The organism is Bacillus sp. ZY-1-1 (assembly GCF_003047165.1).
GTDB lineage: Bacteria > Bacillota > Bacilli > Bacillales > Bacillaceae > Bacillus > Bacillus velezensis.
In genome coordinates this window covers 3,052,501-3,283,186 of record NZ_CP027061.1, presented here as the reverse complement: position 1 = coordinate 3,283,186, position 230,686 = coordinate 3,052,501, and the positions used below count along the sequence as shown (strand labels likewise).

At 47.7% G+C, this 230,686-nt stretch carries 213 protein-coding genes, 1 rRNA gene, 5 pseudogenes and 2 riboswitches (2 of these 221 running past the window's edge); of the genes and pseudogenes, 154 read left to right on the top strand and 65 right to left on the bottom strand.

Annotated elements, in window-relative coordinates; translation table 11 throughout:
* Nucleotides 1–210 carry the final stretch of an SPFH domain-containing protein gene (locus tag C5I45_RS16335; RefSeq protein ID WP_095318556.1) on the top strand. Its footprint begins 795 nt before the window's first position, so 210 of the gene's 1,005 nt are visible here — the last part of the coding sequence; its start codon lies beyond the left edge, outside the window; it ends in the stop codon at nucleotides 208–210.
* Between the two features lie 41 nt (nucleotides 211–251).
* On the opposite strand, the gene C5I45_RS16330 is transcribed toward C5I45_RS16335, so the two are convergent.
* The 4 genes from C5I45_RS16330 to C5I45_RS16315 all read right to left on the bottom strand — a co-directional run bounded on the left by C5I45_RS16330 (nucleotide 252) and on the right by C5I45_RS16315 (nucleotide 5,041).
* Nucleotides 252–2,183 (bottom strand): acyltransferase family protein, encoded by a 1,932-nt coding sequence (locus tag C5I45_RS16330; RefSeq protein ID WP_024084969.1) that lies wholly within the window; start codon nucleotides 2,181–2,183, stop codon nucleotides 252–254.
* Nucleotides 2,184–2,454: 271 nt separating this feature from the next.
* On the bottom strand, nucleotides 2,455–3,315 hold the full coding sequence (gene rsiV / locus C5I45_RS16325) for an anti-sigma-V factor RsiV (protein ID WP_014304535.1): 861 nt from the start codon (nucleotides 3,313–3,315) through the stop codon (nucleotides 2,455–2,457).
* Complete coding sequence (locus C5I45_RS16320) at nucleotides 3,315–3,812, bottom strand: RNA polymerase sigma factor SigV (protein ID WP_107994513.1); 498 nt, start codon at nucleotides 3,810–3,812, stop codon at nucleotides 3,315–3,317. Before C5I45_RS16320 ends, rsiV begins: the two co-directional genes overlap by 1 nt.
* Before the next feature lie 188 nt (nucleotides 3,813–4,000).
* Entirely contained in the window at nucleotides 4,001–5,041 is a 1,041-nt protein-coding gene (locus C5I45_RS16315; RefSeq protein WP_003155800.1) for a 2,3-butanediol dehydrogenase, read from the bottom strand.
* A 359-nt stretch (nucleotides 5,042–5,400) separates the two neighbouring features.
* Here C5I45_RS16315 and C5I45_RS16310 point away from each other — a divergent pair, with 359 nt between their 5' ends.
* A complete protein-coding gene (locus C5I45_RS16310) occupies nucleotides 5,401–5,769 on the top strand; it encodes a septal ring lytic transglycosylase RlpA family protein (RefSeq protein WP_003155798.1) in 369 nt (122 codons plus the stop codon).
* 65 nt (nucleotides 5,770–5,834) lie between these two features.
* Complete coding sequence (locus C5I45_RS16305) at nucleotides 5,835–6,881, top strand: TolB family protein (protein WP_057080043.1); 1,047 nt, start codon at nucleotides 5,835–5,837, stop codon at nucleotides 6,879–6,881.
* Between the two features lie 30 nt (nucleotides 6,882–6,911).
* On the opposite strand, the gene C5I45_RS19805 is transcribed toward C5I45_RS16305, so the two are convergent.
* The 4 genes from C5I45_RS19805 to gabP all read right to left on the bottom strand — a co-directional run bounded on the left by C5I45_RS19805 (nucleotide 6,912) and on the right by gabP (nucleotide 10,620).
* Nucleotides 6,912–7,070: a hypothetical protein gene (locus tag C5I45_RS19805; protein WP_003155794.1), complete on the bottom strand. Its 159-nt coding sequence runs from the start codon at nucleotides 7,068–7,070 to the stop codon at nucleotides 6,912–6,914.
* A 98-nt stretch (nucleotides 7,071–7,168) separates the two neighbouring features.
* The gene (locus tag C5I45_RS16300) at nucleotides 7,169–7,378 is read right to left on the bottom strand and encodes a cold-shock protein (RefSeq protein WP_007408879.1); all 210 of its coding nucleotides are present in this window, start codon (nucleotides 7,376–7,378) and stop codon (nucleotides 7,169–7,171) included.
* A 207-nt stretch (nucleotides 7,379–7,585) separates the two neighbouring features.
* Nucleotides 7,586–9,124 carry an outer spore coat copper-dependent laccase CotA gene (cotA, locus tag C5I45_RS16295; protein ID WP_003155789.1) on the bottom strand — a complete coding sequence of 513 codons (1,539 nt, stop codon included), beginning with the start codon at nucleotides 9,122–9,124 and terminating at the stop codon, nucleotides 7,586–7,588.
* Nucleotides 9,125–9,234: 110 nt separating this feature from the next.
* Nucleotides 9,235–10,620 (bottom strand): GABA permease, encoded by a 1,386-nt coding sequence (gene gabP, locus C5I45_RS16290; RefSeq protein ID WP_012116987.1) that lies wholly within the window; start codon nucleotides 10,618–10,620, stop codon nucleotides 9,235–9,237.
* 335 nt (nucleotides 10,621–10,955) lie between these two features.
* On the opposite strand from gabP, the gene C5I45_RS16285 reads away from it, so the two are divergent.
* The 23 genes from C5I45_RS16285 to purD all read left to right on the top strand — a co-directional run bounded on the left by C5I45_RS16285 (nucleotide 10,956) and on the right by purD (nucleotide 36,024).
* Complete coding sequence (locus tag C5I45_RS16285; RefSeq protein ID WP_025853956.1) at nucleotides 10,956–11,918, top strand: AAA family ATPase; 963 nt, start codon at nucleotides 10,956–10,958, stop codon at nucleotides 11,916–11,918.
* On the top strand, nucleotides 11,918–13,087 hold the full coding sequence (locus C5I45_RS16280; RefSeq protein WP_107994512.1) for a DUF58 domain-containing protein: 1,170 nt from the start codon (nucleotides 11,918–11,920) through the stop codon (nucleotides 13,085–13,087). Before C5I45_RS16285 ends, C5I45_RS16280 begins: the two co-directional genes overlap by 1 nt.
* A gap of 18 nt (nucleotides 13,088–13,105) precedes the next feature.
* Complete coding sequence (locus C5I45_RS16275) at nucleotides 13,106–15,313, top strand: DUF4129 domain-containing transglutaminase family protein (RefSeq protein ID WP_015388596.1); 2,208 nt, start codon at nucleotides 13,106–13,108, stop codon at nucleotides 15,311–15,313.
* 162 nt (nucleotides 15,314–15,475) lie between these two features.
* Complete coding sequence (gene guaA / locus C5I45_RS16270) at nucleotides 15,476–17,017, top strand: glutamine-hydrolyzing GMP synthase (RefSeq protein WP_003155784.1); 1,542 nt, start codon at nucleotides 15,476–15,478, stop codon at nucleotides 17,015–17,017.
* A gap of 102 nt (nucleotides 17,018–17,119) precedes the next feature.
* Nucleotides 17,120–17,653 carry a sigma-70 family RNA polymerase sigma factor gene (locus tag C5I45_RS16265; protein WP_003155783.1) on the top strand — a complete coding sequence of 178 codons (534 nt, stop codon included), beginning with the start codon at nucleotides 17,120–17,122 and terminating at the stop codon, nucleotides 17,651–17,653.
* On the top strand, nucleotides 17,635–19,077 hold the full coding sequence (locus tag C5I45_RS16260; RefSeq protein WP_107994511.1) for a DUF4179 domain-containing protein: 1,443 nt from the start codon (nucleotides 17,635–17,637) through the stop codon (nucleotides 19,075–19,077). Before C5I45_RS16265 ends, C5I45_RS16260 begins: the two co-directional genes overlap by 19 nt.
* Before the next feature lie 122 nt (nucleotides 19,078–19,199).
* Nucleotides 19,200–19,301, top strand: a riboswitch (purine riboswitch).
* A gap of 131 nt (nucleotides 19,302–19,432) precedes the next feature.
* Nucleotides 19,433–20,755, top strand: coding sequence for an NCS2 family permease (locus C5I45_RS16255; RefSeq protein ID WP_003155780.1), 1,323 nt, complete (start codon nucleotides 19,433–19,435; stop codon nucleotides 20,753–20,755).
* A gap of 197 nt (nucleotides 20,756–20,952) precedes the next feature.
* Nucleotides 20,953–21,735: a hypothetical protein gene (locus C5I45_RS16250; protein ID WP_014304542.1), complete on the top strand. Its 783-nt coding sequence runs from the start codon at nucleotides 20,953–20,955 to the stop codon at nucleotides 21,733–21,735.
* A 138-nt stretch (nucleotides 21,736–21,873) separates the two neighbouring features.
* Nucleotides 21,874–22,059 (top strand): Fur-regulated basic protein FbpA, encoded by a 186-nt coding sequence (locus C5I45_RS16245; protein ID WP_107994510.1) that lies wholly within the window; start codon nucleotides 21,874–21,876, stop codon nucleotides 22,057–22,059.
* 107 nt (nucleotides 22,060–22,166) lie between these two features.
* The gene (locus tag C5I45_RS16240) at nucleotides 22,167–22,721 is read left to right on the top strand and encodes a DUF2179 domain-containing protein (protein ID WP_003155773.1); all 555 of its coding nucleotides are present in this window, start codon (nucleotides 22,167–22,169) and stop codon (nucleotides 22,719–22,721) included.
* Nucleotides 22,718–22,915 (top strand): NETI motif-containing protein, encoded by a 198-nt coding sequence (locus C5I45_RS16235; protein ID WP_003155772.1) that lies wholly within the window; start codon nucleotides 22,718–22,720, stop codon nucleotides 22,913–22,915. Before C5I45_RS16240 ends, C5I45_RS16235 begins: the two co-directional genes overlap by 4 nt.
* A gap of 78 nt (nucleotides 22,916–22,993) precedes the next feature.
* Nucleotides 22,994–23,095, top strand: a riboswitch (purine riboswitch).
* Between the two features lie 132 nt (nucleotides 23,096–23,227).
* Nucleotides 23,228–23,716: a 5-(carboxyamino)imidazole ribonucleotide mutase gene (gene purE, locus C5I45_RS16230; RefSeq protein ID WP_003155768.1), complete on the top strand. Its 489-nt coding sequence runs from the start codon at nucleotides 23,228–23,230 to the stop codon at nucleotides 23,714–23,716.
* Nucleotides 23,670–24,851, top strand: a complete 1,182-nt coding sequence (gene purK / locus C5I45_RS16225; RefSeq protein ID WP_014304544.1) for a 5-(carboxyamino)imidazole ribonucleotide synthase — start codon at nucleotides 23,670–23,672, stop codon at nucleotides 24,849–24,851. Before purE ends, purK begins: the two co-directional genes overlap by 47 nt.
* Nucleotides 24,851–26,143, top strand: coding sequence for an adenylosuccinate lyase (gene purB, locus C5I45_RS16220; RefSeq protein WP_007408896.1), 1,293 nt, complete (start codon nucleotides 24,851–24,853; stop codon nucleotides 26,141–26,143). Before purK ends, purB begins: the two co-directional genes overlap by 1 nt.
* Before the next feature lie 75 nt (nucleotides 26,144–26,218).
* Nucleotides 26,219–26,938, top strand: coding sequence for a phosphoribosylaminoimidazolesuccinocarboxamide synthase (gene purC, locus C5I45_RS16215; RefSeq protein ID WP_003155762.1), 720 nt, complete (start codon nucleotides 26,219–26,221; stop codon nucleotides 26,936–26,938).
* Nucleotides 26,938–27,192 carry a phosphoribosylformylglycinamidine synthase subunit PurS gene (purS, locus tag C5I45_RS16210; protein ID WP_014417102.1) on the top strand — a complete coding sequence of 85 codons (255 nt, stop codon included), beginning with the start codon at nucleotides 26,938–26,940 and terminating at the stop codon, nucleotides 27,190–27,192. The genes purC and purS overlap by 1 nt, the downstream gene beginning before the upstream one ends.
* On the top strand, nucleotides 27,189–27,872 hold the full coding sequence (gene purQ / locus C5I45_RS16205; RefSeq protein WP_025853960.1) for a phosphoribosylformylglycinamidine synthase subunit PurQ: 684 nt from the start codon (nucleotides 27,189–27,191) through the stop codon (nucleotides 27,870–27,872). Before purS ends, purQ begins: the two co-directional genes overlap by 4 nt.
* Complete coding sequence (gene purL / locus C5I45_RS16200) at nucleotides 27,856–30,084, top strand: phosphoribosylformylglycinamidine synthase subunit PurL (RefSeq protein WP_024084976.1); 2,229 nt, start codon at nucleotides 27,856–27,858, stop codon at nucleotides 30,082–30,084. Before purQ ends, purL begins: the two co-directional genes overlap by 17 nt.
* Nucleotides 30,060–31,490, top strand: a complete 1,431-nt coding sequence (purF, locus tag C5I45_RS16195) for an amidophosphoribosyltransferase (protein WP_003155754.1) — start codon at nucleotides 30,060–30,062, stop codon at nucleotides 31,488–31,490. The genes purL and purF overlap by 25 nt, the downstream gene beginning before the upstream one ends.
* Before the next feature lie 91 nt (nucleotides 31,491–31,581).
* Nucleotides 31,582–32,622 (top strand): phosphoribosylformylglycinamidine cyclo-ligase, encoded by a 1,041-nt coding sequence (gene purM / locus C5I45_RS16190; RefSeq protein ID WP_107994509.1) that lies wholly within the window; start codon nucleotides 31,582–31,584, stop codon nucleotides 32,620–32,622.
* Entirely contained in the window at nucleotides 32,619–33,206 is a 588-nt protein-coding gene (gene purN / locus C5I45_RS16185; RefSeq protein WP_003155752.1) for a phosphoribosylglycinamide formyltransferase, read from the top strand. The genes purM and purN overlap by 4 nt, the downstream gene beginning before the upstream one ends.
* Complete coding sequence (gene purH / locus C5I45_RS16180; protein ID WP_025853962.1) at nucleotides 33,203–34,741, top strand: bifunctional phosphoribosylaminoimidazolecarboxamide formyltransferase/IMP cyclohydrolase; 1,539 nt, start codon at nucleotides 33,203–33,205, stop codon at nucleotides 34,739–34,741. Before purN ends, purH begins: the two co-directional genes overlap by 4 nt.
* A 14-nt stretch (nucleotides 34,742–34,755) precedes the next feature.
* Nucleotides 34,756–36,024 carry a phosphoribosylamine--glycine ligase gene (gene purD, locus C5I45_RS16175; protein WP_025853963.1) on the top strand — a complete coding sequence of 423 codons (1,269 nt, stop codon included), beginning with the start codon at nucleotides 34,756–34,758 and terminating at the stop codon, nucleotides 36,022–36,024.
* A gap of 165 nt (nucleotides 36,025–36,189) precedes the next feature.
* On the opposite strand, the gene C5I45_RS16170 is transcribed toward purD, so the two are convergent.
* Entirely contained in the window at nucleotides 36,190–36,420 is a 231-nt protein-coding gene (locus tag C5I45_RS16170) for a YgaP family membrane protein (protein ID WP_003155749.1), read from the bottom strand.
* Nucleotides 36,421–36,541: 121 nt separating this feature from the next.
* Here C5I45_RS16170 and C5I45_RS16165 point away from each other — a divergent pair, with 121 nt between their 5' ends.
* Genes C5I45_RS16165 through C5I45_RS16155 form a run of 3 tightly spaced genes read left to right on the top strand, consistent with a single transcriptional unit; the run spans nucleotide 36,542 to nucleotide 39,618 of the window.
* Nucleotides 36,542–38,284 (top strand): adenine deaminase, encoded by a 1,743-nt coding sequence (locus C5I45_RS16165; RefSeq protein ID WP_003155748.1) that lies wholly within the window; start codon nucleotides 36,542–36,544, stop codon nucleotides 38,282–38,284.
* Between the two features lie 24 nt (nucleotides 38,285–38,308).
* Nucleotides 38,309–39,304: a DUF3048 domain-containing protein gene (locus C5I45_RS16160; RefSeq protein WP_014304551.1), complete on the top strand. Its 996-nt coding sequence runs from the start codon at nucleotides 38,309–38,311 to the stop codon at nucleotides 39,302–39,304.
* A gap of 2 nt (nucleotides 39,305–39,306) precedes the next feature.
* Nucleotides 39,307–39,618, top strand: a complete 312-nt coding sequence (locus tag C5I45_RS16155; RefSeq protein ID WP_003155745.1) for a YerC/YecD family TrpR-related protein — start codon at nucleotides 39,307–39,309, stop codon at nucleotides 39,616–39,618.
* Between the two features lie 34 nt (nucleotides 39,619–39,652).
* On the opposite strand, the gene C5I45_RS16150 is transcribed toward C5I45_RS16155, so the two are convergent.
* On the bottom strand, nucleotides 39,653–41,227 hold the full coding sequence (locus tag C5I45_RS16150) for an FMN-binding glutamate synthase family protein (protein WP_003155744.1): 1,575 nt from the start codon (nucleotides 41,225–41,227) through the stop codon (nucleotides 39,653–39,655).
* Nucleotides 41,228–41,422: 195 nt separating this feature from the next.
* Between C5I45_RS16150 and C5I45_RS16140 the strand changes: the two genes are divergently transcribed.
* From C5I45_RS16140 to C5I45_RS16120, 5 genes are all read left to right on the top strand, one after another.
* Complete coding sequence (locus C5I45_RS16140; protein WP_003155740.1) at nucleotides 41,423–42,112, top strand: heptaprenylglyceryl phosphate synthase; 690 nt, start codon at nucleotides 41,423–41,425, stop codon at nucleotides 42,110–42,112.
* A gap of 57 nt (nucleotides 42,113–42,169) precedes the next feature.
* A complete protein-coding gene (gene pcrA / locus C5I45_RS16135) occupies nucleotides 42,170–44,389 on the top strand; it encodes a DNA helicase PcrA (protein ID WP_107994508.1) in 2,220 nt (739 codons plus the stop codon).
* A gap of 24 nt (nucleotides 44,390–44,413) precedes the next feature.
* Complete coding sequence (gene ligA, locus C5I45_RS16130) at nucleotides 44,414–46,420, top strand: NAD-dependent DNA ligase LigA (protein WP_003155738.1); 2,007 nt, start codon at nucleotides 44,414–44,416, stop codon at nucleotides 46,418–46,420.
* A 15-nt stretch (nucleotides 46,421–46,435) separates the two neighbouring features.
* Nucleotides 46,436–47,632: a CamS family sex pheromone protein gene (locus C5I45_RS16125; RefSeq protein ID WP_003155737.1), complete on the top strand. Its 1,197-nt coding sequence runs from the start codon at nucleotides 46,436–46,438 to the stop codon at nucleotides 47,630–47,632.
* A 236-nt stretch (nucleotides 47,633–47,868) separates the two neighbouring features.
* A complete protein-coding gene (locus C5I45_RS16120) occupies nucleotides 47,869–48,864 on the top strand; it encodes a phosphotransferase enzyme family protein (RefSeq protein WP_107994507.1) in 996 nt (331 codons plus the stop codon).
* A 38-nt stretch (nucleotides 48,865–48,902) separates the two neighbouring features.
* Here the strand turns inward: C5I45_RS16120 and C5I45_RS16115 are convergent, their stop codons facing one another.
* Both C5I45_RS16115 and putP read right to left on the bottom strand, forming a co-directional pair.
* Entirely contained in the window at nucleotides 48,903–49,595 is a 693-nt protein-coding gene (locus C5I45_RS16115; RefSeq protein ID WP_003155735.1) for an MgtC/SapB family protein, read from the bottom strand.
* A gap of 120 nt (nucleotides 49,596–49,715) precedes the next feature.
* Nucleotides 49,716–51,194: a sodium/proline symporter PutP gene (gene putP, locus C5I45_RS16110; protein ID WP_003155733.1), complete on the bottom strand. Its 1,479-nt coding sequence runs from the start codon at nucleotides 51,192–51,194 to the stop codon at nucleotides 49,716–49,718.
* A gap of 425 nt (nucleotides 51,195–51,619) precedes the next feature.
* On the opposite strand from putP, the gene gatC reads away from it, so the two are divergent.
* The 3 genes from gatC to gatB are packed head-to-tail and all read left to right on the top strand — an operon-like array spanning nucleotide 51,620 to nucleotide 54,826.
* On the top strand, nucleotides 51,620–51,910 hold the full coding sequence (gene gatC / locus C5I45_RS16105; RefSeq protein WP_003155732.1) for an Asp-tRNA(Asn)/Glu-tRNA(Gln) amidotransferase subunit GatC: 291 nt from the start codon (nucleotides 51,620–51,622) through the stop codon (nucleotides 51,908–51,910).
* 14 nt (nucleotides 51,911–51,924) lie between these two features.
* The gene (gatA, locus tag C5I45_RS16100) at nucleotides 51,925–53,382 is read left to right on the top strand and encodes an Asp-tRNA(Asn)/Glu-tRNA(Gln) amidotransferase subunit GatA (RefSeq protein WP_007609878.1); all 1,458 of its coding nucleotides are present in this window, start codon (nucleotides 51,925–51,927) and stop codon (nucleotides 53,380–53,382) included.
* A 13-nt stretch (nucleotides 53,383–53,395) separates the two neighbouring features.
* Nucleotides 53,396–54,826 carry an Asp-tRNA(Asn)/Glu-tRNA(Gln) amidotransferase subunit GatB gene (gatB, locus tag C5I45_RS16095; RefSeq protein WP_015388583.1) on the top strand — a complete coding sequence of 477 codons (1,431 nt, stop codon included), beginning with the start codon at nucleotides 53,396–53,398 and terminating at the stop codon, nucleotides 54,824–54,826.
* 62 nt (nucleotides 54,827–54,888) lie between these two features.
* Here gatB and C5I45_RS16090 read toward each other — a convergent pair whose 3' ends face one another.
* Nucleotides 54,889–55,737 carry a TetR/AcrR family transcriptional regulator gene (locus tag C5I45_RS16090; protein ID WP_032857046.1) on the bottom strand — a complete coding sequence of 283 codons (849 nt, stop codon included), beginning with the start codon at nucleotides 55,735–55,737 and terminating at the stop codon, nucleotides 54,889–54,891.
* Between the two features lie 128 nt (nucleotides 55,738–55,865).
* Between C5I45_RS16090 and C5I45_RS16085 the strand changes: the two genes are divergently transcribed.
* From C5I45_RS16085 to rlmD (C5I45_RS16075), 3 genes are all read left to right on the top strand, one after another.
* A complete protein-coding gene (locus C5I45_RS16085; protein ID WP_025853968.1) occupies nucleotides 55,866–59,009 on the top strand; it encodes an efflux RND transporter permease subunit in 3,144 nt (1,047 codons plus the stop codon).
* A 152-nt stretch (nucleotides 59,010–59,161) separates the two neighbouring features.
* On the top strand, nucleotides 59,162–60,073 hold the full coding sequence (locus C5I45_RS16080) for a diacylglycerol kinase (RefSeq protein ID WP_007609891.1): 912 nt from the start codon (nucleotides 59,162–59,164) through the stop codon (nucleotides 60,071–60,073).
* A 147-nt stretch (nucleotides 60,074–60,220) separates the two neighbouring features.
* The gene (gene rlmD, locus C5I45_RS16075; RefSeq protein ID WP_095324166.1) at nucleotides 60,221–61,609 is read left to right on the top strand and encodes a 23S rRNA (uracil(1939)-C(5))-methyltransferase RlmD; all 1,389 of its coding nucleotides are present in this window, start codon (nucleotides 60,221–60,223) and stop codon (nucleotides 61,607–61,609) included.
* Between the two features lie 82 nt (nucleotides 61,610–61,691).
* Here the strand turns inward: rlmD (C5I45_RS16075) and C5I45_RS16070 are convergent, their stop codons facing one another.
* Complete coding sequence (locus tag C5I45_RS16070) at nucleotides 61,692–62,294, bottom strand: response regulator transcription factor (protein WP_025853970.1); 603 nt, start codon at nucleotides 62,292–62,294, stop codon at nucleotides 61,692–61,694.
* 609 nt (nucleotides 62,295–62,903) lie between these two features.
* Here C5I45_RS16070 and C5I45_RS16065 point away from each other — a divergent pair.
* From C5I45_RS16065 to C5I45_RS16030, 8 genes are read left to right on the top strand one after another with little or no spacing between them, the layout of a single operon-like run.
* Nucleotides 62,904–63,467: an N-acyl amino acid synthase FeeM domain-containing protein gene (locus tag C5I45_RS16065; protein ID WP_025853971.1), complete on the top strand. Its 564-nt coding sequence runs from the start codon at nucleotides 62,904–62,906 to the stop codon at nucleotides 63,465–63,467.
* A gap of 17 nt (nucleotides 63,468–63,484) precedes the next feature.
* Complete coding sequence (locus C5I45_RS16060) at nucleotides 63,485–63,748, top strand: acyl carrier protein (protein WP_025853972.1); 264 nt, start codon at nucleotides 63,485–63,487, stop codon at nucleotides 63,746–63,748.
* Nucleotide 63,749: 1 nt separating this feature from the next.
* Nucleotides 63,750–64,190, top strand: coding sequence for a 3-hydroxyacyl-ACP dehydratase FabZ (gene fabZ / locus C5I45_RS16055; protein ID WP_007609902.1), 441 nt, complete (start codon nucleotides 63,750–63,752; stop codon nucleotides 64,188–64,190).
* Between the two features lies 1 nt (nucleotide 64,191).
* Complete coding sequence (locus C5I45_RS16050) at nucleotides 64,192–65,391, top strand: beta-ketoacyl-[acyl-carrier-protein] synthase family protein (protein WP_025853973.1); 1,200 nt, start codon at nucleotides 64,192–64,194, stop codon at nucleotides 65,389–65,391.
* Between the two features lie 18 nt (nucleotides 65,392–65,409).
* Nucleotides 65,410–66,360: a beta-ketoacyl synthase N-terminal-like domain-containing protein gene (locus C5I45_RS16045; protein WP_058906627.1), complete on the top strand. Its 951-nt coding sequence runs from the start codon at nucleotides 65,410–65,412 to the stop codon at nucleotides 66,358–66,360.
* A 10-nt stretch (nucleotides 66,361–66,370) separates the two neighbouring features.
* Nucleotides 66,371–67,084 carry an SDR family oxidoreductase gene (locus C5I45_RS16040; RefSeq protein WP_025853974.1) on the top strand — a complete coding sequence of 238 codons (714 nt, stop codon included), beginning with the start codon at nucleotides 66,371–66,373 and terminating at the stop codon, nucleotides 67,082–67,084.
* A gap of 36 nt (nucleotides 67,085–67,120) precedes the next feature.
* Nucleotides 67,121–68,074: an ABC transporter ATP-binding protein gene (locus C5I45_RS16035; protein ID WP_003155721.1), complete on the top strand. Its 954-nt coding sequence runs from the start codon at nucleotides 67,121–67,123 to the stop codon at nucleotides 68,072–68,074.
* A complete protein-coding gene (locus C5I45_RS16030; RefSeq protein WP_025853975.1) occupies nucleotides 68,075–68,950 on the top strand; it encodes an ABC transporter permease in 876 nt (291 codons plus the stop codon).
* Between the two features lie 67 nt (nucleotides 68,951–69,017).
* Here the strand turns inward: C5I45_RS16030 and C5I45_RS16025 are convergent.
* The 4 genes and pseudogenes from C5I45_RS16025 to C5I45_RS16010 form a co-directional block, all read right to left on the bottom strand.
* A pseudogene (locus C5I45_RS16025) lies at nucleotides 69,018–69,253 on the bottom strand (TIGR01741 family protein); the annotation flags it as partial.
* 33 nt (nucleotides 69,254–69,286) lie between these two features.
* Entirely contained in the window at nucleotides 69,287–69,760 is a 474-nt protein-coding gene (locus C5I45_RS16020) for an antitoxin YezG family protein (protein WP_025853976.1), read from the bottom strand.
* A gap of 45 nt (nucleotides 69,761–69,805) precedes the next feature.
* Nucleotides 69,806–70,276, bottom strand: coding sequence for a TIGR01741 family protein (locus C5I45_RS16015; protein ID WP_025853977.1), 471 nt, complete (start codon nucleotides 70,274–70,276; stop codon nucleotides 69,806–69,808).
* Between the two features lie 28 nt (nucleotides 70,277–70,304).
* Nucleotides 70,305–70,496 (bottom strand): annotated as a pseudogene (locus C5I45_RS16010) (T7SS effector LXG polymorphic toxin); the annotation flags it as partial.
* 257 nt (nucleotides 70,497–70,753) lie between these two features.
* On the opposite strand from C5I45_RS16010, the gene C5I45_RS16005 reads away from it, so the two are divergent.
* The 9 genes from C5I45_RS16005 (at nucleotide 70,754) to C5I45_RS15965 (ending at nucleotide 75,948) form a co-directional block, all read left to right on the top strand.
* Nucleotides 70,754–71,473: a YebC/PmpR family DNA-binding transcriptional regulator gene (locus tag C5I45_RS16005; RefSeq protein WP_003155709.1), complete on the top strand. Its 720-nt coding sequence runs from the start codon at nucleotides 70,754–70,756 to the stop codon at nucleotides 71,471–71,473.
* 179 nt (nucleotides 71,474–71,652) lie between these two features.
* Complete coding sequence (locus C5I45_RS16000; RefSeq protein ID WP_024084982.1) at nucleotides 71,653–71,955, top strand: hypothetical protein; 303 nt, start codon at nucleotides 71,653–71,655, stop codon at nucleotides 71,953–71,955.
* A 176-nt stretch (nucleotides 71,956–72,131) separates the two neighbouring features.
* Nucleotides 72,132–73,001, top strand: coding sequence for an aminoglycoside 6-adenylyltransferase (ant(6), locus tag C5I45_RS15995; protein WP_107994506.1), 870 nt, complete (start codon nucleotides 72,132–72,134; stop codon nucleotides 72,999–73,001).
* A 133-nt stretch (nucleotides 73,002–73,134) separates the two neighbouring features.
* A complete protein-coding gene (gene cotJA, locus C5I45_RS15990) occupies nucleotides 73,135–73,383 on the top strand; it encodes a spore coat-associated protein CotJA (RefSeq protein WP_003155704.1) in 249 nt (82 codons plus the stop codon).
* A complete protein-coding gene (cotJB, locus tag C5I45_RS15985; protein ID WP_003155702.1) occupies nucleotides 73,367–73,630 on the top strand; it encodes a spore coat protein CotJB in 264 nt (87 codons plus the stop codon). The genes cotJA and cotJB overlap by 17 nt, the downstream gene beginning before the upstream one ends.
* A gap of 14 nt (nucleotides 73,631–73,644) precedes the next feature.
* Nucleotides 73,645–74,214, top strand: coding sequence for a spore coat protein CotJC (cotJC, locus tag C5I45_RS15980; protein WP_003155700.1), 570 nt, complete (start codon nucleotides 73,645–73,647; stop codon nucleotides 74,212–74,214).
* Between the two features lie 88 nt (nucleotides 74,215–74,302).
* Entirely contained in the window at nucleotides 74,303–74,836 is a 534-nt protein-coding gene (locus C5I45_RS15975; RefSeq protein WP_107994505.1) for a GNAT family N-acetyltransferase, read from the top strand.
* 30 nt (nucleotides 74,837–74,866) lie between these two features.
* Nucleotides 74,867–75,145, top strand: coding sequence for a YesK-like family protein (locus C5I45_RS15970; protein ID WP_003155698.1), 279 nt, complete (start codon nucleotides 74,867–74,869; stop codon nucleotides 75,143–75,145).
* Nucleotides 75,146–75,258: 113 nt separating this feature from the next.
* On the top strand, nucleotides 75,259–75,948 hold the full coding sequence (locus tag C5I45_RS15965) for a YetF domain-containing protein (protein ID WP_003155697.1): 690 nt from the start codon (nucleotides 75,259–75,261) through the stop codon (nucleotides 75,946–75,948).
* 32 nt (nucleotides 75,949–75,980) lie between these two features.
* On the opposite strand, the gene hmoA is transcribed toward C5I45_RS15965, so the two are convergent.
* Both hmoA and C5I45_RS15955 read right to left on the bottom strand, forming a co-directional pair.
* Nucleotides 75,981–76,307 carry a heme-degrading oxygenase HmoA gene (hmoA, locus tag C5I45_RS15960; RefSeq protein WP_003155696.1) on the bottom strand — a complete coding sequence of 109 codons (327 nt, stop codon included), beginning with the start codon at nucleotides 76,305–76,307 and terminating at the stop codon, nucleotides 75,981–75,983.
* Between the two features lie 84 nt (nucleotides 76,308–76,391).
* Complete coding sequence (locus tag C5I45_RS15955) at nucleotides 76,392–76,754, bottom strand: VOC family protein (protein WP_003155695.1); 363 nt, start codon at nucleotides 76,752–76,754, stop codon at nucleotides 76,392–76,394.
* Between the two features lie 160 nt (nucleotides 76,755–76,914).
* Between C5I45_RS15955 and C5I45_RS15950 the strand changes: the two genes are divergently transcribed.
* The 4 genes from C5I45_RS15950 to C5I45_RS15935 all read left to right on the top strand — a co-directional run bounded on the left by C5I45_RS15950 (nucleotide 76,915) and on the right by C5I45_RS15935 (nucleotide 79,334).
* Nucleotides 76,915–77,781, top strand: coding sequence for an STAS domain-containing protein (locus C5I45_RS15950; protein ID WP_107994504.1), 867 nt, complete (start codon nucleotides 76,915–76,917; stop codon nucleotides 77,779–77,781).
* 312 nt (nucleotides 77,782–78,093) lie between these two features.
* Nucleotides 78,094–78,267, top strand: a complete 174-nt coding sequence (locus tag C5I45_RS15945; protein ID WP_003155693.1) for a YezD family protein — start codon at nucleotides 78,094–78,096, stop codon at nucleotides 78,265–78,267.
* Nucleotides 78,268–78,296: 29 nt separating this feature from the next.
* Nucleotides 78,297–78,599: an FMN riboswitch-binding regulator RibR gene (locus tag C5I45_RS15940; protein ID WP_014304570.1), complete on the top strand. Its 303-nt coding sequence runs from the start codon at nucleotides 78,297–78,299 to the stop codon at nucleotides 78,597–78,599.
* A 90-nt stretch (nucleotides 78,600–78,689) separates the two neighbouring features.
* Nucleotides 78,690–79,334 (top strand): Bax inhibitor-1/YccA family protein, encoded by a 645-nt coding sequence (locus C5I45_RS15935; RefSeq protein WP_060674493.1) that lies wholly within the window; start codon nucleotides 78,690–78,692, stop codon nucleotides 79,332–79,334.
* 38 nt (nucleotides 79,335–79,372) lie between these two features.
* Here the strand turns inward: C5I45_RS15935 and C5I45_RS15930 are convergent, their stop codons facing one another.
* Nucleotides 79,373–79,885, bottom strand: a complete 513-nt coding sequence (locus C5I45_RS15930) for a MarR family winged helix-turn-helix transcriptional regulator (RefSeq protein ID WP_003155687.1) — start codon at nucleotides 79,883–79,885, stop codon at nucleotides 79,373–79,375.
* Nucleotides 79,886–80,034: 149 nt separating this feature from the next.
* Here C5I45_RS15930 and C5I45_RS15925 point away from each other — a divergent pair, with 149 nt between their 5' ends.
* Nucleotides 80,035–81,156: an FAD-dependent oxidoreductase gene (locus tag C5I45_RS15925; RefSeq protein WP_107994503.1), complete on the top strand. Its 1,122-nt coding sequence runs from the start codon at nucleotides 80,035–80,037 to the stop codon at nucleotides 81,154–81,156.
* Nucleotides 81,157–81,192: 36 nt separating this feature from the next.
* On the opposite strand, the gene C5I45_RS15920 is transcribed toward C5I45_RS15925, so the two are convergent.
* A complete protein-coding gene (locus C5I45_RS15920; RefSeq protein ID WP_003155683.1) occupies nucleotides 81,193–82,263 on the bottom strand; it encodes a DUF3900 domain-containing protein in 1,071 nt (356 codons plus the stop codon).
* Nucleotides 82,264–82,427: 164 nt separating this feature from the next.
* On the opposite strand from C5I45_RS15920, the gene C5I45_RS15915 reads away from it, so the two are divergent.
* From C5I45_RS15915 to C5I45_RS15865, 11 genes and pseudogenes are all read left to right on the top strand, one after another.
* Entirely contained in the window at nucleotides 82,428–85,610 is a 3,183-nt protein-coding gene (locus C5I45_RS15915) for a bifunctional cytochrome P450/NADPH--P450 reductase (protein ID WP_107994502.1), read from the top strand.
* A gap of 292 nt (nucleotides 85,611–85,902) precedes the next feature.
* Complete coding sequence (locus C5I45_RS15910) at nucleotides 85,903–86,496, top strand: hypothetical protein (RefSeq protein ID WP_044052987.1); 594 nt, start codon at nucleotides 85,903–85,905, stop codon at nucleotides 86,494–86,496.
* Complete coding sequence (locus C5I45_RS15905) at nucleotides 86,489–86,800, top strand: winged helix-turn-helix domain-containing protein (RefSeq protein ID WP_007609957.1); 312 nt, start codon at nucleotides 86,489–86,491, stop codon at nucleotides 86,798–86,800. Before C5I45_RS15910 ends, C5I45_RS15905 begins: the two co-directional genes overlap by 8 nt.
* A complete protein-coding gene (locus tag C5I45_RS15900) occupies nucleotides 86,801–87,691 on the top strand; it encodes an ABC transporter ATP-binding protein (RefSeq protein ID WP_014304574.1) in 891 nt (296 codons plus the stop codon). It abuts the gene before it with no gap.
* A 14-nt stretch (nucleotides 87,692–87,705) separates the two neighbouring features.
* Nucleotides 87,706–88,446, top strand: a complete 741-nt coding sequence (locus C5I45_RS15895; protein ID WP_014304575.1) for an ABC transporter permease — start codon at nucleotides 87,706–87,708, stop codon at nucleotides 88,444–88,446.
* 778 nt (nucleotides 88,447–89,224) lie between these two features.
* Nucleotides 89,225–91,153, top strand: coding sequence for a lipoteichoic acid synthase (locus tag C5I45_RS15890; protein WP_107994501.1), 1,929 nt, complete (start codon nucleotides 89,225–89,227; stop codon nucleotides 91,151–91,153).
* 214 nt (nucleotides 91,154–91,367) lie between these two features.
* Nucleotides 91,368–92,132 carry a glucose-1-phosphate cytidylyltransferase gene (locus C5I45_RS15885; RefSeq protein WP_003155676.1) on the top strand — a complete coding sequence of 255 codons (765 nt, stop codon included), beginning with the start codon at nucleotides 91,368–91,370 and terminating at the stop codon, nucleotides 92,130–92,132.
* A gap of 6 nt (nucleotides 92,133–92,138) precedes the next feature.
* A complete protein-coding gene (locus tag C5I45_RS15880) occupies nucleotides 92,139–93,107 on the top strand; it encodes a GDP-mannose 4,6-dehydratase (RefSeq protein ID WP_012117042.1) in 969 nt (322 codons plus the stop codon).
* Between the two features lie 24 nt (nucleotides 93,108–93,131).
* Nucleotides 93,132–94,043 carry a putative nucleotide-diphospho-sugar transferase gene (locus C5I45_RS15875; protein ID WP_107994500.1) on the top strand — a complete coding sequence of 304 codons (912 nt, stop codon included), beginning with the start codon at nucleotides 93,132–93,134 and terminating at the stop codon, nucleotides 94,041–94,043.
* 28 nt (nucleotides 94,044–94,071) lie between these two features.
* Nucleotides 94,072–95,251, top strand: a pseudogene (locus tag C5I45_RS15870) (glycosyltransferase).
* A complete protein-coding gene (locus C5I45_RS15865) occupies nucleotides 95,248–96,186 on the top strand; it encodes a putative nucleotide-diphospho-sugar transferase (RefSeq protein ID WP_003155671.1) in 939 nt (312 codons plus the stop codon). The pseudogene C5I45_RS15870 and the gene C5I45_RS15865 overlap by 4 nt, the downstream one beginning before the upstream one ends.
* Before the next feature lie 28 nt (nucleotides 96,187–96,214).
* Here C5I45_RS15865 and C5I45_RS15860 read toward each other — a convergent pair whose 3' ends face one another.
* Nucleotides 96,215–97,444: an MFS transporter gene (locus tag C5I45_RS15860; protein WP_003155670.1), complete on the bottom strand. Its 1,230-nt coding sequence runs from the start codon at nucleotides 97,442–97,444 to the stop codon at nucleotides 96,215–96,217.
* A gap of 117 nt (nucleotides 97,445–97,561) precedes the next feature.
* On the bottom strand, nucleotides 97,562–98,947 hold the full coding sequence (locus C5I45_RS15855) for a branched-chain amino acid transporter BcaP (RefSeq protein ID WP_003155668.1): 1,386 nt from the start codon (nucleotides 98,945–98,947) through the stop codon (nucleotides 97,562–97,564).
* Nucleotides 98,948–99,191: 244 nt separating this feature from the next.
* Here C5I45_RS15855 and C5I45_RS15850 point away from each other — a divergent pair, with 244 nt between their 5' ends.
* The 3 genes from C5I45_RS15850 (at nucleotide 99,192) to C5I45_RS15840 (ending at nucleotide 102,546) form a co-directional block, all read left to right on the top strand.
* Nucleotides 99,192–100,649: a benzaldehyde dehydrogenase gene (locus tag C5I45_RS15850; RefSeq protein ID WP_003155667.1), complete on the top strand. Its 1,458-nt coding sequence runs from the start codon at nucleotides 99,192–99,194 to the stop codon at nucleotides 100,647–100,649.
* Between the two features lie 15 nt (nucleotides 100,650–100,664).
* Complete coding sequence (locus C5I45_RS15845) at nucleotides 100,665–101,519, top strand: methyl-accepting chemotaxis protein (protein ID WP_003155664.1); 855 nt, start codon at nucleotides 100,665–100,667, stop codon at nucleotides 101,517–101,519.
* 127 nt (nucleotides 101,520–101,646) lie between these two features.
* A complete protein-coding gene (locus tag C5I45_RS15840; protein ID WP_014304589.1) occupies nucleotides 101,647–102,546 on the top strand; it encodes an SDR family oxidoreductase in 900 nt (299 codons plus the stop codon).
* Between the two features lie 46 nt (nucleotides 102,547–102,592).
* On the opposite strand, the gene C5I45_RS15835 is transcribed toward C5I45_RS15840, so the two are convergent.
* The gene (locus C5I45_RS15835; RefSeq protein WP_025649929.1) at nucleotides 102,593–103,660 is read right to left on the bottom strand and encodes a glycosyltransferase; all 1,068 of its coding nucleotides are present in this window, start codon (nucleotides 103,658–103,660) and stop codon (nucleotides 102,593–102,595) included.
* Between the two features lie 158 nt (nucleotides 103,661–103,818).
* Here C5I45_RS15835 and C5I45_RS15830 point away from each other — a divergent pair, with 158 nt between their 5' ends.
* The 3 genes from C5I45_RS15830 to C5I45_RS15820 all read left to right on the top strand — a co-directional run bounded on the left by C5I45_RS15830 (nucleotide 103,819) and on the right by C5I45_RS15820 (nucleotide 107,569).
* Entirely contained in the window at nucleotides 103,819–105,708 is a 1,890-nt protein-coding gene (locus C5I45_RS15830; protein ID WP_025853990.1) for an ABC-F family ATP-binding cassette domain-containing protein, read from the top strand.
* Between the two features lie 190 nt (nucleotides 105,709–105,898).
* Nucleotides 105,899–106,321 (top strand): MerR family transcriptional regulator, encoded by a 423-nt coding sequence (locus tag C5I45_RS15825; protein WP_003155658.1) that lies wholly within the window; start codon nucleotides 105,899–105,901, stop codon nucleotides 106,319–106,321.
* Nucleotides 106,322–106,384: 63 nt separating this feature from the next.
* Nucleotides 106,385–107,569 carry an MFS transporter gene (locus C5I45_RS15820; RefSeq protein WP_003155657.1) on the top strand — a complete coding sequence of 395 codons (1,185 nt, stop codon included), beginning with the start codon at nucleotides 106,385–106,387 and terminating at the stop codon, nucleotides 107,567–107,569.
* Between the two features lie 40 nt (nucleotides 107,570–107,609).
* Here the strand turns inward: C5I45_RS15820 and C5I45_RS15815 are convergent, their stop codons facing one another.
* Complete coding sequence (locus C5I45_RS15815; protein ID WP_003155656.1) at nucleotides 107,610–109,166, bottom strand: ABC-F family ATP-binding cassette domain-containing protein; 1,557 nt, start codon at nucleotides 109,164–109,166, stop codon at nucleotides 107,610–107,612.
* Nucleotides 109,167–109,337: 171 nt separating this feature from the next.
* On the opposite strand from C5I45_RS15815, the gene C5I45_RS15810 reads away from it, so the two are divergent.
* Together C5I45_RS15810 and C5I45_RS15805 are read left to right on the top strand one after the other, a co-directional pair.
* The gene (locus C5I45_RS15810) at nucleotides 109,338–110,468 is read left to right on the top strand and encodes a DEAD/DEAH box helicase (protein ID WP_003155655.1); all 1,131 of its coding nucleotides are present in this window, start codon (nucleotides 109,338–109,340) and stop codon (nucleotides 110,466–110,468) included.
* Nucleotides 110,469–110,538: 70 nt separating this feature from the next.
* A pseudogene (locus tag C5I45_RS15805) lies at nucleotides 110,539–110,985 on the top strand (GNAT family N-acetyltransferase).
* Between the two features lie 52 nt (nucleotides 110,986–111,037).
* Here C5I45_RS15805 and C5I45_RS15800 read toward each other — a convergent pair.
* Nucleotides 111,038–112,057, bottom strand: coding sequence for an NADP-dependent oxidoreductase (locus C5I45_RS15800; protein WP_003155653.1), 1,020 nt, complete (start codon nucleotides 112,055–112,057; stop codon nucleotides 111,038–111,040).
* Nucleotides 112,058–112,185: 128 nt separating this feature from the next.
* Nucleotides 112,186–112,536: a DUF3212 family protein gene (locus C5I45_RS15795; RefSeq protein ID WP_024084993.1), complete on the bottom strand. Its 351-nt coding sequence runs from the start codon at nucleotides 112,534–112,536 to the stop codon at nucleotides 112,186–112,188.
* Nucleotides 112,537–112,727: 191 nt separating this feature from the next.
* Here C5I45_RS15795 and C5I45_RS15790 point away from each other — a divergent pair, with 191 nt between their 5' ends.
* From C5I45_RS15790 to nosA, 11 genes are all read left to right on the top strand, one after another.
* On the top strand, nucleotides 112,728–113,075 hold the full coding sequence (locus C5I45_RS15790; protein ID WP_003155650.1) for a YflT domain-containing protein: 348 nt from the start codon (nucleotides 112,728–112,730) through the stop codon (nucleotides 113,073–113,075).
* Nucleotides 113,076–113,238: 163 nt separating this feature from the next.
* The gene (locus C5I45_RS15785; protein ID WP_107994499.1) at nucleotides 113,239–114,504 is read left to right on the top strand and encodes a pectate lyase; all 1,266 of its coding nucleotides are present in this window, start codon (nucleotides 113,239–113,241) and stop codon (nucleotides 114,502–114,504) included.
* Between the two features lie 125 nt (nucleotides 114,505–114,629).
* Complete coding sequence (locus C5I45_RS15780; RefSeq protein ID WP_007408966.1) at nucleotides 114,630–116,066, top strand: anion permease; 1,437 nt, start codon at nucleotides 114,630–114,632, stop codon at nucleotides 116,064–116,066.
* 106 nt (nucleotides 116,067–116,172) lie between these two features.
* Nucleotides 116,173–116,880 carry a hypothetical protein gene (locus C5I45_RS15775; RefSeq protein ID WP_024084994.1) on the top strand — a complete coding sequence of 236 codons (708 nt, stop codon included), beginning with the start codon at nucleotides 116,173–116,175 and terminating at the stop codon, nucleotides 116,878–116,880.
* Nucleotides 116,881–116,994: 114 nt separating this feature from the next.
* Nucleotides 116,995–126,300 carry an NTTRR-F1 domain gene (locus C5I45_RS20270; protein ID WP_107994498.1) on the top strand — a complete coding sequence of 3,102 codons (9,306 nt, stop codon included), beginning with the start codon at nucleotides 116,995–116,997 and terminating at the stop codon, nucleotides 126,298–126,300.
* A gap of 183 nt (nucleotides 126,301–126,483) precedes the next feature.
* A complete protein-coding gene (locus C5I45_RS15765; protein WP_003155621.1) occupies nucleotides 126,484–128,088 on the top strand; it encodes a sensor histidine kinase in 1,605 nt (534 codons plus the stop codon).
* Nucleotides 128,085–128,765 carry a response regulator gene (locus C5I45_RS15760; RefSeq protein WP_015388549.1) on the top strand — a complete coding sequence of 227 codons (681 nt, stop codon included), beginning with the start codon at nucleotides 128,085–128,087 and terminating at the stop codon, nucleotides 128,763–128,765. The genes C5I45_RS15765 and C5I45_RS15760 overlap by 4 nt, the downstream gene beginning before the upstream one ends.
* Nucleotides 128,766–128,777: 12 nt before the next feature.
* A complete protein-coding gene (locus C5I45_RS15755; RefSeq protein ID WP_025853998.1) occupies nucleotides 128,778–129,740 on the top strand; it encodes a tripartite tricarboxylate transporter substrate binding protein in 963 nt (320 codons plus the stop codon).
* A gap of 192 nt (nucleotides 129,741–129,932) precedes the next feature.
* Complete coding sequence (locus C5I45_RS15750) at nucleotides 129,933–131,231, top strand: Mg(2+)/citrate complex secondary transporter CitM (protein WP_014304607.1); 1,299 nt, start codon at nucleotides 129,933–129,935, stop codon at nucleotides 131,229–131,231.
* 51 nt (nucleotides 131,232–131,282) lie between these two features.
* Nucleotides 131,283–132,077, top strand: a complete 795-nt coding sequence (locus tag C5I45_RS15745; RefSeq protein WP_003155613.1) for an MBL fold metallo-hydrolase — start codon at nucleotides 131,283–131,285, stop codon at nucleotides 132,075–132,077.
* A 123-nt stretch (nucleotides 132,078–132,200) separates the two neighbouring features.
* Nucleotides 132,201–133,292 (top strand): nitric oxide synthase, encoded by a 1,092-nt coding sequence (gene nosA, locus C5I45_RS15740; RefSeq protein WP_025853999.1) that lies wholly within the window; start codon nucleotides 132,201–132,203, stop codon nucleotides 133,290–133,292.
* Here nosA and C5I45_RS15735 read toward each other — a convergent pair.
* Nucleotides 133,286–133,558: an acylphosphatase gene (locus C5I45_RS15735; RefSeq protein WP_003155611.1), complete on the bottom strand. Its 273-nt coding sequence runs from the start codon at nucleotides 133,556–133,558 to the stop codon at nucleotides 133,286–133,288. The genes nosA and C5I45_RS15735 overlap by 7 nt on opposite strands.
* A 67-nt stretch (nucleotides 133,559–133,625) precedes the next feature.
* On the opposite strand from C5I45_RS15735, the gene C5I45_RS15730 reads away from it, so the two are divergent.
* Nucleotides 133,626–134,285 (top strand): MOSC domain-containing protein, encoded by a 660-nt coding sequence (locus tag C5I45_RS15730; protein WP_032857481.1) that lies wholly within the window; start codon nucleotides 133,626–133,628, stop codon nucleotides 134,283–134,285.
* 40 nt (nucleotides 134,286–134,325) lie between these two features.
* Here the strand turns inward: C5I45_RS15730 and C5I45_RS15725 are convergent, their stop codons facing one another.
* The 4 genes from C5I45_RS15725 to map form a co-directional block, all read right to left on the bottom strand.
* Nucleotides 134,326–134,460, bottom strand: coding sequence for a YflJ family protein (locus C5I45_RS15725; protein ID WP_003155609.1), 135 nt, complete (start codon nucleotides 134,458–134,460; stop codon nucleotides 134,326–134,328).
* Nucleotides 134,461–134,638: 178 nt separating this feature from the next.
* Nucleotides 134,639–134,794: a hypothetical protein gene (locus C5I45_RS15720; protein ID WP_003155608.1), complete on the bottom strand. Its 156-nt coding sequence runs from the start codon at nucleotides 134,792–134,794 to the stop codon at nucleotides 134,639–134,641.
* 82 nt (nucleotides 134,795–134,876) lie between these two features.
* Complete coding sequence (locus C5I45_RS15715; RefSeq protein ID WP_003155607.1) at nucleotides 134,877–135,188, bottom strand: DUF3243 domain-containing protein; 312 nt, start codon at nucleotides 135,186–135,188, stop codon at nucleotides 134,877–134,879.
* A 56-nt stretch (nucleotides 135,189–135,244) separates the two neighbouring features.
* The gene (map, locus tag C5I45_RS15710; protein ID WP_003155605.1) at nucleotides 135,245–135,994 is read right to left on the bottom strand and encodes a type I methionyl aminopeptidase; all 750 of its coding nucleotides are present in this window, start codon (nucleotides 135,992–135,994) and stop codon (nucleotides 135,245–135,247) included.
* Nucleotides 135,995–136,158: 164 nt separating this feature from the next.
* Here map and nagE point away from each other — a divergent pair, with 164 nt between their 5' ends.
* Both nagE and C5I45_RS15700 read left to right on the top strand, forming a co-directional pair.
* A complete protein-coding gene (nagE, locus tag C5I45_RS15705) occupies nucleotides 136,159–137,541 on the top strand; it encodes an N-acetylglucosamine-specific PTS transporter subunit IIBC (protein WP_107994497.1) in 1,383 nt (460 codons plus the stop codon).
* A gap of 126 nt (nucleotides 137,542–137,667) precedes the next feature.
* Nucleotides 137,668–138,111 carry a YfmQ family protein gene (locus C5I45_RS15700; RefSeq protein WP_107994496.1) on the top strand — a complete coding sequence of 148 codons (444 nt, stop codon included), beginning with the start codon at nucleotides 137,668–137,670 and terminating at the stop codon, nucleotides 138,109–138,111.
* A gap of 40 nt (nucleotides 138,112–138,151) precedes the next feature.
* On the opposite strand, the gene C5I45_RS15695 is transcribed toward C5I45_RS15700, so the two are convergent.
* Nucleotides 138,152–140,089, bottom strand: a complete 1,938-nt coding sequence (locus C5I45_RS15695) for a lipoteichoic acid synthase (protein WP_025854002.1) — start codon at nucleotides 140,087–140,089, stop codon at nucleotides 138,152–138,154.
* A 245-nt stretch (nucleotides 140,090–140,334) separates the two neighbouring features.
* Between C5I45_RS15695 and C5I45_RS15690 the strand changes: the two genes are divergently transcribed.
* On the top strand, nucleotides 140,335–140,712 hold the full coding sequence (locus C5I45_RS15690; protein ID WP_003155597.1) for a DnaJ family domain-containing protein: 378 nt from the start codon (nucleotides 140,335–140,337) through the stop codon (nucleotides 140,710–140,712).
* A gap of 9 nt (nucleotides 140,713–140,721) precedes the next feature.
* Here the strand turns inward: C5I45_RS15690 and C5I45_RS15685 are convergent, their stop codons facing one another.
* From C5I45_RS15685 to C5I45_RS15675, 3 genes are read right to left on the bottom strand one after another with little or no spacing between them, the layout of a single operon-like run.
* Nucleotides 140,722–141,153 carry an Hsp20/alpha crystallin family protein gene (locus tag C5I45_RS15685; RefSeq protein WP_003155596.1) on the bottom strand — a complete coding sequence of 144 codons (432 nt, stop codon included), beginning with the start codon at nucleotides 141,151–141,153 and terminating at the stop codon, nucleotides 140,722–140,724.
* A gap of 15 nt (nucleotides 141,154–141,168) precedes the next feature.
* Complete coding sequence (locus C5I45_RS15680; RefSeq protein ID WP_003155595.1) at nucleotides 141,169–141,411, bottom strand: spore germination protein; 243 nt, start codon at nucleotides 141,409–141,411, stop codon at nucleotides 141,169–141,171.
* A 14-nt stretch (nucleotides 141,412–141,425) separates the two neighbouring features.
* Complete coding sequence (locus tag C5I45_RS15675) at nucleotides 141,426–141,686, bottom strand: spore germination protein (RefSeq protein ID WP_007408496.1); 261 nt, start codon at nucleotides 141,684–141,686, stop codon at nucleotides 141,426–141,428.
* Between the two features lie 271 nt (nucleotides 141,687–141,957).
* Between C5I45_RS15675 and treP the strand changes: the two genes are divergently transcribed.
* From treP to C5I45_RS15655, 4 genes are all read left to right on the top strand, one after another.
* Entirely contained in the window at nucleotides 141,958–143,373 is a 1,416-nt protein-coding gene (gene treP, locus C5I45_RS15670) for a PTS system trehalose-specific EIIBC component (RefSeq protein ID WP_003155593.1), read from the top strand.
* A 75-nt stretch (nucleotides 143,374–143,448) separates the two neighbouring features.
* Nucleotides 143,449–145,134, top strand: coding sequence for an alpha,alpha-phosphotrehalase (treC, locus tag C5I45_RS15665; RefSeq protein ID WP_025854004.1), 1,686 nt, complete (start codon nucleotides 143,449–143,451; stop codon nucleotides 145,132–145,134).
* Nucleotides 145,135–145,157: 23 nt separating this feature from the next.
* Nucleotides 145,158–145,874: a trehalose operon repressor gene (treR, locus tag C5I45_RS15660; RefSeq protein WP_003155591.1), complete on the top strand. Its 717-nt coding sequence runs from the start codon at nucleotides 145,158–145,160 to the stop codon at nucleotides 145,872–145,874.
* Nucleotides 145,875–146,007: 133 nt separating this feature from the next.
* Nucleotides 146,008–146,673: an NAD(P)H-dependent oxidoreductase gene (locus tag C5I45_RS15655; protein ID WP_107994495.1), complete on the top strand. Its 666-nt coding sequence runs from the start codon at nucleotides 146,008–146,010 to the stop codon at nucleotides 146,671–146,673.
* A gap of 35 nt (nucleotides 146,674–146,708) precedes the next feature.
* Here the strand turns inward: C5I45_RS15655 and C5I45_RS15650 are convergent, their stop codons facing one another.
* The 3 genes from C5I45_RS15650 to C5I45_RS15640 form a co-directional block, all read right to left on the bottom strand.
* Entirely contained in the window at nucleotides 146,709–147,470 is a 762-nt protein-coding gene (locus C5I45_RS15650) for a YibE/F family protein (protein WP_003155586.1), read from the bottom strand.
* The gene (locus C5I45_RS15645) at nucleotides 147,467–148,606 is read right to left on the bottom strand and encodes a YibE/F family protein (RefSeq protein ID WP_107994494.1); all 1,140 of its coding nucleotides are present in this window, start codon (nucleotides 148,604–148,606) and stop codon (nucleotides 147,467–147,469) included. The genes C5I45_RS15650 and C5I45_RS15645 overlap by 4 nt, the downstream gene beginning before the upstream one ends.
* Before the next feature lie 210 nt (nucleotides 148,607–148,816).
* Entirely contained in the window at nucleotides 148,817–153,109 is a 4,293-nt protein-coding gene (locus C5I45_RS15640) for a multifunctional 2',3'-cyclic-nucleotide 2'-phosphodiesterase/3'-nucleotidase/5'-nucleotidase (RefSeq protein ID WP_107994493.1), read from the bottom strand.
* Between the two features lie 220 nt (nucleotides 153,110–153,329).
* On the opposite strand from C5I45_RS15640, the gene C5I45_RS15635 reads away from it, so the two are divergent.
* Nucleotides 153,330–153,845, top strand: a complete 516-nt coding sequence (locus C5I45_RS15635; protein ID WP_003155578.1) for a type 1 glutamine amidotransferase domain-containing protein — start codon at nucleotides 153,330–153,332, stop codon at nucleotides 153,843–153,845.
* A gap of 20 nt (nucleotides 153,846–153,865) precedes the next feature.
* Here C5I45_RS15635 and C5I45_RS15630 read toward each other — a convergent pair whose 3' ends face one another.
* From C5I45_RS15630 to C5I45_RS15610, 5 genes are all read right to left on the bottom strand, one after another.
* The gene (locus tag C5I45_RS15630) at nucleotides 153,866–154,897 is read right to left on the bottom strand and encodes a LacI family DNA-binding transcriptional regulator (RefSeq protein WP_025854009.1); all 1,032 of its coding nucleotides are present in this window, start codon (nucleotides 154,895–154,897) and stop codon (nucleotides 153,866–153,868) included.
* Nucleotides 154,898–155,034: 137 nt separating this feature from the next.
* Complete coding sequence (locus tag C5I45_RS15625; protein ID WP_025854010.1) at nucleotides 155,035–155,919, bottom strand: shikimate dehydrogenase; 885 nt, start codon at nucleotides 155,917–155,919, stop codon at nucleotides 155,035–155,037.
* A gap of 64 nt (nucleotides 155,920–155,983) precedes the next feature.
* Nucleotides 155,984–156,745, bottom strand: coding sequence for a type I 3-dehydroquinate dehydratase (gene aroD / locus C5I45_RS15620; RefSeq protein WP_024085013.1), 762 nt, complete (start codon nucleotides 156,743–156,745; stop codon nucleotides 155,984–155,986).
* A gap of 26 nt (nucleotides 156,746–156,771) precedes the next feature.
* A complete protein-coding gene (locus C5I45_RS15615; protein ID WP_024085014.1) occupies nucleotides 156,772–157,965 on the bottom strand; it encodes an MFS transporter in 1,194 nt (397 codons plus the stop codon).
* 334 nt (nucleotides 157,966–158,299) lie between these two features.
* Nucleotides 158,300–158,515 carry a DUF1128 domain-containing protein gene (locus tag C5I45_RS15610; RefSeq protein WP_003155571.1) on the bottom strand — a complete coding sequence of 72 codons (216 nt, stop codon included), beginning with the start codon at nucleotides 158,513–158,515 and terminating at the stop codon, nucleotides 158,300–158,302.
* A gap of 155 nt (nucleotides 158,516–158,670) precedes the next feature.
* Between C5I45_RS15610 and C5I45_RS15605 the strand changes: the two genes are divergently transcribed.
* Genes C5I45_RS15605 through C5I45_RS15595 form a run of 3 tightly spaced genes read left to right on the top strand, consistent with a single transcriptional unit; the run spans nucleotide 158,671 to nucleotide 160,335 of the window.
* Entirely contained in the window at nucleotides 158,671–159,144 is a 474-nt protein-coding gene (locus C5I45_RS15605) for a low molecular weight protein-tyrosine-phosphatase (protein ID WP_014304622.1), read from the top strand.
* A 13-nt stretch (nucleotides 159,145–159,157) separates the two neighbouring features.
* Nucleotides 159,158–159,484, top strand: coding sequence for a hypothetical protein (locus C5I45_RS15600; protein WP_014304623.1), 327 nt, complete (start codon nucleotides 159,158–159,160; stop codon nucleotides 159,482–159,484).
* An 11-nt stretch (nucleotides 159,485–159,495) separates the two neighbouring features.
* Nucleotides 159,496–160,335, top strand: a complete 840-nt coding sequence (locus C5I45_RS15595) for a YihY family inner membrane protein (protein WP_003155567.1) — start codon at nucleotides 159,496–159,498, stop codon at nucleotides 160,333–160,335.
* A gap of 185 nt (nucleotides 160,336–160,520) precedes the next feature.
* On the opposite strand, the gene C5I45_RS15590 is transcribed toward C5I45_RS15595, so the two are convergent.
* The gene (locus tag C5I45_RS15590) at nucleotides 160,521–161,699 is read right to left on the bottom strand and encodes an MFS transporter (protein ID WP_014304624.1); all 1,179 of its coding nucleotides are present in this window, start codon (nucleotides 161,697–161,699) and stop codon (nucleotides 160,521–160,523) included.
* Nucleotides 161,700–161,857: 158 nt separating this feature from the next.
* On the opposite strand from C5I45_RS15590, the gene cax reads away from it, so the two are divergent.
* Together cax and C5I45_RS15580 are read left to right on the top strand one after the other, a co-directional pair.
* Nucleotides 161,858–162,913, top strand: coding sequence for a calcium/proton exchanger (gene cax / locus C5I45_RS15585; protein WP_003155564.1), 1,056 nt, complete (start codon nucleotides 161,858–161,860; stop codon nucleotides 162,911–162,913).
* A gap of 70 nt (nucleotides 162,914–162,983) precedes the next feature.
* Nucleotides 162,984–163,778, top strand: a complete 795-nt coding sequence (locus C5I45_RS15580; RefSeq protein WP_088005349.1) for a YfkD famly protein — start codon at nucleotides 162,984–162,986, stop codon at nucleotides 163,776–163,778.
* Nucleotides 163,779–163,806: 28 nt separating this feature from the next.
* Here C5I45_RS15580 and C5I45_RS15575 read toward each other — a convergent pair whose 3' ends face one another.
* The gene (locus tag C5I45_RS15575; RefSeq protein ID WP_043866918.1) at nucleotides 163,807–164,640 is read right to left on the bottom strand and encodes a mechanosensitive ion channel family protein; all 834 of its coding nucleotides are present in this window, start codon (nucleotides 164,638–164,640) and stop codon (nucleotides 163,807–163,809) included.
* Nucleotides 164,641–164,646: 6 nt separating this feature from the next.
* Complete coding sequence (gene yfkAB, locus C5I45_RS15570) at nucleotides 164,647–165,768, bottom strand: radical SAM/CxCxxxxC motif protein YfkAB (RefSeq protein ID WP_032857435.1); 1,122 nt, start codon at nucleotides 165,766–165,768, stop codon at nucleotides 164,647–164,649.
* Nucleotides 165,769–165,913: 145 nt separating this feature from the next.
* On the opposite strand from yfkAB, the gene C5I45_RS15565 reads away from it, so the two are divergent.
* Nucleotides 165,914–166,099, top strand: coding sequence for an SE1561 family protein (locus C5I45_RS15565; protein WP_003155558.1), 186 nt, complete (start codon nucleotides 165,914–165,916; stop codon nucleotides 166,097–166,099).
* 100 nt (nucleotides 166,100–166,199) lie between these two features.
* Entirely contained in the window at nucleotides 166,200–166,991 is a 792-nt protein-coding gene (gene pdaA, locus C5I45_RS15560; RefSeq protein WP_003155556.1) for a delta-lactam-biosynthetic de-N-acetylase, read from the top strand.
* 34 nt (nucleotides 166,992–167,025) lie between these two features.
* On the opposite strand, the gene C5I45_RS15555 is transcribed toward pdaA, so the two are convergent.
* The 3 genes from C5I45_RS15555 to corA form a co-directional block, all read right to left on the bottom strand.
* Nucleotides 167,026–167,886: an NAD(P)-dependent oxidoreductase gene (locus C5I45_RS15555; protein WP_014304626.1), complete on the bottom strand. Its 861-nt coding sequence runs from the start codon at nucleotides 167,884–167,886 to the stop codon at nucleotides 167,026–167,028.
* A gap of 50 nt (nucleotides 167,887–167,936) precedes the next feature.
* A complete protein-coding gene (locus C5I45_RS15550) occupies nucleotides 167,937–168,584 on the bottom strand; it encodes a hypothetical protein (protein ID WP_041481845.1) in 648 nt (215 codons plus the stop codon).
* 63 nt (nucleotides 168,585–168,647) lie between these two features.
* On the bottom strand, nucleotides 168,648–169,607 hold the full coding sequence (gene corA, locus C5I45_RS15545; RefSeq protein ID WP_003155549.1) for a magnesium/cobalt transporter CorA: 960 nt from the start codon (nucleotides 169,605–169,607) through the stop codon (nucleotides 168,648–168,650).
* Between the two features lie 106 nt (nucleotides 169,608–169,713).
* Between corA and C5I45_RS15540 the strand changes: the two genes are divergently transcribed.
* The 19 genes from C5I45_RS15540 (at nucleotide 169,714) to cyoE (ending at nucleotide 193,048) form a co-directional block, all read left to right on the top strand.
* Nucleotides 169,714–170,577, top strand: coding sequence for a DNA-3-methyladenine glycosylase family protein (locus C5I45_RS15540; protein ID WP_032857443.1), 864 nt, complete (start codon nucleotides 169,714–169,716; stop codon nucleotides 170,575–170,577).
* 144 nt (nucleotides 170,578–170,721) lie between these two features.
* Nucleotides 170,722–172,122, top strand: a complete 1,401-nt coding sequence (gene rlmD, locus C5I45_RS15535) for a 23S rRNA (uracil(1939)-C(5))-methyltransferase RlmD (RefSeq protein ID WP_003155545.1) — start codon at nucleotides 170,722–170,724, stop codon at nucleotides 172,120–172,122.
* Between the two features lie 744 nt (nucleotides 172,123–172,866).
* Nucleotides 172,867–173,148 (top strand): YfzA family protein, encoded by a 282-nt coding sequence (locus C5I45_RS15530; RefSeq protein ID WP_107994598.1) that lies wholly within the window; start codon nucleotides 172,867–172,869, stop codon nucleotides 173,146–173,148.
* Nucleotides 173,149–173,963: 815 nt separating this feature from the next.
* The gene (locus tag C5I45_RS15525; RefSeq protein ID WP_003155542.1) at nucleotides 173,964–174,947 is read left to right on the top strand and encodes a tRNA dihydrouridine synthase; all 984 of its coding nucleotides are present in this window, start codon (nucleotides 173,964–173,966) and stop codon (nucleotides 174,945–174,947) included.
* 157 nt (nucleotides 174,948–175,104) lie between these two features.
* Nucleotides 175,105–175,584 (top strand): DUF6884 domain-containing protein, encoded by a 480-nt coding sequence (locus C5I45_RS15520; protein ID WP_057080400.1) that lies wholly within the window; start codon nucleotides 175,105–175,107, stop codon nucleotides 175,582–175,584.
* Nucleotides 175,585–175,859: 275 nt separating this feature from the next.
* On the top strand, nucleotides 175,860–176,861 hold the full coding sequence (gene acoA / locus C5I45_RS15515) for an acetoin:2,6-dichlorophenolindophenol oxidoreductase subunit alpha (protein WP_003155540.1): 1,002 nt from the start codon (nucleotides 175,860–175,862) through the stop codon (nucleotides 176,859–176,861).
* Between the two features lies 1 nt (nucleotide 176,862).
* Nucleotides 176,863–177,891, top strand: a complete 1,029-nt coding sequence (gene acoB / locus C5I45_RS15510; RefSeq protein WP_014304639.1) for an acetoin:2,6-dichlorophenolindophenol oxidoreductase subunit beta — start codon at nucleotides 176,863–176,865, stop codon at nucleotides 177,889–177,891.
* Nucleotides 177,892–177,905: 14 nt separating this feature from the next.
* The gene (locus C5I45_RS15505; RefSeq protein ID WP_060658288.1) at nucleotides 177,906–179,099 is read left to right on the top strand and encodes a dihydrolipoamide acetyltransferase family protein; all 1,194 of its coding nucleotides are present in this window, start codon (nucleotides 177,906–177,908) and stop codon (nucleotides 179,097–179,099) included.
* Nucleotides 179,100–179,113: 14 nt separating this feature from the next.
* Nucleotides 179,114–180,493, top strand: a complete 1,380-nt coding sequence (gene lpdA, locus C5I45_RS15500; RefSeq protein ID WP_003155537.1) for a dihydrolipoyl dehydrogenase — start codon at nucleotides 179,114–179,116, stop codon at nucleotides 180,491–180,493.
* Nucleotides 180,494–180,599: 106 nt separating this feature from the next.
* Nucleotides 180,600–182,408 carry a sigma-54-dependent Fis family transcriptional regulator gene (locus tag C5I45_RS15495; RefSeq protein ID WP_024085022.1) on the top strand — a complete coding sequence of 603 codons (1,809 nt, stop codon included), beginning with the start codon at nucleotides 180,600–180,602 and terminating at the stop codon, nucleotides 182,406–182,408.
* 65 nt (nucleotides 182,409–182,473) lie between these two features.
* A complete protein-coding gene (locus tag C5I45_RS15490) occupies nucleotides 182,474–182,656 on the top strand; it encodes an H-type small acid-soluble spore protein (protein ID WP_003155535.1) in 183 nt (60 codons plus the stop codon).
* Nucleotides 182,657–182,826: 170 nt separating this feature from the next.
* The gene (gene glvA / locus C5I45_RS15485; RefSeq protein WP_003155532.1) at nucleotides 182,827–184,176 is read left to right on the top strand and encodes a maltose-6'-phosphate glucosidase; all 1,350 of its coding nucleotides are present in this window, start codon (nucleotides 182,827–182,829) and stop codon (nucleotides 184,174–184,176) included.
* Nucleotides 184,177–184,244: 68 nt separating this feature from the next.
* Nucleotides 184,245–185,006, top strand: coding sequence for a MurR/RpiR family transcriptional regulator (locus C5I45_RS15480; RefSeq protein ID WP_003155531.1), 762 nt, complete (start codon nucleotides 184,245–184,247; stop codon nucleotides 185,004–185,006).
* Between the two features lie 16 nt (nucleotides 185,007–185,022).
* The gene (locus tag C5I45_RS15475) at nucleotides 185,023–186,609 is read left to right on the top strand and encodes an alpha-glucoside-specific PTS transporter subunit IIBC (protein ID WP_107994492.1); all 1,587 of its coding nucleotides are present in this window, start codon (nucleotides 185,023–185,025) and stop codon (nucleotides 186,607–186,609) included.
* A gap of 137 nt (nucleotides 186,610–186,746) precedes the next feature.
* On the top strand, nucleotides 186,747–188,480 hold the full coding sequence (locus C5I45_RS15470) for an ABC transporter ATP-binding protein (RefSeq protein WP_024085026.1): 1,734 nt from the start codon (nucleotides 186,747–186,749) through the stop codon (nucleotides 188,478–188,480).
* Complete coding sequence (locus C5I45_RS15465; RefSeq protein WP_107994491.1) at nucleotides 188,461–190,278, top strand: ABC transporter ATP-binding protein; 1,818 nt, start codon at nucleotides 188,461–188,463, stop codon at nucleotides 190,276–190,278. Before C5I45_RS15470 ends, C5I45_RS15465 begins: the two co-directional genes overlap by 20 nt.
* 167 nt (nucleotides 190,279–190,445) lie before the next feature.
* On the top strand, nucleotides 190,446–190,850 hold the full coding sequence (locus C5I45_RS15460) for a DoxX family oxidoreductase CatD (protein WP_003155526.1): 405 nt from the start codon (nucleotides 190,446–190,448) through the stop codon (nucleotides 190,848–190,850).
* A 16-nt stretch (nucleotides 190,851–190,866) separates the two neighbouring features.
* Nucleotides 190,867–191,724 (top strand): catechol 2,3-dioxygenase, encoded by an 858-nt coding sequence (locus C5I45_RS15455; RefSeq protein WP_032857455.1) that lies wholly within the window; start codon nucleotides 190,867–190,869, stop codon nucleotides 191,722–191,724.
* A 376-nt stretch (nucleotides 191,725–192,100) separates the two neighbouring features.
* On the top strand, nucleotides 192,101–193,048 hold the full coding sequence (gene cyoE, locus C5I45_RS15445) for a heme o synthase (protein ID WP_107994490.1): 948 nt from the start codon (nucleotides 192,101–192,103) through the stop codon (nucleotides 193,046–193,048).
* Nucleotides 193,049–193,085: 37 nt separating this feature from the next.
* Here the strand turns inward: cyoE and C5I45_RS15440 are convergent, their stop codons facing one another.
* On the bottom strand, nucleotides 193,086–193,637 hold the full coding sequence (locus tag C5I45_RS15440; protein WP_014304649.1) for a PadR family transcriptional regulator: 552 nt from the start codon (nucleotides 193,635–193,637) through the stop codon (nucleotides 193,086–193,088).
* A 233-nt stretch (nucleotides 193,638–193,870) separates the two neighbouring features.
* Here C5I45_RS15440 and C5I45_RS15435 point away from each other — a divergent pair, with 233 nt between their 5' ends.
* The 5 genes from C5I45_RS15435 to bstA all read left to right on the top strand — a co-directional run bounded on the left by C5I45_RS15435 (nucleotide 193,871) and on the right by bstA (nucleotide 199,083).
* Nucleotides 193,871–194,473, top strand: a complete 603-nt coding sequence (locus C5I45_RS15435) for an NAD(P)H-dependent oxidoreductase (RefSeq protein ID WP_003155520.1) — start codon at nucleotides 193,871–193,873, stop codon at nucleotides 194,471–194,473.
* A complete protein-coding gene (locus C5I45_RS15430; protein WP_107994489.1) occupies nucleotides 194,464–195,552 on the top strand; it encodes an acyltransferase family protein in 1,089 nt (362 codons plus the stop codon). Before C5I45_RS15435 ends, C5I45_RS15430 begins: the two co-directional genes overlap by 10 nt.
* A 256-nt stretch (nucleotides 195,553–195,808) precedes the next feature.
* Nucleotides 195,809–198,220, top strand: a complete 2,412-nt coding sequence (locus tag C5I45_RS15425) for a PEP/pyruvate-binding domain-containing protein (RefSeq protein ID WP_025854023.1) — start codon at nucleotides 195,809–195,811, stop codon at nucleotides 198,218–198,220.
* A 22-nt stretch (nucleotides 198,221–198,242) separates the two neighbouring features.
* Nucleotides 198,243–198,515, top strand: coding sequence for a ribonuclease inhibitor Barstar (locus tag C5I45_RS15420; protein WP_003155515.1), 273 nt, complete (start codon nucleotides 198,243–198,245; stop codon nucleotides 198,513–198,515).
* A 25-nt stretch (nucleotides 198,516–198,540) separates the two neighbouring features.
* Nucleotides 198,541–199,083 carry a bacillithiol transferase BstA gene (gene bstA, locus C5I45_RS15415; protein ID WP_044052967.1) on the top strand — a complete coding sequence of 181 codons (543 nt, stop codon included), beginning with the start codon at nucleotides 198,541–198,543 and terminating at the stop codon, nucleotides 199,081–199,083.
* Here bstA and C5I45_RS15410 read toward each other — a convergent pair.
* Together C5I45_RS15410 and C5I45_RS15405 are read right to left on the bottom strand one after the other, a co-directional pair.
* Nucleotides 199,043–200,635 (bottom strand): MFS transporter, encoded by a 1,593-nt coding sequence (locus C5I45_RS15410; protein ID WP_015388529.1) that lies wholly within the window; start codon nucleotides 200,633–200,635, stop codon nucleotides 199,043–199,045. The two genes, bstA and C5I45_RS15410, sit on opposite strands and share 41 nt — an antisense overlap.
* Nucleotides 200,636–200,743: 108 nt before the next feature.
* Nucleotides 200,744–201,226 carry a MarR family transcriptional regulator gene (locus tag C5I45_RS15405; RefSeq protein WP_014304654.1) on the bottom strand — a complete coding sequence of 161 codons (483 nt, stop codon included), beginning with the start codon at nucleotides 201,224–201,226 and terminating at the stop codon, nucleotides 200,744–200,746.
* 168 nt (nucleotides 201,227–201,394) lie between these two features.
* On the opposite strand from C5I45_RS15405, the gene mprF reads away from it, so the two are divergent.
* The 3 genes from mprF (at nucleotide 201,395) to C5I45_RS15390 (ending at nucleotide 205,604) form a co-directional block, all read left to right on the top strand.
* The gene (mprF, locus tag C5I45_RS15400; RefSeq protein WP_052587316.1) at nucleotides 201,395–203,965 is read left to right on the top strand and encodes a bifunctional lysylphosphatidylglycerol flippase/synthetase MprF; all 2,571 of its coding nucleotides are present in this window, start codon (nucleotides 201,395–201,397) and stop codon (nucleotides 203,963–203,965) included.
* 93 nt (nucleotides 203,966–204,058) lie between these two features.
* Nucleotides 204,059–204,943: a PhzF family phenazine biosynthesis isomerase gene (locus C5I45_RS15395; RefSeq protein WP_003155510.1), complete on the top strand. Its 885-nt coding sequence runs from the start codon at nucleotides 204,059–204,061 to the stop codon at nucleotides 204,941–204,943.
* A 76-nt stretch (nucleotides 204,944–205,019) separates the two neighbouring features.
* Nucleotides 205,020–205,604 (top strand): nitroreductase family protein, encoded by a 585-nt coding sequence (locus C5I45_RS15390; RefSeq protein WP_003155509.1) that lies wholly within the window; start codon nucleotides 205,020–205,022, stop codon nucleotides 205,602–205,604.
* A 38-nt stretch (nucleotides 205,605–205,642) separates the two neighbouring features.
* Here the strand turns inward: C5I45_RS15390 and C5I45_RS15385 are convergent, their stop codons facing one another.
* The 3 genes from C5I45_RS15385 to C5I45_RS15375 form a co-directional block, all read right to left on the bottom strand.
* On the bottom strand, nucleotides 205,643–205,834 hold the full coding sequence (locus C5I45_RS15385; RefSeq protein ID WP_003155508.1) for a YfhD family protein: 192 nt from the start codon (nucleotides 205,832–205,834) through the stop codon (nucleotides 205,643–205,645).
* 70 nt (nucleotides 205,835–205,904) lie between these two features.
* Nucleotides 205,905–206,015, bottom strand: a complete 111-nt coding sequence (locus tag C5I45_RS15380; RefSeq protein ID WP_003155504.1) for a YfhE family protein — start codon at nucleotides 206,013–206,015, stop codon at nucleotides 205,905–205,907.
* Nucleotides 206,016–206,072: 57 nt separating this feature from the next.
* Entirely contained in the window at nucleotides 206,073–206,972 is a 900-nt protein-coding gene (locus C5I45_RS15375; RefSeq protein ID WP_015388526.1) for a TIGR01777 family oxidoreductase, read from the bottom strand.
* A 91-nt stretch (nucleotides 206,973–207,063) separates the two neighbouring features.
* Between C5I45_RS15375 and recX the strand changes: the two genes are divergently transcribed.
* From recX to C5I45_RS15360, 3 genes are all read left to right on the top strand, one after another.
* On the top strand, nucleotides 207,064–207,855 hold the full coding sequence (gene recX / locus C5I45_RS15370; protein ID WP_107994488.1) for a recombination regulator RecX: 792 nt from the start codon (nucleotides 207,064–207,066) through the stop codon (nucleotides 207,853–207,855).
* Nucleotides 207,856–207,861: 6 nt separating this feature from the next.
* Complete coding sequence (locus tag C5I45_RS15365; RefSeq protein WP_003155501.1) at nucleotides 207,862–208,173, top strand: YfhH family protein; 312 nt, start codon at nucleotides 207,862–207,864, stop codon at nucleotides 208,171–208,173.
* 146 nt (nucleotides 208,174–208,319) lie between these two features.
* Nucleotides 208,320–209,513, top strand: coding sequence for an MFS transporter (locus C5I45_RS15360; protein WP_025650229.1), 1,194 nt, complete (start codon nucleotides 208,320–208,322; stop codon nucleotides 209,511–209,513).
* A 39-nt stretch (nucleotides 209,514–209,552) separates the two neighbouring features.
* On the opposite strand, the gene C5I45_RS15355 is transcribed toward C5I45_RS15360, so the two are convergent.
* The 3 genes from C5I45_RS15355 to C5I45_RS15345 form a co-directional block, all read right to left on the bottom strand.
* A complete protein-coding gene (locus C5I45_RS15355; RefSeq protein WP_046559434.1) occupies nucleotides 209,553–209,942 on the bottom strand; it encodes a DUF2606 family protein in 390 nt (129 codons plus the stop codon).
* On the bottom strand, nucleotides 209,905–210,816 hold the full coding sequence (locus tag C5I45_RS15350) for a trypsin-like serine peptidase (protein ID WP_003155497.1): 912 nt from the start codon (nucleotides 210,814–210,816) through the stop codon (nucleotides 209,905–209,907). Before C5I45_RS15350 ends, C5I45_RS15355 begins: the two co-directional genes overlap by 38 nt.
* Before the next feature lie 144 nt (nucleotides 210,817–210,960).
* Nucleotides 210,961–211,113, bottom strand: a complete 153-nt coding sequence (locus C5I45_RS15345; protein WP_003155495.1) for a small, acid-soluble spore protein K — start codon at nucleotides 211,111–211,113, stop codon at nucleotides 210,961–210,963.
* 123 nt (nucleotides 211,114–211,236) lie between these two features.
* On the opposite strand from C5I45_RS15345, the gene C5I45_RS15340 reads away from it, so the two are divergent.
* The 6 genes from C5I45_RS15340 (at nucleotide 211,237) to C5I45_RS15315 (ending at nucleotide 217,252) form a co-directional block, all read left to right on the top strand.
* Entirely contained in the window at nucleotides 211,237–211,506 is a 270-nt protein-coding gene (locus C5I45_RS15340) for a YfhJ family protein (RefSeq protein WP_003155492.1), read from the top strand.
* A 131-nt stretch (nucleotides 211,507–211,637) separates the two neighbouring features.
* Entirely contained in the window at nucleotides 211,638–212,165 is a 528-nt protein-coding gene (locus C5I45_RS15335) for an SH3 domain-containing protein (RefSeq protein ID WP_107994487.1), read from the top strand.
* Nucleotides 212,166–212,250: 85 nt separating this feature from the next.
* The gene (locus C5I45_RS15330; protein ID WP_024085035.1) at nucleotides 212,251–212,586 is read left to right on the top strand and encodes an SdpI family protein; all 336 of its coding nucleotides are present in this window, start codon (nucleotides 212,251–212,253) and stop codon (nucleotides 212,584–212,586) included.
* Nucleotides 212,579–213,439, top strand: a complete 861-nt coding sequence (locus tag C5I45_RS15325; RefSeq protein WP_003155486.1) for an alpha/beta fold hydrolase — start codon at nucleotides 212,579–212,581, stop codon at nucleotides 213,437–213,439. Before C5I45_RS15330 ends, C5I45_RS15325 begins: the two co-directional genes overlap by 8 nt.
* 210 nt (nucleotides 213,440–213,649) lie before the next feature.
* A complete protein-coding gene (locus C5I45_RS15320) occupies nucleotides 213,650–214,630 on the top strand; it encodes a glycosyltransferase family 2 protein (protein WP_003155484.1) in 981 nt (326 codons plus the stop codon).
* Between the two features lie 36 nt (nucleotides 214,631–214,666).
* Entirely contained in the window at nucleotides 214,667–217,252 is a 2,586-nt protein-coding gene (locus C5I45_RS15315) for a YfhO family protein (protein WP_107994486.1), read from the top strand.
* On the opposite strand, the gene C5I45_RS15310 is transcribed toward C5I45_RS15315, so the two are convergent.
* A complete protein-coding gene (locus tag C5I45_RS15310) occupies nucleotides 217,249–218,232 on the bottom strand; it encodes a metal-dependent hydrolase (protein WP_003155481.1) in 984 nt (327 codons plus the stop codon). The genes C5I45_RS15315 and C5I45_RS15310 overlap by 4 nt on opposite strands.
* A gap of 225 nt (nucleotides 218,233–218,457) precedes the next feature.
* Here C5I45_RS15310 and mutY point away from each other — a divergent pair, with 225 nt between their 5' ends.
* On the top strand, nucleotides 218,458–219,552 hold the full coding sequence (mutY, locus tag C5I45_RS15305) for an A/G-specific adenine glycosylase (protein ID WP_058906653.1): 1,095 nt from the start codon (nucleotides 218,458–218,460) through the stop codon (nucleotides 219,550–219,552).
* 6 nt (nucleotides 219,553–219,558) lie between these two features.
* Here the strand turns inward: mutY and C5I45_RS15300 are convergent, their stop codons facing one another.
* The gene (locus C5I45_RS15300; protein WP_003155479.1) at nucleotides 219,559–219,783 is read right to left on the bottom strand and encodes a hypothetical protein; all 225 of its coding nucleotides are present in this window, start codon (nucleotides 219,781–219,783) and stop codon (nucleotides 219,559–219,561) included.
* A gap of 81 nt (nucleotides 219,784–219,864) precedes the next feature.
* Between C5I45_RS15300 and fabL the strand changes: the two genes are divergently transcribed.
* The 5 genes and pseudogenes from fabL (at nucleotide 219,865) to C5I45_RS15275 (ending at nucleotide 223,770) form a co-directional block, all read left to right on the top strand.
* On the top strand, nucleotides 219,865–220,617 hold the full coding sequence (gene fabL / locus C5I45_RS15295) for an enoyl-[acyl-carrier-protein] reductase FabL (RefSeq protein ID WP_003155478.1): 753 nt from the start codon (nucleotides 219,865–219,867) through the stop codon (nucleotides 220,615–220,617).
* A gap of 83 nt (nucleotides 220,618–220,700) precedes the next feature.
* Nucleotides 220,701–220,853 (top strand): annotated as a pseudogene (locus C5I45_RS15290) (gamma-type small acid-soluble spore protein); the annotation flags it as partial.
* A 159-nt stretch (nucleotides 220,854–221,012) separates the two neighbouring features.
* Complete coding sequence (locus tag C5I45_RS15285; protein ID WP_003155476.1) at nucleotides 221,013–221,279, top strand: YgaB family protein; 267 nt, start codon at nucleotides 221,013–221,015, stop codon at nucleotides 221,277–221,279.
* 135 nt (nucleotides 221,280–221,414) lie between these two features.
* Entirely contained in the window at nucleotides 221,415–221,945 is a 531-nt protein-coding gene (ntdP, locus tag C5I45_RS15280) for a nucleoside tri-diphosphate phosphatase (RefSeq protein WP_003155475.1), read from the top strand.
* 82 nt (nucleotides 221,946–222,027) lie between these two features.
* A complete protein-coding gene (locus C5I45_RS15275) occupies nucleotides 222,028–223,770 on the top strand; it encodes an ABC transporter ATP-binding protein (protein WP_141235050.1) in 1,743 nt (580 codons plus the stop codon).
* A gap of 78 nt (nucleotides 223,771–223,848) precedes the next feature.
* Here C5I45_RS15275 and C5I45_RS15270 read toward each other — a convergent pair whose 3' ends face one another.
* Nucleotides 223,849–224,913, bottom strand: a complete 1,065-nt coding sequence (locus C5I45_RS15270; protein WP_003155468.1) for an aromatic acid exporter family protein — start codon at nucleotides 224,911–224,913, stop codon at nucleotides 223,849–223,851.
* Between the two features lie 209 nt (nucleotides 224,914–225,122).
* A complete protein-coding gene (locus C5I45_RS15265) occupies nucleotides 225,123–226,412 on the bottom strand; it encodes a glutamate-1-semialdehyde 2,1-aminomutase (protein ID WP_007408567.1) in 1,290 nt (429 codons plus the stop codon).
* A gap of 158 nt (nucleotides 226,413–226,570) precedes the next feature.
* Between C5I45_RS15265 and bcp the strand changes: the two genes are divergently transcribed.
* On the top strand, nucleotides 226,571–227,044 hold the full coding sequence (bcp, locus tag C5I45_RS15260) for a thioredoxin-dependent thiol peroxidase (protein ID WP_003155466.1): 474 nt from the start codon (nucleotides 226,571–226,573) through the stop codon (nucleotides 227,042–227,044).
* Between the two features lie 124 nt (nucleotides 227,045–227,168).
* The gene (gene perR, locus C5I45_RS15255; protein ID WP_003155465.1) at nucleotides 227,169–227,606 is read left to right on the top strand and encodes a peroxide-responsive transcriptional repressor PerR; all 438 of its coding nucleotides are present in this window, start codon (nucleotides 227,169–227,171) and stop codon (nucleotides 227,604–227,606) included.
* A 34-nt stretch (nucleotides 227,607–227,640) separates the two neighbouring features.
* Here perR and C5I45_RS15250 read toward each other — a convergent pair whose 3' ends face one another.
* Complete coding sequence (locus C5I45_RS15250; RefSeq protein ID WP_003155464.1) at nucleotides 227,641–227,994, bottom strand: YgzB family protein; 354 nt, start codon at nucleotides 227,992–227,994, stop codon at nucleotides 227,641–227,643.
* Between the two features lie 202 nt (nucleotides 227,995–228,196).
* Between C5I45_RS15250 and C5I45_RS15245 the strand changes: the two genes are divergently transcribed.
* Entirely contained in the window at nucleotides 228,197–229,081 is an 885-nt protein-coding gene (locus C5I45_RS15245) for a nucleotidyltransferase-like protein (protein ID WP_003155463.1), read from the top strand.
* Between the two features lie 230 nt (nucleotides 229,082–229,311).
* Nucleotides 229,312–230,686 (top strand): 16S ribosomal RNA (locus C5I45_RS15240) (it continues 179 nt past the right edge of the window).

The window sequence follows — 230,686 nt, the reverse complement described above, 5'->3', positions numbered from 1 at the left end:
ATGATGGGAATGAATGTGGCAAATCAAATGATGAACCAAATGAATCAAAATCAGCAGAACCAGCCGCAGCAAAATCAAAGTCAGCAGGATCAGGGGACGGCACCGGCAAACGAATCGGAAGGAGCGGCTAAGCCGAAATTCTGTCCGAACTGCGGAACGAAAACGGAAGGCGCGAATTTTTGCCCGAATTGCGGACAGAAGCTTGCCTGACGATATACGAAAAAGAGGCCTTGTTTGGGCCTCTTTTTTTGTCATGATTTCATTGTTTGAACGATAAGGGATGTCAGCGCTTTTGATCCCTCAGGTATGAGATGGACGCCGTCCGGTGTGAAGTATTCAGGGTGCTGCAATGCTTTTGCGTGCCAATCGACAAGGGTCACATTTTTGCGTGACTCGGCCTGCCGGCGCAATGATTCGTTTACTTTGCTTTCCCACTGCCGCGGTACACGCGTGTTGACAAGATAGATATCGGCTTTTGAAAAGGAGCTGATCAGTGATTCAATTTGGCTGTTTGTGAAATAGCCATTCGTCCCTAACTCGATGATGACCGCTTTGTTCGGCTGATTAAATGACGCATATTCCGAAGTGAGCTGGAGTGCTTGAGAGACTTGTCTTCCTACCTTTCCGTCGATGGTGACATGAGGGAGGGACTGCCGCAGGTATGACGCAATGTCCAGCATCACCGAGTCACCGATGGCCAGCACGTCTTGCTGAGGCTGTGTTTGTTTTGAATCAGCCTTTTTTTGAGATGACCGTTCCTTTTTCTCGTCGGTTTTCTTCGTTTCTGATTTGTCTGCTGGTTCTTTCTTGTTTTTGTCTGACGCGGTATCCGTTTTTTCGCCGCCGTGTTTTTTCTTGCTGTCTTCTTCTTTTGCAGGCTGATCGTGATCGGCCGTTTTGTGCGAAGAGGCGGCGGTTTCTTGCTGATCATTCTGCGCGTACGTCCATTGCGGCTGTTTTTTCTCTTCGGCTATCCCTGACAGCCCGCCCGCAAATACGAGAATGGCGGCAAGAATAAGACCGAGCGACATTCTGCTGATGACAGAGGACGTCTTCCATTCCAGAAAGCGGTTCAGAAACACGCGGCGTAAAAATGGCCGGAAGCCCGCAGTGCGGATCGGCTGTTCAATGAAATGGTAAGATAGCTCGGCAAGAATGAAAGTGGCGCCGATTCTGACGGCGCAGTGCCAATAAACCGGATTTCCGATTTCCTGCACGGGTGTGCTCAGTACGAAAACCGGGTAATGCCAAAGGTAGATTCCGTATGATCTCGTTCCGATCCAGCGAAGCGGCTTCCATGAAAGGACATGTCCCAAAAAGCTGCTCGGATGGCATAAACATGCGACAAGAACCGCTGCGGTGATGCTGATCAAAAGCATGCCGCCCTTGTACAGGAAGGGTTCATATTCATCCGTGTAAAAGACGCAAAGCAGCAGCGCGGCAAAAGCGGCAAGCTCCGTCCCGTGAAGCAGGTGTTTCATGCTGCTCGGCAGCCGTTTGGAAGATAATCGTTTCATCGGCCACACTAAAGCTAAAGCGCAGCCGATCAGCAATTCAAATGACCGGGTATCCGTCCCGTAATAGACGCGGCTCGGATCTCCGCCGGGCACATACAACATACTCATTACGACTGCCGAACATAACGCGAGGAACATGACCGCGGCCGCAAGCCGGGCCCGTGTTTTACATATGTACATTCCCGCAAGCAGCAGGAAGGGCCATATGATATAAAACTGTTCTTCAATCGCCAGCGACCAAAGGTTTTTTAATGGCGAAGGGGAGCCGAAGCTGTCGAAATAAGAAAGTTGATGAAAGATAAACCACCAATTGCTTATGTAAAAAAGTGAGGAGACCGCATCTCCGCGTACGGTATGCAGGAGCTCACTGTTAAACAATACGACCCAAATGACCGTCGTGATAATCATGAGATAAGCCGCCGGCAGAAGCCGTCTGATCCGGCGCACCCAAAAATCACGCAAATCAAGGGTGATGTCATTGCCCTGGGCAGGCAATATAATAGATGTAATTAAATACCCCGATAAAACAAAAAAGATATCAACACCAATGAAACCGCCGTCGGCCCAGTTAAAATTCAGATGATATGCGATAACTGCGAGGACGGCAAAGGCGCGAAGTCCATCCAGTCCGGGAATATAGCGGTGATGCAGTGACTTGTCTGACATGGTATTCCTCCAATAATGTGTGCGGAAATTCTCGCTGTTTTGCGGATAGCTATAGCTGATTTCTGTACTGTCTTCCATTTGTTCCGTTAATTAGACGCATTCGGAAGGGGATTTTGTTTCAGAAAAAATGTATGAAATGCTGTGATTTTCTTAAACTTTTCAGTTCCCGTCCGGCGTCTGTTATATGAAAAGGGTCCCTTATGCATCTTGGCTGTTGCGGGACGAAAGAAAAAATCCATGATCTGCGGATATCATGGATTTTTTTCTTTCTTTATCTGATGTAGCGGTCTCCGACAAGCAGCTTGGAGATGACGGAGGTCGGTATTGTAAACTCTGTAACGCCCATATATCCGGGTGCCGCTTCGTATTCATCAAATGAAATAACAAGTTTATGCTTATCTGTAATATAAAAATTCTGGTCGGCGCGGATGGCTTTAAAAGGCTCCGTCATATCATCTTCTTCGACCCAGTATATTTTATTCGGATCTTCTTTCATCTGTTTTTTCATTTGTTCTTTAATATTTTCGCTGATGACTTTAATATAACGGTCATCTTTAAATAAACTCTTTAACGTAAGCACGGCCTCATTCTTTTTATCAATCGTGATGTAACGGCTTTGCGTATAAGATGAAGCTTGCGTTTTTTCAATATCACGGCGGATTGAGATCAGATCCGCTGTGTCAGTAACGGTTTCATAATCGCTGTAAATACTGAGGTGGCCTTTTTTGCTTTTTGAGGTCGCCTTCATAAATTCCTGATACAGCTCTTTGCTTTCTTTCATATAATGCCGGTTGATGCTGTCTTCGAGTTTATGATCGGAAAGTCCGGACAGAGCGGGCGTTTTCACATCAATGCTTGATTGGTTCTTTTCTTCCTTCATCTCCGTGAATGTGATGGCTTGGACGACTTTGCCGATGACGGGGATTTTAGACATGGCTTGTGCGGCATCCGGGTTGATATTGACAACGGCGGTAAATAAGACGGCCGCAGCGACTGCCGCGGATGTCGGCCACATCACGATTCGTTTTTTCTTCGGTTTTTGCTGAAGGGCTTTTTCGACAATGCTGTCCAGTTCCTTAGGAATGGGCACACTTTTATACTCTTCTCTTAATTGTTCTAATCTCTTTTCCATTAAGAAAGATCCTCCTTCGTCAGCTGAATGCGCATGAGCTTCAGCCCCCTGTAAAGGCGTGTTTTGACGGTGTTGATGTTTTCCCCCGTGATGTCCGCGATTTCTTCTAATTTCAGGTCTTCAAAGAAACGCAGAATGATAATGGTTTTATATTGATGCGGCAGGTCATCAAGCGTTTCGTGAAGGTCTGTGTCCTTGTAGTGATCTTCCTTTCCTCGGCTTAAAAACTCGATCGTTTCATCATCCATCACTTTCAGTTTTTTCTGTTTGCGGAGAAAATCAATGGCCGTGCGCACTAAAATTTTATAAAACCAGCTTTTGATCACATCGGGGTTTTTGACGGATTCGACCGATGTCAGCGCTTTTTGAATTGATTCCTGAACAATATCTAACGCGTCATCCTTGTTTTTTACGTAACTGTACGCAAGCCGGTAAAAGTCTTCCTTGCGCTCAGTTATGCACGTCACAAGCGACGCTTTGGCTGTTTCGTTCTTCATTGCTTCAAAGGGCTCCTTTTTAAAAAATACGTATCATAGGCTGCTGCCTAAGGATAGACGGGACAGGGTGAAAAATAGTTTGCGCAGAGGGGATCATTTTTAAAAGGAAAAGGAAGGAAAGACGATGAGATGAAAAAAAGAGCCGGAACGGCTCTTTTTCGGATGTGTCTGATATTCAGCTGAACGGTTTAGTTCGGTTTGACTAAGATTTTCACTTGGTTTTTCTCTTTGATTAAAGCGCCGAAGCCTTCTTCAATCAGATCGTCGAGCACGATTTTTTTCGTGACGAGCTTATCTGCTGAGAAGTAGCCCTCTTTCATCAGTGCAAGAACGGAAGGGAAGATGTCACGGTATCCGATAATCCCTTTTACGGTCCGTTCTTTGATGACGATATCGTTCGGATGAATTTCCGCTCCTTTTTCCCAGATGCTGACGATAACCGTTTCACCGGCAATGTTTGTTGACTGGATCGCCTGGCGGAGAACGACAGGAACGCCTGTTACTTCATAAGAAACATCAACGCCGCCGTTTGTGCGTTTAGCGATTTCTTCAACGACATCGTCCGTTTTTGACGGATCAATGATGATAGCGCCGAGTTCTTTCGCTTTTTCCTGACGTTCCGGTGAAAGTTCAACCGCGTAAATATCTGTGGCGCCGGCCGCTTTCAGGGCTTCAATTACAAGCAGCCCGATCGGTCCGCAGCCAAAAACTGCCGCCTTGTCGCCCGCTTTTAATTTGCTTTGGCGGACGGCGTAAAGCGCTACCGCTGACGGCTCAACAAGCGCGCCCTGTTCGTAAGAAAGCTCTTCAGGAAGCTTAAACAGCAATTCTTCGTCAACGGATACATATTCAGAAAATCCGCCGCCGCCTCCGGCTAAGCCTAAGAATCCCATTTGTTCATCAAGGTTATAGGCTCCCTGATGTCCGTGTGTGGCAAAAATCGGTTCCACGACGACACGGTCGCCGACGCTGTAATTTTTGACGCCTTCGCCCACTTCCACGACTTCTCCTGAGAATTCGTGACCCATCGTGACGGGCGCCATTTCGTTTGTTAACGGATGAGGTTCGCCGACCGGAATAAAGATCGGGCCTCCCAAATATTCATGAAGGTCGCTTCCGCAAATCCCGCACCATTTGACTTTAATTTTGACTTTACCCGGTTCTGCTTTAGGTTCATCAATGTTTTCGATTCGAATGTCTTTTTGATTGTGCCATCTTGCCGCTTTCATTGATTATCACTCCTAGTCTGATTGAAACGAGTATAGGTACATGATCAATATGAACCACGGTTAAAAGGAATAAAGTGCTTCCTAAAGCCTGATTTCTCAAAATATATCATATTATGCAACTATCAATAGGCCTTATAAAAAGTCCATATTGAATGCAGAAATACTCTATGAATATTATAACGCTAATGAATTAAATTTTGTAGTATAATTTACCATGGAATTATATAGAACAGGTAATTGTGCCGTCGTTATGTGCATGTCTCATCACGTTGTAATGAACATGTAAAGTGATTGAAATATTATAATCGTCTTCTTGGTGTATAATTTTGCCTAGAATAAAGAATCAGGAGGACGAAAGCTTGAAGAAGTTATTCTTAGCCTTATTGATTTTAGCAGGAAGCACGCTGGGAGCGATCAGTTTCTCTTCTGATGCAAGTGCTAAAAAAGTGAACGGAAATATTACATGGTATAATGGAGTCGGTAAAAAAGGATCTTCCGGTAAAAAACTGGGACACTGGGATTGCGCGACAAAATTAGGATTTGACGTTCCGAGAAACGGAACGAAAATCAGAGCTTATGCGAAAGCAAAACCAAAAAAGGTTATCACAGTATACAAAAATGATGTAGGCCGTCTGCCGAATGCCGTATTGGATGTCAGCCCGAAAGCGTTCAAAGCGCTCGGATATCCGTTAAGCAAAGGAAGAGTATCCGGACACTACAGCTATTAAAATAGACCATCTTAAAAAGCAAGGACTCTGATTCTTGCTTTTTCTGATTGACGGAGAGATTGATAATGAAAAAGAAACGATGGATCTGGATGTTGCTTGCCGCCGTTTTGGCGGCGGCGGTCATCGCGTCCGTTTTACTGATCAAAGGAAAAAGCGACGGCGGCGGAAAAGCCGTTGTCTCCGGCGGCCATGACAAGCTGCTTGTTTCCATTACAGACAAAGATCTGATGACGAAATATTACGAGGACGACCGCGTGCTGTACGAGGAAAAGCTTTCGGCATATCCGGCGTTTGCACTGGATGACGCCCATCAGGTGCTCTATTTTGTCGGGAATAATGACCAAAATGAGATGCGTCTGTATAAGCTTGATCTGAAGACGAAAAAGAAGATGGTGCTTTATAAAGGAACGGCAAGCGCTGACAGTCTGTTTTTATCAAAGGATCTGACGCACATTTATTTCCGTCTCGGAAAAGCGGATGAAGATATTTTCCGTCTAGCATCTTTTGATTTGAAAACGAAACGTTATGAAAATCTGTATCCTGCCGCTGATGAGAAAGACGACAGTGTAAGCAGCTTCTTTTATAACCGCAGCCAAAACGATTTTGCACTTCTGCATTATTCCGTAAAAGAGGATTATCAAAAAACGGATGAGGCAAATGAGAAGGGGATTGACCCTGAACCGACGAATATCCGATTTGCAGCAGGAGCGGGCGAACACCTTCAGGACCTGACAAACCTTGAACAGTTTATCAGCGGCGTGGCGGTGTCACCGGACGGTAAGAACCTTGTCTTTACATCTTATACACAAAAAGGGACGGAACAAAAAGCGTCCATCCGTCTGATGAATGTCAAAACGAAAAAAGATGAAACGATTATCTCAAACGGGAAGGATTTCGCTCCGCTGATTGATGCCCAGCCTCAGTTTTCTAAAGACGGCAGCATCATTTATTTCATGGCGGAAGCAAAAGGCGCTAAGCGACTGAAGGATGAAACGGGGCGGAATGCGAAGGTCCGGACCATTTATGCTTATCATTTGGATACGAAAAAATGCGAAAAAGTCTGGGAAAATGACCACGGCATTATCAATAGTTTTTCCGTCATCCAACCATGAAAAAAACACTCAGCGCCCGCTGGGTGTTTTTTAATGAACAAAGCTGGCTGCGGCTGAGGCGAGCCATTTGAAAAAACGGAGAATCGGAACGGCAAAATGAAGCGTTTCGATGAATGACTGTGCGGCAAGGTTCATTTTCCGCCGTTTTGCCATTTCCTTCAGATCTTTCTGCTGCCGATCGTTTTTCATGTTCATTGCTCCTTTGCATCATAAAAGGACATGATAACGCAAAGGCCTCTCATGAGACATGGAGGCCTTCTCTATGTTGAGACTCGTAAAAGGGAGGTCTAACTTGATGCCGTTTGATTATTGTTTTGGAGATTTACCAACGAACGGACGCCGTCGATCATTTTACTGCCGCAAAGGGGGCAAGTCGGGGTATCACTGCCGGCAAAATTCTTTCTGCTCCAGCCGATACAGTCCTCTTTTGTGCATTCCCACGTACTGACATCTTCTTTAGGCAGCGGTTCCTGATTACGTTTGTTGTAGTAAGACATAAAGTCACTTCTTCCCTTATGAATTTTCGTGCACTCCTTCATTGTCTCATACTTTTCCCTAATCTCCTAATTCCTTTTTCTATCCAGATTTCCAATGAGGGTGCATCGTCTTCCTGTTATTACAGTATATGCAAAAAAGCGCCTTCTTATTTTTTCTTTTTGGATAAATAAAAAAAGCCCCTTCTGGAGAAAGGGGGGGATGTTTGTTTACTGCTTATCCGTGACGTCCATCGGTCTCATCATGTCGTAATCTTCGTGCTCTAAAATATGACAGTGCCATACGTAGCGTCCGCTGTAAGGAGCGAAAGTCGCCGCGATTCTGATGACTTCCCCCGAGTGCGCCTGCACGGTGTCTTTCCAGCCTTTTTCACTTGGAGGAGGCGGGACGGCGGGGCCTGTATACACAATGTCGCCGAATTTGTTATAACGCTCTAAGTCAAAGGGACGCCGGTCAAGGATTTGGAAGGAAACAAGGTGCAGGTGTATCGGATGGGTTCCCCCCATCGGATTGATAATCGACCAGATTTCCGTTGCGCCGAGCTTCGGCGCTTCTGTCACAGGATCATGCCATCGCTTGTTATTCAGCGTCAAAACGGGCCGGCCGTATTTGTCTTGCGTATTTGTGAGTTTAAGTGTCCTGATGTTGTGTATTCTTTTTGATGTTACATTAGGCATTGTTGAAAGATATTTAGGCTTCCGGCTTGTGTCTTCTCCCTTCAGCGGTTTTGTGACGCGGAATTGCATCACATTGGCGTCTGTATCCGGATCGACGTCGCCCCCGCAGCCGGTGCCGTTCGTTAAAATGATATGTTCTCCGTCAAAGGCGGAGAAATCGATGAGCACATCATACCGCTCGGCCGGGGCTAAGCTGATAGATTGTGTTTTGACAGAGCGGGGAAGCAGTCCGCCGTCAGAACCGATTTGGATAAACTTCCCGCCGTTATTGAGCGAGAGAGAAAATGTTCTCGTATTGGAGGCATTAAGAATGCGGAAGCGATATGTCCGCGGTTCAACTTCCATATACGGCCATGCTTTTCCGTTGACAAGAATGGTATTTCCGCAAAAAAACGGGACGATGGAAGGGTCGGGCAGCGTTTCGGAAGGATTAGCAGGTCCGCTTGGATAAGACAAGGAACCGTCGTCATTTAACGTGCGGTCCAAAATCATAAGCGGTACGTCGTACTCTCCGGAGGGAAGCTTCAGCTGCTTTTCTTTTCGCTCGCGGATGATATACATCCCGGCAAGCCCGGCGTACACATTGAGCCTCGTAATCGCCATGGCGTGATCGTGATACCATAACAGAGCCCCGCGCTGTTTGTTTGGATAATGGTATACCTCTTTCTCAAAATAAGGACCCGTTTCCTTAAAATCCTTTGTGAACCAGGCTTCCGGGTAGCCGTCGCTGTCCGGCGGCGTTGCTCCTCCGTGTAAATGGACGACGGTTTTGACATCGGGTTCCTGATGGCCGCTTTCTGAATGGTGAATGGTATGATCCACGGGCAGAAAGTGCTTATCCGGCAGGTCATTCATCCATTTAATATAGACGTTTTCATCTTTGTTCACGTCGATCGTCGGGCCGGGAAACAAACCGTTATACCCCCAAAGCCGGGTCGGCGGGAGATCGCGGTGCAGCTTGTGAAAGCATTCCTTCATGGTGACTTCATAATACGTGCTGCCGTCTGATTTCTTCTGCGGCTGGAGTGTTTCGATAATCGGCAGTTCATCTGCAAATTTTTCTAGTGCCATTTTTCATCCTGTCCTTATCATTTATTGAAATCCTGTACTACAGTTAATGCTGCCTGGAACAGGTTGGTTAAAAAAACACCCGCCCTTTTTTGAGAGGGGGGTGTTTGCGGTTATTGCGCAACACGGCTTTCGGAAGCGCTCTCTTTCGGTTTTTGTTTTTTGCGGAATACATATGAGGCAAGTACCAGCAGAGTAATAAATCCTGTCAGCAGAAATTCAGACCGCATTGAACTGATAAACAGCATAGATAACAAGATGGCGCAAATGGCGATGATCGTCAGGTAGGTTAAGTACGGATAGAACCACATTTTGATTTTAAGAGATTCAGGGTTTGTCCGTTCGATTTTCTTTCTCATTCTCAGATGTGAGACGGCGATGACGAGATAGACGAGCAGTGCGATCGCCCCTGATGAATTGACCAGGAACAAAAATACGGAGTCTGGAGAAAAGTAGTTCATAACAACGGCAATGTAGGAAAAAAAGGTGCCGGCGATAATGGCTTGAACCGGTACGCCTCTTTTACTCAGTTTCATAAAACGCCGCGGCGCTTCATTTCGCTCTGCCAGTGAATACAGCATCCGTGACGTCGTATAAAGCCCGGAGTTCAGGCAGGACAGAACGGCTGTCAGGACGATGAAATTCATGATTTGAGCGGCTGCGGGAACCCCGATATGGCTCAAAACGGCAACGAAGGGGCTTTCCAAAATATTGGCTGAATCCCATGGCAGCAGTGTGACCACAACCGCAATGGAGCCGACGTAAAAAATAATGATCCGCCAAACGACTGAGCGGGTCGCCTTTGTGACGGATTCGACCGGATTTGACGTTTCTCCCGCTGCGATTGCGACGATTTCAGATCCCATGAAAGAAAAAATGACAACGACGATGCCGAGCAGAACGGAACTTGGACCTTTAGGGAAAAATCCGCCGCTGCCCGCCAGATTTTCCAGCCCGACCGGCTTGCTGCCGGGAACGATTCCGAAAATGAACGCAAATCCCGCGATTAAGAAGACAACGATCGTCGCTACCTTCACTAAGGAAAGCCAGTATTCAAATTCGCCGAACGATTTAACTGAATAAATATTCGTCAGTGTTAACAGCACGGTCAGAAGCAGACTCGTCAGCCATAACGGAATGCCCGGGAACCAGTACTGTATGATTCCGGCGCCTGCAATGGCTTCAATGGCAATGACGATGACCCAGAAAAACCAATACAGCCATCCGATCGTAAAACCGGCCCAAGGACCGATGGCGTCATGCGCGTACTGTGAAAACGAACCGCTTGTCGGGTTGACGGAGGACATTTCCCCCAGCATTCTCATAATAAAAATCACTAATAATCCTGCTAAAGCGTAGGAGACAATCGCTCCGGGTCCGGTGGAATGAATGACTGATCCGCTTCCGACAAATAATCCGGCGCCGATCACGCCGGCAATTGAAATCATGGTCATATGCCGGGTTTTTAATCCCTTAGATAAAGAGTTAGGCTGATTCATTCTTTGCCTCCTTTTGGTTTGTTTATGCTGAATATTCCGACAAGTATTATTCTATCATAAATGCCACAGACAGTTGAAAATGATGTAAGAAAATATGACATTTTTTTCTCATCCGTACAGCAGTAGTACCGGGATGAAAGAGGAATATGCCATTGACCATTCACACGTTCATATGGAGCCTCTCCAGCTGAAATAAAGCTTCCTTTCTAAAGGGAGCTTTTTTCCTTTTTCGGACTGGAAACAATTCGCTGGAAACGTTTTTTTATACTGTTTATATTTTGTGGTAAAGTTAGGTTACGATAATTGAAATTTGAGAGATGACTAGGAGGAGAAGAATGGCTTATAAAGAAGAGCTGCATCCGCTGCTGGAGAAAGCCGTTGAGCATATTGAAAACATCATCATAGGAAAACGGGATATCGCCATACTCAGTCTGGCCGCCATTCTCGCAAAAGGGCATGTGCTGCTGGAAGACGTGCCGGGAGTCGGAAAAACGATGATGGTCCGGGCTTTGGCCAAGCTGATCGGAGCTGACTTTAAGAGGATTCAGTTCACGCCGGATCTTCTGCCGTCAGATGTGACGGGTGTCTCTATTTATAATACGAAAACAATGGAATTTGAATACCGCCCGGGACCGATCATGGGGAATATCGTGCTGGCTGATGAAATTAACAGAACCTCTCCGAAAACTCAGTCTTCCCTGCTTGAGGCGATGGAGGAAGGGAATGTCACGATTGACGGAAAGACAATGCGGCTGGCTGAGCCGTTTTTCGTCATGGCCACACAAAACCCGGTTGAATATGAAGGAACTTATCCGCTTCCCGAAGCCCAGCTTGACCGGTTTTTATTTAAGCTGCGCATGGGCTACCCGACTGCCGAGGAGGAGCTTCGGGTTCTGTCTTTGCAGGAAGGGCGCAATCCGCTTGAAACAATCGAGCCCGTCATTTCTAAAGAACAGTTCATCACCCTCCAGCAAAAACTGGAGCAGGTGCGGGTGGATGATGGAATTAAAGCGTATATCGTCGGCATTACTCAGCATACCCGCCGGCATCCGTCCGTACATCTGGGCGTCAGCCCGCGCGGTTCAATTTCATTAATGAAAGCCGCGCAGGCGTACGCGCTGCTTCATGACCGCGATTACGTCATTCCTGATGACGTCCAGTATTTGGCTCCGTATACGCTGCCGCACAGAATGATCTTGACCGCCGAGGCGAAATTTAACGATGTGACGCCGGAAGCGGTTATAGAAGACATCATGCAAACGGAAAAAGTTCCCGTTCAAAGGATGTCGGTCCGCTAATGAGAAAGAAGATGCATTGGCTTCTATATGGCTGGAAGCTGCTTATGTTGGCCGTACTGACGGCGGCTGTCTTTTCTTATGCCATGTTTCAGGGCGGATTTGTGAGCTGGTTTTTATTTTATGCGTTTTTGCCGTTTACCGTTTACGCCGGGCTGGTCGCTGTGTACCCGCTGCGGGCGTTTCAGGTGGCGCGTGACGTGTCCTCCGCCCAGTTAACCTCAGGCGACAGGCTGTCTGTCACCATCAGGCTGATGAGGCGCCTGCCGTTTCCGCTGACATATATGGTCATTGAAGATGTGATGCCGGAAACGCTTGGCGAGAGGCGCAGTGCGAAACAGCTTGTGTTTCCGTGGTTTCAAAGGAAGCTGACGTTACAATATGAGCTGCCGCAGGTGCCGCGCGGAGAGCATCATTTACATACGATCAGAGTGCGGACGGGAGATGTTCTGGGGCTTTTGGACAAGACGGCGTCGTTTTCCGTAACGGATACGGTTCTTGTTTTCCCGGCGTACGGGCCTGTTCACTATAAGCCGCAGGCTGCATCCGGAGAAGAGGGTGCGGGTGCCGGTGCTCCGTTTCAGGTACACCGCACAGCAATGGCTGCGAGCGTCAGAAATTATCAGCCGGGCGACCGGTTTTCCGCACTTGACTGGAAAACATCGGCGCGTCGAAATGAGCTGATGACGAAGGAATTTGACCCGCTGCAGAGTATGAATATGATTCTCCTTTTGGACTGCAGGCCGTCCCCTTCGTTTGAAGCCGCGGTGTCAGCTTCGGCATCCCTGCTTTACACGGCGCTTGTGAAGGGCTCTCCCGCAGGATTTATTTCATTGGGGAGCGACCGGACTGTATTTCCCGTCCGGGAGGGAGAGCGGCATTTCAGACAGATGCTGCGTTACCTGGCATCAGCTTCAGAATCGGAAGAAGCCGATGCAGGCGGGCGTTTAGGAAAAGAACTGGGTAAAGCTTCCGTTGCCCTCGTGACGGGCAGTCTTACAGAAGACCTTCTCAAACAGGCTGATCCCGGCCGTGCTGACATGACGGTGTTTTTGGCGAAAGAAACGAATGCCGCGCTTTCGGAGAAAGAACGGAAACTCGCTCTCATCTTCGCTCAGAAAAATATTAAGGTGCAAATGATCAGGGACAAACGGGTGTCCCATGTTGTTTAGAAAGAGAGGTGGCGCGCCATGCCGCATGACGAGAACCAGGGAAGCAGGCTGAGTCTGCTGCTGTTTTATTTTCTCGCTTTTTTATTGTTATGGGAATGGCTCAGGCCGCTGCACAATTTTACGGATACAAAACATACCGGTTTTTTCATCGTTTTTATCGGTTTGGCATTTCTGCTGTCATTCTTCCGGATGAGGTGGTACGTCACCGTGCCGTCCTGCATTCTGTTTACGTTGATCAGTATTCACATCCTGTTTTATAAAGGTTCTATTTTTCAGCCGGAATGGCTCGTTTCTTTTTTGCGGGACGTGATGCAAAATGCCCGCCACATCGGAACCGGAAGATGGAATGATATGAATCCGTCATTCCGCACGTTGCTGTTTTTTGTGCTTTTATGGCTGCTCGTGTATTTGCTGCATTACTGGGTGATCTATCAGCGGAAAATATTATTCTTTTTTATCATGACGGTGGCGTATATCACCGTGCTTGATACGTTTACTCCTTATGATGCCGCGTACGCCGTCATCCGGATCGTCTTTATCGGCTTTTTGATGATGGGGCTTTTGTATATGGAGCGCATCCGGCTTACGGAACACATAGCGTTTAAAAAAAGATTGATACTCAAATGGTTTCTGCCGCTGATGCTGTTTATCTGCGCTTCCGTCGTGTTCGGTCTGGCGGCTCCGAAATCAGACCCGAACTGGCCGGATCCCGTGCCGTTTCTAAAAAAAATCACAAACCACAAAGAAGTGCCCGCCGCCGAAAGCAAAATCGGCTACGGCAATCATGATGAAACATTGGGCGGTCCTTTTCAGGAGGATGATACGCCGGTTTTTACATGGAAGGGAAAAGAACGGGCGTACTTCCGGGTGGAAACGAAAGATACATACACGGGGAAAGGCTGGGTGGAGACCGATCAGGGCATGTCCTATAAACTGAACGGCGGCAATGTGGAAGATATATGGTTTGACCGGAGTGTGCAGACGAGACGGTATACGGCACAGGTGTCCATTGATGAGAATTATCTCTATAATCACGTCATGTATCCGATCGGCGTCTCCAATATTAAACCGAAGCACTCGATTCTGCTTGAAATGAACGGAAACACCGAGCAAATTACGCCGGTCAGTGAACAAGTGGGCAACATCCGCAATATGGGACGGTACACGGTGACTTTTCAGGCGCCCGTCTTTAAGCTGAATGATCTCAGAAAAGTGAAAGTGAAACGATACCGTGAGCAGAATCAATTCAATGACCGGTATTTACAGGTCCCCGACAGCCTTCCGAAAAGAGTGCGACAGCTTGCGGACAGACTGACGCGGAATCATCATAATATGTTCGATAAAGCGAAGGCGATCGAGGATTATCTCGGATCTTCCGCATTTTCGTATAATACACAGGATGTCGCGGTTCCGGAGCACAATCAGGATTATGTCGATCAATTTCTGTTTGAAACGAAAAGAGGATATTGTGATAACTTTTCATCGGCAATGGCCGTGCTGCTCCGCTCTGCGGGAATTCCCGCCCGTTGGGTGAAGGGCTATACATCCGGTGAATATAAAGGGGCAGGCGACCATAACGGCCACATTTATGAAGTCACAAACAACAACGCCCATTCGTGGGTAGAAGTGTATTTTCCCGATCAGGGCTGGGTGACGTTTGAGCCGACAAAAGGCTTCACCAATCCGACGGAGTTTACGTCAGAGCAAAATCATACCGCGGCAAAAGACAGCGGAGGCTCAGCGGGGAATTCGGATTCACCGTCTGACAAGCAGCGTCAGGAAACAAAGCCGGAAAAAGAAGAAACACCGAAAAAGCGGGATCACAGCGCGGCACCGCAGCCTGTGATCCGCAACAAAACCGCGGCACACCTGTGGCCGTATGCAGCCATCGTCATCGTAATTTCAGCCGCGGCGGCACTCGCCTGGCTGTTCCGGGTGCGCTGGATTCCGCACGTTACAGCAGCCAGATTGAAGCGGCGAACGGATGAAGACGTCTTTTTCGACGCATATGCCGCGCTGCTCCGCCAGCTGAAACGAAAAGGGTTCAGCAGGGGAGACGGAGAAACGCTCCGCGATTTTGCCGCAAGGGTTGATGAGGCGCACCATACAAACGACATGTCCGAGCTGACGCTGCGCTATGAGCGTGCTTTATACCGCAGCGATAATGCCGCAAAGCTTTGGAATGAATCGGGACAGTTGTGGGAAAATATAATTAAAAGAAGATAGTCTTGACCGCATATCGTCCTGTTGTTAGAATATATGAATGTTAAATGGGAGCCCGGGAGCGTTAAAAAGCCGGGCTTCCGGACAAGTCTTGCCGACAGAGGGCTGAACGTGTGTCCTCCGTTTTTTCTGTGTCAAAAACTTAGAGGAGATTAGGTGACAACCATGACGAAGTTAGTGAATGAAATGATTCTTGTTCTTGATTTCGGCAGTCAGTATAACCAGCTGATTACCCGCCGGATCCGTGAATTTGGCGTATATAGCGAGCTGCATCCCCATACGTTGACAGCTGAGGAAATCAAAGAAATGAATCCAAAAGGAATTATCCTTTCAGGCGGACCGAACAGTGTATATGATGAAGGATCTTTCCGCTGTGATGAAAAAATCTTTGAACTCGATATTCCTGTATTGGGCATCTGCTACGGCATGCAGCTGATGACTCATTACCTCGGAGGGAAAGTCGAGGCGGCAAGCCAGCGCGAATACGGAAAAGCGAACATTCAGATTCAAGGAACTCCTGACTTGTTCAAGGATCTTCCGGAAGAACAAGTTGTCTGGATGAGCCACGGCGACTTAGTCGTACAAGTGCCGGAAGGATTTACGGTAGACGCGACGAGCCATCACTGCCCGAACTCGGCGATGAGCAAAAAAGACAAAAAATGGTACGGTGTGCAGTTCCATCCGGAAGTCCGTCATTCAGAATACGGAAATGACCTTCTGAAAAACTTTGTCTTCGGGCCTTGTGAATGTAAAGGCGAATGGTCAATGGAAAACTTTATCGAAATCGAAATGCAAAAAATCCGCGAAACAGTCGGAGACAAGCAGGTTCTTTGCGCGCTAAGCGGCGGTGTTGATTCCTCTGTTGTGGCCGCTTTAATTCATAAAGCGATCGGCGACCAGCTGACTTGTATTTTCGTCGATCACGGCCTGCTTCGTAAAGGCGAAGCTGAAGGCGTCATGAAAACGTTCAGCGAAGGCTTTAATATGAATGTCATTAAAGTTGATGCGAAAGACAGATTCTTAAACAAGCTGAAAGGTGTTTCTGATCCTGAGCAAAAACGCAAAATCATCGGCAACGAATTCATTTACGTATTTGATGATGAAGCGGACAAGCTGAAAGGCATCGATTACCTTGCGCAAGGAACGCTTTACACGGATATTATCGAGAGCGGTACTGCAACGGCGCAAACGATCAAATCGCATCACAATGTCGGCGGACTTCCTGAAGATATGCAGTTTGAACTGATCGAGCCGCTGAACACCCTTTTCAAAGACGAAGTGCGCGCGCTTGGCACAGAGCTCGGCCTTCCGGATGATATCGTATGGCGTCAGCCGTTCCCGGGCCCTGGACTTGGCATCCGCGTACTCGGTGAAGTAACGGAAGAAAAACTTGAGATCGTTCGTGAATCAGACGCGATTCTGCGTGAAGAAGTGGCGAACCACGGCCTTGAGCGCGACATCTGGCAGTACTTCACGGTTCTTCCTGACATCCGCAGCGTCGGCGTCATGGGAGATGCGAGAACGTATGATTACACAATCGGTATCCGTGCCGTAACATCAATTGACGGCATGACATCTGACTGGGCGCGTATCCCTTGGGATGTGCTTGAAGTGATTTCAACACGGATCGTCAACGAAGTGAAACACATCAACCGCGTCGTGTATGACATTACGAGCAAGCCGCCTGCAACGATTGAGTGGGAATAAATGAAGATAAAAAACGTCTCTTTTAAAAAAGAGGCGTTTTTTTTCATCTTTTTGAAACCGTTTTGCCCCGATTCATATCTAACAGCATAGGAGGTGGATAAGGTGAAGGAAGAACGATTGATCAAAAAGGCGAAAAAAGGTGATGCCGCAGCCTTTGAAAAACTGATCACAACCCATCAGGAGACTTTATATAAAACAGCTTATCTTTATTTGCATCACAAGGAAGATACACTGGACGCTGTTCAGGAAACGGCTTACAAGGCTTTTCTTCATATCGCACAGCTGAAGGAGCCGAAATATTTTAAAACGTGGCTGATCCGGATTCTGCTTCATACGATTTTTGCGATGAGGAAAAAGCACGGAGACGTCATTCCGTTTGAGCCGCAGCACGACACACGCGCGGAGAATAAGAACATTGAAGAATACATAGATCTTCGGAATGCTCTGGAAACGCTTGATGAACATATACAGCTGACCATTCAGCTTTATTATTTTCAAGATTTCTCGATTGGTATGATCGCTGAACAGACCGGTATGGCGGAAGGCACTGTGAAAACGCATTTGCACAGGGCGAGAAAAGCATTGAAGCAGGAGCTGGAAAAGGAGGATAAACACATATGGAAAAGCATCAAATGAAGCAATTGTATCAGGACATTGACGTGCCGAAAGCTGAGTTGAAAAACGTGATACACAGCGCTGCTGTCCGTGCCGGAAATGAAGGCGCCGTCAGACGGAGATGGGGACGAAAAGTGATAAACGGCCTCGCGGTTGCTGCTGCTCTGTTTATTCTGTATCTGTCCTCAGGCTTGTTCATGCCCTCCGTTAACACGGCTATGGGAAACATTCCTGTTGCCGGACAAATTTACAGTCTGTTTCAGGATAAGGCAGGTTCTGCGCTGTTTAAAAGCAATTTGGTGACAAAACTGAACGAAAAAGCGGAATCACGCGGAATCACGGTGACAGTGAAAAGTGTGTATTACGACAGCGGACAGCTCGTTTATAACTTTATCGTTAATAATTTGAAATCAGATGAGGAGAGCATCTCTTTTCAAGTCGATTATAAAGATCCACGGAATATGTTAGCAGAGGATTATGACAGCAGTGATATGAAAAAAATGAAAGACGGGCGGTACGCGGGGCAGCTTCGCCTGTTCACGGACGGCTCAAAGCTGAAAGACGGTGATAAGCTTCCGCTTGTCATTACACAAATCAAGGATATCCCCGGAAACTGGCGCTTTACACTCCCTATTAAAAAACAAAAGTCCGTTTCTCTTGAAGGAACGAAAGCTGTGAATGTAAATCACGGATTATACCGCTTTTTCGATATCCGGGCGGAAAACGGAACGATGGGATCGGCCCTCCTGTATTCTATCGACTTCTATGATGCAGCCAAAAATGATGCCATCTCGATTGACGAAGCAACGGATGATGCTGGAAACCATTATGAAATGACGATGTCGAATATTGAACTTGGCGGCAGGAAGAATCTTCCCGGCGGCGGGAAAAGAATACGCGGCCAAACTCAATTCAGCAAACCGATAGACCCGAAAGCGAAAACACTTTTCATAACGGGCGATATAAAAACAGAATCAGAGCCGGGAGAAATCGTGCCTCTGAAAACAAAACTGCCCGTCAGTTATAAAACGAAACATCATCATGTCGGCATTACCATCAAAAAGATCAAACAGCAAGACAGACGGGTGATCGTCGATTATCAATTCACAGGAATTAATTACAGCAAAGCGGATAAAGATCAGCTGATGAATGTCGGTGAATCAATCGGTCTCGGCAATACGAAAAAAATGAAAACTTGGCCATCGCTTAATGAGTATGAAAAAGGCTATTATCTGAAAGGGAATAAGGCGAAAGTCACGAATCTTAAAAAGGGTGAAATGGAATCCGTTTTTGAATTAGATGATTCATCCGATAAAGACTATTCATTGCGCGATTTCTCATTCGATTCATATGCTTTGTACGTCAATCAAACGGTTATGAACTTGCTGGCGGATGACAAGGGGATCACATTCACGGTGCCGGTTCGGCCTGCGGACGGAAAATGATGCCGGGAAGGCGGCCCTTGCCGTCTTCCATTTTTGGTCAATTAACGAATAAACCAATTTTTTTTAACGGGATTGTTCGTTTTTTTATTGAGTTTTCAAAATTGAATTGATACAATAGACTCAGAAATCAAATATGCAGATATCGTATAATGGCGGGGATATGGCCCGCAAGTTTCTACCAAGCTACCGTAAATGGCTTGACTACGGATCAATCTCAATCGTTTGATATAAATAATCCATTCTTATTTATTCAGACTGAACGTATGTAGTCAAGCGTCCCAAATGTATTTGGGGCGTTTTTTATTTGGCGGATAACGGGCAGAATAAATGGGAGAGAATGAAGGAGGCAATTGGCTTGAAGCAATTTTTTCAGTTTGATGAGCTGGGGACAAGCTATCGTAATGAAATCATCGGCGGTTTAACGACCTTTTTGTCAATGGCGTACATTCTGTTCGTCAATCCGCTGACATTGTCTTTAAACGGTGTGAAAGGATTTCCCGAAGCATTAAAAATTGATCAGGGCGCGGTGTTCACCGCTACAGCCTTGGCATCTGCGGCCGGCTGTATTTTAATGGGGCTTATTGCAAAGTATCCGATCGCGATTGCGCCGGGTATGGGATTAAATGCGTTTTTTGCCTTCTCTGTCGTACTCGGCATGGGGATTTCATGGCAGGCTGCGCTTTCCGGCGTCTTGATTTCCGGAATTATCTTCGTGGCGCTTTCACTGACGGGATTGCGGGAAAAAATCATTAATGCGATTCCGCCTGAGCTGAAATTGGCGGTCGGCGCGGGTATCGGTTTGTTTATCACATTTGTCGGTTTGCAGGGTTCGGGCATTATTGAAGCGAACTCATCGACTTTGGTGTCTATCGGCAATATTCACAGCGGCCCTGTGCTGCTGACGGTTTTCGGTGTTATTGTGACGGTCATTCTGATGGTGCTTCGCGTAAACGGCGGCGTGTTTATCGGAATGCTTTTGACGGCGGTTGCCGGTATGATCTGCGGGCTGATTCCGGTTCCGACACACATTGTCGGCAGCGTGCCGAGTCTTGCGCCGACTTTCGGACAGGCGTGGATGCACCTTCCGGATATCTTCTCCGTACAAATGCTGATTGTCATTTTAACTTTCCTGTTCGTCGGATTTTTCGATACGGCCGGTACGCTGGTAGCTGTAGCGACACAGGCCGGGCTGATGAAGGAAAACAAACTTCCGCGTGCGGGAAGAGCGCTTTTGGCGGATTCAACATCAATCGTTATCGGAGCCGTGCTCGGTACGTCTACAACGACTTCTTATGTTGAATCCAGCTCAGGCGTTGCGGCGGGGGCGCGCTCCGGCTTCGCGGCTGTTGTGACGGGCATTCTCTTTTTGCTGGCGATGTTTTTCTCGCCGCTTCTGTCAGTTGTCACCACGAATGTGACGGCTCCGGCTTTAATTATCGTCGGCGCGCTGATGGTGGCGCCGCTCGGTAAGATCGCCTGGGATAAATTCGAGGTGGCTGTTCCGGCATTTTTAACGATGATTATGATGCCGCTGACGTACAGTATTGCGACGGGGATTGCGATCGGTTTTATTTTCTACCCGATTACAATGATCTGCAAAGGAAAAGGAAAAAGCGTTCACCCGATTATGTACGGGCTGTTCGTCATCTTTATCCTGTATTTCATCTTCTTGAAATAACGGAAAAACCGGCTGAGGAAAGCCGGTTTTTTGTTTTTGTCCTATTCCGTAAAACCAATACATAATATAAAACGTCATGTGGGTGTCTGGGTGAAGAAAACCGCTTGACTGTTTAAGGCCGCTTCGGTACCTTATATAAGTGTTTTATTTTCTTGCTAAACAAATTCCGCCGTATTTTTTTGATAGGAGTTGCTGACATGACGGAAGAAAGAAAAGAAACGTTGGAAGAAGAAAAACAGCATCAGGGAACTGATGAAGAACCGCTGTCGAGAATGTCCAGAAATGCGGGACGTTATCAAAAGCAAAAGAAAAAAGAAAAGGAACGGCGCCCGGCTCCGGCTTTTACGGAAAAACTCGCTTCTGCATGGGCCGCGGTCAAACGTTATTGCCGTTTCGCGCTGCGCATTTTGACATCACCGGTGAAGGTCGTTGGGGAAGACGGCTTTTCCCGCTTTAAATATGCTCTTATTTCAATGCTTGTATTCAGTATCTTTTTCTCAATCGGAAATTGGTTTCAGCTGAGGGCAAGCCAGCAAAGGCCTCTCGGATACGGGGAGCGGCATCATACGTTTTTTGACGGCTTTACCGTCGTTCTTGTGTATACGCTCGTCTTTTTTGCCGCTGCGGCCGGCGCGGTCTGGCTTGTATCACGTTATATGATGAAGCAGAAAATTACGATGCGGGATGCGGCCGCGGGGGTCGGATCGCTTTTGGTTCCGGCTGTCGCCTGCTCTATCGTATGGATGATTTTCGCGATATTGAATCTGCCGGTCATCACCGTGGTGTTTACGGCGCTGACCTTGTTTCTGGCCGCCTCGGCGATGGTGCAGTTTGTGCAGATTCTATACAAATCGGCTGAAAAGCCTGCGGCTGACGTGATGTACTGTATTTCCGCGGCGGTCATCATCATGCTCGTTTTTACGGCTGTGACATGGCCGCTCATTTCCGAGTACTTTACTGCTTCGCTGATTCCTTTATAAGTCGAAATTTGTCTTTCACAATGTTTACAAATTTTTCTAATGAAGCGTGTTGTTTTGAGGACCCGGCCGAGATATGATGAGAGCAACAGCAATTCGAAAGCGGCACTACTCTTTATGATTCGGAAAGGGATGATGAAGATGGCCCCGTTGTTGCGAGAAGCCATTAATCGGAAAAAACAGCACCTGAGGACAAAACTGATCCGCTCAGGGTTTTATCAAGACCATGTTCAGGAACTGTCCGGATACACGCTGAGTGAACTTGAGAAGGAATATGAAGCCGTCAAACGATTGAAAAAAGCCGATGCTTCACTGATAAGAGCTTGAAAGTCTGCCTTGCGGGGCGGGCTTTTTTTTCTTTTGAAAATGATGAAAAGAGGGTAAACTATTTTTAATTGAAAGATTGGCTTTTCAAAGTCAGAGGAGGGGAATCAGTGATGCAGACAATTTTATCCAACAGTATAGGTATGGTTCTCATTATTCTCATCATTAACATTATATATGTCTCTTTCTTTACGATCAGGATGATTCTGACATTAAAGGGACAGCGCTATTTCGCCGCAGGCATCAGTACAATTGAAATCCTTGTGTATGTGACCGGCCTGAGTCTTGTGCTCGACAATCTGAATCAAATTCAAAACGTCATTGCCTATGCGCTCGGCTACGGCCTCGGCGTCATAGTGGGAATGAAGATTGAAGAAAAACTGGCGCTCGGCTACATAACAGTCAACGTCATTACGAAAGAGCTTGATCTGGACCTGCCGAAACAGCTCCGGGAAAAAGGATACGGTGTTACAAGCTGGGTTGCGGGCGGACTTGAAGGAGACCGGACCGCCATGCAGATTCTGACGCCGCGCAAATATGAGCTTCAGCTGTATGATACGATTAAAACGCTTGATGAAAAAGCGTTTATCATCGCCTTTGAGCCGAAAACGATCCACGGCGGATTCTGGGTGAAAGCAGTGAAGAAGAGGAGAATTAAGGAATGACAAAGCCAAAAAAGAAACGGTTTGAAGTAACGGAACATGAAACGATTGACACCATTCTCACTTTAATGAAGGAAGAGGGTTATATGCCCGTCCGGCGGATGGAAGAGCCGATCTTTACAGAAAAGAAAGAAAATGGATCAATTCAAGTCGTTCCTTGCGGGAAAAAAATCGTATTTGAAGGGAAATTGATCTAAACACGAACATTAAAAGAAAGAATTTTTATATCGTTCGATAATGTCGTTGACATTATCCAAGTCCGTTGTTAAGATAAACATGAAATCAAAACACGACCTCATATAATCTTGGGAATATGGCCCATAAGTTTCTACCCGGCTGCCGTAAACGGCCGGACTATGCAGGAAAGTGATAAACAGCTGACATGGATATCGCAGAAGCGAACGACTGACGATACGCGCGCCATGCCCGGTTTGTATTGCTTCCTCATAGTTGCAATATAAGCCGGGCTTTTTTTTCTGAAAAACAAAGCATGAGAAGGTGGGAGCAGAATGCAGCCGCTAGCAGGAATCATCATGGGAAGCACCTCCGATTGGGAGACAATGAAACATGCATGCGACATACTTGACGAACTTCACATTCCTTATGAAAAACAGGTAGTATCCGCGCATCGGACGCCTGATTTGATGTTTGAATATGCAGAAAGCGCCAGAGACAGAGGCTTAAAAGTCATTATTGCCGGAGCCGGTGGAGCGGCGCATCTGCCGGGTATGACGGCGGCCAAAACGACACTGCCGGTGATCGGCGTACCGGTTCAGACAAAATCGCTTAACGGGCTTGATTCTCTTCTGTCTATCGTACAGATGCCCGGCGGCGTGCCGGTCGCGACAACGGCGATCGGAAAAGCGGGCGCAGTGAACGCGGGTCTGTTAGCCGCGCAGATTTTGTCGGCATTTGACGGTGACATTGCGGATAAACTAGAGGCGAGAAGAAATGCGACAAAACAAACGGTGCTGGAAAGCAGTGATCAGCTTGTCTGATAAAAAAACGATTTATCCCGGCGCCGTCATCGGCATTATCGGAGGCGGACAGCTCGGAAAAATGATGGCTGTCGCCGCAAAACAGATGGGCTATAAAGTCGCAGTCGTCGATCCCGTGAAAGACTCGCCATGCGGACAGATCGCCGATATTGAGATTACCGCCCAGTATAATGACCGTGAAGCGATTCAAAAATTGGCCGGAGTCAGTGACATCATTACGTACGAATTTGAAAATATCGATTACGAGGCGCTCAACTGGCTCAAAGAACATGCATATCTTCCCCAGGGAAGCGAGCTGCTGCTTATCACCCAAAACAGGGAAACGGAAAAAAAGGCGATCCAGTCAGCAGGCTGTCAAGTCGCTCCTTATCGGATCGTAAACAGCGGACGGGAGCTTGAGGAAGCTGTTCAGGCCCTGGGGCTCCCGGCGGTGCTGAAAACATGCCGCGGCGGATATGACGGCAAAGGCCAATTTGTCATTAAGGAAGAAGGACAGACAGACGAAGCGGCCGCGCTGCTAGAAAACGGCACGTGCATACTGGAAAGCTGGGTATCATTCCGGATGGAGCTTTCCGTTATCGTGACGAGATCGGTGCACGGTGAGATTTCAACCTTTCCGGCTGCTGAAAATATCCACAAAAATAATATTCTGTTCCAAAGCATCGTGCCCGCGAGAGCGGAGGAAACGGTTCAAAAGCGGGCAGAGGCGCTTGCCGTTCAGCTCGCGGAGAAATTGGAGCTTGTCGGGCCGCTTGCGGTGGAAATGTTCGTCACAGAAGACGGAGACCTTTTGATCAATGAACTGGCGCCGCGTCCTCACAACTCCGGGCATTATACGCTCGACCTTTGTGAAACGAGCCAATTCGAACAGCACATCAGAGCGGTCTGCGGACTTCCTCTCGGCAGAACCGATCTTCTCAAACCGGGAATGATGGTGAATCTGCTCGGTGAGGAAGTGAAGCTTGCGGAGGAGCATACGGAGCTTTTAAAAGAAGCCAAACTGTACCTGTACGGAAAACATGAGATTAAAAAAGGCCGTAAAATGGGGCATATGACATTTTTGCGGAAGCCTGATGAAACATGGATTCAGGACATCACGAACATATGGATGAAAAGAGACGGAGGACGAGCATAATGATCGAACGTTATTCAAGACCTGAAATGTCCGCGATCTGGACGGACGAAAACAGATACCAGGCATGGCTGGAAGTCGAGATTTTAGCCTGTGAAGCCTGGGCTGAGCTTGGCGTCATTCCGAAAGAAGACGTCAAGGTCATGCGCGAAAACGCGTCTTTTGACATCAACAGGATTTTGGAAATCGAGCAGGATACGCGCCATGACGTCGTTGCATTTACCCGCGCGGTTTCAGAATCATTAGGCGAAGAAAGAAAATGGGTCCACTACGGCCTGACGTCAACAGATGTCGTGGATACCGCTCTTTCCTATCTATTAAAACAGGCGAATGAGATCTTGCTCAAGGACATTGAGAGATTTGTTGACATTATAAAAGAAAAAGCGAAAGAACATAAATACACGGTCATGATGGGCCGCACGCACGGCGTACACGCGGAACCGACGACTTTCGGCCTGAAGCTCGCGCTTTGGCACGAAGAAATGAAACGCAACCTTGAACGTTTCAAGCAGGCAAAAGAAGGGATCGAAGTCGGCAAGCTTTCCGGCGCGGTCGGCACATATGCAAATATTGATCCGTTCGTAGAGCAGTATGTCTGTGAAAAACTCGGGCTGAAAGCGGCGCCGATTTCCACTCAGACATTACAGCGCGACCGTCATGCGGATTACATGGCGGCACTGGCTTTGATCGCGACGAGCATTGAAAAATTCGCAGTGGAAATCCGCGGTCTCCAAAAGAGTGAAACACGTGAAGTGGAAGAGTTTTTTGCTAAAGGACAAAAAGGCTCATCGGCTATGCCTCATAAACGGAATCCGATCGGGTCGGAAAATATGACGGGCATGGCGCGCGTGATCCGCGGGTACATGCTGACGGCATACGAAAATGTACCGTTATGGCATGAGCGTGATATTTCTCATTCATCAGCTGAGCGCATCATTCTTCCTGACGCGACAATCGCGCTGAATTACATGCTGAACCGATTCAGCAACATCGTCAAAAACTTAACGGTATTCCCGGAAAATATGAAACGCAACATGGACCGCACACTCGGTTTAATCTATTCTCAGCGCGTGCTGCTTGCTTTAATCGACACGGGTCTGCCTCGTGAAGAAGCATATGACACGGTTCAGCCGAAAGCGATGGAAGCGTGGGAAAAACAAGTGCCGTTCCGCCAGCTTGTCGAAGCGGAGGAAAAAATCACGTCCCGCCTCACACCGGAACAGATTGCCGATTGCTTTGACTACAATTATCATCTGAAAAACGTCGACTTGATCTTTGAGCGTTTAGGTTTATAGAAGAAGCCAGCCGGAGGCGGCTTCTTCAGCCGCCGTAGATTGAATATTCCCAACATTCGGGTTAGGAGGCCTTCCGTGAATATTGTGAACAATAATCTTCTTTATGAAGGAAAAGCGAAGCGAATTTATCAAACTGAAGACGAACAGATTCTCCGCGTGGTCTACAAGGATTCCGCAACAGCCTTTAACGGTGAGAAAAAAGCGGAGATCAGCGGAAAGGGCCGTCTGAACAATGAAATTTCAAGCCTGATTTTCAAACATCTGCACGCCAAAGGAATTGACAACCACTTTGTGGAGCGTGTTTCAGAATCAGAGCAGCTCATCAAAAAAGTGAGCATCATTCCGCTTGAAGTCGTGGTCAGAAACATTGCCGCCGGAAGCATGTCGAAACGTCTCGGCATCCCGGAAGGAACAGAGCTCCCGCAGCCGATTATCGAATTTTACTACAAGGATGACGCACTCGGAGATCCGCTCATCACAGAAGATCATATCCGGCTCTTAAAAGCGGCGGCTCCTGAGCATGTCGAAACGATCAAATCGATTACAAACCAGGTGAATCAAGAACTTCAGCATATTTTTGAAGACTGCGGCGTCAGATTAATAGATTTTAAGCTGGAATTCGGCTTAGACGCAGAGGGACGGGTGCTTTTAGCGGATGAAATTTCTCCTGACACGTGCCGTCTGTGGGACAAAGACACAAACGAAAAGCTCGATAAAGATTTGTTCAGACGGAACCTGGGAAGCTTAACCGACGCATATGAAGAGATTTTCAAAAGACTGGGAGGCATTTCATAATGTATAAAGTGAAAGTTTATGTCAGCTTAAAAGAAAGTGTGCTCGATCCTCAAGGAAGCGCAGTGCAGCATGCATTGCACAGCATGGCCTACAATGAAGTGCAGGATGTGCGCATCGGAAAATACATGGAGCTGACGATCGAAAAATCTGACCGCGATCTTGACGCGCTCGTGAAAGAAATGTGTGAAAAGCTCCTTGCCAATACAGTCATTGAAGACTACCGATATGAAGTTGAGGAGGTTGTCGCACAGTGAAATTTGCGGTGATTGTGTTACCCGGCTCCAACTGTGATATTGATATGTTTCACGCCGTAAAGGACGAACTCGGCGACGAAGTCGAGTATGTCTGGCACGAGGAAACAAGCCTTGACGGATTTGACGGCGTGCTCATCCCCGGCGGGTTTTCATACGGCGACTACTTGAGATGCGGCGCCATCGCCAGATTCGCAAACATCATGCCGGCCGTGAAAAAAGCGGCTGCCGAAGGAAAACCGGTTCTCGGTGTCTGCAACGGATTCCAGATTCTGCAGGAGCTCGGACTTCTGCCCGGCGCCATGAGACGCAACAAAGATTTAAAGTTCATCTGCCGCCCTGTTGAATTAATCGTACAGAACGGCGATACGTTATTCACATCTTCCTATGAAAAAGGACAATCGATTACGATTCCGGTTGCCCACGGCGAAGGCAATTTCTACTGTGATGACGAAACGCTTGAAAGATTAAAAGAAAACAATCAAATCGCCTTCACATACGGCGGCGATATTAACGGAAGCGTCAGCGGCATTGCCGGCGTCGTGAATGAGAAAGGCAACGTATTAGGCATGATGCCTCACCCTGAGCGCGCAGTCGATGAACTGCTCGGCAGCGCAGACGGTCTTACATTGTTCCGGTCTATCGTGAAAAATTGGAGGGAAACTCATGTCGCTACTGCTTGAACCAAGTAAAGAACAAATAAAAGAAGAGAAACTCTATCAGCAAATGGGTGTCAGTGATGACGAGTTCGCACTCATTGAATCTATTATCGGAAGATTGCCGAACTACACGGAAATCGGGATTTTTTCCGTGATGTGGTCAGAGCACTGCAGCTATAAAAACTCAAAACCGGTTTTACGCAAATTCCCGACTAGCGGCGAACGCGTGCTGCAGGGTCCCGGAGAAGGCGCGGGAATCGTTGACATCGGTGACAATCAGGCGGTCGTGTTCAAAATTGAATCTCATAACCACCCGTCAGCGCTTGAGCCATACCAAGGTGCTGCGACGGGAGTGGGCGGCATTATCCGTGACGTTTTCTCAATGGGCGCCCGTCCGATAGCTGTATTAAACTCTCTTCGATTTGGTGAACTCACTTCACCTCGTGTGAAGTACTTGTTTGAAGAAGTAGTGGCGGGAATCGCGGGATACGGAAACTGTATCGGTATTCCGACGGTCGGCGGAGAAGTGCAGTTTGACGCAAGCTATGAGGGCAATCCGCTTGTCAATGCAATGTGCGTCGGATTGATTGATCATAAAGATATTAAAAAAGGCCAGGCGAAAGGTGTCGGCAACACGGTCATGTACGTCGGCGCTAAAACGGGCCGCGACGGCATACACGGCGCTACTTTCGCATCAGAAGAAATGTCAGATTCATCTGAAGAAAAACGTTCCGCGGTGCAGGTCGGCGATCCTTTCATGGAAAAACTTCTCCTGGAAGCATGCCTTGAAGTCATCCAATGCGATGCCTTAGTCGGCATTCAGGATATGGGGGCGGCCGGTCTGACAAGTTCGAGTGCTGAAATGGCAAGCAAAGCCGGCTCCGGCATTGAAATGAACCTTGATCTCATTCCGCAGCGGGAAACGGGTATGACCGCTTACGAAATGATGCTTTCCGAGTCTCAGGAACGCATGCTTCTCGTCATTGAACGCGGACGTGAACAGGAAATTGTCGATATTTTTGATAAATATGACCTTGAAGCGGTTTCCGTAGGTCATGTGACGGATGATAAAATGCTCCGCCTCCGCCATAACGGAGAGGTTGTTTGCGAACTTCCGGTCGACGCACTGGCGGAAGAAGCGCCTGTATACCACAAACCGTCAGCAGAACCCGCGTACTACCGCGAGTTTCAGGAAACAGAAGTTCCCGCGCCTGAAGTAAAAGATGGGACAGAGACGCTTTTTGCCCTGCTGCAGCAGCCGACAATTGCCAGCAAAGAGTGGGTGTATGATCAATATGACTACATGGTGCGCACAAATACGGTGGTCGCTCCGGGCTCTGACGCGGGAGTGCTCAGAATCCGCGGCACGAAAAAAGCGCTGGCGATGACGACGGATTGCAACGCCCGTTATTTATATCTTGATCCAGAAGAAGGCGGAAAAATCGCCGTTGCCGAAGCGGCGCGCAACATCGTATGCTCCGGCGCCGAACCGCTTGCGGTCACGGATAATCTGAATTTCGGAAACCCGGAAAAACCTGAAATTTTCTGGCAGATCGAAAAAGCGGCCGACGGCATCAGCGAGGCGTGCAACGTTCTCAGCACACCCGTCATCGGCGGTAACGTATCACTTTATAATGAATCGAACGGAACGGCCATCTACCCGACGCCTGTTATCGGCATGGTCGGCTTAATTGAAGATACCGCTCATATTACGACACAGCATTTCAAACAAGCGGGGGATCTTGTATACGTGATCGGCGAAACAAAACCTGAGTTTGCCGGAAGCGAACTGCAAAAAATGACAGAAGGCCGCATTTACGGCAAAGCGCCGCAAATCGATCTTGATATAGAGCTGTCACGCCAAAAAGCATTGCTTGACGCGATTAAAAAAGGCTTCGTTCAATCCGCGCATGACGTATCTGAAGGCGGCTTAGGCGTAGCGATTGCAGAAAGTGTCATGACGACGGAAAACCTTGGCGCCAACGTGACTGTTGAAGGGGAAGCGGCATTATTATTCTCTGAATCTCAATCACGCTTCGTCGTTTCGGTCAAAAAAGAACACCAAGCGGCGTTTGAAGCGGCTGCGGCAGATGCCATTCATATCGGTGAAGTGACAGGAGACGGACAGCTGACGATCCGAAGCCAAGAAGGACAACAATTGGTTCACGCGCAAACGAAAGAACTTGAGCGCGCGTGGAAAGGAGCTATTCCATGCTTGCTGAAATCAAAGGCCTGAATGAAGAATGCGGTGTGTTTGGCATCTGGGGACATGAAGAAGCCCCGCAAATTACGTATTACGGTCTCCACAGCCTCCAGCACAGAGGACAGGAAGGCGCGGGAATTGTCGCGACTGACGGCGAAAAACTGACGGCGCACAAAGGCCAAGGGCTGATCACTGAAGTATTTCAAAACGGCGAGCTCAGCAAAGTAAAGGGAAAAGGCGCGATCGGGCATGTTCGTTACGCAACGGCTGGAGGAGGCGGATATGAAAATGTTCAGCCGCTCCTGTTCCGTTCGCAAAACAACGGCAGCCTCGCGCTCGCCCATAACGGAAACTTGGTCAACGCCACACAGCTGAAGCAGCAGCTTGAAAACCAAGGGAGCATTTTTCAGACTTCCTCCGATACGGAAGTGCTGGCTCATCTGATTAAACGCAGCGGACACTTTTCACTGAAGGATCAAATCAAAAATTCGCTATCTATGCTGAAAGGCGCTTATGCCTTTTTAATCATGACTGAAACAGAGATGATCGTAGCGCTTGACCCGAACGGACTCAGACCGCTGTCAATCGGCATCATGGGCGATGCTTATGTGGTCGCTTCAGAAACGTGCGCATTTGATGTTGTCGGCGCAACGTACCTTCGTGAGGTAGAGCCGGGCGAAATGCTGATCATCAACGATGAAGGCTTGAAATCAGAGCGTTTTTCCATGAATATCAACCGTTCCATCTGCAGCATGGAGTACATTTATTTCTCAAGACCTGACAGCAATATCGACGGCATTAACGTGCACAGCGCCCGGAAAAACCTCGGGAAAATGCTTGCCCGGGAGTCCGCGGTTGAAGCGGATGTCGTCACAGGCGTGCCTGATTCCAGTATTTCTGCGGCCATCGGCTATGCCGAGGCGACGGGCATCCCGTACGAACTCGGTCTCATTAAAAACCGTTATGTCGGCAGAACGTTTATCCAGCCGTCACAGGCTCTCCGTGAGCAAGGCGTCAGAATGAAGCTGTCCGCCGTCCGCGGTGTTGTCGAAGGAAAACGGGTCGTCATGGTTGATGATTCCATCGTGCGCGGGACGACAAGCCGCCGGATTGTCACAATGCTCAGAGAAGCGGGGGCGACAGAGGTGCACGTCAAGATCAGTTCACCGCCGATCGCTCATCCGTGCTTCTACGGTATCGACACATCAACCCATGAGGAGCTGATCGCTTCTTCTCATTCCGTGGAAGAAATCCGTCAGATCATCGGTGCCGACACGCTTTCTTTCTTAAGTGTAGACGGATTGTTAAAAGGAGTCGGCCGAAAATTTGAAGACACCAATTGCGGACAATGCCTCGCTTGTTTTACGGGCAAATATCCGACGGAAATTTATCAGGATACAGTGCTTCCTCACGTAAAAGAAGCGGTGCTGACAAAATAAAATGTGAAAATGACATAAAGGCAGCGGGAATTCAGGCTGCCTTTCTCTTTCTGCCTTTTTAGGAGAAACGAATTGACAAGGAGTGATAGGGATGTCTGATGCTTATAAAAATGCCGGAGTTGACATCGAAGCCGGATACGAAGCCGTCAAACGAATGAAAAAACACGTGGAGCGCACGAAAAGGCTCGGCGTTATGGGAAGCCTGGGCGGTTTTGGCGGAATGTTTGATCTGTCAGAGCTTCCGTATCAAAAGCCTGTTTTAATTTCCGGAACAGACGGTGTCGGCACCAAACTGAAACTCGCATTTTCAATGGATAAGCATGACACGATCGGCGTCGATGCGGTCGCGATGTGTGTAAACGATGTGCTTGCCCAGGGAGCGGAGCCGCTGTTTTTCCTTGATTATTTGGCGGTCGGCAAGGCTGATCCGGTGAAAATTGAGCAGATCGTTCAGGGTGTGGCGGACGGATGCGAGCAGTCAGGATCAGCGCTTATCGGCGGTGAGACGGCGGAAATGCCGGGGCTGTATACGTCTGATGAATACGATATTGCGGGCTTTTCAGTCGGCGTCGCGGAAAAAGACGAAATCGTCACCGGTGAACATATCGAAGAGGGGCATCTCTTAATCGGACTTACTTCAAGCGGCCTTCACAGCAACGGATTTTCCCTGGTGAGAAAAGTGCTTCTTGATGACGGCGGACTTGATTTGGATACTGTCTATGAACCGTTTGCGCGTCCTCTCGGCGAAGAATTGCTGGAACCGACGAGAATATATGTGAAGCCGGTGCTCAAGGCGGTGAAAAGCGGTAAGGTGGACGGCATGGCGCATGTGACAGGCGGAGGATTCATCGAGAATATCCCGCGGATGCTGCCGGACGGATTGAGCGCGGAAATTGATCACGGATCATGGCCGATCCCGCCGATTTTTCCATTTCTGCAGGAGCACGGCAAGCTGAGAGAAGAAGAAATGTTCAATGTCTTTAATATGGGCATCGGTTTTGTCCTTGCCGTTAAAGAAGAAAACCTGACAGACGTCATCGGCACGCTTGAAGCTCAGGGCGAGAAGGCTTATCTGATCGGCCGGGTCAAGCGGGGCGAAGGCATTTCTTTCGGCGGTGCGGCTCTTTCATGAAAAAGTTTGCGGTATTTGCTTCAGGAAACGGATCGAACTTCGAGGCCATTGCCAAACGCATGAGAGAAGAGAAGTGGGATGCGGAGCTCTCGCTTCTCGTGACGGATAAGCCTCAGGCAAAGGCGGCGGAAAGGGCGGAGGCTTTACATATCCCGTCATTCGCCTTTGAACCGTCATCTTTTGAAAACAAAGCGGCCTTTGAACGGGCCATTATTGAACAGCTGCGCCTGCACGGGGCGGAATTAATCGTTCTCGCCGGCTATATGAGACTGATTGGAGATACGCTGCTTGAAGCATACGGAGGACGCATTATTAATATACATCCCTCGCTTCTTCCGGCATTCCCTGGGATTGACGCTGTCGGACAGGCGTATCGGGCCGGTGTGAAAGTGGCGGGCATTACCGTTCATTACGTCGACGAAGGCATGGACACCGGACCGATTATCGCGCAAAAAGCATTCGAAATACAGGAAAACGATACGCTTGAAGACATAGAGCATACAATACACGAGCTTGAGCACAAATGGTATCCGAGCGTTGTGAAACGGCTGCTGGGACTAAATAACAGAGGTGAAAAGGCATGACAATCAAACGCGCACTAATCAGTGTTTCTGATAAAACAAATCTCGTACCTTTCGTAAAGGAACTGACAGAGCTCGGCGTCGAAGTCATTTCGACCGGAGGAACAAAAAAACTTCTTCAGGAAAACGGTGTGGATGTCATCGGCATTTCAGAAGTGACCGGATTTCCTGAAATTATGGACGGACGGTTAAAAACGCTCCATCCTAATATTCACGGCGGACTGCTTGCCGTAAGAGACAATGAAGAGCATATGGCGCAGATCAATGAGCACGGCATTGCACCGATTGACCTTGTGGTCGTCAACCTTTATCCGTTTAAAGAAACGATTTCAAAAGAAGACGTAACATACGATGAAGCGATAGAAAACATTGATATCGGCGGTCCCGGCATGCTGCGCGCCGCATCGAAAAACCATCAGGATGTGACGGTCATCACAGATCCGGCCGATTACAGCTCCGTGCTCAATGAGATGAAAGAACACGGCGGCGTTTCGCTCAAAAGAAAACGCGAGCTTGCGGCCAAAGTATTCCGCCATACCGCGGCATACGACGCATTAATCGCTGATTACTTAACACGCGAGGCCGGTGAGAAAGACCCTGAGCAATTCACTGTTACTTTTGAGAAAAAACAGTCGCTCCGCTACGGTGAAAACCCTCACCAAGAGGCGGTTTTCTACCAAAGCGCACTTCCTGTCTCCGGTTCCATCGCAGCGGCAAAACAGCTTCACGGCAAAGAGCTTTCTTATAACAATATTAAGGACGCGGATGCGGCCGTTCAAATCGTCCGGGAATTTACAGAACCCGCAGCTGTTGCCGTTAAACATATGAATCCATGCGGAGTCGGTACGGGAGCTTCAATTGAGGAAGCATTCAATAAAGCGTATGAAGCTGATAAAACCTCCATTTTCGGCGGCATCATCGCGCTGAACCGTGAAGTTGATCAGGCAACGGCTGAAGCCCTTCACGGCATCTTTTTAGAAATCATTATCGCCCCTTCTTTCAGTGAAGAAGCGCTGAACGTGCTGACGGCGAAGAAAAACCTTCGTCTGCTCACGCTTGACGTGACCGCATCAGGAAAGAAAGAAAAACAGCTGACTTCCGTACAGGGCGGTCTTTTGATTCAAGATTTAGACGTCCATGGATTTGATGACGCCGACATCAGCATCCCGACAAAAAGAGAGCCGAGCGAGCAGGAATGGGAAGATTTGAAGCTGGCCTGGAAAGTCGTCAAACACGTGAAATCCAACGCGATCGTCCTTGCAAAAGACCATATGACGGTCGGTGTGGGCGCAGGACAGATGAATCGCGTCGGTTCAGCCAAAATCGCCATTGAGCAGGCCGGAGAAAAAGCAAAAGGCAGCGCGCTCGGATCAGACGCGTTTTTCCCGATGCCGGATACAGTCGAAGAAGCCGCAAAAGCCGGTGTCACGGCGATTATCCAGCCCGGCGGATCGGTCCGCGATGAAGATTCGATTAAAAAAGCGGATGAATACGGGATCGCCATGGTATTCACCGGCATCAGACATTTCAAACATTAAGGGGGGAACGAAGCGTGAATGTATTGATTATCGGAAAAGGCGGCAGAGAGCATACATTGGCTTGGAAAGCGGCGCAAAGCCCGCTTGTTGACACGGTGTACGCCGCGCCCGGAAATGACGGTATGACAGACTGCGCGACGCTGGTCAACATTGGAGAAAGCGATCATGCCGCACTCATTGCGTTTGCGAAAGAACATCATGTCGGCCTGACGATTATCGGCCCCGAAGTTCCTCTGATTGAAGGGATAGCCGACGAGTTTGAAAAAGCCGGACTGCTTGTTTTCGGACCGTCTGAAAAAGCGGCTATTATTGAAGGAAGCAAACAGTTTGCCAAGGATTTAATGAAAAAATACGGCATTCCGACGGCGGAGTATGAGACGTTTACTTCATTTGAAGAGGCGAAAGCATATGTACAGCAAAAAGGCGCGCCGATTGTCATTAAAGCGGACGGGCTTGCCGCCGGAAAAGGTGTCACAGTCGCGATGACGGAAGAAGAAGCGATTGAATGCCTGCATGATTTTCTTGAGGATGAGAAATTCGGGGAGGCGAGCGCATCTGTTGTCATTGAAGAGTTTCTCGCCGGCGAAGAATTTTCTTTAATGGCGTTTGTAAAAGGGGAGACCGTCTATCCGATGGTCATCGCTCAAGATCATAAACGCGCCTTCGATGGAGACAAAGGGCCGAATACGGGCGGAATGGGAGCCTACTCACCGGTGCCGCACATTTCCGATGATATCGTCAGAAGCGCAGTCGAAACGATTGTGAAGCCGGCGGCAAAAGCAATGGTGAAAGAGGGGCGCTCCTTCACGGGCGTGCTGTACGCGGGGCTGATTCTGACGGAAGACGGATCAAAGGTCATTGAATTCAACGCGCGCTTCGGAGATCCGGAAACACAGGCCGTCGTGCCGAGAATGGAATCTGACCTCATTCAGGTGCTCTTAGATCTTCTGCATGAGAAAGATGTTGACCTAAGATGGAAGGATACGGCCGCGGTCAGCGTTGTCCTGGCTTCTGAAGGCTATCCGGAAGGCTATGCGAAAGGGACGCCGATCGGCAGTTTGACGTCCGCTGAAGACGGGATCGCCGTTTTTCATGCCGGAACGAAAAAAGACGGCGGACAATTTGTTACGAACGGCGGCCGGGTCGCCAATGTCACGGCATTTGCTGAGACATTTGAAGCGGCGAGGGATAAAGTGTACAGCGCCGTTTCAGGGCTGACAAAACCCGGACTGTTTTACAGAAGCGATATCGGCGCCCGTGCGCTGAAAGCATCGCAGCGATAAAGAGGAAACCCCCGCGTCTTAAAAGATGCGGGTTTTCTTCTGAATGACGACTAAGATTGTCATGCAGTCTTGAATTCTGTCCCGGCTTTTGTGATGCCGGGATCGCCGGCAGATTCTTCTCATACTCGCAGGACAGGAGAAAAAATAACAAGCCGAAACGGCTTGTTATTTTTCTTGCTGATGGCTGTCATCCTGATTCATTCCGGCTTGGAACATATATGTCACCGGACAGAAGCGGAGGATGCCGGACGCCGCTTTCATCGCGCCCATCATCATACAGAAGAGATGCATCTTGCACCAAGGTTTTCTCGTGTATTTTGCTGAAGCGGCAGACAAAATGGTGAGGCCGCAAGTGATGCGCATAACGGCGTTTAATAAACTGATATTCGGTTTCATCATTTCAGCTCCCTTAGAAAAAGTTTTTCATTCATCTTCAATAATTTGTAACGTTTTAGCCGTGCGATAATTGTGCGGATGTGATACGATGGGTCTAATATAAGCGAAGGAGAGTATGTGAATGTCCGAACGTACCTTTAACTGGAAAAATAAAGACATCAGATCACAGGCGGATGTTGTAGACTCAAAGCTGCTTCCAACGCTACTTTTACGGGATGCTCTCGTATTAAATCCTTTTTTAAAACAATGGCTGAAAAAGAACGTCTGGATTTACGGAGACCGAATCGTATATGTTGGTCATGAGCTTCCTGATGCAGCAGAGCACATTCATACCATAAATTGTGAAGGAAAATACATTGTGCCAGGTTACATTGAACCGCATACACATCCTTTTCAAATATATAATCCCCAAACGCTCGCCGAATATGTGTCTCAATTCGGAACAACGACGTTTGTTAATGATAACTTGTTTTTTCTTTTGCACAGCGGTAAAAAGAAAGCGCTTACTATATTGGAAGAACTAAAAAAACAGCCGGTGCAATATTTCTGGTGGTCCAGATATGATCTGCAGACTGAAGTGCTGAATGAGGACCAGCTCCTTTCTTTTGATGTCCGCAAGCAATGGATTGAGCATCCGGATGTCATTCAAGGCGGAGAATTGACCGGATGGCCGCGCCTCATGGACGGCGATGACTTGATGCTTCATTGCATGCAGGCGACAAAGAAACTGCGCAAGCGGATAGAAGGGCATTTTCCCGGAGCTTCTGAAAAAACACTGACGAAGATGAAACTGTTCGGGGCTGATTCTGACCACGAAGCGATGAATGGCGACGAGGTGATGAGACGGCTTGAATTGGGTTACTATGTTTCGCTCAGACATTCATCCATCCGCCCTGATTTGAGAACGATTTTGCAGGATCTCCATCAAAAAGGCTTCCGGCATTATGATCATTTCTTTTACACGACGGATGGAGCGACGCCGCATTTTTATAAAGGCGGCATGACGAATGAATTAATCAAAATCGCTTTGGAGGAAGGGGTTCCGGCGATTGACGCCTACAATATGGCCTCCTTTAATATCGCGAAATATTATCAGATGGATGACTTTCTCGGTGTGATCGGTCCGGGCCGGCTTGCTTCATTAAACATTCTCGATGACCCGATGAATCCGGACCCGGTCACGGTGATCTCCAAAGGCATCCTGCTGAGGGAAGACGGCCGAAATATGAATGCGTTTACAGAAACGGATTGGAAAAAGGGCGGTCTTGTCCCTCTTGAGCTTTCATATGATATGACGATGGATGATTTACAGTTTTCAATGCCGATGGGTGTGATAATGCGCAACGCCGTCATTATGGAGCCGTATATGATTGCGATTGATAATTCTGTTGACCAGCTTTCTTTTGATCATGATGAATGCTATCTCACGCTTCTCGATAAGCATGGAAAATGGCGGGTCAATACAATGCTGAAAGGTTTTGCCGATCGGGTGCAGGGCTTTGTCAGTTCCTACACGACAACCGGAGATATTATCGCTGCCGGAAAAAATAAAGAAGATATCCTGCTCGCTTTCTCACGGATGAAAGAAATCGGCGGCGGAATCGTGCTTGCCGAAAACGGGAAGATTCTTCATGAGATTCCCCTCGCTTTAAACGGTTCTGCATCCGCGGAGAATTATGAAGAAGTGCTTGAGAAAGAGCAAAAACTGAGGACGCTGCTGGAGGAGCGGGGCTACCGATTCTGCGATCCGATCTATACGCTGCTCTTTTTGCAGAGCACACACCTGCCTTATATCCGCATTACGCCGAGAGGAATATTCGACGTGATGAAAAAAACTGTACTCTTTCCATCGATAATGCGTTAAAATATAAAAGCAGGGAGCCGACATATGAAAAGATGGAAAACCGTTTGTATGCTTTGTTTTGCGTTTTTGCTGCTTGCCGCCTGCCGGCAGAACAATGCCGATCAGGTGCAGCCGAAAGAAGCGGAAGCTCCTTTAACGGGGCTGAAAACTGAGCAGAAGCTTGCAGAACGCCGTCCGATTGCAGTCGCAGTGAACAATCATCCGAAGGCGAGGCCCCAATCCGGGCTGTCAAAGGCGGATGTTGTCATCGAAGCGCTCGCGGAGGGCCGGATTACGCGGTTTCTCGCGATTTTTCAAAGTGAGATGCCGGAAACGGTCGGGCCTGTGCGGAGCGCGAGGGAATATTTTGTCACGCTCAGCAGCGGGTTTAACAGCATATTTGTCCATCATGGCTGGAGTCCCGGCGCTAAAAAGCAGCTGGAGTCCGGAACTTACGATTATATAAACGGTTTGGATTTCGACGGCAGCCTGTTTTGGAGAGCCGATTTCAGCAAGCCGCCCCACAATTCCTACACGTCTTATGACAATATCAGGAAGGCGGCGGAACAAAAAGGATACAAGCTGAACGGAAAAACAGAACCGCTCCCATTTCAGACATCAGATGCAAAACCCGGAAACGAAACCTACAATATTCGGATAGATTATGGAACACAAAATGTTACAAATCTTGTCGAATACGATTATGATAAAAAAGCTGATGCTTATACAAGAAGCTCTGATGGTGTGAAAGCGACAGACCGGGAGACCGGAAAGCCTTTAGCCATGCACAACATTTTTATTGTTGAAGCCGGCCATCGCATGACAGACAAAGATGGAAGGCGGGCCATCGATATTCAGTCAGGGGGGAAGGGCCTCCTGCTTCAGCACGGCGATGTTATGGAGTCAGACTGGGAATATAAAGACGGCCGTATTCTGCCCGTAAAAGGCGGTGAGATTCTTCCGTTTGTGCCAGGAAAGACATGGATTAATATCGTGCCTGATCTCGATGCAGCTTCCATTAGTAAAGGAGAAGGTGTTTGACGATGCAAATCGATAAATTACGCGGAAAAGAACTGGACCAGTTATTTTTATCTATTTTATCGCTGAAAGATCTGGAGGAATGCTATCGTTTCTTTGACGATCTTTGTACGATTAATGAAATCCAATCGCTGGCGCAGCGTTTGGAAGTGGCGAGAATGCTCCGCGAAGGAAATACGTATCACAAAATTGAAAGCGAAACGGGTGCTTCCACAGCGACGATTTCCCGGGTGAAGCGCTGCTTAAATTACGGGAACGACGCCTATGAAATGGCGCTTGACCGCGTAAACAAAGGAGAATCCTCCTCAGCTACGTAAAAAACCGCTCTGCCGATGACGGCAGGCGGTTTTTTTATGCGTGCTGATTCAAAAGGCCGGGAAGTTCCCTCAGGCTTCCGTCTTCCTCCCGGTATACGATGTGTTCAGCTGAGAAATGAATCGGCGAGCTGATACCCGCCGCCGCGGCAAGATGAAACAGCCCTTCACGCAACGAGAGCACGTAGTTGCAGACGCGATGCTGTTTATCCTCGATACTGAGCGCGCGCTGAAGTTTTGGATCGGTTGTCGCCACTCCGACAGGACAATGATTGGTGTGGCATACTTGAGCGCGGATACAGCCGACTGAAAACATCATTCCCCGGGCAATATTGACAAAATCCGCGCCTAACGCGAGGGCAACGGCAATCTTATCGGGAGTGAGCAGCTTTCCGGATGCGAAAATTTTCAGCCTATCTCTTATACCGTATGTCTTCAAAAGGCCGTCAACAAGGGGGAGGCCGGTCAGAATCGGCAGGCCGACGGAATCCGCCAGCTCATGGAAAGAAGCTCCCGTTCCCCCTTCACTGCCGTCAATCGTAATAAAGTCGGGAAGTTTGCCTGATGAACTCATACAGGAAATAAGGTCTTCAAGGTCTTTGCGGCTGCCCGGGACAATTTTGATGCCGACCGGTTTTTCACCGACAGTTCTTAATTTCTCAATGAAATCAAGCATGTCCGGAACATTTGAGAACTCGTTGAAGCGGTTTGGACTGTCAATGGATTGTCCGGGCTGCACATTTCTGATGGCGGCAATTTCTTCGGTCACCTTTGAACCGTCAATATGACCGCCTCTTGCTTTCGCCCCTTGCGCAAGCTTTAATTCAAAGGCTTTAATCTGCTCGAGGCGGCTTTTTTTCTTAAATTCTTCCCATGAAAATTCTCCATCTTCAGTGCGCACGCCGAACAGCCCGGGGCCGATTTGGCAGATAATATCCGCGCCGCCTTTCAAGTGATACTCAGACAGGCCGCCTTCGCCTGTATTCATCCATGTGCCGCCGGCCTGGTGCAGCCCTTTTGACAGGGCGGTGATTGCCCGGTCGCCAAGTGAGCCGTAGCTCATCGCTGATTGTCCGATTAACCCTTTTACATAAAACGGTTTCTTGCATGTGTCGCGGCCGATCACTTGCACATCGTCCGGATGCAGGTAATAAGGGTCCGCTTTTGCTTTTTCGCGGTGTTCGCTGCGTTTCAGCAGGTTGTCTTTGTCAATCTTGTATACCATCGTGTCGATCTTCGGCGTCTGATCTGTGCGCAGCTCCTCCCTTTGTTTTGGGAAGAGGGCGTTACGGATATAATAGCCCGGCTGATCGAAATCCCGTTCTGAGCCGAAGCCCATCATTCTGCTTTTATACTTTCCCGACATGACCGTCTGTTCATATTCTCTCCGGGAAAACGGCTGTTCTTCGTTATCATTGCTGAATAAATACTGCCGCAGCTCAGGTCCGATTTTTTCAAATATATAGCGCAGTTTTCCCGCTGCGGGATAATTGCGCAGCACTGAATGTTCTTCCTGCTTTTCGTCTCTTATGTAAATCCAGAGAAACAATGCGGCGGGAACTAAAATAATAAAAATCAATATACAAATCAGTACGATAATGGCTTGTTCCATTGAGATCAGACTCCTTGCCTTTTTTCTCTTTGACATTCCACATTTTGTCTGTTTTCAAACATAGCCGTTTCCCGTCCGGCGGAGCGCAATCTTTTTTTGTGAATCAGGTGAATGACGTCTTTTTCCGTTTTTCCGGGCCAAACGAATTTGTTATAATGTTTAAATGGCAAGAAACGAATGGAGGAACGAAAACGCATGTACGATGTTAACGAGTGGAAGCATGTTTTTAAACTCGATCCGAATAAAGATTTACCGGATGAACAGCTGGAACGGCTTTGTGAATCAGGGACTGACGCCATTGTGATCGGAGGAAGCGACAATATCACCGAGGACAATGTGCTGAGACTGATGTCAAAGGTGCGGCGGTTTTTAGTGCCGTGCGTACTTGAGGTGTCGACGATTGATTCCATTGTGCCCGGGTTTGATCTTTATTTCATTCCGAGTGTGCTCAACAGCAAAAAGGCGGACTGGATTGTCGGCATGCATCATCAGGCGATGAAAGAATACGGAGAGCTCATGTCAATGGAGGAAATCGTGACGGAGGGCTACTGCATCGTCAACCCTGATTGTAAGGCGGCCGCTTTGACGGAGGCGGATACACATATAGAAACAGAAGATATTCTCGCCTATGCGCGGGTCGCGGAACATTTGCTTCATCTCCCGATTTTTTATCTGGAATACAGCGGGATGCTGGCGGACATAGAAACGGTGGAGAAAACGAAGGCTGTGCTGGACAAGTCCGTTCTGTTTTACGGAGGCGGCATTAAAGACGCGGAAACGGCGGAACGGTTCGGCCGTCATGCCGATGTCATCGTTGTCGGAAATGCCGTATATGAAGATTTTGATCAGGCGCTCAAAACGGTGGCGGCTGTAAAGACAAAGTAGCCAAGCGGACGAAATTGATTTATGATAGAACATATGTTTGATAGGCGGTGAACGGATATGAATTACATTAGCAATCAATTATTAAGCGGATTAAATCCCGTTCAGCAGGAAGCGGTCAAGACGACGGACGGTCCGCTGCTTCTGATGGCGGGCGCGGGAAGCGGAAAAACACGTGTGCTGACGCACAGAATCGCATACTTAATGGCGGAAAAACACGTGGCGCCATGGAACATTCTGGCGATTACCTTTACAAATAAAGCCGCCAGAGAAATGAAGGAGCGGGTGGAGAGCATTCTCGGACCCGGCGCGGATGAAATCTGGATTTCCACCTTCCACAGCATGTGCGTGCGGATTCTGCGCAGGGATATTGACAGAATCGGCATCAACCGAAACTTCTCCATTCTTGATACGGCTGATCAGCTTTCCGTTATTAAAGGGATTTTGAAAGAGCGGAATATCGATCCGAAAAAGTTTGATCCGAGAAGTATTTTAGGCTCCATCAGCAGCGCAAAAAACGAGCTGATCGAACCTGAGGAATTCGCAAAAACGGCCGGCGGCTACTACGATCAGGTCACGAGTGACGTGTATACCGATTATCAGAAAAAACTGCTGAAAAACCAATCGCTCGATTTTGATGATTTAATCATGACGACGATTAAGCTTTTTGAGCGTGTGCCGGAAGTGCTTGAGTTTTATCAGCGCAAATTCCAGTACATTCACGTAGACGAGTATCAGGATACGAACAGGGCGCAATACCTGCTTGTGAAGCAGCTTGCGGCCCGCCTTGAAAATATCTGCGTCGTCGGTGACTCCGACCAGTCCATTTACAGATGGCGCGGAGCGGATATCGCGAATATCCTTTCCTTTGAAAAAGATTATCCGAGCGCAAACGTGATTCTGCTCGAGCAAAACTACCGCTCAACAAAGCGGATTCTGCAAGCGGCTAACGAAGTGATCAAAAACAACTCAAACCGCAAGCCGAAAAACCTGTGGACGGAAAATGACGAAGGCATCAAGCTTTCTTATTACAGCGGCGACAATGAATTCGGCGAAGGCCAATTCGTCGCGGGCAAAATTTATGAGCTGCACAGCTCGGGCCGGCGGAAGCTTTCCGATATCGCGATTTTATACCGGACAAACGCCCAGTCGCGCGTCATTGAGGAAACCCTTTTAAAATCCGGACTGAACTACAATATCGTCGGCGGAACCAAGTTCTACGACAGGAAAGAAATTAAAGACATTCTCGCATACCTGCGCCTTGTGTCAAACCCGGACGACGACATCAGTTTTACGCGGATCGTCAATGTGCCGAAGCGGGGCGTCGGCGCCACTTCGCTAGAAAAAATCGCTTCATATGCGGCGATGAACGGAATGTCAATGTTCCAGGCGATCAAACAGGTTGATTTCATCGGTGTCAGCGCGAAAGCGGCAAACGCGCTTGACAGCTTTGGCGCGATGATTGAAAATCTGACGAACATGCAGGATTACCTGTCCATTACGGAACTCACGGAAGAAATTCTCGAGAAAACGGAATACAGAGAAATGCTGAAGGCCGAAAAATCAATCGAAGCCCAAAGCCGCCTTGAAAATATCGACGAGTTTCTTTCCGTGACGAAAAACTTCGAACAAAAAAGCGAAGACAAGTCTCTCGTCGCGTTTCTGACTGATTTGGCGTTGATTGCGGATATTGACCAGCTCGACCAGAAGGAAGAGGAATCAGGCGGAAAGGATGCCGTCACTTTAATGACACTGCACGCCGCTAAGGGGCTTGAATTTCCTGTCGTGTTCTTAATGGGCATGGAAGAAGGCGTGTTCCCGCACAGCCGCTCCCTGATGGAAGAAGCCGAGATGGAAGAAGAACGCAGGCTCGCATATGTAGGCATTACGAGGGCGGAAGAAGAACTGTATTTAACGAATGCCAAAATGCGCACCTTATTCGGCCGCACCAATATGAATCCGGAATCCCGCTTTATCAGGGAAATACCTGGCGATTTATTGGAGAACCTAAATGAGAAGAAAACACCTCGCATGCAGCCGGGAAGAAAAGTGCAGCCGAAACGCGGGCCCGTATCCCGTCCCGTTTCCTATGCGAACAAAACAGGCGGCGACTCGCTCAGCTGGGCGGTCGGCGATAAAGCGGGCCATAAAAAATGGGGCACCGGAACGGTTGTCAGCGTAAAAGGAGAAGGCGAAAGCACCGAGCTTGATATCGCATTCCCGAGCCCAGTCGGCGTGAAGCGTCTGCTTGCCGCTTTTGCGCCGATTGAAAAGCAGTAACCTGAAGAGGAAAGGAAGAACATGATGGACAAAGAAACAGCGAAACACCGGGCAGAAGAATTGCGCCGCACCATCGATCAGTACAGTTATGAATATTACACCTTAGATGAACCGAGCGTGCCGGATTCCGAGTACGACAGACTGATGCAGGAGCTGATTGCCATAGAGGAAGAGCACCCGGAGCTCAGAACGCCTGATTCGCCCACACAGCGGGTCGGGGGAGCGGTGCTTGAATCTTTTCAAAAGGTGCAGCACGGCACGCCGATGCTCAGTCTCGGCAACGCATTTAACGATGATGATCTCCGCGATTTTGACCGCCGCGTCCGTCAGGCTGTCGGTGACGGCGTCGCTTACAATGTGGAGCTGAAAATAGACGGTCTTGCTGTTTCTCTCCGTTATGAAGACGGCTATTTCGTCAGAGGCGCGACAAGAGGAGACGGAACGACGGGCGAAGATATCACCGAAAACTTAAAAACGATCCGCAACATTCCGCTGAAAATGAAACGTAATCTTTCCATAGAAGTGCGCGGAGAGGCGTACATGCCGAAACAGTCATTTGAAGCGCTCAATGAGGAAAGGCTGAAACATGAAGAGGAGCCGTTCGCCAATCCCCGGAACGCGGCTGCGGGCTCACTCAGACAGCTCGATCCGAAAATTGCAGCGAAACGAAATCTTGACATCTTCGTCTACAGTATAGCGGAGCTTGACGAGATGGGTGTGGAAACACAGAGTCAGGGCCTGGATTTTCTGGATGAGCTCGGTTTTAAAACAAACCAGGAACGGAAAAAATGCGACACGATAGATGAAGTCATTGAAATGATCGAAGAGCTGCAGGCGAAGCGGGCCGATCTCCCTTATGAAATTGACGGAATCGTCATCAAAGTCGATTCGCTCGACCAGCAGGAAGAACTCGGGTATACGGCAAAAAGCCCGCGCTGGGCGATTGCTTACAAATTCCCGGCTGAAGAGGTCGTGACAAAACTGCTCGATATCGAACTGAATGTCGGAAGAACGGGCGTTATTACGCCGACCGCCGTTCTGGAACCGGTAAAAGTCGCGGGAACGACGGTCTCAAGAGCATCCCTTCATAACGAAGATTTAATTAAAGAGAAGGATATCCGCATTCTCGATAAAGTGGTCGTCAAAAAAGCGGGCGACATCATCCCTGAGGTCGTCAATGTCTTAATTGAACAGCGGACCGGGGAAGAAAAAGAATTCAATATGCCGACCAGCTGCCCTGAGTGCGAAAGCGAACTTGTCCGCATTGAAGGGGAAGTCGCGCTGCGCTGCATCAATCCGGAATGTCCGGCGCAAATCAGAGAAGGCCTGATTCACTTTGTCTCACGCAACGCGATGAATATTGACGGACTCGGAGAACGTGTCATTACACAGCTTTTCCGTGAACACCTCGTCCGTAATGTCGCTGATTTGTATAAGCTGACGAAAGAACAGGTCATCCGGCTTGAGCGGATGGGGGAAAAATCAACTGACAATCTGATCAGCTCCATCCAAAAGTCGAAAGAGAATTCGCTGGAACGCCTGCTGTTCGGTCTCGGCATCCGTTTTATCGGCTCAAAAGCGGCCAAAACACTGGCCATGCATTTTGAAAGCCTGGAAAATCTGAAACAAGCCACGGAAGAAGAGCTGCTTGCGGTAGATGAAATCGGCGAAAAGATGGCCGATGCCGTTATCACCTATTTCCGCAAAGAGGAAATGCTTGAGCTTTTGAATGAACTTGAGGAACTCGGTGTGAACACACTCTACAAAGGCCCGAAAAAAGTAAAAGCGGAGGACAGCGACTCTTATTTTGCCGGCAAAACCATCGTGTTAACCGGAAAGCTTGAAGAGCTGTCCAGAAATGAAGCCAAGGCGCAGATTGAAGCGCTCGGCGGAAAGCTGACGGGATCTGTCAGCAAAAAAACAGACTTGCTGATTGCCGGAGAAGCGGCCGGAAGCAAGCTGACAAAAGCGCAGGAATTAAACATTGAAGTATGGAATGAAGCACAGCTATTGGGAGAGCTAAAGAAATAAGAGGAGTGTTTTCTATTGAAAAAGATGTTGGCATTGGCGGCGACGGCAACGGCGGCAGTACTCATGCTGTCGGCCTGTTCGCCGAGTTTCGGGGGAAAAAAAGAGGAAGAGATCACGCAGAAAACGGCAAAGTCTTCTGAAAAAGCGATCATACCGAAATATAATATCTCTGATTCCTACTATAAAATGGTGCTCCCGTTTAAGGCCGGAAAAGCGCGCGGCCTGACCGCGGACCGGCTGAACACGAGGCTGGACATCGATGAATTCGAGACGGGGCTGATGCGGCTCGCTCAAGACACGTTCCCGACGGATGACTATTTGTATCAGGAAGGCCAGTATTTAGATGAGGACACGGTACTCAGCTGGCTTGACCGCAAAAAAGAGGGCAGTGATCTGAAAAAGGCGAAAAAGGCAGACGCCAATTTCCAGAATCTCGGCTTAAACCCGGTGCTGCCAAGCTCGGGATCAGCAAAAGAGAAAAACGAAAACAGCCCGATTTACTTAGCGTCCATGCTTGAGCAGGATTACTTAGTAAGAAAAGATAAAAATTCTATCCAGCTTGGCGGTGTCATGATCGGTCTCGCTCTCAACTCTGTATACTATTACCGCGAAAACACAGGTGATCCGCAGCAGGAAGTGGAGCTCAGCGACAAAACGATCCGCAGCCACGGCGAAGAAATCGCACAGGAAGTCGTTAACCGCCTTCGGAAAATGGATAACCTGAAAAATGTGCCGATTACCGTCGCCCTTTATAAACAAGCGCCGAAAACATCAATCGTACCGGGGAATTACATTGCGAAAACAGAAGTCAAGGCCGGCTCATCCACCATTTCAAACTGGGATGATGTCAAAGAAAAGTACGTCTTCTATCCGGCGGATACAGACACGGCAAAGAAATACCCTGATGATTCCGAAGTGTTTAAACGCTTCAAAAACGCCATCGACAGCTACTTCCCGAATTACACCGGAGTTGTCGGAACGGCAATGTACGAAAACGATGAAATGAGAAAAATGAAGATTGAAATCCCGATGCAATTTTACGGGAAAAGCGAAGTCATCGCCTTCACCCAATACTTAACAGGTGAGCTGATGGATTATTATTCAAAAGGCTCAGTTGATGTCGAAATTAACATTACCTCGTCTGACGGGCAGGAAGCGCTGATCGTCCGCAATGCGGGTGACAAAGAACCGACCGTCCATATTTACGATTAACCAAGATGCCCTTGTTCATTTCTGTATGAGCAAGGGTTTTTTAGTGTGAATATCGTTGGAGAGAGGAATGAGATATGTTAAGATATTTGTATAATTAGGAATTAACAGGAAAACACATTTCATTTCTGAGCGGATGTTACGAATCTGCTGTGAAAAAAGAAGGGCAGGAATGTTGATGAATGACATTTGCTGAGTACACACACCGCCTACAAATGTTATGAAAAGGGTGAATCAGCATGCATAAAGATATTAAAGCGATTTTTGAGGAAGATAAGGTGCTGGCTGAAGCCGGTGAAATATACGGATTTACCAAGTTTCAATTTATTGCGGACGCAGAGAACTACGTATATGAAATTGTGAAAGATAACGAACCGTATATCTTAAAAATTACGCATACGATCAGAAGAACGCTGGAATATATTCTCGGAGAAATGGAATGGCTTCATCATCTGGCAAAGGGAGGGCTTTCAGTAGCAAAGCCGATTCCTTCATTAAATGGCAAAGATGTCGAAGAAGTGCCCGACGGAAAAGGCGGAGCGTTTTTATTAAGAGTCTATGAAAAAGCGCCCGGACGCAAAGTGGAGGAATCAGACTGGAACGGAACTCTGTTTTACCAGCTTGGAAAGTACACGGGGAACATGCACCGGCTGACGAAAAGCTACCGTCTGAGCGATCCGGCATATAAAAGGCAGGAATGGGATGAAGAGGAGCAGCTGAAGCTGAGAAAATACGTACCCGCAGATCAGCGTCTCGTATTTGAGCGGGCGGATGCTCTAATGGAAAAACTGCGCCGTTTGCCGAAGAATCCTGAAAACTACGGCCTTGTGCACGCCGATCTGCATCATGGCAATTTTAATTGGGACAACGGAAAAATCACTGCATTTGATTTTGATGATATCGGCTACAATTGGTTTGTGAATGATATCAGTATTCTGCTGTACAACATGTTGTGGTATCCGGTCATCCCGTATGAAGACAAGGCCGCGTTTACGGGTGAATTCATGACTCACTTTATGAAAGGCTACAGGGAAGAAAATGACCTTGATTCCGCATGGTTTGAACACATCCCGGATTTCCTCCGGCTGCGCCATATGCTGATCTACGGATTATTGCATCAGGCGTTTGACCTCAATTCACTCGGGGACGAGGAACTCGGGATGCTGAAAGCCTTCAGGCGCGATATCGAAAATGAAACACCGATTACGGAGTATCAATTTTCTGCATTCGTATAAATAGAAAAAAACGCCGGCTGAATCCAGCCCGGCGTTTTTTATAACGTATCACATTTCACTCCGACGACGCCCTGAATTTCTTTAATATCATAATAGACGTCAGTGGTGTAGCGGTTTTTATGAACACTGACTTTCACTTCCATAATCGGAAATTCTTTTTCACCCAGGTCATCAATCCGGACGGAGTGAATGCGGAGCTGTTTGCTTTTCATTTCCTTTAAAATCTCGGTCATTTTGTCTTTATCGGAAAGAGACATTCTCACGCGGATATCCTTTTCCTTCAAGCGGTTGGGACCGATTTTTCTGATCAGCCACGGAAGAAATTCGACACTGATCAGGATAAACAAGAGGCTTGCGAACGCTTCTTTATAAAAGCCGGCGCCTGTAGCCAGACCCAGCCCGGCCGCGCCCCAGATGATAGCCGATGTCGTCAGGCCGGATATGACGTCATTGCTTTTACGCAGGATCACGCCCGCGCCGATAAAACCGACGCCGGAAATGATTTGGGCGGGAAGGCGGAGCGGATCCATCATGATACGGTAATATTTCGGGAAATGATATGCCGCATTAATGCTGACGATCGTCAGCATACAGGAGCTGACGGCGATGACGATACAGGTTTTCAGTCCGAGCGGTTTGTTTTTCAGTTCGCGTTCAAGACCGATGATCATGCCGATCAGCGTGGCAATGCCCAGCTTTAATAAAATGTCTGGTTCGATAGGCCAGCTCAATTTGCACAGCACCTCCGCAATTTTTCTTATAATAAATTGATATGATTTTCTCACAGTATTTATAGCAGGACAAGTGCGGAAGAAAAAAGCCGTCAGGGATAAAATCTGACGGCTTTTTGTCTATTTCTTGTTTTTCAAAAGAGCTTCCATCCGGCTGAACAGCTGATAAGAAGCATCGGCCGGTTTTTTGGTCAGCAGGCTGACGGCAATACCGGCAATCAGACTGAGGAAGAACCCAGGAATGATTTCGTATACGCCGGTTGAAGCGGCAAGCCCTGTCGTAATCCAGATTAAAACGGCCGCGGCCCCGGTAATCATCGCCGCAAGCGCTCCCCATTCATTCATCCGTTTCCAGTACAGACTGAGCAAGAGCGCGGGGCCGATAGCCGAACCGAAGCCAGCCCACGCATATCCGACCAGATCAAGAATGGTGCTGTTCGGATTCATGGAAAGCAGGATGGCGATAACGGCCACGATCAATACCGACAGGCGTCCGGTCATGACCAATTCTTTATCGCTCGCTTCCCGTCTGAAAAAGGCGCGGTATAAATCTTCCGTAATGGCGCTTGCCGTTACGAGAAGCTGTGAGGAAATGGAACTCATGATCGCCGCTAAAATCGCGGACAGCAAGAAGCCCGTAATCAGCGGATGGAACAAGATTTTAGAAAAAATAATGAAAATCGTTTCCGGATCTTTTACGGAGACCCCGAAGTGATGAGAATACGCAACCCCGATAATCCCGGTCAGCAATGAGCCGACAACTGAAATAAACATCCAGCTCATCCCGATTCTGCGAGCGGGTTTTAAATCTTTCACTTCTTTAATCGCCATAAATCGTACGATGATATGAGGCTGGCCGTAATAGCCGAGTCCCCATGCCAAATAAGAAATAATGCTAATGACGCTCGCGCCTTTAAAGATATCCAATAGTTTCGGGTTAACGGCGTTGATCGAATCAATCGTCGTTGAAACGCTCCCGAGCTGGGTAAAAGCAACGATCGGCACAAGCACTAATGCCGCAAACATGATCGCTCCCTGTACAAAGTCAGTCAGACTGACAGCGAGGAAACCGCCAAACAGCGTATAAAGCACAACTACACCCGCCGTTAAAAACAAACCGAATTTGTAGTCGGCGCCGAATGCCGATTCAAATAACCTGCCTCCGGATACCATCCCGGACGATGTGTACAGTGTGAAAAAGATCATAATAATCACGGCGGAAACAATTTTCAGCAATGATGACGAGTGGCGGAACCGTTTATCGAAAAAATCGGGAATCGTAATCGCATCATCCGCAACTTCCGTGTAAGCGCGCAGCCTCGGAGCAAGCAGCAGATAATTTGAATACGCGCCGATCGTCAAACCGAGCGCCAGCCATAAGGTCGATAGCCCCGTTGCGAACATTGCGCCGGGAACTCCCATCAGCATCCATGCGCTCATATCCGCCGCACCTGCGGACAGTGCCGTTACGAACGGACCGAGTCCTCTTCCGCCCAGCATGTAATCATTAATATTCGTTGTCTTTCTGAATGCGTACCAGCCGATTAACAGCATGGCGGCAAAGTAAATGCCAAGAGATATAATTAATTCAATACTCACGTTTTTGGACCCTCTCTTCTTTCATGTAAATGTTGCATCACCTCTGTAGATTAGTAGTGCCGGAATATGTGCCGGCGATCCAGCCTGCCTTTAGTCATCTTTCGATGGGGATCGCATGATTTAGTGCCGGCTATGGTTACTAAACCTAACAAAGTATCCCCGATCAATCAACTCTCGAAACCTGGCCCGCTCAAGGGAAAAATCCCCGCCAACCTAGAACAGCTTAAAGATGAAAACGCTACCAATAAATTATAAAAGTAAAAATTTTCTGACATATAATTCGTTTCTCTTTCTCCCCGATTTAGGATAAAATAGAGAGGGTTTCATCATGCCTCAGAAGGCGGCGTTTTGTTGCTTTAGAGGGCTCGTTTTTGATATGATCAGTATTATATGACGAAACGGAGAATTATGCGGAGGTGGATCTTATGTCACGAATTTCTATAGAAGAAGTAAAGCATGTCGCTCATTTGGCGAGACTCGCCATTACGGATGAAGAAGCTGAAATGTTCACAGAACAGCTTGACAGCATCATCTCGTTTGCCGAGGAGCTTAATGAAGTGGACACGGATAACGTGGAACCGACAACACACGTGCTGAAAATGAAAAACGTAATGAGAGAAGATGAAGCGGGTAAAGGCCTTCCGGTCGAGGATGTCATGAAAAATGCTCCCGATCATAAAGACGGCTATGTCCGTGTGCCATCTATTCTGGATTAAAGGAGGGAGACAGTATGTCATTATTTGATCACAAAATCACAGAACTGAAACAAATGATACATAAAAAAGAAATCAAGATTTCCGATCTTGTTGATGAATCTTACAAACGGATCGCATCCGTGGATGATAAGGTGCAGGCGTTTTTACAGCTTGATGAAGAAAGAGCCCGCGCTTACGCGAAAGAACTTGACGAAGCGGTTGACGGACGGTCTGAACACGGTCTTCTCTTCGGAATGCCGATCGGCGTCAAAGACAACATCGTGACCAAAGGGCTTCGCACAACATGCTCAAGCAAAATCCTCGAAAACTTCGATCCGATTTACGATGCGACAGTTGTGGAACGCCTTCAGGCCGCTGAAGCCGTCACAATCGGAAAGCTGAATATGGACGAGTTCGCGATGGGTTCTTCTACTGAAAACTCCGCGTACAAAGCGACGAAAAACCCTTGGAATCTCGATACGGTTCCCGGCGGATCAAGCGGCGGTTCCGCAGCTGCGGTTGCAGCCGGAGAAGTGCCGTTTTCACTCGGATCTGATACGGGCGGCTCCATCCGTCAGCCGGCTTCTTTCTGCGGCGTCGTCGGATTAAAGCCTACATACGGACGCGTGTCACGTTACGGTTTGGTCGCTTTTGCGTCTTCACTTGACCAGATCGGACCGATCACAAGAAACGTAGAAGATAACGCATTCCTGCTTCAGGCGATTTCAGGTCCGGACAAAATGGACTCTACGAGCGCCAATGTCGAAGTGCCGGACTTTCTTTCTTCATTAACTGGCGATATTAAAGGCTTAAAAATCGCCGTACCGAAAGAATATCTCGGAGAAGGCGTCGGCAAAGAAGCGAAAGAATCGGTTTTAGCCGCTTTAAAAGTGCTTGAAGACCTCGGAGCGACATGGGAAGAAGTATCTCTGCCGCACAGCAAATACGCGCTTGCGACGTATTATCTGCTGTCTTCTTCCGAAGCGTCTGCAAACCTTGCGCGCTTTGACGGCATCCGCTACGGCTACCGCTCAGACAATGCGGACAACCTGATCGACCTTTATAAACAGACACGCTCAGAAGGCTTCGGCAACGAAGTGAAGCGCCGCATCATGCTCGGCACCTTCGCGCTCAGCTCCGGCTACTATGACGCGTATTACAAAAAAGCGCAAAAAGTGCGCACGCTTATTAAAAAAGATTTTGAAGACGTATTTGAGAAATACGATGTCATCGTCGGACCGACAACGCCGACACCGGCATTCAAAATCGGCGAAAAAACCAGCGATCCGCTCACAATGTACGCCAACGATATTTTAACGATCCCTGTCAACCTCGCGGGTGTGCCGGGAATCAGCGTGCCGTGCGGATTTGCGGACGGACTGCCGCTCGGACTGCAAATCATCGGAAAACACTTCGATGAAGGCACTGTATACCGCGTCGCTCATGCTTTTGAGCAGGCAACAGATCATCATAAAGCGAAACCTGAACTGTAAGGGGTGAAATGAAGTGAACTTTGAAACGGTAATCGGACTTGAAGTCCATGTGGAATTAAAAACAAAATCTAAAATTTTCTCAAGCTCACCGACGCCATTCGGCGCGGAAGCGAATACCCAAACAAGCGTCATCGACCTCGGCTATCCCGGCGTGCTGCCCGTTTTGAACAAAGAAGCGGTCGAATTCGCGATGAAAGCCGCAATGGCTTTGAACTGTGAAATCGCAACGGATACGAAGTTTGACCGAAAAAACTATTTCTACCCGGACAACCCGAAGGCATATCAAATATCTCAATTTGACAAGCCGATCGGCGAAAACGGCTGGATTGAAATCGAAGTCGGCGGAAAAACGAAAAAAATCGGCATTACCCGTCTTCACCTTGAAGAAGATGCGGGAAAACTGACGCATACGGGCGACGGCTATTCCCTCGTTGACTTCAACCGCCAGGGCACGCCGCTTGTCGAGATTGTATCTGAGCCGGATATCCGCACACCTGAGGAAGCTTACGCATATCTCGAAAAGCTGAAATCAATTATCCAATACACAGGTGTTTCCGACTGTAAAATGGAAGAAGGTTCACTGCGCTGTGACGCCAACATTTCCCTCCGTCCGATCGGCCAGGAGAAATTCGGCACAAAAACGGAGCTGAAAAACCTGAATTCCTTCGCGTTCGTGCAAAAAGGACTTGAGCATGAAGAGAAACGCCAAGAGCAGGTGCTCCTGTCAGGCGGAGTCATTCAGCAGGAGACGCGCCGCTACGATGAAGCGACGAAAAAAACCATTTTGATGCGTGTCAAAGAAGGTTCGGACGACTATCGTTATTTCCCTGAGCCTGACCTTGTCGAGCTCTGCATTGATGACGAATGGAAAGAACGCGTAAGAGCAACCATTCCTGAGCTTCCGGACGAGCGCCGCAAGCGTTATATCGAAGAGCTCGGTCTGCCGGCTTATGACGCAATGGTTCTGACGCTGACGAAAGAAATGGCTGATTTCTTCGAAGAAACGGTCAATAAAGGCGCGGAAGCCAAGCAGGCATCAAACTGGCTGATGGGTGAAGTGTCAGCTTACCTGAATGCCGAACAAAAAGAGCTTGAGGATGTCGCACTGACTCCTGAAGGCCTTGCCGGCATGATTAAGCTGATTGAAAAAGGAACCATCTCGTCCAAAATCGCGAAGAAAGTCTTTAAAGAATTAATTGAAAAAGGCGGCGACGCAGAAAAAATCGTTAAAGAAAAAGGCCTCGTGCAGATTTCTGACGAAAGCGTGCTTCTGAAGCTGGTAACAGATGCGCTTGACAGCAACCCGCAGTCAATTGAAGACTTCAAAAACGGAAAAGACCGCGCGATCGGCTTCCTTGTCGGGCAGATTATGAAAGCCTCAAAAGGACAGGCCAACCCGCCGATGGTCAACAAAATCTTACTTGAAGAAATCAAAAAACGATAAAAAAAGCAGCCGCCTGAAAGGGCGCTGCTGACACGGAGACCGGTAAGCGCCGGTCTCTTTTTTTATAAGCTGAAATAGGTTTCAATGGAAGACCGCAGCGTTTCAATCTGCTCATTTCCGCTGCCTGCCAAGTTGGACAGCATTCCTTTAATAATCGGTTTTCGCGGCTCTTCCTTTGCGTATTCCTCTTCAATGACTTCAAGCGATACGAGGACGTCCTCAGGCAGCCCCTGCTGTGCTTTTATCTTTTGAATATCCGCAAGCAGCCTTTCTCTGTCCGCCGCCGGCTGAGTGAAGATATCCTCAGGCAGCAGCGGATCGGGATTGTCTCTTATCAGTCCCATAATCAGGTCATCGATTCTGGCAATCAGAAAGGCCGCCACGTTTTCCGTCCGGAATGCCGTATGTTCATTAAAAATCAAGAAATGAATATAGGAGCTCACTATTCCTTGCGCCATAACGGACGCATCCGCTATAAACGGTATGACGGCATCTCCGTAAACGGAGAGCAACGCATCCCGATACAGCATGTTAAATTGAATATTGGCCTCATGAAAATACTGTTTGACCTTTTGATTTTCAGGAATGACCTTTTCGCTCAGCAAGAGAATGATAAAATCCTTGTGCTCCATAAATTCCTGGAATTGATAAGCGATTTGTTTTCGGAATACGTCCTTAGGCGGTTTATGCTGATGTTCTGTTTTGATTTTCTTTATTTCTTCCATAGACATGCCGATGTAATACTCACATGCTGACAGCAAAAGGTCTTCTTTTGATTTGAAATGGAGATAGAAGGCTCCTTTTGAAATTCCGCATTCACCGGAGATTTCCTGAATGGTTGTTGAAGAAAACCCTTTTTTGGCAAATAAATGGATGCCTGTTTTTATGATTTTCTCTTTTTTTTCGTTCATGACGTGCTTCCCCTTAATCCTGAAAAATTTAGAAAAATTTACTGCCTTATTAGTTGACGATGTTGAGTTATACCGTTTAGTATTATATAGAATGACCAGTCAGTCAATAAAAATTAACGGAGGACATGATGAACCACATTATTAACTTTGTACTGAAGAACAAATTCGCAGTTTGGCTGATGACGATTATCGTTACTGTAGCAGGGCTGTATGCCGGTCTGAATATGAAGCAGGAATCCATACCGGACGTCAACATGCCTTACCTCTCAGTAAATACGACTTATCCCGGAGCTGCTCCGAGTCAAGTTGCGGATGACGTGACAAAACCGATCGAGCAGGCGGTGCAGAATTTAGAAGGAGTGAGCGTCGTAACGTCCACATCCTCTGAAAACGTCTCATCGGTTATGATTGAATATGATTACAACAAGGATATGGACAAGGCGAAAACCGAAGTCGCTGAAGCGCTGGACAGTGTCAGCCTTCCTGATGACGCGAAAAAACCTGACATTTCCCGTTACAGCCTCAACTCTTTCCCGATTTTGACGCTCAGTGTGACAAGCGGCAAAAGCTCGCTTGAAGATCTGACCAAAAATGTGGAAAACACTCTCGTTCCAAAGCTTGAAGGCATTCAGGGCGTTGCGTCCGTGCAAGTTTCCGGACAGCAGGAAGAGCAGGTGGAATTCTCTTTCAAAGACAAAAAAATGAAAGAATACGGACTTGATGAAGATACCGTCAAGAAAGTGATCCAAGGCTCTGACGTCAATACGCCGCTTGGATTGTACACATTCGGCAACAAAGAAAAATCAGTTGTCGTTAACGGAAATATTACGTCAATTAAAGATCTGAAAGAGATGAGAATTCCGGTCACATCTTCTTCTGCCGCTCAAGGTCAAGCGGGCGGAGCCGGTGCGGCATCTGCGGCGGACGCTCAGGCTATGCAGCAGGCACAGCAAAGCGCATCAGCAGGGGTGCCGACAGTCAAGCTTTCTGACATTGCCGACATTAAAGATGTGAAAAAAGCTGAATCCATTTCCCGCACGAACGGAAAGGACAGTATCGGAATTAATATCGTAAAAGCCAATGACGCCAACACGGTAGAAGTGGCCGATGCGATTAAAGATGAACTGAATCAATACAAACAAGACCACAAAGGGTTCAAGTACAGCTCGACTCTTGATATGGCAGAGCCGATTACAGAGTCAGTGGATACGATGTTAAGCAAAGCGATTTTCGGCGCGATTTTTGCGGTCGTGATCATTCTCTTATTCTTAAGAGATATTAAATCAACGATGATTTCTATCGTTTCCATCCCGCTGTCACTGCTGATTGCGCTTCTTGTGCTGAATCAGCTTGATGTCACATTGAACATAATGACGCTCGGTGCGATGACGGTCGCCATCGGACGGGTAGTTGACGACTCGATTGTCGTGATCGAAAACATTTACCGCCGCATGAGGCTGAAAGATGAACCTTTACGCGGGAAGCAATTGGTGCGTGAAGCGACGAAAGAAATGTTTAAACCGATCATGTCATCAACGATCGTAACCATTGCCGTATTCCTGCCGCTTGCCATGGTCGGCGGACAGATCGGCGAACTGTTTATGCCGTTTGCATTAACAATCGTCTTCGCGCTTGCCGCATCACTGTTGATTTCGATCACACTGGTGCCGATGCTTGCGCACAGCTTATTCAGAAAATCGCTCACAGGCGCACCTGTTAAAGCGAAAGAGCATAAGCCGGGCAGATTGGCTAATTTCTATAAAAAAGTGCTGAATTGGTCATTAAGACATAAATGGATTACATCTATCATCGCGGTTCTGATGCTTGTCGGCAGTTTGTTCCTCGTACCTCTGATCGGCGCGAGCTACCTGCCAGCGCAAGCGGACAAAACGATGCAGCTCACATACACACCTGAACCGGGCGAAACGAAAAGCGAAGCTGAAAAAGCTGCGCAAAAAGCGGAAGACATGCTGCTTAAACGCAAACATGTCGATACCGTTCAGTATTCTTTAGGCTCGCAAAGTCCGCTCGGCGGAAGTTCAAACGGCGCATTGTTCTACGTGAAATACGAGGATGACACGCCTGATTTTGACAAAGAAAAAGACAATGTCTTAAAAGAAATTAAAAAAACATCCAGCCGCGGCGAATGGAAATCACAAAATTTCAGTTCGTCAGGCAACAACAACGAATTAACGTACTATGTGTACGGAGATTCAGAGTCTGATATTAAAGGCACGGTCAAAGACATCGAAGGCATTATGAAAAAGCAGAAGGATCTGAAAGACATCAACTCAGGCCTTTCCAGCACATATGATGAGTACACGTTCGTCGCTGACCAGGAGAAACTCAGCAAGCAGGGCCTGACGGCTTCGCAAATCTCCCAAGCCCTGATGTCCCAAACATCACAGTCTCCTTTGACAACGGTGAAAAAAGACGGCAAAGAGCTTGACGTCAACATCAAAACAGAAAAAGATCAGTATAAGAGTGTAAAAGAATTAGAGGATAAAACCATCACATCGCCTGCAGGTCAAGAAGTGAAAATCGGCGATGTGGCGAAAGTGAAAAACGGCACGACATCCGATACCATTTCCAAACGCGACGGCAAAGTGTACGCTGACGTAACGGCAACCGTCACTTCTGACAACGTCACGAAGGTGTCATCAGCCGTTCAAAAGAAAGTTGACAAACTGGATAAACCGGACAATGTCTCCATTGATACCGGCGGTGTATCAGCGGATATTGCTGATTCCTTTACGAAACTCGGCTTAGCGATGCTTGCCGCAATCGCTATCGTATACCTCGTTCTTGTGATCACGTTCGGCGGAGCATTAGCGCCGTTTGCGATTCTGTTCTCGCTTCCGTTTACAGTCATCGGCGCATTAGCCGGACTGTATGTATCCGGAGAGACGATCAGTCTGAACGCCATGATCGGTATGCTGATGCTGATCGGAATCGTCGTCACAAACGCGATTGTCTTAATTGACCGCGTCATCCATAAAGAAGCGGAAGGCCTATCGACGAGAGAAGCGCTCCTGGAAGCCGGCTCTACGAGATTGCGTCCGATTCTGATGACGGCGATCGCGACAATCGGCGCCCTGCTTCCATTGGCATTGGGCTTCGAAGGCGGAAGCCAGGTCATTTCTAAAGGACTCGGTGTCACCGTTATCGGCGGTTTAATCAGTTCGACTCTGCTGACTCTTCTGATTGTGCCGATCGTATATGAAGTATTAGCGAAATTCCGTAAGAAAAAACCTGGAACGGAAGAAGAGTAAGACAGCGGGCCTTGGCTCCTTAAACGGAGCCGGGGCCTTTTTTCTTCTGGCAATTCCTGTACATATTGTTGCGATTTTCTCAAGTCATAGTATAATTAAAGGTTGTTAGTGTTAATAATGGATCGGATACTCTTAAGTAGGATGATGAGATAATGAAACGTGCACGCATAATATACAATCCGACTTCAGGACGGGAGCTTTTTAAGAAAAATCTTGCCCAGGTCCTGCAAAAATTTGAACAAGCCGGTTATGAAACCTCCACCCATGCCACCACATGCGCGGGGGATGCCACCCACGCCGCAACAGAAGCCGCTTTGCGGGAGTTTGACCTGATTATCGCAGCCGGCGGAGACGGAACGATTAATGAAGTCGTCAACGGCCTCGCGCCGTTAGACAAACGCCCGACACTCGGCATCATTCCGGTCGGCACAACAAATGACTTCGCCAGAGCGCTGGGCATTCCGAGAGAGAATATACTGAATGCCGCTGATACCGTCATTAACGGCGTAGCCCGCCCGATCGACATCGGACAGGTGAACGGTCAGTACTTTATCAACATCGCCGGCGGAGGCCGTCTGACGGAGCTGACGTATGATGTGCCAAGCAAACTGAAAACGATGCTCGGCCAGCTTGCTTATTATTTAAAGGGAATGGAAATGCTGCCTTCACTTCGACCGACAGAAGTCGAGATTGAATATGACGGCAAGCTGTTTCAAGGGGAAATTATGCTGTTTTTAGTGACGCTGACCAACTCGGTCGGCGGATTCGAGAAGCTGGCTCCTGATTCCAGCCTGAATGACGGCATGTTTGATTTAATTATTTTGAAAAAAGCCAATCTCGCGGAGTTTATCAGAGTCGCGAGCATGGCGCTCAGAGGCGATCATATTAACGATCAGCACATTATTTACACAAAAGCGAACCGTGTGAAAGTCAATGTATCGGAAAAGATGCAGCTGAACCTGGACGGCGAATACGGCGGCATGCTGCCGGGCGAATTCGTGAATCTGTATCGGCATATTCACGTCATCATGCCGAAGGAGAAAGCGGAACAGCTGGATGATTAATACGCGGACAAAATCCTAAAACAGTATTCGTTTTAGGATTTTGTCATCTTTTCAGCGTGATCGGAAACCTTTGAAGGCTGACATTGAATTTGAAGGTTTGCCAGCACGCTGAAACAAGGCTTTTGGTAAAACGAGAGGTGATTATAGATGAAAATGAAACCCCCGATAGAAAAAAATGAATACTATGACGTGACTTTTGAGGATTTGACGCATGAAGGAGCGGGCGTCGCAAAGGTTCAGGGCTTCCCGATCTTCGTGCCGAACGCCCTGCCTGAGGAAAAAGCGCAAATCAAAGTGACACGCGTCAAAAAAGGCTTCGCTTTCGGCCGTTTGATCGAGCTGAAGGAAGAAAGCCCGCACAGAACGGATGCCCCGTGTCCGATCTACAAACAATGCGGCGGCTGCCAGCTTCAGCACATGACCTATGAAGGCCAGCTCTTGTTTAAACAGAAACAAGTTAAAGACGTCTTAGAACGGATCGGCAAGCTGGACCTCTCAAAAGTTACCGTGCACCCGACGCTCGGCATGGAAGACCCGTGGAACTACAGAAACAAAGCGCAGGTGCCGGTAGGAGAAAGAGAAGGCGGACTCGTCGCCGGATTCTATCAGCAAAGAAGCCATGACATCATCGACATGAGCGCCTGCCTGATTCAGCAATCCAAAAACGACGAAGCCGTCCAAGCCGTCAAAGACATCTGCGCAGCATACGGTGTCAAAGCTTACAACGAAGAACGCCACAAAGGCTGGCTCCGCCACATTATGGTCAGATACGGCGTCGTCACAGGCGAAATGATGATCGTCTTCATCACAAGAACAAACGACTTCCCGCACAAAGCGAAGATCATAGAAGACATCACAGCGCAATTCCCGCACGTGAAATCCATCGTGCAGAACATCAACCCAAATAAAACAAACGTGATCTTTGGGGACGAAACAAACGTCATTTGGGGCGAAGAATACATCTACGACCTCATCGGAGACGTCAAATTCGCCATCTCCGCCAGATCGTTCTATCAGGTCAACCCGGAACAGACAAAAGTGCTCTACGACAAAGCGCTTGAGTACGCGGAGCTGCAAGGAGAAGAAACCGTCATCGACGCCTACTGCGGCATCGGAACCATTTCTCTCTTCTTAGCGAAGCAGGCGAAAAAAGTGTACGGCGTCGAAATCGTGCCGGAAGCCATCGAGGATGCGAAACGCAACGCTGAGCTGAATGGCATCACAAACGCGGAATTCGCAGTCGGAGAAGCGGAAACCGTCATTCCGAAATGGTATGAAGAAGGCATCACGGCAGATACGCTAGTCGTCGACCCGCCAAGAAAAGGCTGCGACGAAGCCCTCCTGCGGACGATCATCGACATGAAACCGAAGCGGGTGGTGTACGTGTCCTGTAATCCAGGAACGCTTGCAAGAGACCTGAGGGTGCTTGAGGATGGCGGATATCAGACGCTCGAAGTGCAGCCTGTGGATATGTTCCCGCATACGAATCATGTGGAGTGTGTGGCTGTGCTTTATTCTAAGGGTGCAGTTCATTAACTGTTACTAAGAAGAAGGAGTAAAGATAATAAATATCTTTACTCCCCTCATTTAAGAAAGTTGCTATTTTTTAATCCTTAAGTTATACATGTAGCAGCCCTCGTTTAATTCCGTTCACAACTGCGCCAACTCTTGAGTTGGCGTCCATTTTTTGAATAATAGAAGAAATATGACGTTCTACAGTTCTTTTACTTAACTTTAATGCAGAACTGATTTCCATATTTGTTTTATCTTCTGCTATCAATTTCAGTACCTCGAATTCCTTATGAGTAAGGCGATCAACAGAAAGGTTTACAGCATGTTGAGGAAATACATGGTTTCCTGCAAAAGTTTGTTTGACTGCAGTTATTAGTTCATTAATTGAATTGTCTTTCCTTACATAAGCAGCAGCTCCGGCATTGTATGCTGCATATATATATTCATCATACTCATAACCGGATAATATTACAATTTTCAACTCCGGAAATGTTTTCTTAATGTTTCTTGTCAAGGAGATTCCGTTAAAAGATTTCATCCTAATATCAATAATTAGAATATTGGGACGATGGCAGTCAATTTCATCATATATCTCTGCAGGATTTGATAAAGTGCTAACTACTTCAACGACTCTGTCGCGTTCTAGCAATTGTTTAATACCTTGTACCATCATCATATGATCATCTAACAGCAATACTTTGATTTTCAACTGATTTACTCCATTCATTGAAAAAGTAGTTGTAACAATATTGTGTTAAAACGTTTTCTCTTTGGTTATAAATTAAAACAGAAAAGGATCGAATATAAGATATCTGCATTGGGCTTTAGTCATTTCTAAAATGATGTAGATTCTGATCATTGGGAAGAAGGTTTATAAACTTTTTTATAGATATATGTCTATAATATGGTCCTTATGGAATATTATATCATTTCCCTTGTTATTAATCTAGATAAAAGTATAATATACTAACCCTTTTTGTTACATATTTCTTAATAATTCATTTTTTTAATTACTCAAATTTCCTAAATTGATAATTGCCTCAAAAAAACATGCAATTAACAATAATAAGTTGGCGACATCGCGCCATATTTTTGGCGTGATTTACGGATTTCATCTGAGTCAATATTTTGATATTTTTATGTAGAGAAGAAAATATTGGTTAAAAAGAGGCAGAATATACTATTTTCACTGATGTTGTTTTTTGATACACCTCAAAAAATACTGTGATGCACTTCAGCTAAGGTGTAGACAGAGTAAACTTTTTAAAGAGTTACAGAGTCAGGATATAATCTTGAGACGGGACAAAGGGGGGTAATAATGTTTAAAGTAAAGATCTTAGAAACCGAAGAAGAGAAAAAAGAACTATATGCAACGAGATATAAAATCTTTGTTGAACAGGAAAAATCAGTACCTGCTGAAAATTATAAGGACGGTTTATTAAAGGACCATTCTGATGATCATGCTTACCAAATCGGTTGTTATGAAGGCAGTTTATTAGTTGGGTTTATGACTTTAATTGTGAAAAAAGATGATGAATTATTAGAGGTTGAACAAACTCATAATTTGAAACCGCAAGTGAATGAAAAATATGCAGAAGTCATGAGATTAGTCGTGTTAGAAACAGCTTTTACTAAAACGATTTCAATGAAAGGTAAAGTAATGAACCTTCTATTTGATACAGTGAAAGATATTATTATCTCTGAAAATATTACTCATCTTCTCTTGCAGAGCAGAGAGAAATCTAAAAAAATGTACGAAAAAATAGGGTTTAAACAAATCGGTGATTATAAATTATACAGAGAAAAATCGTACCAATGTCCTATGAAACTTGACGTAATGAAAGTAAGCGAAAAGGTAGTAAATATATCGGAATTTATTTAATGAAAGGGATGGAGCAAATGAGTCTGGAAACATTAATTAGTGTAGAAAAAAAAGAAAAGCTAGTGGGAATGATCGCGGAAATCTTGGAAGTGGAACCAGAAGAAATAAAGGATGATACAGATCTGGTTGAAGAATTAGATGCTGACTCAATGATGGCTTTAGAAATCTTAGCCTGTGTCGAAAAGGAGTTTCAAATAAAAATACCGGAAGAAGAGTTACAAAACTTCACCACAGTAAATAATATTATTTCAATTATTGAAGAAAGAATAACGGAAAAATAATATGAATTCATTGTCGCATGATGAGGTTTTAGAGAAATTACCGCAGAGATACCCTTTTGTAATGATAGATCGAGTGATCGAGGCTAATGAAACTTACATAACAGCTATGAAAAATGTATCAGGAAATGAACCGTGCTTCCAAGGGCATTTCCCTGAAAAGAAAATATTTCCGGGTGTGTATATTACAGAAGCGATTGCTCAAACAGCTATTCTTTTGTTTTCACAGAACGAAAATTCTGCAGAAACAAAACAAACTCTTCCTCTCCTTTACCACACAAATGTGAAATTTAAAAAGCCAATTGTACCTGGAGATCAAATGATTATTACATTAAATATAATAAAGAAAATTAGTAAGGCTGCAATTGTGAAAGCTGAAGTGAAAGTAGATGATTCTAAATGTGCATCGGGAGAATTGACCTTTACACTTGTGGGAGATGAATAATTTGAAAAGAGTTGTAGTAACCGGTACAGGAGCTATTACTTCAATAGGCCTTAATTCAAAAGATTTTTGGAGATCTTGTTTGAGTGGAGAGTCCGGCATTTCACCTATTCAAAAAGACGGACTTCAATTATTGGATCCTAAATATGGCGGTCAAATTCATAACTTCAATGCTTCTGAATGGATTAAAGTTAACGATCATAAGTCAATTGGAAGAGGTTCTCAATTATTAATTGCAAGTATGTATGATGCAATCAAAAATGCTGAATTGAAGCCTGAAACTTATAAAATGGCAGATTTATATGTTGGAACCACTATGGGTGAAATATCCATTGAAAAAACTGACTATAATCGTCATTTGGAAGAAGCTAGCCCTCAACATCTTTTAGACCAAGGATTCTTGCATACGTTATTAGCAAATGCCTGCAGAGAATTTGAGTTGCAGGGAGAGACAATGCTTGTTGCAAACGCTTGTTCTGCAGGTAATTATGCAATTATTCAAGGTTATGAAAAGATAAGAAACGGAGAACAATCTATCTGTTTTACAGCAGGAGAAGATCCTTTCTCGACTATTGCTTATTACGGGTTTAACCGATTAAAGGCTATTGCAGCAAAAGAATGTAAACCATTTGATGCTCACAGAGATGGAATGCTTGTTGCTGAAGGAGCGGGCTGTTTAGTATTAGAAGAATTAGAACACGCCCAACAAAGAGGGGCTAATATCCTGGCAGAAGTTAAAGGGTATGGAGTTTCATGTGATGCCTATCATATCACTGCGCCGCATCCTAATTCGACAGGGATAATACAAGCCATGGAAAAAGCTGTAAAAAAGGCTGGTATTACAACTGATGATGTAGATTACATCAGCGCTCATGGTACAGGTACTCAAGCCAATGATAAAGCGGAGTCGTTTGCAGTTAACCAATTATTTAATAAAAAAGTGCCGATGAGTTCAATTAAGTCCATGATAGGTCATTCTATGGGGGCGGCAAGTCTTCTTGAAGCGATTGTATGTTGTAACGCTGTAAAAGAAGACGTTGCACCTCCAACAATAAACTTTGAACTAAAAGATATAAATTGTGATGTGGATTGTATTCCGAATAATAAACGGTCATTTCCTATTGAGTATGCTATGAATAATTCTTATGCTTTTGGCGGCGCCAATTCCAGCATCATTTTTAAGAAATTCAGAGACAATTGCTAAAAATGGAGATGAGTAAAAATGAATATTATTGGAAGAGGTAAAGTCCTTTCTGAAACAATAAGCGTGGAGAGCATAAGAAATAACGTAGAGATAAACGGTATTCTTGAACCTGAGAATTTTGATATAAAACAGTATGTTAAATATAAAGGACTCCGTTCATTAACAAAAGCAACTAATTTAGCAATTGCATCAATAAGTGAGGCAATTACAGATGCGGGAAGCAGATACAGTGAACATTCTCCAGAAAGAATCGGTGTTTTTGTGGGAAGTACATTAAACCCTTTGGATGCCGCTTATCACTTTATGACAGATGTCTATGAAGCTTCTCCGGATTTTGTGAGTCCGGTTAAATTCTCTAGTTCCGTATTAAATAATATTTCCGGATGGGCTTCCATTGTTTACGGGATAACAGGCTTAAACTCAACTGTAATTTCAGGAAATCTTTCTGGAATAGACGCTTTGAAAATGGCAGTTTCATACATAAATAATAATGTTATTGATGTTGCCATTGTGACTGCTGTTGAGGGAAACGAAGCAGGATCCATTTATCAACAAGGGAACCTTCAAAAAAAAGTAAATGCTGTTACAGGTGCAATTTCGTTTATTATAGAAAAAGATGAAAAAAACTATCCAATTATAGAAAATATAAATAGTTTCCAACATACTGAAGATAATAGAGATAAAATCATTATGAACTTAGAAAAAGATTTAAATGACGGAATAACAAAAAATTTAATTTATGGTTCAAATAATTGCAATGATGAAATCATTTTTAACTATTTAAAAAGCAAAAAATTTGACGATGAATTAAATATATTGGATATATCTCGAAGCTCCGGGATGTCCAATGCTTTATCCGGGTTTTTGAAGTTGCTGGTATCAATGGACATGGAAGGTGAAACATTAGTGATCGAGACGAATGAAGTTGGAAACGATAGCATCATTAAAATAAATTCAAAAATTAGTTGAGGATCAGATTATGAAAAAAATAGCCATTATAACGGGTGGTACCGGAGATTTAGGACAATCACTTATTGATAAATTTCATCATAATAATTATATTGTTTATTTTACGTATCTCGGAAATGTCGAGAGAGCTAAAATGTTTGAAGAAAAATACCCTGGAACAAAAGCTATAAAGGTCGATGTCAGAGAATACAGCCTTGTGAAAGAATTTATCGAGCAAATATATAACACGCATGAACGAATAGATTGTCTGATTAATAATGCCGGAATTAATAAAGATAAAACAATTTCCTTTATGAATCAAAAGTCTTGGTCAGAAGTGATCGATACAAATCTGAACGGTACTTTCAATTGTTGTAAATTCGTCTCGAAATATATGATCAATCAAGGTTATGGTTCAATTATTAATATGTCCTCGGTTTCAGGTATAAAAGGTATTGAAGGTCAGACTAATTATGGTGCGGCAAAAGCAGGGGTAAACGGGCTAACAAAAACATTAGCGAAAGAGTTGGCAAAGTATAATGTTAGGGTCAATTCCGTTTGCCCAGGCTTTATAGAATCAGACATGACAAGTAATTTGGACGAGGACAGGATGATTAATCTTATCCCAATGCAGTACGTAGGAAGTCCAGATGATGTAAGTGAATTATCACTTTTTTTGGCGGAAAATAGATCCAAATACATTACTGGGCAAATGATTGCAGTTGACGGAGGACTAACAATCTAGCATAATTTAGTAATCTTACTTTTCGAGGTGAACAGAATGGGAGAAGAACAAGACATTATTACAGTAACCGATCTGCGCAAAAAATATGGATCATTTGAAGCAGTGAAAGGGGTATCCTTTTCTGTCAAACGCGGCGAGCTGTTTGCATTTCTGGGAACGAACGGTGCAGGGAAATCGACCACTATCGATATTCTCTGTACGCTGATTAAAAAGACATCCGGAAAAGTGGTAATAGATGGTTATACTCTTGGTGAGGGGAAAGAGAATAATCATATCCGCAAAAAGATCGGAGTTGTTTTCCAAGAGAGCATTTTGGATGAACGATTGACCGTTTATGAAAATATCATGAACCGCGGACAATATTATCATTTAAGCAAGGCACAAGTGCAAGAGAACTATCAGTTTGTAACAGACTATTTAAAATTGGATGATATTAAGGAGAAAAAATACAGCGATTTGTCAGGAGGACAAAGAAGAAGAGCGGATATTGCCCGTGCCATCATCCATAAACCGACTATATTATTTTTAGATGAGCCTACTACAGGGCTTGATCCGCAAACGAGAGTATTTGTTTGGAATGCGATTAAAAGGCTGCAGGAAGAAACAAACATGACGATCTTTTTAACGACCCATTACATGGAGGAGGCCGCTGTGGCTGATAACGTTGTGGTCATCAAAGAAGGACGCCTGATCGCAGAGGGTACACCGAGTCAGCTGAAAGATCAATATGCGTTTGACAGTCTGCATATGATGTTTAAGCAAGGCGTTGATCCGACGGCATGGTTTGAAAATAAACAACTGGATTTTACGGTTAAAAACTCTATTTATTCCCTTCGTGTAGAGTCCACTCTCCAAGCGTTTGACATTTTGAAAGGTCTTGAAGGAAAAATTGAATCTTTCGAAGTGATTAAAGGGAATATGGATGATGTGTTTATCCATATTATCGAAGAACAAGGAAGCAGTTTGCCAGTAAAGGGGAGCATTGCATAAATGAAGTCTTTATCCAGTTTAATCAGCAGAAATATAAAAATATACTTCCGTGATCGAACGCTTTTGCTTCTCTCTTTGCTGTCAGTATTTATCGTCATTCTGTTATATGCCGTGTTCTTACAGCAGACACAGCTGGACGCCATTAAGGCCCTGGTCGGTTCGACAGATGATTCCAAAGCAATGGTGAACGAATGGATGGTGGCGGGATTGCTGTCCATTACAGCTGTGACAACGACTTTAGGCGCTTTCGGAATTATGGTGAAAGATAAAGAAAGCAAGAGAACGTATGACTTTTTAACAGCTCCTTTATCAAGGGCGACCATCCAATTGAGCTATGTCATTCATTCATTTGTCATCGGCTTGATCTTTTCTTTCATCGCCTTTTTAGGCTGTGAAATTTTTCTCGTTTCAACAGGCAGTGAGCTTTTAAGCGGTACAGATATACTAGAAGTATTGGGGATCATTATTCTTTCAGTTGCACTCTCGAGTTCCATAAATTTATTTTTAACGCTGTTTATTCACACACAAAATGCATTTTCGACGTTAAGTACGATTGTCGGAACAGCCATCGGTTTTTTATGCGGAGTATATGTACCGATCGGGGGCGTACCGGTGTTTGTGCAGAAGATTATTATGTATTTCCCTATCAGCCACACCGCCGTTCTGTTCAGAAAAGCGTTTATGACAGACTCAGTTGATAAAGTGTTTAAACATGCTTCTGCGGACCAAATACAGGAATATGAAAAGCATTACGGGATCGTCTACAAGTTAAACGGCCATTTTATCAGTACGGCTGCGAGCTTGTGGGTCATTGTCATTACAGCCATCATATTTACCGTCATATCTATTTTCATATTTAAAAAACAAAATAAATGACTTCTTCAGACGATACATAACGATGTAACAGGCAGCATCCGTTTACTGGATGCTGCCTGTTTTGTTTATCATTATTCTTTTTGTGCTCAATTCTTAATTCCTCAAAAAGTTCTCGGATTTCTCTTAAAAAAGTGTTGAAGATATCTTTATTTACACTGTATCAGGCTGGTAGATCTTGCGAATAAATCAGTTGACGTTTTTTTGGTGTCTTGAAGTGAAAGAGAACCATGGTAGAGTCATCTAATACTTCTGCATAAAGATTATTTTTTTCCGTTCACAAGGTATGATGTAGTTATAAAAAATAGCCCAGCAAGGAAGTGCTGAGCCATTATTGACTTATAGACCGACGTAGTTTATTACAAATTCTTTATCGTTCTCATCTTCAGGCAAAATCCCCAAGTTTTGATATTCCCATACCACTTGCCGTTGTGTTCCGTTTATGTCTGAGGCGATGACATCGGTGTAATCGTAGTCAATTGAGAAGAATTTACCGCTTCGTTCGAGATGCAAAGTGAGGTTTGTCCATAAGTCCTCGTTGTTTGTTTTAAATTGATCCCGTAACTCTTCAAAGTAATCTTGCAATTCATATAGAAGTTCGTCATATATATCTTCATCAACATTAAAATGTTCAGGAATATCGTGTGAATATATATATTCCTGATTTTGTGGAGTACTAAAGAAGAAGTAAACTTCTGAAGAATCATCTAAAATTTCGGCATAAAGAGCAACCTTCTCCCACTCAGAGGGGATAATTTCATTTATTTGCTCAGCGATTTTTTGATATAGTTCGCCCATTTTTTCAGTTTCCACAATATCAGAATCCTTTTTAATTTTTTTTAGCCGTTTGAAAGCTTATTATATGTTTAGATACTCTTCTATGAATTTTCTATCGTCCTCATCTTTAGGCAAAATCCCTAAATTTTGATATTTCCAAACATCTCGTCTTTGAAGGTCATCAAGTTCAGACAATAAAACATCATCATCGTTATAATCAATTGAAAACTTTCCGGTGTTTTCTAATTTTAAAGTGAGATTAGTCCAAATATCTTGGTTGCCTAGTTTAAATTCTTCTTTTAGTTCTTCAAATAGCTCTTGAAGTTCAATCAGCAGTTGATCGTAAATCTCTTCGCTCACATCAAAGTGTTCAGGTATATAATGAGAAAATAAATAATCACTGTTATTTGGTGTTGTAAAATAAAAGTATATATCCGCTGAGTCATCAAGTATTTCAGCATATAAAACGATCTTTTCCCATTGAAATGGAATCATTTCATTTAGATGTTCAGCAATCTTTTGATATAGTTCGCCCATTTTTTGAGTTTCCATTAGATTAACCTCCAGCTTTATTCAGTTTTTCAATCTCTCGTTCCTTCGCTTCGGTTTCTGCGTATTCTTTCGTTAGATCGTGATCAAGTCTGCCGAGTGTATGTATGGTTTCGTTTCTCTTTTTGTCGGCTGATTGGAGCTTGTGCTCCACGCTTTCGGTGGAAAAGAGATCAAGCGAGATGATGTCTTCGATCTCTCCGAGGATGGAGCGCATGTCTTTGGGAGTCAGGATATACAGTGTAGGAAATAGGTAATAAGAATAAAATGAATCTTTTGGCTTGCGACTTCCTTCCTGTATGAAGGGAGGTTTTTTATGTTTTGTACAATAATCCTCAAATTCGGCTTACTGCGCTCCGGTGATTTTAAGCGTGCCTGTTTTTTCTAATGTCTTACACTCGAAACAACCCAACCGCTGAGGTATAATAGAAGCAGAGTATTTATCATACAGATTCAATTCGTGAAAGAGAGTGGAACAAAATGGGCCGTAAGTGGAACAATATTAAAGAAAAGAAAGCATCAAAGGACGCAAATACGAGCCGGATTTACGCGAAGTTCGGCCGTGAGATTTATGTGGCGGCAAAACAAGGCGAGCCAGATCCGGAATCGAACCAGGCGTTAAAAGTGGTGCTTGAGCGCGCGAAGACGTACAGTGTGCCGAAAAATATTATTGAGCGTGCGATTGAAAAGGCGAAAGGCGGCGCGGAGGAGAACTTTGACGAGCTGCGTTACGAAGGTTTCGGGCCGAACGGTTCAATGATCATCGTTGATGCGTTAACGAATAATGTAAACCGCACGGCGCCTGAAGTGCGCGCCGCATTCGGGAAAAACGGCGGAAATATGGGTGTGAGCGGGTCTGTCGCTTACATGTTTGATGCGACCGCCGTTATCGGCGTTGAAGGCAAGACGGCGGATGAAGCGCTGGAATTGCTGATGGAAGCTGATGTGGACGTGCGCGATATTTTAGAAGAGGATGACAGTGTTATCGTGTATGCTGAGCCTGATCAATTCCATGCCGTGCAGGAGGCATTCAAAAATGCCGGCGTTGAAGAGTTCACGGTTGCGGAGCTGACGATGCTTGCGCAAAATGAAGTCGAGCTTCCGGAAGATGCGAAAGCTCAATTCGAAAAGCTGATCGATGTGCTGGAAGACCTCGAAGACGTACAGCAGGTTTATCACAATGTAGATTTAGGCGAATAAAGACAAAAAGGCCGGGGCGGCATAAGTTCCGGCCTTTTTATTTTGCTTATGCGGCCGGCCTGTATCGTATTTCTCCGTAAGCAATTATTGATTATTTCGCCAAAACTGGGCGGATGCCCATACGTTTCCTTCCGCATGTCATAAACTGGACTGTAACCTATGTGAAGGAGCGATAAATCATGAATGAAAGAAGACCGATTTACGGCGGAGGCTATGGCGGCTACGGAGGCTACCCGGGGTACGGTTTTGGCGGCTACGGCGGCTACGGTGGCTACGGCGGCTTCGGAGGATATCCGGGATACGGTTTCGGCGGAGGCTACGGCTACCCGGGGTACGGTTTTGGCGGTTACGGCGGTTACGGCGGTTTTGGCGGCTACGGCGGCTTCGGAGGATATCCGGGGTACGGTTTTGGCGGCTATGGCGGAGGCTACGGCGGCTACCCGTTCCATCACCATCATCATCGGGACAGCCAATATATCTGACCATTCGGGAAAAGCACTCTTGGAACAGCAAGAGTGCTCTTCTCATGTTCTTGCAGCTGTGGTACGATTGGAGCAAAATCATCAAGTACATATGACATTTCTGTAAATCATGAGCAAGTTGTTTATAAACTGAAAAGCATGATCTGTAAAAATCTCTTTATCGGGAGGTTTTACATGTGAGAAGTGAAGACGAAATGATGAAATTGATTCTTGATATTGCGATGAAGGACGAGAGAATCCGTCTTGTCACTTTAGAGGGATCAAGAACCAATAAAAATGTACCGCGAGACAAATTTCAAGACTATGATATTTCTTATTTTGTGACCGATATGGACTCTTTTATATCTGATGAAAGCTGGCTGGATCAGTTTGGCGAAAGAATGATGATGCAAAAACCTGAAGATATGGAACTTTTCCCTCCGGAACTCGGAGACTGGTTCTCCTATCTCATGCTTTTTAAAGATCATCATAAAATCGACTTAACTTTGATCCCTCTGAGTCAAACAGAGGATTATTTTACACAGAGTGATGGTTTGGCGGAAATATTATTAGACAAGGATGACCGAATCAACAGTAAGATGATTGCGAGTGATGAACAATATCATATAAAGAAACCGACCCCCGGAGAGTTTGATGATTGCTGCAATGAATTTTGGATGGTTTCGACCTATGTGATTAAAGGATTAATGCGTAAAGAAATACTGTTTGCGCTGGATCATATGAATGACATTTTAAGGCCTAATGTTTTGCGTATGATTGCGTGGAATATCGGGATAGAGCATCAGTTTTCATTAAGTGTAGGGAAGAATTATAAGTATATTCAACATTACATGAATGCGAAGGATTGGGAAATTCTGCTGAATACTTATGTCGGCAATACTTATGAAAGCGTGTGGAAGGCATTGTTTGACTGCCAAGGTCTCTTCAGAGCATATTCAAAGTCAGTGGCTGTTTTATTGAGATACGAATATCCTGAATATGATCAGCAAATTACGGAATATACATTGAAACATTATCAGTACTTTCAATCAGATTTTTCATTATGATTTTTTTACTTCAAATTCCAGATGAGCTGCATGGAGTCCGTTTTTAACGGGCTTTTTTATTTTCTTACAGGGCATAAATGCTGATACGGATTCATACCTATTAAGGTCATGTGTTTAGGAAAGGAGGATCGTAATGAAAGAAAATCAGCCGTTTACACCGGTCAAATCCTATAAACCCTTCCACAGCCGGTTTGATCCCTGCCCGCCGATCGGGAGAAAATACTACAGAACGCCGCCGCATCTTTATATGCGGTTTCAGCCTTATCACTTGGAGCAGTTTTCTCCGATGGAGGCATTAAGAAAAGGGACCCTTTGGAAGGATCTTTACGATTTCTATGATAATCCTTATCGGGGGGGAATCGAATATGGCGAAAAAGATTGATGATGAATACTATCGGCTGCTGGAGCAAATTCAGGCGGCGGACTTTGTCTTGGTGGAGCTGACGCTTTATCTGGATACGCATCCCCATGACCGTCTCGCGCTTCAGCAGTTTCATGAATATTCCCGGTACTCAAGGCAGCTGAGAAAACGGTTTGAGCCTGAGTACGGACCGCTTCTGCAATTCGGCGTGAGTCAGGCCGGCGCTCAATGGGACTGGGGCCGCGGTCCTTGGCCATGGCAAGTATAAGGAGGGATCTGTAAATGTGGGTATATGAAAAAAAGCTGCAGTATCCGGTTAAAGTGAGTACGTGCAACCCGATGCTGGCTAAGTTTCTCATTGAACAATACGGCGGGGCGGACGGCGAATTGGCCGCAGCGCTCCGGTACTTAAACCAGCGCTACACGATTCCTGACAAGGTGATCGGCCTGCTGACGGATATCGGCACGGAGGAGTTTGCGCATTTAGAAATGATTGCGACGATGATTTATAAGCTGACAAAAGATGCGACACCGGAGCAGCTGCGTGATGCAGGGCTCAGTGATCATTACGTCAACCATGACAGCGCGCTGTTTTATCACAATGCGGCCGGCGTTCCGTTCACAGCGTCTTACATACAGGCGAAGGGAGATCCGATTGCTGATTTATATGAGGATATTGCGGCTGAAGAAAAGGCGAGAGCGACGTATCAATGGATTATTGATATTTCCGATGATCCTGACCTGAATGATTCACTCCGTTTTCTGCGTGAGCGTGAAATCGTTCACTCTATGCGTTTCAGGGAAGCGGTTGAGATTTTAAAAGAAGAACGTGATAAGAAGAAAATTTTTTAAACGGCCCTCAAACATGACGGCTGTTTTTTTCCTTTCTGCGTTTGGTCTATAATAAAGGTGTCGAATATTCTGATTACAGGAGGATTTTATGACACCATTTACGATTACGGAGGAGAAGGCGGGGGCATTCCGGGTCACCTCCGCCCAAAAGGATGATGAAGAAGAGGTCATGGATCTGCTCGTGCAGGCGGCAGAATGGCTTCGCGATAAAGGGTCGAACCAGTGGAGCGGCCTTCTGCAAGGGGAAGATACCCACAATATGCGGGAGGCGATCGCCAAAGGGTATGTTTTTTTATTCAGGCAGAATGAAGAGCTGGCCGGCGTCGTCATGCTGCTTCCCGAAGCAAGCGGGTGGGACAGACGTCTATGGGGCGATGAAGGACATGAGGAGTCCGTATATCTCCACCGGCTGGCGATTAACAGGCGGTTTGCAGGGGCGGGGCTCGGCCGGACAATCATGACTTGGGCGGAGACGGGTGTGTCTTGTCCGGGAAAAACGAAAATCCGGCTCGACTGCGTGTTCGGAAACAAGGCGCTTCAGTCGTTTTACAGCAGAATGGGGTACGAATCAAAAGGAATCGCGCCGGGTTATCATTTGTTTGAAAAAAAGGTGAGCAAATAAAAAGCTCCTCATGACGGAGGTGCAAAAGACATGGGGTTTTTTTATCTGATCTGTCTGGCCGCATTTTGTCTTAACTTTGCCGTATCGGCTGTGCTCCGTAAGAAATGGCCGAAAAAGATGTGGCCTGAGTGGCTTTTGGCGGTGCTGGGCCTGACTGCTTTCGGTACGGTTGTTTACAGCATTTTCGGTGTCGGCGGCTGGGAAGGCATGGGCTTGGGGCTTGCCGCGATGTTTGCGGGTTCCGGAGCGGCCGCCGGTTATGCCGCTGAGGTATGCTTACGGGTCGTCAGATCGAATCAAAAACAGTAAGCAGAAGTGAAAAAACGCAGCCTCGGCTGCGTTTTTTTGTGTATTGCCGGCCGCTGTATAGAAAACAGGCGAATGTCCATAATGGTAATGACTTTTAAGAAGAAGGTGCGAATATGGGACATTTACTTACAGTGGCTTGGGAGTTAGTATGCGGCTTGGGTATTTTATTTGTGATTTTAAAATTGCTTGGAAAAACTCAATTCTCACAAATTACGCCGTTTGATTTTATTTCCGCGCTCATCCTCGGCGAACTGGTCGGAAATGCGGTGTATGATAAAGGCGTCAGGATTATTGAAATCATTTTTGCTTCTCTGTTATGGGGGGTTTTAATTTATCTCATCGAACTGATTACGCAGAAAGTAAAAAGCTCCAGAAAGCTGTTGGAGGGCGAGCCGAGTATTATCATACATAAAGGAAAACTGAAATATGATGTGCTGAAAAAGAATAAGCTGGACATTAATCAATTGCAAAGCCTTCTCAGACAGGCGAATTGCTTTTCTATACAGGAAGCGGAGTACGCAATTTTAGAAACAAACGGGATGGTCAGCGTCCTGCCGAAATTTCAATATGACACGACGAAAAACGGCGACATGCAAATAAAGCCGAAGCAGGTCTCTTTGCCGGTCACGCTGATTATTGACGGCGAAGTGCTGTATGAAAATCTGAAAGAAGCCGGGCTGGAAGAAAAGCAGCTGAATCAGGAGCTGAAAAAGCTGAACATCAAAAAAACGGAGGACGTGCTGTATGCGGAATGGAAGCCCGATAAACCGCTGTTTGTCCTGCCGTTTGAGGAGAAAAAATAAAAAGAGCATTGCCCTGGGGCAAATGCTCTTTATTATTTTTCGTGTACGCCTGTTTTAACGGCTCTGACATGATACATACCGACATCCGTTCCAAGCATATAATCAGGTTTCGGCTTGCCTTGGTTTGCTTTGTGGGCCGCGATGTGGTCTTCGCTTTTTTCCCATTGTTTCCAATGGTCTTCTGACTCCCAGCGGATTAACACGACGACTTCTTCATCACCGCGGCGGACTTTTTTTTCCAGGACCGTTACATCTATCAAACCTTCCTGCTTTTCAATCACGCCTTCTGAACTGAAGCGTTCGATTACTTTGTCGGCATGTCCTTCTTTTACGGTCATTTTTCTGATTTGCACAAACATCTGGCAGCTCTCCAATCCTTTTTACGTTTTATCCAACATTTTAAATGAAAATGATTCTCAAAGTCAATTAAGATGCCTGACGGATTACGATTTCAGGAGAAAGACATGACCATCCTCATCTTTAAATTGCACGAAGCTGCCCCATTCCATTTGTTTCGGTTCATCTAAAAAGGTGATGCCGTTCCTTTTCATCTGTTCATATGCGGCAAAGACATCTTCACACTCAAATACGATAGAAGCCTTCATATGCTCGGCGCCTTTCATCATCGATTTCGGATAAATAACCAAATGAGTGGCGGCCCCTTTGGGCGCTACCTCAAGCCAGAAGGCGCCCGGTCCCATCGGATGCTCGGCGACGGTTTCAAACCCCGCTTTTTCCGTCCAGAATGTTTTCGCTTTTTGCTGATCATCAGTGTATACGGCGACTGTCGCGATTTTTTTGATCATCATACTGACCTCCTGTTTCATTTCTTTTATAGTGTATCCTCCTGCCGAAAAAAGCAATCAAAAGCTTTAATGTGCAGGTTTTTTTAATTTCTCTAGTGCGATCGGCGATTCCGATTTATAATTTAGACAAAAGTACATATTCTTGAAAGAGGAGACGGCAGTGAACAAAGACCAATTACTTCATGATTATATTATTACACATTCGGCAGAGCTGACGGAAAAATGGCTCAAGCTGAGACGGAAGCTGAGAGGGCGTTTTTATTCTGTGGATCAATTAAGTGAGGAAATGAAACGGCTGCTGATCGAGCAGCATACCTTTACAAACACGGTCATCGCAAGCGCTTTTTTGGAAGATCCGGCCGTTTTTCAGCATAACAAAGAAAAATGGGCCGCTCAGGTAGCGAAAAGCAGAGTGGAGCAAGACGCGGAGGTTCATGAGGTCGTTGAGGCGATCGGCAATTCAAGAACCGTCTTTTGGGAGGCGGTCACCCGTTTTATGGATGAGCATCAGGACATTGTAACAAATGAGGATGCCCGCCGCTGGAATTACCTTGTCAACGGCTCGTTTGATCAGCTGATGACGGATTTTACTGAACAGTTTCAGAAATTAATGATCGCGAGGCTGTCATCTCAGCAGGAGCTTATTTCTGAATTGAGCTGTCCGGTTATTTTGATCGCGGATACGATCGGCACTCTGCCGCTCATCGGCGCGATTGATACGAGACGGGCGCGTGTGATTTTGGAGTCGGTGCCGGAAAACTGTGTCGCCAAACGGATCACAAACCTTGTAATTGATCTGTCCGGTGTGCCCATTGTCGATACGATGGTGGCGCAGCAATTATATATGCTGTCGAAAACGTTATTTCTCCTCGGCATCAGAACCGTGTTTTCCGGCATTCGGCCTGATGTGGCACAGACTTCTATCCAATTGGGACTTGATTTTTCAGAGTATCAAACTTACGGCTCTCTGGAGCAGGCGCTCGCCAGCATGGGTGTCACATGTGTTATCGAGGAAGCAAAAGCATAGAAAAAAGGTGCTCCGTCCAGAGGCGGGGCGCTTTTTTTGTCAGCGGAAAACAATTTAAACATGTCGGAACGTGAAAATTGCGTTCTTAAAAACAGCAATATGACGCCTTGGGGGCGGGCGTCGGCGACACGGTTTATGTCAAAGCGAAGGAAGTGAAAGTTTTCGCAAAGAAAACATATCCGAAAATTGTGTAAATGCTGTTGATTTCTGAATGAAAACATAATAGTATAATTATATATTTCTTATCAGAATAGTATGAATTAAAACACTCATTGTCAAAAGACGAACGTCCAGACATAAAGGGGGAGCATGATGACGTCCAAAGGAAACGTAGATCCGCATGTGATCGAAAAGATTATCAGTGCGCTGGAAACGCTCGATTTCGGGACTGTTCAGATTACGGTTCATAATTCCCAAGTGACACAAATTGATAAGGTGGAGAAATATCGATTTTCCCTGAAGAGCAAAGAAGTAAAACAATCTTAAAAAACAGCCAATGACAGGAGGCGGTACATATGAAGCATTCAACTGTTCCTTTACGGGAGAGCCGGTATCTGCACCTGCCCGAAGTGCGCTTTCTGCATTGGTGCACGAAGCAATACGGCATAAATAAAGGCGTGCTCAATACAATTGACGGCTGGTTTTATGATGCGGGCGTCATTCCGATTCCCGTCAGGCGTCTTTATGTGCTGGCATTCCTTGATTTCGTGAAAACGCCGGGGCAGAAGGGGAATATCCGATTCGGGCACGGCGGATTGACGAAAAAACTGCATGATTTCATGGATATGCAGGAGTGCGCAGCGAAACGTCAGGCCTGACATCCTTAAAATCTTCTTAAAATCATGCAAATTTCTCCCATTTTATTTATAATAGACCTATCACGATCATTTTTTGGGAGGACTTTTGACATGCAAACTGCTGCTTATGAGAGCAAACAATCTATTATGCAGCGCATTATAACGGTATTTGTGTTTACACTGTTAGTTGCGACAATCGGCCTGTATACGGGCCAGTTCATTCCGCCGGCATTGATGCTGCCGCTGTCGATCTTAGAGGTCGTCATGATCATCGCCGCATTTTGGCTGCGCCGAAAAAAAGCCGTCGGATATGTGTTTGTCTTTTCATTCGCTTTTATTTCCGGAATGACGCTGTTTCCGATCATCAGCCATTATGCGTCCGCAGCCGGAGCCTATGTCGTATTGGAGGCATTCGGTTCTTCGTTTGTGATTTTTGCGGTGCTCGGTACGATCGGCGCTAAGACGAAAAAGGACTTGTCGTTTTTATGGTCCTTCTTGCTTGTCGCTCTTATCGCGCTTCTCGCAGTGGGGATCTTTAATATTTTCAGCCCGCTGAATTCCGCCGCCATGATGGCGTATTCCGTCATCGGAACGATTGTGTTTTCAATGTACATCTTATACGATCTGAACCAGATCAAGCACCGGGACATCACGGCTGACCTGATTCCTTTGATGGCATTGACGCTTTATATCGACTTTATCAACTTGTTTATCAACCTGCTTCGGTTTTTCGGGATTTTAAACAGTGATGATTAACCGCGCGAAAAAGGCGCCCTGCTAAGAGGGGCGCCTTTTTATGTTCTGTCTCCGGAAAACAGCAGAAGCTTATCAAATAAAACTTCAAGCATTTTTGTCAATTCCGCTTTTTCTCCAGCGGTGAAGCTTTCCATGACTCCTGAAATGTTGGAGAAGTGGCCGGGAAGAAACAGCATCAGCTTTTCTTTTCCTTCCCTTGTAAGTTCGATGCTGATTTTTCGTCTGTCACCGGTATGCCGGCTGCGGTTTACAAAGCCGTCCCGTGCGAGTCCGTCGATCAATCCGGTGATGGTCGCTTTGGTGACATTGGATTTTTTCGCCAGCTCCGTCGGACTCAGGCTGTGGCCGGGTTCGTCAAACAGAAACATTAAAATTTTGAATTTCCCTTCGGACAATCCGTGACTTGAGAAATAATGCTCCATGACCTGATTCATTTTTTTAGACATATCAAATAACGTCAAAAATGTTTTCAATGATTCAGCATCCATATCGGCGTAAATCTCAGCGCGTCCGGCAATCTGCGAGTAATCCGGCAAATGTCTCAATTCCATTTTGTAAGCCTCCGTACCATTTTAGTGATTCAAAGTATAAGCTTGCCGGATTCAAAAGGCAACCTATAAAGATTGACAGTTTTTCAGCCAATATAGTAAGGTGGCTAATAGTTAACAAATGATAAATAAATTGAGAAGGCGGTATCGTGATGAACCATGAAGTGAAAAAGATCATCATAGCGGGCGGAGGGATCGGCGGCCTGTCCGCAGCGATTTCTCTCGGCAGAGCGGGTTTTGAAGTGACCCTTTGCGAGGCGGCGTCCGACATGCGAAAAAGCGGAGCGGGCATTCTCCAGCCTCAAAATGCGCTGCGGGTGCTGCAGGAAATCGGTGTGTATGATGAATGCTGTCAACACGGCTTTCAAACGGAATGGCTGAAGCAGCATGATGAAAAAGGAACGCTGCAGTTTAAAGTGAGTGAGGCGTTTTTAGATGATTCATTGCCGGGGCGGAATAATATATTGCGTCAAACGTTAAACGATATCCTCAGGAAGCATGCTGAGGCGGCGGGGGTCACGATTCTGCCCGGTAAAAAAGTCGTGTCTTACGAAGAAACGGCAGATGAAATAACGGTGCATTGTGGAGACGGAACCGCGATGACGGCTGACATCCTCGCCGGCTTTGACGGCATCCGCTCCGCTGTCCGCGATCACATGCTGCAAAGGGAAGTGAAAACAGAGTATCTCGGCATGGGAGCGCACAGATTTTACATTTCTTTTCCCGAGCCGGTTTTTCATGATTCGGCACTGATGTATAAAAAGGGGCAGACGCAGGTCGGGGTCGTGCCGCTCTCTGAAAAAACAGGATACGTATTTATCATCCGGCCGTATGACGCTGACTTCAGGGATGACGAGGACACACGTTTTGAACGGGTGAGAGACTTGCTGCGCGGAATTCCGGGAGTGAAGTTTGTGACAGAGAATATGTCAAAGGAATATCCCGTTTTGTTTCATAAGATTGAGCAGATGGCGGTCAAAGAACCGTGGCACAGAGGCCGCGTCGTTCTGGGCGGGGATGCCGTCCATGCAGGAGCGCCGACATTGGCGCAGGGAGCGGCGATGGCGATTGAAGACGCGATTGTGCTTAGTGAAGAACTGCAAAAACACGAAAACCATGAAACTGCATGTCAAGCATACTTCGAAAGACGGGCGGAGCGGGCATTACAGGTGCAGAATCTCTCATCTGAAATCGTCCGCCGCGAGATAAAGGGAACGCCCGGCGTCCAAGACATCATCGGTGAATGCTATCGATTGCTCAAAGAGCCTTATTAAATACAGAAAGTCCAGAACATGGCGTCTGGACTTTTGTCAGTCTTGTTCAGATTTATTCCGTATCCGCTCAATCACCTCATGCAGCCCCTCAGGCTTGTGAAACTCCACCGGCGAACTGCCTTTTTCAAACGAGATCGTCTCCGCCTCAATGAGCGCGACATAGCGCCCGTTCACTTTTGCGAGATGGATGGATTCGCCGAAATCAGCCAGTAATCCTTTAATCTCTGTTTCTCCGACTTTCATTTTCAGCTCGGCTTCCGGCGTGTGTTCAATGATCTGCGCGGATGCCTCGATGACTTGATGGGTGTCGAGGCGCTCCTGAATTTCCCGCTTTTCACTCGCTTCCCAAATTTCAATGTCGTGCTCAAACTGCTGAAGCTCTTCGCTGTTTTCTTCAAAAGTTTCATACACGTGCTCCTGCACCATGTTCATGACTTGGTTTTTCATGATTTCCGGCATCGATTCGCCATATTCGACAAATTTGAGAAAATCTTCGAAATAACGGGCGTGCGAGGCCTGGTGGATTTTCAGCTCATGCTCTTCCGTCATGCCTTCTTCCGGCATATACGGATATTGAATGCTTTTCATGTTTTTTGTCGTGATGGCCATTTCGACCTTTTTAATGAGAGACGAGGCGTCTGAGATGCGGGCGACCTTCGGCTCGAAATCGCATTTCATCATAAAGACGAATTTGTCCTCAAAATATTTGCGCGGAACGGCCGAAGCCACGATAAAAACACCGCCGCGCACGGCGCTCGTGTCAAGATAAGTACGGACGAACTGTTCGCTTGCCTCGATAAATGCTTCCTTCGTATCCGCAAGTCTGGCGCGGTTGAAAAGGTTGTAATTCGGATTTGAATCAAGCTCATGGCCCGGCTCCGTGATAAAATGGCCGATTTTTGTGGGGACCTGCTCGGATTGCGGATGCCGTTCAGCTTTCCGTTTGACGATTTTCTTCAATTCCCCGTCAAGAAAATCCTTCAGCTCGCTTTCTTCAAATTCGTCTGTGTCAAGGGTCTGGAAATGTTTGAACTGTTTGTTTGCCTGTTCGTCTTTTCCTTCCACTTGAATGACATAAAACGATAAAAACTTGATTTCAAAATCCATATGTGAACTCACCTTATTTCTGTATTTAACAAGCCTCTCCAGTATAGAAAAAACCGTTATTGATCGTCAATCCGGGGATTGATCCGTAACGGCGGATAATTGGCCGGTGAAAAGGGCACTGTAGTTGGAAGGAACGCATCAATGTGTAAGAAAGGGTGTTATTCATGAAGGAAACAGGTCCGATTCCGCAGCCGAAGACATTCGGTCCTCTCGGCAATCTTCCTTTGCTTGATAAAGACAAGCCTACAATGTCGCTGATCAAACTGGCAAACGAGCAGGGGCCTATTTTTCAGCTGCATACCCCGGCGGGCGCCATTATCGTCGTGTCCGGACATGAACTGGTGAAAGAGGTATGTGATGAAGAGCGGTTCGATAAAAGCATTGAAGGTGCTTTGGAGAAAGTCCGGGCGTTTGCCGGTGACGGGCTGTTTACAAGCTGGACGCATGAGCCTAACTGGCGAAAGGCGCATAATATTCTGATGCCGACCTTCAGCCAGCGCGCGATGAAAGATTATCATTCGATGATGACTGATATCGCGGTGCAGCTGATTCAAAAATGGGCTAGGCTGAACCCGGATGAGGCCGTTGATGTGCCTGCTGATATGACCCGCCTGACGCTCGATACGATCGGGCTTTGCGGCTTTAACTATCGGTTTAACAGCTATTACAGGGAAACGCCTCATCCGTTTATCAACAGCATGGTGCGCGCCCTTGATGAAGCGATGCACCAAATGCAGCGCCTTGATGTTCAGGATAAGCTCATGATCAGGACGAAGCGCCAATTTCATCATGACATTCAGGCGATGTTTTCGTTAGTAGACAGTATTATCGCAGAGCGCCGGTCAGGCGGACGGGATGAAAAGGATCTGCTGGCCAGAATGCTGAATGTGGAAGACCCGGAAACGGGCGAAAAACTTGATGATGAAAATATCCGGTTTCAAATCATCACGTTTTTAATTGCCGGCCACGAAACGACCAGCGGCCTGCTTTCCTTTGCCATCTATTTTCTGCTGAAACATCCCCGTGTTTTGGAAAAAGCCTATGAAGAAGCCGATCGGGTTTTGACCGATCCCGTTCCTTCTTATAAACAAGTACTGGAGCTTAGTTATATTCGAATGATTTTGCAGGAGTCATTGCGCTTATGGCCGACCGCGCCTGCGTTCAGCCTTTATGCGAAAGAGGATACGGTGATCGGCGGGAAATATCCGATCACGCCGAAAGACAGAATCTCCGTCTTAATTCCCCAGCTTCACCGTGATAAAGACGCGTGGGGAGACAATGCGGAGGAATTTTATCCGGAGCGGTTTGAACATCCTGATCAAGTGCCTCACCATGCGTATAAGCCTTTCGGAAACGGCCAGAGGGCGTGTATCGGTATGCAGTTCGCCCTGCATGAAGCAACTCTTGTTCTGGGGATGATTCTGCAGCATTTTACCTTTATCGATCACACCGATTATGAGCTCGATATTAAACAGACACTGACGATTAAGCCCGGCGACTTTCATATCCGGGTGCGGCCGAGAAACAAAGGAGCCGTTGCGGCAGCTCTCCCGGCAGCTGAAAAAGCGGCGGAAGACGTCGAAAAAGAAAAACGGGAAACAAAAGGCGCATCCATTATCGGGCTTGATAACCGACCGCTTCTGATTTTGTACGGTTCAGATACGGGAACCGCAGAAGGCGTGGCGCGGGAACTTGCCGATACTGCCGGGATGCACGGCGTCCGGACTGAAACGGCGCCTTTAAATGACCGGATCGGAAAACTGCCGAAAGAAGGAGCTCTCTTGATCATTACGTCCTCTTATAACGGAAAGCCTCCGAGCAACGCGGGACAATTCGTTCAATGGCTTGAAGAAGTCAAACCCGGGGAGCTGGAAGGTGTCCGATATGCCGTCTTCGGCTGCGGTGATCATAACTGGGCGGCGACATATCAGGCTGTGCCGAGACTGATTGATGAGAAGCTTGCCGAAAAAGGGGCGGAACGCTTTTCTGCCCGAGGCGAAGGGGACGTCAGCGGGGATTTTGAAGGAAAGCTTGATGAATGGAAAAAAAGCATGTGGACGGACGCCATGAAGGCATTCGGTCTCAAGCTGAATGAAAATGCCGAAAAAGAGCGAAGTGCGCTGGGCCTTCAATTTGTCAGCGGGCTTGGCGGGTCTCCGTTGGCACAGACGTATGAAGCGGTTTACGCATCCGTTGCGGAAAACAGGGAACTTCAGGCGCCGGAAAGCGGCCGGAGCACAAGGCATATCGAAATCACTCTGCCGAAAGAGGCTGCCTATCATGAAGGGGATCATCTCGGCGTGCTGCCGGTAAACAGCAAAGAGCAGGTCAGCCGTGTTCTCCGCCGGTTCAATCTGAACGGGAATGATCAAGTGCTGCTGACGGCCAGCGGACAGAGCGCGGCTCATCTCCCGCTCGATCGGCCGGTCAGGCTGCATGATCTTCTGAGCAGCTGTGTCGAATTGCAGGAAGCGGCATCAAGGGCTCAAATCCGGGAAATGGCCGCTTATACGGTCTGTCCGCCGCACAAACGGGAATTGGAAGATTTTCTTGAGGAGGGCGTCTATCAGGAGCAAATCTTAACATCGCGCGTCTCGATGCTCGATCTCCTTGAAAAATATGAAGCGTGTGAACTTCCGTTTGAGCGATTTCTGGAGCTTTTGCGCCCGCTGAAGCCGCGGTATTATTCGATTTCAAGTTCGCCTCGGAAACATCCCGGGCAGGCCTCAATTACCGTCGGCGTCGTTCGCGGCCCCGCCCGGAGCGGTTTGGGTGAGTATCGCGGAGTCGCTTCGAATTATTTAGCGGACCGCTGCCCTGAGGATGGTATCGTGATGTTTGTCCGCACTCCGGAAACACGATTCCGGCTGCCGGAAGATCCGGAAAAACCGATTATTATGGTCGGTCCCGGCACAGGAGTCGCCCCGTTCCGCGGATTTCTGCAGGCTCGGGCAGCGTTAAAAAAAGAAGGAAAAGAGCTGGGGGAGGCTCATCTGTATTTCGGATGCAGAAACGATCATGATTTTATTTACCGTGACGAGCTTGAAGCTTATGAAAAAGACGGAATCGTGACGCTTCATACGGCTTTCTCCCGCAAAGAAGGCGTACCGAAAACATATGTGCAGCACTTAATGGCGAAAGACGCCGGCGCTTTAATTTCCATCCTCGGCCGGGGAGGGCACCTCTACGTATGCGGCGACGGCAGCAAAATGGCGCCCGATGTAGAGGCAACGCTGCAAAAAGCGTATCAGTCGGTCCGCGAAACAGACGAACGGCAAGCGCAAGAATGGCTTTTGGACCTCCAGACAAAAGGCATTTACGCAAAAGATGTTTGGGCGGGGATTTGAGCGATGTGATGAAAAGGACTGGATGACTCCGGTCCTTTTTCCTTCAGTAAAATGAATTGCTTTCCAATCGATATACATTCGGTTTGTCAGCAATCTGAAGGCTTTGTTGTGAGATCTTATAACAAGATAAGGATGTCTCACAGTGGTGGAAGGATATCAGCGCCAAGAGTCCCATCTGCTGTTTCCAGGACAAAATAGTTACGCCTATTTTGGATAAAACCTCTTTACAAATATATGGAATTAGAATATACTCTGTTTCACAAAGTACTTTGCGAAAAGAGGAGCCTGTCTTATGTCAAATCAGAATTTTCGTGAATCAGAGATAGCCGAAAACTTATCTCATATAAAGGTCTTGACGAATTACAAGACTGAGTACTCAAGGCAAACCAGTCCATATTTCATTATTTGGGGCTGTATATGGATTATTGCGTATTCCGTTTCTTTATTTAAGGTACCTTCTGTAGTCCTCGCTTGTGTTTGGTTTATACTGGCAGTATTAGGGTGGATACTGACTTTGAAGACATATCTTAAGCAGAAACAATTTGATCCTATGCCCACTTTCTTAAAGAATCAATTAAAATATGCATGGATTGGATTCATATTAGTGGTATGCATTTTTGTTTTCCTGATTTTAATGGGATTATTACCGCGAACAGGAGAATTTTTATCGTTTTTGATTGTTTTAATGGTGTCTATTATGTACATATTCTTAGGCATCGTGTTAACAAAAGAGATTTTTGTTATGGGATTTTGGCTGAGCATACTCGGTATGCTTACATTCTGCCTATTTCCTGATGCAATGAATATTGTTTTTGCATTTATTGGCGGAGGCAGCCTATTACTTACAGGAATGATTTTGAAAAGAAAAGGGCAAGGAAATGAGTAATGTTAACAATATCAATGATTTAATACATGCCAAAGTGCGGTTGGGAATTATGAGTTTATTGATGACTTATGATCAATGTGATTTTACTTTCCTGAAAAAGTCATTAGACATCACAGATGGGAATTTAGGTTCGCATCTGAAAAAGTTAGAAGATGCAGCTTATATAGAACTAACCAAGAAGTTCGTATCCAAAAAGCCGAAGACTATTGTTCAGATCACGAAAGAAGGAAAAGCAGCCTACAAGGAGTACATTAATACGATTGAATCCATATTTAAAATAAATAACAGTGGGGGAATGGTGTAAATGCTGCAAGTTGAACATATAAGTAAGCGCTATGGCACGACTCTGGCTTTGGACAATGTTGCTTTAACAATTCCGAAAGGAGTCTGCTATGGACTTGTTGGACCGAACGGATCCGGCAAATCTACCTTAATTAAGATCATCTCGCGCATCATCCGGGAATATGACGGCAAGGTTGAATTTGTCGGCAATGAAAATGGCAGGCTGGGTTATGTTCCGCAGGATATAAGCCTTGAAGAAAAATTAACCGCAAAAACCAATATGGAATTTTTCGGAAAGTTGCACGGGCTGAATGGCTTAAAACTAAAGCAAACAACAAAAAAACTGTTAGAAGATATCGGGTTGTTAGAAAGGGCAAACGACGTTGTGGAGAACTTTTCTGGAGGAATGAAGCGCCGTTTAAATATCGGGTGTGCATTAATGCACGATCCAGACTTAATTATTCTAGATGAGCCGACGGTAGGTGTGGACCCGCAATCACGCCGCTACATTTTTAAAATCGTAAACCGACTCAAAAAAGCCGGTAAAACCATTATTTATGTGAGTCATTACATGGAAGAGATTGAAACTCTTTGTGACTATGTAGCTTTTATCGACAGAGGGCAAATTATCGATGAAGGAGAAATAAATGAACTGCTTAAACGACATGAAGAATCATCTATTATGTTTAACTCCTCATTGTCTCCTGAATTAATAAAGAGCCATGGTTTTAAGTTTTCAGTCGTTAATTCAGGGCTGATAATAAAAACCAAAGAACCTTTAGAAACCATGGAGCGCTTAATTAGGGTCAGTAAGGAAAACAATATTGTGCCTCATCAGTTGTTTTTATATAAGCCAAAATTAGAAGATGTATTCTTTAAACTTACCGGCACTGATTTGCGTGATGAAGAATAAAGGGGGAATTTATCATGTTACCACTCGCTCAAATTGAAACGCTAAAACAGTTAAAGGATAAGTCTCTGTTTTTTTGGACGATTATATTACCCATTGTGTCCATCATATTGCTGATTGAGCTATTTACGACAGACAGTGCAAATAAAACTTTAGTAGCTTCTCAATCTGTAACCGGCATGAGCGTATTCTTTTCAACATTCATTATTATCTCCATCGTTATAAGTTTTGTAAAGGATCGGGAAAAAGGAATTGTATCAAGACTGGCAAGTACTCCTTTAAAGCCTTATAACTTCTTCTTAGGAAAAAGTATCCCTTTTTTAGTCATAACTTTTATGCAAATTCTTCTCCTGTCCGTTCTGGGAATATTTCTGTATGATATTGAAATTAATAATTTTCCGGCGTATTTGTGGGTTGTTGTGTTGATATCTTTACTGGTTACATCTTGGGGAGTTGCTATTTCAGTCTTTGCAAAGACTGAAAATACCGGTTTGGTCATGACTAATGTGATTGCATTAGGTACTGCTGTTGTTTGTGGTTTATGGACTCCTTATGATCAATTGCCAAGCTACCTTCAAACCATTGGAATGCTCTTCCCGCAGTACTGGGCGCATCAGGGGTTAATTCAATCGGTCTCGACGATATCGGGAGGAGAAAGTCTAATATGGGTAACACTTGTTGTACTGAGCTATACAATACTGGGATTTATAGTTTCCTTAATTGGATACCGGCATTACATTAAAATGGCAAGAAATTAGACCGCTGAAGAATGGGTCATTAAAACGCAGCTGGGACTAAAAGGAGAGCGGGAAATGATAAGTGAAAAACTAAAACTGTATGTCGAGGCTCAATTTAAAAAGTATGAAAAAAACACTCGTTATTGAACAGAAAAAAAACGGCGCTAATTCTTTTATTGGCGGGTTTGATGAAACCAGTTCACAATTTTTTTCGCTAATGAGAAACAGAAATTTGCAAGACGCGTTAAGGACCAGTGTTGGAGAACAGTTTAAGCAGTCACAAATGCCAGCTCTGCTGCATGGTTGGATTATAAAAAACAAAAGGTAAACGTGAAGAAAGCATTTTTGTATATCTTTAGGGTCTAAGCGATAATTTGACAGGTAAAGGACTGGATGACTCCGGTCCTTTTTTTACATCACCCAAAAAAAAACCTTCAAGTTTTTCAGTCCCTTTGCATACAATAACTTCAGCCCGCCTGTTGGGCGGCTGTCTTTGATATTCATTTTTCGTTTTTAGAAGTTTGTGTTATTCTTATATTTGGTATCTCCTATTTTCAGACCGGGTCTGATAAGGTACCTTTTAATGCCAGAAAAAAATGTGAAACGAAGAACGGATATCCTGCGTCTAATGGCTGGCGGGATAAGATGTTCAATAGGCATGACACGAATGATAAATATATCGTTTTTTAAAATGGTGTGTTTATGGGGCTGTGTGATGCTTTCGTTTTGCTTGGAAAGCAGGAATTGAAGCAAAAAGTAAGAATACAGATTTAAAGTGTTTAGGAAAGTAGAGGTTGCCATGAAGAAATTATTTTCTTACAGACTTAGTTTTTTTGTACTGGCTATTATTTTGTTTTGGGCCAAAACGTATTTAGCCTATCATGCTGAATTCAACCTTGGGGTGAAGGGTCCGACGCAGCAGTTTCTGCTTGTGATCAATCCGTTCTCAAGCGCCATTTTCTTTTTAGGACTGGCATTGTTTGCGAAAGGCCGCAAATCAGCGATTATCATGGTGATTATTGATTTCATCATGACGTTTATTTTGTATGCCAATATCCTATTCTATCGATTCTTCGATGATTTCTTGACATTCCCGAACTTAAAGCAATCCGGTAATGTCGGAAATATGGGAGACGGCATCTTCAGCATTATGTCCGGCCATGATATTTTATACTTTGTTGATATTATTATTTTAATCGCGCTTCTGGTGTGGAGACGTGAGCTGAAGGAATTCAAGCTGAAAAAACGGTATACGTCATTAATTATCGTGACGGGTATTGTGTTGTTCTTCGTGAACCTGGCGATTGCCGAAGAGGACCGCCCGGAGCTGCTGACAAGAACGTTTGACCGCAATTACATTGTAAAATACTTAGGCCTTTATAATTACACGATTTATGACGGCGTACAGACGGCGCAGACGGAATCACAGCGTGCATATGCCAGCAGTGATGACCTGACGAGCGTTGAAAACTACACATCGTCGCATTATGCGAAGCCGAACGCCGAGTATTTCGGCAAGGCCAAAGGCAAAAATATCATTAAGATTCACCTGGAGAGCTTCCAATCGTTTTTGATCAATTACAAACTTGACGGAAAAGAAGTTACGCCGTTCCTGAATAAACTCGCCCGCGGCGGAGAGAACATGACGTACTTTGATAACTTTTTCCACCAAACGGGCCAAGGTAAAACATCTGACGCCGAGCTGATGATGGATAACAGTCTGTTCGGACTGCCTGAAGGGTCAGCCTTCGTGACAAAAGGGGAAAACACGTATCAATCGCTTCCTGCCATCCTTGACCAAAGTGAGGGCTATACAAGCGCCGTTTTACACGGTGACTACAAATCATTCTGGAACCGTGACCAGATTTACAAACATATCGGCTACGATAAATTCTTTGACGCCAGCACATACGATATGTCTGATGACAACCTTGTCAATATGGGACTGAAGGATAAACCGTTCTTCAAAGAATCTATACCGAAGCTTCAGTCGCTGAAACAGCCGTTCTACGCGCATTTGCTCACGCTGACGAACCATTATCCGTTTACGCTTGATGAAAAAGACGCAACGATCGAAAAAGCGAAAACGGGCGACGCGACTGTGGATGACTATTTCCAGACGGCGCGTTATCTTGACGAAGCGCTTGAACAGTTCTTTAAAGATCTGAAGTCATCCGGTTTATATGACAACTCGGTGATTATGCTTTACGGAGACCATTACGGAATCTCTGAAAACCATAACCGCGCGATGAAAGAAATTCTCGGCAAAGAAATTACGCCTTATCAAAACGCGCAGAATCAGCGTGTGCCGCTTATGCTTCGCATCCCCGGCAAAAAAGGCGGGGTGAACCATACGTACGGCGGTGAAATGGACGTTGTGCCGACGATCCTTCACTTGGAAGGCATCGATTCTAAGAAATATATTAATTTCGGCACCGATCTCTTCTCGAAAGACCATGATGATACGGTGACGTTCCGCAACGGAGATTACGTCACGCCGAAATATACTTCCATCTCCAATGTCGTATACGATACGAAGACAGGGACAGAACTGAAAGGCAATCAGGAAACGAAAAACCTGAAAGCCAGAGTCACAGAGCAGCTGAAGCTGTCTGACAGCGTGATGTACAAAGACTTGCTCAGATTCCACAAATTGAGCGACTTTACGCCGGTTGATCCGTCTAAATATCATTACGGCAAAGAAAAGCTGAATCAGGATAATAAATAATAGAAAGAGCCTTACGGAATTTCCGTGAGGCTCTTTTTTTTGTGTATCTTCACCAATCTGAAAAAAGAGAGAGCTTTTGGTCACAAAGGGCGCCAATCTCTCATATCTTACAGTAGATTTTGAAACCGGTGGTAGAGAATCGGACAAATTATCGGGTTGGTTTCTCTTATACGGGCGGTTTCGAATCCAATATTCACAGAGAAGAGGGGTAGAGATGAAAGCAGTCATTCTCTGCGGCGGAAAAGGAACGAGAATGAGCGAAATCACCAATGAACGTCCCAAACCGCTCGCCATGATAGGCGGCAAACCGATTCTATGGCATATTATGAAACTCTATCAATACTATGGCGTGAACGAATTTATCCTGCTTCTTGGTTTCAAAGGAGAGATGATTAAGGAATATTTCTTAGATTATGACTGGAAGAATCACAGCATGACGCTGGACAGCTCTACCGGAGAAGTGCGGATATTGGGAACATCCGAGCCGTGGAAAATCACTTTTTTAGACACGGGGGAACACACGCAGACAGCGGGGCGGCTTTTACAGGCGAAGGACATCATCGGTGATGAAACCTTTCTTATGACGTACGGGGACGGACTGGCGAACATCAACCTGTTTCATCTGATCAGCTATCATCAATCAAAAGGGGCTGCGGCAACCGTCACCGGTATAGAAAAGACCTCGCAATTCGGAACGCTGACGGTTGAAGACGGTATGGCGAAAAGCTTTTCTGAAAAAACCTCAAGTGACGGCATCATCAACGGCGGATTTTTCGTGCTCAGCCCGAAGGTATTTGATTATCTGCCGAAAGACAGGGACGTCATGTTTGAAGAAGAACCGCTGAAGGAGCTGGCAAAGGACGGCGAATTGGCGGTATACCGGCATTACGGTTTCTGGACGGCGATCGATACGTATAAAAATCTGCTGGAAATTAACAAGATGTGGGACCGGGGACAACATGTATGGAAGGTATGGTGATCAAGTTTGAGTTTCTGGAAAAATAAAAATGTGTTTGTGACGGGATGTACAGGTCTTTTAGGAAGCTGCTTGGTGAAGGAACTGATCGATCAGGGGGCTAATGTGACGGGACTTGTCCGTGACACTGTGCCCAAGTCGAACCTGTATCAGGGAGAACAAGTGAAGCAAATGAACATCGTGCAGGGCGCGCTTGAAGATCTGGATGTGATTGAGCGGGCGCTGGGCGAGTATGAAATTGACACGGTCTTTCATTTAGCCGCTCAGGCGATCGTCGGCGTCGCAAACCGCAATCCGATTTCCACATTTGAAGCCAATATTCTCGGCACATGGAACATCCTTGAAGCGTGCCGCAGGCATCCGCTCATCAAGCGGGTGATCGTCGCGTCCAGTGATAAAGCGTACGGCGACCAGCCGACACTGCCGTACGATGAAAACATGCCTCTTCAGGGCAAACATCCGTATGACGTATCAAAAAGCTGTGCCGATTTATTAAGCCACACATATTTTAATACGTACGGACTTCCGGTCTGTATTACGCGCTGCGGCAACTTGTACGGCGGCGGAGATTTGAACTTCAACCGGATTATTCCGCAGACGATTCAGCTCGTGCTGAACGGTGAAGCGCCGGAAATCCGCAGCGACGGCACATTTATCCGTGATTATTTTTACATCGAGGATGCGGTCGAGGCATACCTTTTGCTGGCGGAAAAGATGGAGGAGCTCAATCTTGCGGGAGAAGCGTTCAACTTCAGCAATGAGATTCAGCTGACGGTGCTGGAACTTGTAGAAAAAATTCTTAAGGCGATGGACAGTGACCTCAAGCCGAAAGTGCTTAACCAGGGAAGCCACGAAATCAAGCACCAATATTTATCAGCGGAAAAGGCGAGGAAGCTTCTGAATTGGACGCCCGCGCATACCATTGATGAAGGATTAGAAAAAACGATCGAATGGTATAAAGCCTTTTTTCAAAAGTAACAGAAACAGAGGTGAGAGAAAGACGTGACAAGCGCATATTGCACAGTTTTATCAAAAGGAAGGCTGTATCAGGCTATCGCTTTGTTCGGCTCATTGAAAGCGGTTCAGGCGGACGCCCCCATTTTTACTTTGTGTATGGATCAAGACACCTATGACGTGCTTCAGGCAATGCGTCCGGATAATGTCACCTTGATTCAGGTGTCCGCACTGGAAAATGAGGAGCTCCTTGAACTGAAGCGGACGAGGGATCAGAGCGAATACTGCTGGACGGTGAAGCCGGTATTTCTCGAATTCGTGCTGGACGGACATCCGGAATTAGAGCGTGTCACGTACATTGATGCCGATTTGTTTTTCTTCGCTGATCCGCGCGCGATTTTTGACAATCAGCCGGATTGTTCGGTGCTTCTGTCACGGGGCGATATCGTCATTCCCTCATTTGAAAAACAGGAAATCGACATGCTGCAGCGTCTTTTAGGCCGGTATAATTCCGGTTTTCTCAGCTTCAAAACCGACAGTGCCGGCACAGATTGTCTCAGATGGTGGAAAGAACGCTGCCTTGAAGAATGCAAAAATGCGCCGGGCGAAGGAAAATTCGGAGATCAAGGCTACTTGGATTACATGTCCGGTCTGTTCCCGAACGTGTGTGACATCACCACGCCCGGCGTGAATATCGGCCATTGGAATTACGGCCGCCACACGTTTTCATGGAAGGACGGGCGTCTTGTGCTCGAAGACGGAAATCCGCTGATTTTCTATCATTTCAGCGGATACCGGATCGTCACAGCCGGCGACATTCGGCAGATTCATGAGACGGACCGGACCGACCTGCCGTTTGTCCATCAGCTTTATCAGGACATTCTGAAGCGGGTGATCGGGACGGTCGGCGCCGTCTGCCCCGAGTTCAGCGGCTTTGCATCTGAGGATGATAACAAATAAATGATCATATACAGGAAGTGAACGAAAAGTGAAGGCAAGCGTCATTGTTCCCGCATATAATTCCAAGGAGAGGCTTTATAACAGCCTGCTGTCCCTGAATGAACAGGAATGCACAGAGCCGTTCGAAGTGATTGTGGCTGACAACGGTTCGGAAGACGGAACCTTATCCATGCTTGAATCATTCAGCGCGAATTTTCCGCTGATTTTTGTGAGAATTAAAGAAAACAGAGGGATCGCTTACGGCCGGAATCAGGCGGTCCGCAATGCCAGAGGCGATATTTTGATTTTCCATGACAGCGACATGCTTGCCGAAAAGGATTTGGTGGCGAAGCATATCAAGGCTCATGAGAACCAGGACGATCTTGTCGTATGCGGTATGTTCTGGAAGCGGATTTACAGCTTTTATTATGACCGTTTTGAAAAAGAGCATAAGGAAAAACTCGCCGAACTGTATGAAGAGCTGCCGGGCGATAAAGAGCCGCTCCTTGATGAAAGTGACATCAGAGACGGAAGCTTTCTTGACCGATGCTTTGATTTAGATACCGACTTTATCCGGGTGCTGAAAAGCATTTTGGAAAAATACGGAGATGATTTGAACGGCTACCGTCTGCCATGGCGTTTTTTCATTACGAACAATTCATCAGTTAAGAGGCAGCACGTGGCAGATCTCGGCCTGTTTGATGAAGGCATTGTCAGATACGGCTTTGAAGATTATGATCTCGGCATCAGGCTTCATCAGTCGGGAATGAGATTTCAGCTGCGGCGCGATATCATGAGCGTCCATCAGGAGCATCCGAGCAACTGCGCTTCCGTTGATGACATCAGGGCGAATATCGCGTACATGTGCGACAAGTACAATGACATTCATTCGCTTGACGTGCACCTCGCGTTTAACGGCCCGTTTGACGCGGAGTTAACCAACAGCATAATGGCAGACATCGAAGTGCTGCTTGATTATGAGAAATATGAAAGCCTGCTGCACATTTTTCTCGAGCTGCTGCACGCGGTTAAAGACCGCAACCTCGATCCGGACTGGAAGGCGAAAAGCCCGCGGATCACGGCGAACAGCTTCCAGCTGCCGGAGGTCGGAAAGCTTTTGGCAAAAGCGGAAAAAAAGCTGGGCGTCACGCACTTTGCAAGGGCGTTCAAAGCGCTGACTGCTGATTTACTGCATGTGGATTTTAAATAAATTGGATGTGATATGGTGAGTAAATATCATTTTTCAACCATTGTTTCCAGAACGCATATCTTTAAACTGATGCCGATGATTCATTCTCTCCATGAACATTGCCGGGATTTTCATCTGTATGTGCTGTGTGTCGATCAGAAAGCGTACGAACTGCTTCAGCAGGTGCCGTGGGAACATGTCACGGCGGTTCAGCTCCATGAAATGGAGGACCCGGAGCTGCTTGAAGCAAAGGGCGGCCGGACGTTTCATGAATATTGCTGGACGCTGAAGCCGGCTTTTCTGTTCCATGTGATGACGGAGTATGATGAAGCCGAATATTTTGCCCATTTGGACACCGATCTCTTTTTCTTCTCAGATGCGGGCGAGCTGTTTGCGGAAAAGCCGGATGCTTCCCTTTTTCTGACGGATCACCGCAATTCAGAACGGTTTGCGTCTTATTACAAGCTGACGGGGCAGTACAACACCGGGTTTGTCGGCGCGCGGAATACCGGGGAAGCGTATCGGGCGGTCTGGCAGTGGAGACAGGATTGCATCTCCTATTGTACGGTGGAGATGAATGAAGAAAAAAAGACATACGGTGACCAAAGGTATGTTGAAAAGTGGCCCGCGCAGTTTGAACACGTGCATGTCACGGAGTCGATCGGCGCGAATGCGGCGCTGTGGAATATTGAGCAATATGACGTCAGCCTGCGCGACGGGGCTGTATATGTCAATGACACCCCGCTGATTTTTTATCATTTTTCAGGCTTTACGCTCGTCACGGAGAACGAATTCAATCTCTGCTGGTACTATCACATTGATGATGAGGCGACAGTCAGTATGATTTACGTCCCGTACATCAAAAACGTAAAAAAATGGATTGATGAAATTCAAAAAGCGTTTCCTGATTTCAGAGACGGGTTTATTCCGAAATATGCGGTTCCTGACACTCATTTTTATACGGTTGAAACATAAAATCCCTGCCTTTTCGGCAGGGATTTTTTTATGAATGCCATTCTTTTAATGTTTTGTCGCTCGGCAGGACAAAGGCGAGCAGACCTAAAACGGGCAGAAAGGCGACGGCTGTCATGGTCGGCGTCAATCCCGCTGAATCAATAAGAGCTCCGAGCGCAACCGCTCCGATCGCGCCCATTCCGAAGGCGAGCCCGACCGTAAGCCCTGACATCGTTCCGATTTTGCCGGGAACAAGCTCCTGCGCGTAGACAACCGTCACGGAGAAGCTGGACATCAGAACAACGCCGATCAGCGCCAGTACGCCATAGGCGATGACAGGTCCCGCAAACGGAAGGAAAATCGTCAAGGGAGCCGATGCCGTCATGGAAACGATGATGACGTTCCGCTTTCCGAAACGGTCTGCAAGCGGCCCGCCGAGAAACGTTCCGACAGCTCCGAAAAATAAAAAGACGAAGATGTAGCTCTGTGCCTGCTGAATGCTGACATGATAGGCATTCATCGCATAGAACGTATAGAAGTTGCCGATCGCGCTCACATACCAGGAGCGCGCGAAAATTAAGAAGATAATCATGATAAGTGCAAGAATAATCGGTTTTGTAATCACGGTCTGCACAGCGGCGGCCGGTGATTTTTTACTTGCGGCGCGCAAATGAATAAGGCGGCCTTTATACCATTTGGCGATATAAATGAGAAACAGCACAGCGATTGCGGCGACTAGCGTAAACCAGACAGAGCCGAATTGACCGAGCGGAACGAGAATCAGCGCGGTAATCAAGGGCGCCATCGCCTGGCCGGTATTCCCTCCGACTTGGTAAATCGATTGCGCCAATCCGCGCTTTTCGCCGGCGGCCATGTAAGCGACACGCGATCCTTCAGGATGAAAGACGGCGGAGCCAAGGCCGATAAAAAAGACACAGCATAAAATCGTCAGAAAAGACGGGGCGAACGCGAGACCTAAAATGCCGAGCATGCTTGCGGTGAGTCCGAGCGGCAAAGCATACGGCATCGGGCGTTTATCCGTATACCAGCCGATGACGGGCTGCATCACGGAAGACACCATATTCAGCGTAAAGGCGATAATTCCGAGCTGCGTAAATGTAAGATTCATGGAACGTTCCAAAATCGGAAACATCGCCGGAATCACCGCTTGCAGTGAATCGTTCAGCAGATGACAGATCCCGATAATGAACAAAATAGAATACATGGTTGTCTCGGGACGATGGACAGGTTTTTCTTTAAGCGGGGCGGCAATTGCCAAAGTGATTCTCCTCCTTTTTATGTAAACGAAGCATACACCATATTATTCATAAGGTGAATGAATTATCAAGGGCAAAAAAGGCTCTTCTTTCTCAAACAGAAAAAAGAGCCTCCCTTTTTATTTATTTAACAAACTGTGTTTTCTCGAATACATCATATATACCACGATCCCGGCGGCGATCCAGATGACAAAGGCGAGCCATGTCACGCCCGGCAGGCTGCTTGCGAGATACAGGCATAAGCATGCGCTGATGATCGGCACAAAAGGCACGAAAGGAACACGGAAGGAAGATTTGATCTCCGGATGTTTCTTTCTTAAAACGATGACGGCGATCGCAATGACTGTAAAGGCCGCCAAGGTTCCCATATTGACGAGATGCGCCAAGGTTCCCAGATCAATAAAACCTGCGATCCCGGCGGCAGCGATCCCCGTCACCCATGTGTTTTGAAACGGTGTTTTAAAACGCGGATGAACCTTGGAAAACATGCGGGGCAAAAGGCCGTCTCTGCTCATCGCAAATGTAAGGCGCACCTGAGCGTAAAGCAGAGCGAGCATGACCGTTGTAATCCCGATAATCGCGCCGACGGAAATAATGCCTGCTATTTTGTTCTGGCCGACAAATTGGAGCGCGAAAGATACCGGATCTCCGACATTCAGCTTGGTGTACGAAAGCATTCCTGTCAGGACGAGCGATACCGTAATGTAAAGAACGGTGCAGATGGCAAGCGCGCCGATGATTCCGACCGGCATTGATTTCTGCGGGTTTTTCACTTCTTCCGACGCGTTTGACACGGCATCAAATCCGAGATACGCGAAGAAAACGGTCGCGGCGCTCGTGATGACGCCTTTCATTCCGAACGGCATAAACGGCGACCAGTTTTCCGGTTTCACGTAGCCGAAACCGACGACGATAAACAGCAGAATGATCGCAATTTTCATCAATACAATGACATTGTTAAAGCGGGTGCTTTCTTTCACGCCCCTTGAAACAATCGCGGTAATGACCAAAATAATGATAACGGCCGGCAGGTTGAACACGGCACCCGTTTTGCTGCCGGGTGCGGCGGTCAGCGCCTCCGGAAGATGCAGCCCGAATCCTGCAAGAAGCGACTGGAAATAGGATGACCAGCCGGTTGCGACGGCGGCGAGCGCGATAACATATTCAAGCATTAAGTCCCATCCGATTAAAAACGCGAGACACTCCCCGAGAGTGACATATGAATACGTATATACGCTGCCTGAAATCGGAATGGATGAAGAAAATTCCGCATAACAAAACGCGGCGAGCGCGCAGGCAAGGCCCGCGAGCACAAACGACAGAATCAAAGCCGGTCCTGCGCCTGTCGCGGCCACAGTCCCGGTAATCACAAAAATCCCCGTGCCGACAACACAGCCGATTCCGAGCAAAACCAAGTCAAAAGCGCTTAACGAGCGGGACAGGCTGGTCTGTTTGCTCTGGGCCTTTAAGTCGGCCAGCGGCTTTTTCCGAAATAGTAAAGACATATGGGTCCTCCTGAAAATTCATAATATTCTTATCATTATATACACTGACGTTTGTATTATATTGTCGAAATTTCTCGCAGTCAATTAAAGAATTTTCCACTTTAAAAGGACAAAGCTAAAAAGCGTCGATGCACGGAAGGAAAGGGAATTTTATTGTGAAATAGTTCAATTTTCTCACCTTAAGACCGATACAAAAGATGACTCATCAACTAATTTCAAGTTTCGGTGAAAGGGAGATGTTTACATGTTTCAATATGAAGAACTAAATAAGCAGTTTATCGGCGGCCGATGGAGGGATGGGAGCAGCCGGAACGTATTGGAAAACAGAAATCCTTATACTCAAAAAGTCATCACCTCATTCCGAAAAGCGACGCCTGATGACGTGGATGCGGCATATCGCGCCGCGGCTCTTGCGAAACAAGAATGGGACAAAGTAAACCCTTTTAAAAAGCGGGCCATTTTGGAAAAAGCCGTTTCTTTCATTGAAGAGCACGAAGAAGCGATTATTTACTTAATCATGGAGGAGCTAGGCGGAACACGGCTGAAGGCTGAGTTTGAAATCGGACTTGTCAAAAATATGATAAAAGAAGCCGCAACATTTCCGGTGCGGATGGAAGGGAAAATTCTCCCGTCCACGATTGACGGAAAAGAAAACAGGCTGTACAGAATACCTGCCGGAGTCGCGGGGGTGATCAGCCCGTTTAATTTCCCGTTTTTCCTTTCGATGAAATCTGTTGCGCCGGCACTCGGCGCGGGGAACGGCGTCGTGCTGAAGCCTCATGAAGAAACGCCGATCTGCGGCGGAACGCTTATCGCGAAAATTTTTGAAGCGGCCGGCGTACCGGACGGGCTGCTGAATGTCATCGTGACGGATATCGGGGAGATCGGCGACAGCTTTGTTGAGCATCCCGTGCCGCGGATAATCTCATTTACAGGCTCAACCGGAGTGGGCAGCTATATCGGACAGCTTGCGGTCAAACACTTTAAAAAACCGCTGTTGGAGCTTGGCGGAAACAGCGCGCTGATCGTGCTTGAGGATGCTGATCTTGAATACGCCGTCAATGCGGCCGTATTCAGCCGGTTTACGCATCAAGGACAGATCTGTATGTCGGCGAACCGCGTGCTCGTTCACACATCTGTTTATGACAAATTTACAGAGCTTTACGAAGCGAAAGTGTCATCGCTGAAAGTCGGCGATCCGATGGACCCTGATACGGTTATCGGTCCTTTAATCAATGAGAGACAGGCGGAAGGCCTGAGACGGTCTGTCGAAAAAGCGATAGAAGAGGGAGCGGTTCCGGTGCTGTCCGGCCGATTCAGCGGAACGGTCGCTGAGCCCGTCATTTTAAAAGATGTGAAACCTGAGATGAGCATCGCGAAGGAGGAGCTGTTCGGACCGGCCGTCTGCATCATGCCGTTTGAAACGGAGGATGAAGCGGTAAGCATCGCAAACGCGACACCGTTCGGTTTAAGCGGAGCCGTGCATACGGCAAACGTGGAGCGGGGCGTTGAGTTTGCTAAGCGGATCGAAACCGGCATGATTCACGTCAACGATACGACCATTAATGATGAACCGAACGTCGCGTTCGGCGGCGAGAAACAATCAGGTCTCGGCAGGCTGAACGGCGAATGGAGCCTTGAAGAATTCACCACGCTGAAATGGATTTCGGTTCAGCATGAAAAACGCCAATTCCCATATTAAGAAGGAGTGAAAGAAATGAGTATACAGACGGAGCAGCAAACGCACAGCCTGCTTGACGCTTTTGTCAAAGTTGCGCCTTTTTTAAACAGCCTGATCCAAGATGACATCACCATCGGAATTTATGATACAGAAAAATTAATCGTGAATATTCCGGCTAAAACGTTTTCTCTTAATGTAAAGCCGGGAGATCCGCTGCAAAAAGGGGACATCATTACAGACGCGATCCGCATGAATCAGAAGAAGACAAGCATGGTGCCGAAAGAGCTGTTCGGATTTCCGCTGATCGCCAGAGCGATTCCGCTTCATGATGAAAACGGAAAAGTCATCGGCGGCGTCGGTCTCGGCACGAGCCTTGAAAAATCAGCCAAGCTTCATGATGTCGCTGAAAGCCTGTCCGCCGTCGTGGAACAGACCGCTTCGGCGATCGCGGATATCTCAGAATCCATCAGCGGTTTCTCAGCACAGATGACCGGGATTTCCGCTCAGGCGAAACAAGTCAGTGAAAGCGCGGGAGAAATCGCCGACATTTCCGTCACTGTCAAGGGCATCTCGGATCAAAGCAATCTGCTCGGTTTGAATGCGGCCATTGAAGCCGCGAGAGCAGGAGAATCCGGCAAGGGCTTTTCCGTGGTGGCGGATGAGATCCGCAAGCTTGCCACTCATTCAAAAGACAATGTCGGCCAAATTGACCAGATTACGAAAAAAATCCACAGCCTGCTGAAAGGGCTGGAGGACTCAATTGAATCCATCAACCAGAACACGGACGGCCAAGCGGCGGCGGTAGAACAAATTTCTGCCACGATGCAGGAGATTTCGGGAAGCGCCCAGCATTTAGCGAAAATGGCTGAAAACGTGCTCGGAGAATCATAAAAAAAGGGAGCTTACGGGCTCCTTTTTTGTTTTCCCTTATCAATCGGAAACTGCACTTACACGTTTGATCCGTCATGCTCAGGGGTACACATACGAATACATCACCAATGATAAAGGAGAGTCTTGTATGTCTGATGCAAATCTGCACAACCCGCTGACGAAATATGATCATGATGAATTTCCAAAACAATATCAAGAACCGCCCGGTTTGCAGAAAGAGATGAAGCCTGTGCCGGACTGCGGTGAAACAAGCTATAAAGGAGCCGGCAAGCTGAAGGGAAGAAAAGCCCTCGTCACCGGCGGCGATTCAGGTATCGGCCGGGCCGCCGCGATTGCTTATGCCCGGGAAGGGGCGGATGTGGCCATTAACTATCTGCCTGAGGAACAGCCGGATGCCGAAGAAGTGAAAGCGTTAATTGAAAAAGAGGGAAGAAAAGCTGTTCTGCTGCCGGGAGATTTAAGCGATGAAGCGTTTTGCGGAGAATTGGCGGAAAAAGCGTATCAAGAGCTTGGCGGTCTTGACACGCTCGCTCTTGTCGCCGGCAAACAGCAGGCAGTGGATGATATCAGCGATCTTACTACAGAACAAATCTATCAAACATTTGAAGTCAACGTATTCTCGCTGTATTGGCTCGTCAAAGCCGCGCTTCCGTATCTGCCGGAAGGCGCGTCTATTATCACGACAACGTCCGTAGAAGGGTATAATCCAAGCCCGATGCTGTTGGATTATGCTGCGACGAAACATGCCATTATCGGTTTTACCGTCGGCCTAGGAAAGCAGCTGGCGAATAAAGGAATCAGAGTCAACTCGGTAGCGCCGGGGCCGATCTGGACACCGCTGCAGATTTCGGGAGGACAGCCCGGAGAAAACATTCCGAAATTCGGCAAGGAAACACCGGCCGTTCCATTACAGCGTGCCGGACAGCCGGCGGAGCTGGCAGGAATTTATGTCTTTTTGGCCTCAGAAGAATCGAGTTATGTGACATCCCAAATTTACAGTGTAAGCGGAGGAATTCCGACAGCGTAATCAAAAAGGAGCTGCCCTTCATACGGGGCAGCTCTTTTTTTTGATGTTATGTGCCGAGCACGTTTTGATTATACAGGACACTCGGATGTGACGGATGATAGGAGGCGGCTTTGTCGTTATGAATCTTCGCTTTTTCTCTGTCGCCGAGCTGCCAGTGGCAGACGCAGAGCTGCAGATGGGGGTACCAGGTGGAATATTCGAGCTGGGTAAAGCCTGCATCACTGCTTTTGGCGGATAGGGCGAGCTCATACCAAAACACGCCCTGCCGGTATTGCCGTTTCTCCGCAAAATAGTCGCCGAGTCTGCAGCAGAACTCCGGCCGCGGACAATCGATCAGAAATGATTTTAAGAGAGACGTCATGGCGGCCTCTTCATGGCCGACCGCCCTGTAGCAATCGGATAGATATTGGCACGTTCTGATCTCGTCTTCGATCCAGCACTGTTTTGTGGAAAGAAAATGGTGATAATACGTGATGGCGCGCTGATACTGGCCGTGATCCTTTAATTCATTCGCGAAGTAAAACAAATCGCGCGGTGTCATCGTTTCACTGTTTTCCGCCATTTTCTCATAAATCTTCAAGTTGCGGTCCGAGGGAGGCGAGTGCTTTTTCTCGGATTTCCGGTGTGTGACGGCAATATCGGTTTCTATGATGTTTCCGTATACCTCAAGATACTCATGCACGGCTCCGATCCAGCGGAACCCTTTTTCACGCTTGACGAGTCGGTTGCGGCGGTATCTGAAGCTGACCTCTCCCCGATCATCAAAGCCGACGTGATAATACATGGATACCGCGTCCACCTCTTTTGAAAGCGACGCCTTCAGTTCAATCAGCTTTTCACGGTCCTTTTCCGTCAGCATATCGTCGGCGTCCAGCCACAGAATATAATCCATTTCCGCTTTCGAAAACACAAAATTACGGGCGGCCGCAAAGTGATCGATCCATTCAAAATCATAAATCTTATCCGTATAACGGGCCGCGATTTCTTTCGTCCGGTCGGTCGAGCCCGTATCAGCAATCACAATTTCATCCGCAATGTCTTTGACGGAATCAAGACAGCCCGCAAGCACTTCCTCTTCATTTTTCACGATAACGCACAAACTGACGCTGATCATGTCATCACCTCTTCCCCTCCAGTGTATAAAAGGAGAGGCGGAAACATTCTTCGGACAAAATGATCTCTTCCAAGAAATTTGTCTGTCCTTTTACTAGTTTTATTCCAGCGCCTGATTTAAAATGAACACATGAACTTACGTGAGGATTGATAGGAACCATGAGCATCATAAAAGCGGAAAACCTTTATAAAACATACGGAGATAAGACATTATTCGACCATATCTCCTTTCATATTGAAGAGAATGAAAGAATCGGTTTAATCGGCCCGAACGGAACGGGGAAGTCTACGCTTCTGAAAACCATTGCCGGCCTTGAATCAACGGAGGAAGGCGAGATTACGGCTTCAGGAAACGTGCATATTGAGTTCTTGCATCAGGACCCTGAGCTTCCGGCCGGACAAACCGTTCTTGAACATATTTATTCCGGCGGATCAGCCGTCATGAGAACGATGAGAGAGTACGAAAAAGCGCTTCAGGCGCTGAATGAAGAACCGGAAAATGACCAGCGCCAGAAACACCTGCTTGATGCGCAGGCCCGAATGGACGCGAATGATGCGTGGGAGGCGAATACGTTAGCCAAAACGGTTTTAACCAAACTTGGCGTCACCGATCTGATGAAGGATGTCAGCGAGCTGTCCGGCGGCCAGAGAAAGCGCGTCGCGATTGCGAAAAACGTCATCCAGCCGGCTGACCTGCTCATTTTGGATGAACCGACAAACCACTTGGACAATGAAACGATTGAATGGCTGGAAGGCTACTTATCGCAATATCCGGGCGCCGTTATGCTTGTCACGCACGACAGATATTTTCTGAACAGGGTGACGAACAGAATTTACGAGCTTGAGAGAGGCAGCCTTTATACGTATAAAGGAAACTATGAAGTATTCCTGGAAAAACGGGCCGAACGGGAGGCGCTGGCAGAGCAGAAAGAAACAAAACGCCAAAACCTCCTGCGCCGCGAATTGGCGTGGCTCAGAAGAGGAGCGAAAGCACGCTCGACGAAACAAAAAGCGAGAGTGGACAGAGCGGAGGCGCTCAAGGAGCAAAAAGGGCCGGCAGTCTCCGGATCACTCGATTTCGCGATCGGTTCCCACCGTCTCGGAAAACAAGTAATCGAAGCCGATAACGTCGCCATTACCTATAACGGCCAAGCGCTGATCAGCCAGTTTAATGAGCTTGTCATCCCGGGGGAACGAATCGGCATCATCGGGCCGAACGGAATCGGGAAAACGACACTTTTAAACAGCCTCGCCGGCAGAATTCAGCCTGACAGCGGCAATATCACCATCGGGCAGACGGTCCGGATCGGCTACTACACCCAGGATCACAGCGAAATGAACGGCGATATGAAAGTCATTGAATATATAAAAGAGACGGCTGAAATCGTCAAAACGGCGGAAGGCGATGTCATCACCGCGGAACAAATGCTTGAGCGTTTTCTGTTCCCGCGTCCGATGCAGCAGACATATATCAGAAAGCTGTCAGGCGGGGAAAAACGCCGTCTGTACTTGCTGAATGTACTGATGCAGGAGCCGAATGTGCTGTTTTTAGATGAGCCGACCAATGATCTGGACACAGAAACATTAAGCGTGCTCGAGGATTATATCGAACAGTTCCCGGGCGTCGTCATCACTGTATCCCATGACCGCTATTTCCTTGACCGCGTCGTGGACCGCCTGATCGTATTTGAAGGACACGGTGTCATTTCCCGTTTCCAAGGTTCATACAGTGAATACATGGAACAAGCAAAAGAGAAGAAGACGGCGGTAAAACAGCCGGCCGAAGAGAAAAAGGCGGAAGAAGAGCCGAAGAAAAAGCGCAAAAAGCTTTCGTACAAGGATCAGATCGAATGGGACGGCATCGAAGACAAAATCGCCGGCCTTGAAGAAAAGCATCAGCGTCTGGAAGCGGAAATCGCTGAAGCGGGAAGTGATTTCGGAAAGATACAAGAACTGATGGCCGAACAGGCAAAAACGGCTGAAGAGCTTGAAGCGGCGATGGAACGCTGGACCGAATTGTCACTGATGATTGAAGAACTTGAGAATTAAGAAAAGCCGGTACGGCCCCCGAGAAGACGGCGGGTCATACCGGCTTTTTTTATCGTACACAGATGTCTCCCGGCGCTTTAAAGACAAAGGTTCCGTCCAAGCCAAGTTTATCCGGCATAAAAAGTTTACGTTTACGTTAAGGTTCAAATGGTGTATAATAGAAACAGATACGACAAGAGGGGGATTCACCTTGGAATGGATGAAGATTGATCAAGTTGCCAAGCGAAGCGGATTGACAAAACGAACCATTCGTTTTTACGAGGAGATTGGTTTGATTCCTGCTCCTAAACGGACAGAAGGCGGCGTCCGGCTTTACTCTGAAGATGATATGGAGGAGCTCGAAAAAGTCACCAGCACAAAAGAAGTGCTCGGTTTTTCCCTTCAGGAACTTCAGCAGTTTATGGAGATGAGCCGTCAGCTGGAATTAAACAAAGAGGGGTACTTGTTGTCACTGGATCCGAAGGAACGGAAAGAAAAGCTGGAAGAGATTCAGCACGCTTTGAACCACCAGCTTGAGATGATTGATGAGAAGATCAGCACATTTCAGCATTTTAAAACGCGCCTTAACGGAATGAAAGAAAAAGCTGACCGCGCCATTCAATCAATCGAATGATTTTGCTGTAAACGCTATGGATATAGCGTTTCTTTTAATGGATGAAACAGGAGGTCTGGTCAAATGGATACATCATCACAACAGAAAACAGGCTTATTCAGCCAGCCGAAAGCCGTTTGGGCGGTTGCGTTTGCCTGTGTGATTTCCTTTATGGGAATCGGTCTTGTCGATCCGATTCTTCCGGCGATCGCCGCACAATTACATGCTTCACCTAGTGAAGTATCTCTGTTATTTACAAGTTATTTGCTCGTTACCGGTTTTATGATGTTTTTCTCCGGCGCGATTTCCAGCCGGATCGGCGCAAAATGGACGCTGCTTCTCGGACTTATTTTTATCATCGTGTTTGCCGCTCTCGGCGGAAGCTCAAGTTCAATCGCTCAGCTTGTCGGCTATCGCGGCGGCTGGGGGCTTGGGAATGCTCTCTTTATTTCAACCGCGCTTGCCGTCATTGTCGGGGTATCTGTCGGCGGCAGCGCCAAAGCCATTATTCTGTATGAGGCCGCGCTCGGACTGGGGATTTCCGTCGGGCCGCTTGCCGGCGGAGAGCTTGGCAGCATTTCATGGCGCGCTCCGTTCTTCGGAGTGTCTGTCCTCATGCTCATAGCGCTTTGCGCGATTTCACTCATGCTGCCGAAGCTGCCGAAACCGGCGAAACGCGTCGGTGTGTTTGATGCGATGAAGGCGCTCAAATATAAAGGCCTTTTGACAATGGCAGTATCTGCATTCCTATACAACTTTGGATTTTTTATTTTGCTTGCTTATTCTCCGTTCGTTCTGGATTTAGATGAACACGGTCTCGGATATGTCTTCTTCGGCTGGGGCCTTCTGCTGGCAATTACGTCAGTCTTTACGGCGCCGCTTGTGCACAAAGCGCTGGGCACAGTGCGTTCGCTCGTCGTTCTCTTTATCGCCTTTGCGGCCATTCTCGTTATTATGGGGGTCTGGACTGACCATCAGACGTTGATCATTACATGTATCGTTGTTGCCGGTGCTGTCCTCGGTATGGTGAATACGATCATGACAACCGCTGTGATGGGTGCTGCGCCGGTTGAACGTTCAATCGCGTCTTCAGCCTACAGCTCAGTCCGCTTTATCGGCGGTGCGCTCGCTCCGTGGATTGCGGGAATGCTGTCAGAACACTTCACCGCAAGCACACCATATACAGTAGGCGGGATTGTCGTTTTTGTCGGCATGCTTGTTCTTCTTATGGGACGCAAACATCTCGCCGGAATAAAAGCCGGACATTAAAAAAAGGAACTTCCGCACGGGCGGGAGTTCCTTTTTGTGTTTACAGCACTTTCGTCGTCCAAGATTCACAATTCCATGTTTCCGTCGCGATATCCATGTAGAACTCGGGTTCGTGGGAAATCAGCAGAATGGAGCCTTTGTATTCTTTCAGCGCGCGTTTCAGCTCTTCTTTCGCATCGACATCCAGGTGGTTTGTCGGTTCGTCAAGCACGAGCAGGTTTGTTTCTGAATTGATCAGCTTGCACAGTCTGACCTTCGCTTTTTCTCCTCCGCTGAGAACGGAGACGCGGCTTTCAATGTGTTTGGTCGTCAGGCCGCATTTGGCGAGGGCGGCGCGGATTTCGTACTGGGTAAAGGAAGGAAATTCACTCCACACTTCTTCGATGCACGTATTGTTATTGGTTTCTTTCACTTCCTGCTCGAAATAGCCCGTGTATTGATGCTCGCCGCGCTCCACCGTGCCTTCCAGCGGCTGGATTTCACCGAGCAGGCTTTTTAACAGCGTCGTTTTCCCGATGCCGTTTGCGCCGTACAGGGCGACTTTCTGTCCGCGCTCCATTCTGAGATTGAGCGGGCGTGACAGCGGAGTATCGTAACCGATGACTAAGTCCTTCGTTTCAAAAATGAGCTTGCCTGACGTTCTCGCAGGCTTGAAATGGAATTCCGGTTTCGGTTTTTCGGCCGCCAGTTCGATCATATCCATCTTATCAAGCTTTTTCTGACGGGACATCGCCATATTTCTCGTGCTGACGCGGGCTTTGTTGCGGGCGACGAAATCTTTCAGCTCAGCCACTTCCTGCTGCTGTTTTTTGTAGGCGGCTTCGAGCTGCTGTTTTTTCACTTCGTAGACTTCCATAAACTGATGATAATCGCCGACATAACGCGTCAGCTCCTGGTTTTCCACATGGTAAATCAAATTGATTACGCTGTTTAAAAACGGAATGTCGTGAGAAATTAAGATGAACGCATTTTCATATTCCTGCAAATAGCGTTTCAGCCATTCAATATGCTGTTCATCAAGGTAGTTCGTCGGTTCGTCCAACAGAAGGATTTCCGGCTTTTCCAAAAGCAGTTTGGCGAGCAGCACTTTCGTCCGCTGTCCGCCGCTTAAGTCAGTGACGTCGCGGTCTAGGCCGACTTCCTGCAGGCCGAGGCCGCGGGCGATTTCTTCAACTTTGCTGTCAATCACGTAGAAATCATTGTTTGTCAGGGCGTCCTGAATGACACCGACATCTTCAAGCAGCTGCTCAAGCTCATCAGGGTCCGCTTCGCCCATTTTGTTGTAAATCTCGTTCATTTCTTCTTCCATCGCAAATAAGTAATGGAACGCATCCTTCAGCACGTCGCGGATCGTTTTTCCTTTTTCAAGCACGGTATGCTGATCGAGATAGCCGACACGCACGTTTTTCGCCCATTCAACCTTACCCTCATCAGGCTCAAGCTTTCCGGTAATAATATTCATAAACGTTGATTTACCTTCGCCGTTTGCTCCGATTAAGCCGACGTGTTCCCCTTTTAAAAGACGGAACGATACATTGTTAAAAAGCGCACGGTCACCGAAGCCGTGGCTTAAATCTTTTACGGATAAAATACTCATCATTACACCTCTATCGTTATCAGACACGCTTTTTTTATCATGTGTCTTTCTCATTTATGATTATAAAGGAGGAGACCGTTTGTTAAAAGGCTTGGAAGGAAAAAGAAAATTGCGTTTGCCGCGTGCATTTGAGATACTATGGAGTAGATTTTAAGAATTGAGGAGAACGACATGACCCAAACATGGCCATTTTTACAGCATACACAACCATTTATCGCCGAAAACTGGGAGGCGTCAGGCTTTCAGGAGCCGACCGTTATTCAGGAAAAAGCCGCTCAGGTGATCATGGAAGGGAAAGACGTCATTGCCGAATCCCCGACGGGAACGGGAAAAACATTGGCGTACACGCTTCCGGTTCTGGAGCGGATCAACCCGGAACAGAAACATCCGCAAGTGATCATTTTAGCGCCGTCCCGCGAGCTTGTGATGCAGATTTTTCAAGTGATTCAGGAGTGGAAAAAAGGCTCCGATCTTCGCGCTTTGTCTTTGATCGGCGGGGCAAACGTGAAAAAGCAGGTGGAGAAGCTCAAAAATAAACCGCATATCATTGCAGGCACACCGGGCAGGGTGCTCGAATTGATTCAGGCGAAAAAGCTGAAAATGCATGAAGTCAAGACGATCGTTCTTGATGAAGCGGATCAGCTCGTGACAAAGGAACACCGCGAAACGATGAAAAAAATCATTAAAACGACGCTGAAAGACCGACAGCTTTTAAGCTTTTCCGCTACGCTGCAGCCGGAGACAGAAGAGGTGCTGAATGCCATCGCACATGAACCGGCCGTTTTGAAAGTGGAGCGGAATACGGCGGAAAAAGCGCGCGTCACGCATCAATATCTCGTCTGCGATCAGCGGGATAAAGTGAAGCTATTGCAAAAGCTGTCACGGCTGAACGGCATGCAGGCGCTCGTGTTTGTCAGAGATATCGGAAATTTAAGCGTCTATGCGGAAAAACTCGCCTATCATCACGTGGATCTCGGCATCCTGCACGGAGAAGCGAAAAAAATGGAGCGGGCAAAGATATTATCAGCGTTTGAAGGGGGAGAATTTCCGCTGCTTCTGGCGACTGACATAGCGGCGCGCGGACTTGATATCGATGATCTTCCGTACGTCATTCACGCAGACATCCCGAATGAAGACGGATATATCCACAGATCCGGCCGGACGGGGCGGGCCGGTAAAGAAGGAACCGTACTCAGCCTTGTCACGCCGATGGAAGAATCCAAATTGAAAAAAATGGCCAAATCACTCGGAATTGAGCTGAAAGAGGCCGTTTATTCAGGCGGAAAATTATCTGAGAAATAAGAAACGGAGGGCGGGAAGCCCTTCTTTTTTATTGTGAAATAATAGAAAAGGTTCAGGCGGGGGCGGGAAGATGGTTTCAATAGACCGATTTCAAATATTGAAGGTACGTGAGCTGAAAATACTTGAACACTGGTTTAAGAACGATAATATCAGACGGAGAATGGATGCGATGCGGCCACTAAATGCATGGTATGCACGATTGAGTAAAGATGAAGACGATACTGTCATTATGGCATATGACGGGCAGCTTCCGGCAGGAATGGTCTCTATAGAGTTTGTGGAGGAACGGGCGTATATCGGATTGATCGTCAATCCTTTGTACCAGCTTCAAGGGTACGGAAAACAGATCTTGCAAAAACTGCTGACTGATCCTGGGTTTACCGGCGTGCGGGAATGGGCGGCAAGCATCTAAAAAGACAATCAAATCAGTTTAGTCTGCTTTCAAGCAGCGGGATTCACTTTGGAAAATACGGAGCCTGATGAAGACGGCTTTCTTACTTTGATTCTTCGCGGCTGATGCGAAAAAGCAGAAAAGGAGGGGACAAAGCCCTCCTTTTTTCATCATCATGTTAACCTAGATCACTGACTTTGATGATCTGTTTGCCTTTGTTTTCTCCTTTAAACAAACCGAGGAACGCGTCAGGAATATGGCTGAATCCTTCCGTAATCGTTTCTTCATAATGAAGCTTCCCGTCCTTGAGCCATTCGGCCAATTGTTTCGCGCCTTCGGAAAAGCGGTCAGCATAATCACTGACGATGAACCCCTGCATCAGCGCTTTTGTTTTGATCAGCTTCGGCTGGACGCGGGGGCCCATGTCTTCCTCTTCACTTTCGGTATTATATGAAGAGATCGCTCCGCATACCGGAATGCGGGCGAATTCATTCAGCAGGTTTATCACCGCATCTGAAATCGGTCCGCCGACATTGTCAAAATAGACATCGACGCCGTCAGGGCATGCCTGTTCAAGCGCTTTTTGAATATCATCCGCCGTTTTGTAATTAATGGCTTCATCAAATTGAAGCTCCTCTTTCAGATACGCGATTTTTTCGTCAGAACCGGCGATGCCGACAACCCGCGCGCCTTTGATTTTGGCAATCTGCCCGACCGTTGAGCCGACGGCGCCCGCAGCCCCTGAAACGACGACGGTTTCGCCCTTTTTCGGACGGCCGATATCGAGCAGGCCGAAGTAAGCGGTCAGTCCGGTCATCCCTAAAATGCCGAGATACGCCTGGGCGGGTGCGATATCCGTATCCAACTTGCGGAGGGCGGACTCATTGACGGCTGAATATTCCTGCCAAGCGAGATTTCCGATCACAACATCTCCTTTTTTCAGCTTATCGCCGTCTGTCAGAACTTCGGCAATCACTCCGCCTGTTATGGCTTCATCTAAAGCGAACGGCTCTACATATGATTTTGTATCCTGCATCCGTCCGCGCATGTACGGATCAACGGACACATAACTCGTTTTCACAAGCACTTCGCCGTCTTTCGGTTCGGGAACGGCAATCGTTTCAAAGCGGAAATCGTCATGGACGGGAACGCCTTTGGGGCGTCTTGCCAATTGAATCTGCTGCTGATTATTCGGCATACTGAATCCTCCTTCAAGATAAGTGGTTGTTCCAAATGTAACACGAACCATTTCCCGAATACAAAATCAAACCGTCCGCCGGCAACAAAAAAAGAAGGGCCCGGGCCCTTCTTTTCTTATATGCGTATTTAAAAGAATAACCGGTACACATCGGTGTTTTTCTCATGTTCCAAATATTCATAGGCATTCGTTTTTGAAGAATGAAGCATGTCAGAGGTAATCACGGGCTGAAGCGCGGTCAGATAAGAACCCAGCTTATTTTCAATTTCTGTCGGCAGAACGGATTCGATATCACCGATATTGATAATGATAGAGAAAACGAAATCGATATTAATATGAAAAGTATCTTCAGCGAAGGCCGTAAGCTCTTTTATTCCATCCGGGCAGCGGGTATGCCGGCGGAATACCTGCTTCACTAAATCACTGACAACCCAAGCGTTAAATCGCTGTTCCGGTGAAAAGTAATGAATAGGAACCACCTCCCTGCTTAATCGGCTCATGAAGATTTTTATTTTTCTGATAAAGGTTACTTTCCCTACTGTAACATGTCCCGCCGGAAAATATCCACCGACAATCTGCCCGTTTTTTCCCGGAACTCTCTTTCTTTTGTTTGACCTTTGGTTGAGCGGGTAAACATCCAATATACAAAAACAAAAGGGAGGACTTATCAATGAAACCGGTAGTAAGAGAATATACAAATGATCAAAAACTGATGCAGGACGTAAAAGAGCTTCAGCAATTGGGTGTCGCAAAAGAAGACGTATATGTGCTTTCACATGATGACGACAGAACGGACCGTCTGGCGGATAATACTGATGTCAATACCATCGGAGCGAAAGAAACGGGCATTAAACACGCGGTCGGCAATATGTTTAATAAAAAAGGCGACGAGCTCCGCAACAAAATTCACGAAATCGGCTTTTCAGAAGAGGAAGCATCACAATTTGAAAAGCGCTTAGATGAAGGAAAAGTTCTTCTGTTTGTCACGGATAACGAAAAAGTAAAATCATGGGCGTAAGCTGAACAGATCCCAAGGGGTTTTCGGTCCCTTGGGATTTTTTTGCGGTTTCCGCAATAAAACCGAAAGGCACATGCTGTACATTTTCGGTGCCGTTTCTCAACTGATTTGATACAATCCAATTGTAATAAATTGGAACAAAGAATCAGGAGGAGCACAATTCATGAAAAAAATGTTACTTATGCTGGCGGTTTGTTTATGTATGATCCCTGCGGACGTCTATGCCGCTGACCTGGGACGGCAGACGTTAGGAACAAATGACGGCTGGGGAGCCGCTTCCGGCGGGACAACCGGCGGCGCGAAAGCCTCTTCATCGAATGTCTACACCGTATCAAACAGACAGCAGCTCGTTTCTGCATTAGGGGGAAGCGCCAACAGCACGCCGAAGATTATTTACATACAAGGCACAATCAATATGAATACGGACGACCGGAATAAAACGCTCGGCTTTAATGATTATAAAGATCCGGCATATGATCTCAACGCTTATCTGAAGGCGTACGACCCGGACAAATGGGGGAAAAAAGCGCCGTCAGGCACCCAGGAAGACGCCAGACAGCGATCTCAAAAAAACCAGAAAGCACGGGTCGTGATTGACATTCCTTCAAATACGACGATCATCGGTTCGGGTTCAAATGCCAAAGTGACAGGCGGAAGCTTTAATATAAAGAACGGCGTCGACAATGTCATCGTCCGCAACATTGAATTTCAAGACGCTTACGACTATTTTCCGCAATGGGACCCGACGGACGGCAGCAGCGGCAACTGGAACTCGGAATATGACAATATCACCATTAACGGCGCGACGCATATCTGGATCGATCATTGCACCTTTAATGACGGATCGAATCCCGACAGCGGTTTTCCCTACTATTACGGGAGAAAATATCAGCACCATGACGGCCAGACGGATATAGCCAACGGGGCGAATTATATTACATTGTCCTATAATAAATATCATGACCATGACAAAGGCTCCGTCATCGGAAACAGCGACAGCAAGACGTCGGATGAAGGAAAACTGAAGGTGACCATTCACCATAACTATTACCAGAACATCGTCCAGCGCGCACCGCGGGTCCGGTACGGGCAGGTTCATATTTATAATAATTTTTACGCAGGCTCTAAAAGCGCCGCATACCCGTTCAGCTATGCGTGGGGCGCAGGCCACGCGTCAAAAATATATGCCCAGAATAATGTCTTTGAAGTGCCGGGACTGGCTGCTGATAAAGTCATCAGCGTCTTCAGCGGCGGAAAAGCGCTTCATGAAGACGGCACTCTTTTAAACGGCGCCGCAATTAACGCGTCAGCTGCCAACGGATTAAGTCAGTCCGTCGGCTGGACACCGTCATTGCACGGTTCCATCGGCTCATCATCAAATGTAAAATCAGATGTTATATCTAAAGCCGGGTCGGGTATATTAAAATAATAAACAAGAAGCACAAAGGAAAATATTCCTTTGTGTTTTTTAATTAACAAAAACGTTTATTAACTTAGTTAAGTAGTAAAATGGGATAGGGGGATGGAAGACAACAAAATAGGAGGAGACCTGTAATGGCTTCAGAAAAAGACGCAAAAAAACAGCAGGCAGTAAAAATCATTCCTTTGCTTATTACTGTTGCTGTGGGATTAATCATTTGGTTTATTCCCGCGCCGTCCGGACTTGAACCTAAAGCATGGCATTTGTTCGCTATTTTTGTCGCAACAATTATCGGCTTTATCTCCAAGCCCTTGCCAATGGGCGCAATTGCAATTTTTGCATTGGCAGTCACCGCGTTAACGGGAACGCTATCTATTGAAAATACGTTAAGCGGATTTGGAAACAAGACAATCTGGCTGATTGTCATCGCCTTTTTTATTTCCCGGGGATTTATCAAAACCGGGCTTGGCGCCAGGATTTCTTACGTATTCGTACAACGGTTCGGGAAGAAAACACTCGGCCTTTCTTATTCACTGCTGTTCAGTGATTTAATTTTATCACCTGCCATTCCGAGCAACACGGCACGGGCGGGCGGCATTATTTTTCCTATTATCAGATCATTATCCGAAACTTTCGGATCAACGCCGGCAGACGGAACAGAGCGGAAAATCGGCGCTTTCTTATTAAAAACCGGTTTTCAAGGAAACTTGATTACGTCTGCGATGTTTTTGACGGCAATGGCGGCGAATCCGCTGATCGCCAAGCTGGCCCACGATGTCGCAGGGGTGGACATCACATGGACAAGCTGGGCAATCGCGGCCATTGTACCGGGATTGGCGAGCTTAATCATTACGCCGCTCGTCATTTATAAGCTGTATCCGCCGGAAATTAAAGAAACACCGGACGCGGCTAAAATCGCAACGGAAAAATTGAAAGAAATGGGTCCGTTTAAAAAATCCGAACTCTCCATGGTTATCGTCTTTTTATTGGTGCTTGCGCTGTGGATTTTCGGAGGAAGCTTAAATATCGACGCAACGACGACGGCCCTGATCGGATTATCCGTTTTGCTTTTGTCACAGGTATTAACATGGGAGGACATCAAAAAAGAACAAGGTGCATGGGATACGCTGACTTGGTTCGCGGCGCTTGTGATGCTGGCGAATTTCCTGAATGAGCTCGGCATGGTGTCTTGGTTCAGCAATATGATGAAATCATCTGTTTCCGGTTTTTCATGGATTGTGGCATTTATGATTCTGATTGTCGTGTATTATTACACGCATTACTTCTTTGCGAGCGCAACCGCGCATATCAGCGCCATGTATGCGGCATTTCTCGCCGTCATCGTGGCGGCAGGCGCTCCGCCGCTGTTGGCGGCGCTCAGCCTGGCGTTTTTCAGCAACCTTTTCGGTTCGACGACGCATTACGGCTCAGGAGCGGCTCCGGTCTTTTTCGGAGCGGGTTATATCTCGCAAAGCAAATGGTGGTCCATCGGCTTTATCCTGTCAATCGTCCATATTGTGACATGGCTTGTGATCGGCGGATTATGGTGGAAAGTATTAGGGTTATGGTAGAAGAAAAAAGGCAGACTCAGGTCTGCCTTTTTTTATTTCTGTAAGGAATGGGAAGGGCCTGCACACGATGACTTCAGTGCGAATAGAATATTGCCGGGGTGATATTATGAGCAGCGGCCGTAATCAATACATGATATTGAAACAGAAACCTTACAAATATATGAGCAGACATATGAAACGCCGGTATGAACAATTACCATGTGAACTCGAAAGTCCGGAAACAGGGACGGAAAAACGGTTTCCGTCTTCAGATGAAAATCGATCTGCCTTGTGCGTACCCGGGCTGCGAGGTCCGGAAGGCAAAAGAGGACCCGCCGGCTCCCGCGGTCCGCAAGGGGAGGCGGGTCCGCCGGGTCCGCCCGGTCCCCCGGGGCCTGAGGGGCCGCCGGGAGCGGTTCCTGCGGTAGCTTTTCAAAATACAGCAGACCTAATGACGCTTCCGTTAGAAGGAACACCGATAAACGTGTTAAGCGCAGTGATAGCTGCGCCGACAGATCAATTGGTGAAAACGGACGCCGTCATACAAGTAAATGTGGAATTAGATCCTCTTGCGTCTCATTTCTCATTGGTCTTAGCTGTCGAGCTGCAAAGAAATGGCGTAACGATACAAACACAGAGACAAGAGCGGAACCTCTTTTCTTCAGGCGGACAAATCATAGGAATTCCTTTTACGTACATCGACGAAATGAAGGCGGATGAAACAGCCGCGTATCAGCTCTATTTATCTGTCCTTTCTTCGAACTACGTAACACAAGTCGCAGCGGCAAACCGCTCCCTCATTGCGACGGGATTCCCCATTCAAGGATCGGATTAAGGTGATGAAAAGAAATCACCTTTTTTATTTAGGTTGTCAAAACACAGCCCGTATTAATATGCTGTCTTAATAAGTAAGACGGTCAACAACGGGAAGGAGAGGGAAAAAGATTGAATGAATAATCCGATTATAAACGGAAGCTTTGAAACCGGCACATTAGCGGGGTGGAGTTCGGCAAATACCCAGATTAACAGTTTGTTTGCACATTCAGGGAGATATTCTGCGCAATTTATTGGAGCTCAGCCATATGCTTACCTCAGTCAAATCGTTCCCATTTCAGCCAAGTCAGTGACTCTATTCGTATCACTCGCAACGCTCGGAAATGAGCCAAGTCCCCAAGTCACTCTCCAGATCATCTATGTCAGCGTAGCAGGTGAACAAATCAGTTCCATTCAAGAAAATATCACACCCGGAAATTTGCCGAACGTGCTCTTTCACACATGGTCTGAAATCTATAAAACAAGCAGTGTGCCTTCTGGCGCAGCCTCTGCCGTCATTGTATTAAGTAAAGTTTCTTCCGGCACGGTTTTAATAGATGACGTTTCATTGGCGCAAACCGGGGGTGAACCTGGCGTAACAGGAATTACAGGTCCCACAGGAGTGACGGGTCCCACAGGAGTAACCGGAGCAAGAGGAGCGACCGGAGTAACTGGTGCAACGGGAGTAAGAGGAGCGACGGGTGTAACCGGCCCAAACGGAGTAACTGGTCCGACAGGAGTAACTGGAGCTACCGGCTCGACTGGTGTAACAGGAGCAACCGGAATCACGGGCTCAACCGGAGTGACAGGCTCAACGGGAGCAACTGGTTCAACCGGTTCAACCGGAGTGACTGGGGCAACGGGGATAACCGGTGCAACCGGCCCAACCGGAGCGACTGGGGTAACGGGTGTAACTGGGGGAACGGGAACAACCGGCCCAACTGGAGCAACGGGGATAACAGGAGCAACAGGCCCATCCGGAGCAACGGGGATAACCGGCGCGACCGGTATAACAGGTCCAACTGGATCGACAGGAGAAACCGGCCCAACCGGAGTAACAGGGGCGACAGGAGAAACCGGTCCAACCGGAGCAACTGGTTCAACGGGAGTAACTGGAGCAACCGGAGCGACCGGTGTAACAGGGTCAACAGGAATAACCGGTGTAACTGGCTCAACCGGCCCAACAGGGGTAACTGGAGAAGCCGGTCCAACCGGAGAAACCGGTCCAACCGGAGCAACTGGTTCAACGGGAGTAACTGGAGCAACAGGCCCAACAGGAACAACCGGTCCAACTGGAGTAACAGGAGCAACAGGCTCGACTGGCATAACGGGAACAACCGGCCCAACTGGTGAAACCGGAGAAACCGGGGCGACGGGAGTAACCGGATCAACAGGAGTAACAGGATTAACCGGTGCAACGGGATCGACAGGCTCGACTGGGGTAACAGGATCAACCGGTGCAACGGGAGAAACTGGTTCAACAGGAGTAACTGGCTCAACCGGTGTAACGGGAGTAACAGGAGCGACCGGAGTAACAGGGGTAACGGGATCGACAGGCCCAACCGGCCCAACCGGCCCAACCGGCCCAACCGGCCCAACCGGCCCAACAGGGGCAACGGGTGTAACTGGGGGAACGGGACCAACAGGTTCAACCGGAGAAACTGGTGTGACTGGCCCGATCGGGGTCACGGGATCGACAGGAGCAACCGGGGCGACGGGGATAACCGGCTCAACCGGAGTAACAGGTCCAACGGGGGAAACAGGCGCGACTGGCTCAACAGGTCCAACCGGAGAAACCGGCTCAACTGGTGTAACTGGTTCAACAGGAGAAACTGGAGCGACGGGAGAAACCGGATCGACTGGCGCAACGGGATCAACTGGAGTAACAGGATCAACCGGAGAAACTGGCCCAACAGGAGTGACTGGTGCAACAGGCTCAACCGGAGAAACCGGCTCAACTGGTGTAACTGGTTCAACAGGAGAAACCGGTGCAACTGGTGTAACTGGTTCAACAGGAGAAACTGGAGCGACGGGAGTAACCGGATCGACTGGCGCAACGGGATCAACTGGAGTAACAGGATCAACGGGAGAAACGGGCCCAACTGGAGTAACTGGGACAACGGGAGAAACCGGAGCAACAGGATCGACTGGGTTAACTGGTGTAACCGGATCAACAGGCTCAACTGGTTCAACGGGAGTGACAGGTTCAACCGGATCAACAGGCGCGACTGGCTCAACAGGAGCAACCGGCCCAACCGGAGTAACGGGATCAACAGGAGCAACCGGGTCAACTGGAGTAACAGGTACAACAGGCCTAACGGGTGTAACGGGTCCAACAGGAGTAACTGGGACAACGGGGATAACCGGATCGACCGGGGTAACGGGACCAACCGGACCGACAGGAGCAACCGGCTCAACTGGTGCGACGGGATTAACTGGAGAAACCGGCGCAACCGGGGGAACAGGTTCAACTGGTTCAACAGGAGCAACGGGATCAACCGGTCCAACCGGGCCAACAGGGTCGACAGGTTCAACTGGAGTTACTGGTGCAGCAGGATCAACTGGACCCACGGGAGAGATCGGTCCAACGGGATCGCCAGGCTCAACCGGAGAAACCGGTGCAACGGGAGTGACTGGAGCAACAGGTGTAACTGGCTCAACAGGCCCAACTGGTATAACCGGATCAATAGGACCATCAGGAATAACGGGATCAACCGGCCCAACCGGAGCAACGGGGGTAACAGGCCCAACTGGTGAAACGGGTGTAACGGGAGTAACAGGAGCGACCGGAGTAACTGGGGTAACGGGTGTAACGGGAGAAATCGGCGCAACGGGAGAGACCGGTCCAACCGGATCTACAGGCTCAACCGGAATAACAGGTCCAACCGGGCCAACAGGGTCAACAGGAGAAACCGGCCCAACTGGTGTAACAGGGGCGACAGGCACAATCGGTTTAACCGGAGTAACCGGTCCAACTGGCTCGACCGGGGATACTGGAGCTACTGGAGTAACTGGTTCAACCGGAGAAACCGGAGCGACTGGTGTAACAGGCCCAACTGGTTCAACCGGAGAAACCGGGGCGACGGGAGTAACCGGATCAACAGGAGTAACAGGATCAACCGGTGCAACGGGATCGACAGGATCGACTGGGGTAACAGGATCAACCGGTGCAACGGGAGAAACTGGCCCAACAGGAGTAACTGGCTCAACCGGCCCAACCGGTGTAACGGGAGTAACAGGAGCGACCGGAGTAACAGGGGTAACGGGATCGACCGGCCCAACCGGCCCAACCGGCACAACCGGCGCAACAGGGGCAACGGGTGTAACTGGGGGAACGGGCCCAACCGGACCGACAGGAGCAACCGGCTCAACCGGCTCAACTGGTTCAACGGGAGTGACAGGTTCAACCGGAGTAACGGGATCAACAGGAGCAACCGGGTCAACTGGAGTAACAGGTACAACAGGCCTAACGGGTGTAACGGGTCCAACAGGAGTGACTGGGACAACGGGGATAACCGGAGCGACTGGGGTAACGGGTGTAACCGGGGGAACGGGCCCAACCGGACCGACAGGAGCAGCCGGCTCAACCGGCTCAACTGGTGCGACGGGAATAACTGGAGAAACAGGCGCAACCGGGGGAACAGGTTCAACTGGTTTAACAGGAGCAACGGGACCAACCGGACCAACCGGAGTGACTGGAGCAACAGGAGCCACCGGTGCGACGGGGATAACCGGCTCAACCGGAGTAACAGGTCCAACGGGAGAAACCGGTGCAACTGGAGTAACTGGAGCAACTGGAGTAACTGGAGCAACAGGACTGACTGGAGCAACCGGGGAAACTGGCTCGACCGGGGATACCGGAGCTACTGGAGTAACCGGCCCAACAGGGGCAACGGGGGTAACTGGAGAGACCGGTCCAATCGGAGCAACGGGTTCAACCGGAGAAACTGGTTCAACAGGAACAACCGGGGCGACGGGAGTAACCGGATCAACAGGAGTAACAGGTTCAACCGGTGCAACGGGATCCACAGGAGCGACTGGTGTAACGGGAGTAACCGGCGCAACTGGTGCGACGGGATTAACTGGAGAAACAGGCGCCACAGGATCGATAGGCCCAACCGGCGCAACAGGCCCAACCGGATCGACTGGCGCGACTGGCTCAACGGGATCAACTGGTGTAACAGGAGCAACGGGATCGACAGGCTCAACCGGCCCAACCGGTGTAGCGGGAGTGACTGGGGCAACGGGGATAACCGGAGAAACTGGCTCGACCGGGGCAACCGGAGCTACTGGAGAAACCGGCCCGGCAGGAGCAACGGGATCAACCGGCGCAACAGGGGCAACGGGGGTAACTGGGGGAACGGGAACAACCGGACCGACAGGAGCAACCGGCTCAACTGGTGCGACGGGAGTAACAGGAGAAACCGGCGCAACCGGGGGAACAGGTCCAACGGGTGTAACAGGAGGAACCGGTTCAACTGGTTCAACAGGAGCAACGGGACCAACCGGAGAAACCGGTGTAACAGGGCCAACAGGAGAAACAGGCTCGACAGGGGCAACCGGAGCTACTGGAGAAACCGGCCCAGCAGGAGTAACGGGCTCAACCGGCTCGACTGGAGCAACAGGACTGACTGGAGCAACCGGTGCAACGGGAGTAACGGGTTCAACAGGAGCAACCGGTGCAACGGGAGTAACGGGTTCAACAGGAGCAACCGGCTCAACCGGAGTAACGGGTCCAACTGGTGTAACGGGAGCAACCGGCTCAACCGGAGTAACGGGTCCAACTGGTGCAACAGGAACAACCGGCTCAACCGGAGTAACGGGTCCAACGGGAGAGACCGGTCCAACTGGAGTAACCGGATCGACTGGCATAACGGGTTCAACCGGCCCAACTGGTGTAACAGGAGAAACCGGTCCAACCGGAGCAACAGGTGTAACAGGAGAAACCGGAACCACGGGATCAACCGGAGTAACTGGGACAATGGGAGAAACCGGTGCAACTGGAGTGACTGGAGCAACGGGGATAACAGGAGCAACAGGCGCAACTGGTGTAACCGGGCTAACTGGAATAACAGGCGCGACGGGCCCAACCGGTGTGACTGGACCAACAGGGGTTACTGGCTCAACAGGAGAAACCGGTGCAACTGGAGCGACTGGCGCAACCGGTACAACCGGAATGACAGGCCCAACCGGAGAAACCGGTGTAACAGGCCCAGCAGGAGTAACGGGCTCAACCGGCTCGACTGGAGCAACAGGACTGACTGGAGCAACCGGTCCAACTGGAGTAACTGGCTCGACCGGGGCAACCGGAGTAACCGGAATAACAGGAACAACCGGAGTGACTGGTGCAACAGGAGCAACCGGGCCAACGGGAGAGGCCGGTCCAACCGGATCAACAGGCTCAACCGGAATAACAGGCTCAACCGGAATAACAGGGGCAACAGGATCGACAGGAGCAATTGGTTCAACCGGACCGACTGGCTCAACGGGAGAAACCGGCCTAACCGGTGTAACGGGATCAACCGGTGTAACAGGGTCAACAGGAGAAACCGGAGCGACTGGTGTAACTGGGTCAACAGGAATAACCGGTGTAACTGGCGTAACCGGCCCAACTGGCGCAACAGGAACAACCGGAGTAACTGGTTCAACTGGTGTAACGGGCTCAACCGGAACAACGGGAGTAACGGGAGTAACTGGAGCAACCGGTCCAACTGGAGAAACCGGCCCAACCGGTGCAACGGGGGTAACTGGAGAAATTGGCCCAACGGGAGAGACCGGTCCAACCGGAGTAACAGGAGCAACAGGATCGACTGGCATAACGGGTTCAACCGGCCCAACAGGTGTAACAGGTTCGACCGGAGCAACCGGCCCAACTGGAGTAACAGGTTCAACGGGAGAAACGGGTCCAACCGGAATCATGGGTCCAACAGGAGTAACCGGTGCAACGGGATCGACAGGCTCAACCGGAGCGACTGGTGCAACAGGAGCAACCGGTCCAACTGGAGTTACTGGAGCGACCGGAGAAACTGGGGCAACGGGAGAAACCGGTCCAACCGGAGTAACAGGATCGACAGGACCAACAGGGCTAACAGGTTTAACAGGATCAACAGGAGCAACCGGAACCACGGGTTCAACCGGTTTGACTGGGGTAACAGGCTCAACTGGAGCGACCGGAGTAACTGGAATAACGGGCCCAACAGGATCGACAGGCCCAACCGGAGCAACAGGTTCAATCGGAGAAACCGGAGCAACCGGCCCAACGGGAGAGACCGGTCCAACCGGAGAAACGGGTGCAACAGGATCGACAGGACCAACAGGGCCAACAGGTTTAACAGGATCAACAGGAGCAACCGGAACCACGGGTTCAACCGGAATGACTGGAGTAACAGGAACAACCGGTTCGACTGGTGTAACCGGTGCAACGGGAGAAACTGGCCCAACGGGAGAGACCGGCCCAACGGGAGAGACCGGTCCAACCGGAGAAACGGGTGCAACAGGATCGACAGGACCAACAGGGCCAACAGGTTTAACAGGATCAACAGGAGCAACCGGAACCACGGGTTCAACCGGAATGACTGGAGTAACAGGAACAACCGGTTCGACTGGTGTAACCGGTGCAACGGGAGAAACTGGCCCAACGGGAGAGACCGGTCCAACCGGAGAAACGGGTGCAACAGGATCGACAGGATCAACAGGGCCAACAGGTGTAACAGGATCAACAGGAGCAACCGGAACCACGGGTTCAACCGGAATGACTGGAGTAACAGGCTCAACCGGTTCAACTGGTGTAACCGGTGCAACGGGAGAAACTGGCCCAACCGGCGTAACTGGTGCAACAGGAGTGACTGGGTCAACAGGAATAAACGGTGAAACAGGAGCGACGGGAGAAACCGGTCCAACCGGAGTAACAGGAACAACCGGATCGACAGGACCAACAGGGCCAACAGGTTTAACAGGAGCAACCGGAACCACGGGTTCAACCGGAGCGACCGGAGTAACTGGAATAACGGGCCCAACAGGATCGACAGGCCCAACCGGAGCAACAGGTTCAATCGGAGAAACCGGTCCAACCGGGGTAACAGGTTCAACGGGAGTAACTGGAGCAACAGGAGTAACCGGAACCACGGGTTCAACCGGAATAACTGGAGTAACAGGAACAACCGGTTCGACTGGTGTAACTGGAGAAACTGGCCCAACCGGCGCAACAGGGCCAACCGGAGAAACCGGAACCACGGGCTCAACCGGAGTAACAGGGGCAGCAGGAGAAACCGGTGCAACGGGAGTAACTGGAGCAACCGGCCCAACTGGAGTAACAGGTGCAACGGGAGAAACGGGTCCAACCGGAGCAATCGGCTTGACCGGTGTAACAGGCCCAACAGGTGTAACAGGCACCACGGGTTCAACCGGCCCAACAGGAGTAACAGGAGCAACCGGTTCGACTGGTGTAACTGGTGCAACAGGAGAAACTGGCCCAACCGGCGTAACTGGTGCAACAGGAGTGACTGGGTCAACAGGAGAAACCGGAGCGACCGGTGTAACAGGAGAAACTGGCCCAACCGGAGTAACGGGTCCAACTGGTGTAACGGGATCAACAGGTGTAACAGGAGAAACCGGAGCAACTGGAGCAACGGGGATAACCGGAGCAACTGGAGCGACTGGCGCAACCGGTACAACCGGCCCGACTGGTGTAACCGGCGCAACCGGAGTAACAGGCGCTACCGGAGTAACAGGAGTAACGGGATCAACTGGAGTAACCGGGGTAACGGGAGTAACAGGAGCAACAGGGGTAACCGGAGCCATCGGAGCTACTGGAGTAACGGGCTTAACCGGAGCAACCGGAGCTACTGGATCTACCGGAATAACGGGAGCCACCGGAGTAACAGGAGCAACAGGAGATACTGGATCTACCGGAATAACAGGAGCCACCGGGGTAACAGGAGCCACCGGAGTAACAGGTGCTACCGGAGTAACAGGAGCCACCGGAGTAACAGGGGCTACCGGAGTAACAGGGGCTATCGGAGTAACAGGTGCTACCGGAGTAACAGGGGCTATCGGAGTAACAGGTGCTACCGGAGTAACAGGCGCCACCGGAGATACTGGATCTACCGGAATAACAGGAGCGACCGGAGTAACAGGAGCAACCGGGGTAACGGGAGTAACCGGAGCAACAGGAGCCACCGGAGTAACAGGTGCTACCGGAGTAACAGGCGCCACCGGGATAACGGGAGTAACAGGAGCTACAGGAGCTACAGGATTAACGGGAGCAACCGGGGTAACAGGTGCTACCGGAGTAACGGGAGCAACCGGGATCACCGGATCAACTGGAGTAACCGGGGTAACGGGAGTAACAGGAGCGACAGGAATAACGGGAGCCACCGGAGAAACAGGCGCCACCGGGATCACCGGAGTCACAGGAGTAACGGGATCAACTGGAGTAACCGGGGTAACGGGAGTAACAGGAGCAACCGGGGATACTGGAGCAACCGGAATAACAGGCGCCACCGGAGTAACAGGTGCTACCGGAGTAACCGGGGATACTGGGATAACGGGAGCCACCGGAGAAACAGGCGCTACCGGAGAAACAGGCGCCACCGGGGATACTGGAGCGACCGGAATAACGGGAGCAACCGGAGCTACTGGATCTACCGGAATAACCGGAGCTACCGGAGTAACAGGAGCGACCGGAATAACGGGAGCCACCGGGGTAACAGGCGCTACCGGAGTAACAGGCGCCACCGGAGCTACTGGATCTACCGGAATAACGGGAGCAACCGGGATAACGGGAGCAACCGGGATAACGGGAGCAACCGGGATAACGGGAGTAACAGGAGCTACAGGAATAACAGGAGCAACCGGGGTAACAGGTGCTACCGGAGTAACAGGAGCCACTGGAGTAACGGGCGCAACTGGGATCACCGGAGCAGGCGCGATCATTCCTTATGCTTCTGGTCTTCCCACTGCCGTGACGACCATTGCCGGCGGATTAATCGGAACGGTGAGCCTTGTCGGGTTCGGCAATTCTGTGACGGGCGTCAATGTCGGAGGGGGAGGCGCAATTGATCTTACCGGGGCTGGAGGAACTCTGCTGAACTTTGCTTTTTCTGCTCCGAGAAGCGGAACCATTACATCAATTGCCGCCTATTTCAGTACAACCGCAGCATTGTCGCTTGTCGGCTCGACTGTTACGATAACCGCACAACTATACAGTTCTACTGTGCCGAACAATACGTTCACGCCGATCCCCGGAGCATCCGTCACTTTAGCTCCTCCCCTCACCGGCGTATTGTCAATCGGCAGCATCAGCAACGGAATCACGACAGGACTGAACATTGCGGTAACTCCTCAAACCCGGCTGTTAATGGTATTCTCCGCCACTGCTACAGGCCTTTCGCTTATTAATACAGTGGCGGGATATGCAAGCGCGGGAGTTACAATTTCCTGATAGATTGCAGACTGACTTCGGTCAGTCTTTTTTATGTGTTATATCAATTGTGTAAAAGTAAATATATACCTATCATCACCTTTTTGGTAAGCCGCAAGAGAAAAAGATCACGAAAATTCTCAAAAATGAGAAATAAAGATTTGAAAAATGGTATGATTTTAGGAGGAAAGGACGGCTGGTGCTGTGTTGGAAGCGAAGCGGTTTTATGTCTCTCTGCAAATGAAAATCGCCGGATTAATTACGGCTTTATTAATACTTGTTATCGGAACGCTCACGGTTATATTTGCCTTTCAGCAATTAAAGGAAGGGCAGAAGCAGGCTGAACAGCTGGCGGTGCAAACGGCAAAAACCATTTCATATATGCCTCCCGTAAAAGAGGCGTTCCGGCTTGCGGATCAAGAGGCTTTTACAAAGTTAGACGTCATTGAACAAATGAAAGAACAGGCAGGCGCGCACGCCGTCTACATCACTGATCAAAAAGGGCATGTTGCATTTCATTCGGCCCGAAGCAGTATTCCGAAAGAAAATCAAAATCTGCAAAACAAAACCGTCATGTTCGGCGGGTCTCCGGTTTCCGACGGAATGAAGGCCGTCCGGGGAAGCGCCCCGGTTATTTTGGAGGAAAAAAATCATAACGAAGTCGTCGGAACGGTGACAGTCGAGTTTCTACAAGATGAGATAGAAAAAGATATGAAAGCGCATCTGCGGCATTTAGGCTATTTTGCATGTTTGGTGTTTCTTATCGGCATCGGGGGAGCGGCAGCGCTCGCAAAAAGCATCCGTAAAGATACACTCGGCCTTGAACCGCATGAAATTGCAGCGCTGTACAGGGAACGCAATGCGATGCTCCTTGCGATTAAAGAAGGGATTATCGCCGTAAACAAAGAAGGCGCGGTAACCATGATGAATTTATCTGCGGCTGATATGCTGAATCTTCCGGAACCGATGATCGGAAGGCATATAAAAGAAATCATGCCGGGCGCAAAGCTCATGCCGGTGTTGGCAGGGGGAGAATTACCGCCGAACGTGGAGGTGCGTGCCGGAGATAAAGTATTTATCTTAAATGTGAAAGAAATGAAACAGACCGGACAAGTATACGGAGCGGTGATCAGCTTCCGCGAAAAAACGGAGCTCAAGAAACTGATCAACAAGCTGACTGAAATGAAAAAATACTCGGAGGATCTCCGGGCGCAAACGCATGAATTCTCGAATAAGCTTTACGCGATACTCGGTCTGTTAGAGCTGGGAGAATATAATGAAGCCATTGAACTGATAAAAGAAGAGTACGCCATCCAGAATGAACAGCATGAAATCCTCTTTCAAAACATTCATTCACAGCGGGTTCAGGCCATACTATTAGGAAAAATGGGAAAGGCGTCTGAGAAGAAAGTGAAGCTTTCAATAGATGAAAACAGCTTTTTAGAATCGCTGCCGGAGCATGTGGGTTCATCCCAGCTCATTACGATCATCGGAAATCTTATTGATAACGCTTTCGAAGCCGTCGCCGAAAAAGAGAAAAAAGAGGTATCCTTTTTCATGACCGATATCGGCAGGGATATCGTCATCGAAGTGGCGGACTCAGGAGACGGCGTGCCTCAGGAAAAAACAGAAACGATATTTGAAAAGGGCTACTCTTCAAAGGGGACTAGGAGAGGATACGGCTTAGCCAATCTGAAAGAAGCCGTCAGTGAATTGCAGGGATCGATAGAGATTTCGCAGCAAAAGAGCGGCGGTGCTGTATTTACGGTGTTTATACCGAAAGAAAGGCCAAAGGGGGAATCGGTGTGATTAACATCGCGATTGCAGAGGACGACTTTCGAATAGCGCAAATTCACGAAAAATTTATCGAACATCTTGATGGATTCAATGTCATCGGCAAAGCAATCAATGCCAAAGACACCATATCGCTGCTTGAGAAACGGCAGCCTGATCTGCTGCTTTTGGATATTTATATGCCGGATGAGCTGGGAACAGATCTGCTCCCGCTTATCCGCGGCCGTTTTCCTTCCGTTGATATCATCATTATTACGGCTTCTGCCGAAACAAGGCTGCTGCAGGAAGCGCTCAGATCAGGCGTTGCCCATTATGTCATAAAACCGGTGTCGGCACATAAATTTACAGAAGTGCTTTTGCAGTACCGTGAAAAAAGAGAATGGCTGCACTCACAGCCGGAGCTGAGCCAGTCCGTGATTGACATGTTTTTCGGAAGCGGTCAGAAAGAACAAAAACAGCACAATGATCTGCCGACCGGGATTAATTCGATTACGCTTCAAAAAATCAAAAACGCGCTCAGAACGGCCCAAAAAGGGATGACGGCTGAAGAACTGGGAGAAAAAATGGGTGCCTCCAGAACAACGGCGCGGCGCTACGCCGAGTTTCTCGTTTCTCGGGAAGAAGCGCTCGCTGAATTAGAGTACGGCATTATCGGCAGGCCGGAACGGAAATATTATTTAGCACATGAGTAAGGGATGGGAGAAATGAAGCGGTTGGGAGTGCTTCTTGTCATGCTGGCGGCGCTGGTTTCTTTTGACGGACGGCAGGCGGCGGGCATCCGTTCAGCTGAAGGGCCGGTTGAAATAGTCGTCCCGGCAGCGCCTCAAGGGGGCTGGGACGTAACGGCAAAAGCTTTGCAATCGGTAATAGAGCGGAAGCAAATATTAGGCCGGCCCGTAAAGATCATCTATAAACCCGGAGGAGGCGGAGACAGCGGCTGGAAATATGTAAACGAACGAAAAACGGATGTCATCAGTATGAATTCAAGTCTGCTGTTAAGCAATGAAATTTTGGGACAAAGCCGGCTGAAGGCAGCTGATTTTACGCCTTTGGCCATTATCGCAAAAGAGTGGCAGACCGTCGCTCTTCCGAAGGATTCAAAGATAAAAAGCGGAAAGCGGCTGCTCGGCGATATTAAAGCAAATCCGGGCGGCATAAAAATCGGATTTGCGCCCGGCCTCGGAAATGATGACCAGCTCTCCTTTGCGAGAGCGGCGGAAATGGCCGGAATTTCTCCGTTTGATATCCGCTTTTTTCAATACGGAAGCAGCAATGAAGTCATTGAAGCTCTTATCAGTCACGAGATAGACGCCGCCTCAATGACCATTTCAGAAGCGAGAGACGCCTATCGGAAAGGGAAAATCACATTGGCGGCCGTTACGTCTGACAAAAGGCTCTCCGGCTTCAGCGATGTGCCGACATGGAAAGAGCAAGGGGTGCCGTTTGTCTTTGCGCACTGGAGAGGCATCATGGGGCCGAAAGACATGACCGAAGGCGAGATCGCCTATTGGGATCAGGCTTTGAAACAGATTACTTCATCCGCGGAGTGGAAGCAAATGTTGAAAAAACGGGATTGGGAGAGCTTTTATAAAAACAGCAGCGGCGCAAAACGCTTTTTAGAAGAGCAGACCGAGTTCTATAAAGAGATGATGAGCAGCGAAAAATAAGCCTTCCGCATATTTGCGGAAGGCTTTTGATTTATAAATGAACAAAATGAACGAAAAGGTTATAAAAAATTAAAAATCTTTAAAATCCAAAATATTTACTTCAATATCTAATTCTCATAAGATAGCAAAAAGGCGGATAAAGGGGATCGGGCCTTTAAAATGTAAGCGTATTCATAATAAGGGGGACATACTGTGTTAGCAATCTTAGGCTTTCTTATGATGCTTGTTTTTATGGTGCTGATTATGACAAAACGGCTTTCAGTGTTAACGGCGCTCGTATTAACGCCGATCGTGTTTGCGCTGATTGCCGGGTTTTCTTTTAACCGGGTCGGCGAGATGATGATCTCCGGTATTGAACAGGTGGCGCCGATCGCAGTTATGATTATGTTTGCGATTCTTTATTTCGGCATTATGATTGATACCGGTTTATTTGATCCGATGGTGTCGCGTATTTTAAAGCTGGTTAAAGGCGACCCGCTCAAAATTGTAGTCGGAACAGCCGTTTTGACCATGCTTGTCGCACTGGACGGAGACGGCTCGACGACGTATATGATTACGACAAGCGCAATGCTGCCTTTGTATATCATGCTCGGAATCCGTCCGATTATTTTAGCGGGAATCGCCGGGGTCGGCATGGGTATCATGAACACGATTCCATGGGGCGGCGCGGCGCCGCGTGCGGCGAGTGCGCTCGGCGTTGATCCGGCAGAGCTGACGGGGCCGATGCTGCCTGTCATCGCGAGCGGAATGGTGTGTATGATTGTGGTCGCTTATGTACTCGGAAGGATGGAAAGGAAACGGCTCGGGGTGATCGAATTAAAGCAGCCGTCCCATACAAATGAAACGGCTGCGGCTGCGGAAGATGAATGGAAGCGGCCGAAACTGTGGTGGTTCAATTTACTGTTAACGCTTTCTTTAGTGGGATTTTTAGTGTCAGGAAAAGTGAATTTAACCGTGCTGTTCATCATTGCGTTTTGTATCGCGCTGATTGTCAACTATCCGAAACTTAATGATCAAAGGGAGCGCATTTCAGCCCATTCGAGCAATGTGCTTGCGATCGGTTCGATGATTTTTGCCGCAGGCGTGTTTACCGGAATTTTAACGGGGACGAAGATGGTTGATGAAATGGCCATTTCCCTCGTATCGCTTATTCCGGAACAGATGGGAGGTTTTATTCCGGCGATTGTTGCCTTAACGAGCGGTATCTTTACGTTTCTGATGCCTAATGACGCCTATTTTTACGGCGTGCTGCCCATTTTATCTGAGACCGCCGTGGCGTACGGTGTAGATAAGGTGGAAATCGCCCGCGCTTCGATTATCGGCCAGCCGATTCATATGTTAAGCCCGCTCGTGCCGTCGACGCATTTATTAGTCGGGCTTGCCGGGGTCACCATTGATGAACACCAGAAATTTGCGATGAAATGGGCGGTTCTTGCCGTTATCGTCATGACGGCTTTTGCGCTCATCATCGGCGCAATCACGATTTTTTAACATAAAACACCCGGTTCGTCGCACACTAAAGGCATCAGAGGAGGTGCCATGATGAGTGATCCGTTTATGCCGCTTTTTTCAGTGAGAAGCGGCGCCGGTTTTAAAGCGGCGGACGGCGTTTACGGACTGACCGTGCAGATTGCGAATGTTTACTTTATCGAAAATCCCTCAGCTCCGCGGGAAATCATTCTGGTTGACGCGGGAATGCCTCAATCGTCGGAGATGATTACAAATGAAATGAAACGCCGGTTCAAAGAGGGGTATGAACTGAAGGCGGTCATTTTGACACACGGTCATTTTGATCATGTCGGTGCGATTGAAGAACTGCTTGAGCTTTGGAATGTGCCGGTTTACATTCATGAAAAGGAGCTCCCGTACGTCACGGGGAAAGCGGATTATCCGCCTGCCAGGCCCGATGCGAAAAAAGGGCTTGTCGCAAAGCTGTCACCGCTGTTTCCGCGCCATACGATCCGCATTCCGTCCGTTCAGGCACTGCCTTCAGACGGTACCGTTCCGTTTCTTGAAGAATGGAAATGGGTGCATACGCCCGGTCACACACCCGGCCATATTTCATTATTCCGGGATAAAGACCGCGTGCTGCTTGCCGGTGATGCCGTGATCACTGTTGAACAGGAATCGCTTGCGGACGTTGTCATTCAAAAGCAAGAGCTTCACGGTCCGCCCGCCTATTTTACAGCGGATACGCAGACGGCGGCCGCATCCGTTCAGAAATTGGCGGAACTGGAGCCGGAAGCGCTTTTGACGGGTCACGGAATTCCGATGACGGGAAAAAACTACCGTGAGGATTTGCTTACACTGGCTGAAAAACTGCATTCCGTTTTGTAAAACACCTGCGAAAATCACAGGTGTTTTTTCTTCGCAGTTTCCAGTATGATACAAAAAAACCATTGTGTTCACACCTAAAAACGATACAATGGGAAACAGATGTAAATTGAAGGAGAGAGTTTTTTGAAACATACGGAAATACTTTGGGGTGAGGCGAAGGATTTTATTGATGTCTGCTATCACGAACTCGGAATGGAATCGCAAATCAACGCGCGACTGCACGCGATAAAAGATGAGATAGATCGGACGGGAAGTTACGTCCATACGGCGGAAGAGCTTGAACACGGGGCGAAAATGGCGTGGCGCAACAGCAACCGCTGTATCGGGCGTCTGTTCTGGCAATCGCTGAACGTCATTGACCGGCGCAATGTGAACACGAAAGAAGAGGTGCGTGACGCATTATTTGAACATATTGAAATCGCCACGAACGGCGGAAAAATTAAACCGACGATTACGATTTTCCCTCCTGAGAAGAACGGGGAGAAACAAGTGGAAATCTGGAATCACCAGCTCATCCGCTATGCGGGATATGAGACTGAAAAAGGAAGAGTCGGTGATCCGGCATCATATGAGCTGACGGCTGTCTGCGAAAAACTCGGCTGGCGCGGGAAGCGGACCGATTTTGATATTCTGCCGCTGCTTTTCCGGATGAAAGGGGACGGGCAGCCGGTCTGGTATGACCTGCCTCAGACGCTCGTGAAAGAAGTGCCGATCACCCATCCGGATATTGAAGAGTTTGCCGATTTAAATCTCAGGTGGTACGGGGTTCCGATTATCGCCGATATGAGGCTTGAAATCGGCGGACTGTCGTACAACGCGGCGCCTTTTAACGGGTGGTATATGGGAACTGAAATCGGCGCAAGGAACCTTGCTGACGAAAAGCGGTATGATATGCTCAAAAAAGCCGCTTCGGTCATGGGGATTTCCGCCAGCCTGAATACCGACCTGTGGAAAGATCAGGTGCTGGTGGAACTGAATAAGGCAGTGCTCTATTCATACAAAAAACACGGTGTCAGCATTGTCGATCACCATACGGCCGCGAATCAATTTAAACGCTTTGAAGAACAGGAACAAGACGCGGGCAGAAAGCTGACGGGCGACTGGACCTGGCTGATTCCGCCGATCTCGCCGGCTTCCACCCACATTTTTCATAAATCATATGACAATACGATTGTGAAGCCGAATTATTTTTATCAGGACAAGCCTTATCAGTAACTGATGGAAAAGGTGCGGTACCCTTTCAGACGGTGTGATTCTTCGATGGTTACGTTTGTGACATTTGAGAAGGGGCTGCCTTTTCTGACCGCTTCGGCAAATTGTTTTAACGACTCTTCAGGGCCTTCGGCAAGGATTTCCACCCGGCCGTCATCACGGTTTTTTACCCAGCCGGCTATCTTATGTCTGTCGGCTTCCATCTGGACGAAGTAGCGAAAACCTACGCCCTGAACCCGGCCGTCTGCAATCATATGATACTGAAGCATGGAAAAACCACCTTTTTCTTACTATGATAAAGGAAAGGTAGGATATTTCGCAAAGGATGTGAACGAGATGACGCAAGACTATTCTGTCTTATCTATCAATCTCGGAAAGCCCGCAATTCATGAATTTGCCGGCAGACAAATCAATTCAGGCATCATCAAGCGGCCCGCAGATTCTCCCGTCATGCTGTATAAAACCCATTTTGACGGGGACGGGCAGGCTGATCTGAAGCATCACGGAGGTCCCGATAAAGCGGTGTGCGTGTATCCCGCCGAGCATTATTCATATTGGGAAACAACGCTCGCGAGAAAACTTCCCGCCGCCGCGTTCGGAGAGAATGTAACGGTCAAAGGACTGGCCGAACAAGACGTGTGGATCGGCGACGTCTTTCAGCTGGGTGAAGCCGTCGTTCAAGTAAGCCAGCCGCGCCAGCCCTGCGTCAAACTCGCGCTCAAATATGGCATCAAAGATATGGTGCTCCGTGTACAGCAGACGGGATTTACCGGCTTTTATTTCAGGGTGCTTGAAGAAGGATATGTCGATCCGCGTCCCGTCCTCAAGCGTCTGTCGAGAGGCAAAGAAAGCATTTCCGTCTGGTATGCGAACGAAGTGAAATACCGTGATTCAGACAATCTGTCAGCGATTGAAGAAATACTGCGGGAAGAAGCGCTGTCAGAAAGCTGGAGGGAGTCCTTCCTTAAAAAAAGGGACAGGCTCACTAATGTATAGAAAAAAAGCCGTGCTGCACTGACAGCACGGCTGATTTACGTTATGCTTGTTTCTTTGTTTCCAGCAGATTGGCAAGGAAGTACTTTTTGAAGCTTTGAAGCTTTCTTCCTTCATAGTGGGTAATTCCTTTTTTCTTTAACTCTTCTACATACCAGCCTTTACTGCCATAATGCATGTCAGAAAACTCCTTTCTCCGTTCTCCCGCTGGGGAGGTTTCTTCAGTTTTTGCCAAACTTTTGGCATTGTAACATCTATAAAAAGACGCTGAAAAGGGATAATGCAAAAACTGAGCCTTTCGATTCAGAGATGTAAAGCTTTCTTACATATATATGTAAAGGGCGGTCTTTTCATGCTTAATGGCCGGTTAATTTTAACAGCACCGTTCCGAGTGTCATGATTCCGAAAACGACGCCGAAATAAATCAGCATCCCCTTCTTTTTCTTCACCCCGTAAACGGTGAGAATGATGCTTTCAATAAAGAAAATAAACCCGAAGATAATAAACCACATGTTGAAAAATGGCTCCTTTCACAGACATATGTCCAGTGTAGCACAACTCTTATAACGGAGCATAAAAAAGCCGGGCACTGTATCAGTGTCCGGCAAGTTTGACGAGAAGCTGGGCCAAATGCTGTTTTTCATTATCATCCGCGATGTCCCACAGTTCTTGTAAGAGTTTTTCTTCCGCATTGCGGGGCTCCTCGTGTTTGGCGAGATAGTCCCCGAGGATGGCGGCGCTTTTGATGATTTTGCTGTCATCCAGACCCAGTTTTTTTCCGGCGGAAATTTTCTGATGAAGGTACGCCTTAAATTCCTCGAAATCCTCTAAAATCTGCTGTTTCGTTACGCCGTGCATGGCGTGTATTTCGTTTTCGATTTTGATTTTTTCTTTATCTTTTTTCATGCGTCTCCCTCCTTCGGGTTAGTTGTTGTATACCTGTTCGGGAGGGAGATGAAACATTACAATGCAGTTAAAATAATCGGTTTGTCTTTTGTGATCACGATGGTGTGTTCCACTTGGGCGACAAGGCTTTTATCCGGCGTTTTATATGTCCAGCCGTCTCCCGCTTCAACAATCGTTTCCGCTTTCGTGGAAATAAACGGCTCAAGCGCGATCACGGTTCCGTTTTTAAACAGCGCGTTATCAAACGGATCGTAGTAATTCATGATGTGGTTCGGCGCTTCATGGAGGTTTCTGCCGATTCCGTGGCCCGTCAGCGTTTTAATGACGGTAAATCCGTTGGAGCGGGCTTCATGGTAGACGGCTCTGCCGATCTGGTTTTGACGTTTGCCGGCTTTTGCCTGATCCAATCCTTTCTGAAATGCGGATGCCGCGCAGTTACAAAGCTTTTGCAGACGTTCATCGCCTTCTCCGAGCACAAATGAAATGCCCGTATCGGAATAAAAACCGCCGAACTCCGCCGAAATATCGATATTGACAAGATCTCCGGCTTTTAAGATTTTAGAGGCGCTCGGAATGCCGTGAGCGACTTCGTCATTTACGCTGATGCATGTCACGCCCGGGAAATCGTATTCCTTCTCCGGAGCGGAAGCGGCTCCGTGCTCGTCAAGCACCGCCTTTCCGATCAGGTCAAGATCTTTCGTGCTCATGCCGGGCTCGGCTTTTTTCTTCATTTCTTCACGCGCCAGCGCGACGATTCTGCCGATTTTTTTAAGGCCTTCTAATTCTTGATCGTTCGTTACAATCATTGTCATTCCCGCTTTCTATTTTTAATCATCTGATTCAAGCTTACCACAACTGGTTTATAAATAGAAAACCAACAAGCCTTATGTGAATAAATGAAGGAAAATTGGTATAGATCACTAGATAACTTATGTGGTATATTTAAGAAAAAAGAAGGGGGATGGGTAAAATGCTTCAATTTTTGCAAAAACTCGGAAAGTCTTTTATGCTTCCGATTGCCGTTCTGCCCGCCGTTGGTATTATTTTGGCCATCGGCAGAGAGGACTTATTAAATATTCCGTTCATTTACGCGGCGGGGACCGCGGTATTTGATCATCTGCCGCTGATTTTCGCGATCGGAATCGCGATCGGGATTTCGAAAGACAGCAACGGGGCCGCCGCTCTGTCGGGAGCCATTTCTTATATCATGCTGGACGCGGCTGTAAAATCAATCAATTCGACAAATAATATGGCCGTTTTCGGAGGGATTATCGCGGGGTTAATTGCGGGATACACGTATAATCGCTTTAAGGATACGAAGCTGCCCGAATATCTCGGTTTTTTCAGCGGGCGCAGGCTCGTTCCGATTGTAACGGCGCTGATTACCATTATTTTGGCGGGTATTTTCGGATTTGTGTGGCCGCCGATTCAGTCGGTGATTACGTCCTTCGGGGAATGGATGATCGGGCTTGGCGGGATCGGCGCCGGGATTTACGGGATTTTTAACCGGCTTTTGATTCCATTCGGTCTTCATCATGTGCTGAATAATATTTTTTGGTTCCAGTTTGGCGATTTTCACGGAAAAACGGGAGATCTGGCCCGCTTCTTTGCGAAGGATCCGACGGCGGGGACTTATATGACGGGATTCTTCCCGATTATGATGTTCGGGCTTCCGGCCGCTTGTCTGGCAATGATTGCCGCGGCTAAGCCAAGTAAGCGCAAAGCGACGGCCGGAATGATGATCGGTCTCGCGCTGACGGCATTTATTACCGGAATTACAGAGCCGATTGAATTTGCATTTATGTTTTTATCACCGCTTTTGTACGGGGTTCATGCTATATTAACCGGGTTCTCTTTATTTATCGTGAATGTTCTCGGAATCAGGTCAGGTTTTTCATTCTCGGCGGGGGCGATCGATTATCTCCTCAGCTACGGCATTGCCGAAAAACCGCTTTTGCTGCTCGTTATCGGGCTTTGTTATGCGGTGATCTATTTTGCCGTCTTTTATATGCTCATCAAAACGTTAAACTTGAAAACGCCGGGACGGGAAGATGATGAGGAAGAGGAAGAAGTGCTTAGTGAAGATACGGCCGGTTCCGTCGAAGAACATGCCATGCTCAAGGGGCTCGGCGGCAGGCAAAATCTCGAAACGATTGATCACTGTGCGACCCGCCTCAGGCTGACCGTGCAGGATACGTCTCTCATTAATGAGGCGGCGCTTAAAAAAGCGGGAGCAAAAGGGGTTATCAAAACGGGGAATAAAACGGCGCAGGTCATTATCGGGCCGAACGTCGAATTTGTCGCGGAAGAGCTGAGAGAGGCCGTCCGCCTTGACGATCAGAAGCAGACTTGAAAAATCCGGATCACCTATGTGATCCGGATTTTTTTTGAACATATATCAAGTTTCACATAATGTACAAAAAACAATGTTTCCTTCTATGTTAAGATTCATGTAGAACAAGTATGGAGATGATGTAAGGTGACATGGATTGCAGTTGTTTCAATTGTTGTCATAAGCCTGATTAAGATTTTGCTGACATGCCTTCCTACCGGAGCGGTGGAATGGATCCTCCGCAAGTTTGAAACCCATTCAAAGCTCAGTGACGAGTCCGCTGCCGTTTCCCTCGGCGGAAAACGTCTGGAAGGCGAAGACAAACGACGGGTGATTGATGATTTTAACGAAGCCGTGTTTATCGAACGGCATTATATATACCCAGGGGATGAAGAGCGTTATCTTCATCCGCAAAACAGAGCCGATCCGCTTGTCATTAAGACGAGAAAAGGAAAAAAAGATGTGACGGTGTTTGTATACAGCTACGAAGATCATGTAGATGTCGTCAAGCAGCAGAAAAAGAAAGTCGTCGCTTATTCAGTTCTTTCCGACAGCCTGCAAAAGCGCACTATGGCCGCCGCCGGGAGCTGAACATAAAAAAGCCAGATCATATCAATGATCTGGCTTTTGTTTATTCTTTTTGATCGTCTGCTGAGGATTCTTCACGCTTCGTATAATCGAATTGTGACGGATCAACTTTCTTGAAGCCTTTCGGCTGATAGAAACGAAGCAGATCGCCGTTGATGATCTTATCAGACATTTCAAGCTCAGTCTTGACGAGAGAGTCTTCTTTTTTGTCGACTTCTGAATCATCTAAAAGTCTTCCGGTTTTCGTATCGTAATACTTGCCGGACACTTTCGTATAGTTCGGCGAGATGAAGTCTCCGTTACGGAACGGAATGACTTCTCTGTGCTCTTTCGATAAGATATCAGAACCTGACATGAGATAATCTTTCGTATCGACGCCGAGCAGATGAAGAACGGTCGGCGCGACATCGACTTCACCGGCAAATTTATGATTGCGGCCGCCTTTCACGCCGGGAGCGTGGATAAAGAGCGGCACCCGCTGAAGCTGGGCATTGTCGTATTCAGTGATCTCATCTTTGCCGAGCACTTTCGCCATCGCTTTATTATGGTTTTCGGAGATGCCGTAGTGGTCTCCGTACATCACGATAATCGACTTATCGTACAGGCCGTCTTTTTTCAGGTCATTAAAGAACTGTTCAATTGATTCATCCAGATAGTTCGCGGACTGGAAGTAATTATTGACGACTGAATCGCCAAAGTCTCCCGCCGGGAAGTCCGTGTCTTCTTTATCCATTCCGAACGGGAAGTGGTTGGACAGCGTAATGAACTTCGTATAGAACGGCTGCGGCAGGCTCTTTAAGAGCGGCATGGATTCTTTGAAATACGGTTTGTCTTTCATGCCGTAGTTTTTCGTATTTTCTTCGCTCATGTCATAATAAGCGGAATCGAAAAACTTATCGATGCCTTCCGATTTGTACATTTCGTTACGGTTCCAGAAAGTCTGCGTATTTCCGTGGAAAGCGGCAGACGTGTACTTTTTGCCTTTTAAGATCGCAGGAACGGACTGCAGCGTGTTTTGCGCTTTATTGACGAAAACCGAACCTTGCGAAAGCGGGTACAGAGAGTTCTCCATCATAAATTCCGCATCAGATGTTTTACCTTGTCCCGTTTGGTGGAAAAAGTTATCAAAGTAGAATGTTTGATTATCGTGCGCCAGTTTGTTTAAAAACGGCGTCACTTCCTTGCCGTTAATTTTGTAATCAATGATAAAGGACTGCAGAGACTCTAATGAGACGTAGATGACGTTTTTTCCTTCGGCTTTTCCGAAGTAGACGTTATTCGGCACGTCATAGTTGGCCTTCATATAGTTTTCCACATCCGTTACATCGCTTGAATCGGCAAGCGCGCGCTGGCTGTTTGATTTCACATTCTGCACGGCATCGTAAATCGTAAAGTTGTACGTGCCCAAGTATTTCACCAGATAGTTTCGGTCAAATGAGCGTGTCAAAAGCTCGGGACGGTCGGATTCCGCGACGGCGAGGTTGATCAGGAACACAAGCACGGCGGAAGCCAAAACGATTCTGAATGATTTCTTCGCCGGTTTTTCAGCCGGTTTTTTCATCTTAAGGGCCAAAATAATCAAAATGACGGTATCCAGGAAGTAGAAGGCGTCTGTCCATCTCATTAACGAGAACGCGCTGTCTCCGAGCTGGCCGCCGTTTGTCTTTGCCTGCATCATGACCGGGATGGTAATGAAATCATTAAAGAATCTATAATAGACGATGTTTGCAAAAAGCAAAAAAGACAATAAAAAATGAATCACAATAATGGCTGTCTGCTGTAATTTCTTCTTGAAAAGAAGCCCAAATCCAAGAAAGAACAAGCTGGAGCTCAGCGGATTCACAAAAAGCAATATTTTCTGGATCGTGTTGTCTATGCCGAGGTTAAAGTTTAAAATATAAGCGACATATGTTTTCACCCACAATAACACGACCGCTATCAAGAAGAAGGCAAGTCCTCTTTCTTTTATAAATGTTTTCATTGTTACACTCCTTTTTTCCGATCACGGTTTACACGGAACGATAGAAAAAACGAACGTAATCAATATACCATGAAACCAGCAAATAGAAAAGGTGGAAAAGGCTCATCGGAAAAAGGGCGAAAAACGCTGTCGCAGCGGCGGTTGATCTGTTGAATGACAGCTTTAAAAAACACAAATGGCACAAACTGGGATGTGAATTTCCGTATGATCACACCCGATTCTATTGAAGAAAGAGGTGAACAGTGATGGATATTGCGCATATCGTGGCTGAAGATAAAATCAAGCGCGCCATTAAGGATGGAGAGTTCGCCGGCATCAATGGAATGGGAAAGCCCCTGCCGAAAGACGATGCCGCACATCTTCCGGAGTCGCTCAGAATGGGCTACCGCATATTAAAAAACGCCGGAATCGCCGAGGATGAGGGCGCGCTGAAGAAAGAGCTGATGACGCTCGATTATTTGATCGCCAAGTGCCGCAATGAACAGGAGCGGGATCACCTGCGGAACAAACGGACGGAAAAACAAGTCAGACTCGACAAACTGACGGAGGAGAAAGCCATGTTCTCAAAACCCGCATCTTCTCATTATAAGGAGAAAGTATACAGACGGCTGGGCCGCCCGTAAGCCGGCTCTTTATATTTTTTTCTGAAAAGGAATGTGCTCCATAAGGCGCGGGTAGGAAATGTGGAGCAGGCCGTTTACGCACTGCGCCTGTAACAGGTGGGGCTCAGCCGGTTCAGGAAGCTCAATCGTCTCATCGATTTCCCCGTAATACCGGTTTTGGCAGACGCCCATGTTCTTCGGAAAAAGGGGTGTGATGTTTCCTCTTATATGCAGCCGTGTTCTTGACAGCAGCCTCAATGTCAATTCTTCTTCGTAAACGCCGGGCATTTCCACAATGACAAATGTGTGCTGTTCATCCTGATAAATATCATAAGTCAGGGTGTTTTTTTGTAAGGAGAAAAAATCTTCGGGAGATTTCCGTTTCAGGACATTGGTCCAAAAGTCGCTGGGCTTGTGCTCGTTTGTAATCTCAAGCCACTTTCTCATTTTTTCGATATCCACTTCGGCAGAACCTCCCTATATTTGATTTGCGATCGGCATTGACGGGTTGGCGATCTGATCCTGATCGCTCACGTCAGGGTCAAGATGGCCCGAATTCAAACATCCGGCGGCCGGCGAAAAATCCCCTAAAGAAAAGTTCGCGCCGACAAATTTGCTGTTGGCGGTGTGGCTGTTTTGTACGGTCTGACCGATATCGACGTTTCCGTTTTGCGTTGCTCCGTTTACTTTTATATTGACGACGTTAATTTGGTAAGGCATTCATAAAAACCCCTTTAATCTATAATGGGCGGCACCGGCGTAATATTTGCGGTATCTGCGGTTCCGATGGCTGTCTGGTCGTTGACATCAGGATCATTTAACAAGTTCTCCATCATCGATTCTATAGGTGACGTATCGCCGAATGAAGAGTTCAGTCCTTGTGATTTGTTATTTGTGGTGGGACTGTTGTATGCCGCTTCCCCAATCGTAATAGATCCGTTGCCAGAAATACTGTTAATCTTCAAATAGTACAGGTTGATAACAGTGGATGGCATCTCTTCACACCTCTTTAACTTAGTTGTACAGTACTGTATGCTTTTTGTGCTCCTGTTGTGAATTCCGCCCGGACATGTTCCCGACCAAACAAGAAGTCAAGGCCCGGTTCCGGCGGGGCTTTTTTTGTTTCAGGGTCTTTCGCAGTATATTTGTGATGAAAGCGCTATAAAAATAGATTGACGACATGTATATACATCATTACAATAGAGTCATAAACATGTATATACAAGTTTTTTGAGACAAAATGAAAACGGTTACGGAGGGGTTGGCATGGGTGAGTTTAACCGGGCTGCGCGGCAGATCGCTGAAGCTGTCGGCGGAATCGAAAATATTGAGGCGGCGACTCATTGTGTGACGCGTTTGCGGTTTGCATTAATAGATGAAACCAAGGTAAACCAAAAAATGCTTGATGCAATAGACATTGTCAAAGGATCTTTTGCGGTAAACGGGCAGTTTCAAGTCGTGATCGGGCAGGGGACGGTCAACAAAGTATATGCGGAATTAGTGAAGGAAACGGGGATCGGGGAAGCGTCCAAGGATGACGTGAAGAAGGCGGCATCGCAAAACATGAATCCTTTACAGCGTGCTGTGAAAACGCTTGCGGACATCTTTATTCCGATCTTGCCGGCGATCGTCACGGCCGGGCTTTTAATGGGTCTGAACAATATCTTAACGGCGGAAGGCATTTTTTACAGCACGAAATCGATTGTTCAAGTGTATCCGCAATGGGCGGATCTCGCCAATATGATTAATCTGATCGCGGGGACGGCCTTCGCTTTTCTGCCGGCTTTAATCGGCTGGTCGGCAGTGAAGCGGTTCGGAGGAAGCCCGCTTTTGGGCATCGTGCTCGGGCTGATGCTGGTGCATCCTGATCTGTTAAACGCATGGGGCTACGGTGCTGCCGAGCAGAGCGGCGATATTCCGGTGTGGAACTTGTTCGGCCTTGAGGTGCAGAAAGTCGGGTATCAAGGTCAGGTGCTCCCGATTCTGCTGGCGTCTTATTTACTTGCCAGGCTTGAGCTCTTTTTGACGAAACGGACGCCGGAGGGCATTCAGCTGTTAGTCGTCGCGCCGGTGACGCTTTTGGTCATCGGTTTTCTATCCTTTGTTATCATCGGTCCGATCACCTTTGCGATCGGTAACGCGCTGACGGCGGGATTGATTGCCGTTTTCGGCCAATTCTCCGCCATCGGAGGCCTGCTGTACGGAGGGCTGTATTCGGCGCTTGTCATCACGGGGATGCATCATACGTTTCTCGCGGTCGATCTTCAATTAATCGGATCAAAGCTCGGCGGCACATTTTTATGGCCGATGCTCGCATTATCAAATATCGCTCAAGGATCGGCGGCTCTGGCCATGATGCTCATTACAAAAGATAAAAAACAGCGGGGGCTTTCACTGACGGCCGGCATTTCCGCATATTTGGGCATTACCGAGCCGGCGATTTTCGGCGTGAATCTGCGTTACAAATTTCCGTTTGTGATCGCCATGATCAGCTCGGGGATTGCGGGGATGTTCATCTCCGTCAAAGGCGTTCTCGCAAGCTCGGTCGGAGTCGGCGGCGTCCCGGGGATCTTCTCCATTATGAGCCGGTACTGGGGTCCGTTTGCGATCGGAATGCTGATCGTGCTGATACTCCCGTTTGCGGGAACATACGGGTATGCGCGGCTGAAACGGCAAAAATAGAAAACCTGCGGGGCGCCTTCTAACAGGCTGTCCCTTTTCCCTTTCCATTCAAAACAATACAGGCGGTGAAGAAAAATGAAAACAGACAGCACACCATGGTGGAAAAAGGCAGCGGTATATCAAATTTATCCGAAGAGCTTTAATGATACGACGGGAAACGGGATCGGTGATCTGAACGGTATTATCGAGAAGCTTGATTATTTGCAGAAGCTTTTGATTGATGTCATTTGGCTTACGCCGATTTACGATTCGCCGCAGAATGACAACGGTTATGACATTCGCGATTACTGCACCATTTATGAAGAATACGGAACGATGGAGGATTTTGAACGCCTCCTCGATGAAGCGCACAAAAGAGGAATCAAGGTCGTCATGGATCTTGTCGTAAACCATACATCAGTCGAGCATCAATGGTTCAAAGAAGCGGTCTCGTCACCCGACAGTCCGTATCGGGATTTTTACATTTGGAAAGACGGAAAGGAAGACGGCCGGGCGCCGAACAACTGGGAATCAAAATTCGGCGGTTCCGCTTGGGAGCTCGACCCGGCGTCAGGCCAGCACTATCTGCATTTATTCGATGTGTCGCAGGCCGATTTGAACTGGGAAAATGAAGAGATGAGAAAACAGGTTTACGACATGATGCATTTTTGGTTCCGAAAAGGGATCGACGGCTTCCGGCTGGATGTGATCAACCTCATTTCTAAAGACCAATCGTTTCCTGATGCCGAGGATGGTCGTGACGGGCGCCCTTATTATACGGACGGGCCGCGCGTGCACGAATTTCTTCATGAGATGAACCGGGAAGTTTTTTCGAAATATGACAGCATGACGGTCGGTGAAATGTCCTCGACAACGGCTGACCACTGCATCCGGTACACAAACCCTGAAAATAAAGAACTCGATATGACCTTTAACTTTCATCATTTAAAAGTGGATTATCCGAATGGTGAAAAATGGGCGCTCGCTCCGTTTGATTTTCTGAAGCTGAAACGGATTTTAGCGTTTTGGCAGACGGAGATGCAAAACGGCGGAGGCTGGAACGCATTATTCTGGTGCAACCATGACCAGCCGCGGGCCGTATCCAGATACGGAGACGACGGCGTATACCGGACGAAATCAGCCAAAATGCTGGCGGCGGCCATTCATATGATGCAGGGCACGCCTTACATTTATCAAGGTGAGGAGATCGGCATGGGCAATCCGAAGTTCGATGACATCGGCTCATACCGCGATGTCGAATCACTGAACATTTACAAAAAGATGAAGGAAGAAGGCGTGTCAGAAAAAGACATTATCGCCATTTTAAAAGAGAAATCAAGAGACAATGCAAGAACCCCCGTTCAATGGAACAGCGGGCCGAACGGCGGCTTTACGACGGGAACGCCTTGGATTCCGGCGGCGGATGATTATCGGGACATTAACGCGGAAGCGGCTTTGCGGGACCCGGATTCAATTTTCTACCATTATCAGAAGCTCATCAAGCTCAGAAAGGAATATGACATCGTGACTGAAGGAACGTTTGAGCTGCTTGCTGAAGATGATCCGGCGGTTCTGGCGTACGTCAGACACGGCAAGGATGAAAAACTTCTGTGCATCAACAACTTCTACGGGAAAGAAGCGGACTTTACGGTTCCGCTTAAAGACACGGACGGCTGGCGGTTTACGGTGCTGCTGACGAATGATGAACCGAGGGAAGGGCGGCCGGAACGATTGACGCTCCGTCCGTATGAATCGATCGTTTATCATCTGACAAAAGCGTGATACACTAATCTGGGTGGTCATGAATGAAAGTGAATAAATATATCACAATCTATAAAGATATGGTGCGGCAGATTGAAAGCGGCCAGCGGAAGGCTGAAGACGTTCTTCCGTCTGAAAATGATTTATGCGATCAATACGGCACATCACGAGAAACCGTCCGTAAAGCGCTCAATATGCTGGCGCAAAACGGCTACATCCAGAAAATCAAAGGCAAAGGCTCCGTCATATTAGACAGAGAAAAAATGCGCTTTCCCGTCTCAGGCCTGATCAGCTTCAAAGAGCTTTCGGAAACGCTCGGAAAAGAGACGAGAACGGAGGTTCACCGTCTCGGGCTGATCCTGCCTCCCTCGGAAGCCGCAAAAGAGCTTGGTACAGAAGCGGATGAAAAGGTGTGGGAAGTCGTCAGATCAAGACGGATTGACGGAGAACATATTATTTTGGACAAGGATTACTTTGTGAAAAAACATGTGCCTCTATTAACGAAGGCGATTTGTGAAGATTCGATCTATGAGTATCTCGAAGGAGAGCTCAGCCTGTCCATCAGCTACGCGCAAAAGGAAATTGTCGTGGAGCCGGCGGGGGAGGAAGACCGGAAGTATTTGGATCTCGGCGGGTTCAGCCATATGGCGGTCGTGAAAAACCGCGTTTTTTTGGAGGATACCAGCCTCTTTCAGTACACGGAAAGCCGGCACAGGCTCGATAAATTCCGTTTCGTCGACTTTGCGAGAAGAGAAAAATAAAAACGGACTGCCGCGGCAGCCCGTTTTTTTGTCAGTATCAAAATGAATACTATCCAACAAAAATGTGCGTACTGGTACTTTCAAAAATAATGGCTACAATAGTACATAACGAGATAAAAAGGAGAGATCATCAATGTCAGATAAAAAACAGCAGATCATCGAAGCGTATCAATTCAGACACGCTACAAAGGAATTTGATCCTGAGAAAAAAATTTCAGAAAGCGATTTTGAATTCATTTTAGAAACGGGAAGATTATCCCCAAGCTCACTCGGTTTGGAGCCTTGGAAATTTGTCGTCGTTCAAAATCCGGAGCTTCGTGAAAAACTCCGCGAGTTCACATGGGGGGCGCAAAAGCAGCTGCCGACCGCAAGCCATTTCGTACTTCTGCTTGCCCGGACGGCAAAGGATATCCGTTTTGACGCCGACTATGTCAAAAACCACTTGCGGGAAGTCAAAAAAATGCCGGAAGATATGTATGAAGGCTATATCAGCAAAACGGAAGACTTCCAGAAAAATGATTTCAATCTGCTTGAATCAGATCGCGCGCTGTTTGACTGGGCATCCAAACAGACTTACATCGCCCTCGGCAATATGATGACAGCCGCTGCGCAGATCGGCATCGATTCCTGCCCTATTGAAGGCTTCAACTACAAAGAGATCCACCGGATTCTTGAAGAAGAAGGGCTTCTGGAAAACGGAAGTTTCGACATCTCTGTCATGGCCGCATTCGGCTACCGTGTCAGAGAACCGCGCCCGAAAACAAGATCTGCCTCAAAAGACGTTGTAAAGTGGGTATAAGATAAAAAAAGCTGCCGGGCGTGTCCCGGCAGCTTTTAATGTTTATTTGGTTTTGCTAAAAAACAGGCGGTGATCCAGGACGTAACGGGAATGATGATGCCGATCCCGATTCCGGCGCAAAGAATGGTGACGGCTTCCGCACTGAATACTTTTGAGTTCACTATTTTTTCAGCTGAGTATGATAAGTCTTTAAACCAGATAATTAAAGCCAAATAGCTGCCGAAAAAAGCAAAGAATAACGTATTCGTATTCGTTCCTAAAATATCTCTCCCGATGCTTAATCCGAATGTGTACAGTTCTTTTCTGCTCATGGACGGATTATGACTGTAAATTTCCCGCATGGGTGAAGTAATGGAAATCGCGACATCAGTAATCGCCCCAATCGTGCCCATGATGATCATAGCTGCGGTAACCTTCACAAAATCCACCCCGACAAACAGTGTGAATATGCCGATATCCCCCAATTCTTCTTCACCGAATCCCTGAATCGAAGTATGTTTTGTTACGGACATAATAAAAAACAGCAGCAATGCAATGGTCAGCATCGCAGAAATAAAGGCGGTTACGGTTTTGACGTTTCCTCCATTAATATAAAAAAGAGTAATGCTGCAAATCACGGCGGAAGAGAGCAATGTTAAAACAATCGGATTGATATGCGGATCTGTCATGAAAATAATGGTGAGAAAGAGAACCCCGAAATTTAAGAATAACGCAATAAAAGACCTCGCTCCTTTTTTTCCGCCGATAATGACCATTAATAGAAATAAAATCGCCGCGAGAATTACGATGACATTCATGAGCTTGCCTTCTTTCGTTTAATAAAAAAGACAGAAGCATACAGACTGGCGGGTATGGTTAATACAATTCCGATCCCCCCGGCCAATGCTCTGGCTATTTCCAAGGAAATGTTCATAGAAAGAGTGAATCCTATCGGGGAATCATTTTTCAAATACAAAAGCATCATCGGAATAGAGCCGCTTATATAAGCAAAAAACAGAATATTGGTCATCGCTCCCATGATGTCTTTTCCGATCTCCATCCCGGAACGTCTGAGAGCTTGTAATGAGATACCCTTGTTTTCTTCATATAATCCGAAGACAGATGACGTCATGGTAATGGCTACATCCATGACCGCTCCCAGTGATCCGATAAATACCCCGGCCATAAACACTGTGTGATAAGGGCGGGTTAAATACTGCATTTCCTCATATCTGAGACCTTTCTCTCCGGTTGCCAGCATCACCAGATACGTAATCAGCAGGGAAACGAAAGTGCCTGCGAGCGTCGCGGCTATGGCGGCGTATGTTTTCGCGTGAAAACCGCTGACAAGCAGCAATGATATGACCGTAAAGATGAGAATACAGATACCGCAGATAAAAATTAACCCTATATTAGGATGCTTCCTGTACAAATCCAATGCAAACGACAGTAAAACGGCGTTAAACATCAGGCTGACGATCGAAAAGAAGCCTTGTTTTTTGCCGACGATAAGCAAGGTGAAGATGAAAACCCAAGCGATCAGCAAAAGCTGTTTATCCCGTTTTTTATCTATAATGCTTCCCGATATATCTTTGTTTGATGGTTTCCCTTTATCAATAGAAACGAATACTTCATCGCCAATCGAATATTTCTGATCATTCGCTCCGGATAAAGAATACTGATTGGACAAATGAATGAGCTGCCCTTTCTGACTGCCGTTTTCAAGTCTGGCTGTGATCGTCTGAGTGAAAATCTTATCTTTGTTTTTATGCATGTCCTGTACGTCAGACTGATGTTCCAATGTTGTTTTCGTCACTTTGGCAATCGGCCGCTCATAAAAAGAAGCGTTGTGAGTGACAAAAATGAGCGAGCTGATAAAACAAAGCGCTGTTATCACGTATAACAGCTTTTTCTTGTAAGACATGCGGTTTCGTTTGTTTCCTGTAATCTTCAAAAAAAGTCCTCCAAACAGGCGGCGCCGTGTGAAAGAGAGGCCCTGCCGTGAAGTGTTGAACGATGCGGATGCAGTCTTTCGCGAATAACGTTCATATTTTATCACTCGGCCATACGGCTGTCGACTCAGAGGGGGGACCGGCAGAAAAAGCTCTCCTGATATCAGATCAGGAGAGCTTTTGGGATGAACCGCCTGATAAAAGCGGTCTTTTTATGCTTCGTTCACTTTTTTTGCTTTTCTTCTTTGATATAGATACAGTGCCGTTCCGAGCGCGCTGATGAGTAACCCGGCAAGAAGGATGGAATACATCGTTGTGGCCGTATCAGGAAGCAGGCCGCCCGGCGATACTCCGTCCTGCGCAGGGCCGGATGACGGTTTTTGTCCGCTTGGCTGCTTTCCGGAGCCGTGATCTCCGCTTGTCGGCGGTGCGCTCTTCGTGTTTGCGTTTAATATGGTGTATTCACTGAAATGATTTGTATAGCCCGTGACGAGATCGTGTGAAACCGAACCGTTGTCTGTTTTTGTATAGACGTTCTTTTTCCGGTCTACATGATAAATGCCGGGCTGTTTCGCCTTTTTCATATTCTCAATGCGCAGGGTGAGCTTTACCGGCGCTTTGAATGTTTTGATGTCTTTGTTTTTCTGCTTCATTGTAAAGTCGTATACATTTGAAAGCGCCCCGCTAACTTTTCCCTTCGGCGTCACACCGAATCGTGTATCAGCTGAAGCAGCGTTTGCCATCGGCATTTTCATGCTGAACTTGTCATGCAGGATCGTAAGGGAAGAATCCGATGTTCTGTCCTTTAACAGGCCGATTTGTTTTTTGGTCACGCTGAGATCAATCGGCTTTTTGGCGCCGTCATTCTTATCATAATACACGATCGGCGTGTTGGCGTTTTTGGCATAGACGGCAAATGCGCTGTCATCTTCAAGCGTCCACGAACCGTTTTTTTGTCTTGTCGGCAGGTACACTTCCTGCGCGCGGCCGTCAACTTTCGGTTCCACCGCTTTTCCCGCTTTTTCAAGCTGCTCAACGAAGACCTCATAGTCGGCAAAGCCAAGGTCTTCTTTATGGGACGCTTCGTTAAAGACGGAATATCCGTCTCCGCCTTCACCGACAAAGTTACTGGTGGCGACTCTGTATGTCTTCTTATCAGAAATCGGCTTTACACTGCCGTCATCCTGTACGGCCGCAGCTTGAAGAACGCGGTGTCCCGGCTTTTTATTCAGTGTAAACGTGTATGTTAAACCGGCAACTTGAGGGAAGGCGCCGCCTTGAGCTTCAATTCCGCTTAATCCTTGTTCCAGGGCTTGTTTGATCTGTTTTCCGGTTAAATCCGCGACGTAAAGCGTGTTGCCGAACGGCATCACATTCAGCACGTCGCCGAGGGTGATGTCTCCTTTATCAATGCCTGCGCGGATGCCGCCCCCGTTTGTAATCGCGATTTGGGCGCCGGCGGCTTCCTTCGCTTTTTGCAGCATGCCGTCCGCGATGAAGTTTCCGAGATTGGTTTCTTTGGAGCGGACATGCTCGCGCTGGCCGTCAAGTGCGACCTTCGTTGAACCGACTTTTTCATTTTTGACTGAGACGAGCTCTTTTTTAAACGGATCAAGCTCTTTTTTCAGATCCGGGTCTTCTTTCGTCTGCTCATTCACCGGCAGCGCTTGAAGAGAGGATTGTTCCGGCAGGACGACGCCGTTTTTGTCAAATGCGAGATCGACACGGCCTAAATATTCGCCGTATTCTTTTGCTTGGGCAACGATGGTCGGCTCTTCATTTTTGACAATTTCCATTTTATCTACAAGCGTATGCGTATGTCCGCCGACGATTAAGTCGATGCCTTTTACCTTTTTGGCAAGATCGAGATCACGCTGATGCCCGATATGGGTCAGGGCGATAATTTTATTGACATGTTCCTTGTTCTGTATTTCTTTTACTGTATCTTGTGCGGATTGGAAGGCATCATGAAAGACAATGCTTTTTCCCGGGCTTGATGTGACGGACGTATCTTCTGTCGTCAAGCCGAACACGGCGACTTTTTCTCCGTTTACATCAAGCAGAATATATGGATAGATGCCTGCTTTTTTCTTTTTCCCTGCCGTAAATGTGTCTGCTTTTTTCATGAATGGTCTGAGTTTTGACTCTTTGGACACATCGACATTTGAGCTGACGAGCGGAAAGTCAGGCGCTTGAAAATTGTATTTTCCGGACGGGTCAGACGCGCTCCCGTTACCGCTCAGAAAGCTGGCGAGAGCGCCCGGCCCTTTATCAAACTCATGATTTCCGAAGGTCATTGCGTCGTAGCCCATGCTGTTCATCAATTTTAAATCAGCCAGCCCCTGCCACTTTGTGAAATAGAGATCGCCTGAGAAAACGTCTCCCGCATCCAGCAAAATACTGCGGTCGGTTTCGCTTCTGATTTCTTTGATTTTCGTCATCCGCCTCGCCGCGTTATCAAGGTGGGCGTGCGTGTCATTAGTATGCATAACGGTGAGTTTCCATGCGTCATCTTTCGGCGGATCTGTGCCCGGTTCATCATCTTTGAATTGGAGCTTGTACTGTCCGTAGCCCGCGTTTTGTGATTCACCGATATAGGCGACGTCATCTGCGCGGTCGGCAAACGGCTTTGCGGCCAAGGAAGATTCAAATGTCAGATTTGTCCCTTTGACCGGAAGGATGGACCAGTTATGATCAGCCTGCGGATTAATCGTTTTCTGCTGGATGATGTAATCCATTAAGACCTGCCTGTTCTCATCGGCAGAAGAGTATACGATTTTGTCATTGCTTAAGTGAGGGAATCCTCCGCCGCCTGAAGCGCGGTAATTATTTGTGACGATCAGAAATTCCTGCTTGGCGCTGACGGGCTTTCCTTGATAAGAAAGGTTGACGATCCGGCTTGCATCGGGATGAATGACTGTTCCGTTTTCGTTGTATTTCGCCGGTTTTGTGACATCGACCTGATAGGTGACACCGTCAATGACATCAAAATTGTATGAGCGGTAGGCGTCATTTAAAAGCGCTTGGCTGCCGCCTTTTGCCTGATCGATCTGATTAAATTGCCCCGCGGACATTTCGAGCCAGTCTTTCACTTCGCTTCCGTTCAGCTTGACGATCTGAACCGTGTTGTCATACAGGTACAAATCGCCGATGTTTTTGATGGCGAGGTCGCCAGCGGAAATGTTTGTATAGTAGTTTGAGCCGTTCCGCCCGCCGGCTTTAAACGGGGCGCCCGCCGAGAGGATAGGCAGATCTTTGTACTCCGTATCCTTCATCTTATTTTCGGCGTACCATTTTTGCGCATCCGTTACGATTTGAATGGACGGATCATCTTTGACTTGGGCGAAGAAACTGTTGATATCGGCTTTTGTCTGGCCGACGGGTTCTCTGATGTATTTCAAAGTGCCTTCGTGCGCTTTTTTGACGGTATTGACGACGGTTTCGTTTTCCGAATTCACATTGCCGGCAATCGGCTCGATGCTGCCTTTTGCATCTTCCACATGCCACGCGCTGTCTGTTTTTTCAAGCCGGAGGTCGATGACGCCCGCATATTTGCCCCAGCTGCTTGACATGACAACGGGGATGCCGTTAATCGTGCCTTTATCGACGTCGAATTGAGCAGCGCCTTTGTATTCGGCATCAGGGAAAAGACCGTGCTGATGGCCCGATACGATCGCATCAATTCCGCTGACTTTCGTTGCCAGATCAAAAACGGCATTTTCCGCTCCGGAAGACTGCGCTTTTTTTTCGATGCCGCTGTGGGCGAGGGCGATGACGATATCGGCTCCTTCAGCTTTCATTTTCGGAACGGTTTTCTTTGCGGATTCCACAATGTCCTCGACCTGAACGCGGCCTTCGAGATTTTTCTTATCCCACGTCATGATCTGGGGAGGAACAAAGCCGATATAGCCGACTTTTAGCTGATGCTTGCCGCCGTTTTCATCCGTGACGGTTTTGTCTTTTATGACATAAGGCGTATAACGGTTTTCGCCGCTTACTGTTTTCACATTGGCGTTAACGATCGGATAATCAGCGCCTTTGATTGTCCCGTCCAGGAATTCAAGCCCGTAATTAAATTCATGATTGCCGAGTGTTCCTGCGTCATAATGCAGACTGTTCATCACTTCAATGATCGGATGGGTCTTTGCGCCTGAAATGATATCATTTTTCTCATATTTTACGGCGTATTCTCCGAGGGGATTCCCCTGAATCAGGTCTCCGTTATCGACAAGCAGCGTATTCGGGTTTTCGCGCCTGTGCTTCTCAATAAGCTGAGCCGTTCGGGCCAGCCCGAATTCCGTTGTCGGTTTGTCGCTGTAGTAATCGTAGTCCATCATGTTAGCGTGAACGTCAGTTGTGGCTAAAATGCTGAGATTCACACTGGAGGATTTGTTTTCTTCTGCTTTAATGGGTGATGTTGGGAGGATCAGACTAAGTATCATAACTAGGGGCAGCAGAATACGGAGTGTCATATTGACGCTGCATCGTCTTTTCTGTATTCTCACCTGTTCTCCACCTTTCAACAAATTTTGTCATGCAGTACCATTGTAAGAATATTTTGTGAAAGTTTATATAGATTTCATGATGATTCTTGTGAAAAGATAAAAAATGAGGATAATGACCTATGTAAAACAGGCGGGCGGTAAACGCGTTACCTATGTTTGATGTTAGTGTGGCTGGGGTACATGGATTTATGTAGACTTCATCAAGCAGGAGGTAGTAACTATGGGTAAAAAAATTGCAGTTGTATTAACGGATTACTTTGAGGATGTCGAGTATACTGAACCTGCGAAAGCTTTTAAAGATGCGGGTCATGAATTAACCGTAATTGAACAGGAAAAAGGAAAAACAGTCAAAGGCAAACAAGGGGAAGCGGAAGTGAAAGTGGACGCGTCCATCGATGATGTGAATCCGAAAGACTTTGACGCATTGCTGATCCCGGGCGGATTCTCACCTGACATGCTACGTGCGGATGACCGTTTCGTCCAATTTGCCAAAGCGTTTATGGATGATAAAAAACCGGTGTTCGCCATCTGCCACGGCCCTCAGCTTCTCATCAACGCGAAAGCATTGGACGGGCGCAAAGCGACAGGATTTACTTCAATCCGAATCGATATGGAAAACGCGGGCGCGAATGTGGTGGATGAAGAAGTCGTCGTCTGCCAGAACCAGCTGGTCACAAGCCGCACACCGGATGACATTCCGGCATTCAACCGCGAATCATTAAAACTGCTTGCGTAATATAAAAGCGGAGCGCCGTATCAGGCGTTCCGCTTTTTTTGTGAAGATTCCCGGATGACCAGCTCAGGCGCCAGAATAATGCGCTGTTTTTTGTGCTGGGAATTGGTGATTTTATGATGCAGCAATTGAGCCGCTTCTTTTCCCGACTGCCGCGGAAAGGAAGAAACGGTTGTAAGCGGAGGATAAGAAATTTCAGCTTCCGGCACGTTATCAAAGCCGACAATGTCAATATCTTCGCCCGGAACGAGCCCGGCTTTTCTGATCCCTTGCATGACGCCGAACGCGACCAAATCACTGAAGCAGAAAATCGCGGTCGGGCGCTCAGACCGGCGGAGGAGCTCCGTCACGGCGTCACAGCCTGCTTCGCGGGTCGGCGCGCTGTCAATGACATATTCATTTTTCACTTCCAGATCCGCTTCACGGAGCGCTTTTTTAAACCCTTTCATACGCTTCGTCCATGTTGATGAGTGCTTCACGCCGCCCAGAAACGCAATCTCCTGATGGCCTTTCTCAATGAAATGACGCACTGCCTTATAGGTGCCTTCCTCATAATCGGCTCCGACAAAATCACAGTTGGCATCGGCAATCTCCCTGACGGCGAGCACGACCGGAATGTCAAGCTGCTCAAGGCGGGAAAGGGTTTCCTCAGCCGTACCTGAAACCGGACACAAAATCAATCCGCCGACCCTGTGCTCCAGCATGGTCGAGATCAGCTGCTCCTGCTTGGCGACGGAATCAAATGTCGTGCCTAACAGCACCGTTAATCCGACTTCCTCAAGCGTATTCTGAACGCCGATCAGAAATTCTGAGAAAAACGTATTGGAAATGTCAGTGATAATCAATCCTACCGTTGTGGACGTCTGTGATCGTAAATTCGCGGCGACCCGATCATATACGTACCCCAGCTCCCGCATGGATTGCAGCACTTTCTCACGGGTCGCTTCGGAAATTCGGGGATTATTGCGGACAATTAATGAAGCGGTGGATGTTGAGACGCCGGCATGTTCGGCGACCTGCTGCAATGTCACCCGGCGTTTTTTTTGCTGTTTCATACGTCGCATTCCTCACTTGGTTTTTATTCGTTACATCCATTATAAGCGTTTTGGCGCATGAGAAGAAAGAGAGAGGAGGGAGAAAAAGATAAAGCGCCGGAAGACGGATTGTCCTTCGGCGCTTCTGTCACAATAGGTTATTCAAACATTTGCTCTTTAATATACTGAACCGGCATTTCACGGCCTGTCCAATATTCAAACGCCATGGCGCCCTGCCAAAGCATCATGCCGAGACCGTTAATGGTGTTGCAGCCGGCTGCTTGAGCTTGTTCAAGCAATTTCGACGTAACGGGGTTGTAAACGACGTCTGTCACAATCAAATCCGGACGGAACATGGATGTATCTTCAATAACACTCAAGCCTTCAAGCGGTTTCATACCGACACCTGTTCCGTTTGTGAAAATATCGCTTGAAGCGATTTCAGCACGCAGCGCATCTTGATCTTCGAGCGGGAAGACTTTCGCTTTACAAGAAGATCCCTTCATTTCTTCATTGATGATGCGGACATTTTCTTCCGCTTTTTCGAAAAACGCGTCATTGCGGGCGAAAATAGAGATTTCTCCGAGGCCTTCCAATGCGGATTGAATCGCTATCGGAGTGGCGGCCCCGCCGGAACCGACCAGCGTCATTTTTTTGCCTGTGATATCGACGCCGTGTTCTTTTAAGTTGCGGACGTATCCCATACCGTCAGTGGAGTGTCCGATCAGTCTGCCGTTTTCATTAACGACTGTATTTACCGCGCCGGTGAATTTCGCTGAATCCGCGAGTTCATCGAGATAAGGGAGAATGTTCATCTTGTTCGGCATCGAGACATTGAAGCCTCTGACGTTTAAGGCGCGCATTCCCGTTACCACATCTTCCAGCTGTTCATTGCCGACTTCAAACGCGAGGTAAGCGTAGTTCAATCCTAATTTTTTAAACGCCAGGTTGTGCATCGCCGGAGATAATGAGTGTCCGATCGGTGTCGCGAATAATCCGATAAGCTGAGTTTTTCCGTTAATCCGTCCTAATTCTTTCTTCATGATGTATTCCTCCGTTAGTCCATTCATTTGTTTTTCATCCCGCTTTGAGGGCAAAAAACGCTGATTACATATGTTTATTTAAAATGCTGAGTACGCTGCGCAATTCCTCAACGGGAATCTGCCCGGGCGCTGATGCTTCTTTGCCCGCTCCGAACGTGCACGCTGAGCCGAAGACTTCGCCGGCCAGCCGGCTGATCAGGCCTGTTCCCGCCATTGACATCGTGATGATCGGCCGGTCCGCGTATTGTGTTTTCATCGTGTGAGTGGCATCCAATAAGACGAAAACATCTTCAGTGCTTTGCGGCATCACCGCGATTTTCGGAATGTGCGCGCCGTACGCCTGCATGTTCCGGAGCCGGGAAATGATTTCTTCTTTTTTCGGTGTCTGATGAAAATCATGATTGGACATGACGACATATACGCCGTTGTCTTCAGCGGTTTTCACAATTGATTTGACTTCCGCTTCTCCCGTAAACAGCTCAACGTCTGCAAGGTCAATGTGTTTTGTTTCGATGGCGGTTTTAAGCAATTCAATGTAAAAGCGGTCATCAATAACTTTATTTCCGCCTTCTTTATGGGTTCTGAATGTGAAAAGCAGCGGTGTTGCGCCTGCGGCTTTCCGCAGCTTTTCAAGCATGCCTTTTACGGCGTCCAGGCTGTCAACATGCTCGTATACATCCGCCCGCCACTCAATGATATCCGGGCGAAGCCTGTTGACGGCTTCAATTTCTTCGAGCAGTTCTTTCTCTCCGGCCGCCATCAGCGGCACAATGATCTTCGGAAGCCCTTCACCGATGACCGTGTTTCTGATTGTGATAGATTGCATGATAAATCCTCTCCCTTAAAAAATAGTCAGGCTTTCATCACTTGCTTAAAGCGGATTCCGATAAACAATGCGAGGAGGGCGCTGACGGCCGCAATTCCGATATCAAGCAGAAAAACAGGCGTCAGGCCGGCGGCTTTGGATATCGCTCCCGTTACAAGCGGAATGACAATAAAAGATAAGCTTGATGCTATATTAACAAAAGATGTGATTGTACCTTTATTTTTAGGGAATAAAACAGCCATAACCGTCATCGCCAATTGCAGAATGCCCGCAGTTGAAAGTCCGATGACAAAGGAGCTGATGACCGATACGGCCGGCTGCTGAATGAAAATCAGAGCAAGCAGCGCGATTGCCGCGATCACAGGGTACAGCACCATTACCGTAATCGGCTGGATCACTCTGTTTAACAGCACAGCCAGCAATAACACGGACACAAGCGCCCCGATGCTGTAATAGCTCAACAATTTGACGGCCTGCACCTCAGGCATGCCCAAAACGGATTGCCCGAACTTAGGAAGCCATACTTGAACGAGCATAAACAGCGCCGTTGATGAAAAGCCTAATAGAATGATCGCAACGCCTTCGCGCCATATCGACGGCTGTGATGTGAACGCGTCATCAGACGGAGAGGCTTCCGTCCGGCCGCCGTCTTCTTTTTGCTTATGATTCGGAAACGGAACTTTCAACAGGAAAAAGCCGTTCAGGAAGAAGATAATGCCCGGTACGAAAAACGTCCAGCCGTAAAACAAATGCCTGTCCGCAATAAACGCGATAAAAAACGGAAGCACCGTCGCGCCGATTGATACAAACGCTTTGATTAACACGGTTGCAGAGCTTGCGTTTTTCGGAAATCCTTCAATAAGCGCCGGATATGTCCCGGAATCCAAAAAGGAATTGGCGATCCCGGCGAAAATGGCGAAGATAAACGCGGCCGTATAGTTTGTCGAAAGCGGAATCCCGATTAGGAAAATCAGATACAGAAAGGCGCCCGACACGATAAACGGCCGTCTCCCGAATGTATCCGAAAGCTTCCCGGCAAACAGAAGCGAAATCAGCTTCCCGATCCCGATGGCGGAGACCAAATAGCTGACACCGGCTGCGGAAGTATGAAGCTGTTTTGATAATGCCTCCATATTGGATGCGATAATAATATTGATCATGCCCAGCAGGAAATAGTTAATATAAAGACCCGCTGCCATTTTGGTGTATATGTTTTTCATGATGACATCCCCTAATGCGGTTAATAAAGAATTAAATTATTTTTTTAATTGATAAAAGCACAGCACCATTCCCCTTTATTGAACCACTGCCTTTCTTTGAAAACTGTTTGATACAACGGTTGCATAGACAAACTTGAATAACGCTGATATCACAATGAGTATATCGTTCTACTAAACAAAAAAAGATAAGCGGCCCGCTCATTTAGTATATCGTTCTACCAAGTTCACAGTTACTATACTCCTTCTTTTTATATGTGTCAAACCGATGAACTTTTATTTTTTACTTTTTTAAATCAAAAAAGACCCGCCGTTTTTCGGCAGGTCTGACATGGGTTTATTTCCTGAGAGAGGCGAGCTCCTCGGCAATGGCCTGCATTTCACTCGGACTGAATGATGCTTTTTTCATGACCATTTGATGAAGGTATGTAAGATCTTCTATTTTTTCATCACTGAAATCTTCCGCTCTGATGACGCCGACATTGAGCATGTTGAGCTTTTGCGAAATGTCTTCAATCATTTTATTTAACGTTTCTGTTTGTTGGCTCGGCAAATTCATGCATCCTTTCATGACCGTTTTCGTACCCTTTATTCTAACAGAATTCATTTAGAATAAAAGCTTATTTCCACAGCCGCAGAAAAATTGCTAAGATGTTGATAAGGTTTTTGATCCTCAAAATGCGGGGAAAGAATAGGGAGGTTATCGATATGATACATGTGCTGTTTGTCTGTCTGGGAAATATTTGCCGGTCGCCTATGGCAGAGGCGGTATTTTCTGATATGGTGAAGAAAAACGGGCTGAACGGGCAGATTAACATTGATTCAGCGGGAATCGGCGCCTGGCATGCGGGAAATCCGCCGCATGAAGGGACAAAGGAGATCCTGAAGGAGAAAGGGATCAGCGCAAGCGGCATCACGGCGAGGCAGGTCCGTGAGTCTGATCTGACCGATTTTGATTACGTCATTGCGATGGATGCAGAAAATATCGGACATCTGCGCAGCATGGCCGGTTATAAAAAAGCGGCGCCGCGTATTGCAAGGCTGCTTGATTATGTACCGGAGTCAGACCTTGCCGACGTGCCCGATCCGTATTATACCGGAAATTTCAGCGAGGTGTACGCTTTGGTCGAGTCCGGGTGCCGTCATTTGCTGGAGACAATAAAGAAAGACCATCATTTATAAGGGGGATTGACCGATGAAGCAGACACGCATCATGGCAAAAGCGATTCTGATCGGCGCTGCCGCCGGCGGAGCACTGTCCTTATTACATAAGCCGACGAGAGAGGCATGTTTCCGGAACATGGACGCGTGCAGGCGGCGTGCGGCATTTTACCGAAAACATCCTGAAGCCCTGAAGCAGCAGGCTTCCGCAAAACTGGATCAAGTGAAAAACATTGCCAATACCGTATCGGAAGATCTGAGTTTTTTAAACGGGCAGATCACCAAGCTGAAGCAGACGACGCCGCAGGTCATTGACCTGTTAAAAGAAACGAAGGAGCATTTTTCGAAAAACGATCATTGAGGTGGGATGTCATGAGTTTTATAAAGGAGCTGTTTGCAAGGTTTTCTCTGCATGAAGGACAAAGTAAATCGGCGGAGCTGGCGTATTTTTTCCTGCTGTCATTGTTTCCGTTGATGATTTTCATGCTGACGCTCACCGCCTATCTTCCCATATCGGCAGAAGACGTGCTCGGGGCGGTCGATCAATACGCGCCCGACAGCGCCATGTCCATGGTGAAATCCATAACGGAGCAAACGCTGAACAAGCGCAGCGGCGGGCTTTTGTCATTCGGGATTATCGCCGTCATCTGGTCGGCTTCGAATGGTATGAACGCGATTGTCAGAGCATTTAACCATGCCTACGAAGTCGAGGAAAACCGCTCATTTATCATCATTCGCCTGACCTCAATTTTTTTAACCATTGCGATGGTGGTTACGATTTTAATCGCACTGCTTCTGCCGGTGTTCGGCAGAGAAATCGGAATGCTGGCCGCGGATTTCATCGGCGCCTCGGACCTGTTTTTGCAGGTGTGGTCGGTTGTCCGCTGGGGTATCAGTCCGCTTATCCTTTTAATCGTGTTTACCGCGCTTTACATATTCGCGCCGAATAAAAAGCTTTCCCTCCGTTTTGTCCTGCCGGGAGCTGTATTCGCGGCAGCCGGCTGGATTATCGTCAGTATGCTGTTCTCATTTTACGTCGGCACCTTTGCCAACTACAGCGCCACATACGGGAGCATCGGGGGAATTATCGTCCTTATGATCTGGTTTTACCTTACGGGAACCCTGTTGATTTTAGGAGGAGAAATCAACGCGCTTTTACATAAACGTAAAAAGCTTCCTGATGAAAATCCGTACCGCGGGAGCAAGCTATAGAGGAACGGATGACGTTCAAGCTGAAAAACGGAGGGAATCGGCTATGACCAAGCATACGAAAAAAGGCGGAAGCCATAATAAACAAAACTCAAAAAACGGCCCGAAGAATAAAACAAGCGGAAGCGCCAACGGGCAGAACGGATACCACTAGAAAGAAGCCGCCTGGCTCAGATCAGGCGGCTTTTTTATGTGGCCGGAAAAGAATGGGATTCGGAAGCGGGGCTGTGCTTTGTTTTCCCGAAGACGAGCGCAAGCCAAATACAGACCAGAATCACCGTAATAAAGTAAAACAAGTTGGCGCTTTCAAACCGCTGCATATACCAGCCGCCCGCCACCGGGCCGATCATGCTTCCGAGGCTGAAGGAAATGCCGCAGAGCAGGTTGCCCGCCGGCAGCAGATGGGACGGCAGCAGGTCGCTCATATAGCTGATGCCGAGGGAAAACATACTGCCGACCGCCATCCCCGCCGTGAAAAAGCAGCAGCCGATGACAGAAGGCGACGGAAACAGTCCGGCCGTCAAAAAGCAAAGGGCACCCGTTAATAAGATGACGAGCAGGACACGTTTTCTCCCGAATCGATCGCTTAATAAACCGAGAGGGAACTGGAATACAATACTTCCGATGGCAAAAGCGGGCAATATCAGCGCGACGGCATCCACGGATATGCCTAAACGAAGGGCGTACACGGGAAAGCTTCCGTTCAGCGCCGTTTCTAAAAAACCGTACCCGAAAGCCGGGAGAAAAGCGACCCAGCCGAAAAGAAGGGCGCGGTAAAACCGTTTTGCGCTGTTGTCCCCGGATGTTTCATCCGGACCTTGCGCCGGGTACTCGTTACGTAAGGCAAACACAAACAGCCAGGCACAAAGACTGATACAGCCGGATACGATAAACGGAAGGGACGGACTTGTTTTCACAAGAGGGACCATGAACGGGCCGACAGCGAATCCAAGCCCGAAGGACAGTCCGTACAGCGAAATGTTTCTTCCTCTGTTTCGGGGCGTTGACTTGGAAGTCACCCACGTTTGGGTTGAAAAATGCAGCATATGATCCCCGATTCCGATAAGCAGCCGAAGAAAAAACCATAACCATATGGATTGAAGCCAAATAAAACTGAATAAGCTGATGATAACAAGAAATCCGCCCATGACCATCAGAGGTTTGAATCCGAGCTTGCGCAGCGGGGCCTCCATAAACGGCGACGCCAGAAGCACGCCGATATAAAGGCCGGTTGCGTGAAGTCCGTTTATGGCTGCGGATTCTCCGTTCGTTTCAAAAATGACGGAGATCACCGGCAGAAGCATGCCTTGGGAAAATCCGGAGATGGAAACAAGCAGAACCAAAATAAAGAAGTACAGTCGTGACATCGCGTATTTCTCCTTCTTCAGTATCTTTCTTGATCGTACACGGATTTGCCGCGTCCGGCAACCTGAAAATGCCAATTCGGGCTGCCGAGGAAGTGTAATTGAAGGAGTTTTTGAGAAGGATATAAAAAGACTTATTCGAAAAAAGGAGCCAGGCAGATATGAATCGGATTTTTTTCTTTACGGCTGCGGCGGGAGTGCCGCTTTCAGTCATCGGCGGCCTGATGCACTGGCCGTCAGCGGTTTTGTTTATTATTTATTGCTTGACGATTATTGCGCTTGCAAGTTATATGGGGAGAGCGACTGAATCTCTTGCCATTATCGCGGGACCGCGGATCGGCGGTCTGCTGAATGCCACGTTCGGCAATGCGGTAGAGCTGATTATATCGATTTTCGCCTTAAAAGAAGGGCTGACGGGCATCGTGCTTGCTTCACTGACCGGTTCGGTGCTCGGCAATCTTTTGCTCGTCGCGGGATTGTCATTTTTTATCGGCGGTTTGAAATACAAGCGGCAGGAATTCAATATTCATGATGCCCGGCATAATTCAGGCCTGCTGATTTTTGCCATTATCGTAGCTTTTGTCATTCCCGAAGTGTTTTCCATGGATATGGGGGAAAAAAACAAGCTTGATTTGAGTGTCGGCATCAGCATCATCATGATCCTTTTGTACGTGGCAGCTCTTTATTTCAAGCTCGTCACTCACCGCGGTGTTTATCAGCCGAATCAGCCGGAGGCAAAGGAAGAAGAGGAGCAGCCAGAGTGGTCGGGGAAAAGAGCGACAGCCGTCTTATTTATTTCAACTATTATTGTCGCCTACATATCTGAAAACCTTGTCCATACGTTTCATGCGGTGGCTGAACAGTTCGGCTGGAGCGAGCTGTTTATCGGGGTGATTATCGTCGCAATTGTCGGAAATGCCGCAGAGCATGCGTCGGCGATTATTATGGCGTACAAAGACAAGATGGATGTCGCCGTTGAAATCGCGGTAGGTTCGACTTTGCAGATCGCCATGTTTGTAGCCCCGGTTCTTGTGATCTGTTCTATCTTTTTTCCGGTCAATATGCCGCTTGTATTCACATTGCCCGAGCTTGTGGCGATGATATCATCCGTCCTTTTGATGACGATGATTTCAAATGACGGCGATTCGAACTGGTTTGAAGGGGCTACGCTCCTTGCCGCTTATGTCATCATGGCGATCGGTTTTTTCCTGCTTTAACCTGTAAAAAATGCGGATAACAACGATTGCGGAGGAAAAGACTAAAGGAAAATGCTATAGAAAGAGTGATATGATGAGAAAGCTGTTTCATGCCACACTGATTCTGCTGTTATCCTTTAGTTTTTTCGCAATGCCGTCTGCCGGTGCAAAGAAACCGTTTAAGGTTCCCAACTCTGTTGTAAGCATTTCAAAGGAAAATACGTATCCGAATGCTTCACAGGACCAGCCGATGCTTCAGCCGAGCAAACTGGCAAAGGAATTGTTAGATACATCCGAGATCAACATCGAAAATCCGCATCTGATAAAAATGCTGAATGAATCCTCGGTTTCCGGTTCACCGCTTGCCATCGGCTACCGGGCGACAATATTTCTCGGGAAATGGGCGCTCGGCTATCAATCGAACGAAACGGTCGCCAACTGGGAATATAAAAAAATCAATACGAACAGAGCGGATAACCGGGGCGGACAGCAAACCGCGGTTATCTCATACGCCCAAGAACAGCAGTACAAAATCAAAGGCGGGCTCACAGCGAAGGTGCCGAACGCAGAAGACGTAAAAAGCATGATGATGCAAAAAGCGATGAAGAAAACAAAACTGCCGCTCGCGTTTGAAACGGTTATCGGCGCAGGCACAAAACGCGATCAAACCTACAAAATTTCTCCGCAGCGGCTCGGCTACCTGCACGCCTACGCTCCGGCCGTTAATGAAAAAGGAAAAGTAACATACGGTGAAGTGTATTTGGTGCTGAAAGGCAGCAAGCGGAAACTTGTCGTCAAAAATGTGACTTCGCAAGGAATCGGGGCTTGGATTCCGGTGCAGGATCACGTCACATTCGGTTTTCAAATGACAGCGCAGCCGAGATAAATAAAAAAAGCTGATTCCGGTTCGGGAATCAGCTTTTTTGTGTGTGATACATTTCCTCAAGCAATTGCACATTGTTGTTGTACAGCTCCCGGGCAAGAACGCGTCTCACCGCAAGGCTTGCCGAGAAGTATTCTTTATCTTGAACCATGCCTTTGACGGTAAATTCTATGCCTCTCGTCAATTTGTTCAGGCTCATGATTCCATGCACTTGAAACGGCTCCGCCGCATTGAGAAATTCATCCCGCTTCAGTGAATCGCGAAGCTCATCATTGAGCATGTCGCAGGCTTTTTCTAAGACGGCATATACCCGCTCGGGATCTTCTTTATAACTGATCACGACGGACTCGGTAATCCGCATAAAATCAATATTATAGTTTTGAAGCTGTCTGACCTCACCGTTTGAAATGGTAAGCAGCTTGCCGGTCCACTCACGGATCTGGAGGGAACGGAGCCCGATTTCTTCGACTGTGCCGTTGAACAGATTGTTAATTGTCACGTAATCGCCTTTATGAAGCTGGCGTTCGTATATCAAAAAGACACCGGCCAATATGTCCTTGATTAACGACTGGGCGCCGAAACCGATGACGATACCGGCAACACCCGCCCCGGCTAAAATTCGGCCGAAATCATGAACGAATAACGAAATGACGTAAAAGATAAAACCGATCGTCGCTGTATACTGGGTGATGGATCGGACGAGGCTTTCAATCGTTTTCCCTTTCCGTTCCTCCAAGAAATCTATGCGTTTAAATAACACCTGGACAAAGCGGTTGATCAGAAAAACACCGGCGTAAAGCACGAGAGCGACGATGATGATCTCAACCACTTTGCTTTTCAAAATATCCGTAATTGTCGTTTCCATCTTCTGTTAACCTCTGGCTTTTCGTAATGAAAAATCCGTGTCCTGATAATAACTGTTTTTGACAAGGACGTTCGGTCCGAGGCACCGGACGTTTGTGCAGCGGCAGTTCAGCTCCTTGCTCAGCTTCGTCTGTCTCCACTTGTCATATGCCTCGGGAAGGCTGTCTGTTTTAATATTGCCGAGCGGCGGTGTATCGCCGAAATCCGTGACAATGATATTTCCGTCAAAAATGTTGACGTTCAGGCGGGAGCGGCCGTCAGGGTCGTTTCGCACCGTAACGTTTTTCGCTTCCCGCAGGCGGCGGAGGAGCTTCTGGTCTTCTTCATCAGGGCTGCATGCGTAAAACGGGAGCGTGCCGAACAGCATCCATGTCTCTTCATCGCGAATGTCGAGCAGATGATGAATGGCCTGTCTCATGTCCTTCAGGCTGAGTGATTCAAGCGCGCTGGCGAAATCACTCGGATACATCGGATGGACTTCGTGCCGCTGGCATTTCATTTCTTCCGTAATCTGCCGGTGAATATGTTCAATATGCGGCAGCGTCCGTTTGTTCAGCATCGTTTCCGCTGAAACCATTACGCCTGCTTCGACCAGCGTGCGGCTGTTTTCAATCATTTTGTCAAAATAGCGCGCCCGCTGTTCAAATGTCGGTTTCTTCTCCATCATCGCAAATCCGATGTCGGCAAAGTCCTCGACCGTTCCCCAGTTGTGGGAAATGTGAAGAACGTCCAAATAAGGAATAATCCGTTCGTAGCGCCCGATATCAAGCGTCAGGTTTGAATTGATCTGTGTGCGCACGCCGCGTTCATGCGCATATTTCAAAAGCGGGACGACGTATTCCTTTACCGATTTCAGCGAAAGCATCGGTTCGCCGCCCGTAATGCTGATAGAGCGCAACAGAGGAATTTCATCAAGCCGCTTTAATAAAAGGTCGATCGGCAGCGCATCCGGGTCTTTCGGCTGGAGCGTGTACCCGACGGCGCAGTGCTCGCATCTCATATTGCACAAAGTCGTCGTTGTGAATTCAACGTTCGTCAGTTTCATATCTCCATACTGGTCGACATCCATGTACGCTTCCCAAGGGTCGTACTCCGGTGTAATCGGACGCAGTGCTGTGTTTTGTGTCATGACTATCTAACTCCTTTATAAATGGGCATACTAACGTCTGCCAACTGTTAATTTTAGACCTGATCTGCCAAGATCGCAAGTAGCGGAACCATTGAAAAACGCCAAAAAATACGCTACCATTATAAAAAATGAATGGAGTGGAAGTATGGGGAATGCAGTAAACAGCAAAGATCAGCAGCTCGATTACCTGAAGAACAGACTCGATATGTTTATGAATGTCATTGATTCATTAGACCCTGAATCAACGGACGTTGAAGATATAGACCGGCTCATCGGCATGCTTGATGATCTGGAAGCAAAATACGAACGCTTTAAAAAAGATTGGGAATAACCCCCGGCGGATGCCGGGGTTTTTCTTTTTCCATAATGCGGCTGTATAAAAGGGCAGGGCCTACTGCAAAATAAGGAAAAATGCAGAAGGAGTGCTGGTCATGAAATGGTTTTGTTCAATTTGCTGCATGGCCGTTTTACTTGCAGGAGGCATCAACAGCGCAGAAGCGGTGCCGAATGAACGGATAAACTGGGGATTTAAACGCAGCGTCAATCATCAGCCGCCCGATGCCGGCAGACAGCTGGACAATCTGGTCAAAAAATATGATGCCTTTTATTTGGGCAATACGAAAGAAAAGACCATCTATTTAACGTTTGATAACGGATATGAAAATGGGTACACCCCGAAAGTGCTTGATGTGTTAAAAAAACATCACGTCACGGGCACTTTTTTTGTCACGGGTCATTTTGTGAAAGAGCAGCCTGATTTGATTAAACGGATGTCAAAGGAAGGCCATATCATCGGCAATCATTCTTTTCATCATCCTGATCTGACGACAAAAACGGGCGATCAGATTCAAGACGAACTCGATTCCGTCACGGAAGCTGTGTACAACATTACCGGAAAGCGGGACAACCTGTATCTCCGTCCGCCGCGCGGCGTATTCAGCGAATATGTCCTCAAAGAAACGAAGCGTCTCGGCTACCAAACGGTTTTCTGGTCCGTCGCATTTGTCGACTGGAAGGTTAACGAGCAAAAAGGAAAACAATACGCCTATGATCACATGATAAAGCAGGCGCATCCCGGCGCGATCTACCTTCTTCACACCGTTTCAAAGGACAATTCAGAAGCTCTGGACGATGCCATTACCGATTTGAAAAAAGAAGGCTACACGTTTAAAAGCATTGATGACCTGATGTTTGAGAAAGAAATGAAGCTGCCGCGCCTGTAGAAAACACCTCTCCTGGTAATGGAGAGGTGTTTTGTTATTTGATACATTTAATCAATGCCGCCCAATCCAAATCTCCGAAGCCTTGTGCGATCCCGCTTTCAAAATGGCTCTTCGCCAGTTCGGCAAGAGGGAGTTTTGCGGAAACCTGTTCAGCGGCGGCGAGCGCCAGATTGGTATCCTTGAGCCCTAAAGACATTTTGAAGCCGGCCGGCTCAAATTTCTCCTCAGCCATGATCGTGCCGTAATTTTGATAGACGGGAGAGCCAAAGAGCGCGTTGGCGATTTCTAGAAATTGTTTTTGTTCTAAACCGAACTTATCCATCATTAAGAATGATTCAGATAACGCCTCCAGCATAGAAACGAGCAAGAAATTGACGCTGATTTTCGCGGCATTGGCCGTTTTTGTTTCTTCACCCGTATCAAATACTTGCTGACTCAGGATGTTAAACAGCGGTTCGGCCTTTTTCTTCGCTTCTGCCGGTCCGGCTGTGATGATGCGAAGCTCGGCCTTCTCAGCGGCATCGGGGCGGCCGAGGACGGGAGCGGCAATAAAGGACTGCCCTCTGCCCGAATGTGCGGCGGAAAGCTGTTCTGACAGCGCCGTACTGATCGTGCTCATTGAAATATGAATGCCGTTTTCAGATAACCCGGCAATAATGCCGCAAGCTCCGAACGTCACGCCTGTTACAGCTTCATCGTCTGACAGCATTGAAAGCACAATGTCCGCATGTTCAGCTGCCTGGCGGGGCGTTTCGGCATATTCGGCCCCTTTATCCAGCAGGTCAGCCGCTTTTTCTTTCGTCCGGTTATATACAGTCAGGCTGTATCCGGCTTTCATGATATTTTCGGCGATGGGGCGGCCCATATTGCCGAGTCCGACAATGGCAATCTTCATTTGACAGTCCCTCCAATGAAAAGTTTTCCACCATTATACATGCAAAATGGTTAATCTGCTGTGTACAGGATTGCCACTTTCAGTTCCGGTTCTGAAGACCATCCGGAGTCTGATGCGGCTGTCCCCTTATAAAATCCGGTAAATCGGGTTTTGATGATTGTTTTTGAACGGGGTTTTACAGTGAATGTTTTTGATTTGAATGTGACGTCCTTTATGTTTTCTGATAAATCCGGCGTGACAGAAATGGTTTGTTCCCCTTTTCCGTAATGATTGATATAAAGCGTGCAGCTCATGCCCGCTCTTTTTCGCTCAATCAGATGACTGCATTCGCTGCGGTGCTTCAAATATTCGACAGACTCTTTTTCGGGCGCGAACTGTTTTAAGGAAAAAGCGGCATATTCGGTGGCAGGACTGATACCGGAAGCGGCCCCCATACTGAGAAAGATCAGAAACAGCCCCGCCGCGGGAAGCGTCCGCCTGAACGCGGCGGCACACCAGATTAACGCCGCAAAGTAAAGGACGACCCCGGGAATGACGGAGATATGGGCTCCGTCTTCAGACCAGGAAGAAAAGCCGAGCGACTCAAAGATGTAATCAGACACCGTACAGCCGTTATACAGCGGGGCAATGGACATAACACTGAATAGCAGGAGGACAGAAGAAATGATTTTATGAGAAAGGATGGTAACGGCGCACACCTCTTTACGTTTTTTTCCAGACTATCATGTTTTCTCAAAAAAAAGAACAGCCGGCAGCCGTTCTTACTTGAAAATATTAAACCAGCCTTTGCGGGCGAACCAAAACAGCATGGCGGCGACAAGAACGGCCATGACGCCCAAAACGATAAAATACCCGTATTTCCAATGAAGCTCAGGCATGTTATCGAAATTCATGCCGTAAACCCCCGCGATGAACGTCAGCGGGATAAAAATGGTCGAGACGATGGTTAATGTCATCATAATGGCGTTCATCCGGTTTGAATTCAGCGTCACATAGCTGTCCCGCAAATCTGACGTCATATCACGGTTTGACTCGATCAGCTCGGCCAGTTTTAACAGATGGTCATAAATATCGCTGAAATACGCCTTCGTTTCACGGCTTTCTTTTACATGGTCAAGGCTCAAAATCCGGTACATTAAATCGCGCATCGGAATGATCGTCCGTCTCAGATTCAAAAGATCAGTCCGCAATTCAAACACTTCATTCATTAAAGTGCCGTAAGATTTATGTGTTCTGCTGTCTTCAATTTCATTCAGCCGGTCTTCAATTTTGTACAGCACGGGGAAATATTCATCGACAAGCTGATCCATAATCATATAAGTGATGTGCCCCGGCCCTTTTTTGGCTAATCCCGGAGAAGCGAAAAACCGTTCTCTCACCCTTGAGACGCCGGGGGATTCGTGCAAATGGAAGCTGACGATGAAACGGTCGGACTGAAAAATGTCCACCTCTTCCATTTCCAGTGTGTCCGGGTTCAAGGCGTGGAGCACATAAAAACGGTAGCCGTCATAATGGTCGATTTTCGGCCGCTGCATGTGCTGAAAGCAATCCTCGATCGCAAGCGGATGAAAGTGAAAATAATCCCGCAGCAGCTCGGTTTCATGCATCTCAGCGCCGAAAAAATCGATCCAGTACCATGCGATGTCCGGTTGTTCTGTACGTGATAGGGGGATATTATCTAATATCTCATTATGTGTTGTGATTGCGGTTATATGTATCATAAACAACCCTCCGCCTGCCATTATATCATGCGGCGTTATGAAGAAAAGTATACGAATTGCCGCCCGCCCGCTTCATGATATACTTGGACAAAAAGGGGTGGAGCATATGTGGAAGGAAACGGTTTCGGTCACGCCGCCGTATCATTTTGATAAAGTCCTTGAGAGGCTGTCGCTCGATCCGCTGAATGCGGTCGATCTTCATGCAAGATCAATCAAAGTGCCGCTCAGAACACGGGACGGCAAACTGTCCGTCACTACGGTTCAAGCGGAAGGCACCGCCGCAGACCCGGTCTTCCTCGTCAGCGGAGAAACGGACCGCGAGGAGATGATTGAACGGATCAAACACATTTTTCAATGGGAACAGCCGCTTCAGCCTGTGCTTGATCATTTCTCAAAAACAAATCTGTCGGCGCTTTTTGAGGAGCATGCGGGAACCCCGCTCGTCTTGGAATATGACGTCTACAACTGTCTCATGAAATGCATCATCCACCAGCAGCTCAACCTGTCTTTCGCATTTACCTTAACGGAACGGTTCGTCCATGCCTTCGGTGAACAAAAAGACGGCGTCTGGTGCTATCCCGAGCCGAAAACGATCGCGGCGCTTGAGTATCAGGACTTGCGGGAGCTCCAGTTCAGCATGAGAAAAGCGGAATATGCGATTGACATTTCACGCATGATTGCAGACGGAGCGCTCAATCTGGCGGAACTTACCCATTTATCGGATGAAGACATTATGAAAAAGCTGATCACCATCAGAGGCATCGGCCCGTGGACCGTCCAAAACGTGCTCATGTTCGGCCTCGGCCGCCCGAATCTGTTTCCTTTGGCGGATATCGGCCTGCAAAATGCCATCAAACGCCGCTTCGCCCTTGAGGATAAACCGTCAAAAGACGTGATGCTTCAGGTAAGCAGCGAATGGGCGCCGTATTTAAGCTATGCGTCCTTGTATTTGTGGAGAAGTATTGAATGAAAAACCGCTTTGAGGATTTTTGGAAACTTCCAGTGAAAAACATGAAGGAACCGCCGGCTGCATGTTATACTGAAAAGATGTGATATTTCAAATCAGCCGCTTTCCCAGGAGAAAGGCTTTATATAGAAACGGAGAGAAAAAAACGTGAATCAACATCAAAAAAAGGCGCCTGCCGAATTGAAAATCGGGCAGACATTTCCGCTGACCATCAAACGTCTCGGCATTAACGGAGAGGGCGTCGGCTATTTTAAGAAAAAAGTTGTCTTCGTTCCCGGCGCTCTGCCCGGGGAAGAAGTCGTTGCCGAAGCGACAAATGTGCAGCCGAAATTTTCAGAAGCACGCGTCAAAAACATCCGCAAGCCGTCTGAACACCGCGTCACGCCGCCATGCCCGGTCTACGACCAGTGCGGCGGCTGTCAGCTTCAGCATCTGGCATACACCCAGCAGCTTCGCGAAAAACGCGACATCGTTATTCAGTCTCTGGAACGTCATACGAGATTCAATGTCGAAGAAATGAACATTAAAGATACGATCGGAATGGACAACCCTTGGAATTACCGGAACAAAAGCCAGTTCCAAGTCGGACGCTCGCAAAGCGGCAGCATCATTGCCGGCTTATACGGACTTGATTCCCATAAAATCGTCCCGATTAAGGAATGCATTGTCCAGCATCCGGCGACAAACAAAACAACGGGTATCGTCCGCCGTATTTTGGAAAAACACAACGTATCCGTTTATAACGAACGGACCAAAAAAGGCGATGTCCGCACCATCGTGACGAGAGTCGGTTTTGAAACAGGCGAAGTGCAGGTCGTGCTTGTCACCGCGAAAGAGACACTGCCGAATAAAGACGAGATCGTCAAAGCCATTCAGAACCGGCTGCCGGAAGTGAAATCGATTATTCAAAACGTCAATGGCGCGCGCACATCCGTCATTTTCGGTGACAAAACAAAAGCGCTGGCAGGAAGCCATGCCATTCAAGAAGTGCTCGGTGACGTGTCATTTGAACTGAGCGCCCGCGCCTTCTTCCAGCTCAACCCTGAGCAGACGGTCAAGCTGTATGACGAAGTGAAACAAGCGGCTCAGCTGACAGGAAAAGAAAAAGTCGTAGACGCGTATTGCGGCGTCGGTACGATCGGCATGTGGGTTTCAAGCGGCGCAAAAGAGATCCGCGGCATGGACGTCATTAAAGAATCAATTGATGATGCGAAGAAAAACGCCAAAAAACACGGCATCAAAAACGCGGCATATGTCACGGGAACAGCCGAACACTGGCTCCCGAAATGGACGAAAGAAGGCTTCCGTCCCGACGTGGTCATCGTCGACCCGCCGCGAACGGGCTGTGACAGAACATTTTTAGATACCATCAAAAAAGTAAAACCGAAACGCTTCGTCTACGTATCCTGCAATCCTTCCACACTGGCGAAAGACTTGCAGGCGCTGTCGAAAGACTATCGCGTCGAATATATTCAGCCTGTTGATATGTTTCCGCAGACGGCCCATGTGGAAGCTGTGGCGAAGCTTGTGTTGAAATCGTCTAACTAAAATAAACAATTCGTAATCAGACCTGGATTTCGGTATAAACATTTCCGATTTCCGGGTTTTTTTATGCGCAGCCTTTGCCCTGGCTGTCTTTTCTAAACTTTATCTTCCCTCTTTTCTCGGAGATCTTTAACTTAAACTGACGAAAAGAGTTGAAAAAACGTGTGGGAAAGCGAGGGAAAACAGCCAATTTTGACCTCGTTTGTATAATGACGATGTGGTTTATTATGACATTACTGGGATAATGTAAAATAATTTGATATCATTGGTTTGAGATGAAGTTGTAACATTATTCAACTGTAAAGTATTTATCATGCCAAAGTAAGTAGGTCTTTAATAAATGATAAAAAGGAGGTGAAACCGAACGAGAGATATTGGGATTTCAACAACTGAACGAAGGTTCTGAAGTAGAAGCTGTAAAAGGCAAGGGTGCTTACTTTCAATAATCACAGCGGCAGTTGGCATATCAACAACTGTCGATAAAAGATCAAATACACTAAAAAAGCATGTTTGGTCGTTATATATAATATGAAAGCCTAAACAGGAAAAGGACCCCAACTATTTCTCTTGATCCCAAAAAAGGAATAAATATGAGGCGGAACCGCAAGTGATAACAACTATTACAGTAATACCTGCGATGGTTATATCCTTAATAAGTAATTATTGCGACAATCATGCTTCATCATATAATGATGTTAAATTGACACTAGGCTAAAAAGTATTGCAGAAAAGGAAATGGATAAAGAAATGGGTAAAGTATATAAAAGAAGTTGGTTTCACACGTTGTTGGCATTTTTAGTATCACAGCTTTATTTTAACTTTGTAGAATTAACGGGATGGGGTCCTAAGTATAGAGAAATGAATGGATTCCCAGCAAATATAGCTGAACTGGATTTCTTTCAAACATATCTTTCATTCTATGATAATCCATGGTTTAATATTGTCACTGTTTTCTTGGGGGTTTTCACTGTTATACAAATCATTAAAGGTATAACAAAGAATATCCGAAATGAAAGCAATAACTTCTGATGCCTTATTTAATGATGAAAGAACATGAACACTTTCTAATTAATCTTATGAATGAAGACTGCGGCACTTAGTCAGCAGTCTATTTTATTGGTTTTGGATCAGGATTACCGAAGCGTAACCTTATACAAATATATATAGGTGATTGTATAAAGATATTAACATACGGGGTTTAAAAGCCGATCAACCCTTAGTACATATACTGTATAGAGCCAAGCCACTTGCGGCGTTGGTTATCCCATCCCATCCCATCCTCTTTACTCCATGTAATTCACAAGCGGCAAGTTAAGGCTTTTTCTTTTTACATTCTCTTCAGTACTCAGATATACCCCCCCAGCCCCATTTGCTTAATCAACTTATTTCTTGAAATTTGTTTTATGGTAATAGGGAGAACTCATATGATATTCTATTTAGGTTGGAATCCTTTTTATCCAAAAAGAGCAAAAGTAAGGCCGCTAAGAAAGATGAAGGTCAGCGCTAATCTTAATAAACCACAATATAAATAAAAATTAGGTGTAGATAATCATCACACTTTTCTCTCTCAAAACCCTTTTAAAGGTGAAGGAGTTGACTGAGTTGATCAGAAATAAACGATATGGGGTTAACTATAGCGGTAGTCTATTACGTTAACTCAATTAATGTGTTCTACTCCAGTTTGCTTTTTTACTTTTAACGTGTAAAAAGTGAAATGTTCAAAATTTACTATCGTTTGATAAGAAGTGCTGACACATGCTATAAGTGTAAAAGAAGCATGGTCAGTTTTTAATTTTGGGATAAAGGTTTCGCTGTATCCCATCATGAAAGGATTTGGATTTGTTATGACAGATAATTTCTGGCGTGAATTACCGCGGCCATTTTTTGTACTGGCACCAATGGAAGATGTGACGGATGTCGTTTTTCGCCATGTTGTGAGTGAAGCAGGCAGACCTGATGTGTTTTTCACAGAGTTTACAAACTCAGAAAGCTATTGTCACCCGGATGGGAAGGATAGTGTGCGCGGCCGTTTGACTTTCACGGAGGATGAACAGCCGATGGTTGCCCACATATGGGGAGATAAGCCTGAAAACTTTCGCCAAATGAGTATTGGGATGGCGGAATTAGGGTTTAAGGGCCTGGATATCAATATGGGCTGTCCTGTCCCTAATGTGGCGGGGAATGGAAAGGGAAGCGGCCTGATTTGCCGTCCTGAAGTTGCAGCCGAATTAATACAGGCGGCGAAAGCAGGAGGTCTGCCGGTAAGTGTGAAGACGAGACTTGGCTACACGGATGTTGACGAATGGCGCGGCTGGCTGACACACATACTGAAACAAGACATTGCGAATCTTTCCATTCATCTGCGTACAAGAGCGGAAATGAGTAAAGTAGATGCGCATTGGGAGTTGATCCCGGAAATCAAGAAACTTCGTGACGAGATTGCGCCGGATACCCTTTTGACGATCAATGGGGATATTCCTGACCGTGAAACCGGCTTGAAACTTGCTGAACAATACGGTGTTGACGGGATTATGATTGGACGAGGCATTTTTACTAATCCGTTCGCCTTTGAAAAGGAGCCGAGAGAGCATAGCAGTAAGGAATTGCTTGATCTTTTGAGATTGCATCTGGATCTTCATGATGAATATTCAAAAGCAGAAGCCAGAGCATATAAACCGCTCCCCCGCTTTTTCAAAATATATCTCCGCGGGTTCCGGGGAGCAAGTGAATTAAGAAATCAATGCATGAATACAAAGTCAACAGATGAAGTGCGTGCATTGCTCGATGACTTTGAGAGAAAGTATCTTGATGGGATGGAGCAAGAGTGACATAAACAACTCATCATCCGGCCCGGATTTCGGTTTGAATTCCGGGCCTTTTTGTGTGCAGCTTTTACCCAGACAGATCCATGGCCGGTTTCGTCATGCAGAAATAAACGAATAATGGTACATTGATAGAAGATACATCATAAAGGGGGAGAGAAAAATGAAACGACTGTGCATCATCCCCTGCGGCAAGAAAAAAATTTGGGATGTCCATTCAGATACAGGGCCGGTAAGGGCGGAAGACGCTTATCTCAGCCCGTTTCATCAGGCATGCGAGCGATATGCGAAAGCATTTTTCGATGAGTGGGTGATTTTGTCGGCGAAGCACGGATTTCTTCGTCCGGATGATACTGTTCCCGGAAATTACGATGTCACTTTTGGAACCGGTCACCCGGAGATCATGGCAGCGGACGAGCTGCGCCGCCAATTTCATGAAAAAGGCTTTTCCGACGTCGAAGAGCTTGTCATGCTTGGCGGGAAAAAATACCGAAGCGTTCTAAACGCCGTCATCGGAGAGCATCAGCATATCACCTGGCCTCTGTCATCGTATAAAGGCATTGGTTACATGCTTCAAGCACTGAATCGGGCTGTTGAAGAAAAGGATGAACTGCAGCGCGTGGATATGAAAAAAAGAGTGTAACCACTCAAACGCCGTGATAGACTGTATGCGGAAGAATGAAGCAATAAAAGATTTCCGAGGAAATAAATACGTCGATCATTGTCAAAGACAGGGTGATGCCCGGTCTTTTTTGTATGCCATAAAACGAGACAAAGGGAACGGATCGAGACAAAATGAGACACCTGTCTCAAACTGTCTCCATTGAAAAAATAAAAACATTCATTTTACGGGCTCCAAAGGCTGGCATGCTTCTTGCATTTATAAGTGTGAACCCTAAATAGAAGGAGGCGCACAAAATGGAATTGTTAAAACGAGAAGGCTTGTCATTAACTGAGGAAAAAGCGCTGTGGATGTACCAAAAGATGCTGGAAATCAGGGGCTTTGAAGACAAAGTGCATGAACTTTTCGCGCAAGGAGTGCTTCCCGGATTCGTCCATTTGTATGCCGGTGAAGAAGCGGTAGCTGCGGGGGTGTGCGCTCATTTAGATGATGGCGACAGCATTACAAGCACACACAGGGGACATGGCCATTGTATCGCCAAAGGCTGTGATCTGGACGGCATGATGGCGGAAATATTCGGAAAAGCGACCGGACTGTGTAAAGGCAAAGGCGGTTCTATGCACATTGCGGATCTTGATAAAGGCATGTTAGGCGCAAATGGAATCGTCGGGGGCGGATTTACGCTCGCATGCGGATCAGCGCTCACGGCTAAATATAAACAAACTAAAAATGTAAGCGTTTGCTTTTTCGGAGACGGAGCCAATAACCAAGGCACCTTCCATGAAGGGCTGAACTTAGCGGCAGTATGGAACCTTCCTGTCGTGTTCATCGCCGAAAACAACGGCTACGGCGAAGCCACGACATTTGAGTACGCGTCAGCCTGTGATTCAATCGCCGATCGGGCGGCTGCCTACAACATGCCGGGGGTCACGGTGGACGGAAAAGATATTTTAGCGGTTTATCAGGCAGCCGGGGAAGCGATAGAAAGAGCAAGAAACGGCGGAGGCCCGTCTTTGATTGAATGTATGACTTACAGAAACTACGGCCATTTCGAAGGCGATGCCCAAACTTATAAAACAAAGGATGAAAAGACTGAGCATCTTGAAGAAAAGGATGCTATCCAAGGCTTTAAAAACTATCTTCTAAAAGAAACAGATGCAAATAAATTGTCAGACATCGAACAGCGAGTCAGCGAATCGATTGAAAAAGCCGTCTCGTTCAGCGAAAAGAGTCCATATCCGAAAGAGTCAGAGCTGTTGACAGACGTCTACGTGTCATATGAAAAAGGGGGAATGTGAGATGGCGAGAGTCATAAGCATGTCGGACGCGATCAATGAAGCAATGAAGCTTGCGATGAGAAGAGACGACAATGTGCTTGTAATCGGTGAAGATGTCGCCGGGGGAGCGGCGGTCGATCATTTGCAAGATGATGAGGCATGGGGCGGTGTACTCGGGGTCACAAAGGGTCTCGTACAGGAATTCGGGCGCAGCCGAGTGCTGGATACACCGATTTCTGAGGCGGGCTACATGGGTGCGGCCATGGCTGCGGCATCCACGGGGCTGAGACCGATTGCCGAGCTGATGTTTAATGATTTTATCGGAACGTGCTTTGACCAAGTGATTAACCAAGGGGCGAAATTCCGCTATATGTTCGGCGGTAAAGCGCAAGTGCCGATCACCGTCCGCACCACATACGGAGCCGGGTTCCGGGCAGCCGCTCAGCATTCGCAGGCGCTGTATGGCCTGTTCACCAGCATCCCGGGTCTGAAGACGGTTGTGCCGTCCAATCCGTATGACGCCAAAGGTTTGCTGCTGGCGGCAATAGAAGACAATGATCCGGTATTCTTTTTTGAAGACAAAACGTCCTACAGCATGAAGGGCGAGGTGCCGGAAGATTATTATACAATTCCGCTCGGAAAAGCGGATATCAAACGCAAAGGCAGCGACATCACGCTGTTTGCGGTCGGCAAGCAGGTTAATACCGCGCTTGAAGCGGCTGCACAGCTTTCTGAGAAAGGCATCGACGCCGAGGTGCTTGATCCCCGGAGTCTGTCTCCTTTAGATGAGGAAGCGATTTTCACATCGTTAGAAAAAACAAACCGGCTGATCATCATTGACGAAGCCAATCCGCGCTGCAGCATCGCCACGGATATTGCTGCGATTGTCGCCGATAAGGGCTTTGATTTGCTTGATGCGCCGATTAAGCGGATTACAGCGCCGCATACACCGGTGCCGTTTTCGCCGGTGCTTGAAGATCAATATTTGCCGACACCAGACCGTATTGTCAGCGTCACACTTGAATTGCTTGGCGAGCCGGCAATGAATTAAAGGAGGGGTATAGAATGGCTGTAAAAGTAGTAATGCCGAAGCTGGGAATGGCGATGAAGAAAGGTGAAGTATCCGTCTGGAATAAAAAAGTCGGCGACCCGGTTGAAAAGGGAGAAAGCATCGCCAGCATCAACTCGGAAAAAATAGAAATGGAAATAGAAGCGCCTGAAAGCGGCACGCTTCTTCACATTAAAGTCAAAGAGGGAGAAGGAGTCCCGCCGGGAACGCCCATCTGTTATATCGGGGAAAACGGCGAAGAAGTGCGGGAGAAGGAGGCGCCGGCTCCTGAAAAAGCAGGGAAACCGCAAGCTGAACCTGAACATATTCCCGCTCCAAAAGCCGGGCAAAAGCGCAAACACCGCGTGAAAATATCTCCCGTTGCCCGAAAAATGGCGGAGAAAGCCGGGTTGAAAGTCGATACGCTGAACGGGACGGGGCCCGGAGGCAGAATCGTAAAAGCTGACGTCATCAAGGCGATGAAGACAGAAGCTGAACCGCAGTCTTCGGTTCAGACAGCACAGCCGGAGGGAAAACCGGCTTCAGCGATGAGAAAAGTGATTGCAGACCGAATGCACAAAAGCCTGCAAAACAGCGCCCAGCTGACGCTGACGATGAAAGCAGACATTACGGAGCTTGTAAAATGGCAAAAGCAGCTCGCCGACAGCGCGAAAAAGCGGAGCGGTGTTAAACTGACGGTCACACATTTCGTATCCCGGGCCGCGGTGCTTGCGCTGAAACAGCATCCTGAGCTGAACAGTTCTTATCAAGAGGAGCGGATCATCACCTATCCATATGTCCACCTCGGGATGGCGGTTTCTCTTGAAAACGGTCTCGTCGTGCCGGTGATCCGGGATGCGGAAAAGCTTTCATTCCTTGAGCTTGCGGATCACATCAGCACATCGGCACGCCGGGCGCGGGAAGGCAATGCTTCCGGAGATGATCTGCACGGATCGACATTTTCTATTACAAATCTCGGGGGTTACGGAATTGAGCATTTCACCCCGATTCTTAATCCGCCTGAAGCCGGTATTCTCGGAGTGGGCGCAAGCTATGAAACGCCGGCGTTTAAAGGAGATGAGCTTGTCAAAAGCATCATGCTGCCGCTGAGCCTTACCTTTGATCACAGAGTATGTGACGGCGCCCCGGCTGCGGACTTCCTGAAAACGGTCAAAGCGCTGCTTGAAGAGCCTGCCGGTTTGATTTTATAGAGAGAGGTGAAAAAATGAAACTAGCCATTATCGGCGGCGGGCCGGCCGGATATGCAGCTGCCGTGACTGCCGCGCGGAGAGGAGCAGAAGTCGTTCTGATCGACAAAGGGCCGCTCGGAGGCACTTGTCTCAATGAGGGGTGCATCCCGACAAAGTCGCTTTTGGAAAGTGCGAATGTGCTCGATAAAATCAGGCATGCAAATACATTCGGCATCGAACTGCCGCAAAACATTACACTCAATTGGAACCGCATGCAGGGGCGCAAACGGCAAATCGTCAGCCAGCTCGTGCAGGGAATTCAATACTTAATGAAAGCAAATCAGATTAAAGTCATCAGCGGGACAGCCTCATTTCTCACAGAGCAGACATTGCTTGTTGAAGAAGAAGGAGGCGCAAAAGACATTCTGGAAGCGGACCGGATATTGATTGCATCCGGATCTGAACCGGCGGAGCTGCCGTTTGCCCCATTTGACGGCGATTGGGTAATCGACAGCAAAGATGCGCTTTCTTTACAGAAAATCCCTTCGTCTCTGCTCATTGTCGGGGGAGGTGTGATCGGCTGCGAATTTGCCTCTTTATTCAGCCGGTTTAAAACGAAAGTGACGGTGATTGAATCGGCTGACCGGCTGCTCCCGGCAGAAGACGGGGAAATCGCCGCCGTTTTCGAAGACTCTTTAAGAGACAGCGGGGCTGATATTCAGACAAAAGCCGCCCTTCAGCGGATTGACAAAGAAAGGAAAACCGCCGTGTGGACAAAAGACGGAAAAGAAATTGAGGCTCAGGCTGATCACATTTTGGTTGCAATCGGCAGAAAGCCGCGTTTGCAAGGCCTGAATCTGGAGCAGGCCGGCATCCGGTATTCTCCGCGCGGCATTGAAGTCAATGACCATATGCAGACCAATGTGCCTCATATATATGCGTGCGGCGATGCGGCCGGAGGAATGCAGCTCGCGCATGCCGCCATTCATGAAGGAATCACAGCCGCCGCGCATGCCTCGGGAAAGGATAGCAAAGTCAATATGCGGGCGGTGCCCCGCTGTATTTATACATCGCCGGAAATGGCAGCTGTCGGGCTGACGGAAACACAGGCGAGAGAGACATACGGAGATGTGAAAATCGGAGAATGCTCATTTTCTGCTAACGGAAAAGCGTTAATTAAGCATCAGTACGGCGGCAAAATGAAAATCATTGCCGAGCCGGAATTCGGAGAAATCGTCGGGGTGTCAATGATCGGGCCGGACGTGACGGAATTGATCGGTCAGGCGGTCATGATGATGAACGGTGAAATGACGGCGGATATGTCGGAGCACTTTATCGCGGCGCATCCGACTCTGTCAGAAACGCTTCAGGAAGCCCTGCTGAATGTCACCGGACTTGCGGTGCATTCCGTATAACCGGAATACCCTTTCTCAGATGAGAAGGGGTATTTTTCGTTGAAAGCGCTTTACTTTTCCCCTACAATATATGAAAAGATGGTCTGAACAGGGGGGAGCGAATACAATGAATGTCATTCGGAATGATTTTAAAACCTGGAAGCGCTTTGTGAAAGAAGGCGTGCTCGATGAATCCCGTATTCAGAAGCGGGTGGCCGCCTCATGGCACCGCTGCAAAAAAGCCGACGTCAACCCTTATCTAGAAAAGGGACCGAATGTAATGCCGGCAGATCATTTAGAAAGGCAGGCCGAAAAGCATGCGTTATTTTTAGCGGCCTCAATGCCGCACGCAGAAAGAATGAAAACGGCGATGCGGGAAATGGAAATGATGGTTCTCCTGATTGATTCAGACGGCGTTGTCCATTCAGTTGACGGCCACCCGCGCACCATTCATGAAGCGAACCGCATCAATTTCTTAAAAGGCGCCCGCTGGACGGAAACGGCCGTCGGCACGAATGCGATCGGGACGGCTCTTTATACAAATGAACCGGTCATGATACACGGCTCTGAACATTATTCGCTCGCTTCTCATCAATGGAGCTGTTCCGCCGCGCCCATCCGTTATGAAGACGGGCGGCTGGCGGGTGTCATTGATATTTCCTGCCCCGCCGCCCGCGCTCAGCCTTTTATGCTCGGAATTGCCTCCTCCATCGCTTATACGGCGGAACGGGAGCTTGCCCTAAAGATCAAAATGACAGAACTTGACATGATCAGCAAATTCGCCGGGCTTACCCGGTCTCATGATCCGATCGTGCTTTGCAATGAAATGAGCCGGGTTATCGCTGCAAGCCGTCCCGTTCAGCATTTTACCGGACATATGCTGCGCGAGCTTGAGGAACAGGGCTATCATATCAAGCGGACGAAGCGGGAGGAGAACGGCTTCACATGCGTTTACTTATCCAAACGGGAAGAAAAGCCGTCGTTTATATTTCATGGTGCGGCAGGCAAAAGCCCGTCATCCCGACATATGCTTGAGCAGCTGGAGCTTGTCGCCCGAACGGACGCAACCGTTTGTCTTACGGGAGAAACCGGGACGGGAAAGGAGATTGCCGCCCGGGCGATTCATAACAACAGCTCCAGGAAAAACGGCCCGTTTATCGCTGTTAACTGCGGGGCGGTCCCCGAAAAGCTGATTGAAAGCGAACTGTTCGGCTACTCGGAAGGCGCCTTCACCGGGGCCAAACGGAAAGGACATAGCGGCGCTTTGCAAAAAGCCGATAAAGGCACGCTTTTCCTCGATGAAATCGGAGAAATATCACACTCCATGCAGGTCGCTCTGTTACGGGTGCTGCAGGAGCGGAAAGTCACCCCGGTCGGCGGGACAAAAGAGATTCCCGTTGACATCAGAATCATCACTGCCACCCACACTGATCTGAGACAGCTTGTCGAATGCAAAAAGCTGAGAGAAGATTTATTTTACCGGCTTCACGTCTGTCCGATCCACCTCCCTCCATTAAGAGAACGCACCGAAGACATTCCCGGACTCTTCCTTGAATTTCAGCGAAATCGCGGCTGGCGGGGGGAGCTTCCTGTTGACTTTTTAGACGTATTAAAGAGCCGGAAATGGCCGGGGAACATCAGGGAATTGTTTAATGTATTTGAACGTCTTTCCGTCATGTTCCCGGACGGACGGTTGTCAGGGCGCCCCATCGCAGCCCTGCTTGAAGCGTCAGGTCTTAAAGAAGCGGCCGAGTCTTATGAACAGGAAGAAGCGTCCTCTGTCTCCATCCGGGAGCACATTCAGAAAAACATCATCGTAAACGCGCTTGAATCAGCGAAGGGGAATGTCACGCTGGCTGCCAAAATGGCCGGAATCCCGCGGAGCACGTTTTACAAACGCCTCAAAAAATTCAAACTCACCGCCGGACAATTGTAAGAAACAAGCATACTTCTCTTGGCTGCCGGACACGTTATGTGTGAGGCCTAAAGGAGGTTTGAGACGTGAATACACAGCGTGCGAAAGACATTTCGGAATCCGCCGCCATGGCGTATGTGACGTATGAAGGAGTCCCGATTTATATTCAGCATGTCAACGAAGACAAGGAAACAGCCAGGATTTTTCCGATCGGAAATCCACAATTTGAGCAGGAAGTGCTGCTTTCTGATTTACAAGAGCATTTTTGAGAAGGGGTCTGCTGATGACAGCAGGCCTTTTTCGTACCTGTGGGAACTTTCCCGCTTTTTGAGAAAAGTAACTAAAAATGATCAAATGATCTAACTCCTTCAAACCCGGTACAGATCGGACCTTCTCATGATATAAATAAAATGTAAACGTTATCAGAGGAGGGCTTCACATGACAGACAAATCATTCTCAATCGTTATTGCAGGCGGCGGCAGCACATTTACCCCCGGAATTGTATTAATGCTTTTGAATCACCTGGAAGAGTTTCCGATCAGAAAGCTGAAACTTTATGACAATGATAAAGAAAGGCAGGAGCGGATTGCGGGTGCGTGTGAGGTATTCATAAAAGAAAAAGCGCCGGACATTGAATTTTTGGCGACTGATGACCCAGAGACGGCTTTTACGGATGTTGACTTCGTCATGGCGCATATCCGCGTCGGAAAATACGCGATGCGCGCGCTCGATGAACAAATCCCGCTGAAGTACGGCGTGGTCGGCCAGGAAACATGCGGGCCGGGCGGAATCGCATACGGCATGCGCTCTATCGGCGGTGTTCTGGAGATTCTTGATTATATGGAAACGTACTCGCCTGACGCATGGATGCTGAATTACTCCAATCCGGCGGCGATTGTGGCCGAAGCTACACGGCGCCTCAGACCGAATTCAAAAATATTGAACATCTGCGACATGCCGGTCGGAATTGAGGATCGCATGGCGAACATCCTCGGATTATCTTCACGAAAAGAAATGAACGTCCGTTACTACGGCTTGAACCACTTTGGCTGGTGGACGTCCATCACGGATCGAGAGGGCAATGATTTAATGCCGAAGCTGAAAGAGCATGTCCGTGAATACGGCTACGTTCCGAAGACGGAGGCCGAACAGACTGAAGCAAGCTGGAATGACACCTTCAAAAAAGCGCGCGACGTACAGGCGGCGGATCCGGATACGCTTCCGAACACATATCTGCAATATTACTTATTCCCGGATGATATGGTGAAAAAATCAAATCCGAACCATACGAGAGCCAACGAAGTCATGGAAGGGCGCGAAGCTTTCATTTTCAGCCAATGCGATATGATTACGCGCGAACAATCATCGGAGAACAGTGAAATTAAAATTGATGATCATGCTTCCTATATCGTCGATCTTGCCCGGGCCATCGCTTATAACACCGGGGAGAGAATGCTGTTAATCGTTGAAAATAACGGTGCGATCGCAAACTTTGATCCGTCAGCCATGGTTGAGATTCCTTGTCTCGTAGGTTCAAACGGACCGGAACCGCTCTCAGTCGGGAACATACCGCAATTTCAAAAAGGCCTGATGGAACAGCAGGTGTCTGTCGAAAAACTGACGGCTGAAGCGTGGGAAGAGCGGTCATTTCAAAAGCTGTGGCAGGCGCTGATCCTGTCAAAAACAGTGCCGAATGCCCGTGTGGCAAGACTGATTCTTGAAGATCTGATGGAGGCTAATAAGGACTACTGGCCTGAGCTTGATGTAAGCCCGTCTCCTATTTCCTGATGACAATCTTCCCCGTTATCTTTATCTGTTATTCTATATAATAGAAAGAAAACGGGGGGATTTTTGGGATGAGTCTTGAAGAACTGGTTAATCAGCATTACGCGAAATTAAATGACAACGATTTTTATATTTTAAAATATATATTGAATCATAAACATACGTGCTACCATCTCGGTATCAATGACATGGCGAAAGCCTGTAATGTCTCTCGGTCTTCCATCCTGCGGCTCGCCCAAAAACTGGGCTTCAGCGGCTATAGTGAATTCCGTGTTTTTCTGAAATGGGAGGATCAGCCTGAAGAGGGCGAGAATATGACGTTTGAAAAGCTGCTGGATGATATTGAAGCCAATGTAAAATACGTGAAGTCAAAAGATATGACGGAGATGTGCCGGCTGATAGATGAAGCAAAACGGATTTTCGTTTACGGATCGGGGACGGCTCAGAGGGTGTGCGCCCGTGAGCTGCAGCGGATGTTTGTATCCCGGCGGAAGTATCTGATTTTAATTCAGGACATCACAGAGTTTAATATCATGTGTGATGATTTTAAGGTTGATGACGTATTCATCATTATTTCTTTATCAGGCGAAACACCCGAATTAATTCCGCAGGTAAGGACCCTGTCCGCAAAGGGAGTTCCGTTTATTTCAATCACCAATCTGAAAAACAACGTACTGGCGCAAACGACGCCGTATAATCTTTATGCGACCAGCAAGCCGGTGACGTTAAGCGATAAAACGGAAATCGTCGCATTTGCCCCGTTTTTTCTGGTGGGCGAAGCGTTATTCCGTGCATATGTTGATTATAAAGAGCTCGAAAATTTTGATAAATAGCGGGAGGTCACGTGAAATGATGCAAAAAGTCCAGCGCTTCGGCAGCGCGATGTTTGTGCCTGTTTTATTATTTGCATTTTCCGGTATTATTGTCGGTCTGAGCACGCTGTTTAAAAATAAAACGCTGATGGGGCCGCTGGCTGATCCTGACGGGTTTTGGTATCAATGCTGGTACGTCATTGAACAGGGCGGCTGGACCGTCTTTAATCAAATGCCGCTCCTGTTTGCGATCGGCATCCCTGTCGCCTTAGCGAAAAAAGCGCAGGCGCGGGCTTGTTTGGAAGCGCTTACAGTTTATCTGACATTCAATTACTTTATCAATGCGATTCTGACGGTTTGGGGCGGGGCTTTTCATGTGGATATGACTCAGGAAGCCGGCGGAACGAGCGGGCTGACGATGATCGCCGGCATCAAAACGCTTGATACGAATATTATCGGCGCCATCTTTATTTCATCTATTGTCGTGTATTTGCACAATCGTTATTTTGATAAAAAACTGCCGGATTTTCTGGGGATTTTTCAAGGATCTTCCTACATCGTTATCATTTCTTTCTTCATTATGATACCGATTTCATTTGCGGTGGCATACGTATGGCCGATGGTTCAGTCCGGAATCGGATCGCTGCAAAGTTTTCTCGTTTCTTCCGGGGCGATCGGCGTGTGGATTTACACATTCCTGGAGCGGATTTTAATTCCGACCGGCCTGCATCATTTTATTTACTCGCCGTTTATTTACGGTCCGGCTGTGGCTGAAGGCGGTATCGTCACCTATTGGGCCCAGCATCTCGGGGAATACTCTCAAAGCGTCAAACCGCTGAAAGAATTGTTCCCGCAGGGGGGCTTCGCGCTTCACGGCAACTCGAAAATCTTCGGCATTCCGGGAATCGCGCTCGCTTTTTACGCCACGGCTTCAAAGGAAAAGAAAAAAATCGTCGCCGGCCTTTTGATCCCGGTCACCTTGACGTCCATTGTAGCGGGGATTACAGAGCCGATTGAATTTACATTCCTTTTTATCTCGCCGTTTTTATTTGCGGTTCATGCTTTGCTTGCCGCTTCCATGGCAACCGTCATGTATATGGCAGGCGTCGTCGGAAATATGGGAGGCGGTTTGATCGAAGCTGCGACCTTGAACTGGATCCCGCTGGCGTCAAGCCACGGTTTGACGTATGTATACCAGATCATCATCGGGCTGTGTTTTACCGCTGTTTACTTTTTCGTCTTCCGTTTCCTCATTCTCAAATTCAACATCGCCACACCGGGCAGAGAAAAAGAGGAAGGGCAGGAAACAAAGCTCTATTCGAAAAAGGAGTACAGAGAACGGAAGCAGGCTTCAAAAGAAACGGCTGCGGCAGACGAAACACAGCGGGATACAGCCGCTTTGTATATTGAAGCGCTGGGCGGAAAGGACAATATTACGGAGGTCACCAATTGCGCCACCCGTCTCCGCGTCACTGTCGCTGATGAATCAAAGGTCAAAAATGACGCCGATTTCAGAGAGCTGGGAGCCCACGGCGTCGTCAGAAAAGGCAGGGCGCTTCAGGTCATTGTCGGATTAGGCGTTCCGCAAATGCGGGAGCGTATTGAACAGCAATTGGATCAATAAGGTCAAAACCTTCCCCTCCCCGGGAAGGTTTTATCTTTTTCGCAGATTATTGAAAAAACGGCACACCAAATTTCTTTATTCATTTGCCGGAAAGGCATAAAATAATAATATTGAACAAAGGATTTGGAGGCTTACACATGTCAAAGGCTTTATCATATGTAAAACCGTATTCCCTTTTGGCGGGAATCGCTCTGTTTTTCATGCTCATCGAGCTTGCGGTAGAGCTGATACAGCCCCTGCTGATCGGGAAAATCATTGACGAAGGAATTTTAAAGCAGGATCTCGGTACGGTTTGGCTGTGGGGCGGCGTGATGATCGGGCTGACCGCTGTTTCATTCGCATCGGGAATTTTAAATTCATTCTACTCCGCCCACATCAGCCAAAGCTATGCGTATGATACGCGAAAAGGGCTTTTTCAAAAAATTCAATCCTTCTCTTATTCGACGTTTGCGCAATTCTCATCTACGTCGTTTATCACCAGGCTGACAAACGATGTGACGCAGGTCCAGAATATGCTTTTCATGAGTCTCCGGTTTATGCTCAGGGCGCCGTTAATGATTGCGGGGGGCATTATTCTCTCGCTGACCGTCAATGCGAAACTCGGTTTTTTTCTGCTGATCACGGTGCCGGTTTTGCTTTTGTTTTTGCTGTGGGTGCTGAAAAGAGGCGGCGCGCTGTTTCGGTCCGTGCAAAAGCGGCTTGATCAGGTCAACACGATCATGCAGGAAAACCTGACGGCGATCAAACTGATTAAAGCGCTCCTCCGTGCAAACCACGAAGTGAAACGTTTTTTGAAATCGAATACGAAGCTGATGGAAAAAACGGTTTCCGCTTTTCGTCTCGTGGAAGCGGCGATGCCGATTTTAATGCTGCTGATGAACAGCTGCATTTTGTTTATCTTATGGTTCGGCGCCAAAAGCATTGCTCAGGGCGGAGCGCAGGTCGGCGATGTCGTTTCCGTCATTAACTATGCGACGCGGATTACAGGCGCGCTGTCCGTCCTGCCATTTCTCATTATGGTATTTTCCCGGGCGAAGGCTTCCGGGGAAAGAATCGGCGAGGTGCTGGAAACAGAAGGCGGCGAGGGAACGGGGCACGACCCGGCGCGGGCGCTAGCAGGCGGGATTGAGTTTCGCGAAGTGTCCTTCCGCTATCCGGACATGGAAAAAGACGCGCTGCATCACGTGTCCTTTTCAGCCAGCCCGAAAGAAACGGTTGCCATTATGGGCGCGACAGGTTCAGGGAAATCAACGCTTTTTCAGCTGATTCCGCGCCTGTACACGGCTGATTCAGGCAGTATTTTCATAGACGGCAAACCGATCGGTGAATTCTCCGCTTGCGGGCTGCGCAGGGAAATCGGCTATGTGCCGCAGGAAGTGCTTCTGTTTTCGGGCACAATCCGTGAAAATATCGCCTGGGGACGGGAGGAAGCTTCACTAGATGAAGTAATGGAAGCGGCCAAAGACGCGCAAATCCATGACACGATTATGAAGCTGTCAAACGGGTACGACACGGTGCTGGGACAGCGGGGCGTCAATTTGTCAGGCGGGCAGAAGCAGCGGATTTCCATCGCGCGCGCTTTTATCAGAAAACCGTCCCTCCTGCTGTTAGATGACAGTACGAGCGCGCTCGATCTTCAAACGGAAGCGAAGCTTTTACAAGCGATCAGATCCTATGAATGCACGACACTGATTATTACGCAGAAAATAACCACCGCGATGAAGGCTGACACCATCTTATTGCTTGAAGACGGCGAATTGCTGGCAAAAGGCACGCACAAAGAGCTGATGGCACAGTCTCATCTGTACCGGCAGATTTATGAATCACAATTCGGAAAGGAGGGAGCTGACAGTGGAGAAAGACATTCGTAAACCTTTCCGATATCCGAAAATACCGCTCAAATCAAATGAAGGCGGCAGAAAACGCGCGAAAGCAAAAGATACAAAAGGCACGCTGCGCAGAATCTGGTCGTATGTAGCCGAGAAAAAAGGGCTTTTAACCCTTGTGATCATCATGGTAGTCATAAGCGCCATATTCGGCCTGCTCGGACCGTTCGTCATCGGGAAAGCAATTGATCATTTTATCGTCGGACGGACGACGGACGGATTGGCGGGGGTGCTGTTCATACTGTTTGGGATTTACCTCGTGCAATCATTGTCCTTATGGTTTCAAAACTATTGGATGATCAATATCTCGCAAAGCACCGTGTTTAAAATGCGGAGCGAGCTGTTCAGCCATCTGCATGAGCTGCCGATACCGTTTTTTGATAAACAGCGCCTCGGCGATTTGATGAGCCGGGTTACCAATGATATCGAAAATGTCAGCTCCACTTTAAATACATCCGTCATTCAAGTGCTGTCGAGCGTCATTACATTCGTCGGCACAATCGCCGTCATGCTGTACATGAGCCCGCTTTTAACATTGATCACGCTTTTGATTATTCCGATCATGCTTTTGAGCATTAAATGGATCACCAACCGGACGGGACTCCTGTTTAAGCAGCAGCAGAAAAACCTCGGCGAGCTGAACGGTTTTATTGAAGAGTCGATATCAGGAGCGAAGGTCATTAAAGCCTATTCGAGGGAAGACCGCGTCATGGAGCAATTTTTAGAAAAAAACGCGGCGTTACAATCATCAGGCTTTTGGGCGCAGACAATTTCGGGATTCATTCCGAAAGTCATGAACTCTTTAAACAATTTAAGCTTTACGATTATAGCGGCGGTCGGCGGGCTGTTTGCGCTGAAGGGGTGGATTTCGATCGGTTCCATTGTCGTATTCGCAGAATACTCGCGGCAGTTCACGCGCCCTTTAAATGATTTGGCGAACCAGTTCAATACGATGTTATCGGCCATCGCCGGGGCTGAGCGGGTGTTTGACGTGCTGGATGAAAAAGAGGAGCGGGAAGATGAAGAGCATGCGACGCACCAGCCGATCAAAACGGGAGAGATTGAATTCCGAGATGTCTCCTTCGGCTATCAGGAAGACAGCCCGATCTTAAAACATCTGTCCTTCAGCGTTCCGAAAGGACAGTCAATCGCCTTCGTCGGACCGACCGGAGCGGGTAAAACAACCGTTACGAGCCTGATCGCCCGTTTTTACGAGCCCAATAACGGAAAAATCCTCATTGACGGAACGGACATCAAAAAACTGACGAGGTCCAGTCTGAGAAAAAACATGGGGTTTGTCCTGCAGGATTCCTTTCTCTTTCAGGGCACCATCAGGGAAAATATCCGTTACGGCCGTCTGGATGCATCTGATCAAGAGGTGGAGGCAGCCGCAAAAGCCGCCAATGCCCACGGATTCATCGAACGGCTCCCGAAAGGCTACGATACCGTCCTTACCCAAAACGGCGCGGGCATCAGCCAAGGACAAAAACAGCTTATTTCCATCGCGAGAGCTGTGCTGGCGGACCCGGTGCTGCTCATTTTGGATGAAGCGACGAGCAACATTGATACGGTGACGGAAGTGAAAATACAAGAAGCGCTCGGCCGTTTAATGGCGGGCAGAACAAGCGTCATCATCGCTCACAGGCTGAACACGATTCAAAAAGCCGATCAGATTCTTGTGCTGAAAGCCGGCGAAATGGCTGAAAAAGGAACCCATGCCGAACTTCTCAGCCAGAACGGGTTTTACCGGGAATTATATGAGAGCCAGTTCCGGGAATCATAGGTAGGGAAAAAGACCTCCGACAGAGTGCGGAGGTCTTTTTTTTGCGAAGACAAATAGTACTTTTAAGTTATTTTCGTTAAATGTAACAAAATTACTTGACGTAAATAAGTTATGTATATATACTAGCTTACATAAAGTAAGTGATAATAATTTTCAAGGAGGATTTTATGAATAAATCATTCGAAACAGGAACACTGCTTTTAAGGGTTGTAACAGGTATTATCTTTTTTGTTCACGGTTTATCCAAGTTTCAAGGGTTGGAAGGAACTACGCAATTTTTCCAGAGCATCGGGCTTCCGGCCTTTATGGTCTACGTCATCGCGACGATTGAGCTTGTCGGCGGGGTTCTGATCTTTTTCGGTTTGGCGACGCGCATTATCGGCGTTCTGTTTGCCGTCACATTAGTCGGCGCCATTTTCACGGCGAAGCTTTCCTCACCATTTATGGGCGGATCGGAATTTGATTTCATCTTACTGGTTGCGTCAATTCACTTAGCGCTTTCAGGAAGCCGTCTGCTTTCATTGGATCAGCTCCTTTTCAAATCAAAAAAGGGAGAAACTTTTTCAGCATAAGAAAGAAGGCGTTCAAATGACCGGCATTCATCAAGATACAGCAATCGGTTATGTCAAATTGACGATTAAAAATATGGAACGCTCGCTCGGCTTTTACCAAAATGTCATCGGCCTTCAAGTCATCTCGCAGACAGATCGTTCTGCAGAACTGTCAGCAGACGGAAAACGCGTCCTGCTGGTGCTTGAAGAAAATCCGAGCGCCGTCGTTCTCCCGGAGCGGTCTGTCACCGGCCTTTACCATTTCGCGATACTTCTGCCTGACCGGAAAGAACTCGGCATCGCATTGGCCAGGCTGATTGAAAACGGCATCGCGCTCGGTCAGGGGGATCACGCAGTCAGTGAGGCTCTTTACCTGTCTGATCCGGACGGCAACGGCATTGAAATATACGCCGATCGTCCCCGCAGCACGTGGCGCCGGGATGCAGAGGGCAATTATGTCATGCAAACGGCGCCCGTCGATGTGGACGGGCTTTTGGAAGAAGCCGGAGCTGAACGGAAAAGCCGTCTCCCGGAAGGAACCGTTATCGGCCACATCCATCTTCATGTGACGGATTTACAGGAAGCCAAAGCGTTTTACACCGATATCCTCGGTTTTGACATTGTCGGCAATTACGCGGGCATGTCCGCTCTGTTTGTTTCGGCGGGAGGGTATCACCATCACATTGGTCTGAATATATGGGCCGGAAAACATGCGCCGCCGAAACCGGGAAATGCAAGCGGGCTGGATTATTACACCATCGCGCTGCCGCATCAAAAAGAGCTGTCACGTGTGACAAAAGCGCTGACCGATGCCGGCTTTGAGATCGAAGAAAGAGAAGAGGGCGTATTCGTCAAAGACCCTGTATCAGGGGCGGATATCGCATTTACACTGTAAGAAACAACCCTTGCCGTCTCACCGGCAAGGGTTTTTATTTTTCTAAAGGCTCGGGAAAGAAGAACGTCGATTTGCAATATACACCCGGCTTTTGTGTGACTGAAGAGAGCGAACATCTCAGTGAGGCGCAAAAATGACGCGTGGAGCCCGCTATCGCCGGCCCGAACTCAGGGCATCCGCTGGATTGAAAAAGGTGTCCGTTCGGCGGATCAGGGAGCTGTATGGGCAGACTTTGAATAGAAAAAGGGAAAAGCCGCATCCGGTCACAAGATTGGCTTTTCATATACAATTTACAATTGTGTGAAAAATGCCCAAAATAAATTGTGCTTCCTGATTCTTCCTGATATGATAAGCCGAAAAAGGAGAACCTCCACAAATGAATTCAAATGCAGCACAGACGGAACAGTCCATGAAGCATAACGGAAACCGGATGACGTTCAAGGACTTTATCATTCTTGCCAAACCGGGGATTATCATCTCAAATTCACTCGCCGCATTGGGCGGATTTTGGATCGCGTGGCTACAGTCGGAAAGGACGGGCGGAGGGCCCGGTATATTTGCCGCCATGGCGGCTGCCATGATCGGAACGGCGTTAGTCATGGCGTCAAGCACTGTTTTTAATAACTTCTTTGACCGCGGCATGGACGCAAAGATGGCGCGAACCCGCACCCGCGCCAGCGTCACGGGAAGAATACCGCCGACGGTCATGATCCTGTACGGCACATGTCTCGGCGCATGCGGATTCATCATGCTTGCTTCGCTTAATGTACTGACCGCCGTTCTTGGCCTGCTTGCATTTTTGCTGTATGCCGTCGTTTATACGCTTTGGTTTAAAAGACAATCCGTCTGGAGCACATTTGTCGGCAGCTTTCCGGGGGCGGCTCCGCCTTTAATCGGTTATTGCGCGCTGGCCGGGTACATTGATATGCCCGCGATTTTGTTATACGCGATTATGTTTTTGTGGCAGCCGCCGCATTTCTGGGCGATCGGAATCAGGCGAAAGGAAGAGTATCGTGCCGCCGGCATTCCGCTTTTGCCGATCATAAAAGGCAATCGCGTCACAAAAATAAAAATGCTGCGCTATATCGCCGTTTTGACTGCGGTTTCGCTGCTCGTTCCTCTTTATATAGACGTCAGCCCGTTTTATACCGCGTCCGCTCTCCTGCTCGGGGCCATCTGGCTGTACCGGAGCGTCAAAGGCTTTCAGGCGGCGGATGACACGCAATGGTCGAAGGGGATGTTTTTTTATTCGATTGTTTATTTCAGTCTGCTTTTTCTTATTTTAATGGCTGATTCGTTTATCAATGCGGTTCTCAGAACGTAAACAGGCGGCCTGCAGATACAGAGCCGCCCCGTTTTGTTTATGCTTTTTTGATGAGAGCCAAAATATCTTCAAGCCAGGAAATATAATTCCGTTCCCGCTCAAGCGCTTTTGTCAGCACGAGATAATGGCCGAAATCAGGAGAAGAAAATGAATCCGCCTCCGCCGACGATGTCATCAGTTCTTGATAACTGTTTTCCAGATCGGACAATTTCTCCTGCCGCTTTACGAGCTGATCGGTGAATAGCTCATCCGCTTCTTCCTGCGTCAAAGCTGAGATGAAATAAGCCTTCAGCATAAATTCATCCTTCACCGTTTCCGGAATCGGGTCTTTTTTCGTCAGCCAGGCAGCAAGCTCCAGCTCTCCCTTGTCAGTCAGCGTGTACATTTTTTTCTCAAGCTTCGTTCCTTGAATCGCAGTGCGAAACGTAATAAATCCCTCAGCCGTCAGTTTTTTTAATTCCGGATAAATCTGGCTGTGCTTTGCGCTCCAAAACTGGCCGAGCTCTTCCTTAAAATAGCTCGATATATCATATCCGCTCAATTCGCCTTTTCGCAAAAGCCCTAAAATCGCGTACTTTAAAATTCTCATGTTGTCCTCCAAGCCCATTCATTTGACAGCTAGTATACCATACGGCCGCTCAAAAACGCAGAAGCGCCGGATGCTTATCATTGAATCCGCGGCGCCAAAATCAGCAAAAATATGCAGCAAGGGGTTATCGAAACGGCAGCAGAACTGGAAAAAGCCTTTATCGTGTCTATGCCTCATTCATATGACATCATGATATAATCATTGTAAAAATTAATAAATACTGGGAGGGACATATGAAGACGGTGATTGTGTATGCAAACCCGGATGAGAACAGTTTCAATGCGGCTCTCGTAAAATACGTCGCCATGGCTTTAAAGGACAGCGGCCAAAGCTATACGGTCATTGACTTATACGCCGATCAATTTGATCCCGTGCTGAAGTACGGCGGCGAAAAAAAGCGCTCTGACATGAACCGGGACGCTGAAACGAAGAAATACCGGAAACTGATGAAAGAAGCGGATCATCTCATTTTCATCTACCCGCTGTGGTGGGGAGGCGTTCCGGCGATTATGAAAGGCTTTTTTGACAGAGTGCTTGTCGCCGGAGAAGCCTACACATATGAAAACGGCCGCGTAAAAGGACTGCTACGGGCAGAGACGGCACAGGTCTTTTATACGGCGGACTCCCCGGGCTGGTACTTAAAGTGGTTCCGGAAAAACTCGGACTGGATTACGCTGAAAAAAAGCATTCTGCAATTTTGCGGCATTCAAAAAGCCGAGCGGAACCTTTTTTCTGTCGTCAGAACGAGCACCCCCGAACTGCGGGAAAAATGGCTGCGCCAAGCATACGCCAAAGTCCGGCGCGCTTGTGAAAAAGGAGCGGCCGCATGCAGATAAAAGAAATTTTCGTGATTCGCTGCCTGTCCTGTTTAAGTGTCGTTCTGCTTCACGCAGTTTCAATGGTGCTGATGATTCAGGAAGAGTCCTTAGCCAGTGCCGCCCATACGGTTGATGCATTTCGGACCCTGTTGATGTTCAGCACGCCGGCGTTTATCTTTATTTCGGAATTTCTGCTTGCCAGGTCATACCCGAAAGGCGTTCCAGCGGGTTTTTTAAAGAAAAGGGGCAAAGTCATTTTCGTGCCGTTTCTGTTTATTGCCGCGGTGGATGCCATTTTAATGAAAAGCGTGGCGGAAGAAGGAGCCGGATTCGTTTCAGTGATCGGTAAATTTTTAGAAAATGTGTTTTTAGGAAACTTCATCGGCTACTTCACTCTTGTGATCTTTCAATTTTACATTCTCCATATGCTGCTGCACCGCTGGCTGAACAACACATCCCCCGTGGGGGTGCTGTCTGTTTCGTTTATCATCAACGCCGTCTATCTGGCTTACTTTTCCATCTTTCATCCGCCGGCATCATCGGGGCTTGATTCTATTTTTCCGTTCTTTTGGGTTCCGTTTCCGGGCTGGGTGTTTTATTTCTGTCTGGCATTTTATTGCGGAAAGGAATATCCGCGTTTTTTATCGCTCATCAATCAGTACCGTTATGCGGTTTACTTCAGTGCGGCCGTATCGGCAATATTGATTGTGGCCGTTTCATATATCAGCGGCGGCTCCATTTCCTCTAAGCGTCCGGATATTATGATTTACGCGGTCAGTATGATCTTTCTGTGTTTTCATCTGTTTTCAAAGCTCAAAAAAGTGCCCGCGATTGTGATGATGATCAGCAACTATTCGTTTTCAATCTATCTGCTGCACTCCTACTTTTTAATCAGCGGATATCTTCTGGAAGGCTATTTGCGGTCAATGCCTTTAGCGGCTGCCATCCTTCTTTTATTTTTGATCTGCACGCTCGGTCCCATTTTCGTATCGTGGGGGTGCAACCATTTCAGATACGGATACCTGTTTGTCGGGAAAGTGTATCAGCCGAAGCAGACCAAAAGAAATACGGCGGCGCATCAAGGCCGCACAGTCTGAAAAAAAGGCGGCGCTTCGGCCGCCTTTTTGATACGGGTCCGCTTTATCCGGCACGAGGACGGATAGTTGTACATCCTGCATACAAAGCCCCCGCCTGCTGCTGTTTTGACGGATGCATTTATGACAAAATAACGCCATCGATTTTCTCCCTTGTGAAGACCGATATATTGTATACTTATAGGAAATACTTTCAAAAAAAGTGAAAAAGAGAAAAACTGTGAGCTTGGATGAACGACTAAAAAGGAGCGGGGACATTATGAATGACTGTGTCAAAACATTCGGAGAACTTCCGGCCGAACTTTATTCCTTTGCGGGAGGAAAAGGAAGCATTCTCTCTAAAATGTATCAAAGCGGGTATCCTGTGCCTGAAGGGTTTGTGATTTTGCCGTCAGCCTTTCAGGACGGACAGCTCCGCCATCAGGCGAGAGAGGCTGTTGATCAATATGTGAATTCCATCCGCAGCCGCCATGCATCTGCGTTGTTTGCCGTACGCTCATCCGCGCTGAGCGAGGATTCCGCTCAGGCTTCCTTTGCCGGAGAATTCGATACGGTGTTGAATGTCAGAACAGATCAAGACATGTCCAGGGCGATTGATGAAGTCCGCCGGTCGGTACAGTCAGAAAGGGTAAAAGCGTACAGCGCCGTTCAGGGAATGGAAGATGAGCATGAAATCGCAATCGTCATCCAACTGATGATACCGTCTGAGATATCCGGAGTGCTGTTTACCGCAGATCCGATTACGGGGAGCAGGCGGGAGATGACAGGCAATTACGTCTACGGTCTCGGGGAGCAGCTCGTTTCCGGGGAAGCCGATGCCTATTCTTTTAAACTGGCACGGCCCAAGAAAAAATATGACGGCCCCGGGGAATTTCGCAAATATGCGTCAAAGCTCTATAAACTGGCGAAAAAGCTGGAAAAAGATCTTGGAGGGCCGCAGGATATTGAATGGGCCGCCGCGGGCGGGACATTGTATATTCTTCAATCCCGCCCGATTACGACCTTACAAGCCGGAAATCTGGAAACCTATGAATGGAACGATTCTTTCAGCGGTGATTTTTTATGGACAAACACAAATATAGGAGAAGCGATTCCCGATGTGATGACGCCGCTGACATGGTCGCTCCTCCGGAATCTGGATGAAGAGTCGGGCATCATTCCGGGCTATTATGTCTGGTCCGGCAATATTTGCGGCAGAGCCTATAACAATATGAGCCAGCCTCTTTCCGTTCTCGCCGCTTTCGGTCTGAATCCGAAAGGCGGAAAAATTGGAAAAATGATGAGCGATACATTGGGAGAAATCCCGGCGGAAATGAAGATACCATTATATCCGTTCTCAAAGTATGAACTTTTGAAGATCATCCCGAAAAAACTGAAACCGTATCTGTCGAAAATGAAGCAAGCGAAAAAAAACATGTCCTCCTACTTGGACGAATCACCGGAGTGGTGCCGGAATATTGAGGAAAAGCTGAAACGCGCCGAAACGGAGCAGGCATTATTAGCGATATGGAACGATGAGATCTATCCGTATTTATGCAACGCGTGGTTTGCGTTAATATCCGGCGGGCGTGATTCTGCGCAATCCTCTTCGTCGTTAACCTCTCAATTAACAAAACTCGCAGGCATAGAAGATGCGAATCTCCTGCTTTCCAATCTGAGGGGAAAAGGCGGACTGGCCAGCCTGGAGCCGATTATCGGCATTGATCAAGTCATGAAAGGCCGTATGAGCGAGGAAGAATATCTCAGGAACCAGGGCCACCGTGGCCCGCATGAATACGAACTTTCCATACCGCATCCGGGAGAAAACCGGGATTGGCTGACGAAGCAGATCAGTGAACACAAGGAGTCGGGTATTGATGCCGAACAACTGCTTTTGAAACAGCAGCGGGCGCATGAACAGGCCTTCCGAAGATTTGAAAAAAAGTTTCCTCATAAGGTCAAATGGCTCAAAGCCAAAATGGAAAAAGCGTCAGAATACGCGAATATTAGAGAAACAACCAGATCCGAATTTGTCAGAGTGTACCGGACAGCCAGAGCATTCGCGCTCAGAGCGGCGGAAATGACCGGCATGAAGGACGATATTTTCTTCCTGTATCTGCATGAAATAACCGATCTGCTCGCGGGGAAAGAGCCGGCGGTTGCGTCGATTCAAGCGAGAAAGCAAAACTATGAAACCTATAAAAAACTGCCGCCGTTTCCATCCGTTATTAACGGAAGATTCAATCCGTTTAAATGGGCTGAGGATCCTGACAGAAGAGCGGATTATTACGATGCTTTTATGCCTGCGGAAACGGATGATGCGCATACTTTAAAAGGTTTCGCGGGAGCGGCCGGGAGAGTGGAGGGCATTGTCCGTGTCCTTGATGCTCCGGAAGACGGTGATTCTTTTGCGGCGGGGGAAATTTTAGTGACGTCGACAACCAATGTAGGCTGGACCCCGCTTTTTCCAAGAGCGGCTGCCATCATAACGGACGTCGGCGCCCCTTTGTCCCACGCGGCGATCGTCGCCCGGGAACTGGGAATTCCTGCCGTTGTCGGGTGCGGAAATGCAACGTCAAAACTGAAAACGGGGGACAGGGTGGCCGTTGACGGCGGGCAAGGCATCGTCCAGCTGGAACCGCGGCAGACTCCGGTCACTTCTGAAGAGGAAAATGGTAAACTGATAGAATAGAATCATGAGAAAGGAGCCGCGCATGAATAAAGCAGTTATTAACGGGGAGCAAATCAGAAGTATGAGCGACCTGCACCAGACATTGAAAAAGGAACTTGCCCTTCCTGAGTACTACGGTGAAAACCTTGACGCTTTATGGGACTGTCTGACCGGATGGGTGGAGTACCCCCTTGTTTTAGAATGGAGACAGTTTGAACAAAGCAAGCAGCTTACAGAAAATGGCGCCGAGAGTGTGCTTGAGGTCTTTCGTGAAGCGAAAGCGGAAGGCTGCGACATCACCATCATACTTTCATAATACGAGCAGCGGGAGAGAGACAAAAATGGAAAAACAAACCCTCAGCCATCCGATCGGAGAGTATCAGCCGGCTGAATCGATTTCGGCCGGACAGAAACAAGAATGGATCAATGCGCTGGAACACGCTCCGGCTAAACTGAACCAAGCTGTCAGAGCGATGTCGGACAGTCAGCTTGATACGCCGTACCGCGAAGGGGGATGGACTGTCCGCCAAGTGGTTCACCATCTGGCGGACAGCCACATGAACGGCTATACCCGGTTTAAATTGAGCTTAACGGAGAATGAACCGGAAATCCGTCCTTATGATGAAAAAGGCTGGGCCGCTCTTCATGATTCCAAAACCGCCGCTTGCGGGGATGCGCTTGAGCTGTTAACGATCCTGCACAGAAGATGGGCCGCTCTTTTGCGCTCCATGACGGAAGCCCAATTCAAACGGACATACTTCCATCCTGTATCTAAAGAGACGGTTACGCTGGAACAGGCGCTCGGGCTATATGTCTGGCACTCTGAACATCACATCGCCCATATTACTGAGCTTTCCCGGCGGATGGGCTGGCATCTGTCTTAGAGGATGCCGGCTTCCGGAAAAACGCCAAAACAGCCGCAGACACAATCGTGCATAATGAAATGACGGCGGCTGCCGTATAAAGATGGTGGTAGCCGCTGGAAATGCCCGCTTCAATCGCATCAGAAACCGCTTTTTTGACGGCGGGAACGGGGATTCGGCTTACCTGCTCCTGCAACGAAGAAAGTCCGCCGCCGATATCGGGCGTTTGCGCCTGATCAGCGGGAATGCCGCTTTTCGTTAAACGGTTTTTAATGTCCTCTCCGATCCGGTCAAAGCCCGCTGTAATGAAGCCGGCATATAAAGCCGGAGCGAGCGTCAGCCCGACCTGTCTTACGAGTGACAGCGTGCCGAGCGCTGTTCCTTTGTTTTGGCCCGCCGTTTCTGATACAAGCACATTCAGCGGAGCCCCGAGCAGAAATCCGAAACCGATCCCCGCAATGACACTCGCCGTGACAAATTCCCATTTATCCGTCACCCATAAGGGAAACAGGCTGAAGCCCGCAAAGGCGATGGCGCCTGATACAACCGCGGAGAAGACCGGTCCTTTTTTATCCGTGACCGCCCCGCCGAGCCACGCTCCGATGCCTGACGCCAACGCAAGCGGCGTCATCCAATAACCCGCTTTCTCCGCCGATACGTGCAAATATTGCTCCGCATAAGAAGGAATAAAAATGACCGCAGCGAGCAGCCCTCCCGATAAAAATCCGATGACAAGCGTCCATTGAAACACTTTATTTTGCAGCAGCGAGTAGGCGAGAATCGGATCGCCCCCCCGGTTTTCAACCCGCTTTTCGACCTTAAGCAGCACCAGAAAGAGAAGTGCCGCTCCCAAAAGATACCCGTACACCTTTACGTCCATTATGCTTTCTGACAGCTTCGCCCCATCGAGATTCGTGATACCGATCATACAAGATAAGATCGCAAGAGACAGCAGCATTGTGCCGGCGAGGTCAAGCCGTTTCGCCTCAGGCTCTTTCGTTTCAGCGATAAACAAACCGCCGCACACAACCAAAGCGGCGGCAATCGGCAGGTTAATCAAGAACAGCCAATGCCACGATCCGGTTACATCAAGCAAAAAGCTCCCGATATTCGGTCCGAGGACGGCCGCCATACCGTTCATCGCCCCTAAAAGCCCGAGAGCTTTCCCCTGTTTCTCCTTCGGAAGCACGGCCAGCACATGCGAACTCCCGATTATAAAAATTCCGCCGCCGCCAAGCGCCTGAATGAGCCGTGCCGCCAAAAACATCGGGAAGCTCTGACTGAGTGCGACAAGCAAAGAGCCGAGTCCGAACAGGCCGACTTCCATCATAAACAGTTTTTTCCGCCCGTATCGGTCCGACAGCTTGCCGACAATCGGCACACTGACACTGAGTCCCAATGTGTAAAGGGTCACTCCCCACGATCCCCATGAAGGAGAAACATCAAAAGAGCTGTTAATCGTCGTCAGAGCAGCGGAAATAATTCCGTTGTCCAGCGCCGCCATGAACACACCGATCGTAAAAAGAGTGATGGCCCGGCTCTGGTTTTTTTCTGTTTGCAATGGATCCGGCATACTGATCAATCCTTCCTTTTTTAATTCACTTCGAATATATTATTCACTTAGAGTGAATTAAATGTCAAACAAAAAAAGGCCGCCGATACCGGCAGGCCTTTTTCATCTCTATGCCTGTTTGGAAGAATCAAGGGCTCTTGCCAAGATGGCAAGTCCTTGATTGACCGTTTGTTTTTCTTCAGCGGTCAGCGTTTCCAATGAACGCTTCAATTTTACATGTCCTTTTTGATAAAGGCTGCGGAAAATATCTTTTGCGTTTTCCGTTAATTGAACGACGACTGAACGGCGGTCTTCTTCTGACGGAGCGCGTGTAATGAAACATGATTTTTCTAAACGGTCAAGGAGCCCCGTCGTATTTGAAAGAGAAGCGCCCATTTTCTCCGCTATGTCACTCACCTTAAGCGTCCCGTGGTTGTTCAGAAGCATCAGCACCTTCATTTGCGGCATGCTCATATCAAGCTTCATCCACTCCGACACATCGCCGAGTCCCGCCGAGGTCATCACTTTCATGTACAGTATCCAAATATCCCGTTCCTCAGGAGAAAAAATATCGCCGCCTAATACCGTTGTATCATGCAGATTATAATCCATCGTCTCACTTCCTCATTCATACTCCTGCATACCATATTACTGATTTTAATCAGAGAAAGAAAGTTGCAGACGAGTTTTGTTTGAATGTGAGGTGGTAGTGTATAATATGTTGGAGATTATTGGGGGAATTATAATAAATAAGCTATTTTATGATGATTGGAGAGAACATTGCTGACTAAAAAGAATGCCTTATCGATATTAAAAGTATTATTTCCTATTGCAGTTTTGCTTTTAGTCATTTATCAGTCCAAAAAGGAATTGACAGACCTTTCTTTTAAACGAACGCTGTATATTATTAACGGGATTGAGCGTTACGATTTATTTATTCTCGTTCTGCTCGGTCTCCTTGCCGTCAGCGCGATGTCCTTTTATGACTTTGTGCTGAAACGGACGCTTCGCCTCGACATTCCGAATTGGAAAGTATTCAGGGTCTCCTTTATCGCCAATTCCTTTAACAATGTCCTTGGATTCGGCGGTCTGGCGGGCGTCGGGCTGCGGACGATGCTTTACAAAGAGCATACGAATGACGTAAAACGCCTTGTCGCAGGCATCGCCTGGCTTACGTCCTCAGCGCTGCTCGGGCTGTCCGTCTTCAGTATCCTGACGATTGCCCGCATTCTGCCGGTCGGAGAGATTACAGGTGAGAAACCGTGGCTGTGGGCTGTAATCGCCGGAGTGGCGCTTATTGTGCCGGCAGCCTTAATCGCCGCTTGGATCAACAATAAAAAAGCTCGCGCAGAAGACGGTGAAGCAAAACCGAGGCATCCGGTTTTTTCTTACATCGGGGCATCGTTTGCCGAATGGTTTGCGGCGGCCGTCGTCATGTATTATTCCCTGTATGTCATGGGGATTCACGCGGATGTCCGCCATGTATTCGGTGTATTTGCCATTGCCGCTATCGGGGGAATCATCAGCCTTGTGCCGGGAGGATTCGGTTCGTTTGACCTTCTGTTTCTGCTCGGTATGCAGAATATGGGCTTTCCGCAGGAGGCGGTTGTGACATCCATCGTCATCTACCGGATTGTGTATTCATTTATTCCGTTTGTGTTCGGGCTGTTCTTTGCGGCCGGCGATTTAACGGAAAATACGCTTAAACGGCTGGAATCAAATCCGAAGATGGCGCCCGCCGTGGAAACGACGAACGTGCTTCTCGTATTCCAGCGCGCCATCTTAATCAGAGTGCTTTACGGTTCGCTGTCGCTTTTGGTTTTCATGGCGGGAGTCGTTGTGCTGGCATCCGTCGCCCTGCCGATTGACAGGGAGACGGTCATCCCGCATATTCCGCGCCCGGCGCTCCTTGCGTTTAACGCGTTATCGTTAAGCGCGGCTTTAATTCTTTTAATCTTGCCGATTGAATTATACAAACGGACGAAACGTTCTTATTCAATGGCGGTTGCCGCGCTGGTCGGCGGTTTTGTGTTCAGTTTCTTAAAAGGATTGAACATCAGCGCGATCTTTATTCTGCCTGTCGTCATCGTATTGCTGGTGCTGTTAAAGCGGCAGTTTATCAGAGAGCAGGCCTCGTATACGCTCGGCCAGATGATTTTTGCCGCCGCTCTGTTTATTATCGCCTTGTTTAACTACAATCTCATTGCCGGCTTTATTTGGGATAAAATGAATCGGCTGCTGCGCCACGATTATTTCGTCCATAACAATTCGCACATTACATATGCCACGATGACGGCCATTATTGTTGTGCCGCTGTTTTTCCTTTTGTTTACGGTCTTTTATCATAAAAGATCGAAGCCGATCGGAGAAAAGGCCGATCCTGAACGGCTGAAGTCCTTTTTGGCGGAAGAAGGCGGAAACGCCCTCAGCCATCTCGGCTTTCTCGGGGATAAGCGGTTTTATTTCTCAAGCGACGGCAAAGCGCTTTTATTGTTCGGCCAGATTTCCAGAAGGCTTGTCGTGCTCGGTGATCCGTCAGGACAGAGAGACTCTTTTCCGCTTGTGATTGAGGAATTTCTGAATGAAGCGCATAAGCAGGGGCTGAGTGTCATGTTTTATCAGATCGAACGTGAAGATCTGGCGCTGTACCATGACTTCGGCTATAACTTCTTCAAGCTCGGAGAAGAGGCGTTCGTGGATATGGAAGCATTTACGCTGTCAGGTAAGAAAAAAGCGGGGCTGCGGGCGATTAACAACAAATTTGACCGCGAAGGCTACACATTTCATGTCGGGGAACCGCCGTTTTCCTCCGAGTTTATCGCCAAGCTGAAAGACATATCGGACGAATGGCTCGGACCGAAAAAAGAGAAAGGTTTTTCTCTCGGTTTCTTCGACCGGGATTATCTGGAACAGGCGCCGATTGCTTACGTGAAAGACGCGGAAGGGGAGATCATCGCTTTTGCCAACCTGATGCCGATGTATCAGGAAGGCGAGATATCAGTCGACTTGATGCGTTATCGGAAAAGTGCGCCGAACGGTATTATGGACGCGCTTTTCATCCGTCTGTTTCTCTGGGCGCAGGAAAAAGGCTATACCACCTTTAATATGGGCATGGCGCCTTTGTCAAACGTAGGAACGGCTTTTACATCTTTCTGGTCGGAAAGAATCGCGGCCGTCATTTTCAACAACGTCCGGTATATGTACAGCTTCAGCGGGCTGCGGGCCTTTAAAGAAAAATACAAACCGGAGTGGCGCGGGAAATACTTGGCGTACCGTAAAAACAGATCGCTGTCCGTCACGATGATTCTCGTCACCCGCCTGATCGGAAAAACCAAAAAAAGACGCCGTTAAAAGGCGTCTTTTTTTTGAAGAATTAACTAAAAATTCTAATTTTACTCTGTTATACTGAATAACATGATCATAAGGTGAAAGGAAGGCTGATGAATGAAACAGGCAACCGTGTTTAAATATGAAGCGTTTACCGATATTCCTGTTTTGGGAAATCCCGCGGGAATCGTCTTTAACGGAGATGATTATTCAGATGAAGAGATGCAGATGATCGCCGAAATGGCAGGGTACAATGAAACCTCATTTCTCTGCAAAAGCGGAGAAGCCGATCTGCGCATCCGCTATTTTACACCCGGCCACGAAATGAATTTATGCGGACATGCTACCGTCGCCTCTCTTTACGCATTAATTGAAAAGGGAAGGCTTCAGGCTGATCAGACATATCAAATTGAGACAAAAGCCGGTATTCTTCCCGCAAAAGCCGCTGAACGAAACGGCCGGGTATACATCACGCTCGAACAGGCACCCCCGCAATTTCTGCCGTTTACGGGAGACAAAGAAAAGCTTGCGGCCTCGCTCGGGATTACGGCTGAGGATTTTCACAGCGAGCTGCCGATTGTTTACGGATCAACGGGGATCTGGACACTGATTGTTCCGCTGAGATCACTTCAAGCATCACGGAATATGGTGCCGGACAACGCACAATTCCCCGCTGTTTTGCGCGATCTTCCGAAAGCGAGCGTTCATCCGTTTTCTCTGGAAACCGTTCATCCGGAAAGTGATCTGCACGGACGCCATTTTTCTTCCCCTTTCTCCGGAACGACCGAAGATCCCGTCACGGGAACCGCTTCAGGCGTTATGGCGGCCTATATGCGGCAATACGGAGGCTCTGAAGCCGAATGCCTCACGATTGAACAAGGCCAGGAAATCGGGAAAGACGGAAAAGTGGAAATCAGGATTACAGAAGATAACGAAAAGATGAAAATCGAGATGACGGGAACGGCCGTGTATGCCGAATCAATCAATTTTCAGCTTCCGTAACGGTTTACAAAAGACGGTCGTATCCGTTATATTATAAATGATAATCATTTTCAATTGAATAGGAAGGTGAATCGGCATGCCGAAAACCGAACAACTACAGCAAAACGAAAGTCTTGCACATACAATCAGAAACAGAAGATCCATCCGGTCGTTTAAGCCGGAAACCGTACCTTCTGAAGTCATATTAGATATGCTTGAAACGGCCGTTTACGCGCCGAACCACAGACTGACGGAGCCATGGCGTTTTATCTACGCAGCAAGCGAAGCGGGTAAAGAAAAGCTTGCGGACAGCTACGTCTCATTTTTCAAAAAAATAAAAGATGATTTCAACGAGGAAAAAGAGCGGAACATGAGAAAAAACCTCAGCGCCGTTCCGGGATTTTTGCTTGTCGTCTTAAAAGAAGATGAAAATGAATTTACGAGAAACGATGATTTCGCGGCGCTGAGCGGCATGATTCAAAACCTTCAGCTGCTCGCACATGAAAACGGCATCGGCATGGTCTGGAAAAGCGGCCGCATCATGTATGACAAACAGGTGCACCAAGACTTCGGTCTGGCAGACAATGAGCGCTTCGCCGCCATCATTCAAACGGGCTATCCGGATGAACAGCCTAAGGCGAAAGAACGGACGCCGGCAAAAAGCCTGTTTACCGAGTTGTAAAAAAATCCCCGTCTCTATACAGAGGCGGGGATTTCGTATTAGCGGGTTTTGCTTTTAGCTCTGTTGTCAGCGGCTTTCATCCGCGCCTGCGCTTCGCGGTCAGCGGAATCAGCAAGCTCGCTTGAATATTCCTCGTACGTGCCGTCTGTTTCGCGTTTCAAAGCATCCGGAACTTGAGGAAGTTTTTGTTTGTTTTTATCACGGTTTTTGTGAGTATGATTTCTGCCCATATCAATCGCCCCCTGAAAAAAGTGATATCAAACAAACATAGTATCTGCCCGGTCCCGATCTTTATTCAGTTTATTTCCGTTTGGCTGCTCTTTCCGCTTTTTTAAATTCACCGGAATAAAGGACTTCCTGCATTTTTTTCAGATTGGCTCCCTGCTGATGTTTTTCGCGCTTCTTTTCCATAAAAGAAGACCCTCCTTCAAAACAGAATACCAATAGGATTGGCTTTTATTTCCGTTTTTATGCAGATAAGATATCCTTTAAAGCCAACTCAAGTTCTTCATACGTAAACTGAAAACCGGATGTCATCGCCTGCTTAGGCAGGGCGCGCTGGCCTTTTACGATCAGCAGGCTCATTTCTCCCAAGGCCTTCTCCAGAAAAAATTCCGGTACGGGAATCCAATGGGGGCGGTGCAGGACGCTTGCGATCGTCTTTCCGAATTGCTTCATTTCTACGGGATTCGGCGATGTCACATTCATGGGACCGGACAAGTCATCATGCTCCGCCGCAAAAGCAATAAGTTCCGCGGCGTCATCGACATGAACCCATGACAGCCACTGCCGTCCAGAGCCGACGGTGCCGCCCGCTAACAGCTTATAAGGGAGAACCATGAGCGGCAGGGCGCCTTTTTCACCGAGCATCACGCCGAATCTGGCATATACCGTCCGGATGCCGAGCGCTTCAATTTTCTGGCCTTCACGCTCCCACATATGAGCCGTATGACTGAGAAAGTCTTCATTTGACGTATCGGACTGCTCAGTGAACGTTTTCTCTGTGCTTGTGCCGTAAATGCCGACGGCGCTTGCCTGAATCAAAGTCCGGGGTTTTTTCGGCTGCTGCTTCATAATCCGTCTGACTTCTCTCGTCGCTTCTATTCTGCTTGAAATGATTTGTTCCTTCGTTGTGTCCGTCCAGCGGTCAAAGATGGATTTGCCGGCGAGGTTCACCCATACATCAATAGGGGGAAGCTCGCGCTCAGGCGCCGCGTTTTCGGCCAGCCATTGAACATATGTCACATTTTTTTGTTCGGTTTCTCTCTGTTTTCTTGATAAAATATAGACATGATGTCCCCGGCGGGTAAACACACCTGTCAGATGCCGGCCCAGAAAACCAGTGCCGCCTGTCATCGCGATATTCATATCCATCTCTCCTTACACGTTGATACATATACTGTACCTCATTTGCCAAAAAGAAAAACGCCTGAACATCGGGGCGGGAAAGGAGACCGGGATGCCGTTTATTACAAAAATATCGACCCAAAAGAAAAATACCGAGCGCTTCAACATCTTTCTTGATGAGAAATATGCATTCAGCGTCGACGCCGACGTGCTTGTGCGTTTTGACCTGAAAAAAGGGAAAGAACTGGACGAGCTTGACATTCTTGAAATCCAGCACGGTGATGACGTGAAAAAAGCCTTTAACCGCGCCGTAGAATTTTTATCATATCGGATGCGGTCTGAAAAAGAAGTCCGGGATCACCTGAAGAAAAAAGAAACACCGGACATGGTCATTTCTGAAGTCATCCATAAACTGTACGATTACCGCTACTTAAATGACAAAGAATTTGCCGAAGCCTATGCGAGCACCCACAAAAAAACAAACGGCAAAGGCCCTGACGTCCTGTTCCGCGAGCTGAAAGCGAAAGGAATAGACGACGATACCATCAAGGAGACGCTCAGCGCGTTTACATTTGATGAGCAGATACAAGAAGCGCTGAAACATATCGGCAAAATCCTCAAAAAAGACAAAAAGCTGTCCACAAAAGAGATCAGACAGCGGGCGCAGATGCAGCTTCAGCGAAAAGGTTTCCCTTTCGACGTCATCAATGCCGCTCTGGAGCAGACGGAGTATGAAAATGATGATGAAGCCGAGATGGAAGCTCTGAAGGCTCATGCGGAAAAAGCGATCAGGAAATACCGCTATGACGGCAGCTATGAAAGCGGAATGAAGGTCAAACAGTACTTATTCAGAAAAGGATTCTCGATTGACGATATTGATCAATTCTTGCAGAAAGAGGAGTAAACTGAAATGGACAAACGATACAGTCAAATGACGCCTCATGAACTACAGACAGAAATTGCGGGACTGACGGAAAAAGCGCGTAAAGCGGAACAGATGGGCATTGTAAATGAACTGGCCGTGCTTGAACGGAAAATTACGATGGCCAAAGCTTACATGCTGAACCCGGAAGACTTTCGGCCCGGCGGGGTGTATCAGATAGAAGGTTCTGATGACACTTTCCGCATTGATTACATCAACGGCGTATTCGCCTGGGGACACAGATCTTCCCCGTCTGACGGGGAAGAAGCACTGCCGATTTCCGTTTTAAAAGAAAAATAATAACAAAAGAGGCCGGTTCCGGCCTCTTTTTCTTTTCGGGCACATTCGTTTCAACCTTTCAGTAAAAAATGATTGAATTCATTTTTGATATCTTTTAAGATGGAATTCGTTGTTTTTTAATAAAAAGGAGGCGATTTGCGTTGAATATCAAAATGAAACAGCCATCTGTGAAATTAATGATTTTTGTTTTAATGATTTGCACATTTTCCATCGGGTATACGGAATATGCTGTCATGGGTATTCTGACGTCGATTGCCGATGACTTTCATATACATGTATCTTCAGCGGGCATGCTTGTTACGGCGTACGCGGCAAGCGTCTGCCTGACGGGCCCGATCGTAACCATTATCGCGGTTAAGCTGCCGAGAAAGCCGGTGCTGCTAGGGTTGATGGGCATCTTCGTACTTGCCAACCTGATGAGCGTCTTTGCGCCGAACTTCGCCGTGCTGGCGATTTCCAGAATTTTATCCGCATCCATTCACGGAGCTTTTTTTGCGATCGCCATGGTGTTTGCGAGTGAAATGGTGCCGCCTGAAAAACGTTCCGCCGCCGCGGCTTCCATGAACGGCGGATTAACCGTGGCGCTGATGCTCGGCGTTCCGTTCGGCTCTTATTTAGGGGATGCCCTTAACTGGCGGGCCGTCTTTTTCATTATTTCCGTTTTAGGCTTGATCGGGCTGATCGGACTGATGCTGGTCGTACCGAACCGAAAACCGAAAGTGATTCCGATGCTGATGAATGAATGGAGTGTCTTTAAGCATAAACAAGTGATTTTTTCCTTTGCGATCACCATTCTCGGCTATTCAGGCGTATTTATCGCTTACACGTTTATTGAGCCGATTTTAAGAGATTCAGCGGGGTTCGGCACAGTCGGCATTACAGGCGCATTATTTGCTTACGGTCTCGGCGGAGTGGCGGGGAATTTCTTCGCGGGGAAAGTGCCGCTCAAACTGCTGACGCGCACGATGATCGGTGTGATGATCGGCCTGATCGGCGTCTTGGCGATTTTTCCTTATATCGCTGTTTTTCCCGCCGCAGCCGTTTCAGCGACATTTTTGTTCGGCGCATGTGCGTTCGGCACGCCGCCGCTTTTGCAGACCAAGGTTATTTCCTCCTCTGAAAACGGCACGACAATCGCCGCAGCGGTGAGCGTTTCCGCCTTTAACCTGGCAAACGCGCTCGGCGCCTGGATCGGCGGATTGATTCTCGGGGGAACGGGATCTTACTCATGGCTGTTTGCCGGCGGTGCGCTGATGACGGCTCTCGGCCTTGTGCTTTCCACGTTCGCTCATCTGTCTGAGAAGAAAGATGTTTATGAATACCAAGTGCATAAAGGATAACAAAAAGCTTGCAGGGGATATTCCGCCTGCAAGCTTTTTTCAATGTTTCAACGTAATGCTGATCACCGTATGTTTATCGCTCTCAGCTAAGGAAATATTCCGGGTTTCCGGTACCCCGTCTTTTTCAAAAACAACGGCATAGGTTCCTTTCGCGCTGCTTTTCCATGTCATCTCGCCGTGGTGATCAGTCTTGCCTATTATCTCTCCGCGGTCTATATTCGGCTGATGATCTGACTCCGCCGCTTTCATCACGGTAACCGTCACACCGGCCGCCGGTGAACCGTCCGCATCCTCAACATGGAGCGTAACGGGCAGTGCTTTTTTTGCGGCGGAATCATCCGCTTTGCCGCATCCGCATAAAACGGCTGCCGCGAGAAAGAAGACAAAAGCTTTATTGATTTGACCAATATTGAATGTTGTCGAATACACTGTTTGTCACCCTTGTTCCCAGATTGTAAGACGACCCGCCGTTTGTATGAATGGCAATGGCGGTCTGGCCGGTGTCGCTGTAATTGCGGTAAACGGGCGATCCGCTCTGGCAGCCGAACGTATCTGTCGTGTAAGTGAGTTTATATGTCTCGGCAGAACGTATCGGCTTACTGTCCGACCACATGGAACCGGACACTTTGTCGCACGGATACCCTGTCACGGTTGAGGAAAGCCCGGCCGGACTGGAACTGTTGGTCGTCCGATAGCCGTACCAGCCGACAGTATTCCCGGGCGACCCGTTTACTTTGATTGCGCCGTAGTCATAGTTTGTGTCACCGTTTTCTGTCCACCCTTTGACACTGTAGAAGGTCTTGCCTGAATAAGAGCCGTACGGGTACGATGACCCGTTGCGGCCGGGAGCTGCCGTAATTTTCGATGCCCAGCCGTTTTTCTGATCATACACGCAATGTCCCGCCGTAACGATCGTGTCGGCATTGACAAAAAAACCGGTGCATCCGTAGGTGCTTGTGCTGCCGCTGTATGTAACGGTCAGCTGTGCTGTCGCGCGATATGGAAATGATGTTGTGGGAGAAATTCTGATTCGTTCGTCTGTCCCAATAATACTGGAAGGCTTTAATGACTTGATGTCAGCTTTGCTGTTTTGTGCAAGCTGTCTTTTGGTGAGACCCGTTCCTTCATAAGCGGGGGATGTCTGTGTTGTTTGTACAGGCTGATTCTGATTTGCGTCAAACTCCTCACCGCTGTTTGATACAGATGTCTGCGGGCTGCCCGCTGCTTCTGCTGAAACAGCAAATAATGAAACTGACAGTAAGAATGCGGTAAGGCTCAGCAATCGTTTTGAAACTGTCTTCATTTTATAAAACCCCTCCTTTTTTGTCTACCGGCTTGCGGTTTAACATTTAACATATTATGGAATTTATTTAGCGTTATGACCGCAAGAGGATGTTTTTTTCCGCAAAAAAAAGACCGGGTCATTCCCGGTCTCTTACGGTGTGTGTTATCGTCTGCCTGAAGCTCTCATGCGCTCTTGCGGGTGCGAATTAATTGAACCGTCCGCCCGTTTAGAAGCGTAGTCATCCTTTGCCCGCGGTTCGCCTTCAAACTTATTATTGTTCTGATTAGGAAATCCTTTTGCCTTGTTCCGGACCATTTGTTTTCCCCCTCGGCCAATATCAAAAGGTTGCGCCTTCTGGACTGAAGACGTAAAGTTAGTATATGCCTGTGACAAGCTGCGTAAAAGCAGCAGGTTTTCCCAAGGAAAGGAGACAGAGACATGAATACATATATCGACAAACTGACGAATTTGCTGCTTGAGAAAAATGACATGCTCAGCTATTTGCAAGCGCGGACTTGGGTTGAGCTTTTATGGGGAGATTTCGAAGCGACTTACGCAAAAGCCGGCCGCCCGTACCAAGGAGAGCAAATGACGGAACGCGTCGTCAAGGAATGGATCGAATCATACGGCAGCAAGCTCCATATGTTCCAAAGCGTTCGGGAAGACGTTTCTCATTATTTGGATCAAAGCAGGGGTCTCCTGCATTAATATAGCAGTGCGCCCGCCGGATACCGTCCGGCGGTTTTTTCTTTTTATAAAAGAAATGGGAAAATCATGTTTGACGACCGGCGGAATGTGGAAATGTGTAATAACTTATAAAATAGCGGGGAGGAACCACAATGAACATGAAAAAGGGGTTAACCGCATTTATTCCGGCCGCAGGACTTTGCTTATTTTTAGCCGCAGGCACCGTTTTTTTTGATCCGGCAGCGAATGCCTCAGCAGTTCATCAGACAAAAATAGACACCGCAGCAGATACATATATCGTGAAAGCAGGAGAACTTAATGTCCGCAAAGAACCCAATAAACAAGGGCGGATTATCGGCACGCTTCGTTCAGAGGATTCCGTAAAGGTTAAACGGCTTCAAGGAGCAGATTGGGCTGAAATTGACTACAAAGGTCACAAAGCCTATATTTCCACGCATTTTCTGATGAAGCAGCCGGTGAAGGCGGTGACCGCGAAACAAACCGATTTTTATACGCCGACTTTGGAAACCGGCAAAAAAGGGTCCGTTAAAGCGGGTGAAACCGTCAATGTGCTCGGCTGGGGGTTCAGCCATGACGGAGGGTTTGACCGTAAATGGGCGTACGTCACATACGGCGGGAAAGCAGGTTATGTGAAAACGGCCGACTTAACTCAAAAGTAAAGATTCAGGCGGGCGAATAAGCCTGCTTTTTTTCTGAAACCTTTCGCCTTTCCTTTCGTAAAAGATGAAAAGGAGAGTGACGGATATGATAATGGTAATCGGCGGCCTTCTGATGGCTGCGGCCGGCATTTCAGTCGCATTTTTTCCGCCGAAGTCGATCAACAGCCTGTACGGATATCGGACGAAGCGCTCTATGGCGGATGAGTCGCAGTGGAAAGAAGGCAATCGATTCAGTGCGCTCCTCATGATTCTGTTCGGCCTTATTTCGGCGGCAGCTGGATTTGCGGTCAGCCTGCTTATCCGGCAGACTCAGCCGTTCGCCCTGATCGTTCAGGCCGTATTGTTGATCGCGATCAGCGTACTGATCATCGTCTTAACAGAAAGAAGATTGAAACAAACGGGGAGGAGAATCGATGAATGACATTACGTTTCACATGATCGAAACAAACGGAGTGACGCTGCACACGGCTTCAGCCGGTCCGAAAGACGGTCCTTTGGCGGTGCTGCTGCACGGGTTTCCGGAATTCTGGTACGGCTGGAAGAGTCAGATCAAACCGCTGGCGGATGCCGGATACCATGTTGTCGTGCCTGATCAGCGCGGCTATAATCTCAGTGGCAAACCGGAGGGCATTGAAAACTATACCATTGATACGCTCAGAGACGACATTATCGGGCTGATCACTCATTTTACAGATGACAAAGCCGTCGTCATCGGACATGATTGGGGAGGAGCCGTGGCCTGGCATTTGGCATCCACGCGGCCGCAATACGTTGAAAAATTGATCACGGTCAATATCCCGCACCCGGCGGTTATGCGGAAGGTCACACCGTTCTACCCGCCGCAGTGGAAGAAAAGCTCTTATATCGCTTTCTTTCAGCTTCCGGAAAAGCCGGAACGGAGATTGTCTGAAGACGATTACCGCGTATTGGATCACGCGATCGGCTTATCTGAACGCCCGGCGCTTTTTTCACGGGAAGATGTCGACAGCTACAAAGAAGCATGGGGCAGAAAAGGAGCGCTCACGGCGATGCTGAACTGGTACCGGGCGATCAGAGCCGGCGGTTTAGGCCCTGCCGTTCCGCTTAAAATGCCCGTTCCGTACCGGTTAATATGGGGCGTCAACGACCGCGCGCTGAGCAAAAAGCTCGCCAAGGAAACAAAACGGATGATTCCAAACGGCGACTTAATCTTCATAGATGATGCCTCACATTGGGTCATTCACGAAAAACCGCGCATCGTCAGCCATTTGATTCATGAATACCTTCAGCAATAAAGTCTGTCCCGCGTACAGACTTTTTCTTTTTTTTCTCATATCTGCCGAAAAACATGACAAAATATAAATCATATGCAGAAAAAAATTTCTTTCCCTGTAACAAAAAAAGGGTTTAAACGTCATTAAAAAAAGGAAAAGCCTTACTGAAGTTTTGCGGACAATTCCTTTAAGGCCGTCCTAAAAAAAGAATAATACAAAGAAGGTGCCTTCATGAAACAAAGGTTAATCTCAATTATTATTCCGTCTTACAATGAAGGGAACAACGTCAAGCTCATTCATGAATCTTTAAAAAAAGAATTTCAGACGATTCATTATGACTATGAAATTTTCTACATCAATGACGGAAGCGCGGATGACACCCTTCAGCAGATTAAAGAACTGGCCGCCAGAAACCATCGCGTCAAATACATATCTTTTTCCCGCAACTTCGGGAAAGAAGCGGCCATTTTGGCAGGATTTGAACACGTGCAGGGCGAAGCGGTAATCGTGATGGACGCCGATCTGCAGCATCCGACCCATCTGCTGAAAGACTTCATTCAAGGCTATGAAGAAGGGTATGACCAAGTCATCGCGCAGCGCAACCGAAAAGGGGACAGCCCCGTGCGTTCCGTGCTTTCTTCCCTGTATTATAAATTTATCAACAAAGCCGTCGAAGTGGACTTGCGTGACGGGGTCGGAGATTTTCGCCTGCTGAGCCGGCAGGCCGTTGATGCCCTTTTGAAGCTGAGTGAAGGGAACCGTTTCTCGAAAGGGCTGTTCTGCTGGATCGGGTTTGACCAGAAAATCGTATTTTATGAAAATGTCGAAAGGAAGAACGGCACGTCCAAATGGTCATTCAGCAATCTGTTCAACTACGGAATGGACGGTGTCGTCTCCTTCAACAACAAGCCCCTCAGGGTATGCTTTTTCACCGGTATTCTGATATTGCTTCTGTCGATGGTTTATATTGTAACGACCTTTGTTCATATTCTGACACACGGCGTGTCCGTACCCGGATACTTCACCATTATTTCCGCCGTGCTGTTTTTAGGGGGCATCCAGCTTTTGAGTCTCGGCATCATCGGAGAATACATCGGCCGGATTTACTATGAAACAAAAAAACGCCCGCACTATTTAATTAAAGAAGCGAATATAACGTACGGAGAACAAAATGAAACGAATTATACAAAAAAGCGCAAGTGGAACCATTAAACAGCCGCCGCTGTGCGCAGGGTCTGGGGACGTTGTATGAAAAAAAATAAATGGATCTTGCCGGCAGCCTGTGTGCTGGCTGCGGCAGCCGCTCATATTTTTTTCTTAAAAGAGTGGTCGGAAGGCCGCTATATGACGGGGTCTGGAGACGGGATCGCCCAAATGGCGGTCTTCAAAAAGCTGCTGTTTGATCAATATATGAACGGCAGGCTGTTTTACAGCTATTCGTTCGGACTGGGCGGGGGAGTGTACAGTCAGCTCGGCTATTATTTCTCTACTTCTTTTCTATTCCTGTTTATCTCCGCCGCTGTCCGCTTTTTGCAGCTTATTCAGCTGACGGGTGAGGCTGATGCGCTGTTTTGGGCACAGGCCTCCGTTTTTATCAGCATCGCCAAGCAGAGTTTCATCATATTCATGGCGGCGTATGTGTTCCGCTATTTCGTCAAACGGACGGTGCCTGCTTTTGCCGGCGCCGTGTTGTACGGGGTCTCGATTATCTACTTCCGGCACGAGGTGTATTGGGACTTTTTCACTGACAGTATGGTGTGGCTGCCGCTGCTCGTGCTCGGCGCGGAAAAAATCATCAGGGAAAAAAAGCCGGCGTGGTTTATCTTCGCCTGTGCGCTGACATTGATCAACAACTTTTATTTTGCGTATATTAATCTGATTTTCATCGGCATTTATATCTTATTCAGGTGGATGATCCCCCTTGAAGGCAATGAAGCGAAAAGGCTCATTCAATGCAGGATATTTATTCTGTCGGGCCTTCTCGGGTTCGGCATAAGCGCAGTTTCCTTTATCCCTGTCGTATACGGATACCTTCATAATCTGCGGCCGCCGTATTCTGACCATATTGCATGGCTTGATTTTTCCGACAACATTTTATTTTCAAGCCGGATAATCATTCTGCCGGCGGTTTTTTTACTTTTTCTATTTACATTTTCTTTATATAAAAACCGGCTGTTCCGGCTGTTTGCGGGAATCAGTCTGCTGTACATTCTGTTTCACTTCAGTCCGTTTGCGGCAAGCGCCTTTAACGGTTTTTCAGCTCCGCAAAACAGGTTTGAATACGTCCTGTGCTTCACGATTGCAGGAACGGTTGCAGCAGGGCTTTCTAAGCTTTCAGACATCAGCATGAAGAGTATGCTGATATCCGCCGTACTCGCCGTTCTGCTCTATTGGAGCCAAGTGAGACGGTTCAGCCTGGATATTTCTGATCAGGCCAACCTGCCTATCCTGCTCCTTCTGGGGCTGACCATTGCCGCTTTCCTTGCAGCAAAGACAAGACTGAAAGGCGCGGTGCCCGCCGTCTATGCCGTCATTCTCTTGACGGCGGTGCTGACGGCTAATACATATGAAAAATATGCGTTATCAGAAGGCGGGAAGATTTATACGGTATCGCATACCTTTATGACGGGTCCTGACTATAAGGGCAAAGAACAAACAGAGCTCATTCAGCGCCTGAAAGAAAAAGACCCTGATCCGTTTGCCCGTTTGGATTGGATGAACGGTGTTTTCAATAACACCCCGATCATATACGGGTTCAACGGATTCAGCGTATACTCAAGCATACTGAACAGCAATCTGCTGTCCTTTTACTGGAACGACCTCCGGATTGACATGGGCAGAGAAAGCGTCAGCCGTTATGCGACATTAGGAAACAGGGCTAATTTATACAGCCTGCTTTACGGAAAATATTATATGACGGAAAAAACTAACGGGGCCGGCGTGCCGTACGGGTTCAAAAAAATCATGGAATCATCCCATTATGCGGTTTATCAAAATCAATATATGCTTCCGTTCGTACGCACAGCTGATCGCGTATATAACGAGGACGGTCTGAAAAAAGCGCCCGCCCTTGCCAGAGAACGGGCAATGCTTGACGGGATCATCACGGAATCAAGCGCAGCCAACACGAAAAAAGCGCCTGAGGCGAAAAATATGATCCGTCAGGCAAAGGTAACGGCCGACCATGCCGATTATCAAGACGGCATCCTGACGGTAAATGAAGACGGCGGCGGCCTGATCATTACGCCGCAAGCCGCTAAGATGGACGGCGGCGATTATTACGTCAGCTTTTATTTGAAGAATAAAGCGAAGGACCAGGGCTTTACATTAAAAGTGAACGATTACACAACAACGAGAAAATCGAATCAATCCATTTACAAAACAGGTGTCAACGATCTTGCTGTCAGAGTGCCGAAAACAAAAAACATCCAAATCCGTCTGCCGAAAGGATCGTATCAGCTTGACAGGCTGGCGCTTTACGAAGAACGGTACGATACGCTGAAAAACGCATACCGAAAAGCGGAAAAAGAACCGCGGGCCGATCTCAGATGGCGCGGAAATACGCTTCATATCTCGTATGAAAACAAAACCAGCGCGCCGTATATCATGCTTCCGATTCCATATGAAAAAGGCTGGGAGCTGAAGATAAACGGCAGAAAAGAGCAGATTGAAAAAGCGGATTATTCCTTCATCGGATTTAAAGCGCAAAAAGGAAAAAACGATATTCAATTAACGTATTACCCGCCGTTTTTTAAACCCGCGGCCGCTCTATCGGTGATCAGCCTCGTGTTTGCCGCATTATATGTGAGAAGACAAAAAAAGCCCGGCTCTTAAACAGAGCCGAGCTTTAATTTTTTCTGCAGTTTTTCCTCGCTGAAAATCCAGCCCGTGTAGGAAGAGAGAAGCTCTAAATCATGACTGAGGTGGACGATGGCGACAAAAGGATAGTGGCCTTTGCTCCGGTAGCGCAAATCAATAAAGCGCACCTCATAATGATCTTTAAAAGTATCGACCTCCCACCTGTAAACGGGGGAAAATGAAAGAAAGGCTGCAATATTTTCGTCCTGTTTCGCGGCCTTCATCACATCGGTTTCCGGAACGGGCACGCGGTTGAATGTATCCAATATCACGACATGGCCGTCAAGGCTTCTGCCGACATAAAAGGCATGCGCCGTCGTCACGGCGATACGCCATTGCCTGAATTTCATCGTCGGCGAAATAATGATGGTTTCAATCTCCTCTTCAATCATTTCGCGCAGCCTTCGCTTTATCCGCAGCTGCATCAAAAACCGGACGGCGTAATATCCTGCGAGGATGATATAAAGCATCAGAAATGTCACGCCCGGATGACCTCCGATATACCACACGGCAATCGCGGCCAAATGGCTGACGAAAATAAACGGATCAAAGGTATTGATTAAACCGAGAGCGATCCATTTTCTCGAAAACGGGCGGATGGCCTGTGTGCCGTACGCGTTAAAAATGTCAACAAACACATGCAAAACGACAGCCAGAAGCGTCCACAGCCACAGGTGCAAAAAGTTCGCTTCCGGATAAAACATAAACAAAATGCCCGGAATCAGAACGGACCAAAATAATACGGCGGGAATGGAGTGCGTGAATCCTCTATGATTTCGAATATAAACGGCATTATTTTTCAGCTTCAATATGGTATCAATATCAGGTGCCTGAGAGCCGGCAAGCGCGGCGATCATTACTGCCTGAGACATGGGGGTGTGCATGCCGACGGCAGGATCAAGAGTTGCGATTCCGCCAAGCGCGATACCCATGACAACGTGAGTGCCAGTATCCATTGTTGACCTCCTAGCAGGCGTTAAAAATCAGCCGCCCGCATATTTCGCATTATAAGATATTCCCCATTTTCTGTTTGCCCAATCATGGCGTTTATCCGCCGTTCTCATATGTTTCCGCTTTTTCTTTATCACTATTTAATGTAACATATTATCGTAACGTGCCCTTAGTTTACACCAAAATACAGTGTCAAGAAAAGCGGAACCCGAAACATCTGAGGAGAAGATATGAACGCACTTGAAGAAAAAATGAAACAAAAAGATATAGACAAATTTCGCGAGGACTTAATTACATGGTTCGAAAGAGAACAGAGAATTCTGCCGTGGAGAGAAAATCAGGACCCGTATCGGGTGTGGGTGTCAGAGGTGATGCTGCAGCAGACGCGCGTAGATACCGTCATTCCTTATTTCCGGCGGTTTGTTGAGCAATTTCCGACCGTTTCGGCGCTCGCTGAAGCCGATGAGGAAAAAGTGCTCAAAGCCTGGGAAGGGCTAGGTTATTACTCCCGTGTAAGAAATCTGCAAAGTGCCGTAAAAGAAGTACATGAGCGGTACGGGGGAGTCGTCCCTGCCGGGGAAAAGGAATTTGGCGGACTGAAAGGCGTCGGCCCTTATACAAAAGGCGCCGTGCTCAGCATCGCATACAACAAACCGATTCCCGCCGTAGACGGCAATGTGATGCGTGTCATGTCGAGAATTCTTTCCATATGGGACGATATCGCAAAACCTAAAACCAGAACCATTTTCGAACGGGCGGTATCCGCTTTCATTTCTCATGAAAAACCATCTGAATTCAATCAGGGTTTAATGGAGCTCGGCGCGATCATCTGCACCCCGAAATCACCGTCATGCCTGCTTTGCCCCGTACAAAAGCACTGTTCGGCATTTGCGGAAGGGACAGAGCGGGAGCTGCCCGTTAAAAGCAAAAAGAAAAAGCCCGGAATAAAAACAATGGCAGCCGTTGTGCTGACAGACGAACAAGGCGATGTCTATATTCATAAACGGCCGCCAAAAGGCTTGCTCGCCAACTTGTGGGAGTTTCCGAATACCGAAACCCAGAAAGGAATCAAAACCGAAAGAGAGCAGCTTGAAGCCTATTTAGAAAAAGAGATGGGAATAACCGCTGAAATCGGGGAGCTGGAAGGCATCGTAGAACATGTTTTCACCCATCTCGTCTGGAATATTTCGGTCTTTTTCGGTAAAGTAAAACAAGTGTCGGATACAACGGAATTCATACGGGTCACAAAAGAGGAGCTCAAGGAATACGCATTTCCCGTTTCCCATCAAAAGATATGGAAAATGGCGGAAGAAAGCGGCCGCTAAAAAGCGTCAGTCATAGCTGACGCGAGTGCCGTGGCCGTAATCCGCTTCATTCCGTTTCAGTCCGCCGCGGGCTTCGATTTCCTGAATCAGTTCCCGGTATTTGGACTGGCCTTCTTCGTTTAAATACGGCATAATTTGCTGGAAGGCATGATGGAAATAGGCGAGCTCTGAATCTCTCCAATCTTGTTTGGGCATCATGGCCAATTCGCCCATATCACGTCCGACATACATATAAAAGACCCCTTTCAACAGATATTGCTTTTATTGTTTGTTGAATGAAAAGAACTATACACAGCAAGGAGCTGAGGAAAAATGGAACAAAATAAATGCGCACTGATCACGGGAAGCAGCCGAGGCGTCGGGAAAGCAGCCGCCATCAGACTCGCGGAAAAAGGATACAATATCGTCATCAATTACGCCCGCAGTAAAAAAGCGGCATTAGAAACCGCCGAAGAAATTGAAAAACTCGGCGTTAAAACGCTCGTTATTAAAGCTAATGTCGGCCAGCCGGCAAAAATCAAAGACATGTTCCGCCAGATTGACGAAACATTCGGCAGACTGGACGTGTTCGTCAATAATGCGGCTTCAGGCGTGCTGAGACCGGTTATGGAACTCGAAGAAACACACTGGGACTGGACGATGAATATCAACGCGAAAGCATTGCTTTTCTGCGCCCAGGAAGCGGCAAAGATGATGGAGAAAAACGGAGGCGGCCACATCGTCAGCATCAGCTCGCTCGGCAGCATCCGCTATCTTGAAAACTATACGACGGTCGGTGTCTCAAAAGCCGCTTTAGAATCGTTAACCCGTTATCTGGCGGTTGAGCTTTCTCCGAAAAACATCATCGTAAACGCGGTGTCAGGCGGAGCGATTGATACGGACGCGCTGAAGCATTTCCCTAACAGAGATGAACTGCTGGAAGATGCCCGCCAAAATACGCCGGCCGGCAGAATGGTCGAGATTAAAGATATGATCGACACGGTGGAGTTTTTAGTTTCTTCAAAAGCGGACATGATCCGCGGCCAGACCATCATTATTGACGGCGGACGCTCTCTGCTCGTATAAGTTTTAAAAAAGATGAATAGCCTTATCGTCTCCTGCGCATTCTAAAGTGCGTGGAGGTGATAACAATGGCAAACTCAAAATACAGCAAAACAGACGTTCAGCAGGTGAAAAGACAAAACCAGCAATCAGCTTCCGGTCAGGGTCAATACGGCACTGAATTCGGCAGTGAAACTGATGCGCAGCAGGTTAGAAAGCAAAACCAATCTGCTGAACAAAACAAACAGCAAAACAGCTAATCACTGAAACGAAAAAGCACTTCATCTTCGGATGGAAGTGCTTTTTTCTGTTGCTAAAACGACAAAACTTGTGATTCCTCTACAGAATGAGTCAAAGGGTTTTCCGGCGTAAAATCGAAATGGTAAGGAGTATCAACCTAAAGCCTAAGGAGGAACCCGATGTCAGAGTTTGAAAAGCTTGTAAGTGAACAGATGAAAATCATGGATCAGCTTCTCGAGCTGCAGTCAGAACTTGACCGCTGCCGGCAGGTGGAAGCGGAACTCATCAGTCTGGAAAGAGATGCAAAGCTGGACAATGTACAGGACGAAATTGCGACAAAGCGAAAAGACCTGGCCGGCATACAGGAGTTATTCCAAAGGCAGACAGAGCAAGTCATCCAGTCTTATCGCAGCACGGAAAAGCCGTCTTCCTATGTGCAGAAATGAATGTGCCATTCCGGAAGCGGAGTGGTTCTTTTATTTTCATTTTTTAATTCGTAACGTTATAATAGTGAAAAGACTTGTCGGAAAGCAATTGCGGCTGCATTGACTGCAGGGCTTTACAGAAAGTAGGGGAGAAATATGGGATATCCCAAGGAAGGAGAAACCATTCAAATTCACAGCTATAAGCATAACGGGCTGCTTCATCGAATTTGGAATGAAACGACGATTTTAAAAAGTACGGAATTGTGTATCATCGGAGCCAACGACCGGACAATGGTGACGGAATCCGACGGACGGACGTGGGTGACGAGAGAGCCGGCGATCTGCTACTTTCATGCCCGTCAGTGGTTTAACGTCATCGGAATGCTGAGAGATGACGGGGTACACTATTATTGCAACATCAGCTCGCCGTTCGCTTATGACGGAGAGGCCATCAAATATATTGATTACGATTTGGATGTCAAGGTGTTTCCGGATATGACGTATAACATTCTTGACGAGGATGAATACGATGACCACCGCAAATCAATGAATTACCCTAAAGAGATCGACAGCATTCTGAAGGAGTATCTGAATACGCTGCTGCATTGGATTCATCAGCGGAAAGGACCGTTTGCTCCGGAATTTGTTGATATGTGGTATGAACGGTATCTGCGCTATACAAAATAAAGAATACAATAAAAAACCTGTTGGGGTGTCAACAGGTTTTTCACATGGGCTCACACGCCTTAAAGAGAGAGGGGGATAAAGTGTGGGCGTAATCAGACGCTATATGCAATTTGTAAAACCTTATAAAAAACAAATTTTTATCACAGTGTTAATCGGCATTATAAAATTCTCCATCCCGCTGGCTCTCCCGCTTCTGTTAAAATACGTGGTCGATGACATTATTCAAGGGAGCGGAACGGCAAGCGCTAAAACATCATCGCTATTCACGATAATGGGCATCATGTTCGTGCTGTTTTTAATTCTGCGTCCCCCGGTAGAGTACTATCGGCAATACTTCGCGCAATGGACGGGCAGCCGGGTGCTCTACGATATCAGGGGGGGATTGTTTGATCATATTCAAAAATTGAGCCTGAGGTTTTATGCCAACACGAGAACGGGCGAAGTCATTTCCCGGGTGATAAATGATGTCGAACAGACAAAAGACTTTGTCATAACGGGACTGATGAATATCTGGCTTGATATGATGACGGTGCTGATCGTCATCTGTATTATGTTTACACTCGATGTGAAGCTGACATTGATATCTGTCATTTTGTTTCCGTTATACGGAATTTCAGTGAAATACTTTTACGGCCGTCTCCGAAAACTGACACGTGAGCGTTCTCAGGCACTCGCCCAAGTTCAGGGACATTTGCACGAAAGAGTTCAGGGGATGCCCGTTATCAGAAGTTTCGCCATTGAAGATTATGAACAAGCCAATTTTGATGAAAAAAACGGACATTTTCTGGACAAAGCGATCCGTCATACGAATTGGAACGCGAAAACGTTCGCAGTTGTGAATACCATTACGGATTTGGCGCCGCTGCTTGTTATCGCGTTTGCGGGTTATTTTGTCATAAACGGCCCGCTTACGGTAGGGACGATGGTTGCGTTCGTCGGCTATATTGACAGAATGTACAATCCGGTCAGAAGATTGATCAACTCATCGACGACGCTGACCCAGTCGATCGCTTCAATGGACCGCATATTTGAATTTATCGACGAGCCGTATGAACTGACTGATAAACCGAATGCACTAAAAGCTGACGGCATTAAGGGTGAAGTTGAATTCCGAAATGTCTCGTTCCGTTATGAGGAAGGAAAAGAAACGATTTTGCAGGACGTTTCCTTAAAGGTGACAAAAGGGGAAACCGTCGCGCTCGTCGGGATGAGCGGCGGCGGAAAATCGACGCTTGTCAGCCTCATACCGCGTTTTTATGATGTATCCGGCGGCAGCCTGCTGATTGACGGCGCGGATATTCGCGATTATGAAGCGAGAAGCCTCCGCAATCAAGTCGGAATGGTGCTTCAGGATACGTTTCTGTTCAGTGAGACGATTCGTGAAAATATCGCTATCGGTAAACCGGGAGCGTCTCTGGATGAGGTGGTTGCGGCTGCGAAAGCGGCAAATGCCCATGAATTTATTATGAACTTCCCCGAAGGCTACGAAACCAAAGTCGGCGAACGGGGCGTCAAATTGTCAGGCGGGCAGAAGCAGCGGATTTCGATCGCCCGTGTATTCTTGAAAAATCCGCCGCTGCTGATCTTGGATGAAGCGACATCGGCTCTTGATCTTGAAAGTGAACACTACATTCAGGAAGCGATGGAAAAGCTTGCGAAAAACCGGACGACTTTTATCGTCGCCCACAGGCTGTCCACGATTACGCACGCGGATAAAATTGTCGTCATGGAAAACGGCGCCGTCGTCGAAACCGGCACGCACGAGGAATTAATGGCCCAAGGCGGCCAGTACAGACACTTATTTACGATTCAGAATTTGAACTGATACAAAAACGTATGCCGTCCGAATGGGCGGCATACGTTTTTTGAATGCAAAAAAACCCGGTTTTACGGAAGCACCGGGTTACTCTTCGTCTGTTTCTAATTCGCTGTCTTTCGGGTGGTATGTCTGAAAACTCGTAATTAGTGTATCGAGATGCTCCAGCTGCTCGCGGTATTCCGCAACCGCAGCCATAATGCTGAGCATATTGTAATCAAGCAGTTCATCCTCGCAGTTCTGCTGATTTTTCAAGAAAGACTTCGTCAAAAGCTGTTTATATCTTATGCTTTCTTCAGCATCGTCATCATGCGGTTTGATCTTGCCGACCGTCCGCATCAGAATCCTTTCGTGCCAATGAAGCAGATAATCAATTTCTTCTGTCAGCGTCTCCTGAAATTCCTCCGGCATATGATAAATCTCGTTTTCATAGCGGTGCAGCTTTTTCAGCGTATCAAGCGCCCGATTTGCCGTAATAATCGCCTGTCTGAATAAAACAAGCTTGCGCGACTTTACATACGTCGTTTTCTTAAAGTAGCTTCTCTCCTCTTTATAAAGAAGGTACGTATGATCAAGCTTCATCATTTTTTCCTTCAGCTTCTCAATATCCTCTTTCAATATCGAGTGTTCCGTAGACTGACGCATCGTCAGCCTGATCCATTTCATGATCTCATCGGTATATTCAACCGTATGATGAGTCAGCTTCGTTTCGTATTTCGGCGGAAGAAACACAAGGTTCACAATAAAAGAAGACAGCACGCCTAAAATAACGGTGCTTGTTCGTATCAGAGCGAACGTCAGGAAGCTGTTTCCCGGTGTTTCTAAAATCGCGATAACCGTCACGAGCGCAATCGAAATGGTGTGTTCAATTTTCAGTTTTAACATGATCGTGATGACAATCACTGCGGTCAATCCGATCATAATCGGACTCGGTCCGAAAATCAGTCCGAATACCGTAGCGATGACAGCGCCGATGATATTTGCCTGAACCTGATCAATAATGATAAGAAAAGACCTGTAAATAGAGGGCTGTATGGCAAATATAGCTGCAATCCCGGCAAAGATCGGCGACGGAAGTCCGATCCATGATGCTAAGTAGAGCGCGAGCGTAATCGCAATCCCTGTTTTAAAAATGCGGGCACCAAGTTTCATTGGTTTGTGCGTGCATTCCTTTCTCTAATAAATTATGTGCCGAACGAACGGCTGACACTTACATTTCCCTGTCGGCTGATTTGCTAAACAATAAAGTAATATACAGGGATCATACCAATTATTCAAGGTCTTTTTTTGAAAAAACCATTATCTCACAAATCGGACAAAAAGAAAAAGCGGAAGCCCCGGGCTCCCGCTTGTTTCAGAAGTTATTTTTTCATATGTCTGAACGCATCTTCAACGGCTTGTAAAGTGGCGTCGATATCCTCTTCAGTATGTGCGGTTGTGATAAACCAAGCTTCATACTTCGACGGAGCGAGATTGATGCCGCGTTCAAGCATCAGCTTGAAGAACTTGGCGAATGCTTCTCCGTCCGTATTTTCCGCCTGCTCGTAATTGACGATTTTTTCATCAGTGAAGTAAACCGTGAGCGCGCCTTTTAAACGGTTGACGGTGATGGTAATGCCATGTGTCTCCGCATGGGCGAGAATGCCTTGCTCAAGTCTGGCGCCGAGCTCATCAAGCCGCTCGTAAACGCCTTCTTCCTTCAGCACTTCCAGGCAGGCGATGCCTGATAGGATAGATGCCGGGTTTCCGGCCATCGTGCCGGCTTGATATGCCGGGCCGAGCGGAGCAACCTGCTCCATGATCTCTTTTTTGCCTCCGTAAGCGCCGATCGGCAAGCCGCCCCCGATAATTTTACCGAGCGCTGTTAAATCAGGCTTCACTTGAAGAAGATCCTGCGCGCCTCCGTACATAAAACGGAACGCCGTGATCACTTCATCATAAATGACGAGCGCGCCCGCTTTATGGGTCAATTCATTTACCTGTTCTAAAAATCCTTCTTCAGGTTCAACGATGCCGAAGTTGCCGACGATCGGCTCGACGAGAACCGCTGCAATTTCTGAACCCCATTTATCCAGCGCGGCTTTGTAGCTTTCAATGTCATTGAAAGGAACGGTAATGACCTCATTGGCGATGCTTTTCGGCACGCCGGCGGAATCAGGGGTGCCGAGCGTAGACGGGCCGGAACCCGCAGCGACAAGTACGAGATCAGAATGGCCGTGATAGCAGCCGGCGAATTTAATGATTTTTGTGCGGCCTGTATAAGCGCGTGCAACCCGGATCGTTGTCATCACCGCTTCAGTGCCTGAGTTTACGAATCGTACTTTATCAAGTGAAGGAATGGCCTCCTTCAGCATTTTGGCGAAAGTGACCTCATGTTTGGTCGGCGTCCCGTACAGCACGCCGTTTTCCGCCGCTGTTTTAATCGCTTCAGTAATATGCGGATGGGCATGTCCGGTAATAATCGGACCGTAAGCCGCTAAATAATCGATATACTGATTCCCGTCTACATCCCAGAAATAAGCGCCGTTCGCTTTTTCCATCGCAACGGGTGAACCGCCGCCTACCGCTTTATAGGATCTGGACGGGCTGTTCACGCCTCCGACGATATGCTCTAACGCTTCCTTATGAAGTTCAACTGATTTTGTATACAAAAAATGACCCTCCTAATATCTCCTTACATCATGTTCTATTGTAGCATGCTTCATTGCGAGCACAACGGGTTCATGCTTCCAGAAAAGAGCCGGGGGATAACGGTTGTAATCTTAACGTGAATTGGATACGCTTAATAAAAAACCCGGAGGTATAAGAAATGACGATTGAAATCGGACAAACAGCACCGGATATGAAATTAGTGAATGACAGCGGGGAAGAAGTAGCATTGACGGATTTTAAAGGGAAGTACGTCGTTCTCTATTTTTATCCGAAAGACATGACACCCGGATGCACGACGGAAGCATGTGATTTCCGTGATCAGCACGAAAGTTTCGCGGGACTTGATGCGGTTATCATCGGAGTAAGCCCTGACAGCCGTGATAAACATGAAAAATTTAAGCAAAAACACGATCTTCCTTTCCAGCTCCTCGTTGATGATGAGCACAAACTGGCGGAAGCTTTTGATGTGTGGAAGCTGAAGAAGAATTTTGGGAAAGAATATATGGGTATCGAGCGATCCACTTTTTTGTTAGACAAAGAAGGCCGTCTTGTGAAGGAGTGGAGGAAGGTAAAAGTGAAAGATCACGTTGCCGAGGCGCTTCGCGAATTGGAACAAATTGCGTCTAATTAATGGACAAATGCTGAACTCACGGGGTTTTCTTCAGATTACATTTGACAGGAGACCGGAAAAAGATGTACACTAATTATAAACATTATAAAGTAAGAATCTTTTTTAGAAGAGAGGTGCATGACGGATGGCTGCACATGAATTAAAAGAAGCCTTAGACACGTTGAAGGATACGGGAGTCCGGATTACTCCTCAACGTCATGCCATTCTGGAATATCTCGTGGATTCTATGGCACATCCGACAGCGGACGATATATATAAAGCCTTGGAAGGGAAATTCCCTAATATGAGTGTTGCGACAGTGTATAACAATTTGCGTGTATTCCGGGAAGCGGGGCTTGTAAAGGAACTGACGTACGGAGATGCGTCCAGCAGATTTGACTTTGTCACCTCTGACCATTATCACGCCATTTGTGAAAGCTGCGGAAAAATCGTGGACTTCCATTATCCCGGGCTTGACGAAGTGGAACAGCTTGCTGCTCACGTCACAGGGTTTAAGGTAAGCCACCACCGTTTGGAGATTTACGGCGTCTGCCAAGAATGTTCCAAAAAAGAGAACCACTAAACGAAGCTGACCGCTTTGATACGGTCAGCTTCGTTTATTTTACACTGTTTTTTCTGTTATAAGACTCATCGAACGCTTGGCCTTCCAATCCTTTATCCAATGTAAGAGGCTCTCTGCAATGCATGCACATATCCACTCTGCCCAGAATCTTCGTTTCTTTCTCGCAAGCGGGACACATCACCCGGACCGCTTTTGTGGACAGCATACCGATCCAAAAATAAACGGCGGTGCTGAGTCCGATCGACAGCAGGCCGAGAATCATAAACAAGCTGGCAAGCAAAACAGACTGCTTAAAGAACAGCCCGATGTACATAATGATAAACCCAACGAAAACCAAACTTAACGCAAACGTTCTGATCTTATTAATTTTGCTTGAGTATTTCGCCATGTCCATCCCCCTCTCGTTTAACTATAGCACAAAACAGATGGCATATTCTTCATGTTTTCGTAAGAAAAGGGAAGAATAAATATGGCACCTGAAAGGAAATTTGTTATAATAGTGCAATGTGTTTAGAAAAAAGGACTTTCATGTTTTATCATAGAAATGTAGAAACAATAGCTAGTGAAACAATCGCATTGGAGGAATCGTAATGGACAATCTTCTCCGTCCAATTTACCAAGAAAGAGCAAGTCATCCCGATACGCTGGCCGTCCTTATGATTGAGAGAAGGAGTAAAGCATCATCCATCACGGATAACTTTGATGCGGTCATGCTTGTCATTGTCAAACAGGCTGATGAACCTCTTTTTATAAAGCATTATGAATTCGAACACAAAACCGCTTCTTTACATATTGTAACGGATGCTCTGCTTCAGGAATGGATTCTGCTTGGGACAAATAGAAGAGTCATAGATTGGATCATCAACGGCAAAGTGCTGTTTGACCGCAATGAATATATATCTGAACTCAATGACCGGCTCAGCACTTTTCCTTTCGCCGAGCGGAAATTAAAGATCGGAATGGAATACGGCAAGCTGATCAGAAGATTTGTAGAAGGAAAAGCGTTTTTTGAAGCTGATCATTTTCTGGATGCATATTATGCGGTAGTGCACGCTCTTCACCACTTGGCCCGCATAGAAGTGATTGACCGGGGGTTTTATCCCGAAACGACAGTCTGGAACCAGGTCCGTCACATTGAGCCGCAGGTATATAAGCTATATTCCGAACTTGTCGAGAGTCACGAAAGCTTGGAGAAAAGGCTCGAATTATTATTCTTAGCAAATGATTTTCTCATCCATTCAAAAGCTGAAATCGGTTCTGCGCACCTTTTTCAGGTGATGAAAGAAAAAGAAATGTGGCAGTTTGGAGAATTGCTTCAGCACCCTGAACTGGTGCACTTCACCCAAGATCTCGGTGTCATGCTTGATTACCTGACGGAAAAAGGCTTTGTTGAAGTATCCCAAATAGAGACCAAAGGGCAGGAAGTATATCATCGAGGATATTCTTTCAAAAAAAGTGTTGACGCTGAATCATAGGCATGGTATATTATTAAACGTCGCTGATGTGCTTCACCAAAAAGCTCGCAGCGGCGGAGAAATAAAAACAAAAAAAACATTTGACAGCAAATCGCTGAAATGTTATACTGAAAAAGTCGCCTCGAGATGAGGTTGAGATGATCTTTGAAAACTAAACAAGACAAAACGTACCTGTTAATTCAAAGTTTTAAATAAATCGCACAGCGATGTGCGTAGTCAGTCAAACTACTTTATCGGAGAGTTTGATCCTGGCTCAGGACGAACGCTGGCGGCGTGCCTAATACATGCAAGTCGAGCGGACAGATGGGAGCTTGCTCCCTGATGTTAGCGGCGGACGGGTGAGTAACACGTGGGTAACCTGCCTGTAAGACTGGGATAACTCCGGGAAACCGGGGCTAATACCGGATGGTTGTCTGAACCGCATGGTTCAGACATAAAAGGTGGCTTCGGCTACCACTTACAGATGGACCCGCGGCGCATTAGCTAGTTGGTGAGGTAACGGCTCACCAAGGCGACGATGCGTAGCCGACCTGAGAGGGTGATCGGCCACACTGGGACTGAGACACGGCCCAGACTCCTACGGGAGGCAGCAGTAGGGAATCTTCCGCAATGGACGAAAGTCTGACGGAGCAACGCCGCGTGAGTGATGAAGGTTTTCGGATCGTAAAGCTCTGTTGTTAGGGAAGAACAAGTGCCGTTCAAATAGGGCGGCACCTTGACGGTACCTAACCAGAAAGCCACGGCTAACTACGTGCCAGCAGCCGCGGTAATACGTAGGTGGCAAGCGTTGTCCGGGAATTATTGGGCGTAAAGGGCTCGCAGGCGGTTTCTTAAGTCTGATGTGAAAGCCCCCGGCTCAACCGGGGAGGGTCATTGGAAACTGGGGAACTTGAGTGCAGAAGAGGAGAGTGGAATTCCACGTTGTAGCGGTGAAATGCGTAGAGATGTGGAGGAACACCAGTGGCGAAGGCGACTCTCTGGTCTGTAACTGACGCTGAGGAGCGAAAGCGTGGGGAGCGAAACAGGATTAGATACCCTGGTAGTCCACGCCGTAAACGATGAGTGCTAAGTGTTAGGGGGTTTCCGCCCCTTAGTGCTGCAGCTAACGCATTAAGCACTCCGCCTGGGGAGTACGGTCGCAAGACTGAAACTCAAAGGAATTGACGGGGGCCCGCACAAGCGGTGGAGCATGTGGTTTTAATTCGAAGCAACGCGAAGAACCTTACCAGGTCTTGACATCCTCTGACAATCCTAGAGATAGGACGTCTCCTTCGGGGGCAGAGTGACAGGTGGTGCATGGTTGTCGTCAGCTCGTGTCGTGAGATGTTGGGTTAAGTCCCGCAACGAGCGCAACCCTTGATCTTAGTTGCCAGCATTCAGTTGGGCACTCTAAGGTGACTGCCGGTGACAAACCGGAGGAAGGTGGGGATGACGTCAAATCATCATGCCCCTTATGACCTGGGCTACACACGTGCTACAATGGACAGAACAAAGGGCAGCGAAACCGCGAGGTTAAGCCAATCCCACAAATCTGTTCTCAGTTCGGATCGCAGTCTGCAACTCGACTGCGTGAAGCTGGAATCGCTAGTAATCGCGGATCAGCAT

Excerpts from the sequence above, each read along its gene's own strand:
- C5I45_RS15850 (WP_003155667.1), top strand. The coding sequence starts at position 99,192 with ATGTTTCAATATGAAGAACTAAATAAGCAGTTTATCGGCGGCCGATGG.
- C5I45_RS15690 (WP_003155597.1), top strand. The coding sequence starts at position 140,335 with ATGGATATTGCGCATATCGTGGCTGAAGATAAAATCAAGCGCGCCATT.
- C5I45_RS15720 (WP_003155608.1), bottom strand. The coding sequence starts at position 134,794 with ATGTGGTTTATTATCTTCGGGTTTATTTTCTTTATTGAAAGCATCATT.
- C5I45_RS15285 (WP_003155476.1), top strand. The coding sequence starts at position 221,013 with ATGTCAGAGTTTGAAAAGCTTGTAAGTGAACAGATGAAAATCATGGAT.
- map (WP_003155605.1), bottom strand. The coding sequence starts at position 135,994 with ATGATTGTAACGAACGATCAAGAATTAGAAGGCCTTAAAAAAATCGGC.
- C5I45_RS15590 (WP_014304624.1), bottom strand. The coding sequence starts at position 161,699 with ATGTCACGACTGTACTTCTTTATTTTGGTTCTGCTTGTTTCCATCTCC.
- C5I45_RS15755 (WP_025853998.1), top strand. The coding sequence starts at position 128,778 with ATGAAGCGGTTGGGAGTGCTTCTTGTCATGCTGGCGGCGCTGGTTTCT.
- C5I45_RS16000 (WP_024084982.1), top strand. The coding sequence starts at position 71,653 with ATGAATGAAAGAAGACCGATTTACGGCGGAGGCTATGGCGGCTACGGA.
- C5I45_RS16045 (WP_058906627.1), top strand. The coding sequence starts at position 65,410 with ATGAATATTATTGGAAGAGGTAAAGTCCTTTCTGAAACAATAAGCGTG.
- C5I45_RS16030 (WP_025853975.1), top strand. The coding sequence starts at position 68,075 with ATGAAGTCTTTATCCAGTTTAATCAGCAGAAATATAAAAATATACTTC.
- C5I45_RS15940 (WP_014304570.1), top strand. The coding sequence starts at position 78,297 with ATGAAGCATTCAACTGTTCCTTTACGGGAGAGCCGGTATCTGCACCTG.
- cax (WP_003155564.1), top strand. The coding sequence starts at position 161,858 with ATGAATCGGATTTTTTTCTTTACGGCTGCGGCGGGAGTGCCGCTTTCA.
- C5I45_RS15470 (WP_024085026.1), top strand. The coding sequence starts at position 186,747 with ATGTCAAAGGCTTTATCATATGTAAAACCGTATTCCCTTTTGGCGGGA.
- C5I45_RS16170 (WP_003155749.1), bottom strand. The coding sequence starts at position 36,420 with ATGAAACCGAATATCAGTTTATTAAACGCCGTTATGCGCATCACTTGC.
- C5I45_RS15635 (WP_003155578.1), top strand. The coding sequence starts at position 153,330 with ATGGGTAAAAAAATTGCAGTTGTATTAACGGATTACTTTGAGGATGTC.
- C5I45_RS15780 (WP_007408966.1), top strand. The coding sequence starts at position 114,630 with ATGGCTTCAGAAAAAGACGCAAAAAAACAGCAGGCAGTAAAAATCATT.
- C5I45_RS15915 (WP_107994502.1), top strand. The coding sequence starts at position 82,428 with ATGAAGGAAACAGGTCCGATTCCGCAGCCGAAGACATTCGGTCCTCTC.
- C5I45_RS15440 (WP_014304649.1), bottom strand. The coding sequence starts at position 193,637 with ATGAGAATTTTAAAGTACGCGATTTTAGGGCTTTTGCGAAAAGGCGAA.
- pdaA (WP_003155556.1), top strand. The coding sequence starts at position 166,200 with ATGAAATGGTTTTGTTCAATTTGCTGCATGGCCGTTTTACTTGCAGGA.
- C5I45_RS16275 (WP_015388596.1), top strand. The coding sequence starts at position 13,106 with ATGCCGCATGACGAGAACCAGGGAAGCAGGCTGAGTCTGCTGCTGTTT.
- C5I45_RS15575 (WP_043866918.1), bottom strand. The coding sequence starts at position 164,640 with ATGGAAACGACAATTACGGATATTTTGAAAAGCAAAGTGGTTGAGATC.
- C5I45_RS15965 (WP_003155697.1), top strand. The coding sequence starts at position 75,259 with ATGGGACATTTACTTACAGTGGCTTGGGAGTTAGTATGCGGCTTGGGT.
- C5I45_RS15900 (WP_014304574.1), top strand. The coding sequence starts at position 86,801 with ATGCTGCAAGTTGAACATATAAGTAAGCGCTATGGCACGACTCTGGCT.
- C5I45_RS15595 (WP_003155567.1), top strand. The coding sequence starts at position 159,496 with ATGAGTTTTATAAAGGAGCTGTTTGCAAGGTTTTCTCTGCATGAAGGA.
- C5I45_RS16235 (WP_003155772.1), top strand. The coding sequence starts at position 22,718 with ATGACAAAGCCAAAAAAGAAACGGTTTGAAGTAACGGAACATGAAACG.
- C5I45_RS15895 (WP_014304575.1), top strand. The coding sequence starts at position 87,706 with ATGTTACCACTCGCTCAAATTGAAACGCTAAAACAGTTAAAGGATAAG.
- C5I45_RS16260 (WP_107994511.1), top strand. The coding sequence starts at position 17,635 with ATGGAAAAGCATCAAATGAAGCAATTGTATCAGGACATTGACGTGCCG.
- glvA (WP_003155532.1), top strand. The coding sequence starts at position 182,827 with ATGACAGACAAATCATTCTCAATCGTTATTGCAGGCGGCGGCAGCACA.
- C5I45_RS15420 (WP_003155515.1), top strand. The coding sequence starts at position 198,243 with ATGAATAAAGCAGTTATTAACGGGGAGCAAATCAGAAGTATGAGCGAC.
- C5I45_RS16165 (WP_003155748.1), top strand. The coding sequence starts at position 36,542 with ATGTCCGAACGTACCTTTAACTGGAAAAATAAAGACATCAGATCACAG.
- cyoE (WP_107994490.1), top strand. The coding sequence starts at position 192,101 with ATGAATTCAAATGCAGCACAGACGGAACAGTCCATGAAGCATAACGGA.
- C5I45_RS15310 (WP_003155481.1), bottom strand. The coding sequence starts at position 218,232 with ATGGATACTGGCACTCACGTTGTCATGGGTATCGCGCTTGGCGGAATC.
- ntdP (WP_003155475.1), top strand. The coding sequence starts at position 221,415 with ATGGGATATCCCAAGGAAGGAGAAACCATTCAAATTCACAGCTATAAG.
- C5I45_RS19805 (WP_003155794.1), bottom strand. The coding sequence starts at position 7,070 with ATGAAAAACGATCGGCAGCAGAAAGATCTGAAGGAAATGGCAAAACGG.
- C5I45_RS15430 (WP_107994489.1), top strand. The coding sequence starts at position 194,464 with ATGCAGATAAAAGAAATTTTCGTGATTCGCTGCCTGTCCTGTTTAAGT.
- treR (WP_003155591.1), top strand. The coding sequence starts at position 145,158 with ATGAAAGTGAATAAATATATCACAATCTATAAAGATATGGTGCGGCAG.
- C5I45_RS15695 (WP_025854002.1), bottom strand. The coding sequence starts at position 140,089 with ATGAAAACATTTATAAAAGAAAGAGGACTTGCCTTCTTCTTGATAGCG.
- C5I45_RS16035 (WP_003155721.1), top strand. The coding sequence starts at position 67,121 with ATGGGAGAAGAACAAGACATTATTACAGTAACCGATCTGCGCAAAAAA.
- C5I45_RS15300 (WP_003155479.1), bottom strand. The coding sequence starts at position 219,783 with ATGTATGTCGGACGTGATATGGGCGAATTGGCCATGATGCCCAAACAA.
- C5I45_RS16120 (WP_107994507.1), top strand. The coding sequence starts at position 47,869 with ATGCATAAAGATATTAAAGCGATTTTTGAGGAAGATAAGGTGCTGGCT.
- C5I45_RS15970 (WP_003155698.1), top strand. The coding sequence starts at position 74,867 with ATGGGGTTTTTTTATCTGATCTGTCTGGCCGCATTTTGTCTTAACTTT.
- C5I45_RS15520 (WP_057080400.1), top strand. The coding sequence starts at position 175,105 with ATGAAACGACTGTGCATCATCCCCTGCGGCAAGAAAAAAATTTGGGAT.
- mutY (WP_058906653.1), top strand. The coding sequence starts at position 218,458 with ATGAACGCACTTGAAGAAAAAATGAAACAAAAAGATATAGACAAATTT.
- cotA (WP_003155789.1), bottom strand. The coding sequence starts at position 9,124 with ATGGCACTAGAAAAATTTGCAGATGAACTGCCGATTATCGAAACACTC.
- C5I45_RS15835 (WP_025649929.1), bottom strand. The coding sequence starts at position 103,660 with ATGATCAGCGTCAGTTTGTGCGTTATCGTGAAAAATGAAGAGGAAGTG.
- C5I45_RS15715 (WP_003155607.1), bottom strand. The coding sequence starts at position 135,188 with ATGAAAAAAGATAAAGAAAAAATCAAAATCGAAAACGAAATACACGCC.
- C5I45_RS15655 (WP_107994495.1), top strand. The coding sequence starts at position 146,008 with ATGTCAGATAAAAAACAGCAGATCATCGAAGCGTATCAATTCAGACAC.
- hmoA (WP_003155696.1), bottom strand. The coding sequence starts at position 76,307 with ATGTTTGTGCAAATCAGAAAAATGACCGTAAAAGAAGGACATGCCGAC.
- rlmD (WP_095324166.1), top strand. The coding sequence starts at position 60,221 with ATGAAAATGAAACCCCCGATAGAAAAAAATGAATACTATGACGTGACT.
- C5I45_RS15525 (WP_003155542.1), top strand. The coding sequence starts at position 173,964 with ATGACAGATAATTTCTGGCGTGAATTACCGCGGCCATTTTTTGTACTG.
- purL (WP_024084976.1), top strand. The coding sequence starts at position 27,856 with ATGTCGCTACTGCTTGAACCAAGTAAAGAACAAATAAAAGAAGAGAAA.
- C5I45_RS15405 (WP_014304654.1), bottom strand. The coding sequence starts at position 201,226 with ATGGATTATAATCTGCATGATACAACGGTATTAGGCGGCGATATTTTT.
- C5I45_RS15480 (WP_003155531.1), top strand. The coding sequence starts at position 184,245 with ATGAGTCTTGAAGAACTGGTTAATCAGCATTACGCGAAATTAAATGAC.
- C5I45_RS15725 (WP_003155609.1), bottom strand. The coding sequence starts at position 134,460 with ATGCATTATGGCAGTAAAGGCTGGTATGTAGAAGAGTTAAAGAAAAAA.
- cotJA (WP_003155704.1), top strand. The coding sequence starts at position 73,135 with ATGAAAGAAAATCAGCCGTTTACACCGGTCAAATCCTATAAACCCTTC.
- C5I45_RS16155 (WP_003155745.1), top strand. The coding sequence starts at position 39,307 with ATGCAAATCGATAAATTACGCGGAAAAGAACTGGACCAGTTATTTTTA.
- C5I45_RS15340 (WP_003155492.1), top strand. The coding sequence starts at position 211,237 with ATGAATACATATATCGACAAACTGACGAATTTGCTGCTTGAGAAAAAT.
- C5I45_RS16080 (WP_007609891.1), top strand. The coding sequence starts at position 59,162 with ATGAAACGTGCACGCATAATATACAATCCGACTTCAGGACGGGAGCTT.
- C5I45_RS16160 (WP_014304551.1), top strand. The coding sequence starts at position 38,309 with ATGAAAAGATGGAAAACCGTTTGTATGCTTTGTTTTGCGTTTTTGCTG.
- bstA (WP_044052967.1), top strand. The coding sequence starts at position 198,541 with ATGGAAAAACAAACCCTCAGCCATCCGATCGGAGAGTATCAGCCGGCT.
- C5I45_RS15505 (WP_060658288.1), top strand. The coding sequence starts at position 177,906 with ATGGCTGTAAAAGTAGTAATGCCGAAGCTGGGAATGGCGATGAAGAAA.
- C5I45_RS15905 (WP_007609957.1), top strand. The coding sequence starts at position 86,489 with ATGAGTAATGTTAACAATATCAATGATTTAATACATGCCAAAGTGCGG.
- C5I45_RS15335 (WP_107994487.1), top strand. The coding sequence starts at position 211,638 with ATGAACATGAAAAAGGGGTTAACCGCATTTATTCCGGCCGCAGGACTT.
- perR (WP_003155465.1), top strand. The coding sequence starts at position 227,169 with ATGGCTGCACATGAATTAAAAGAAGCCTTAGACACGTTGAAGGATACG.
- C5I45_RS15600 (WP_014304623.1), top strand. The coding sequence starts at position 159,158 with ATGAAGCAGACACGCATCATGGCAAAAGCGATTCTGATCGGCGCTGCC.
- C5I45_RS16315 (WP_003155800.1), bottom strand. The coding sequence starts at position 5,041 with ATGAAAGCGGCAAGATGGCACAATCAAAAAGACATTCGAATCGAAAAC.
- C5I45_RS15460 (WP_003155526.1), top strand. The coding sequence starts at position 190,446 with ATGAATAAATCATTCGAAACAGGAACACTGCTTTTAAGGGTTGTAACA.
- C5I45_RS15790 (WP_003155650.1), top strand. The coding sequence starts at position 112,728 with ATGAAACCGGTAGTAAGAGAATATACAAATGATCAAAAACTGATGCAG.
- C5I45_RS16280 (WP_107994512.1), top strand. The coding sequence starts at position 11,918 with ATGAGAAAGAAGATGCATTGGCTTCTATATGGCTGGAAGCTGCTTATG.
- C5I45_RS15540 (WP_032857443.1), top strand. The coding sequence starts at position 169,714 with ATGTGGAAGGAAACGGTTTCGGTCACGCCGCCGTATCATTTTGATAAA.
- C5I45_RS15385 (WP_003155508.1), bottom strand. The coding sequence starts at position 205,834 with ATGGGCAGAAATCATACTCACAAAAACCGTGATAAAAACAAACAAAAA.
- C5I45_RS15675 (WP_007408496.1), bottom strand. The coding sequence starts at position 141,686 with ATGCCATCCACTGTTATCAACCTGTACTATTTGAAGATTAACAGTATT.
- gatA (WP_007609878.1), top strand. The coding sequence starts at position 51,925 with ATGTCATTATTTGATCACAAAATCACAGAACTGAAACAAATGATACAT.
- C5I45_RS16085 (WP_025853968.1), top strand. The coding sequence starts at position 55,866 with ATGAACCACATTATTAACTTTGTACTGAAGAACAAATTCGCAGTTTGG.
- lpdA (WP_003155537.1), top strand. The coding sequence starts at position 179,114 with ATGAAACTAGCCATTATCGGCGGCGGGCCGGCCGGATATGCAGCTGCC.
- rsiV (WP_014304535.1), bottom strand. The coding sequence starts at position 3,315 with ATGGAAAAGAGATTAGAACAATTAAGAGAAGAGTATAAAAGTGTGCCC.
- C5I45_RS15730 (WP_032857481.1), top strand. The coding sequence starts at position 133,626 with ATGACGCAAGACTATTCTGTCTTATCTATCAATCTCGGAAAGCCCGCA.
- treP (WP_003155593.1), top strand. The coding sequence starts at position 141,958 with ATGGGTGAGTTTAACCGGGCTGCGCGGCAGATCGCTGAAGCTGTCGGC.
- C5I45_RS15630 (WP_025854009.1), bottom strand. The coding sequence starts at position 154,897 with ATGAAACAGCAAAAAAAACGCCGGGTGACATTGCAGCAGGTCGCCGAA.
- C5I45_RS16330 (WP_024084969.1), bottom strand. The coding sequence starts at position 2,183 with ATGTCAGACAAGTCACTGCATCACCGCTATATTCCCGGACTGGATGGA.
- C5I45_RS15810 (WP_003155655.1), top strand. The coding sequence starts at position 109,338 with ATGACCCAAACATGGCCATTTTTACAGCATACACAACCATTTATCGCC.
- C5I45_RS16005 (WP_003155709.1), top strand. The coding sequence starts at position 70,754 with ATGGGCCGTAAGTGGAACAATATTAAAGAAAAGAAAGCATCAAAGGAC.
- C5I45_RS15565 (WP_003155558.1), top strand. The coding sequence starts at position 165,914 with ATGGGGAATGCAGTAAACAGCAAAGATCAGCAGCTCGATTACCTGAAG.
- recX (WP_107994488.1), top strand. The coding sequence starts at position 207,064 with ATGCCGTTTATTACAAAAATATCGACCCAAAAGAAAAATACCGAGCGC.
- C5I45_RS15840 (WP_014304589.1), top strand. The coding sequence starts at position 101,647 with ATGTCTGATGCAAATCTGCACAACCCGCTGACGAAATATGATCATGAT.
- acoB (WP_014304639.1), top strand. The coding sequence starts at position 176,863 with ATGGCGAGAGTCATAAGCATGTCGGACGCGATCAATGAAGCAATGAAG.
- C5I45_RS15930 (WP_003155687.1), bottom strand. The coding sequence starts at position 79,885 with ATGGAATTGAGACATTTGCCGGATTACTCGCAGATTGCCGGACGCGCT.
- C5I45_RS15390 (WP_003155509.1), top strand. The coding sequence starts at position 205,020 with ATGCCGAAAACCGAACAACTACAGCAAAACGAAAGTCTTGCACATACA.
- acoA (WP_003155540.1), top strand. The coding sequence starts at position 175,860 with ATGGAATTGTTAAAACGAGAAGGCTTGTCATTAACTGAGGAAAAAGCG.
- cotJC (WP_003155700.1), top strand. The coding sequence starts at position 73,645 with ATGTGGGTATATGAAAAAAAGCTGCAGTATCCGGTTAAAGTGAGTACG.
- C5I45_RS15745 (WP_003155613.1), top strand. The coding sequence starts at position 131,283 with ATGAGTGATCCGTTTATGCCGCTTTTTTCAGTGAGAAGCGGCGCCGGT.
- C5I45_RS15315 (WP_107994486.1), top strand. The coding sequence starts at position 214,667 with ATGAAAAAAAATAAATGGATCTTGCCGGCAGCCTGTGTGCTGGCTGCG.
- C5I45_RS16245 (WP_107994510.1), top strand. The coding sequence starts at position 21,874 with ATGGCCCCGTTGTTGCGAGAAGCCATTAATCGGAAAAAACAGCACCTG.
- yfkAB (WP_032857435.1), bottom strand. The coding sequence starts at position 165,768 with ATGACACAAAACACAGCACTGCGTCCGATTACACCGGAGTACGACCCT.
- C5I45_RS16065 (WP_025853971.1), top strand. The coding sequence starts at position 62,904 with ATGTTTAAAGTAAAGATCTTAGAAACCGAAGAAGAGAAAAAAGAACTA.
- C5I45_RS16040 (WP_025853974.1), top strand. The coding sequence starts at position 66,371 with ATGAAAAAAATAGCCATTATAACGGGTGGTACCGGAGATTTAGGACAA.
- fabZ (WP_007609902.1), top strand. The coding sequence starts at position 63,750 with ATGAATTCATTGTCGCATGATGAGGTTTTAGAGAAATTACCGCAGAGA.
- C5I45_RS15380 (WP_003155504.1), bottom strand. The coding sequence starts at position 206,015 with ATGGAAAAGAAGCGCGAAAAACATCAGCAGGGAGCCAATCTGAAAAAA.
- C5I45_RS15885 (WP_003155676.1), top strand. The coding sequence starts at position 91,368 with ATGAAAGCAGTCATTCTCTGCGGCGGAAAAGGAACGAGAATGAGCGAA.
- C5I45_RS15785 (WP_107994499.1), top strand. The coding sequence starts at position 113,239 with ATGAAAAAAATGTTACTTATGCTGGCGGTTTGTTTATGTATGATCCCT.
- C5I45_RS15890 (WP_107994501.1), top strand. The coding sequence starts at position 89,225 with ATGAAGAAATTATTTTCTTACAGACTTAGTTTTTTTGTACTGGCTATT.
- purB (WP_007408896.1), top strand. The coding sequence starts at position 24,851 with ATGATCGAACGTTATTCAAGACCTGAAATGTCCGCGATCTGGACGGAC.
- C5I45_RS15830 (WP_025853990.1), top strand. The coding sequence starts at position 103,819 with ATGAGCATCATAAAAGCGGAAAACCTTTATAAAACATACGGAGATAAG.
- C5I45_RS15245 (WP_003155463.1), top strand. The coding sequence starts at position 228,197 with ATGGACAATCTTCTCCGTCCAATTTACCAAGAAAGAGCAAGTCATCCC.
- C5I45_RS16320 (WP_107994513.1), bottom strand. The coding sequence starts at position 3,812 with ATGAAGAACGAAACAGCCAAAGCGTCGCTTGTGACGTGCATAACTGAG.
- corA (WP_003155549.1), bottom strand. The coding sequence starts at position 169,607 with ATGATACATATAACCGCAATCACAACACATAATGAGATATTAGATAAT.
- C5I45_RS15910 (WP_044052987.1), top strand. The coding sequence starts at position 85,903 with ATGTCAAATCAGAATTTTCGTGAATCAGAGATAGCCGAAAACTTATCT.
- C5I45_RS15845 (WP_003155664.1), top strand. The coding sequence starts at position 100,665 with ATGAGTATACAGACGGAGCAGCAAACGCACAGCCTGCTTGACGCTTTT.
- C5I45_RS15320 (WP_003155484.1), top strand. The coding sequence starts at position 213,650 with ATGAAACAAAGGTTAATCTCAATTATTATTCCGTCTTACAATGAAGGG.
- C5I45_RS15350 (WP_003155497.1), bottom strand. The coding sequence starts at position 210,816 with ATGAAGACAGTTTCAAAACGATTGCTGAGCCTTACCGCATTCTTACTG.
- C5I45_RS15410 (WP_015388529.1), bottom strand. The coding sequence starts at position 200,635 with ATGCCGGATCCATTGCAAACAGAAAAAAACCAGAGCCGGGCCATCACT.
- C5I45_RS16060 (WP_025853972.1), top strand. The coding sequence starts at position 63,485 with ATGAGTCTGGAAACATTAATTAGTGTAGAAAAAAAAGAAAAGCTAGTG.
- C5I45_RS15345 (WP_003155495.1), bottom strand. The coding sequence starts at position 211,113 with ATGGTCCGGAACAAGGCAAAAGGATTTCCTAATCAGAACAATAATAAG.
- treC (WP_025854004.1), top strand. The coding sequence starts at position 143,449 with ATGAAAACAGACAGCACACCATGGTGGAAAAAGGCAGCGGTATATCAA.
- C5I45_RS15495 (WP_024085022.1), top strand. The coding sequence starts at position 180,600 with ATGAATGTCATTCGGAATGATTTTAAAACCTGGAAGCGCTTTGTGAAA.
- C5I45_RS15800 (WP_003155653.1), bottom strand. The coding sequence starts at position 112,057 with ATGCCGAATAATCAGCAGCAGATTCAATTGGCAAGACGCCCCAAAGGC.
- C5I45_RS15555 (WP_014304626.1), bottom strand. The coding sequence starts at position 167,886 with ATGAAGATTGCCATTGTCGGACTCGGCAATATGGGCCGCCCCATCGCC.
- C5I45_RS15395 (WP_003155510.1), top strand. The coding sequence starts at position 204,059 with ATGAAACAGGCAACCGTGTTTAAATATGAAGCGTTTACCGATATTCCT.
- C5I45_RS15330 (WP_024085035.1), top strand. The coding sequence starts at position 212,251 with ATGATAATGGTAATCGGCGGCCTTCTGATGGCTGCGGCCGGCATTTCA.
- C5I45_RS15325 (WP_003155486.1), top strand. The coding sequence starts at position 212,579 with ATGAATGACATTACGTTTCACATGATCGAAACAAACGGAGTGACGCTG.
- C5I45_RS20270 (WP_107994498.1), top strand. The coding sequence starts at position 116,995 with ATGAATAATCCGATTATAAACGGAAGCTTTGAAACCGGCACATTAGCG.
- guaA (WP_003155784.1), top strand. The coding sequence starts at position 15,476 with ATGACGAAGTTAGTGAATGAAATGATTCTTGTTCTTGATTTCGGCAGT.
- purK (WP_014304544.1), top strand. The coding sequence starts at position 23,670 with ATGCGACAAAACAAACGGTGCTGGAAAGCAGTGATCAGCTTGTCTGAT.
- purH (WP_025853962.1), top strand. The coding sequence starts at position 33,203 with ATGACAATCAAACGCGCACTAATCAGTGTTTCTGATAAAACAAATCTC.
- purF (WP_003155754.1), top strand. The coding sequence starts at position 30,060 with ATGCTTGCTGAAATCAAAGGCCTGAATGAAGAATGCGGTGTGTTTGGC.
- aroD (WP_024085013.1), bottom strand. The coding sequence starts at position 156,745 with ATGCAATCTATCACAATCAGAAACACGGTCATCGGTGAAGGGCTTCCG.
- C5I45_RS15820 (WP_003155657.1), top strand. The coding sequence starts at position 106,385 with ATGGATACATCATCACAACAGAAAACAGGCTTATTCAGCCAGCCGAAA.
- purN (WP_003155752.1), top strand. The coding sequence starts at position 32,619 with ATGAAAAAGTTTGCGGTATTTGCTTCAGGAAACGGATCGAACTTCGAG.
- C5I45_RS16250 (WP_014304542.1), top strand. The coding sequence starts at position 20,953 with ATGACGGAAGAAAGAAAAGAAACGTTGGAAGAAGAAAAACAGCATCAG.
- C5I45_RS16300 (WP_007408879.1), bottom strand. The coding sequence starts at position 7,378 with ATGTCTTACTACAACAAACGTAATCAGGAACCGCTGCCTAAAGAAGAT.
- C5I45_RS15270 (WP_003155468.1), bottom strand. The coding sequence starts at position 224,913 with ATGAAACTTGGTGCCCGCATTTTTAAAACAGGGATTGCGATTACGCTC.
- cotJB (WP_003155702.1), top strand. The coding sequence starts at position 73,367 with ATGGCGAAAAAGATTGATGATGAATACTATCGGCTGCTGGAGCAAATT.
- C5I45_RS15955 (WP_003155695.1), bottom strand. The coding sequence starts at position 76,754 with ATGATCAAAAAAATCGCGACAGTCGCCGTATACACTGATGATCAGCAA.
- C5I45_RS15650 (WP_003155586.1), bottom strand. The coding sequence starts at position 147,470 with ATGAATGTCATCGTAATTCTCGCGGCGATTTTATTTCTATTAATGGTC.
- C5I45_RS15735 (WP_003155611.1), bottom strand. The coding sequence starts at position 133,558 with ATGCTTCAGTATCATATGATTGCAGACGGCCGGGTTCAGGGCGTAGGT.
- purM (WP_107994509.1), top strand. The coding sequence starts at position 31,582 with ATGTCTGATGCTTATAAAAATGCCGGAGTTGACATCGAAGCCGGATAC.
- C5I45_RS15945 (WP_003155693.1), top strand. The coding sequence starts at position 78,094 with ATGACGTCCAAAGGAAACGTAGATCCGCATGTGATCGAAAAGATTATC.
- C5I45_RS15375 (WP_015388526.1), bottom strand. The coding sequence starts at position 206,972 with ATGAATATCGCGATGACAGGCGGCACTGGTTTTCTGGGCCGGCATCTG.
- C5I45_RS16140 (WP_003155740.1), top strand. The coding sequence starts at position 41,423 with ATGTACGATGTTAACGAGTGGAAGCATGTTTTTAAACTCGATCCGAAT.
- gatC (WP_003155732.1), top strand. The coding sequence starts at position 51,620 with ATGTCACGAATTTCTATAGAAGAAGTAAAGCATGTCGCTCATTTGGCG.
- C5I45_RS16305 (WP_057080043.1), top strand. The coding sequence starts at position 5,835 with ATGAAAAAGAAACGATGGATCTGGATGTTGCTTGCCGCCGTTTTGGCG.
- C5I45_RS15435 (WP_003155520.1), top strand. The coding sequence starts at position 193,871 with ATGAAGACGGTGATTGTGTATGCAAACCCGGATGAGAACAGTTTCAAT.
- purS (WP_014417102.1), top strand. The coding sequence starts at position 26,938 with ATGTATAAAGTGAAAGTTTATGTCAGCTTAAAAGAAAGTGTGCTCGAT.
- pcrA (WP_107994508.1), top strand. The coding sequence starts at position 42,170 with ATGAATTACATTAGCAATCAATTATTAAGCGGATTAAATCCCGTTCAG.
- C5I45_RS16285 (WP_025853956.1), top strand. The coding sequence starts at position 10,956 with ATGGCTTATAAAGAAGAGCTGCATCCGCTGCTGGAGAAAGCCGTTGAG.
- ligA (WP_003155738.1), top strand. The coding sequence starts at position 44,414 with ATGGACAAAGAAACAGCGAAACACCGGGCAGAAGAATTGCGCCGCACC.
- C5I45_RS15625 (WP_025854010.1), bottom strand. The coding sequence starts at position 155,919 with ATGAAGAAAGAATTAGGACGGATTAACGGAAAAACTCAGCTTATCGGA.
- C5I45_RS15855 (WP_003155668.1), bottom strand. The coding sequence starts at position 98,947 with ATGTCTTTACTATTTCGGAAAAAGCCGCTGGCCGACTTAAAGGCCCAG.
- C5I45_RS15615 (WP_024085014.1), bottom strand. The coding sequence starts at position 157,965 with ATGAAAAACATATACACCAAAATGGCAGCGGGTCTTTATATTAACTAT.
- C5I45_RS15475 (WP_107994492.1), top strand. The coding sequence starts at position 185,023 with ATGATGCAAAAAGTCCAGCGCTTCGGCAGCGCGATGTTTGTGCCTGTT.
- C5I45_RS15365 (WP_003155501.1), top strand. The coding sequence starts at position 207,862 with ATGGACAAACGATACAGTCAAATGACGCCTCATGAACTACAGACAGAA.
- C5I45_RS15775 (WP_024084994.1), top strand. The coding sequence starts at position 116,173 with ATGAGCAGCGGCCGTAATCAATACATGATATTGAAACAGAAACCTTAC.
- C5I45_RS15455 (WP_032857455.1), top strand. The coding sequence starts at position 190,867 with ATGACCGGCATTCATCAAGATACAGCAATCGGTTATGTCAAATTGACG.
- C5I45_RS15530 (WP_107994598.1), top strand. The coding sequence starts at position 172,867 with ATGGGTAAAGTATATAAAAGAAGTTGGTTTCACACGTTGTTGGCATTT.
- C5I45_RS16015 (WP_025853977.1), bottom strand. The coding sequence starts at position 70,276 with ATGGAAACTCAAAAAATGGGCGAACTATATCAAAAGATTGCTGAACAT.
- C5I45_RS15920 (WP_003155683.1), bottom strand. The coding sequence starts at position 82,263 with ATGGATTTTGAAATCAAGTTTTTATCGTTTTATGTCATTCAAGTGGAA.
- nagE (WP_107994497.1), top strand. The coding sequence starts at position 136,159 with ATGCTTCAATTTTTGCAAAAACTCGGAAAGTCTTTTATGCTTCCGATT.
- C5I45_RS15975 (WP_107994505.1), top strand. The coding sequence starts at position 74,303 with ATGACACCATTTACGATTACGGAGGAGAAGGCGGGGGCATTCCGGGTC.
- C5I45_RS16090 (WP_032857046.1), bottom strand. The coding sequence starts at position 55,737 with ATGAACGAAAAAAAAGAGAAAATCATAAAAACAGGCATCCATTTATTT.
- C5I45_RS15815 (WP_003155656.1), bottom strand. The coding sequence starts at position 109,166 with ATGAGTATTTTATCCGTAAAAGATTTAAGCCACGGCTTCGGTGACCGT.
- bcp (WP_003155466.1), top strand. The coding sequence starts at position 226,571 with ATGACGATTGAAATCGGACAAACAGCACCGGATATGAAATTAGTGAAT.
- C5I45_RS15580 (WP_088005349.1), top strand. The coding sequence starts at position 162,984 with ATGATGAGAAAGCTGTTTCATGCCACACTGATTCTGCTGTTATCCTTT.
- gabP (WP_012116987.1), bottom strand. The coding sequence starts at position 10,620 with ATGAATCAGCCTAACTCTTTATCTAAGGGATTAAAAACCCGGCATATG.
- C5I45_RS16150 (WP_003155744.1), bottom strand. The coding sequence starts at position 41,227 with ATGGAACAAGCCATTATCGTACTGATTTGTATATTGATTTTTATTATT.
- C5I45_RS15925 (WP_107994503.1), top strand. The coding sequence starts at position 80,035 with ATGAACCATGAAGTGAAAAAGATCATCATAGCGGGCGGAGGGATCGGC.
- C5I45_RS15605 (WP_014304622.1), top strand. The coding sequence starts at position 158,671 with ATGATACATGTGCTGTTTGTCTGTCTGGGAAATATTTGCCGGTCGCCT.
- C5I45_RS15935 (WP_060674493.1), top strand. The coding sequence starts at position 78,690 with ATGCAAACTGCTGCTTATGAGAGCAAACAATCTATTATGCAGCGCATT.
- C5I45_RS15680 (WP_003155595.1), bottom strand. The coding sequence starts at position 141,411 with ATGCCTTACCAAATTAACGTCGTCAATATAAAAGTAAACGGAGCAACG.
- fabL (WP_003155478.1), top strand. The coding sequence starts at position 219,865 with ATGGAACAAAATAAATGCGCACTGATCACGGGAAGCAGCCGAGGCGTC.
- C5I45_RS15425 (WP_025854023.1), top strand. The coding sequence starts at position 195,809 with ATGAATGACTGTGTCAAAACATTCGGAGAACTTCCGGCCGAACTTTAT.
- purE (WP_003155768.1), top strand. The coding sequence starts at position 23,228 with ATGCAGCCGCTAGCAGGAATCATCATGGGAAGCACCTCCGATTGGGAG.
- C5I45_RS15250 (WP_003155464.1), bottom strand. The coding sequence starts at position 227,994 with ATGGCGAAATACTCAAGCAAAATTAATAAGATCAGAACGTTTGCGTTA.